This window comes from Flavisphingomonas formosensis, assembly GCF_009755815.1.
Lineage (GTDB): Bacteria > Pseudomonadota > Alphaproteobacteria > Sphingomonadales > Sphingomonadaceae > Flavisphingomonas > Flavisphingomonas formosensis.
Genome location: NZ_WRPK01000009.1, coordinates 113667 through 337305 on the forward strand (window position 1 = coordinate 113667; position 223639 = coordinate 337305).

Annotated in this window: 200 protein-coding genes, 1 tRNA gene and 10 pseudogenes (1 of these 211 running past the window's edge); 124 read left to right on the top strand and 87 right to left on the bottom strand. The window is 61.4% G+C overall.

Features of this window, described 5'->3' with window-relative positions; genetic code table 11:
- Together GQY20_RS22600 and GQY20_RS22605 are read right to left on the bottom strand one after the other, a co-directional pair.
- A protein-coding gene (locus GQY20_RS22600) for an alpha/beta hydrolase (RefSeq protein WP_157219424.1) crosses the window boundary here: on the bottom strand, window positions 1-400 show its start. Its footprint begins 599 nt before the window's first position; 400 of the gene's 999 nt are visible here — the first part of the coding sequence; it begins with the start codon at window positions 398-400; its stop codon lies off the left edge, out of view.
- The gene (locus GQY20_RS22605; protein WP_157219600.1) at window positions 393-2135 is read right to left on the bottom strand and encodes an N-acyl-D-amino-acid deacylase family protein; all 1743 of its coding nucleotides are present in this window, start codon (window positions 2133-2135) and stop codon (window positions 393-395) included. Before GQY20_RS22605 ends, GQY20_RS22600 begins: the two co-directional genes overlap by 8 nt.
- Window positions 2136-2430: 295 nt before the next feature.
- Between GQY20_RS22605 and GQY20_RS22610 the strand changes: the two genes are divergently transcribed.
- The 6 genes from GQY20_RS22610 (at window position 2431) to GQY20_RS22635 (ending at window position 10236) form a co-directional block, all read left to right on the top strand.
- Window positions 2431-3930, top strand: coding sequence for an aldehyde dehydrogenase (locus GQY20_RS22610; RefSeq protein ID WP_157219425.1), 1500 nt, complete (start codon window positions 2431-2433; stop codon window positions 3928-3930).
- A 30-nt stretch (window positions 3931-3960) separates the two neighbouring features.
- A complete protein-coding gene (locus GQY20_RS22615; protein ID WP_157219426.1) occupies window positions 3961-6402 on the top strand; it encodes a TonB-dependent receptor in 2442 nt (813 codons plus the stop codon).
- Between the two features lie 12 nt (window positions 6403-6414).
- The gene (locus tag GQY20_RS22620; RefSeq protein WP_157219427.1) at window positions 6415-6609 is read left to right on the top strand and encodes a ferredoxin; all 195 of its coding nucleotides are present in this window, start codon (window positions 6415-6417) and stop codon (window positions 6607-6609) included.
- A 25-nt stretch (window positions 6610-6634) separates the two neighbouring features.
- Window positions 6635-7897, top strand: coding sequence for a cytochrome P450 (locus GQY20_RS22625; protein WP_157219428.1), 1263 nt, complete (start codon window positions 6635-6637; stop codon window positions 7895-7897).
- Between the two features lie 169 nt (window positions 7898-8066).
- Window positions 8067-9212, top strand: a complete 1146-nt coding sequence (locus GQY20_RS22630; RefSeq protein ID WP_157219429.1) for an epoxide hydrolase family protein — start codon at window positions 8067-8069, stop codon at window positions 9210-9212.
- Window positions 9213-9330: 118 nt separating this feature from the next.
- Window positions 9331-10236, top strand: a complete 906-nt coding sequence (locus GQY20_RS22635) for a helix-turn-helix transcriptional regulator (protein ID WP_157219430.1) — start codon at window positions 9331-9333, stop codon at window positions 10234-10236.
- 42 nt (window positions 10237-10278) lie between these two features.
- Here the strand turns inward: GQY20_RS22635 and GQY20_RS22640 are convergent, their stop codons facing one another.
- Window positions 10279-11436 (bottom strand): aminoglycoside phosphotransferase family protein, encoded by a 1158-nt coding sequence (locus GQY20_RS22640; RefSeq protein WP_157219431.1) that lies wholly within the window; start codon window positions 11434-11436, stop codon window positions 10279-10281.
- 195 nt (window positions 11437-11631) lie between these two features.
- Here GQY20_RS22640 and GQY20_RS22645 point away from each other — a divergent pair, with 195 nt between their 5' ends.
- From GQY20_RS22645 to GQY20_RS22655, 3 genes are read left to right on the top strand one after another with little or no spacing between them, the layout of a single operon-like run.
- On the top strand, window positions 11632-11784 hold the full coding sequence (locus tag GQY20_RS22645) for a hypothetical protein (protein WP_157219432.1): 153 nt from the start codon (window positions 11632-11634) through the stop codon (window positions 11782-11784).
- A complete protein-coding gene (locus tag GQY20_RS22650; protein WP_157219433.1) occupies window positions 11781-12584 on the top strand; it encodes an SDR family NAD(P)-dependent oxidoreductase in 804 nt (267 codons plus the stop codon). The genes GQY20_RS22645 and GQY20_RS22650 overlap by 4 nt, the downstream gene beginning before the upstream one ends.
- A 20-nt stretch (window positions 12585-12604) precedes the next feature.
- Window positions 12605-13606 (top strand): zinc-dependent alcohol dehydrogenase family protein, encoded by a 1002-nt coding sequence (locus GQY20_RS22655; protein ID WP_157219434.1) that lies wholly within the window; start codon window positions 12605-12607, stop codon window positions 13604-13606.
- Window positions 13607-13640: 34 nt separating this feature from the next.
- Here the strand turns inward: GQY20_RS22655 and GQY20_RS22660 are convergent, their stop codons facing one another.
- Complete coding sequence (locus tag GQY20_RS22660) at window positions 13641-14738, bottom strand: zinc-binding dehydrogenase (protein ID WP_232476200.1); 1098 nt, start codon at window positions 14736-14738, stop codon at window positions 13641-13643.
- A gap of 74 nt (window positions 14739-14812) precedes the next feature.
- Window positions 14813-15331 (bottom strand): MaoC/PaaZ C-terminal domain-containing protein, encoded by a 519-nt coding sequence (locus GQY20_RS22665; protein ID WP_232476201.1) that lies wholly within the window; start codon window positions 15329-15331, stop codon window positions 14813-14815.
- Window positions 15332-15459: 128 nt separating this feature from the next.
- On the opposite strand from GQY20_RS22665, the gene GQY20_RS22670 reads away from it, so the two are divergent.
- Window positions 15460-17022: an AMP-binding protein gene (locus tag GQY20_RS22670; RefSeq protein ID WP_157219435.1), complete on the top strand. Its 1563-nt coding sequence runs from the start codon at window positions 15460-15462 to the stop codon at window positions 17020-17022.
- 63 nt (window positions 17023-17085) lie between these two features.
- Here the strand turns inward: GQY20_RS22670 and GQY20_RS22675 are convergent, their stop codons facing one another.
- Window positions 17086-18516, bottom strand: coding sequence for an aromatic ring-hydroxylating oxygenase subunit alpha (locus GQY20_RS22675; protein ID WP_157219436.1), 1431 nt, complete (start codon window positions 18514-18516; stop codon window positions 17086-17088).
- A 962-nt stretch (window positions 18517-19478) separates the two neighbouring features.
- Here GQY20_RS22675 and GQY20_RS22680 point away from each other — a divergent pair.
- From GQY20_RS22680 to GQY20_RS22715, 8 genes are all read left to right on the top strand, one after another.
- Window positions 19479-19661 (top strand): hypothetical protein, encoded by a 183-nt coding sequence (locus tag GQY20_RS22680; RefSeq protein WP_198351130.1) that lies wholly within the window; start codon window positions 19479-19481, stop codon window positions 19659-19661.
- Window positions 19662-20173: 512 nt separating this feature from the next.
- A complete protein-coding gene (locus GQY20_RS22685; protein WP_157219438.1) occupies window positions 20174-22594 on the top strand; it encodes a TonB-dependent receptor in 2421 nt (806 codons plus the stop codon).
- Between the two features lie 332 nt (window positions 22595-22926).
- The gene (locus tag GQY20_RS22690) at window positions 22927-23706 is read left to right on the top strand and encodes an SDR family NAD(P)-dependent oxidoreductase (protein ID WP_157219439.1); all 780 of its coding nucleotides are present in this window, start codon (window positions 22927-22929) and stop codon (window positions 23704-23706) included.
- 24 nt (window positions 23707-23730) lie between these two features.
- The gene (locus GQY20_RS22695; RefSeq protein ID WP_157219440.1) at window positions 23731-24507 is read left to right on the top strand and encodes an SDR family oxidoreductase; all 777 of its coding nucleotides are present in this window, start codon (window positions 23731-23733) and stop codon (window positions 24505-24507) included.
- 125 nt (window positions 24508-24632) lie between these two features.
- Window positions 24633-25394, top strand: coding sequence for an SDR family NAD(P)-dependent oxidoreductase (locus GQY20_RS22700; RefSeq protein ID WP_157219441.1), 762 nt, complete (start codon window positions 24633-24635; stop codon window positions 25392-25394).
- Window positions 25395-25559: 165 nt separating this feature from the next.
- Window positions 25560-25970 carry an EthD domain-containing protein gene (locus GQY20_RS22705; RefSeq protein WP_157219442.1) on the top strand — a complete coding sequence of 137 codons (411 nt, stop codon included), beginning with the start codon at window positions 25560-25562 and terminating at the stop codon, window positions 25968-25970.
- 227 nt (window positions 25971-26197) lie between these two features.
- A complete protein-coding gene (locus GQY20_RS32240; RefSeq protein ID WP_198351131.1) occupies window positions 26198-26671 on the top strand; it encodes an alpha/beta fold hydrolase in 474 nt (157 codons plus the stop codon).
- Window positions 26644-27102, top strand: coding sequence for a MaoC family dehydratase (locus GQY20_RS22715; protein ID WP_198351132.1), 459 nt, complete (start codon window positions 26644-26646; stop codon window positions 27100-27102). Before GQY20_RS32240 ends, GQY20_RS22715 begins: the two co-directional genes overlap by 28 nt.
- A gap of 524 nt (window positions 27103-27626) precedes the next feature.
- On the opposite strand, the gene GQY20_RS32245 is transcribed toward GQY20_RS22715, so the two are convergent.
- The 3 genes from GQY20_RS32245 to GQY20_RS22725 all read right to left on the bottom strand — a co-directional run bounded on the left by GQY20_RS32245 (window position 27627) and on the right by GQY20_RS22725 (window position 29652).
- On the bottom strand, window positions 27627-27890 hold the full coding sequence (locus GQY20_RS32245; RefSeq protein WP_198351133.1) for a hypothetical protein: 264 nt from the start codon (window positions 27888-27890) through the stop codon (window positions 27627-27629).
- Between the two features lie 409 nt (window positions 27891-28299).
- Entirely contained in the window at window positions 28300-28605 is a 306-nt protein-coding gene (locus tag GQY20_RS33090) for an alpha-L-rhamnosidase C-terminal domain-containing protein (protein ID WP_198351134.1), read from the bottom strand.
- A gap of 231 nt (window positions 28606-28836) precedes the next feature.
- Window positions 28837-29652 carry a helix-turn-helix domain-containing protein gene (locus tag GQY20_RS22725; protein ID WP_157219443.1) on the bottom strand — a complete coding sequence of 272 codons (816 nt, stop codon included), beginning with the start codon at window positions 29650-29652 and terminating at the stop codon, window positions 28837-28839.
- Window positions 29653-29743: 91 nt separating this feature from the next.
- Between GQY20_RS22725 and GQY20_RS22730 the strand changes: the two genes are divergently transcribed.
- Genes GQY20_RS22730 through GQY20_RS22745 form a run of 4 tightly spaced genes read left to right on the top strand, consistent with a single transcriptional unit; the run spans window position 29744 to window position 33138 of the window.
- Window positions 29744-30817: a Rieske 2Fe-2S domain-containing protein gene (locus GQY20_RS22730; protein ID WP_157219444.1), complete on the top strand. Its 1074-nt coding sequence runs from the start codon at window positions 29744-29746 to the stop codon at window positions 30815-30817.
- Window positions 30818-30842: 25 nt separating this feature from the next.
- On the top strand, window positions 30843-31616 hold the full coding sequence (locus tag GQY20_RS22735) for an SDR family NAD(P)-dependent oxidoreductase (RefSeq protein ID WP_157219445.1): 774 nt from the start codon (window positions 30843-30845) through the stop codon (window positions 31614-31616).
- Window positions 31609-32169 (top strand): nuclear transport factor 2 family protein, encoded by a 561-nt coding sequence (locus GQY20_RS22740; protein ID WP_232476202.1) that lies wholly within the window; start codon window positions 31609-31611, stop codon window positions 32167-32169. Before GQY20_RS22735 ends, GQY20_RS22740 begins: the two co-directional genes overlap by 8 nt.
- 48 nt (window positions 32170-32217) lie before the next feature.
- Entirely contained in the window at window positions 32218-33138 is a 921-nt protein-coding gene (locus GQY20_RS22745; RefSeq protein ID WP_232476215.1) for a phytanoyl-CoA dioxygenase family protein, read from the top strand.
- 120 nt (window positions 33139-33258) lie between these two features.
- On the opposite strand, the pseudogene GQY20_RS22750 reads toward GQY20_RS22745, so the two are convergent.
- Window positions 33259-33435 (bottom strand): annotated as a pseudogene (locus GQY20_RS22750) (helix-turn-helix domain-containing protein); the annotation flags it as partial.
- A 251-nt stretch (window positions 33436-33686) separates the two neighbouring features.
- Here GQY20_RS22750 and GQY20_RS22755 point away from each other — a divergent pair.
- Window positions 33687-34789 (top strand): IS3 family transposase gene (locus GQY20_RS22755; RefSeq protein WP_157219447.1). Its coding sequence is split into 2 segments (ribosomal slippage): window positions 33687-33948 and window positions 33948-34789, totalling 1104 coding nucleotides; the frame shifts between segments, so codons are not numbered across the junction.
- Window positions 34790-34940: 151 nt separating this feature from the next.
- Here the strand turns inward: GQY20_RS22755 and GQY20_RS22760 are convergent.
- Window positions 34941-35645 carry an IS110 family RNA-guided transposase gene (locus GQY20_RS22760; RefSeq protein ID WP_198351135.1) on the bottom strand — a complete coding sequence of 235 codons (705 nt, stop codon included), beginning with the start codon at window positions 35643-35645 and terminating at the stop codon, window positions 34941-34943.
- A gap of 466 nt (window positions 35646-36111) precedes the next feature.
- On the opposite strand from GQY20_RS22760, the gene GQY20_RS22765 reads away from it, so the two are divergent.
- The 3 genes from GQY20_RS22765 to GQY20_RS22775 all read left to right on the top strand — a co-directional run bounded on the left by GQY20_RS22765 (window position 36112) and on the right by GQY20_RS22775 (window position 36917).
- Window positions 36112-36279 (top strand): hypothetical protein, encoded by a 168-nt coding sequence (locus GQY20_RS22765; RefSeq protein ID WP_157219448.1) that lies wholly within the window; start codon window positions 36112-36114, stop codon window positions 36277-36279.
- A 96-nt stretch (window positions 36280-36375) separates the two neighbouring features.
- Window positions 36376-36618 (top strand): type II toxin-antitoxin system ParD family antitoxin, encoded by a 243-nt coding sequence (locus GQY20_RS22770; RefSeq protein WP_157219449.1) that lies wholly within the window; start codon window positions 36376-36378, stop codon window positions 36616-36618.
- The gene (locus tag GQY20_RS22775; protein WP_157219450.1) at window positions 36618-36917 is read left to right on the top strand and encodes a type II toxin-antitoxin system RelE/ParE family toxin; all 300 of its coding nucleotides are present in this window, start codon (window positions 36618-36620) and stop codon (window positions 36915-36917) included. Before GQY20_RS22770 ends, GQY20_RS22775 begins: the two co-directional genes overlap by 1 nt.
- 184 nt (window positions 36918-37101) lie before the next feature.
- Here the strand turns inward: GQY20_RS22775 and GQY20_RS22780 are convergent.
- From GQY20_RS22780 to GQY20_RS32260, 3 genes are all read right to left on the bottom strand, one after another.
- Window positions 37102-37188, bottom strand: a tRNA-Leu gene (locus GQY20_RS22780).
- Between the two features lie 152 nt (window positions 37189-37340).
- Window positions 37341-37526, bottom strand: a complete 186-nt coding sequence (locus GQY20_RS32255) for a hypothetical protein (protein ID WP_198351136.1) — start codon at window positions 37524-37526, stop codon at window positions 37341-37343.
- On the bottom strand, window positions 37526-38152 hold the full coding sequence (locus GQY20_RS32260) for a hypothetical protein (protein ID WP_198351137.1): 627 nt from the start codon (window positions 38150-38152) through the stop codon (window positions 37526-37528). The genes GQY20_RS32255 and GQY20_RS32260 overlap by 1 nt, the downstream gene beginning before the upstream one ends.
- Window positions 38153-38524: 372 nt before the next feature.
- On the opposite strand from GQY20_RS32260, the gene GQY20_RS32265 reads away from it, so the two are divergent.
- The 4 genes from GQY20_RS32265 to GQY20_RS22795 all read left to right on the top strand — a co-directional run bounded on the left by GQY20_RS32265 (window position 38525) and on the right by GQY20_RS22795 (window position 39565).
- On the top strand, window positions 38525-38821 hold the full coding sequence (locus GQY20_RS32265) for a hypothetical protein (protein ID WP_198351138.1): 297 nt from the start codon (window positions 38525-38527) through the stop codon (window positions 38819-38821).
- A gap of 107 nt (window positions 38822-38928) precedes the next feature.
- Window positions 38929-39171: a type II toxin-antitoxin system VapB family antitoxin gene (locus tag GQY20_RS22790; protein ID WP_157219451.1), complete on the top strand. Its 243-nt coding sequence runs from the start codon at window positions 38929-38931 to the stop codon at window positions 39169-39171.
- Window positions 39171-39299 carry a type II toxin-antitoxin system VapC family toxin gene (locus GQY20_RS32270; protein WP_198351139.1) on the top strand — a complete coding sequence of 43 codons (129 nt, stop codon included), beginning with the start codon at window positions 39171-39173 and terminating at the stop codon, window positions 39297-39299. The genes GQY20_RS22790 and GQY20_RS32270 overlap by 1 nt, the downstream gene beginning before the upstream one ends.
- Window positions 39284-39565 carry a type II toxin-antitoxin system VapC family toxin gene (locus GQY20_RS22795; protein ID WP_198351140.1) on the top strand — a complete coding sequence of 94 codons (282 nt, stop codon included), beginning with the start codon at window positions 39284-39286 and terminating at the stop codon, window positions 39563-39565. Before GQY20_RS32270 ends, GQY20_RS22795 begins: the two co-directional genes overlap by 16 nt.
- Window positions 39566-40058: 493 nt before the next feature.
- Here GQY20_RS22795 and GQY20_RS22800 read toward each other — a convergent pair whose 3' ends face one another.
- Window positions 40059-40568, bottom strand: coding sequence for an Lrp/AsnC family transcriptional regulator (locus GQY20_RS22800; RefSeq protein WP_232476203.1), 510 nt, complete (start codon window positions 40566-40568; stop codon window positions 40059-40061).
- 59 nt (window positions 40569-40627) lie between these two features.
- Here GQY20_RS22800 and GQY20_RS22805 point away from each other — a divergent pair, with 59 nt between their 5' ends.
- Together GQY20_RS22805 and GQY20_RS22810 are read left to right on the top strand one after the other, a co-directional pair.
- The gene (locus tag GQY20_RS22805; protein WP_157219452.1) at window positions 40628-41674 is read left to right on the top strand and encodes an ornithine cyclodeaminase; all 1047 of its coding nucleotides are present in this window, start codon (window positions 40628-40630) and stop codon (window positions 41672-41674) included.
- A gap of 174 nt (window positions 41675-41848) precedes the next feature.
- Entirely contained in the window at window positions 41849-44497 is a 2649-nt protein-coding gene (locus GQY20_RS22810) for a helix-turn-helix transcriptional regulator (RefSeq protein ID WP_198351141.1), read from the top strand.
- A 24-nt stretch (window positions 44498-44521) separates the two neighbouring features.
- On the opposite strand, the gene GQY20_RS22815 is transcribed toward GQY20_RS22810, so the two are convergent.
- Window positions 44522-46687, bottom strand: a complete 2166-nt coding sequence (locus GQY20_RS22815; protein WP_157219454.1) for a TonB-dependent siderophore receptor — start codon at window positions 46685-46687, stop codon at window positions 44522-44524.
- Between the two features lie 270 nt (window positions 46688-46957).
- A complete protein-coding gene (locus GQY20_RS22820) occupies window positions 46958-48712 on the bottom strand; it encodes an amidohydrolase (protein WP_232476204.1) in 1755 nt (584 codons plus the stop codon).
- Between the two features lie 260 nt (window positions 48713-48972).
- Between GQY20_RS22820 and GQY20_RS22825 the strand changes: the two genes are divergently transcribed.
- From GQY20_RS22825 to GQY20_RS22860, 8 genes are all read left to right on the top strand, one after another.
- Window positions 48973-50592 (top strand): hydantoinase/oxoprolinase N-terminal domain-containing protein, encoded by a 1620-nt coding sequence (locus GQY20_RS22825; RefSeq protein ID WP_157219455.1) that lies wholly within the window; start codon window positions 48973-48975, stop codon window positions 50590-50592.
- Window positions 50585-51697, top strand: coding sequence for a DUF917 domain-containing protein (locus GQY20_RS22830; protein WP_157219456.1), 1113 nt, complete (start codon window positions 50585-50587; stop codon window positions 51695-51697). Before GQY20_RS22825 ends, GQY20_RS22830 begins: the two co-directional genes overlap by 8 nt.
- Entirely contained in the window at window positions 51694-52980 is a 1287-nt protein-coding gene (locus tag GQY20_RS22835; protein ID WP_157219457.1) for a purine-cytosine permease family protein, read from the top strand. Before GQY20_RS22830 ends, GQY20_RS22835 begins: the two co-directional genes overlap by 4 nt.
- Complete coding sequence (locus GQY20_RS22840) at window positions 52977-53213, top strand: hypothetical protein (RefSeq protein ID WP_157219458.1); 237 nt, start codon at window positions 52977-52979, stop codon at window positions 53211-53213. The genes GQY20_RS22835 and GQY20_RS22840 overlap by 4 nt, the downstream gene beginning before the upstream one ends.
- A 69-nt stretch (window positions 53214-53282) precedes the next feature.
- Window positions 53283-53516: a type II toxin-antitoxin system Phd/YefM family antitoxin gene (locus GQY20_RS22845; protein ID WP_157219459.1), complete on the top strand. Its 234-nt coding sequence runs from the start codon at window positions 53283-53285 to the stop codon at window positions 53514-53516.
- Entirely contained in the window at window positions 53513-53899 is a 387-nt protein-coding gene (locus GQY20_RS22850) for a type II toxin-antitoxin system VapC family toxin (protein ID WP_157219460.1), read from the top strand. The genes GQY20_RS22845 and GQY20_RS22850 overlap by 4 nt, the downstream gene beginning before the upstream one ends.
- Window positions 53900-54335: 436 nt before the next feature.
- Entirely contained in the window at window positions 54336-54593 is a 258-nt protein-coding gene (locus GQY20_RS22855) for a type II toxin-antitoxin system ParD family antitoxin (protein ID WP_157219607.1), read from the top strand.
- 2 nt (window positions 54594-54595) lie between these two features.
- Window positions 54596-54901, top strand: a complete 306-nt coding sequence (locus GQY20_RS22860; RefSeq protein WP_157219461.1) for a type II toxin-antitoxin system RelE/ParE family toxin — start codon at window positions 54596-54598, stop codon at window positions 54899-54901.
- 281 nt (window positions 54902-55182) lie between these two features.
- Here the strand turns inward: GQY20_RS22860 and GQY20_RS22865 are convergent, their stop codons facing one another.
- Window positions 55183-55332 (bottom strand): hypothetical protein, encoded by a 150-nt coding sequence (locus GQY20_RS22865; RefSeq protein WP_157219462.1) that lies wholly within the window; start codon window positions 55330-55332, stop codon window positions 55183-55185.
- 439 nt (window positions 55333-55771) lie between these two features.
- Between GQY20_RS22865 and GQY20_RS32660 the strand changes: the two are divergent.
- Window positions 55772-55903: pseudogene (locus GQY20_RS32660) on the top strand (IS481 family transposase); the annotation flags it as partial.
- Window positions 55904-55932: 29 nt separating this feature from the next.
- On the opposite strand, the gene GQY20_RS22875 reads toward GQY20_RS32660, so the two are convergent.
- The gene (locus GQY20_RS22875) at window positions 55933-57207 is read right to left on the bottom strand and encodes an ATP-binding protein (protein WP_157219464.1); all 1275 of its coding nucleotides are present in this window, start codon (window positions 57205-57207) and stop codon (window positions 55933-55935) included.
- Complete coding sequence (locus GQY20_RS22880) at window positions 57204-57908, bottom strand: response regulator transcription factor (protein ID WP_157219465.1); 705 nt, start codon at window positions 57906-57908, stop codon at window positions 57204-57206. The genes GQY20_RS22875 and GQY20_RS22880 overlap by 4 nt, the downstream gene beginning before the upstream one ends.
- A gap of 248 nt (window positions 57909-58156) precedes the next feature.
- On the opposite strand from GQY20_RS22880, the gene GQY20_RS22885 reads away from it, so the two are divergent.
- From GQY20_RS22885 to GQY20_RS22900, 4 genes are read left to right on the top strand one after another with little or no spacing between them, the layout of a single operon-like run.
- Window positions 58157-59578 (top strand): efflux transporter outer membrane subunit, encoded by a 1422-nt coding sequence (locus GQY20_RS22885; protein WP_157219466.1) that lies wholly within the window; start codon window positions 58157-58159, stop codon window positions 59576-59578.
- The gene (locus GQY20_RS22890) at window positions 59575-60870 is read left to right on the top strand and encodes an efflux RND transporter periplasmic adaptor subunit (protein ID WP_157219467.1); all 1296 of its coding nucleotides are present in this window, start codon (window positions 59575-59577) and stop codon (window positions 60868-60870) included. Before GQY20_RS22885 ends, GQY20_RS22890 begins: the two co-directional genes overlap by 4 nt.
- Window positions 60867-61583, top strand: a complete 717-nt coding sequence (locus GQY20_RS22895) for an ABC transporter ATP-binding protein (protein ID WP_157219468.1) — start codon at window positions 60867-60869, stop codon at window positions 61581-61583. Before GQY20_RS22890 ends, GQY20_RS22895 begins: the two co-directional genes overlap by 4 nt.
- Entirely contained in the window at window positions 61583-62791 is a 1209-nt protein-coding gene (locus GQY20_RS22900; protein WP_157219469.1) for an ABC transporter permease, read from the top strand. Before GQY20_RS22895 ends, GQY20_RS22900 begins: the two co-directional genes overlap by 1 nt.
- Window positions 62792-62980: 189 nt before the next feature.
- On the opposite strand, the pseudogene GQY20_RS22905 reads toward GQY20_RS22900, so the two are convergent.
- The 5 genes and pseudogenes from GQY20_RS22905 to GQY20_RS22925 form a co-directional block, all read right to left on the bottom strand.
- Window positions 62981-63811, bottom strand: a pseudogene (locus GQY20_RS22905) (BamA/TamA family outer membrane protein); the annotation flags it as partial.
- A pseudogene (locus GQY20_RS22910) lies at window positions 63810-64150 on the bottom strand (transposase); the annotation flags it as partial. The pseudogenes GQY20_RS22905 and GQY20_RS22910, both read right to left, overlap by 2 nt.
- 42 nt (window positions 64151-64192) lie before the next feature.
- Window positions 64193-64953, bottom strand: a protein-coding gene (locus GQY20_RS22915) for an IS5 family transposase (protein ID WP_198351142.1) whose coding sequence is annotated in 2 segments (ribosomal slippage) — window positions 64193-64617 and window positions 64617-64953 — 762 coding nt in all. Because the reading frame shifts where the segments join, the coding sequence is not laid out codon by codon here.
- A gap of 193 nt (window positions 64954-65146) precedes the next feature.
- On the bottom strand, window positions 65147-66010 hold the full coding sequence (locus GQY20_RS22920) for a helix-turn-helix domain-containing protein (protein WP_157219471.1): 864 nt from the start codon (window positions 66008-66010) through the stop codon (window positions 65147-65149).
- Window positions 66011-66619: 609 nt separating this feature from the next.
- Window positions 66620-67435, bottom strand: coding sequence for an SDR family NAD(P)-dependent oxidoreductase (locus GQY20_RS22925; RefSeq protein WP_157219472.1), 816 nt, complete (start codon window positions 67433-67435; stop codon window positions 66620-66622).
- A 99-nt stretch (window positions 67436-67534) separates the two neighbouring features.
- Here GQY20_RS22925 and GQY20_RS22930 point away from each other — a divergent pair, with 99 nt between their 5' ends.
- Entirely contained in the window at window positions 67535-68428 is an 894-nt protein-coding gene (locus tag GQY20_RS22930) for a LysR family transcriptional regulator (protein WP_157219473.1), read from the top strand.
- A 191-nt stretch (window positions 68429-68619) separates the two neighbouring features.
- Here GQY20_RS22930 and GQY20_RS22935 read toward each other — a convergent pair whose 3' ends face one another.
- On the bottom strand, window positions 68620-68973 hold the full coding sequence (locus tag GQY20_RS22935; RefSeq protein WP_157219474.1) for a hypothetical protein: 354 nt from the start codon (window positions 68971-68973) through the stop codon (window positions 68620-68622).
- Window positions 68974-69082: 109 nt separating this feature from the next.
- Window positions 69083-69775 (bottom strand): SDR family NAD(P)-dependent oxidoreductase, encoded by a 693-nt coding sequence (locus tag GQY20_RS22940; protein WP_198351143.1) that lies wholly within the window; start codon window positions 69773-69775, stop codon window positions 69083-69085.
- A 573-nt stretch (window positions 69776-70348) separates the two neighbouring features.
- On the opposite strand from GQY20_RS22940, the gene GQY20_RS22945 reads away from it, so the two are divergent.
- From GQY20_RS22945 to GQY20_RS22955, 3 genes are read left to right on the top strand one after another with little or no spacing between them, the layout of a single operon-like run.
- The gene (locus tag GQY20_RS22945) at window positions 70349-71623 is read left to right on the top strand and encodes a 3-isopropylmalate dehydratase large subunit (RefSeq protein WP_198351144.1); all 1275 of its coding nucleotides are present in this window, start codon (window positions 70349-70351) and stop codon (window positions 71621-71623) included.
- On the top strand, window positions 71620-72126 hold the full coding sequence (locus tag GQY20_RS22950; protein WP_157219476.1) for a 3-isopropylmalate dehydratase small subunit: 507 nt from the start codon (window positions 71620-71622) through the stop codon (window positions 72124-72126). Before GQY20_RS22945 ends, GQY20_RS22950 begins: the two co-directional genes overlap by 4 nt.
- Window positions 72127-72182: 56 nt before the next feature.
- Window positions 72183-73052 (top strand): isocitrate lyase/PEP mutase family protein, encoded by an 870-nt coding sequence (locus GQY20_RS22955; protein WP_198351145.1) that lies wholly within the window; start codon window positions 72183-72185, stop codon window positions 73050-73052.
- Window positions 73053-73123: 71 nt separating this feature from the next.
- Here the strand turns inward: GQY20_RS22955 and GQY20_RS22960 are convergent, their stop codons facing one another.
- From GQY20_RS22960 to GQY20_RS22980, 5 genes are all read right to left on the bottom strand, one after another.
- Window positions 73124-74233 (bottom strand): Rieske 2Fe-2S domain-containing protein, encoded by a 1110-nt coding sequence (locus GQY20_RS22960; protein ID WP_157219478.1) that lies wholly within the window; start codon window positions 74231-74233, stop codon window positions 73124-73126.
- A gap of 299 nt (window positions 74234-74532) precedes the next feature.
- Window positions 74533-74880 carry an EthD domain-containing protein gene (locus tag GQY20_RS22965; RefSeq protein ID WP_157219479.1) on the bottom strand — a complete coding sequence of 116 codons (348 nt, stop codon included), beginning with the start codon at window positions 74878-74880 and terminating at the stop codon, window positions 74533-74535.
- Between the two features lie 20 nt (window positions 74881-74900).
- Window positions 74901-75944, bottom strand: coding sequence for a ferredoxin--NADP reductase (locus tag GQY20_RS22970; protein WP_157219480.1), 1044 nt, complete (start codon window positions 75942-75944; stop codon window positions 74901-74903).
- A 359-nt stretch (window positions 75945-76303) separates the two neighbouring features.
- Complete coding sequence (locus tag GQY20_RS22975) at window positions 76304-77197, bottom strand: MBL fold metallo-hydrolase (RefSeq protein WP_157219481.1); 894 nt, start codon at window positions 77195-77197, stop codon at window positions 76304-76306.
- Window positions 77198-77248: 51 nt separating this feature from the next.
- Complete coding sequence (locus GQY20_RS22980) at window positions 77249-78118, bottom strand: NAD(P)-dependent oxidoreductase (protein ID WP_269769774.1); 870 nt, start codon at window positions 78116-78118, stop codon at window positions 77249-77251.
- Between the two features lie 64 nt (window positions 78119-78182).
- Here GQY20_RS22980 and GQY20_RS33095 point away from each other — a divergent pair, with 64 nt between their 5' ends.
- Window positions 78183-78548 carry a helix-turn-helix domain-containing protein gene (locus GQY20_RS33095; RefSeq protein WP_408641132.1) on the top strand — a complete coding sequence of 122 codons (366 nt, stop codon included), beginning with the start codon at window positions 78183-78185 and terminating at the stop codon, window positions 78546-78548.
- On the opposite strand, the gene GQY20_RS22990 is transcribed toward GQY20_RS33095, so the two are convergent.
- The 5 genes and pseudogenes from GQY20_RS22990 to GQY20_RS33100 all read right to left on the bottom strand — a co-directional run bounded on the left by GQY20_RS22990 (window position 78511) and on the right by GQY20_RS33100 (window position 85745).
- A complete protein-coding gene (locus GQY20_RS22990) occupies window positions 78511-79359 on the bottom strand; it encodes an alpha/beta fold hydrolase (protein WP_157219484.1) in 849 nt (282 codons plus the stop codon). The genes GQY20_RS33095 and GQY20_RS22990 overlap by 38 nt on opposite strands.
- A 39-nt stretch (window positions 79360-79398) precedes the next feature.
- Window positions 79399-81168 (bottom strand): FAD-dependent oxidoreductase, encoded by a 1770-nt coding sequence (locus GQY20_RS22995; protein WP_157219485.1) that lies wholly within the window; start codon window positions 81166-81168, stop codon window positions 79399-79401.
- 18 nt (window positions 81169-81186) lie between these two features.
- Window positions 81187-82167 (bottom strand): cyclase family protein, encoded by a 981-nt coding sequence (locus tag GQY20_RS23000; RefSeq protein WP_157219486.1) that lies wholly within the window; start codon window positions 82165-82167, stop codon window positions 81187-81189.
- A 143-nt stretch (window positions 82168-82310) separates the two neighbouring features.
- Window positions 82311-84584, bottom strand: coding sequence for a TonB-dependent receptor (locus tag GQY20_RS23005; protein WP_157219487.1), 2274 nt, complete (start codon window positions 84582-84584; stop codon window positions 82311-82313).
- A 257-nt stretch (window positions 84585-84841) separates the two neighbouring features.
- Window positions 84842-85745: pseudogene (locus tag GQY20_RS33100) on the bottom strand (IclR family transcriptional regulator).
- Between the two features lie 20 nt (window positions 85746-85765).
- Between GQY20_RS33100 and GQY20_RS23020 the strand changes: the two are divergent.
- Window positions 85766-86508 (top strand): annotated as a pseudogene (locus tag GQY20_RS23020) (acetylating acetaldehyde dehydrogenase).
- Between the two features lie 269 nt (window positions 86509-86777).
- On the opposite strand, the gene GQY20_RS33105 reads toward GQY20_RS23020, so the two are convergent.
- Genes GQY20_RS33105 through GQY20_RS23040 form a run of 4 tightly spaced genes read right to left on the bottom strand, consistent with a single transcriptional unit; the run spans window position 86778 to window position 90674 of the window.
- Complete coding sequence (locus GQY20_RS33105) at window positions 86778-87068, bottom strand: glutathione S-transferase family protein (protein WP_408641133.1); 291 nt, start codon at window positions 87066-87068, stop codon at window positions 86778-86780.
- On the bottom strand, window positions 87065-88777 hold the full coding sequence (locus GQY20_RS23030; RefSeq protein WP_157219490.1) for a bifunctional 3-(3-hydroxy-phenyl)propionate/3-hydroxycinnamic acid hydroxylase: 1713 nt from the start codon (window positions 88775-88777) through the stop codon (window positions 87065-87067). Before GQY20_RS23030 ends, GQY20_RS33105 begins: the two co-directional genes overlap by 4 nt.
- A 60-nt stretch (window positions 88778-88837) precedes the next feature.
- Window positions 88838-89707, bottom strand: a complete 870-nt coding sequence (locus tag GQY20_RS23035) for an alpha/beta fold hydrolase (RefSeq protein ID WP_157219491.1) — start codon at window positions 89705-89707, stop codon at window positions 88838-88840.
- A gap of 34 nt (window positions 89708-89741) precedes the next feature.
- On the bottom strand, window positions 89742-90674 hold the full coding sequence (locus tag GQY20_RS23040) for a 3-carboxyethylcatechol 2,3-dioxygenase (RefSeq protein ID WP_157219492.1): 933 nt from the start codon (window positions 90672-90674) through the stop codon (window positions 89742-89744).
- A gap of 137 nt (window positions 90675-90811) precedes the next feature.
- Between GQY20_RS23040 and GQY20_RS23045 the strand changes: the two genes are divergently transcribed.
- On the top strand, window positions 90812-91624 hold the full coding sequence (locus GQY20_RS23045) for an IclR family transcriptional regulator domain-containing protein (RefSeq protein WP_198351149.1): 813 nt from the start codon (window positions 90812-90814) through the stop codon (window positions 91622-91624).
- A gap of 32 nt (window positions 91625-91656) precedes the next feature.
- On the opposite strand, the gene GQY20_RS23050 is transcribed toward GQY20_RS23045, so the two are convergent.
- Window positions 91657-92418, bottom strand: a complete 762-nt coding sequence (locus GQY20_RS23050) for an SDR family NAD(P)-dependent oxidoreductase (protein WP_157219494.1) — start codon at window positions 92416-92418, stop codon at window positions 91657-91659.
- A gap of 69 nt (window positions 92419-92487) precedes the next feature.
- Between GQY20_RS23050 and GQY20_RS23055 the strand changes: the two genes are divergently transcribed.
- The 15 genes from GQY20_RS23055 to GQY20_RS23125 all read left to right on the top strand — a co-directional run bounded on the left by GQY20_RS23055 (window position 92488) and on the right by GQY20_RS23125 (window position 110438).
- The gene (locus GQY20_RS23055) at window positions 92488-92625 is read left to right on the top strand and encodes a hypothetical protein (protein ID WP_157219495.1); all 138 of its coding nucleotides are present in this window, start codon (window positions 92488-92490) and stop codon (window positions 92623-92625) included.
- Between the two features lie 74 nt (window positions 92626-92699).
- Window positions 92700-94751, top strand: coding sequence for a flavin-containing monooxygenase (locus tag GQY20_RS23060; RefSeq protein WP_157219496.1), 2052 nt, complete (start codon window positions 92700-92702; stop codon window positions 94749-94751).
- A 103-nt stretch (window positions 94752-94854) separates the two neighbouring features.
- Window positions 94855-96132 (top strand): cytochrome P450, encoded by a 1278-nt coding sequence (locus tag GQY20_RS23065; RefSeq protein ID WP_157219497.1) that lies wholly within the window; start codon window positions 94855-94857, stop codon window positions 96130-96132.
- Window positions 96133-96234: 102 nt separating this feature from the next.
- Window positions 96235-97089 (top strand): acetoacetate decarboxylase family protein, encoded by an 855-nt coding sequence (locus tag GQY20_RS23070; RefSeq protein ID WP_157219498.1) that lies wholly within the window; start codon window positions 96235-96237, stop codon window positions 97087-97089.
- 211 nt (window positions 97090-97300) lie between these two features.
- Window positions 97301-98038 carry a glutathione S-transferase family protein gene (locus GQY20_RS23075; RefSeq protein WP_157219499.1) on the top strand — a complete coding sequence of 246 codons (738 nt, stop codon included), beginning with the start codon at window positions 97301-97303 and terminating at the stop codon, window positions 98036-98038.
- Window positions 98031-98324 (top strand): putative quinol monooxygenase, encoded by a 294-nt coding sequence (locus GQY20_RS23080; protein WP_157219500.1) that lies wholly within the window; start codon window positions 98031-98033, stop codon window positions 98322-98324. The genes GQY20_RS23075 and GQY20_RS23080 overlap by 8 nt, the downstream gene beginning before the upstream one ends.
- Before the next feature lie 54 nt (window positions 98325-98378).
- The gene (locus GQY20_RS23085; RefSeq protein WP_157219501.1) at window positions 98379-99155 is read left to right on the top strand and encodes a glutathione binding-like protein; all 777 of its coding nucleotides are present in this window, start codon (window positions 98379-98381) and stop codon (window positions 99153-99155) included.
- Between the two features lie 184 nt (window positions 99156-99339).
- Entirely contained in the window at window positions 99340-101709 is a 2370-nt protein-coding gene (locus GQY20_RS23090) for a TonB-dependent receptor (RefSeq protein ID WP_157219502.1), read from the top strand.
- A 23-nt stretch (window positions 101710-101732) separates the two neighbouring features.
- The gene (locus GQY20_RS23095; RefSeq protein WP_157219503.1) at window positions 101733-103214 is read left to right on the top strand and encodes a spinster family MFS transporter; all 1482 of its coding nucleotides are present in this window, start codon (window positions 101733-101735) and stop codon (window positions 103212-103214) included.
- 33 nt (window positions 103215-103247) lie between these two features.
- Complete coding sequence (locus GQY20_RS23100; RefSeq protein ID WP_269769776.1) at window positions 103248-103982, top strand: SDR family NAD(P)-dependent oxidoreductase; 735 nt, start codon at window positions 103248-103250, stop codon at window positions 103980-103982.
- Between the two features lie 35 nt (window positions 103983-104017).
- Complete coding sequence (locus tag GQY20_RS23105) at window positions 104018-104800, top strand: hypothetical protein (RefSeq protein ID WP_157219505.1); 783 nt, start codon at window positions 104018-104020, stop codon at window positions 104798-104800.
- A gap of 3 nt (window positions 104801-104803) precedes the next feature.
- The gene (locus GQY20_RS23110; protein WP_157219506.1) at window positions 104804-105499 is read left to right on the top strand and encodes a glutathione S-transferase family protein; all 696 of its coding nucleotides are present in this window, start codon (window positions 104804-104806) and stop codon (window positions 105497-105499) included.
- Window positions 105500-106047: 548 nt separating this feature from the next.
- A complete protein-coding gene (locus tag GQY20_RS23115) occupies window positions 106048-107304 on the top strand; it encodes a cytochrome P450 (RefSeq protein ID WP_157219507.1) in 1257 nt (418 codons plus the stop codon).
- A gap of 35 nt (window positions 107305-107339) precedes the next feature.
- Window positions 107340-109532 (top strand): TonB-dependent receptor, encoded by a 2193-nt coding sequence (locus GQY20_RS23120; protein ID WP_157219508.1) that lies wholly within the window; start codon window positions 107340-107342, stop codon window positions 109530-109532.
- Window positions 109533-109625: 93 nt separating this feature from the next.
- Window positions 109626-110438 (top strand): SDR family NAD(P)-dependent oxidoreductase, encoded by an 813-nt coding sequence (locus GQY20_RS23125; protein ID WP_157219509.1) that lies wholly within the window; start codon window positions 109626-109628, stop codon window positions 110436-110438.
- Between the two features lie 353 nt (window positions 110439-110791).
- On the opposite strand, the gene GQY20_RS23130 is transcribed toward GQY20_RS23125, so the two are convergent.
- The gene (locus GQY20_RS23130; RefSeq protein ID WP_157219510.1) at window positions 110792-111271 is read right to left on the bottom strand and encodes a VOC family protein; all 480 of its coding nucleotides are present in this window, start codon (window positions 111269-111271) and stop codon (window positions 110792-110794) included.
- Window positions 111272-111797: 526 nt separating this feature from the next.
- On the opposite strand from GQY20_RS23130, the gene GQY20_RS23135 reads away from it, so the two are divergent.
- The 3 genes from GQY20_RS23135 to GQY20_RS23145 all read left to right on the top strand — a co-directional run bounded on the left by GQY20_RS23135 (window position 111798) and on the right by GQY20_RS23145 (window position 115800).
- A complete protein-coding gene (locus GQY20_RS23135) occupies window positions 111798-112355 on the top strand; it encodes a nuclear transport factor 2 family protein (RefSeq protein ID WP_157219511.1) in 558 nt (185 codons plus the stop codon).
- Window positions 112356-112696: 341 nt separating this feature from the next.
- On the top strand, window positions 112697-115102 hold the full coding sequence (locus GQY20_RS23140) for a membrane-bound PQQ-dependent dehydrogenase, glucose/quinate/shikimate family (protein WP_157219609.1): 2406 nt from the start codon (window positions 112697-112699) through the stop codon (window positions 115100-115102).
- Window positions 115099-115800: an EthD domain-containing protein gene (locus GQY20_RS23145; protein WP_157219512.1), complete on the top strand. Its 702-nt coding sequence runs from the start codon at window positions 115099-115101 to the stop codon at window positions 115798-115800. Before GQY20_RS23140 ends, GQY20_RS23145 begins: the two co-directional genes overlap by 4 nt.
- 209 nt (window positions 115801-116009) lie before the next feature.
- Here the strand turns inward: GQY20_RS23145 and GQY20_RS23150 are convergent, their stop codons facing one another.
- From GQY20_RS23150 to GQY20_RS23190, 9 genes are all read right to left on the bottom strand, one after another.
- Complete coding sequence (locus tag GQY20_RS23150) at window positions 116010-116846, bottom strand: SDR family NAD(P)-dependent oxidoreductase (protein ID WP_198351151.1); 837 nt, start codon at window positions 116844-116846, stop codon at window positions 116010-116012.
- A 95-nt stretch (window positions 116847-116941) separates the two neighbouring features.
- Entirely contained in the window at window positions 116942-118303 is a 1362-nt protein-coding gene (gorA, locus tag GQY20_RS23155; protein WP_157219513.1) for a glutathione-disulfide reductase, read from the bottom strand.
- 3 nt (window positions 118304-118306) lie between these two features.
- Entirely contained in the window at window positions 118307-119914 is a 1608-nt protein-coding gene (locus GQY20_RS23160; RefSeq protein ID WP_232476206.1) for a GMC family oxidoreductase, read from the bottom strand.
- Window positions 119899-120432 (bottom strand): gluconate 2-dehydrogenase subunit 3 family protein, encoded by a 534-nt coding sequence (locus GQY20_RS23165; RefSeq protein WP_157219514.1) that lies wholly within the window; start codon window positions 120430-120432, stop codon window positions 119899-119901. Before GQY20_RS23165 ends, GQY20_RS23160 begins: the two co-directional genes overlap by 16 nt.
- Window positions 120433-120625: 193 nt before the next feature.
- Complete coding sequence (locus tag GQY20_RS23170; RefSeq protein WP_157219515.1) at window positions 120626-121018, bottom strand: VOC family protein; 393 nt, start codon at window positions 121016-121018, stop codon at window positions 120626-120628.
- A 36-nt stretch (window positions 121019-121054) separates the two neighbouring features.
- The gene (locus GQY20_RS23175) at window positions 121055-121600 is read right to left on the bottom strand and encodes a c-type cytochrome (protein ID WP_157219516.1); all 546 of its coding nucleotides are present in this window, start codon (window positions 121598-121600) and stop codon (window positions 121055-121057) included.
- A gap of 98 nt (window positions 121601-121698) precedes the next feature.
- Window positions 121699-123438, bottom strand: a complete 1740-nt coding sequence (gene dld / locus GQY20_RS23180; protein ID WP_232476207.1) for a D-lactate dehydrogenase — start codon at window positions 123436-123438, stop codon at window positions 121699-121701.
- 47 nt (window positions 123439-123485) lie between these two features.
- Window positions 123486-124157 carry a glutathione S-transferase family protein gene (locus GQY20_RS23185; RefSeq protein ID WP_198351152.1) on the bottom strand — a complete coding sequence of 224 codons (672 nt, stop codon included), beginning with the start codon at window positions 124155-124157 and terminating at the stop codon, window positions 123486-123488.
- A 70-nt stretch (window positions 124158-124227) separates the two neighbouring features.
- Complete coding sequence (locus GQY20_RS23190; RefSeq protein WP_157219517.1) at window positions 124228-126630, bottom strand: TonB-dependent receptor; 2403 nt, start codon at window positions 126628-126630, stop codon at window positions 124228-124230.
- A 205-nt stretch (window positions 126631-126835) separates the two neighbouring features.
- Here GQY20_RS23190 and GQY20_RS23195 point away from each other — a divergent pair, with 205 nt between their 5' ends.
- The 6 genes from GQY20_RS23195 to GQY20_RS23220 all read left to right on the top strand — a co-directional run bounded on the left by GQY20_RS23195 (window position 126836) and on the right by GQY20_RS23220 (window position 132394).
- Window positions 126836-127837 carry an alpha/beta hydrolase gene (locus GQY20_RS23195; protein WP_157219518.1) on the top strand — a complete coding sequence of 334 codons (1002 nt, stop codon included), beginning with the start codon at window positions 126836-126838 and terminating at the stop codon, window positions 127835-127837.
- Window positions 127834-128592 carry an SDR family NAD(P)-dependent oxidoreductase gene (locus GQY20_RS23200; protein ID WP_157219519.1) on the top strand — a complete coding sequence of 253 codons (759 nt, stop codon included), beginning with the start codon at window positions 127834-127836 and terminating at the stop codon, window positions 128590-128592. The genes GQY20_RS23195 and GQY20_RS23200 overlap by 4 nt, the downstream gene beginning before the upstream one ends.
- 100 nt (window positions 128593-128692) lie before the next feature.
- Complete coding sequence (locus tag GQY20_RS23205; RefSeq protein ID WP_157219520.1) at window positions 128693-129397, top strand: glutathione S-transferase family protein; 705 nt, start codon at window positions 128693-128695, stop codon at window positions 129395-129397.
- 157 nt (window positions 129398-129554) lie between these two features.
- Window positions 129555-130514: an NAD-dependent epimerase/dehydratase family protein gene (locus GQY20_RS23210; protein ID WP_157219521.1), complete on the top strand. Its 960-nt coding sequence runs from the start codon at window positions 129555-129557 to the stop codon at window positions 130512-130514.
- Between the two features lie 63 nt (window positions 130515-130577).
- On the top strand, window positions 130578-131351 hold the full coding sequence (locus GQY20_RS23215; RefSeq protein WP_157219522.1) for an HpcH/HpaI aldolase family protein: 774 nt from the start codon (window positions 130578-130580) through the stop codon (window positions 131349-131351).
- 50 nt (window positions 131352-131401) lie between these two features.
- Entirely contained in the window at window positions 131402-132394 is a 993-nt protein-coding gene (locus tag GQY20_RS23220) for an alpha/beta hydrolase (protein ID WP_157219523.1), read from the top strand.
- Between the two features lie 17 nt (window positions 132395-132411).
- Here the strand turns inward: GQY20_RS23220 and GQY20_RS23225 are convergent, their stop codons facing one another.
- A complete protein-coding gene (locus GQY20_RS23225; RefSeq protein ID WP_157219524.1) occupies window positions 132412-132930 on the bottom strand; it encodes a nuclear transport factor 2 family protein in 519 nt (172 codons plus the stop codon).
- 481 nt (window positions 132931-133411) lie between these two features.
- Here GQY20_RS23225 and GQY20_RS23230 point away from each other — a divergent pair, with 481 nt between their 5' ends.
- The 4 genes from GQY20_RS23230 (at window position 133412) to GQY20_RS23245 (ending at window position 136916) form a co-directional block, all read left to right on the top strand.
- Entirely contained in the window at window positions 133412-134533 is a 1122-nt protein-coding gene (locus GQY20_RS23230) for an NAD(P) transhydrogenase subunit alpha (RefSeq protein ID WP_157219525.1), read from the top strand.
- 20 nt (window positions 134534-134553) lie between these two features.
- The gene (locus tag GQY20_RS23235) at window positions 134554-134841 is read left to right on the top strand and encodes an NAD(P) transhydrogenase subunit alpha (protein WP_157219526.1); all 288 of its coding nucleotides are present in this window, start codon (window positions 134554-134556) and stop codon (window positions 134839-134841) included.
- A gap of 22 nt (window positions 134842-134863) precedes the next feature.
- Window positions 134864-136279 (top strand): NAD(P)(+) transhydrogenase (Re/Si-specific) subunit beta, encoded by a 1416-nt coding sequence (locus GQY20_RS23240; protein ID WP_157219527.1) that lies wholly within the window; start codon window positions 134864-134866, stop codon window positions 136277-136279.
- A 301-nt stretch (window positions 136280-136580) separates the two neighbouring features.
- A complete protein-coding gene (locus GQY20_RS23245) occupies window positions 136581-136916 on the top strand; it encodes a hypothetical protein (protein ID WP_157219528.1) in 336 nt (111 codons plus the stop codon).
- Window positions 136917-137064: 148 nt separating this feature from the next.
- Here GQY20_RS23245 and GQY20_RS33110 read toward each other — a convergent pair whose 3' ends face one another.
- From GQY20_RS33110 to GQY20_RS23280, 8 genes and pseudogenes are all read right to left on the bottom strand, one after another.
- Complete coding sequence (locus GQY20_RS33110) at window positions 137065-137424, bottom strand: zinc-binding dehydrogenase (protein WP_157219529.1); 360 nt, start codon at window positions 137422-137424, stop codon at window positions 137065-137067.
- A 76-nt stretch (window positions 137425-137500) separates the two neighbouring features.
- Window positions 137501-138629, bottom strand: a pseudogene (gene lldD / locus GQY20_RS23255) (FMN-dependent L-lactate dehydrogenase LldD).
- Between the two features lie 81 nt (window positions 138630-138710).
- On the bottom strand, window positions 138711-139889 hold the full coding sequence (locus tag GQY20_RS23260) for an LLM class flavin-dependent oxidoreductase (RefSeq protein WP_157219530.1): 1179 nt from the start codon (window positions 139887-139889) through the stop codon (window positions 138711-138713).
- A gap of 105 nt (window positions 139890-139994) precedes the next feature.
- Entirely contained in the window at window positions 139995-140906 is a 912-nt protein-coding gene (locus tag GQY20_RS23265; protein ID WP_157219531.1) for an MBL fold metallo-hydrolase, read from the bottom strand.
- 378 nt (window positions 140907-141284) lie between these two features.
- Complete coding sequence (dld, locus tag GQY20_RS23270) at window positions 141285-142988, bottom strand: D-lactate dehydrogenase (RefSeq protein WP_198351154.1); 1704 nt, start codon at window positions 142986-142988, stop codon at window positions 141285-141287.
- Between the two features lie 118 nt (window positions 142989-143106).
- Window positions 143107-143463 (bottom strand): nuclear transport factor 2 family protein, encoded by a 357-nt coding sequence (locus GQY20_RS23275; protein WP_198351155.1) that lies wholly within the window; start codon window positions 143461-143463, stop codon window positions 143107-143109.
- Window positions 143417-143542 carry a nuclear transport factor 2 family protein gene (locus GQY20_RS32860; RefSeq protein ID WP_198351156.1) on the bottom strand — a complete coding sequence of 42 codons (126 nt, stop codon included), beginning with the start codon at window positions 143540-143542 and terminating at the stop codon, window positions 143417-143419. Before GQY20_RS32860 ends, GQY20_RS23275 begins: the two co-directional genes overlap by 47 nt.
- A gap of 38 nt (window positions 143543-143580) precedes the next feature.
- Entirely contained in the window at window positions 143581-144420 is an 840-nt protein-coding gene (locus tag GQY20_RS23280; protein WP_157219533.1) for an SDR family NAD(P)-dependent oxidoreductase, read from the bottom strand.
- Window positions 144421-144753: 333 nt separating this feature from the next.
- Here GQY20_RS23280 and GQY20_RS23285 point away from each other — a divergent pair, with 333 nt between their 5' ends.
- The 3 genes from GQY20_RS23285 (at window position 144754) to GQY20_RS23295 (ending at window position 147787) form a co-directional block, all read left to right on the top strand.
- Window positions 144754-144912 carry a hypothetical protein gene (locus tag GQY20_RS23285; RefSeq protein ID WP_157219534.1) on the top strand — a complete coding sequence of 53 codons (159 nt, stop codon included), beginning with the start codon at window positions 144754-144756 and terminating at the stop codon, window positions 144910-144912.
- A 32-nt stretch (window positions 144913-144944) separates the two neighbouring features.
- A complete protein-coding gene (locus GQY20_RS23290) occupies window positions 144945-146261 on the top strand; it encodes an MFS transporter (protein WP_157219535.1) in 1317 nt (438 codons plus the stop codon).
- A gap of 122 nt (window positions 146262-146383) precedes the next feature.
- Window positions 146384-147787 carry an NAD-dependent succinate-semialdehyde dehydrogenase gene (locus GQY20_RS23295; RefSeq protein WP_269769777.1) on the top strand — a complete coding sequence of 468 codons (1404 nt, stop codon included), beginning with the start codon at window positions 146384-146386 and terminating at the stop codon, window positions 147785-147787.
- A gap of 8 nt (window positions 147788-147795) precedes the next feature.
- On the opposite strand, the gene GQY20_RS32965 is transcribed toward GQY20_RS23295, so the two are convergent.
- From GQY20_RS32965 to GQY20_RS23305, 3 genes and pseudogenes are all read right to left on the bottom strand, one after another.
- Complete coding sequence (locus GQY20_RS32965; RefSeq protein WP_332836110.1) at window positions 147796-148542, bottom strand: CaiB/BaiF CoA transferase family protein; 747 nt, start codon at window positions 148540-148542, stop codon at window positions 147796-147798.
- A 61-nt stretch (window positions 148543-148603) separates the two neighbouring features.
- A pseudogene (locus GQY20_RS32970) lies at window positions 148604-149011 on the bottom strand (CoA transferase); the annotation flags it as partial.
- Window positions 149008-150186 (bottom strand): acyl-CoA dehydrogenase, encoded by a 1179-nt coding sequence (locus tag GQY20_RS23305; protein WP_157219537.1) that lies wholly within the window; start codon window positions 150184-150186, stop codon window positions 149008-149010. The gene GQY20_RS23305 and the pseudogene GQY20_RS32970, both read right to left, overlap by 4 nt.
- A 258-nt stretch (window positions 150187-150444) precedes the next feature.
- On the opposite strand from GQY20_RS23305, the gene GQY20_RS23310 reads away from it, so the two are divergent.
- From GQY20_RS23310 to GQY20_RS23330, 5 genes are all read left to right on the top strand, one after another.
- On the top strand, window positions 150445-150891 hold the full coding sequence (locus tag GQY20_RS23310) for a MaoC family dehydratase N-terminal domain-containing protein (RefSeq protein ID WP_198351157.1): 447 nt from the start codon (window positions 150445-150447) through the stop codon (window positions 150889-150891).
- A complete protein-coding gene (locus tag GQY20_RS23315) occupies window positions 150888-151334 on the top strand; it encodes a MaoC/PaaZ C-terminal domain-containing protein (RefSeq protein WP_198351158.1) in 447 nt (148 codons plus the stop codon). The genes GQY20_RS23310 and GQY20_RS23315 overlap by 4 nt, the downstream gene beginning before the upstream one ends.
- Window positions 151335-151337: 3 nt before the next feature.
- A complete protein-coding gene (locus tag GQY20_RS23320) occupies window positions 151338-152138 on the top strand; it encodes a glucose 1-dehydrogenase (RefSeq protein WP_157219539.1) in 801 nt (266 codons plus the stop codon).
- Between the two features lie 443 nt (window positions 152139-152581).
- Window positions 152582-153193 (top strand): hypothetical protein, encoded by a 612-nt coding sequence (locus tag GQY20_RS23325; protein ID WP_157219540.1) that lies wholly within the window; start codon window positions 152582-152584, stop codon window positions 153191-153193.
- Window positions 153194-153220: 27 nt separating this feature from the next.
- On the top strand, window positions 153221-154042 hold the full coding sequence (locus GQY20_RS23330; protein WP_157219541.1) for an SDR family NAD(P)-dependent oxidoreductase: 822 nt from the start codon (window positions 153221-153223) through the stop codon (window positions 154040-154042).
- Here GQY20_RS23330 and GQY20_RS23335 read toward each other — a convergent pair.
- Window positions 154023-154937, bottom strand: coding sequence for a LysR family transcriptional regulator (locus GQY20_RS23335; RefSeq protein WP_198351160.1), 915 nt, complete (start codon window positions 154935-154937; stop codon window positions 154023-154025). The genes GQY20_RS23330 and GQY20_RS23335 overlap by 20 nt on opposite strands.
- A 194-nt stretch (window positions 154938-155131) precedes the next feature.
- On the opposite strand from GQY20_RS23335, the gene GQY20_RS23340 reads away from it, so the two are divergent.
- The 8 genes from GQY20_RS23340 to GQY20_RS23375 all read left to right on the top strand — a co-directional run bounded on the left by GQY20_RS23340 (window position 155132) and on the right by GQY20_RS23375 (window position 163969).
- Window positions 155132-156073 (top strand): enoyl-CoA hydratase-related protein, encoded by a 942-nt coding sequence (locus tag GQY20_RS23340; protein ID WP_232476210.1) that lies wholly within the window; start codon window positions 155132-155134, stop codon window positions 156071-156073.
- Between the two features lie 52 nt (window positions 156074-156125).
- Complete coding sequence (locus GQY20_RS23345) at window positions 156126-156689, top strand: carboxymuconolactone decarboxylase family protein (RefSeq protein WP_157219543.1); 564 nt, start codon at window positions 156126-156128, stop codon at window positions 156687-156689.
- Between the two features lie 87 nt (window positions 156690-156776).
- Window positions 156777-158243 (top strand): AMP-binding protein, encoded by a 1467-nt coding sequence (locus tag GQY20_RS23350; RefSeq protein ID WP_157219544.1) that lies wholly within the window; start codon window positions 156777-156779, stop codon window positions 158241-158243.
- Between the two features lie 434 nt (window positions 158244-158677).
- On the top strand, window positions 158678-160846 hold the full coding sequence (locus tag GQY20_RS23355) for a TonB-dependent receptor (RefSeq protein WP_157219545.1): 2169 nt from the start codon (window positions 158678-158680) through the stop codon (window positions 160844-160846).
- Between the two features lie 67 nt (window positions 160847-160913).
- Window positions 160914-161678: an N-acyl homoserine lactonase family protein gene (locus GQY20_RS23360; protein ID WP_157219546.1), complete on the top strand. Its 765-nt coding sequence runs from the start codon at window positions 160914-160916 to the stop codon at window positions 161676-161678.
- Window positions 161678-162628, top strand: a complete 951-nt coding sequence (locus GQY20_RS23365; RefSeq protein ID WP_157219547.1) for an alpha/beta hydrolase — start codon at window positions 161678-161680, stop codon at window positions 162626-162628. The genes GQY20_RS23360 and GQY20_RS23365 overlap by 1 nt, the downstream gene beginning before the upstream one ends.
- Before the next feature lie 46 nt (window positions 162629-162674).
- Window positions 162675-163691 carry an MFS transporter gene (locus tag GQY20_RS23370; protein WP_157219548.1) on the top strand — a complete coding sequence of 339 codons (1017 nt, stop codon included), beginning with the start codon at window positions 162675-162677 and terminating at the stop codon, window positions 163689-163691.
- Entirely contained in the window at window positions 163688-163969 is a 282-nt protein-coding gene (locus tag GQY20_RS23375) for a hypothetical protein (protein ID WP_157219549.1), read from the top strand. The genes GQY20_RS23370 and GQY20_RS23375 overlap by 4 nt, the downstream gene beginning before the upstream one ends.
- Window positions 163970-164022: 53 nt before the next feature.
- On the opposite strand, the gene GQY20_RS23380 is transcribed toward GQY20_RS23375, so the two are convergent.
- On the bottom strand, window positions 164023-164946 hold the full coding sequence (locus GQY20_RS23380) for a LysR family transcriptional regulator (protein WP_157219550.1): 924 nt from the start codon (window positions 164944-164946) through the stop codon (window positions 164023-164025).
- Between the two features lie 171 nt (window positions 164947-165117).
- Between GQY20_RS23380 and GQY20_RS23385 the strand changes: the two genes are divergently transcribed.
- From GQY20_RS23385 to GQY20_RS23410, 6 genes are all read left to right on the top strand, one after another.
- Window positions 165118-166611: an AMP-binding protein gene (locus GQY20_RS23385; protein WP_157219551.1), complete on the top strand. Its 1494-nt coding sequence runs from the start codon at window positions 165118-165120 to the stop codon at window positions 166609-166611.
- Window positions 166612-166704: 93 nt separating this feature from the next.
- Complete coding sequence (locus GQY20_RS23390; protein ID WP_198351162.1) at window positions 166705-167316, top strand: hypothetical protein; 612 nt, start codon at window positions 166705-166707, stop codon at window positions 167314-167316.
- A gap of 84 nt (window positions 167317-167400) precedes the next feature.
- Entirely contained in the window at window positions 167401-168339 is a 939-nt protein-coding gene (locus GQY20_RS23395; RefSeq protein WP_157219552.1) for an alpha/beta hydrolase, read from the top strand.
- A 138-nt stretch (window positions 168340-168477) separates the two neighbouring features.
- Window positions 168478-169674, top strand: coding sequence for an acyl-CoA dehydrogenase family protein (locus GQY20_RS23400; RefSeq protein ID WP_232476211.1), 1197 nt, complete (start codon window positions 168478-168480; stop codon window positions 169672-169674).
- Window positions 169671-170744, top strand: coding sequence for a phosphotransferase (locus GQY20_RS23405; RefSeq protein WP_232476212.1), 1074 nt, complete (start codon window positions 169671-169673; stop codon window positions 170742-170744). The genes GQY20_RS23400 and GQY20_RS23405 overlap by 4 nt, the downstream gene beginning before the upstream one ends.
- Before the next feature lie 120 nt (window positions 170745-170864).
- Complete coding sequence (locus GQY20_RS23410) at window positions 170865-171542, top strand: nitroreductase (RefSeq protein WP_157219555.1); 678 nt, start codon at window positions 170865-170867, stop codon at window positions 171540-171542.
- A 199-nt stretch (window positions 171543-171741) separates the two neighbouring features.
- Here GQY20_RS23410 and GQY20_RS23415 read toward each other — a convergent pair whose 3' ends face one another.
- The 7 genes and pseudogenes from GQY20_RS23415 to GQY20_RS23445 form a co-directional block, all read right to left on the bottom strand.
- The gene (locus GQY20_RS23415) at window positions 171742-172161 is read right to left on the bottom strand and encodes a hypothetical protein (protein ID WP_157219556.1); all 420 of its coding nucleotides are present in this window, start codon (window positions 172159-172161) and stop codon (window positions 171742-171744) included.
- Between the two features lie 73 nt (window positions 172162-172234).
- Window positions 172235-172765 carry a nitroreductase family protein gene (locus tag GQY20_RS23420; RefSeq protein ID WP_157219557.1) on the bottom strand — a complete coding sequence of 177 codons (531 nt, stop codon included), beginning with the start codon at window positions 172763-172765 and terminating at the stop codon, window positions 172235-172237.
- A 134-nt stretch (window positions 172766-172899) separates the two neighbouring features.
- Window positions 172900-173469: a carboxymuconolactone decarboxylase family protein gene (locus GQY20_RS23425; protein ID WP_157219558.1), complete on the bottom strand. Its 570-nt coding sequence runs from the start codon at window positions 173467-173469 to the stop codon at window positions 172900-172902.
- A 30-nt stretch (window positions 173470-173499) separates the two neighbouring features.
- Complete coding sequence (locus GQY20_RS23430; protein WP_157219559.1) at window positions 173500-174360, bottom strand: enoyl-CoA hydratase-related protein; 861 nt, start codon at window positions 174358-174360, stop codon at window positions 173500-173502.
- A 109-nt stretch (window positions 174361-174469) separates the two neighbouring features.
- On the bottom strand, window positions 174470-175273 hold the full coding sequence (locus GQY20_RS23435) for an SDR family NAD(P)-dependent oxidoreductase (protein WP_198351163.1): 804 nt from the start codon (window positions 175271-175273) through the stop codon (window positions 174470-174472).
- A 20-nt stretch (window positions 175274-175293) separates the two neighbouring features.
- Window positions 175294-176211, bottom strand: a complete 918-nt coding sequence (locus tag GQY20_RS23440) for a hypothetical protein (protein ID WP_157219561.1) — start codon at window positions 176209-176211, stop codon at window positions 175294-175296.
- 450 nt (window positions 176212-176661) lie between these two features.
- A pseudogene (locus GQY20_RS23445) lies at window positions 176662-177380 on the bottom strand (IS5 family transposase).
- 211 nt (window positions 177381-177591) lie between these two features.
- Between GQY20_RS23445 and GQY20_RS23450 the strand changes: the two are divergent.
- Window positions 177592-178585: pseudogene (locus tag GQY20_RS23450) on the top strand (DDE-type integrase/transposase/recombinase).
- Here GQY20_RS23450 and GQY20_RS23455 read toward each other — a convergent pair.
- Window positions 178582-180762 carry a TonB-dependent receptor gene (locus tag GQY20_RS23455; RefSeq protein ID WP_157219562.1) on the bottom strand — a complete coding sequence of 727 codons (2181 nt, stop codon included), beginning with the start codon at window positions 180760-180762 and terminating at the stop codon, window positions 178582-178584. The pseudogene GQY20_RS23450 and the gene GQY20_RS23455 overlap by 4 nt on opposite strands.
- A gap of 378 nt (window positions 180763-181140) precedes the next feature.
- On the opposite strand from GQY20_RS23455, the gene GQY20_RS23460 reads away from it, so the two are divergent.
- On the top strand, window positions 181141-182817 hold the full coding sequence (locus GQY20_RS23460; RefSeq protein WP_157219563.1) for an ABC transporter substrate-binding protein: 1677 nt from the start codon (window positions 181141-181143) through the stop codon (window positions 182815-182817).
- Here GQY20_RS23460 and GQY20_RS23465 read toward each other — a convergent pair.
- Window positions 182797-183411, bottom strand: a complete 615-nt coding sequence (locus GQY20_RS23465) for an isochorismatase family protein (RefSeq protein WP_157219564.1) — start codon at window positions 183409-183411, stop codon at window positions 182797-182799. The two genes, GQY20_RS23460 and GQY20_RS23465, sit on opposite strands and share 21 nt — an antisense overlap.
- Window positions 183412-183979: 568 nt before the next feature.
- Here GQY20_RS23465 and GQY20_RS23470 point away from each other — a divergent pair.
- Window positions 183980-184786, top strand: coding sequence for an IclR family transcriptional regulator (locus GQY20_RS23470; protein ID WP_157219565.1), 807 nt, complete (start codon window positions 183980-183982; stop codon window positions 184784-184786).
- Here the strand turns inward: GQY20_RS23470 and GQY20_RS23475 are convergent.
- Genes GQY20_RS23475 through GQY20_RS23490 form a run of 4 tightly spaced genes read right to left on the bottom strand, consistent with a single transcriptional unit; the run spans window position 184783 to window position 191094 of the window.
- Window positions 184783-188304, bottom strand: coding sequence for a molybdopterin cofactor-binding domain-containing protein (locus tag GQY20_RS23475; protein ID WP_157219566.1), 3522 nt, complete (start codon window positions 188302-188304; stop codon window positions 184783-184785). The two genes, GQY20_RS23470 and GQY20_RS23475, sit on opposite strands and share 4 nt — an antisense overlap.
- Window positions 188301-188798, bottom strand: a complete 498-nt coding sequence (locus GQY20_RS23480; RefSeq protein WP_157219567.1) for a (2Fe-2S)-binding protein — start codon at window positions 188796-188798, stop codon at window positions 188301-188303. Before GQY20_RS23480 ends, GQY20_RS23475 begins: the two co-directional genes overlap by 4 nt.
- Complete coding sequence (locus tag GQY20_RS23485; protein ID WP_157219568.1) at window positions 188795-189805, bottom strand: alpha/beta fold hydrolase; 1011 nt, start codon at window positions 189803-189805, stop codon at window positions 188795-188797. Before GQY20_RS23485 ends, GQY20_RS23480 begins: the two co-directional genes overlap by 4 nt.
- Before the next feature lie 2 nt (window positions 189806-189807).
- The gene (locus GQY20_RS23490) at window positions 189808-191094 is read right to left on the bottom strand and encodes an amidase (protein WP_157219569.1); all 1287 of its coding nucleotides are present in this window, start codon (window positions 191092-191094) and stop codon (window positions 189808-189810) included.
- 298 nt (window positions 191095-191392) lie between these two features.
- On the opposite strand from GQY20_RS23490, the gene GQY20_RS23495 reads away from it, so the two are divergent.
- Window positions 191393-192433: a M29 family metallopeptidase gene (locus tag GQY20_RS23495; protein WP_157219570.1), complete on the top strand. Its 1041-nt coding sequence runs from the start codon at window positions 191393-191395 to the stop codon at window positions 192431-192433.
- Between the two features lie 4 nt (window positions 192434-192437).
- Here GQY20_RS23495 and GQY20_RS23500 read toward each other — a convergent pair whose 3' ends face one another.
- The 6 genes from GQY20_RS23500 to GQY20_RS23525 all read right to left on the bottom strand — a co-directional run bounded on the left by GQY20_RS23500 (window position 192438) and on the right by GQY20_RS23525 (window position 198786).
- Window positions 192438-193391: an ABC transporter ATP-binding protein gene (locus GQY20_RS23500; protein WP_198351164.1), complete on the bottom strand. Its 954-nt coding sequence runs from the start codon at window positions 193389-193391 to the stop codon at window positions 192438-192440.
- Window positions 193392-193447: 56 nt separating this feature from the next.
- Window positions 193448-194503: an ABC transporter ATP-binding protein gene (locus GQY20_RS23505; protein ID WP_157219571.1), complete on the bottom strand. Its 1056-nt coding sequence runs from the start codon at window positions 194501-194503 to the stop codon at window positions 193448-193450.
- Window positions 194496-195386: an ABC transporter permease gene (locus GQY20_RS23510; RefSeq protein WP_157219572.1), complete on the bottom strand. Its 891-nt coding sequence runs from the start codon at window positions 195384-195386 to the stop codon at window positions 194496-194498. Before GQY20_RS23510 ends, GQY20_RS23505 begins: the two co-directional genes overlap by 8 nt.
- Window positions 195383-196324 carry an ABC transporter permease gene (locus GQY20_RS23515; RefSeq protein WP_269769775.1) on the bottom strand — a complete coding sequence of 314 codons (942 nt, stop codon included), beginning with the start codon at window positions 196322-196324 and terminating at the stop codon, window positions 195383-195385. Before GQY20_RS23515 ends, GQY20_RS23510 begins: the two co-directional genes overlap by 4 nt.
- 73 nt (window positions 196325-196397) lie before the next feature.
- Window positions 196398-197585 carry an AbrB family transcriptional regulator gene (locus GQY20_RS23520; RefSeq protein WP_157219574.1) on the bottom strand — a complete coding sequence of 396 codons (1188 nt, stop codon included), beginning with the start codon at window positions 197583-197585 and terminating at the stop codon, window positions 196398-196400.
- A gap of 31 nt (window positions 197586-197616) precedes the next feature.
- Window positions 197617-198786 carry an FAD-dependent monooxygenase gene (locus GQY20_RS23525; RefSeq protein WP_157219575.1) on the bottom strand — a complete coding sequence of 390 codons (1170 nt, stop codon included), beginning with the start codon at window positions 198784-198786 and terminating at the stop codon, window positions 197617-197619.
- A gap of 396 nt (window positions 198787-199182) precedes the next feature.
- Between GQY20_RS23525 and GQY20_RS23530 the strand changes: the two genes are divergently transcribed.
- The 15 genes from GQY20_RS23530 (at window position 199183) to GQY20_RS23600 (ending at window position 216347) form a co-directional block, all read left to right on the top strand.
- Window positions 199183-199680, top strand: a complete 498-nt coding sequence (locus GQY20_RS23530) for an FAS1-like dehydratase domain-containing protein (RefSeq protein WP_157219576.1) — start codon at window positions 199183-199185, stop codon at window positions 199678-199680.
- Window positions 199680-200102: a MaoC/PaaZ C-terminal domain-containing protein gene (locus tag GQY20_RS23535; protein ID WP_157219577.1), complete on the top strand. Its 423-nt coding sequence runs from the start codon at window positions 199680-199682 to the stop codon at window positions 200100-200102. The genes GQY20_RS23530 and GQY20_RS23535 overlap by 1 nt, the downstream gene beginning before the upstream one ends.
- A gap of 48 nt (window positions 200103-200150) precedes the next feature.
- A complete protein-coding gene (locus GQY20_RS23540) occupies window positions 200151-200483 on the top strand; it encodes a hypothetical protein (protein ID WP_157219578.1) in 333 nt (110 codons plus the stop codon).
- Window positions 200484-200520: 37 nt separating this feature from the next.
- Entirely contained in the window at window positions 200521-201939 is a 1419-nt protein-coding gene (locus tag GQY20_RS23545; protein ID WP_157219617.1) for an aldehyde dehydrogenase family protein, read from the top strand.
- A gap of 430 nt (window positions 201940-202369) precedes the next feature.
- Window positions 202370-203140 carry an SDR family NAD(P)-dependent oxidoreductase gene (locus GQY20_RS23550; protein WP_232476219.1) on the top strand — a complete coding sequence of 257 codons (771 nt, stop codon included), beginning with the start codon at window positions 202370-202372 and terminating at the stop codon, window positions 203138-203140.
- Between the two features lie 124 nt (window positions 203141-203264).
- Complete coding sequence (locus GQY20_RS23555; RefSeq protein WP_157219580.1) at window positions 203265-204059, top strand: SDR family NAD(P)-dependent oxidoreductase; 795 nt, start codon at window positions 203265-203267, stop codon at window positions 204057-204059.
- 256 nt (window positions 204060-204315) lie between these two features.
- On the top strand, window positions 204316-205092 hold the full coding sequence (locus tag GQY20_RS23560) for an SDR family NAD(P)-dependent oxidoreductase (protein ID WP_157219581.1): 777 nt from the start codon (window positions 204316-204318) through the stop codon (window positions 205090-205092).
- Window positions 205093-205219: 127 nt separating this feature from the next.
- On the top strand, window positions 205220-207262 hold the full coding sequence (locus GQY20_RS23565) for a 3-hydroxyacyl-CoA dehydrogenase NAD-binding domain-containing protein (RefSeq protein WP_157219582.1): 2043 nt from the start codon (window positions 205220-205222) through the stop codon (window positions 207260-207262).
- A 26-nt stretch (window positions 207263-207288) separates the two neighbouring features.
- On the top strand, window positions 207289-208956 hold the full coding sequence (locus GQY20_RS23570; protein WP_157219583.1) for a long-chain-fatty-acid--CoA ligase: 1668 nt from the start codon (window positions 207289-207291) through the stop codon (window positions 208954-208956).
- Between the two features lie 25 nt (window positions 208957-208981).
- Complete coding sequence (locus tag GQY20_RS23575) at window positions 208982-209410, top strand: acyl-CoA thioesterase (protein ID WP_157219584.1); 429 nt, start codon at window positions 208982-208984, stop codon at window positions 209408-209410.
- Window positions 209410-210618 (top strand): acyl-CoA dehydrogenase family protein, encoded by a 1209-nt coding sequence (locus GQY20_RS23580; protein ID WP_157219585.1) that lies wholly within the window; start codon window positions 209410-209412, stop codon window positions 210616-210618. The genes GQY20_RS23575 and GQY20_RS23580 overlap by 1 nt, the downstream gene beginning before the upstream one ends.
- Window positions 210619-210620: 2 nt before the next feature.
- Window positions 210621-211733, top strand: coding sequence for an acyl-CoA dehydrogenase family protein (locus GQY20_RS23585; protein WP_157219586.1), 1113 nt, complete (start codon window positions 210621-210623; stop codon window positions 211731-211733).
- Window positions 211730-213463, top strand: coding sequence for an acyl-CoA dehydrogenase (locus tag GQY20_RS23590; protein ID WP_157219587.1), 1734 nt, complete (start codon window positions 211730-211732; stop codon window positions 213461-213463). Before GQY20_RS23585 ends, GQY20_RS23590 begins: the two co-directional genes overlap by 4 nt.
- Before the next feature lie 124 nt (window positions 213464-213587).
- Entirely contained in the window at window positions 213588-214760 is a 1173-nt protein-coding gene (locus GQY20_RS23595) for an acetyl-CoA C-acyltransferase (protein ID WP_157219588.1), read from the top strand.
- Window positions 214761-215012: 252 nt separating this feature from the next.
- Window positions 215013-216347, top strand: a complete 1335-nt coding sequence (locus GQY20_RS23600) for an LLM class flavin-dependent oxidoreductase (protein WP_232476213.1) — start codon at window positions 215013-215015, stop codon at window positions 216345-216347.
- 82 nt (window positions 216348-216429) lie between these two features.
- On the opposite strand, the gene GQY20_RS23605 is transcribed toward GQY20_RS23600, so the two are convergent.
- The gene (locus tag GQY20_RS23605; RefSeq protein ID WP_157219589.1) at window positions 216430-218718 is read right to left on the bottom strand and encodes a TonB-dependent receptor; all 2289 of its coding nucleotides are present in this window, start codon (window positions 218716-218718) and stop codon (window positions 216430-216432) included.
- A gap of 584 nt (window positions 218719-219302) precedes the next feature.
- Between GQY20_RS23605 and GQY20_RS23610 the strand changes: the two genes are divergently transcribed.
- The 3 genes from GQY20_RS23610 (at window position 219303) to GQY20_RS23620 (ending at window position 222763) form a co-directional block, all read left to right on the top strand.
- On the top strand, window positions 219303-219908 hold the full coding sequence (locus tag GQY20_RS23610; protein WP_157219590.1) for a TetR/AcrR family transcriptional regulator: 606 nt from the start codon (window positions 219303-219305) through the stop codon (window positions 219906-219908).
- Window positions 219909-220014: 106 nt separating this feature from the next.
- Complete coding sequence (locus GQY20_RS23615) at window positions 220015-221760, top strand: acyl-CoA dehydrogenase (RefSeq protein WP_157219591.1); 1746 nt, start codon at window positions 220015-220017, stop codon at window positions 221758-221760.
- A gap of 250 nt (window positions 221761-222010) precedes the next feature.
- Window positions 222011-222763 carry a helix-turn-helix transcriptional regulator gene (locus GQY20_RS23620; protein WP_157219592.1) on the top strand — a complete coding sequence of 251 codons (753 nt, stop codon included), beginning with the start codon at window positions 222011-222013 and terminating at the stop codon, window positions 222761-222763.
- Between the two features lie 545 nt (window positions 222764-223308).
- On the opposite strand, the gene GQY20_RS23625 is transcribed toward GQY20_RS23620, so the two are convergent.
- The gene (locus GQY20_RS23625) at window positions 223309-223548 is read right to left on the bottom strand and encodes a hypothetical protein (RefSeq protein ID WP_408641134.1); all 240 of its coding nucleotides are present in this window, start codon (window positions 223546-223548) and stop codon (window positions 223309-223311) included.
- Between the last annotated feature and the right edge of the window lie 91 nt (window positions 223549-223639).

A 223639-nucleotide genomic window follows, 5' to 3' on the forward strand; every position in this document is an offset into this window, starting at 1 on the left:
CGTCCGGTCCGGCGGGCCAAGGGTGTTCCGGCGCGAGGCGATAGTCAACCGACACCACCGGCAGATCGAGCATGGCCGCGATGGCCGAGCATGGCGCGGCGTAGCCGGCGACATCGCCCAGCACGAAGCCTCCGCCATGGAAGAACATCACGACCCGCGATGCTTCCCGGAACGGGCGAGGATCGAATAGCCGCAGTGGGATGGCATCACCGTCCGGTCCCTCGGCCACGAACGCCTCGTCCCGCGCCATCCCGATCATCGGAAGATCGAACATCGCGCCCATGGCGCCCATCGCCGCGCGTGCCTGTGCCGGGCCTAACTCCGCGAAGCTGGGGGCGGGTTGAGAAGCGAGCAGAGCGAGGAAGGCGGCGACGTCGGGCCGGACGATCGGGTCAGGCATGGACGGGCGCCGGCTGCGGGCCGCGGATCAGCCGGCCGGGCAAGGCGCCGGTCGGCTCGCCCTCGCGATAGACGACGATGCCGTTGACGATGGTCGCGACATAGCCGCTCGCGCGCTGGGTCAGCCGCCGGCCGCCGGCCGGCAGGTCGAACGCCACTTCGGGTGCGCCAAGCGTCAGCCTGGCATGATCGATCAGGTTGATATCGGCGCGATAGCCCGGTGCGATCAGGCCGCGGTCGCGCAGGCCGACGGCGCGCGCAGTCTCGGAAGTGAGCGCCTTCACGACGTCCGGCAGCGCCAGCCGCTCGCCGCGGGTCCGGTCGCGCGTCCAGTAGGCAAGCAGGAAGGTCGGGTAGCTGGCATCGCAGATCACCCCATAATGCGCACCGCCGTCGCCGAGGCCGAGCACGACATGATCGTGCCGGATGATTTCCAGCGCCGCGTCGAGATTGCCATGAGCATAGTTGGCAAAAGGCAGGAACAGCGCCGCACCTGCGCCGCGGCCGAGCAGCATGTCATAGGCGAGCGCTTCGGGCACGACGCCGTCGCGCTCGGCGCGGGCCGCGAGCGAGCGGTCGAGCGATGGTTCATAGTCAAGCGGTTCGGTGATCTCGAACATGCCGGCGAAGCGACGCACCTGCTGCTGCAGGGGTAGGGTCGGCTTCACCGGCGTCTCGGCGATGATCCTCGCCTTCAGCGCGGGATCGCGCATGCGTTCGATCCGCTCGGCGAGTGGCAGATGGTGGATTGCCATGTAGCTCGGGCAGAAGCTGAACGGATGCATGGAGAGATCGAGGCCGAGCAGGAGCCCGATTCCGCGCGGCAGCGCCTGCGCGGTGACGGTGATGCCGTCACGATTGGCGTCTTCGATCAACGACAGGATCTTGCGCCAGCTTTCGGGATCGCCGTGAGTCTGGGCGATCGGCAAAGTCATCTCCCGGCCGGTTCTTTCCGCAACGTCGCGGATCAGCGCGAACTCATTGTCGACGTCGGTGAAGTTCTTATAGTCGCTTGCGATCTGGAGAATGCCGCTGCCGGCGTCCTGCATCGCGCTGGCAATCGCGCCGAGCTCCGCGCTGTCGGCCTCTAGGGTCGGGATCGATTCGCCGGAGCTGCTCTTGTGAAACAGGCTGCGGGAGGTGGAAAAACCGATCGCTCCCGCCTGCATGGCGTCGCGCGTCAGTTCCGCCATCTGCGCGATGTCGGCCGGCGTCGCGGCTTCGCCGACGCTGGCGCGCTTGCCCATCACGAACACGCGTAGTGCCGCATGCGGAAGATAGCTGGCGATATTGATGTCGTGCGGGCGAGCGTCGACGGCGTCGAGAAATTGCGGATAGCTTTCCCAATCCCAACTCAATCCTTCGGCCATCACCACGCCAGGTATGTCTTCGACACCTTCCATGAGCTCTATCAGGCGTTCGCGATCTTCAGGTCGGCATGGCGCGAAGCCAACACCGCAATTGCCCATAACCACCGTCGTCACGCCATGGCCCGAGGATGGGTTGAGCCGGCTCTCCCAGATCGACTGGCCGTCATAATGGGTATGGATGTCGACGAAGCCGGGCGTCACCAGGAGGCCTGCGGCGTCGATCTCCTCGCGGCCGCGCGCAGCGATCGTGCCGATTGCGGCGATGGTGTCACCGATGATGGCCACGTCTCCGGCGACCGGCGGAGCGCCGGATCCGTCGACGATCGCGCCGCCGCGAATGACGATGTCGTAGGCCGTGCCGCTCATTGTCGCGATTCTCTCCAGGGCGCGGATCATGCGCGATCCGTCTGCCGGGGATCCAAGTCGCTACTGCCGGTACCGTCAACTGTTGTGCATCCAGGGTAATAATGGAGCATGAGCTTATGCGCTCAGGAGCATGTAGCGGCATGTCCATCTGGTCGCCGATCGAAACAACGTGAGCGATCGTCGCAATTCCGTTCGCTCAACAGCGGGACATGGCGGGGATTATATCCGGATCATGACATGTGGCGTCCGTCCACGGAGCGACGCGATGCTGTTGGAAAAGCGAGAGGACGTAACCATGGCCGATCTGACGCTCGAACAATCGTCTCGGACGATGATCCGCCATCCCGATCGTTTCTTCATCGGCGGCGAATGGGTCGCGCCTTCGACAGATACCCGGATCGACGTGATCACGCCCTCCACCGAGGAACTGTTCGTCAGCGTGGCCGAGGCCAAGGAAGCCGACATGAACCGCGCGGTGGCCTCCGCGCGCGCGACGTTCGATCGCGGCGAATGGCGTCGTCTCGGCCATGCCGAGCGCGGGCGGTACGTGAAGGCGCTTGGCGACGCACTGCGCGCCCGCGCCGGCGATGTCGTGCGGATCTGGACGAGCGAGATGGGCGTCACCCGGATGATGGGCATGGGCGCGCTGCATATCGCGCTCGACGCCTATGACCAATATGCCGAGCTTGCGAATAGCTTCCCGTTCGAGGAGCGGCACCCGACCAAATGGGGCGGCGAGGTCGGCTTGCTGGTGCGCGAGCCGGTGGGCGTGGTCGGCGCGATCATTCCGTGGAACGCGCCGCCCGTCCTGATCGCCTACAAGATCGCGCCCGCGCTGGTGGCGGGTTGCACCGTGGTGCTCAAGGCCTCGCCCGAGGCGCCGGCCTCCGCCTATTTCGTCGCAGAGATGGCCGAGCGGATCGGCCTGCCCAAGGGCGTGCTGAACGTCGTCACCGCCGATCGCGAGGTTTCCGAGCTGCTCGTCCGCCATCCCGACGTGGACAAGATCACCTTCACCGGATCGAGCGCGGCGGGGCGGCGCATCGCTTCGCTCTGCGGCGAGCGCATCGCGCGCTGCACGCTGGAGCTGGGCGGCAAGTCGGCCGCGGTGGTGCTCGACGATTATGATGTCGGCGCCGTGGCGGCATCGATCTCCGGCACGGCCCGGGTGATGACGGGACAGGTCTGTTCCTCGATCACGCGGATCGTGGTCAACCGCAAGCGCCACGATGCAATGGTGGATGCGCTCTCGGCCGAGTTCGCCCGTATCCGGGTGGGCGATCCGTTCGCCGACGATGTCGACATGGGGCCGCTCGCGATGAGCCGGCAGCGCGAGCGCGTGGAAAACTTCATCGCCGCCGGACTGGCGGAAGGGGCGGTGCTCGCCTGCGGAGGACGCCGGCCGAACGACCTCAACCGCGGTTTCTATATCGAGCCGACCGTGTTCGGCGACGTCGACAATGCCAGCACGATCGCGCGCGAGGAGATTTTCGGGCCGGTGATCAGCATCATCCCGGCCGATGATGAGGAGCAGGCGGTGGCGATCGCCAACGACACTATTTTCGGCCTCAACGCCTCGGTGTTCACCAACGACATCGATCGCGCCTATGCGGTGATGCGCGAGCTGCGCTCCGGCACCGTCGGCCATAATGGCGCGCGCGGCGATTTCTCGATCGCCTTCGGCGGCTTCAAGCAATCCGGCATCGGCCGCGAGGGCGGACGCGAAGGGCTGCTGCCCTTCCTGGAATCGAAGACGATGATCCTGGACGGCAGGCCGAGCCACCTGCACGGCTGAGACACAGAACAGAATGAGAGGGGAAGATCGATGAACAAGAATAGCATGATGCCCGCCCTGCTGACGTCAGCCGCCATGAGCCTGTGCGCCGGAACGGCTTATGCCGAGGGTGCGGACGCACCGGCCGCGGCCAGCACCGCCGGCGCGCCCGCGGATGTGGGCGACATCATCGTCACCGCCCGAAAGCGCGACGAAACCTCGATATCCGTGCCCGTCGTGGTCTCTGCAGTCGGTGCGCAGGAGCTGCAGCGCCGCGCGATCAACAATCTCGACGGCATCGCACGGACGGTTCCGCAGCTGATCATCGGCCCGCAGGGCGGCAGCGTGCAGGGTGGCAACTTCGCGCTGCGCGGCGTTTCCGGCCCGGATTCGAATCCGTTCGGCGATCAGGCCGTCTCGTTCAACATCGATGGGGTGCAGGTCGCCAAAGGCAATCTCCGCCGCGTGTCCGATACCGACATCGCGCAGGTCGAGGTGCTGAAGGGACCGCAGGCGCTGTTCTTCGGCAAGAACAGCCCGGCCGGCATCATCTCGATCCGCACCGCGGATCCGGGATCGCATTTCGAGGCGATGATCCGCACCGGCTATGAGTTCGAAGGCCGCGAGATCCGCACCGAAGGCTATGTCTCGGGCCCGATCAACGATAAGCTCGGCGTCCGTCTGTCGGGATATTTCGGCGATCTCAACGGCTATCTGAAGAATAATATTCCCGACAATGCCTATGTGCGGCCCACCAGCAGCGCGCGCACGCCGAAGGGCCGCGACTATGCGGCGCGCCTCACGCTGAAGTGGGAGCCGACCGACAATTTCAACGCGCGGCTGAAAGTCAATTATGCCCGCACCGAGACGACCGGTCCGGCCGGCGCGACCGGCTACATCTTCTGTCCGCAGGGCAGCCCGCAGACCGGCATCACCGACGATTGCCGCGCGAACGACCATGTGATCAATCCCGGTTCGGGCCCAGTCGTGGGAACGATCAATCCCAAGTTCAAGGATGGCAGGAACTATCTGAACCAGGATCAGGTCCTTGCCGGCCTAGAGATGAACTATCATCCGAGCGACAATCTCACCGTCACGTCGGTGACCGGCCTCTATTATGTGAATCTCATCCAGGCTCAGAATTACGAAAACGACTATAATGTCGCGCTTCCCAGCACGAACAACCTCAAGGATCGCGAGCTTTCGCAGGAATTGCGGCTCCAGAGCAATTATGACGGGCCTTTGAACTTCACCGCCGGCGTCTATCTGTCGAACACCTGGGCTACGACGGGATCGACGACCTATCTGTTTGCCACTGAGGCGGCGGGCCTGCCCATCCTTGCCGCGAACGGCCTCGGCTTCGTGCCGCTCCGCACGCCCTTCCAGATCAATAACTATCAGCTGACCCAGAAAGGCCAGGCCTATTCCGCCTTCCTGCAACTGAGCTGGAAGCCGATCGACGTGATCGAGGTGAATGTCGGCGGCCGCTATTCCTATGAGCGAAAGCGGCTGACCAAGGTGCAGAGCCAGGCGATCGGCTCCGGCAATCCGTTCGCCTATGTGCCGCTTTCGTCGGCGGACGACATTCCGGGCAGCGCCACGTCGCCGCGCAAGGACAGCTGGAAGGATTTCTCGCCGGAAATCACGCTGTCCTACCGGCCTACGTCCAATCTCACCTTTTTCGGCTCTTACAAGCACGGTTTCCTGTCGGGCGGCTTCAACTCGGGATCCACGGACTTCACCCAGGATCTCACCTACGATCAACAGTCGATCAAAGGTTTCGAGGCAGGCGTCAAGGCACTGGTGCTGCACAACCGGCTCCGCCTCAACCTCGCCGGCTACACTTATTCAGTATCTAATCTGCAAGTGCAGAATTATATCAATGCGACCAACTTCATCAGAAACGCTGCATCGGTGCGGGTGAAAGGCATCGAATTCGACTTCAACTATCGCTTCCCGCTGGAAGGCCTGTCAGTGCGCGGCGCCGCCGCCTACAATAAGGCGGTCTACACCAGCTTCCCCAACGCGCCCTGCTACAACGGGCAGACCATTGCGCTCGGCTGCACGATCGTAGACGGCAATCCGGCGCAAAATCTTGCTGGGCAGACGCTGCCGCGCGCACCGCGCTGGTCGCTGTCTGGCGGCATCATGTACGAAACGGCGCTCAGTGCGGCGCTGAAGCTCGGCCTCTCGGTCGATGCCAATTATAGCAGCAAGATCTTCACCGACGTTACAAATGCGCCCGGCGGCGTGATGCCGCACTATGCGCTGCTCGACGCTACGGTGCGCCTCTCGCAGGCGGACGATCGCTGGGAGCTGGCGTTCATCGGTCGCAATCTCACTAACAAATTTTATTATGTCGCGTCCACCGATGTGCCATTCACGGGCAGCGCAGCCGGTGGCGCCACTGGCGTACTCGGCGATCGCTACGCCGCTGTGGCGCGGGGCCGCGAACTGATGGCTCGCGTCACCTACAAGTTCGGCACCCGCTGACGGAGCGAGCATATGAAGGTCGTAATATTGGATGAGCGATGCGTCGGCCATGGCATGTGCCGGCTGGCTTGTCCGGAGATGTTCGAGCTCAGTGACGAGGATGGCCATGCCTATGTGACCAGCGAGACGGTGCCGCCCGATCTCGAGGCGGCCGTGGACCAGGCGGTGCGGGGATGCCCAGAACAGGCGATCGTGGTCGAGGCATGACCGCGACGCGGCAAGGGAGACGAGGATGGACAGTCAGGAAGACCTCAAGCGGTGCCCGGTCGACTTCGATCATGAATCCAGGACCCATGCGAGCAACTGGCCGACAGAGTTCCGCGAGCTGCGCGGCAAATGCCCGGTCGCCTGGACGGAGAAGCATGGCGGCTATTGGGTCGCGACGCGCTACCAGGATGTCGTCGCCATGGCCCAGGACGACGCCACCTTCTCCAGCTTCAAGACGTTCGACCCGCATAGCGGCGAGGTGACCGGCGGTATCACCATCCCTGCCACGCCGATCCCCCGCGGCCTGCCGGTGGAATCGGACCGGCCGGACTGGAACATGTTCCGCACCTACCTCAATCGTCGCTTTGCGCCCAAGGCGGCGGAGGCGCGGCGCGCCAAGGTGCGCAAATATGCCGACAGCCTGCTCAACCGCGTGATCGAGACCGGCGAGATCGATCTCGTCAACGAATTCACGGGGCCGGTGCCGGCGATGACGACGATGGAGCTGATGGGCCTGCCGCTCGAGGAATGGCGCGAATTCGCCGATCCGCTGCATGAAATGGTATTCACGCCCAAGGAGGCACCCGAATATCCGCATGTCATCGCGGGCGTGCAGTGGATCTTCAAGCGCTGCATCGAGACCTTCCACCAGCGTAAGACCGAGCCGCTGGGCGACGATCTTCTTTCTTATTTCGCGCACGAGAAGATTGACGGGCGTGCTGTGACGGAGGAGGAGATGCTCTCCTTCTGCAACAATATCATCACCGGCGGCGTCGACACGACGACCGCGCTGACCACGCACGCGCTCGTTTATCTCAACGAGCATCCGGAGGATTATCGCCGGTTGCAGGAGGAACCGAAGTTGCTCCCCGTCGCGCGCGAGGAGTTCGTCCGCTTCTTCACGCCGATCCACGGCCTCGCACGCAACGTCTCGCGCGATGTCGAGATGGATGGCGCGAAAATGGAGAAGGGCGATCGCGTCTATCTCGCCTGGTCCGCGGCGAACCGCGATCCCGAGGTCTTCACCGATCCCGAGACCGTCGACATCGCCCGCTTTCCCAACCGTCACATCGCCTTCGGCGCCGGCATGCATCGCTGCATCGGCTCGTTCATGGCGCGCGTGATGTTCGAGGAGATGATGCACGTCGTGATGGTCCGCATCCCCGACTATCGCACCCATCCCGATCGCGCGCGCCGCTATACGTCCGTCGGCACGATCAACGGCTGGGTCGACATGCCGACCAGCTTCACGCCCGGGCCGAAGATCGAAACCGGGCTGGTGCTGTAGGGAATGCTGGTTCGACGTCCCGTCGTCCTGGCGGAAATCGGGATCCATCCGCGCTAGATTGCAGGAGAGGCGTACGGGAGCGTTCTTTCTTCACCGTAGTGTCAATGGATCCCCGACTTTCGTCGAGATGACGGACAATTTGCAATGCCCACCCCAGGAGTGCGCAATCATGAGCGCGATCGAGCCGTTTCACCTCGCCGTTCCGCAAGCCGAGCTCGACGCGCTGCGCACCCGGCTCGCCGCGACGCGCTGGCCGGATCGCGAGACGGTCGACGACTGGTCACAGGGCGTGCCGCTGGAGCGGCTGCGCGCGCTGTGCGCCTATTGGCGCGACGGCTATGACTGGCGGCGTTGCGAGGCGGCGCTGAACGGTTTCGGCCAGTTCCGTACGGTCATCAAGGATCTCGGCATCCACTTCCTCCATATTCGCTCGCCGGAGCCCAATGCGCTGCCGCTCGTGCTCACCCATGGTTGGCCGGGATCGGTGCTCGAATTCCTGAAGGTAATCGGTCCGCTGACCGATCCCGCCGCGCACGGTGCCACCCGCGGGGATGCCTTCCACCTCGTCATCCCCTCGCTGCCCGGCTATGGCCTGTCCGACCGGCCGACGCGCACCGGCTGGGGCGTGCGCAGTATCGCCGCGGCGTGGATCGAGCTGATGCAGCGGCTCGGCTATGGCGGGCGCTGGGTGGCGCAGGGCGGCGACTGGGGCGCGTCGGTGACGACCGCCCTTGGCCACATGGCGCCCGACAGGCTTGCCGCGATCCATCTCAACATGCCGCTCGCCTTCCCGAACCCCGAGGATGCGGCCACGGCGAGCGAGGAGGAAAAGGCCGCGGCGGAGCGGCTGGAGCATTACAACATGGTCGAGAGCGCCTATGCCCGCCAGCAGTCCACGCGCCCGCAAACGCTCGGCTACGGCCTCGCCGACTCTCCGGCCGCGCAGGCGGCGTGGATCTTCGAGAAGCTCTATGCCTGGACCGATTGCAACGGCGATCCCGAAAATGCGCTGACCCGCGACGAGATGCTCGATGCGATCACCCTCTACTGGCTGACCGGCACCGGCACCTCCTCGGCGCGGCTCTATTGGGAGAGCATGGACAGCGCCTTCTTCGATCTCGAGCCGGTGAAGATCCCGACCGGCGCCAGTATCTTTCCCAAGGAGATATTCCAGCCGTCGCGGCGGCTGATCGAGCGGCGCTATCCGGATCTGATCCATTATAACCGGCTGGATCGCGGCGGCCATTTCGCCGCGTGGGAGCAGCCGGCCTTGTTCGTCGACGAACTGCGCACCTGTTTCCGCAAGGTGCGTTGACCCCAGACGCTCTGAGAGGGGCTGAGCGCTGACTGCGCTTTCGCGCCGGCCATCGCCGCGCTTATGATACCCGGCAAGAGAAAGCGGCGCCAAGGCCGTCAAAGCGGGAAGGAGAGCGATGCGCAGGATCATCTCGGAGCAATCCGCCGGCGGACTCAAGATGCAGCGTGCAGTCTATGCCTGGCGTGCCGGCGACAAGCTGCGCGACTATGATGCCGACCTGACCTTGAAGCTGGTGTCCGGCCATCATCCGGTCCGTGCGCAGTGCGTCCTCGACGACGGCAGGCAGCATTCGGTCGGCCGGCTGATCCTCACCCCGCCCGATACCGATCTGCCGGGTATCGCCACCGCCGACGAGGCGGACATGCGCTCCACCATCTTCCACATCGACGGCGACCTTTTGAACCGGATGCTGCGGAACTGCGGATCGCCCGTGACCGCCGCCGACTTCCGGCTTGACCTCGATCTCCATGACAGCCAGATCGAGGCGGGATTGCTGCGCCTCGTCGGAGAGTTGGAGCGGCGGAGCTTCGGCAGCCAGCTCATCGTCGATGCGCTGACCCGGATGCTGATCGTCGACCTGGCCCGTCATGTGACCGCGCAGCAGGAATGCGGCGCGGACAGCCCCGGCGGCCTGCGGCCCGCGCAACTCCGCCATATCTATGAGTTCATCGACTCATTCGAGGTCGGCCTGCCGTCCCCGGTGGAGGTCGCCGCCGAAACCGGCATGAGCCCCACCCACCTGCGCCGTCTGTTCAAGCGCACCACCGGCCAGAGCCTTCAGGACTATATCAAGGGGGTGCGTATCGGCCGGGCCAAGATTCTGCTGTCCGACGCCGAACTGCCGCTGAAGGTGGTCAGCTACCGGCTCGGCTTCAACCATTGCAGCGCCTTCTCCTTCGCCTTCCAGCAGGCGACGGGCGAGACGCCGGGCCAGTTCCGCCGCCGCCGCGCGACCTGCCTTCACGATGCGCGGCGGCTGGACGCGGAGAGCTTCCGCGCGGTCGGCGCGGGACGCTGCTGACTTAAGCCCCTCCCTTTACGCGGAGGGGCCTATACTCCCTCCTCAATCAAACGCATCCAGCGCGTCATGGTCGTCGATCGCGGCATAGAAGCGCTTGAGGAATTCCCACGTCGTCCGCTCGGGCTGCATGTCGGTCATCTCCGGGGCGGGCCTTAGGGTGATCGTCCAGAAGGCGAGGGCGGTCATCAGCTGCTGGCGGCAATGGTGCAGCGCCTCGTCCAGCGAGATTTTGGGGACGCCGCGCTCCGCCATCTTTTCGAGGTAGAGCGCGATCAGTTCGCGGTCCCAAGCGCGGCGATTCTCGACCGTGAGGGCGGTGGTGAGCGTGTAGATGAGATCGCGGCTCCAATGGCCGATGGTGGTGATCTGCCAGTCATGCAGGCCCATCCGGTTGTCCGGCAGCAGGAACCAGTTCTTGAGATGCACGTCGCTGTGAATCAGCGTTTGCGGCAGGCCGGCATGGTTGGCGGCCGACTGCAAGGTCTTCGGCCACACTTCCCCGCGCCGACGGAACAGGCGCGCGGGCATGATATGCTCGGATTCGCCGAACGCCTGGTCGCAGCAGGGCGCGAAGCCGGGAGAGGCGGCCATCATATCCTTCCACCAGACATGCCAGCGGGTGAAAGGCAGGCTCTCCGTGCCGAGCTCGGGACTCTCGTAGAAACGCGAATGCAGGCGGGCGAGCGTGTCGATCTGGTTCTCGGCTTGCACGCGCGTGGTCTCGTGCCGTTCGTCTGGGAAGGTCACCGTGCCGCCGACATCCTTCATCATGATGAGATAGGCGTAGGTCTTGGGATCGAAGCCGGCATAATAAGTTTCAGGTGCGGGAATATCGAGGCGCGGGCGCGCCTTGCGATAGAAATTGGCCTCGGCCTGGGCTGTCCCGGATTCCGCCAGCACCGTGCGGGTGGCGAGGCTCGCGGCGGCTTTGCAGAAGACCGTGGCGGGCAGTCCGGCCGCCTCGCCCGGCTCATTATAGGTCAGGAAGATACGGCGGCGGTTCGACGATCCGTCATCGGGCGCATCGAATCCGAATTCGGTCACGCGTGCGCCCGGTACGCCGCCGCACAGCACGTCGGTCAGCCATGTATCGGTGATCGCCTCATAAGTGCTCGGTACCTGATCGGCTCGCGTGACCAATTGAAGATGGCCGTGCTGCTCTTCGAAAACGCGGCGCACCTTTTCGGCAACTGCATTCATGCTCTGTATCCTCTCCGTCGTAGCGCGAGCTGTCCCGAAGCGAGGGGACCGGCACCGCCCGCCCGAGTCAAGCGCGCATAGGCGCCTGCAGGAGGCGCTGCCGCAGCAGGCAAGCGGCGCGCCTGTGCGGGGCATGGTTTCGTCCGTCGAAGCCGCGCAGACAGTCCGCGAAGAGAAGGGGACGCGCGCTTCGCCATGGCACAGCAGGATGAGGACGGCCCGCTCATCTGCGCCCCGATGCCGCCATTTCCCGCCGCCGTGCAGGAGACGATCGACAAGGTCGTGCCGGCCGGCATGGTGCCCTCCGTGCGCACCGGCATAAACCGCGGCATGGGGGCAGGGGCTTGAGCGGCAGGCTCCAGGGGCGCAACGCGATCATCCTCGGAGCGTCGCAGCCGGGTGGATCGGGCTGGACTGTCGCGCGGATCCTGGCGGAGGAGGGAGCCCGCGTCGCCGTCGCCGCGCGGCGGCTCGACAAGGTCCAGGCACTGGCGGAAGAGATTGGCGGCCTCGCTTTCCGCTGCGATGCCGGGGAGGAGGCGCAGGTCGTGGCCTTCGTCGATGGTGCGGCGGCGCAGATGGGGCGACTCGACATCGCCGTCGCGGCGGTCGGCCTCGGCGCGCAGGGATCGATCGACGAGACCGGGCAGGCCGCGCTCGACGAGGCGTTCCGTGTCAATTTCTTCGGACCTTTTCATTTCACCCGTTTCGCCGCGCGGCACATGACCGAGGGCGGCTCCATCACCCTCTTCTCCAGCATCACCTCGACCGACGTGCTGCCGGGCAGCGTCGCCTATTCCTGCGCGAAAGGAGCGCTCAACAGCTTCACGCGCTACGCTGCGGTCGAATATGCACCGCGCGGCATCCGCGTGAACGCGCTGAAGGCTGGCGTCCTCGAAGGACCGCAGGCACGCCGCTGGCGACGCGCGGACATGTTCGATCGCCTCCTCAAGGAGGTACCGCTCGGTGCGCCGGTGGAGACCGAAGAGCTTGGCCGAATGGTGGTCTGGCTCGCCGCCGATGCGCGCTCGATCACCGGCGAGACCATCCATGTCGATGGTGGCGGGCATCTGCGCCGCCAGATCTTTCCCGACGAGATGTCGGAGGCGGGCCTTCAGTCGATGGGCCGCCGCCGAACCGACGTCTGACCCCACCCAGGAGCGCAGCCATGAAGTGCATCGAACTCGCCTCGCCATCCTCCCTCGATACGATCCGCGTGGTCGAGCGGGAGGTGCCGCGTGCCGGCCCCGGCGAGGTGCTGATGCGCGTGCACGCGAGCTCGCTCAACTTCCACGACTATCTCGTCGCCACCAACATCATGCCTGCGCCTTCCGGCCGGATTCCTTTGTCGGACGGCGCGGGCGAGGTGGTCGAACTGGGCGAAGGCGTAACGCGCTTCGCGGTCGGCGATCGGGTGACCGGCACCTATTTCCCGCGCTGGATCGATGGGCCGCCGACGCCGGATAAGATTTCGGTGATGCGCGGCGAGCAGTGCGACGGCTTCGCGGCCGAATATGTCGCGGTCGATGCCGAGACGCTGACACGCACGCCCGCCAATCTAAGCGATGTCGAGGCGGCGACTTTGCCCTGTGCAGGCCTCACCGCATGGCGCGCGCTGTTCGTCGAGGCGAGTCTCGCCCCTGGCGACACCATCCTGATCGAGGGCAGCGGTGGGGTGTCGCTGTTTGCCCTGCAGCTGGCGCGCATGGCAGGGGCGAATGTCGTCGCGGTGACTTCCACGCCGGAGAAGATGGAGAAGCTGCGCTTGCTCGGTGCGGCGCATGTGCTCAATTATCGCGAGCAGCCGGAGTGGGGCAAGGCGGTGACCGCGCTGACCGGAGGGCGTGGAGTCGACTATGTGGTCGAGGTAGTGGGCGGCGATCTCACCCAGTCGCTGACCGCTCTGCGGCTCGGCGGCCGGTCGCTGCTGATCGGCGCGCTCAGCCGGCAGCCGATCACCTATCGTTCGCTGATGGCAATCGCCGGCAACCGCTCGGTTACGGGCCTCACCGTCGCGAGCCGCGCCGATCAGGAAAAGATGTTCAGGGCGATTGAGATCAGCGGGCTGAAGCCGGTGATCGACCGTACCTTCGGCCTGGAGGAACTGGCCGACGCCTTCCGGCATCAGGCGTCGGGCACACAGTTCGGCAAGATCGCACTGGCCTGGTAGGGCGAGATTCCCTTCCCGCAAGCGGGAGGGGAGATCAAAACATAATGATCGACCGCAGCCCCTCGCCCCGGCGCATCCCGTCATAGCCTTCGTTGATCGCTTCCAGCGGCATGCGCGCGGTGATCAGGCTTTTTAGGTCGAAGCGGCCTTCCATCAGCCAGTCGACGATCTCGGGCAGCTGGCTCTTGCCGCGCACGCCGCCCATCGCCGTGCCCTGCAGCTTGCGGCCCATGATCAGGTCGAACGGCGGCACGGCGATGGTCTCACCATTGGGGGCGACGCCGATGATGGTGCACAGGCCCCAGCCGATGCGCGCGGCGGCGAGCGCCTGCTCCATCAGCTTGATGTTGCCGACCGCCTCGAAGGTATAATCGGCGCCGCCGTGGGTCAGCTCGTTGAGGTGGCCGACCAGCGCATCGCCATGGTCGCGCGCGTCGACGAAATGGGTGGCGCCGAGCTTCAGCGCCATTGCGCCCTTGGTCGGATTGATGTCGACCCCGATGATCATCTTCGCGCCCGCCATGCGCGCGCCCTGGATGATGTTGAGGCCGATGCCGCCGAGGCCGAACACGATCACCGACGATCCCGTCTCCACCTTCGCCTCGAACAAGGCCGCGCCGATCCCGGTGGTGGCGCCGCAGCTCAGATAGGAGATCTCGTCGAACGGTGCGTCGCTGCGCACCCTGGCGAGCCGGCTGCTGGTGGTGACGAGGTGATCGGCGAAGGTGCCGACGCCATAGCCCGCCCAGATCCGGCGGCCGTGCGCGGTGATCGACGGCTCGATGCCGTAGCCCGAGATCGCCGCCTCGCAGAAATTGCCCTTGTGCGACTGGCAGGCGCCGCAGGTGCCGCATTCCGGCGCGAAGGTGAGGACATGGTCGCCGGGCTTGAGGTCGGTCACGCCGGGCCCGATATCGAGCACGATGCCCGCGCCCTCGTGGCCCAGCACGACGGGAAAAACCGAGCAGATCGGGCTATGCCCCTCCCATGCGCCGAGATCAGTGTGGCAGAGGCCCGCGGCCTTGAGCTCGACCAGCACCTCGCCCTCGCCGGGCGGGTCGAGCGCGACCTCCTCGACGATCATCCGCTCATTGGCGCCATAGGCGACGGCGGCCTTGGTCCTGATGCTCACGCGCGCTCCCATCCCATCGTCTTCCGTTTATCGGGAGTCTAGATGCGCGGCACCCCGTCTCAAGCCGCCCTGCGTTACGCGATGCGATCCGCTGATGCGGCATTCGCCCCTTTGCGCGCGAAAAAGGCAGTGATCGACACCCGCGCGACATGCCCGCCTGCGCGGTCATAGGCGTCGTTGCGCAAGGTGAGGATGCCGCGCTCGGGCCGCGAGCGCGATGCCCGTGCCGCGGCGAATTCGACGAAGATGGTTAGTCGCTCCGGCGGGAAGACCGGCCGGATCCAACGTATCTCGTCGACGCCGCCGCCGGCGAGGCCGATGAGCCCGGTGCCGCGCATGAAGCGGTCCACCTCCAGCTGCATCAGCAGCACGGTGTGCCAGCCGCTGGCGGCGAGCCGGCCAAACAGCGGATTGGCGGCTCCGCCTTGGTCGGACAGATGGAAAGGCTGCGGATCCCATTCCGACGCGAAGGCGATCACCGCCTCGCGCGAGACGGTGACGGCGCCGATCCGAAAGCGGCTGCCAGGCGCGATCGCATCGAAGCTCAGGGCAGGAGGGGCATCGAAGCCCGATTCATCGGCGTGTGCGGTCAAGGGCGGTCTCCTCGTACGCGCATAGCGCGGCGCGCGGCGCCGCCCGTGTCCGAGCGCGAAGTGCGGATTGGCCGGCGGCGCAGCCCGGTTGCGTGCGGAGCGGTTTCGATGCCAAGCGGAGCCCGGCCATGGACGCAGCGACGATCCTCCATCATCATCATCCCCGCCTCGTAGCGGCGGTCGATCCCGGACGTATCGCGCTGGTGATGGACGATAGCGGCGAGATGCTGAGCTATGGCGCGCTGGTCGAGCGTGCGGATCGTGCGGCGCGGCTCTATACGGCGCTCGGCATTGTCGCGGGCGACACCATCGCCATCCTCGTCGAGAATCAGATCCGCTTTCCCGAGCTGGTCTGGGCGGCGAAGAATAGCGGCCTGCGCTATGTCGCGGTCAGCACGCATCTGAACGCGGCCGACGCAGCCTATATCGTGCGCGATGCCGGCGCCCGGCTGCTGATCGCGAGCGCCGCGACCGCGCCGCTGGCGCACGCCGTCGTGGCGCTGCTCGATCCCGTGCCGGCGCTGCTGATGATCGACGGCGCCGAGCCGCCCTTCGCCCCCTATGAGGAGGGCATCGCCGCGCAGCTGCCCGCGCCGCTGGAAGGGCGGTGGCGCGGTGCCTCGATGCTCTATTCGTCGGGCACCACGGGCCGGCCCAAGGGGATCGAGACGGCGCTGGAGCCGGTGCCGCCGGAGCTGCCGCCGCCGCGCTTCGGCATCATGCGCGACATCTGGAAGATCGATCGCGCCAGCGTCTTCCTCGATCCCGGTCCCTGGTATCACGCCGCGCCGCTGCGCCTGATGATGGTGGTGCAGCGCTGCGGCGGTTGCGTCGTCGGTTTTGGCCGCTTCGATCCGCAGTGCCTGCTGGCGGCGATCGGGCGTCATCGCGCCACCCATGGCTTCTTCGTGCCGACGATGTTCCGTCGTCTGCTCGACCTCCCGGCGGATGTCCGCGAGGGCGCGGAGGTCGCGACGATGCGCCATGCGATCCACGCCGGTGCGCCCTGTCCGCCGGGCGTGAAGCGCGCGATGATCGACTGGTGGGGTCCGGTGCTGGACGAGATGTACAGCGGCACCGAATCGATCGGCCATTGCTTCGTCGGCTCGGCCGAATGGCTGGCGCGGCCGGGCACGGTCGGGCGCCCCGCCGCCGGCACCCGTGTGCGGATCGTCGACGAGGCCGGCCGGCCGCAGCCGCCCGGCATCAGCGGCCGCGTCCTGATGAGCAATGGCCGGCGGCCGCGCTATCATGGTGCGGCGGTGGGCGATCTCGTCTTCGATGTCGACGGCTTCGCCTCGCTCGGCGATATCGGCTATTGCGACGCGGACGGCTATCTCTTCCTTACCGACCGCGAGAGCCACATGATCATCGCGGGCGGCGTCAACATCTATCCCCGCGAGGCCGAGCAGCTGCTCGAGGGGCATCCCGGCGTAGCGGACGTCGCGGTGATCGGCGTCCCGCATCCCGACATGGGCGAGGCGGTGAAGGCCGTGGTCGTTCCGGCGATTCCTCTTGCCGACGAGAAGGCGTTCGCCGCCGAGCTGATCGGCTATTGCCGTGCGCGGCTCAGCGCCTGCAAATGCCCGCGCAGCGTGGACTTCGTCGACGTGCTGCCGCGGAGCGAGGCGGGCAAGCTGCTCAAGCGGGAGCTTCGCCGCCATTACTGGCCGGATGCCTCGCTGATCTGATCGCCATGACGGCAGGCTTGCGGGCAGGCCGTGGCCAAGCCCGCCGTCACGGTCTTTACTGCCTCAGTCCTTGATCCCCATCGCCCGGATATAGGCCTCGTGGAAATGCTTGATCCGGATTTCTTGATGGGTCGCCAGGATCGGACGGGCCACCAGGGGATCGGTCGCCTTCATCCCCCTATGGACTTCCTCCATATTCTCCATGTCCTCGTCCATGATGTAGCCGACCTGGCCGGTCTCGGGATAGTCGCGGCCCTTCTCGTCGAAGTCGATCCACACCGTCCTGGCGACCGGCGGCGGAGCACCCTCGACCGGATTGGGCTGCAGCAGGCGGATCTCCATGATGCATTCGTCCGGGCTGTTGTCGATCGGCGTGAAATTATACCACCAAGGCAGGCCTTCGCCCCACCAGGGGAAGAAAGCCGGGAACGAGAACCATTGGTGCATGTCGACGAGGTAGGAGATCGAGCGGTCGCGGAAGTCGACGCCGGTCGCCTCGAAATAGCGCTCGGCGGTCTTCACCGCGGCATAATCGCGTGCATCGGCGACGGTCTCGCCCCGACCCTCGGGCGGCGCCGGCAGCCCATAGGTGTTGCAGAACAGCTCCAGCGCCAGGCGAGGCGACACCTCGTCCTTCACCCAGCCGTCGGGAACCAGCGCGGGCGTGATCAGCCGGCTAACCGCGGCGGTGCCGTCATCCCAGCAGTCGGTTTGCGTATAGGTCGATCCGAAGATCGGCATGCCCGACGGATGGGTGGTGAGCACATGATAACCCTCGAGAAACGCCTCGAGGCCGGACTTCCAGTTAATCCGCACCTTCTTCTTGATGCGGATCGCGGTGTAGCGATCCTCCTGCGGGCAATCGAGAAAGTGCTGCGGCATGATGCCGAGGGCATCCGCGAGCGGTGCGGCGTTGAGATCCGGATTGATGAAAACGTTGCCGCCCCAGCTGTCGCACAGCACCGGGCGCAGGCCGACGCCGGCGGCGAGGTTGGGGAACTCCTCCTGCCGCGGCACCCAGCTCAGCTTGCCGTCGAGGGAGTAGCTCCAGGCGTGGAAGGGGCACTGGATCACGTCGCCGGACTCGGGCTCGTCGCCGCACAGGCGCCGGGCGCGGTGGCGGCAGCTGTTCCAGAAGGCCTTGAACGTCGTTTCAGTGGCGCGGACGATCAGGAAGGAGAGGGGGCCGACATCATAGGCGACGCGGTCGCCCACATTCGGGATGTCCTCGCCGCGGCAGGCGACCTGCCAGCTCTTCTTCCAGATCTTCTCGACCTCTTCGGGGACATATTTCGGGTCGAGATAATATTTATAGGCGAGCGGCCGACCGTCGGGCTGATGGGTGCCGCGCGCTGCCGCAGTCTCGGGGATCTTCTCGCCGGCGCGTTCGAGATAGCCGACATAGTCGGGCATGTCCTCGAACTGTGTACCGAGCACGGCGCGGACATAGCTCCTGTTGCCATATTTGGTGATGTCGAGGGGAACGTCGTTCATTCTGTCTTCCTTGGGCTCAGCACGTGAGCATTAGAGGATATATCGAGACGGATCGGCGAGGTCTCAGAGGGTTGCGACCATCGGGATCCCTTCGCTGCACTTCATCACATCGAGACTTTCATTGATGATCGCGGCGCCGAGCCCGGTGGCCTCGATCTCGACTAACATTCGGCTTCGCCCGGAGCGTCGACCATGACCCTGTCGACAGTAAGTGGCGCGCCGATGCCCGTCGTGATGGCGGCCTTGGATTGATCATTTCAGTTCCTGCGGACCATGGTGCAATTCGGCCGGCCGCTCACGCATGGCCGTGGGTTGCCGCCTGAGCGCCTCTCCTCGCTCGTGAGCAAAATCTACCATCGCGGCTCGAACGGCGGGAAGCTGCGATTTGTCCTCGGATGAGTGTCAAATTGACCGTGATAGAAGTCCCGAGCGCCGAATGCAGCTGGGGACAAGTGTGGCGCGAGGGTGTGGCCGAACGTGCTTACCGCCATACCAGGCTTATAGTGACGGAACCTGTGCCGATCGCATTGCTGCGCGACGCGGCAGGGCGTGCTCTTACGGGTCCGCGCTGCGATGCGCCCCCGCCTTCTCGCCGGCTCTGGCCGGATGGCAGTCCATCGTCACGACAAACGCGGAGGGCATGGCCAAGTTGGTTGATGCGATCGAGCCGCTGTTGACGCCATGTCGTGGAGTTCATGGTATCGGACAGAGTATCGTTCATTACGGAGGCGGATGTTGACGTCTATGGCGGGCTATCATCCACAAATTAGCTTAAGCGAAGATATAGTTGCCAACTACGCGACTCCAATGACCGGTGATCCCGGATGATCAGCAGGCCAACCACCAACTTGGTGTCCTCATTATCGTAGATTATTCAACACGACAACCATCATCGATCTACAAAGATAGTGCTAGCTCCCGGTGGCTCCAACATGACAACCGCAACGATACTGGGAAAGGATGTGAAGCGAGTGCTCGTTGAGAAGGAGGGCCCGATCGGCTGGCTGCGGATCCGATCGTCATCGCCGGGCTGGAGACCGGTGTCCAGCCCGGCACCCGAAGCGGGCGAGCATAGCGAGGAAATTCTGGCCGAACTGGGGGAGAAGCTGTCCGCCTCTTCCGGCGAATATCAGCAGCTCTCTTAATCAGCGGTCCCGAACGGACATCACCACCGATAAATCCACCACTAGCGATGCATGCAACGTGCACAAGGGCCGCCCAAGCTTTGGCTCCGAGGCCACGGCGACAGCCGACGGCGATGTCATGGCCACGGGGGCGTCCATTCGTCTGGAAGGCGCAGTGTGGGGTTTGCCAGAGGTAACAACGTCTCATCGGCACCGCCAAGGCGACGTGGAATTGCACGCCGGCGTTTTCGATTCAGAATTCGGCCAAGATGAGCCGACAATGCTATTGCTCACGGATAGGTGCAGGAGATCGCTCCACGTAGCAGCGAGATAGCGCCCCCCGGGTAGTCCGCACCACGGATTTTAACCAATAGCACGAGCTCCAACGAAGTGAAGTCAAGGTCGGTATCCTTCAAAGGCAACATAACCCCCCGCTTCTGCTCTATCATAGGGCCAAAAGATGCGTTGCCTCGACGCTGCTCAGATAAGCGGAAGCACCGTCAACATCAAATTTGGGAGGGAGGAAATCGACCATGAACAGGCCCCAATTCCGGCTCTTGCTGCTATCCGGCATTGCAATGATCAGTGTGCAACCCGGCCGGGCACAGGCACAGGATCCGAACACCGCGGCTGCCGTACGCGGAAGTGACGAAATCCTAGTGACGGCGCGGCGCAAGGAAGAAGACATTCAGTCAGTCCCCGTCGCCATTGTCGCGTTCGGTCAGGAAGCGATTGCCAACCGCATGATCCGGTCGGAATCGGACCTGCAGCGCGTCGTACCGGGCCTCACCATCCGCGAGACCGAGGGGTCCAATCAAATCGCCTACTCGATCCGTGGCCAGACCATCGACGCCTTCACCGGATCGGCGCTGGCTGTTGTTCCCTATATCAACGAAGTGCAGGCCAACGGCAACGCCGCATCGAACTTCTACGATCTCGGTTCCATCCAGGCGCTCAAGGGGCCGCAGGGTACTTTGTTTGGCCGCAATTCGACCGGTGGTGCTGTACTCGCCACGACGGCGAGGCCGGTCAATGACAATCTCGGCAGCGTCAGCTTGTCCTATGGCAACTATAATTATCTGGATGCCAAGGCTATGGCAAACATTGTTCTGGTGGATGACCAGGTGCTTCTGCGTCTCGCCGGCAACTATACATTTCGTGACGGCTATCAGCGTAATGTGTTCAACGACGGTCACAACCTCAATCCGCGCCTCGGCAAGACCGACCGTGGCAGCGGTCGTATTTCGCTGCTGCTGAAACCGACCGAGAACATCACCAATACGACCGTTGTTGAATACACGCGCACCGGTGGGAATTCGACTTCTGTGGTTCCGTGGTCGGTTAACCTGCCAGGATCGACTGATGCCGTCACCGGCTTGCCGCTGGCAACCAGCGCCGCGTTCCTTTACAGTCCCTTGCTCGACCTCGTCGCCGGTCCTGGAGCCTGGAATGCTTACCTGGCCGCTCACCCCGGCGCCAATCCGGGCGGTTATGCAGCCGTCGTTGCAAGGCAGAAACAGCTAGGTCCCTGGGCAGTCGACGTAACCGACCAGCATGGCAAGATGTTCTTTCATGGCACAAATCATTATCTGGTCAATACCACAGCCATCGATGTTGCCGACCATATGACCGTTAAAAATATTTTTGGATGGACTAGATCGCGTTCGCACTACAATATTAGCGAGCAGGGAGCACCTTACTTCGTTCAATGTACATGCAATCCTGCTGATAATGATTATGGTAATCTGGAAAAAACCGAGGCATTTTCGGATGAATTGCAGCTTCAAGGTAAGGCGCTGAATGGCAATCTGGATTACATCTTTGGCGCTTTTTACTACCACAGTAAGTCTCTGACCCACTGGCCACAGACCTATTTCGATCTGACGCCTGTCTTCCCGCCTTCCGTCGGATTCGCGGCTAGTTTCCAGACAAAGGACGAATCGAAGGCCTTATACAGTCAAATTACCTACGACTTGGGTGGAGCTGGCCTGACGGGATTGAGCCTTACGGGTGGCTTCCGCTACACTTGGGAAAAAATTATCCTTAACCAGTTGCCGGATAGTAACGGATTCAACGTTCCCGGCACGGTCAATTCTCTGACGCAGAAGGGCAACAAGCCGAGTTGGACCGTCGGGCTCGATTACAAGCCGAACTCGAACCTGCTGCTCTACGCCGTCACTCGTGGCAGCTGGCGCAGCGGCGGCGTCAACGGCGTCGCGCCGATGCGCCCTTTTACTGCTTCGGGCGGCGGCGCACTGTTCAACCCCGAAACTGCAAAGGATGTCGAACTCGGTATCAAGTGGCATGGTGACGTGGTCGGCAGTCGAGCCCACTTCAACGTGGCGGCTTACAAGGAGTGGGTCAAGAACGTACAGCGCGCCGAATTTCCAATCGTCGACTTTGGCGACGGCAACGGCCCTCACTCCATCGCCGTGACCATCAACGTGCCCGAGGCGCAGATCAAGGGATTTGAAGTTGATGCTGGCATTCAGCCGGCCAACTGGATCGAACTTGGCGGCAATCTCGCGTTGACCGATGCAAAGTACACCAAGAATCGCGCGTCGATTTTCGGCAATCTCTTCGTGTTCAATCCCTATGCGGATACACCGAAATGGGCCGGCACCGTCTACGGGGTGATCCACCTGCCGGTCCCCGACGCCGCAGGCGAGCTCAAGCTACGCGGCGAGGTCTACGCCCAGACCGGCCAGTATTTCAGCAACAATGATGGCAGCATAACGCCCGGCACCAGACTTCCCGGCTATGCATTGGTGAACATGCGTCTCGACTGGACCAAGATAGCCGGATCGGGCATTTCGGCGGGCGTCTTTGCCACCAATCTGACGAACAAGGCCTATTATGTTGGTGGCCTTTCGCAGGGTGCCTCTCTCGGTGAAAGCGCGGCGGCGCCGGGCCGGCCGCGTATGTACGGGATCGAGCTGAAGGCGGATTTCTGATCGGAAACATACCCACCAAAACTAAGGGGCTGCCGCCACCCTCGCGACGGCCCTGTTCTATCACCCTATGTGTTTAGTCCCAGCACGTGGTGCGGCTTGATGATAAAGACCCGCGGCTTTGATTTCGAGAGTCAATGCACGGGCGCTGGACTGGCTACTCGTCCTGCAGTCCGTGATCTCCATGAGCGTGGCGAGCTTGTCATGCTTCCGATCGGAGCCGCTTGTTCGTATCGATGAATCTCAGCTCAGGCGATGATTCATCGCAGCCTGCGTCATCCGGCCTGAACGGACACCTGATAGCAGCATAGGTCTTCATCTTGGGAGATTTGCCGTTGGCTAGGCTGGAGGGGAAGACCGCGTTCGTAACGGGCGCGGCGCGCGGGCAGGGTGCGGCGACAACGCAATTATTCTTGCGGGAAGGCGCCAACGTCGTGATCGCGGACATATTAGCGGAGGAGGGGCAAGCGCTCGCCGACACACTTGGCGAGAAAGCCTGCTTCTGTTTACTTGATGTTCGGGACGAAGATGCCTGGCTTCGCGCCATATCTGCAGCGGAAGCACGATTTGGCCCAATCGATATCCTCGTCAACAATGCCGCTGCGACCTTCTATGGCGCAATTGAGGAAACTGCCAAGACCGATCTTGAGAGGCTGCTGTCGATCAATCTCATCGGCGCCTTCCTGGGCATGAAGGCGGTCATTCCGGGTATGAAGGCGCGGCGATCAGGATCGATTGTCAATATTTCTTCGGTCAACGGGTTGCGAGGTACTGCGGGCATGGGAGCATATGATGCCACCAAATGGGGCGTCCGCGGGATCAGCAAGACCGCTGCGCTGGAACTTGCCGCATGGAAAATCCGGGTGAATTCGATCCATCCGGGCGCGATCGATACTCCGATGCTGAATCCTGACGGCTCCCTCGATTCGGCTCAAATGGCACGCGACTATGCCATCGCCTTCGGTCGGGTGGGCCAGCCTGAAGAGGTAGCGCAAGCAAGCCTCTTTCTCGCGAGCGACGAAGCTTCATACATCAGCGGTGCCGAGCTTGCGGTGGATGGTGCATGGACCGCGGGGCTGCTCGTAAATTCGCAATCGCTGGGACACGTCCAATAAGCATGAAGCGGAGTGCACTTCATCATGGGACTGTTGGACGGTAAGGTAGCCTACATCTCGGGCGGCGCATCTGGGCTCGGCGCCGCGATGGTGGCGCGTTTCGCGCAGGAAGGCGCCAAGGTCATGTTCGGCGACATCGACGCTCAATCGGGAGCGGCGGTGGCGCAAGCCACGGCAAGCCGATTCGTCCTGCACAACGTGACCGATGAGCAGCAATGGATCGACGTCATCGCCGATTTGGTCGCGGCGCATGGCCGGCTGGACGTTCTGGTCAACAATGCCGGCATTCTCGGCACCGGTGCCTTGGAGACGATCGATCTCGCGGCTTGGAACCGATTGTTCGCGGTCAATGTGACCGGCGTCATGCTCGGTTGCAAGCATGGCGGCACGGCGATGCAGCGCAATCCGGGCGGTGCGAGCGGATCGATCATCAACATCTCTTCCAACGCCGGGATTCTCGCGACCGCAGGCGACTGCGGATACTCGGCTACCAAGGGCGCGGTGCGGCTGATGACCAAATCGATCGCAGTCGATTTCGCCCGGCGCGGCCTCGCGATCCGTTGCAACTCCATCCACCCGGGCCCGACCGAGACCCCTATTTTCAAGCCGTGGCAGACCGATCAGGCGGCGGCCGATGCCCTGCATCGGTCTTTGATGGAGATGGTGCCGATGGGACGGCTCGGCCGGCCCGAGGAGGTCGCCGCCATGGCGGCATTCCTCGCCAGCGACGAGGCGAGCTTCTCGACCGGATCCGAGTTCGTCGTCGACGGCGGCGGTACCTCGGCACTGGCAGGCATGTAGCCGATTTGCCTCTGGGTGCGACGCGACGATGCTGTGACCCGCTTCCGAGCGGATCGCGGGAGATGGCGGATGTCGCCGGTCAAAGGCCGATGCTAGTCCGCATCGAACGAAGGAGACGAACGAAAATGGCCATATTGCAGGACAAGGTCTGCGTGATCACCGGCGGAGCCGGCAGCATCGGGCTCGCAACGGCGCGGCTGTTCCTCGCCGAGGGTGCTCGGGTCCTGATCGTCGACTTGAAGGAGGAGGCGCTGGCCGAGGCGGCGCAGGCGCTTGGCTCTGAGAATCTTGCAACGCAGGCCGCGGATGTCGGCGATGCCGGTCAGACCCAGGCTTATGTCGACGCCGCGGTGTCGCGATGGGGAGGGGTCGACGTGCTGTTCTGCAATGCTGGCAATGCCGGGCCGATCGGCGGGATCGAGCAATATCCGGAAGATGCGATGGACACGGTCTATCGCGTCCACGTGCGTGGGAGCTTCCTCGGCTGCAAGCATGCCCTGCCGCATATGAGTGCGGGCGGCAGCATCATCATCACCTCAAGCGTCGCCGGCCTCGGCGGCAGCCCCGGCGTCTACGCCTATGCGACAGCGAAGCACGCGCAGATCGGGCTGATGCGTTCGCTGGCCAAGGAGGTCGCAAGCCGCGGCATACGCGTCAACACGCTTCACCCGGGCCCCGTGGATAACGCCTTCCAGACCGGCATCGAGAAGGACTTCGGCGTGCTGATAGGCGGCGGCGACGCCACGGCGCTGATGAACTCGATGATCCCGATGGGACGTCACGGCCGCGCCGACGAGATCGCGCAATCCGCGCTGTATCTTGCCTCACCGATGAGCAGCTTCACCACAGGTAGCTTGCTGATCGTGGACGGAGGTTTCACAGCCTGATGCTCCGGTTGTCTCGAGCGGAAGGCGGTTTTCTCCATGCAGGCGGATGGCTGTCGATCGAGCCGGTCGCGGATGGCATGCGCAGACTTCTTCCCTAATCCGTTCGGTAATGCAGGCGGGATCGATCGAGTCGCAGTGCTGCCCCAATGAGGAAAGGATTTCCTGATGGCCAAGCTCATCTTCTTTCTGAAGCGCAAGCAGGGGATCACGCCCGAACAGTTTCGGGAGCATTATGAAAACAGCCATGCCCGTTTTGCGCAAAAATATGTCGGCCATCTGCTCACCGGCTATCATCGCAACTATCCGACATTCGCTGCGCTTGACCCCAGCAATGTTCCAGAGGGCAGTAGCCCGACGCCTTACGATATCGGTTACGACGCGATCACGGAAATGCGCGTGAAGGATATGGCTGCCGTCGAGGAAATCGGACGGATCTTCAACGATCCGGCCATCCAGCCGATCTTGAAAGAAGACGAGAGGAAGTTTCTAGACGATAGTGCAACGGTGATGATCGTTTGCGACGAGGTGGATACCGGCGTCGCCTTTACGAAAGAGCCCGAACCGGCTCTTCCCTGAGGCTCCCGGAGATTTGATGACCGGCTCTATCACCGAGCCGGACCATGCGCTGGAGCTGATTTCCGTGCCCGAGAGCCTCGACGAGGCATCGGTCTTGTGCCGGGGCGGACTTTTTCTGTTGATGACCGCCCACCAGGTCGCTTTGGTCCGACGTGAGTGCCTCGACCGTCCTACCTGCCATCCACTCGGCTCGTCTGCCGTGCCTGCGCCGTGCAATGATCGCTCCGGTGTCCAACAGCAAGGGGTGTGAAAATATGGGGCGGCCCGTCAGCTTCGTTGAGACGCCTCTCCTGAGGTTCGCTTATCATGTGACAGGCTCCCCGTCTGGTCGTCCTGTCGTCCTGCTCCATGGCTTCCCCTACGATGCGCGCAGTTATGGCGAGGTGAGCCCGCTGCTGGCGGCGGATGGCTTTCAGGTGATCGTGCCTTATCTGCGCGGCTATGGCGAAACGACATTTCTCCATGCCGCGACGTTCCGCTCAGGCGAACAGGCTGCATTAGGCCAGGATCTCCTCGATCTCGTCGGGCGACTGGGGCTGGAGCGTCCGATCGTGGGTGGCTATGTCCTGCCAAGTACCGGACCCGTGGGCTTGACGCGACGCTGGCGCCTCGCAGGAATTCGACCCGCTGCGCTCGCCGGCCAGCGTGCCTCGAAGCTATGGTATTTGAAAACATGGCGGCGGCGGAGTTGTCGACGATGATGTCTCCCGACGATCTTGGGGCGATGATGGGTGCGGAACTCGGGCCGTCAGCCTGGCGTCAGATCAGTCAGGCCGACATCGACCGCTTCGCTGATATGACGGCCGACAAAAACTGGATCCATGTGGATGTCGAGCGGGCGACCCGGGAGATCGGTGGCACGATCGCGCATGGGTTCCTGATCGTGTCCCTGCTTCCCGCGATGTTGCTTGAGCTGGTGGAATTGAGCGGGCATGTGGTGAATTACGGCCTCGACGGGATTCGCTTCGTATCGCCCGTTTCCGCCGGCTCGAGCATCCGGCTGCGCGCGAAGATGCTTTCGCCCAGGGAACATTCGAAGGGGTGGATGATCGGCTTCGGCTGCACCATCGAGGTTGATGGTGCCCCGCGTCCGGCCTTGATCGCGGATTGGTGGATGCTCGAGCTTGCCTGACGCCGCCGACTGCGGCTCCGTTGATCTCGTAAGCTTTGACCGGATCCATGCCGGGCGGCAGCCCACGCGGCAGTTTTGTCGATGGTGATCCTCGGAAAGATCTGACCTGCTTTACCATGCGAGGATCGAAGCGGGTGAGCAGATCCTCCATCGCCCGTGATCTGCTCAGCACGGCGAGGAAGCGCGCCCTTCCGGCTGCGCTCAGATGCCACGGTGCCGCATCAGATCTTTCCATCCAGCTTTTGCTGCCCCATGTCGGCAACCGAGACGACCGTCGGCACACAACCGGTGAAATCCAGGCGACTGAAAGATCGTCGGTGGTCGCGAACCATGTGCGGTGTACCGCACCGGTACCGGAACTCAGGTTCGGGGCCGCTTACCAACGTCCGCTTTCGCCATACCCACGGTTAGAAGCCGATAATCAACTGACGGCACAATCCTTGCCAAAAGCAATCCCGTTTGAAATGTCAAGCGAACTGGGGATCTGCCCCCTCCTGTTGCCTCATCGAAGATTGTTACCGAGCTTAGGCGGTCATGAGATGCGCGATATCTTCACCCGCTGCAGCGGGTGAAGATATCGCGGCACTTTTCATCCATTCCCCGCCGAGAATGATCTGCCCGATAATTTCGGCGCGCCATGCCTTCACAGCCTTTTGCGCCAGTCGCTCGTTCTTCTTCGTGAAGCGTGACGGATCCGCACTCATCAGCCGCTGCAAAATCTCCGCTGCCGACATTGCTGGATCGGCCTCCAACCACGCCCGGATCTGTGCCTCGAATGGATCGAGCATGCTCGGCCTTTTGGGGATAGGCTTGACCCGTCGATAAGGACGCCGATGTGTCGGCCTCGTCTCACCTGCCTGCCAGGCTGTCTCCAGATTTGCCGCAAAGCGCTGCAAGTCGACGGTGACAGGTCGTCTGGCTTGGCATTCAGCCCGCGGCGATCAACTCGCTTCCCCAGATCGTCCTGCGCTGCCCGGATACCTGCGAACAGCATCACGGGATCGGCCGTTTCCAGCACCCGGTTAAGTCGCGCCTTGGTCCACCGCGGTTACCTCGGGATGAGCCAGAACGCGTGCGGCCGGCGGCACCGGTGGATGATAACGCTTGAGATGCGCGCGCCGATCCGGGTTTTCTCCAGCAGCTTGAACGAGGGTTGGAACAAATTGCCGTGGAGCCGCACTGCATCGTACAGGCGCGTCAATGCCGCCGTCGCCTCCGCGCCGACGAACCTGCCGTAGCCCACCAAACGCCGGACAATGGCCCCATTCTTCTGCTCGAGCGGCCCGGCCCGATGTCAATCTGCGTCCCTCCCTCGCTCCGCTGCGAAGCGCTGGTCGATGGCAGTGGCAGCCTGTTCCTGCGAATCTGGCGCTTCGTGCCCGGCAGTGTCACCTCGCCGCTCACATTTGGGGGAAGCTCGACCGCAAGCGTTAATTCATCGCCGTCAAAGCGCCAGTCCGTCTTGATCAGACCGGCCGCCGAAAGATAATCCGCATTCGCCATGCCAAGCTCCCATTAGCAGAGCCAGCATGCACTACAACTTACTTCAGTTCCAGGTGACTAGGAGCCGGGGCGCCGGTCGGGTCTGATGACGCCGAGCAATCCACTATTGCCAAGCTGTCGAAGCTGCCCTGCAGGCGCGGGCGCGGCTGGATCAACAAGCGGTGTAGCTACCTCTGCCTGCGGTCACCTAGCCGGGATCAAGCTGCTGCAGATCCCGACGGCAGTGCGACCTTAGGAGCGTCCATCGCCCGTCTCCTTGGCTCTACCACCATCGCGCCATTCTGCGGTCATCTCGGCGTTCTCGAAGGGACGGATCATCATTAGCACCCCGCTCCAATCACGGCCGTCAAGCCGTGCCGACTGTTCCTGGCCGGCGATAAGCAGAATGTCGTCGCGCAGCCCTTCAAACAGCGCTTGCACTCGCGCTCGCCCGGATGGGGTGAGGCGCACCATGTTCGACACATACAGCGCATCGGGCGAGCCAAAATTCTGCGAGAAGAGAAGCGGCTTCACCGTCCGCTCAAACGCAACAGCCAATGGCCCACCGCGTCGCCAAGCGACCGAACGACGCAATTTTGCGCGGAGCATTCCCGATCGCGTCGTTTCAATCAGGCCGAGCCGTTCCAGGCGCCGAAGGTTGGCCATGAGCCGTTCGGTGGGGAAGCCGAAATCGTTTTCGAGATCGTCGCGTTGCGCGCCCTGCAGTATTGCAAAAAAAGTAAGCGCAAGGCCGCGATCGGCCGCTAGAACGCGCTCCTGAGACAGCGTGAAGCTCTCACGCGGCGCATCATCCCGCGCGACGAGGTCGCGCATGTCCACACCTACTGCGGCGCAGAGCCGGTCCAGCCTGTCGAGCGTCAAGCCTTGCCCGCGTAGCCAGCGCCGGACAGTCGGTTCTGCCACACCAAGCCGGGTTACGAGATCGCTGACCCGGATACCGCGACCTTTCAGTTCACGCCTGAGGGCTTCCATGATCGTCGCGACCGCGGGGCCATGCTTTTGCGGCATTTTCTTCTCCCAGATCACTAACTGATTAAAATCGATCATCGTATGATCGCATAACATAAGACCGGGCTGTCACCGAAACGGCCGACCGCTAATCGATAGCGAACAGTCGATCGCCACAGGATGAGGAAGCATGGCAACCACGGCAGAATATAGGCTCGGCGAGTTCACCTTCCCGCGGGGCTGGTTCATGGTGACCCCTGCGAGCGAGGTCGGAAGCGGGCCGACACCGCTCCGCATGTTCGGCCGCGACCTCGTCATCTATCGCGGCGAATCCGGCCGCGCGGTGCTGCTCGACGCCTATTGCCCGCACATGCAGGCACATCTCGCGGCGGAGCAGACCTCCGGCGCTGCGGCCAACCGGATCGAGGGGGATTCGATCCGCTGCCCCTATCATGCCTGGCGTTTCGGATCGGACGGGCGCTGCGACCATGTACCCTATTTCAAAGGGCCGCTGCCACCTGCGGCGAAGGTGCGGTCCTATCCGGTCGAAGAGCGGTTCGGCTGTGTCTTCGCCTGGCACGATCCGGAGGAAGGCGCGCCGGATTATGCGCTGCCCGCGCTGCCCGAGTGGGACGACCCTTATTGGGTGCGCTGCACGTTCGACGATCTCGGGACCATTCCCGTGCATCCGCAGGAGATCGTCGACAATATCGGCGACGCCCGCCACTTCGGGCCGATCCACGGTCAGATCATGGCCTATTTCGACAATATCTTCGACGGCGTCACTGCGCGGCAACGCTCCGGCGGCGGCCATGAGACGATGACCACGAGCGAGGACGGCATCCTCGAAAGCGACGCGACCTATACCGGGCCGGGGATCCTGATCGCGCGCTACAGCGGCGAGACCGATGCGGTGCAGATCATCCTGCACACGCCCAAGGAGGATGGCGTCACACAGATCTGGCACGGCCTGATCACGCGCGGCCAGTCGGTGCCGCACAGCGAGGCCGACCTGGCGATGAACAAGTCCTATCATGATCTCGGCCTCGCCGCCTTCGCGCAGGATTTTGCGATCTGGCGCACCAAGGGGCCGGCGATCCATATCCTGCGCCTGCCGACCGACGGACCCTTCCCGCGCTCGCGCGCTTGGTATCGCCAGTTTTACAATCCGCGGGCGCAGGCGGCGGAGTATCAGGCGCGAGCCAACGGCGTCCATTACACCAGCGGCGTAGCCGGAGCGCCCGATCTTCATGCAGCCGAATAGAAAGTGACCTGAGAGGAGTTGTCGAGTGATTGAACGTGATTTCCCGGAGGGCGCAGTTGCGCTGTTCGGCGGTAGCGGGGGCATCGGCAGGGGTGTCGCAGTCGACTTCGCGCGCGCGGGCGTCGATGTCGCTATCTTCTACCGTTCGAAGCGGGACGTAGCCGAGGAAGCCGCTGCCGAGATCATAGCGCTTGGCCGCAAGGCGACGATCCACCAAGCAGATGTGCGCGAACTCGCCCAGGTGGAAGCCGGCTTTGCTGACGCGATCGCGGCGCACAGCCGCATTCATACTCTCGTTTGGGGCGCGGGTCCGGTGGTGCAGCAGCTTCAAATCGCGAGTTGGACGCCCGATTTGTTTCGCACATCGATCGAGATCGAGGCGTTCGGCTTTTACAACGCCGCACGAACTGCAATCCCGCATTTCCGCTCGCACGGCGGTGGCTCCTTTGTTCATCTGGGCTCGGCGGGGCACGACTGGTGGCCGCATCTCGACGGCCTCTCGGTGGCGCCCAAGGCGGTCAACGAAGCATTGATCAAAGGAATTGCGAAAGAGGAGGGCGTGCACGAGATCCGCGCCAACTCCGTGCTGGTGGGTGTCATCGATGCCGGTCAATTCAAGATCGGACAGGAAGAAGGCTATTTCGACGAGGCTTGGGAAGCCGCAGTGAAGGCGATGCTGCCCATCAAGCGGTGGGGGAAGGCAGCGGACATCGGACGTGCGTGTGTCTATCTCGCATCGAACGACGCCAACTATATCACAGGCCAGACCATTTCGGTTGCAGGAGGCTTCGGTGTCTGAGTCGCCGACACTGTGCCCACGTCCCCTGCCCGACGATGAGGTGATCAATCAGGCCGTACTGCGGCGTTTGGTCGACGCATATGGTCATGCGGTGGATCGGCGGGACTACGCACTGCTGCGCACGCTCTACCACGACGACGGCATCGATGATCATAGTCCTTACTTCGTAGGCGCCGCGTCCGACTACATCGACTGGCTGCCTTCGATGATGGCGAACTGGTCGGCGACATCGCATGTCATGCTGAGCACCCTGTTCTTGATCGACGGTGACCAGGCGGAAGGCATCGTAAATGCCCGCGCCTGGCATCTCACCACCGATCACAAACGCGAGTTCATAGCCTGGGGACGCTATGCAGACCGCTATGAGCGCCGGGACGGCGCGTGGCGTTTCGCGCACCGTTTCTTCGTGCTCGATTCCATCGAGGATCGCAGTGTGGGAGCCGTTGATGACTTCGGCTCGACCGGTGTGGCGATCGGCGCGGCCGGAGCAGATGATCCTACATACGGTCGATTGCACATGTTCGCCGCGGACCGTGCAGCCCGCGAAACATGAACTGCACCGAGTTCAGCACATAAGCAACAACAGGAAGAGCGATTGAAAGTGCTAGACACACCCACCGAGGCCGAAATATCGACCAGCGATTTTGAAGAGGGCGTCCAAAACATTCGGCAGTTTGGATATACGGTGCATCGAAACTTCCTGTCGTCGGATCTTCGCGAAGCGCTGTGGGACCGACTTGACGAGCAGGCGCGGATGGAGCGCCATCATGGCCTCGCCGAGCTTTCTGAAGAAGGCCATGCCGGCAACGACGCCTTTATCGGAGCGGCCGACGAAGCAAGACCGCCGGCCTATCAGAAGGTCAGCTTCCTACCGAACAAGGGCAGAGTGTTCCGTGATTTGATGCTTCACCCTGTCGCGCTGACCTATTGCGAGCGGATGTTCGAAGGACAGCCCTTCGTGCTTAGCTCGCAAACCGGAATGATCCTGCGTACGGGTGGTGCGCGTCAGGTGCTTCACGTCGATCAGCAGCCGGTCCCCTTTCGAACACCATTTCCGATCTTGATAAACGTCATGAGCTGTCTCAGCGACTATGAGCCGGATATGGGATCGACAAGGATCATCCCCGGCAGTCACAACCTGAGCTCACCCGATTTTACAAAGCCCTACGACACGTTAGTGGACAGCAGTGGCGGCGAGTTGCACGCGGTGCGGGCGGAAGCCGGGTCAGCGGTCATCTGGGAAAGTCGCACCTGGCACTCCCAATGGTTCTCACAATCGCAGGCGCAGCGTCGTTCGATCGCAACCGTCTACTGCGTGCACTTCTACAGACCACAGGACAATTATCCTGCATTGGTGCACGACGAAGTGTATCCCAAGCTCACCGACGATGAAAAGCGAATGATGGGCTTCGACGCATATGGTTCGGCATATGGCCGATTTGAACCGCGCTCACGCTACGATCCGCGGGGCAACGTTAACTTTCACAGACGCTTTACTCCGGAAATGCATAGAGGTGCTTGATCCTTTCCAGGGGCGCCGGGAGGGCGGCAAGTTTGCGCCGGGACTATGCGTTCGCCGAGACGGCGTTCGTTTCGCGGGCGGCGGTTAGGATGCGCGGCTATATCGCGAACGTCGCCTCGATCGGGGCGCTCGGGATGATGCCGACACAGGCACCCTATAGGCCGGCACCTCGACGCCGCGTTCGATGTATTTGCAGACGGTCTTGGGATCGCGGCCCGTCCGCCGAGCGATCGCCGCCACCGACAGCCCCTGCCGGTGCAACTCCAGTATCATCATGGCTTCTCCAAGTCGGATCATCGGCACCGCCTCCCGTGGGAGGTCTGCGCGCCGATTTTGGCGTTGCCCAATGAGCCGGGGTTAACCCCGGCTCATTGGGCAACCAGCTCCAACAATCAGGGAATTTTCAAAGCCCACTTTCGCGGAGAATTACACGCCCAATGACAGAAGGCATGGTGGTGAAGCCGCTCTGATCTGATCCCGGAAAACTGGATCGCTTGGAGTTAGAGTTTTTCGCCGTAAACTCCCTTGGCTGGGAGGAGCGAAGAACGATGAAGGCATCCAGATTCTCAGACGCCCAGAAGACGTTTATTCTGAAGCAGGGAGCGGACGGCGTTCCCGTCGCGGACATCTACCGCAAGGCAGGGATCAGCCAGGCGACCTACTTCAACTGGAAGAAGAAATACGACGGCATGCTGCCACCGGAGATGCGCCGGTTGAAGCAGCTCGAGGACGAGAATTCCAAGCTGCGCAAGCTCGTGGCGGACCTGTCGCTCGACAAGGAGATGCTGCAGGATGTCATCCGCCGAAAGTTGTGAGGCCTGCTCGTAAACGCGAGCTGGTGAACGGGGTTCGCAGTGACTGGGGCGTGTCGATCCGCCGGGCTTGCCGGGTTCTGGAGATGGACACCTCGACCTACCACTACAAATCCCGCCGCCGCGAGCAGGCCGGCATTGAAGCCCGCATCCGCGAGATCTGCGAGACGCGCGTCCGCTACGGGTATCGCCGCGTCCACGTTCTTCTCCGCCGTGAAGGTTGGGAGATCAACATGAAGCGAACGCATAGGATTTACAACGAGTTGGGTCTCCAGCTCCGCAACAAGACGCCCAAGCGCAGGGTGAAGGCAAAGCTGAGGGAAGACCGCTGCGCGGCCTCCCGTGTGAATGATGTTTGGGCCATGGACTTCGTCCATGACCAGCTGGCGACGGGTCGGAAGATCCGCGTACTGACGGTGGTCGACACGTTCTCGCGGTTCTCACCGGCGCTGGATCCGCGCTTCAGTTACCGCGGCGAAGATGTCGTCCAGACCCTCCAGGCGACCTGTGCCGTGGTCGGCTATCCGAAGACGATCCGGGTCGACCAGGGCTCCGAGTTCATCAGCCGGGACTTGGACCTGTGGGCGTACGCGAACGACGTCACTCTGGACTTCTCTCGGCCCGGCAAGCCGACGGACAATGCCTACATCGAAGCGTTCAACGGGCGCTTCCGGTCCGAGTGCCTGAACACCCACTGGTTCCTGACGCTTGCAGATGCCCGCGAAAAGTTGGAGGAGTGGCGCAGATACTACAACGAGGATCGGCCGCACGGTGCCATCGGCAACAAGCCCCCGATCACGCTCATGAATCCCGGTGACGCACCCAGCCCGTCACCGTGAACCTGGCCGGGAAACTCTAACCCCGGGTGGTCCAGACAATGGTATCGGATCAGCCAGGCGGAAAACTCTAGAGCCGGGCGATCCAAAGTTGGGTAGCAGTGCATATCAGGCCGGACTCTAATCACTCTTGGAGGAAAATCAGGGGGTCACGTCAGTCGGGCGCGAATGCCAGGATCGCGCCGGCGGTGACCGGACCGACGCCCGGCACGCCACAGAGGCGGCGCATGTCCTCGCTGACCCGCGACGTGTCGCGAAGTCCGCGCGTCAGATCATCGATCTTCTGGGTAAGCAACTCGATCTGCTCGAGAAAGAGCCGGACGATATCCGTCACGCTGGTGGGCACCGTGTCGCCTGCCTCGGCGAGCGTACCGGTCACGGCTTTAAGATGTGCTGGGCCTTGCGGAAAGACCAGGCCGAACTCCGCCAGATGGCCACGCAATGCGTTGATCAGCTGCGTGCGCTGCCGGACGAAACATTGATGGGTTCGGAACGACACGGCCCTTGCCTGATGCTCGGCGCTCTTCACCGCCACGTAGTGAATGTTCGGACGCAGAGCCGCCTCGGCGATCGCCGCCGCGCCGGCTGCGTCGTTCTTCTGCCGCTTGACGAACGGCTTCACATAGATCGGCGGGATCAACCTCACGTCATGTCCGTGACTCTGGGCACATCGGCCCCAGAAGTGACTCGTGGCGCAGGCTTCCATCGCCACGATGCATGGTTGCTGCGTGCCGAGCAGCTGTTCGAGCTTCGCTCGTGAAACCGTCCGGTTGAATAGAACCGCCCCGCCCGGATCTGTCGCGCACACCTGAAAGCTGCGCTTTGCCAGGTCGATCGCAAGGATATGAACGTCTGCCATATGCCATCTCCTTCCACGGCGCCAAAATGGCCCTGGTCGGCATCTTACGACGCCTCCGAAGGGGGCATCCACGGCATCAGTTCAGTGGGTGGGTTTGGCTTTGGTTCGAGTGGTCATGTTCTGCTCCTTTGGTGGTCCGCCGCGAGACCATCTCGCGGCTTAGTGAGGAGTATGAGAAGGCAGGCCACCGAGCCGAGGGTCACACCCCGCGTTGCGCCCGGAGGGAGCGGAGCTGCACAAGCCCGACCTGGCGGGCGCTGGGTTTACCCTTGGCGGGCCTGCCTTAGACGCTCATCCACGAGAAGCCGTGATGGTCTTGCAAAGGGCACCGGCAGGGCATGGCCATGCAAACCCAAGCCCCCATCCACCCTATCCCCGATGCATCCGTATCGGCGATGGTTCATGACCCCTGATATGGCAACGGAGCTATAGTCGACGCATGCAACAGACAAAGGAGGCATCCGCCATGGCGCGGCATGCGGTCGCATTGATGCGGGAAGCGTTGGATTTGCTGGACGCGGCAGAGGCGACGGAGGTCGCCTGCCATCTCAGCTTGGCGCTGGATATCGCCGAAGAGCAGGGACTGGGCGGCGATTCGTCGGAGTCACCAGCTAGGCACAATCTGAAGGATTGAAGGGCTTGCCACGCCACCTTCGGATGCCCCTCTGCGCCATTAGAAATTGACAAACTTTGCCAAAACGGTATCCTACTGCAGAGGTAGGAGTTTCGAATGGCGACGATGAACATCTCTTTGCCCGACCCCATGAAGCTGTGGGTAGAGGGGCAAGCGGAGACCGGCCGATACAGTAACGCCAGTGATTATGTGCGTGACCTGATCCGGCGCGATCAGGAGCGTGCCACAAAAATCGCATCCATGCAGGCCCTTATCGATGAGGGACGGGCCAGCGGGATCAGCACGCGTAGCGTTGATGCGATCTTTGCTGATGCCGTGGCACGCTCGCAGGGGAATTGATGCCTTCCTTCAAACTGTCGGGTAAAGCAGAGCGCGACCTTGAAGCGATTGCAGTCTACACGGTCGAAACATTCGGGATCGAGCAAGCCCTTGCCTATCGCGATGGGCTGATCCGCAGCTTCGAGTTCCTGGTGGAGAACCCGAGGTCAGTGCGGTTGCGTCGTGAGTTGACACCGCCGGTGCGCGCGCACCGATTTCAATCCCATCTCATTTTTTACGATATGCTGTCCGACGGCGGCATTCTCATCCTGCGCGTCCGCCATGGGCGAGAGGATTGGCTGAACGACATGGAAGAATAAGCGCGCATGGCTGCGCGAATCCGTTAGCGGCGATGGCCGCGCCCCCCTTCGGGTCGTCTGATGGCCACCATGCCTCCGGTTCCTCCGGCATTTCGCGAAGCGGCGGACCAGCCGTGCGGTTTCCCTATCGCCGCTCGGCGCATGCACCAGCCCCTGTTCAGGGGCGTTTCGGCGCATGCTGAGATGGTACGGGCGGTCGGACTCGAACCGACAAATTCTTGCGAATGGCGGATTTTGAATCCGCTGCGTCTACCAGTTCCGCCACGCCCCCGTTCGGCTAACCCTATAGCGTCTCCGATTGAACCTGCAACAAGGAAGGCGTGGATTATGCACGATTTCAAAGTTTTCGGCTAGGCTTTTGGGTTTCGCTGTTGTTTTAATTTAGGCTTGCGGACATTAACGGCAGAAGCGTCGATCTTATTATTAAGATGCCTGCCCGTAGAACTTTTCTATCATCTCGACACTGGTTCGGCAATTCGTGGCCACTTGGTAGATGTCAGCACCCTCAAGCAGGCGCATGCAGATATAGGTGTGGCGCAGACTGTAGCAGGTGCGAATGTGGTTATCCCGGTCGAACTTGAGATTCAGTTCGTCCAGCACCGTGTTCATCAGGTCTCGCGGCGTCTTTCCAAAAATACGCCCGTGGGCATCAGATTCTTGCGCTTGCGGATGCGCTCGAACGGCATCACCGCACCGGGCATGGATTTGCAATAGCCGACGCCGCGCTTGCCGCGCATCTCGATCTCAAGGATGCGCTCTCCGGTCGCCTCGTCTTTCACGATCTGCACATCACGCAATTCGAGCCGGGCTGACTCGTCTGGCCGCAAGCCGGTATTCCCCATAAAGAGCACGTAGTCGTGGAAATTCTCGCATTCCGCCTTCCAGCGGGGCTTGGGCGGATTCCGCGCCCGCTTGCGCGTATGCTCATAGAGCGTCTTGTATTCGTCAGGCGAGAACCAGGCCCGATGTTCCACCTTCCCAGACGACTTGTACGGAGCCGTCATGTCGGGGAGCGCGTCGATCCAACCCTTGCGGTTCGCCGTTTTGAGGACCTGCCGCAACGTCACCGTCTCACCGTGCAATGCCGCTCGCGCGGGCTTCTTCGCTTTGCCGGTCTTGGGGTCGATCCGGGAGGTCTGCCGGTGAACGCGATACTCCTGCACCTTACCAGCCGAAATATCGCTTATGGGGGTATCCGCTCCGAAGAAAGGAAGCAGAGGCACGTCGATATGCATGAACTTCTGCGCGACGTACTCGGCGTTGCGCTCGCCGTGCGTGATAATCTCATATTCGAGTCTGAAGGCATCGCAAGCATCAGCGAAGGTCGGCCCAGGGGAAGCTTTAGAGCGTCGCCGTCGAGCCGGCTCGGGCGCGACGGTGGAACAAACTGAACCGGTTGCACGGCTTGAACGGGTCCATCCAGCAGCGGCGAGACACGTCCTCGCCGCCGGTTCCGTTCTTCAACCAGCCGTTCGAGATACCATTGCTTGGCGAACTCCACCGCCAGCGAGAGGTTCGTTTCCTTCGTCGTCTCGCGGTGATTACGGCTGCCGAGATAAGTTGAGCACTGCCAAAAACGGCTTCCCTCCCGTCGATAGACGTGGAGCTTGCCGTCTGCCGGCACCGAGATCGCCTGGGGGCGCCTGGACGGTCTCGAGGCGTTCTGCATCGAGCACGGCCTTGCCTTCGCGGTGGTGCGATGCCTGCCAGGCGCGTGGGAGGCCAAGCGCCTCGTGTTCGACGGCGCTGGAGAACCGCGCTTCTACACAGCGACGACAAACGACGTCCTCGTCATAACCGCACCCGAAGCCCGCTCCCTTGGCTCCTTTATGGCTTTCGAAGCCTCGGGTCGCCGCCGGCGAGCGCACTCTACCACCATTCAAGTCATGGCGACGTCGTCCTGACAGAAGCACGGGCTGCCAATTTCCTCGCATTCTCGTCGAGAAGCACGCGGGCGAAGATAGACGTTTATATACCTATGGGATATGAGATATCCCAAGGAGGATATCTCATGGCGCTCTATGTCAAGGATGTCGAGGTGGACCGTCTCGCCGAACGGGTGGCGTCTCTTCATGGCGTGAGCAAGACCGAGGCCGTTCGTCGCGCCCTCCTTCATGAACTCGAGCGCGAAGGCGCGCAGAGCAGTTTCGTAGAACGGGGCATGCACTTTGCTCAGACGTTGCGCGCGCGCGCGGTTCCGGGCGGACAACCCGCGGACAAAAGCTCTATCGACGGACTCTACGGCGAAGAATGATGTTCATCGACGCTTCCGCTTTGACCGCGATCCTGACCAGCGAGGAAGATGGCCCCGAACTGCTCGCGCGCATGCAGAAGAGAGGGAAACGGATCAGCTCGGCGCTCGCGGTTTGGAAACGACCCTAGCGGTCGCGCGCGTGTTGGGCCTCCCAATCCTCGAGGCTGCGAAAGCCGTCGAAGAATTTCTCATTCTTGCAGAAATCGCGATCATTCCTGTGGAGCCCGCAGCGCGGCACCTCGCCATCCAAGCCTATGACACTTATGGAAAGTCGCGGCATCCGGCGGCTTTGAATTTCGGTGACTGTTTCGCTTATGCCTTTGCACGCCACGCCGGCGTGCCGCTCCTGTACAAGGGAGATGATTTTCCCAAGACGGACATCGAGACCGCTTGAACTGTACCCGCCGCCACCGATCCTGCGTGAACTGCGAGCCTGCACGACCTCGAGCGCCGCGTAGGCGCCATCTTCAAGCGCCTATGACGGCGAGGATCCTTTCAGAATAGCGTGGATCGGACGATTTGAACTCCGAACAGACGCGCACCTCTTCGGGCATGGTGAAAATGTTCCGCAATGTGCGGACGGCAAATGTCTTGAGCCCGACATCTGCTGGTTTGATGCCACCATGTTCGACGACGAATGCATCGACGAAAATCTCTCCATGTTGCTCGTAAAGGATATGAGGCGCCAGAATGATCGGTCGCGTTGATAGCTTGCGCGAACACAGAGATGATGGGAAATCCCACGATGGACGACATCGATCGGCGGCGCCCCTCCGGCTAGCCTTTCGCCATTCCGTGATCTGAGTTTGCCGCGAGAGCTCCTCAACTATTAATCGCAGTTTCTGACGAAAGTTGCCGATCAACCAACGCAAAGCGGTTAGTCACCATTAAACCGAACTCAAAAGGAGGCTGGTCTCGCTATTGTCCACTCCGTCGATCATTCTGACTTCTCGAAGTGTCCTATCGAAATCCGTCAGACTTCCCGCGCGTATCTCGGCAACCAAGTCCCAGCTGCCATTGGTCGTGTGAAGCATGTGCACCTCCGGTATACCTCTCAACCGGCGGATCACCTGAGTCGTCGACTTGCCTCTCACCTCGATCAGCATCACCGCCCGAACGGTGCGATCGTCATAGTCGTCGCGGATGCGCGCGGTGAATCCCATCACGGTGCCGGTCGCGAGTAGTCGTTCAAGGCGCGTCTGTACGGTTCCTCTCGCGACGTCGAGGGCGGCGGCGATGGTCGATACCGGCGCGCGGCCATCGATGCGGAGGTGGGCGATGATACGACGGTCGAGATCGTCGGGGATGAACTTCGCCTTCTTGAGCGCTTTGTCGATTTGATCAGTCATGCTGAACATATTGCGCAAAAACTGCCGGCTTGCCCAGTGCCTCTGCATATGGCGGCTGTTCTGATGTCAGCATAGCCTAGCAGCGTTTCCCCCGGAAAGGATCGACCATGCCGCCGTCCGCCTCCCCTCTCGCACTTGTGCCGTTTGTCAGCGTCGAAAACATGATGCGGCTGGTTCACCATATCGGCGTCGAGCAGGTGCTAGCGGAACTGACGGACGAGATCGAGGCGGATTACGGACGCTGGGCCTTGTTCGAAAAGGCACCGCGGCTGGCGTCACATTCCGTCCAGGGCGTGATCGAGCTGATGCCGACGACTGACGGTACGCTGTACAGCTTCAAATATGTCAACGGGCATCCGAGTAATGCCGCGCGCGGCTGTCAGACCGTCGCCGCCTTCGGCATGCTCGCGAGAGTCGATACCGGTTATCCGCTGTTGCTGACGGAAATGACCTTGCTGACCGCACTACGCACCGCCGCCACGTCCGCGATGGTCGCGCGGCGGCTTGCGCCTGCGGGCGCGACGGTGATGGCGATCATAGGCAACGGCGCCCAAGCGGAATTCCAGGCGCTTGCCATGAAGGCGGTGGTCGGCATCACGGAGGTGCGGCTCTACGATATCGACCCGGCGGCAACCGCCAAGGCCGAGCGAAATCTCGGGGCGAGCGGACTTCGGATCGTCACCTGCACCACCGCCCAAGCGGCGGTCGAAGGCGTGCACATCATCACGACCTGCACCGCTGACAAATCCTATGCGACGATCCTGACAGACAACATGGTCGGCGCGGGCATCCACATCAACGCGATCGGCGGCGATTGTCCTGGCAAGACCGAACTGCATCGCGACATATTGACGCGTGCGACCACGTTCGTGGAGTTCGAACCCCAGACGCGGCTCGAGGGCGAGATCCAGCAGATGGACGGCGCCTATCCCGTCACCGAATTCTGGCGGGTTCTGGCTGGGGAGATGCCGGGTCGGCGCGACGCGCGGCAGATCACCTTATTCGACAGCGTCGGTTTCGCGACGGAGGATTTCTCGGCGTTGCGCTATGTTCTCGGCCGGATCGAAGGCAGCCAGTTCTACCAGCTGATCGATATGCTGGCTGACCCGGACGATCCCCGCGACCTGTTCGGGATGCTGCAGCGCGCCGCCTGACGCGGCATGGTCCGACGATGTCAGAGCGCAGATCGATGGCGCGCGCGGCGAACCTCACCGATCGACCCTTGAGCTGGAGCCGTTGGCTAGGTAGGCTCCGCGGATGACGCCGCCATGGCAGGCGGCCCGGGCGGAGTATCAGTGTCTCACGGGCTCGAGTTGATCTACACCAAGGTGGCGCCGCCGGTCTGGCTGGGCAACCAAATTCGGCGCGATCGGCTGCTGGATCGGCTGGACGTGGCGCTCGACCGACGGTTGACCGTGATCCACGCACCGGCCGGATACGGCAAGACCAGCCTCCTGTCGCAATGGCGCCAGCGGTTCTCCGACAGCAAGACGCGTGTCTTATGGGTGACGCTGGACAGCGACGACGGCGACGTCAGCCGCCTTGGCCAATATGTCGCCCTCGCGATCGACGGCGGCGACAGCCGATTGCATGAGCTGGAAGCCGGCCGCGACGCCCCGCCACGCGCGATCCTGTCGGCCATCATCAACGCGCTGCGCCGCGACGAGCGACGGGTGGTGCTCATCCTCGATGACCTTCATCGCGCCGAAAATCCGCAGGTCAGTGAATTCCTGAAGGCGCTAATTCGCCTGGCGCCGGCCAATAGTCATTTCGTTGTGGCGACCCGGGATTATCCAAGGCTCGACCAGGCAATCCTCGCCGCCGAGGATCAGCTGCTGGAACTATCCACCGACGACCTGAGGTTCTCCAATCCGGAAGCGGAAGCCATGCTGGCGCGTACCGGCGAGGTCGCCCTCGGCGGCGAGGATGTGCGCGCGATCATGGAGCGGACGGAGGGCTGGCCGATTGCGCTCCAGCTCACGTATGTTTCGCTCAGGCGCGGGATCGATCGCAGCCAGATCATCGGGCGGGTGACGGGAGCCACGCCCGATCTTGCCCGGTATCTGTCGGAACAGGTGCTGATGACCCTGCCGGCCGAGAGCCAGGCTTTGGTGATCCGCACCGCGCTGCTCGATCGCCTGACTGGCGATACGGTCAACCTGCTATGCGATCGCCAGGACGGTTGGGTGGTCCTCGAGCGGCTCGAACAGCAGGGCGTCCTGCTGGTGCCCGCCGCCGATCGCCAATCCTACCGCTATCACCAGCTTTTCGCCGACTATCTGCGGGAGCGGCTGGCGCGCAGCGATCCCACGCTGTTCCGCGCATTGCACCGGCGTGCCGCGGAATGGTTCGGCCGGCGGGGCGAGCCCGTCGACGCGCTCAACCACGCGATCATGTCTGAGGATGAGGAACTGATCGCGTTGGTGCTGGAGATGGCAGGGGGTTGGCGTCTGATACCGGCGGGCTTGCAGGTGATCGTCGAACGCAGTCTTGCACGAATTTCGTCCCACATCGTGCAAGCCAGGCCCCGCCTGCTGCTCGTCTATGTGTATCTCCAGATGAAGCGCGGCGAACTGGGGCGGGCTCGCAGCGATTTCAACCGCTTTTCTGATGCCGAGATTGATCGCGAATTGCCGCCAGATCTGCGCTCCGAGATCATGGTCGTAGGCGAGACACTTGCCGACTACGAGAATGCGCCGGTCGATTTCGATGATCTGCTGGCGCGCGAAGCTTTGCTCCGGACTCTGCCGGCCGACGATCACTTGGTGATCGGCAATATCAGCGAAACGCTGGGCGCCAAGTATCTGGAAGGAGGCTGGCTGGAGCGCGCTTTAGAACCCACCTTGTCCGCGCGAAACCACTACCAGGCGATCGGATCGCTCTATAGCGACGTCTTCACGCGCTTTGTCGAGTCCCGGATCAAGCGCGCGCAGGGCCGGCACAAGGAGGCAATGGCGATCCTGGAGGTAACAGCGGCACTGATCCGGGACGGCTTCGGCGACCGTTCGGATCTGGCCGCCAATTGCGCCGCCTTCCAGGCCGAATTGCTGTATGAACAGGGCGATATCGGCGAAGCGCTCGAGCTGCTCGACTGGGCGTTGCCGCATATGGAACGTTCGGACGGCTGGGTCGACGTGCACACCGCCGCTTACTGCACGGCCATGCGGGCGGCCGCGGCTGTCGGCGCCGTGGATGATGTAGCGGCGCTTGCGGCGCGGGGCTGCCAGCTCGCCCGCCAACGCGGCTTCGAACAGCTGGAGTTGCTCACGCAATTGTGTGCGCTGGAAGTAGCAATCGAGCAGGAGCCCGATGGCGGGGAGGCGGTTCAGCTGTCGGCGCCACTCGATCTGCTGGCGGACGAAATGGCGCTGGAGTCGCCGCGCTACCGTCCGGTCGCAGTGGCGGCGGCGCTGTGTCGCGCGCGCCTGAACCTTGTTCGCAAACCGACTGCAGCGATCCCCGAACTCGAGGCGTTGCGGCAATGGGCCAGCAGGCATGGCGCCGGGCGGCTGTTGATAGACGTCGGCATTTTGCTGGCCGCGGCTTACCGGGCGATCGGAGAACGCATACCCGCGCGCGCAGCTTTCGACGAAGCTATCGGTGTCGCGATGTACCAGGGAGTGCAGCAGCCGTTCCTCGATGCTGCTTTGTTCGTCCCGCCGCTGCTCGCCGACGCCCTGACGGCGGAGCCGAGTATCAATCGCTTGCGCGATCGCTTCCTTCAATCGCTACGTAAGGGCGTGAGCGAACGACATAACAAGGTTCAGCGTCCAGGATTGCTGAACGAGGTGGAAGTCGCGATCATCGACCATCTCAGTCGCGGCTGCTCGAACAAGGAGATTGCGCGCCTGATCGGCATGTCGCCCGACACGGTCAAATATCATCTGAAATCCGTGTTTCGTAAGATTGGTGTGAGCCGAAGGCAGGACGCGGTCAGGGTTTCCAGCGAACGCGGACTGATCGCGCCGACGGTCTGAAGACGGACGGCGCGGTCCCTCGCTTCAGAGCCGGTAGCGGAGCGTGGCGATGACCTGCCGTTCGTCCCCGGGAACGCAGTAGGCATATTGGCTGCACTGCGCATAATAAAATTTGTCGAACAGATTGGTGGCGTTGACCTGCAGCGTCCAGCGCCCGTGATTCACTTCTGCCAGCGCGTCGACCAAGGTGAAATCAGGCGTTATGACGCGCCGCACGAGGAAGGCGTTCGACGGATCGCCGGACCCCTGCTTGCCGACATAACGAACGCCGCCACCGATCTTCAGGTCGGTATCGCCGTCCAGCTTGAACGTCTTCACTCCATAGCCGCTGGCGGTGTTCTTGGGCAGCCCCTCGGCCTGCAGCCGCTCGCCGGTATTGCGGGCGGAATTATACGAATAGGCGAGGGTCAGCGTGAAGTCGCGACGCAGCCGGTGGTCGAGCTGGAACTCGAAACCCTTGGCCGTCTGCTTGCCCGCCTGGACCGAAACCAGCGGGTTGTCCTTGTCGGGAACGATATGGTTGTTCTCGACGATGTGGTAATAGGTCGCACGCGCCAATGTCGTGGGCAGCGGCTGCCACTTCACACCGAATTCGTAGGACTTGCCGAAGAACGGCTTGAAGGACTGATTGAACTGGTTGAGCCCGGCCACCGGCTGGAAGGATTCAGAATAGAGCGCATATGGCGATAGCGTGCGCGTGACGTTCACCGAGAGGCCGACACGATAGGTCATCGCATTGTCGTTGGTGCTCGGCAGACCCGTGTTGGAAGTGCGCAGGTTATCGTGACGGGCGCCTACCACGAGCGAGGCTAGGTCGCGGAACTTGATCTGATCCTGCACATAGACACCGAATTGCTTCAGCGTTTGCCTGGTCTGCGGCAGGAAGGTCGGCTCCGGATAATTGCCATAGACCGGATCGTAGATATTGATCGGCGTCGTCGCTTCGAACGCCTGCCGCGCGAGCTGTTTGAACCACTGATAGTCCAGTCCGACCACGATCTTGTGGCTGAACGGGCCGGTGTCGAGGTTCGCTTCCACCCGATTGTCGGTCGTGACGCTGGTGTAACGCGCGCGGAATCCGAACACGGAACGCGGCACCTGCCCGACCAACTTGCCGCTGCTGTCGGGATAAGGCTGTGCGGCGTCGTACAGACCGGTCTGAGGATCGAAGAAAGGCGCGAAGCTGTAAGCCGACTGGAAGAACTGGCCGTAGCTGGTCTTGTCATGCTCTATGCGCGTGCCGCTGTGGAAACTCACCGCGTCGGAGAGTTTGTGGTTCACGAGCAAGGTCGCTGACATGTCGCGCTTGGTGCCGGTGTCGAAGTCGGGCTCGCCGATGTTGCGCGAGCTTGGGATGCGCGGGGTTGCCGCGGACGCGTCGAGCGAGGCTGTGATCGGCAGGAAATTGCTCGGGCCGACCTTGTCACGCTGATACAGGCCAAGCAGCGTGATATCGGTGTCTGCCGTTGGCTGCCAGATGATCGATGGCTGTACCACCACGCGATTGTCGGGAAGATGATCGGTCAGCGTGTTGGAATCGCGCACCACTGCGGTCAGGCGGGCGGCGATATTGGACCCGAGCGGACCGGTTAGATCGACTTGTCCCTGCTTGCGATCATATGTGCCGTAGCTCGCCGTGACCTCGCCACCGAACTGGAAGGACGGCCGCTTGCTGGTCATGTTGATGAGACCGCCAGCGCTGCCCGCGCCGTACAAAACCGCCGATGGCCCGAGCAGCGTGTCGACCCGGTCGAGCGTGTAAACCTCGCTCTGCGGCAAATAGACATAGCCGAAGTTGCGCTTCAGTCCGTCGAGGAAGATGACCGACTGGAAACCGCGGATCGCGCTGAAATCGCCGCGCGTATCAGTGCCCGCATTCGTGACGCCCGCGACATAACGCTGGGAATCCTGGAGAGTGAGCGCGCCCTGTTCGATGATCTGGTCGATCGTCACCACGCTGATCGACTGCGGCACTTCCTTCAGCGGCGTGTCGGTCTTGGTCGCGGTTACGGCGCGAAGGCCCTGCACGACGATATCACCCTCGTCGGCGTTCGGTTGGGATGCCACGGCGACCTGCGAGGCCACCGTCGACTGCGCCGACGCCGGCGCGATGGCCGGCACAACCAGGCCGGTCAGGATTGTACTCGTCAGCGCAATTCCGCGCAGCCGGCTGGAAACCTGGATATGCATATCGACGCCCCCTTTTGATGGTCGAGACGAAATCCTGCGAAACTGTGATCGCTCTGTACCGGATCGATCCGGCCGGCATCATCGGTGTTTCGCTACTAGAGCCGCCTTGTCATCGAACCGCCACATGGGCGACGGGTAATCGTCCACTCCTTTTGGGTAATTGCCCGCGCAACGGGCTTTCCCCGCCGTGCCCGCCTCCATGCTTCCTATCAGCGCCCTCCGGCTTTTCGACGGAATCAGTGCCTGCGACCATCCGTGTGTTCGATGCCCTCAGCGCGGCGGCAGCGTCGCCAGCGAGCCGAACACCTCGCGCCCTTCGAACAAGGTCACCAGCACCTTCGTACGATGAATCTCGCGTGGCTGGATCTTGAACAGATCTTGGTCGAGCACGATCAGGTCGGCGCTCTTGCCGGGCACGATCGATCCGGTTGTCTCGTCCATATGGTTCACATAGGCGACATTGAGCGTGTAGGCCTTGAGCGCGGTCTCCAGCGACACAGCCTGTTCCGGCAGCAGCGGTTCGCGTGTGCTCTCCGGCGCCATCCGGGTGATCGTGGTCTCTATGCCTTCCAGCGGATTGGCGGAAGCGACCGACCAATCGGAGCCGTAGGCGATCTTGCCTCCGGCCTTAAGCACGCCAGCCTCCGGATAGATGTAGCGCGAGCGGGTCGGGCCGATCTTCGCCTTGGTCAGGTCCATATAGGGTTCGTTGACCGCCCATAGTGGCTGGAAGATTGCGGTCACGCCGAGCTGGCCGAAGCGCGGCTGGTCTGCCGGATCGATCACGTTGAGGTGCGAGATCATCGGGCGCGTGTCGATGCGCCCGTCGGTCTTGCGGGCCGACGCCACCGCATCGAGCGCCTCGCGTACCGCTCCGTCGCCGATCGCGTGGAAGTGTGGCTGCATGCCGAAGGATTCGATCCGCGTCACCGCATCCGCCAATCCCGTGAGCGGGATCTGCACCTCGCCTTTCTCGGCGCTGCCCTCATAAGGCGCGATCATGGCGGCGGTCTGCTGCGGAATAACGCCATCGACGAAGAATTTGACGCCGTTGGCGGCGAATCCGTAGGCCTTTGCGGTTGCCGAGACCCTCCTGATGTCGGCCAATTGCTCGAGCCCGCGGCCATTGTCCCACTTGATGTCCATGACGGTGTGCATTGTCAGCCCACCGGCGTCGCGCACCGCTTTGTAAGCGTCCAGATCCAAGCTGGTGCCGCCGCGCTGCCATTCCAGCATCGCATCGTGCCAGGCGGTGATCCCCAGCCCGTTGAACAGTTTGACGTTGTAGCGGATTGCATCCTGCCGATCCTGCGGGGTGACGGGCGGAATCAGCTTCTCGACCAGCAACTGAGCGGATTCTTCGAGGCCGCCGATCGGTTCGCCATTGGCATCCCGGTCAATCTTGCCGTTGACCGGATCGGGCGTGGAGCGAGTTATGCCGGCGAGTGCCAGCGCCCTCGAATTGACCCATGATCCATGGCCGCCCGTGTTGACGAAGATCAGGGGGCGATCGCTGGACAGTGCATCGAGCACTTCCTTGTGCGGAATGCCGTCGGGCGGAAACAGGCCGTCTTCCCAGCCAGTGCCGTAGATCGTTCCGGTGCCCGGCGATTTGGCGATGCACGCCTTGATGATCCGGCGATAATCGTCGACCGAGTGACCGTCGTGCAGCGAGCAACGGGCATAGCTCATGCCGCCGAACACCGGGTGATCGTGCGCGTCGCCGAATGCCGGCATCAGCATCCGGCCGCCGAGACCGACGACGCGGGTTTTGGGGCCGCGGAGGCGCTCCACCTCCGCATCGCTTCCGACCGCGACGATCTTGCCTCCCGTGACGGCAACTGCCTGGGCCCAAGGCTTCGCGTCGTTCACGGTGTAGACCCGTCCGTGCAGCAGAATGAGGTCGGCCGGGGCCGCCCGGGCCGTCACCTGCGCAATGCCCGCGGATGGGAAAGCAAGGGCGAGCCCCATCGCCGTGCCGCGAAGGAGGCGGGCAAGTCGGGGCAGGGCGGCTACGCTGGTCATCCGTGATATCCTTTCGCGAGGGTTCGGTTCGGCCTGACACAAGCATGAGTGGGTTGCGGCGTGCCACGCATGTGGCGGGTAATGTATCGGCGACGGCGGGTAGCCGTGTCGGCGCGAAGCTGAAAGATGCGGCACGGGCATTACCCGATTGCGCATGGCCGTTACCCGCGAACCACCCCGACCACCCCTTCTTGCCCGTTGCGCGCACGTGATCGCGCCACCTAACCCAAAGGCCGGCGAGATAAGCGGAGGGGGCTTCTGTGCGGATCGGAGTGGATGTCGGCGGCACCAACACTGACGCCGTGCTGATGGACGGGCATGAAATCCTCGCCTGGACCAAGCAGCCCACGACTGCGGACGTGGGCGCCGGCGTTTCGGCTGCGGTTCGGGAAGTGCTGCGCAGCGGATGTGTCGATAGCGATGCGATCCGGGCGGTGATGATCGGCACTACCCATTTCACGAACGCCCTGGTCGAACGCAGCCGGCTGAGCCGTGTCGGTATCCTGCGGCTGGCGAGCCCGTCGGGCGAGGCGCTTCCGCCGCTCACCGGCTGGCCTCAGGCACTGGTCGAACGGGTTGGCGGTCCCATATTCCTGTTGCCGGGGGGCTATGAAGTCGATGGCCGCGAGATCGCGCCGTTCGATGCGGGGCGCGTTGCCGCCGCCGTTGCCGAGTTGCGCACGAGCGGCGTGGATTCCGTGGCAATCGTCAGCGCCTTCGCGCCGATCAACGCGACGATGGAGTTGCGCGCCGCCGAGATCGTGCGGCAGGTGCATCCCGAGGCCAGGATCAGCCTGTCCCATGAAGTCGGGCGGATCGGCCTGATCGAACGGGAGAATGCGGTCGTGCTCAACGCCGCTTTATCGTCATTGGGATCGCACGTCATCGTCGCCCTGGAACGCGCGATCGCCGAGATGGGTATCGCCGCCCCGCTGTTCATCTCGCAAAATGACGGCACGCTCATTTCGGCGAAGCAAGCGGCCACCTATCCGGTGCTGACGATCGGCTCCGGACCGACCAACAGCATGCGCGGTGCAGCATTTCTCACTGGCGTAGAAAACGCGATCGTGCTCGACGTGGGCGGCACGACCACCGACGTCGGCGTGCTTGCCGACGGATTCCCGCGTGAATCATCGGCGGCGGTCGACATCGGCGGTGTTCGCACAAACTTCCGGATGCCCGACGTGTTGGCGGTCGGACTGGGGGGCGGGACGTGCGTGCATCTTGATCGGTCATTATATGCCGCCGACGCGCTGCCCGAACATGCGCTGCGGCTTGGCCCGGATTCGGTGGGCTTCCGTCTTACGGAAGAAGCGCGCGTGTTCGGCGGCCGAACGCTCACCGCCAGCGATATCGCGGTCGCCGCCGGCATGGTGCAGATCGGCGACGCCGCCGCGCTGCCGACTCTCTCGCCGATGGCGATCGAGACGGTGCTGAGCCGAGCGCGCGCGATGATCGAAGAGGGCGTCGATCGCATGAAGACCGTGCGGGGCGACGCGGTGGTGATCGCGGTGGGTGGCGGCGCATTCCTCGTCCCCGATCGACTGGGTGGCGCATCGCGTGTCGAGCGCCCGCCTCATGCCGCCGTGGCCAACGCCGTGGGCGCGGCGATCGCCCAGGTCGGTGCGCAGGTCGACCAGGTCGTCGACTATGATGTCGAGCCGCGCGAAGTGGCACTGGCGAGGCTGTGCGACGAGGCCGGTGCCAGGGTGGTCGCCGGGGGCGGTGTGCCGGAAACAATGCTGATCGTGGACATCGACGAAGTCTTCCTGAGCTACCTGCCCGGCCGGTCTGCGCAGGTGCGAATCAAGGCCGTCGGCGATCTGGTGCTTGCCACGGGTGCGAACTCGGCCGAAGTGCGGGAACAATTCTATGTCTGAAACTCTCATCGATCGGGTCACGCTCGACGATCTGGCGCGCGGCGCGGCCTTCCTTGGCTCGGGCGGGGGCGGCGATCCCTATTACGGACAATTGCTTGCCCATGCCGAGATCGAGCGACGCGGCGCATTCAGGGTGATTGCGGCGGACATGCTTGCCGACGATGCGCTGGTGGCGCCGTGCGGCTGGGTGGGTGCGCCGACAGTATCGCTGGAGAAGCTGCCGAACGGAGCAGAGGCGGTTGCCGGGCTGCGGCGGCTGGAGGCCATTTTCGGGAGGCCCATCGACGCGTTGATGCCGATCGAGATCGGGGGCAGCAACGGTCTGGCGCCGTTGCTCGCTGCGTCCCAGCTCGGCGTGCCGGTGCTCGACGCGGACGGGATGGGCCGGGCGTTCCCCGAATCGCAGATGGCGATCCTCAACATTCACGGCCTGTCCAGCTGTCCCTCGGTCGTCACCTCGTCGAACGGCGATCTGGCGGTGCTGGAAACGTCCGACAATCTGGCGCACGAGCGGATGGCAAGGGGACTCTCGATCGCGCTGGGCGGCATCGCCCATATGGTGGAATATCCGCTGAGCGGGGCGCAGGCCAAACGGCACGCCATTGCCGGCAGCCTGTCGGCCGCGATCGCGATCGGCCGTGCGGTGCGCGAGGCGCGGGACGCCGATGCTGACCTGTTCGGGGCGCTTTATGCGGCGCTACGCGCGACCGAGCTCTATCCTTTCGCGGGCGCTTTGTTCGACGGCAAGATCGTCGACCTGGAGCGCGAGACGCGCGACGGCTTCTCCATCGGTCGGATTGTCGTGGAAGCTTTTGGACGCGAACAGCAGATGACGGTCACCTTCCAGAACGAAAATTTGCTGGCAACCGACGGCGAGACGGTACGAGCCATGGTGCCCGACTTGATCACCGTGATGGATATCGAAACGGCCGATAGTATTACGACCGAGCGTTTGAAGTACGGGCAGCGGGTGAGGGTGGTCGCCGCAGCGGCGCCGGCGGTGTTGCGGACAGCGCATGCCCTGACCTTTGTCGGACCGCACGCCTTCGGGATGGACATGGATTACTGTCCCGTCGAGCAACTCAACGGTTGGACGGCACCGTGAACGACGCCGGCGACCAATATGCGCATTCGCCCGTTCCGGAAGGCGTCACCGTACCGGGCTGGCGCGTGGGCCTGATCGTCGCCAGCTTTTCCATCGGCTTGCCTGACTTCCTCAACGGAGCCCACAATGCGCTGGCGCTGGGATTGTGGAAGGCCGCGCTGGCCGCGCTGCTGGCCGGCGTGATCTTGTGCATCGGCGGGTGCCTGACCGCGATCGTCAGCGTGCGCTCGCGCCTGCTCACCTATCTGCTCACGCGCCGATCGTTCGGATCGGGCGGCGCCGCGCTCATCAACACTGTGATGGCGTTCATCAGTTTCTGCTGGTTCGGCGTCAATGCGTCGTTTTTCGGTGAGGCGATCCAGACCGCTGCGGCGATCAACGGCTTGCCTGGCGGCACGGCAGTCTATGTCTTGTTCGGCGGCGTGCTCATGACAGTATCGACGATCGTCGGCTTCCGCTCGCTCTCCCGCCTGGCGCTGTTCGCGGTGCCGATCATCGGCTTCATCCTGGCCGCCGTCCTAATCGTAACGCTGCGCACCCACGGTCTTTTCACGGCGCCGGCGCCTCACCCACCCGAACCGATGCGGTTCGGAATAGCCGTGTCGGCGCTGCTGGGCGCCTATATGATCGCGGTCGCGACCATGCCCGACTTGACCCGCTTCGTCCGCTCGCCGGGCGGAGCGGTCGTTGCGATGGCGATGTCCTTTCCAGTGGCGATCCCGGCGATGATGACGGCGGCCGCGATTCCCGCGCTCGCCACCGGCGAGACGAGCCTGATGAAGCTGGTGGGTTCGCTCAGCTTCGGCACGCCGCTGCTGTTCCTGCTGGTGTTGCCGACCTGGTCGCTCAACGCGTCGAACCTGTATTCCGCCAGCCTTTCGCTTAGCACGACCTTTCCCGCCGTGCGGGAGTGGATGTTTACGGTCATCGGAGGCGTGATAGGGACGCTGCTTGCGTTAGTCGGGATCCTTGAAGCTTTTATCCCTTTCGCCCTGTTTCTGGGTTTGATCATCCCGCCGATCGCGGCGATCTATGTGATCGATGGCTTCACGCGCTTCCGCGGCAAGCGAGCGAAGGAGATCGATCCGGACGCGCGGGTAATGCGTTGGGCGGCGATTATCGTCTGGCTTGGCTCGGCCGGTGTAGCCGCGCTGGGCGCCTACACGGGATGGACGGTCACGTCGGTTCCGGCACTCGACGCCACGCTGGCTGCAGGCTTGGGATATTGGACAATCTCGCGATGGGTAGACCCGCGCGCACCTTCGGTTGCCGTTGTCCAGTGACGTCTTTCAACCGCTTCACCGCGGCCGATGTTCATGATCTGATCACGGGCTATTCGCGCGCCGCCATCATCGGCACCGCTCACCCGAGAAAGTACGCCATGATCCGGCATCACTCAGCCTCCACAACGGTCGCGCCCATGGGTGCGCGGGTCGAGGCGCTCGGCCATACGGTTGGTGAGATAGCGGCGGAGCGGATCGCCGCGCTGGAGAATGCTGCGCGATCCACGGGTTGAGGAAAAGGCTCCCTCAACGCATTTACTTGATCTGTGACTTAGCTAATATGTTAGCTAAGGAGTTCGGGCATGACTGTCGTCACTGTTCACGAGGCGAAAACCAACCTGTCGAAGTTGATTGCGGAGGTGATCGCTGGGGGTGAGGTCGTGATCGCTCGCGGTACTGTTCCCGCCGTGCGCCTGGTGCCCGTCACGGCGCCGGGCAAGCGTCGCTTTGGTGCGCTGAAAGGGAAGATCGCTGTCGATGGCCGGTTCGACGAGCCGCTGTCCGATGACGATCTTGAGGCCTGGCAGGGCGAATGAACATTCTCCTCGACACGCATGCACTCATCTGGTGGCTTGCCGGCGACGAGGCGCTTGGGCGTGAAGCCCGCGCGCTGATCGAGGATGAGGAAACGCGGGTATTCGTCAGCGCCGCGTCAGCGATGGAAATCAGTACCAAGCATCGCCTGGGTAAGCTCCCCGACGCCGCACTGCTCGCGACCAACCTATCAGAGTATCTGCGCGACCAGGGCTTCGAGGAGATGCCGATCTCGATCGCGCACGCAGCCATGGCAGGCAATCTCCAGATCGCTCACAAAGATCCTTTCAATCGCTTTCTCATCGCACAGGCTCTCGTTGAGAACTGCCCCTTGGCCTCAAACGAGGCGCTATTCGATGCGTTCGGTGTCAGCCGTATTTGGTGAGACCGTCACCTGTGCTCGGGGTAGCTGCTGACGAAGAAGGAGGGTGGGCTAGCAGCCGGGATGTCGAAAACAGCGTTTCGCCCGACATGATGGCATGGCTCGCACAGCTATGGCGAAGATCATGGATGCGCAAGGATCGCGAGCAGGCAGGCCTCCTTCCGCAATTCAAGCCACCCGGATCGTACCGCTTCGTACTTCTGCCCTCCTCGGCCGGGAATAGGGATGTCCCGCTGGAGCGGGCGCGCGTCGACAGTCTGGCCCGCTGCGATCGCAGAAAGCGTCGGGTTACGGCCCCCGATATCACATCGCGCGGACCGGTCTTGCTCTCGCGCGACCACAGCACCCCATCGTCTGCGGCAAGAGAGCCGGCAAGGTCGCGTTATGGTTGAAAGCCCGGCTTGATAGGATTAAATCCTACTCACGAAAGGAAGAGATGATGCGCTCGACTCAGCAATTCAGCGTGACGCTGCCCAACGAGATGGCGGCGCAGGTGCGCGCCAAGGTCGCTTCGGGCGAATATGCCAGCGAGAGCGAGGTGATCCGCGATGGCCTGCGCGCCCTGCAAGCGCGCGAGCGCGCCATGGACGACTGGCTGCGGGGCGTCGCCCTGCCCTCCTATCATGCCTATAAGGCTGATCCGCGGCGCGGCCTGTCGCTGGACGAGGTGAAAGCCGGGCTGGCCGAGCGGGGCTGAGCATGGCCTATCGGATCGTCGTCACGCCCGAGGCGCGCGACCAGCTCAACGCGATCTACGACTATATCGCCCAAGCCGCCTCGGCGCTTATCGCCCGGCGCTTCACCGATGGCATCCTCGATCATCTGGCTCCGCTCGCCGATCATCCCGGGATCGGCACGCCGCGCGACGATATCCGGCCTGGACTGCGCACGCTGGCGCACCGCCGCCGCGTGACAATCGCCTTCATGGTGGAGGATGCGGCGGTCGTGGTGATCGGCTTCTATTACGGCGGCCAGGATTTCGAGACGCTGCTGGGCGAAGAGTAACGCACCCGCCACTCCCTATATTTCTCGACCCCAAGCGAGCCGGGCTACGGCCCGGCGAGCGCGGCCGTGCCATTCGGTTCCGAAACAACAGACCGGGACCGCCATAGCGGCCCCAGCCATGCTGCTAATCAGCCGCGATCGCGTAATGCGCCCCGGTGTACTCCGCTTGGGTATCGGGGGCATGCGCTTCGGTCGCGGAAGCGACAGGTTCGGCGTTCGCCGGTAGCCGTCCAGTGCGCCGCGTCAGCGAGACGTGTTCCCCCAACCCGGACCGGCTGCCATCAATCTTGGCACGGCACCGCCATCCAGCCAGCCGGCTCGCGGATCATCCGCCGGCCGTAGCGACGACAGCGGCTACGGTAGACATAGCCGTCGAAGCGGGCGTGCTTGCGATCGGCCCGATGCAGGCCCCGCCAGCAGACAATGCGCATAGAGACCTCCTCGCTCGGCCCCGCGCATCCCGCTTCTGCCGAACGATTGCCGCTGCATTGGTCGGCCTGCAACTGAGCAGATCGCAACGATCCGTCCCGATTGCATGATCGGAAATCGCGCCGCGTGCCCGCCTCAGACCGAGATCGACAACGTCCTGCCCGGGCGTGTCGGCTGCACGTCGCCGATCGCATCTCTGGCGGATCCATCGGCCTGAGCCGTCGATTCTACCGGCACAGCCGCCTCGAGCGCAGGCGGCTGTGCGTCGGCCGCGATAGCCATAGTCTCGGCAGCGTCAGCGCGCTTTACGGCATTCGACTTTGCACCGGCCTTGCGGCCAAGGCCGGTTTGGAGCCTGCAGCGCCAATCCCTGGCATGGACCGGTGCCAGCCGCCGCTTCACGCTCAGATATAAATCTTCCGAGCCGCCCGCAAACGCCGAACCGAACATAGGTTGACCAGGCCCTATCACGCTCGAAGCAACGGCCAGGCTGAACGTATAGGCTGCACTATCAACGAAGCGCCCGTCAAAGCCTTCCGTTACGACCCGATGAACGAACTGCGCCGACACGTCCTTCGGGGAAAAGATGAAGGTGATGAAGGTCACCGTGCGGCTGGGACCATAACAACCACCCTGAACCCACCCTCTGCCAGATTGCCCGCCTCGATCGTCCCACCATGCGCCACCACCGCGCGGCGGGCGATGGCGAGGCCGAGGCCGATGCCGGAGGGGTCGCCGCGCACGAAGGGGTCGAAGAGGGTGCCGAGGTCCGCCGTGGCAACGCCGGGGCCTTGGTCGCTGACCGTGATGCGATAGGTGCCGCCGGCGGCGTCGAGCGCGGCGGCGAGGGTCACCTGGCTGGCGGGCGGGGCGAAGCGCAGGGCGTTGCGGACGATATTCTCGATCGCGCGGCGGAACAGGGCCGCGCTGCCGCGCAGGCTGGGGCGGGCGTCCTCGGGCAGAGCGGGGAGGGTGGCGGCGAAGGCGATGCCGCAGGCCTGCGCCTCGAAGGCGGCGTCGCCGGCCAGCTCCTCGATAACGGCGATCGGATCGAAATAATCCTCGCCGGGATCGGCGCCGCTCTCGACGCGGGCGAGGACGAGCAGCTCGCGCACCATCGCCTCGAGGCGGATCGCCTCCTGCTCGATGCGGCCGAGCGAGCGTTCGAGGCGGCTTTCGTCCTGGCGCGCGAGGCCGATGGCGAGCTGCAGGCGGGCGAGCGGGGAGCGCAGCTCGTGCGAGACGTCGTGTAGCAGGCGGTCGCGCGCGGTGACGAGCTGCTGCAGGCGGATCGCCATCGCGTCGAAATCTCGGGCGAGATCGGCGATCTCGTCGCGCCGCCGGCCGACCTCACCCTGCAACCGGACGGCGAGGTCGCCCTGCGCCAGCCGGTCGAAGCCGTTGCGCAGGAGCTTGATCGGCCGCGCCAGATACCAGGCGAGGATGAGGCTGAAGAAGAAGCCGGCCGTGCCGCCAGCGATCAGGATCGGCGGTGGGATGTGCAGCGGGCCGCCATGATCGGTCTCGGCATAGCGATAGGTGATCCGCCAGGCGCGGCTGTCCGGGCCGCGAACGTCGCGGGCGAGCAGGCCGGAGCCGGGCGGGGCGGCGGCGGCGCGGCCGGCCGGCACGAGCGCGATCGGATCGCGGTCGACGGCGGGCAGGCGGGCGCGCGCCGCGGCGAAGGCGGCGGGGCCACCGCGCGCGACATCCTCGGCGAGCAGGGCGAAGATCGAGGCGGAGACGCGCTCTGCGATCCATTTGTCGGGCGAGGGCGAGCCGCGCTCCAGCACGAACAGCAGCCACAGCCCCTCGATCATACAGAAGAAGGTCAGCCAGAAGCCGAGCAGGATCTTCCAGAAGAGCCGCCCCGTCACGGCAGCCGCCCGATGCGGTAGCCGATGCCGCGCACCGTCTCGATCTCGATGTCGCTCCCCAGCGCGGCGGCGAGCTTCTGCCGCAGGTTGCTGACATGCACGTCGATGCTGCGATCGTAGCTGGCATGGGGCCGGCCGAGCACAGTCTGCGAGAGTGCATCCTTGGACGCGACCTTGCCGGCCGCCTGGATGAGCGCGACGAGCAGGTTGAACTCCGAGGCGGTGAGATCGACCCGGCGGCCGCCATGCTGCACTCGGCGCGCGGCGATATCGACGTCGAGGCCGCCGAGCCGAAGCAGAGGGGGCGGATCGGCGGCGGCCGCGGCGGGATGGCGGCGCAGCACGGCGCGCAGGCGCGCCACCAGCTCGCGCGGGAAATAGGGCTTGGGCACATAGTCGTCGGCGCCGAGCTCCAGCCCGATGACGCGGTCGATATCGTCACCCCTGGCGGTGAGCATGATCACCGGGATGGCGCTCTTCTCGCGGATCCGGCGCAGCGCCTCGATGCCGCACAGGCGCGGAAGCATCACGTCGAGGATCACCGCGTCATAGCCCCCGGAGATCGCGGCGGGGACGGCATCCGCGCCGTTGAACAGCGCATCGATCCGGAAGCCCTCGGCCTCCAGATAGTCGCGCAGCATGGCTGTCAGCTCGATATCGTCATCGACGACGAGCACATGCGGGCCCGCATTGTCCGTCATGATGCGGGAGCATGGAGGCCGGCGGCGGGCCTGTCATCCCATCTTTTCGAAACCTTTACACATTGCTTGCGATCGCCTTACCCCTTCACGCGCCGGGGCTGGTAGAGCGTGGGGCATGGGACTGGGATTGTTCTTGTGCCTCGGGCGCGGGGGGCGACGTTCGTTGCCTTTGGTTAGGCTGGGCGTTGCATCGAGGTCGACTTCTTTCACTCCTCCCCTGAAGGGGAGGGCTTAATGAGTCTCTCGTTATGAAAATTCGCGTGGGTGCCGCTGTGGCCATGGCGTCGCTGCTCGGCGGCTGCGCGGTGGGGCCGGACTATCGGCCGCCTGCCACGGCCGCGCTCGATGTGCCGTCGCGTTATGTGCTGGCAGCGCCGGCGGCGCAGGCGGAGGATCTGTCGAGCTGGTGGACGCGCTTCGACGATCCGCTGCTCACCGACCTGATCGCGCAGGCGACGGCGAGGAATCTCGACATCAAGGTCTCCGAGGCGCGGCTGCGCGAGGCGCGCGAGGCGCTGGTCCAGTCGCGGGCGAGCCTGTTTCCGACGCTCAGCGGATCGGCCGGTGTTACCCGCAACGATACCGAGCGCCATCGCGCCGCGACGCTGACCACCAATGGCACCCAGCTCTCGCTCGGGCTCGACGCCTCGTGGCAGGCCGACCTGTTCGGCGGCAACCGTCGGTCGGTGGAGGCGTCACGCGCCAGCCTGGACGCGGCGAGCTTCGACCTCGCGGCAGTGCGCATGGCGACGGCGGGCGAGGTGGCGACCAACTATGTCGCCGCCCGGCTGGCCCAGGCGCGGCTGGCAATCGCGCGCGACACGCTGGCCACCGAGGACGACAATCTGCGGATCGCGAGCTGGCGCGTCCAGGCGGGGCTGGTCTCCGCCACCGACCGGGAGCAGGCCCGCGCGCAGCGGGACCAGACGGCAGCCACCATCCCGACGATCGAGACGAATTTCCGCAGTGCGGTCAATCGCCTCGCGGTGCTAACCGGTCGGGCGCCCGGCGCCGTCGATGCCGCGCTCGCCGCCGCGGCGCCGATCCCGGCGGGGCCGGCAGCGATCGCGGTCGGCGTGCCGGCCGACACGCTGCGCCAGCGGCCGGACGTGCGCTCCGCCGAGCGCCAGCTCGCCGCGGCGACGGCGCGGATCGGCGTGGCCGAGGCGCAACTCTATCCGGCGTTGACCCTGACTGGGAGCCTCGATTCAGCCGCGTCGCATGTCGGCGATCTCGGCAGCCTGATCACCAGCACGCTGTTCGCGAGTCTGGCCCAGACGATCTTCGACGGTGGCCGGCTGCGCTCGCAGGTACGTTCGGCGCGGGCGTCGGCGGATGAGGCGTTCGCCACCTACAAGTCGACGGTGCTGACCGGGCTGGAGGATGTCGAGAATGCGCTGCAGGCGCTGAACGCCGCCAGGACGCGCCAGGCTTCGCTGGCCGATGCGCGCAATGCCGCGCAGGCGGCGGCCGAGCTGGCGCGCAGCCAATATCAGTCCGGCCTCACCGATTTCCTCACCCTGCTGCAGAGCGAGCAGTCGCTGCTCTCGGCACGCGATACGCTGGCCTCGGCGCAGGCCGATCAGGCGAGCGCCATCGTCCAGCTTTACCTGGCGCTCGGCGGCGGATGGCAGTCGGGCTCACTCGCAACCGCAGGCCCCGCGCAATGACCGATCAAGACATGGACAGCTTCCTGGGCCGCACCCCGCGCACCCGCCGGCAAAGGCTCATCCGCTGGGGCGGCATCGCGGTGGCGGTGCTGCTGATCCTCTTCATCGTCTCGCGCATGCTCGCGCCGCGGCCACAGAGCGCGTTCGCCACCGCCCAGGTGACGCGTGGCGATCTGGACGTGACCGTCTCGGCGACCGGCAATCTGGCGCCGACCAAACAGGTGAACGTCGGGTCGGAGGAATCCGGCCTCGTCGAGAAAGTCTATGTCGCCAACAACGACAAGGTGCGCCAGGGCCAGCCGCTCGCCAGCCTCGATCTGTCGCGGCTGCGCGATTCGCTGGTGCAGAGCCAGGCGTCGCTGGAGGCGGCGCTGGCGACGGTGCAGCAGAATGAGGCGACGGTTTCCCAGACCAAGGCCAATCTGGCGCGCTACGAGGAGGTCTCGCGCCTCTCGGCCGGGCGGGTGCCGTCGCGCACCGAGTTCGACACCGCGCGCGCCGACTATGCCCGCGCCGTCGCCAATGTCGCCGCCGCTCGCGCGCAGGTGGCGCAGGCGCGCGCCGAGGTGTCGACCAACCAGACCAATCTCGCCAAGGGGACGATCTATGCGCCGGTGAACGGCGTCGTGCTCTCGCGCCAGGTGGAGCCCGGCCAGACCGTCGCCGCGCAGTTCAACGTGGCGACCCTGTTCACCATCGCCGAGGATCTCTCGCGCATGAAGCTCGAGGTGAAGGTCGACGAGGCGGACATCGGCGAGCTGCACGAGGGTGCGGCCGCGAGCTTCACCGTCGATGCCTATCCGGGGCGGGTGTTCGGGGCGACGGTGACCCGCGTCGATCTCGGCGCGAACGCGACGCCGCAGGTGAACAGTGCCGGCACCACCGTCTCGTCGACCAGCACGGTAGTCGCCTATACGGCGGTGCTGTCGGTCGCCAATCCCGACCTGCTGCTGAAGCCCGGGATGACCGCCACCGCGACGATCCACACCGCGCATCGCAGCGGCGTGTTGCTCGTGCCCAATGCGGCGCTGCGCTTCAGCCCCGCGCCGGCGGACGTGAAGGGCGGCTCGGGGCTGCTGCCCGGCCCGCCGGATCGCGACAAGAAGGTGAAGACCGCGAATATCGGCCGCGGCGGCCAGCAGCAACTGTGGGTGCAGGGCGCGGACGGCACGCTGAGCGCGCTGCAGGTGACTGTCGGCGATACCGACGGCACCAATACCGAGGTGACCGGCAAGGGCTTGCGGAGCGGCATGCGCGTCGTCACCGGCAAGCTGGCCGCGGCCGCGCAATGACCCCTGCCGAGCCGCTTATCGCGCTGAGCGGCGTGACCAAGCGCTATGGCCGCGGCGCCAATGCGTTCGATGCGCTGAAGGGCATCGATCTCGACATTGCGGCGGGCGATTTCGTGGCGGTGATGGGGCCTTCCGGATCGGGCAAGTCGACGATGATGAACATCCTCGGATGCCTCGACGTGCCGAGCGGCGGCACCTTCCGGTTCCGCGGCGTGCCGGTGGAGGGGCTGGACGCGGACGAGCGCTCGCTCTTGCGGCGGCGCTATCTCGGCTTCGTCTTCCAGGGCTTCAACCTGCTCGCGCGGACCTCGGCGCTGGAGAATGTCGAGTTGCCGCTGGTCTATCGCGGCGAGCCGCGCAAGCGGCGGCGCGAGCTCGGCATGGATGCGCTCGAGCGGGTCGGGCTGGCGCCCTGGGCGACGCACACGCCGGCCGAGCTTTCCGGCGGCCAGCAGCAGCGCGTCGCCATCGCGCGCGCGATCGTCACCCATCCCGACGTGCTGCTGGCGGATGAGCCGACCGGCAATCTCGACAGCCAGCGCTCGATCGAGATCATGGAATTGTTGACCGACCTCAACCGGTCGAGCGGGATCACCGTGCTGATGGTGACGCACGAGCCGGACATGGCGGGGTTCGCCCACACCATCGTCCATTTCAAGGACGGGCTGGTCGACCGCATCGAGCGGGGCGCCGGTGCGGGGGCGCCGGCCTGATGCTCTTCACCACCATCATCCTGTCGCTGCGCGAGATACGGCGGCACGTGCTGCGCTCCTTCCTCACCGTGCTGGGCGTGGTGATCGGCGTCGCCGCGGTGGTGACGATGGTGACCTTGGGCGACGCCGCGACGCGATCGGTGCAGGCGCAGATCGCCAGCCTCGGCTCCAACCTGCTCACCATAATGCCGGGTCAGGGCTTTGGCCGCGGTGGCGGCGGCGCCGCGCCGCAGCCGTTCAAGCCCGAGGATGTCGAGGCGATCCGCACCCAGATCGGCGGCATCACGGCGACCGCGCCGCAGGTGCAGACGACGGTGACCGCGATCCGCAACTCGGCCAACTGGTCGGTTTCGGTGAACGGCACCAGCAGCGATTTCCTGGTCGGGCAGCAATGGAAGATCGTCGACGGGCGCGGCTTCACCCCCGCCGAGGAGATAGCCGGCAAATCGGTCTGCCTGATCGGCAACACGGTGCGCACCAACCTCTACCATGCCGAGGAGCCGATCGGCACCCGCGTCCGGCTGGGCGACATAAGCTGCGAAGTGATCGGCCTGCTCGCGACGCGCGGCCAGAGCGGCTTCGGCCAGGACAATGACAACACCGTGCTGATGCCCTACAAGGCGGTGCAGCGTCGGCTGACCGGCAACCGGAACGTGCAGACGATCATGGTCGCGGTCGACCCCCGCTACGACAGCAAGGCGATCCAGGACGCGATCACCGCGCTGATGCGCGAGCGGCGCAAGATCGGGGCGGACAAGGAAGACGATTTCAACATCTTCGACACCAAGCAGATCTCCGACACGCTGGCCGGCGCGACCAACACGCTGACCCGGATCGTGACCGCGGTCGCCGCCATTTCGCTGCTGGTCGGCGGGATCGGCATCATGAACATCATGCTCGTCTCGGTGACGGAGCGGACGCGCGAGATCGGCATCCGCCTCGCCATCGGCGCTGTGGCGCGCGAAGTGCTTCTGCAATTCCTGGTCGAGGCGGTGGTGCTCTCCTCGCTGGGCGGGCTCGTCGGCCTGCTGATCGCGCTGTTCGCCTGCGCCGGCCTGTCGGCGCTGATGCACGTGCCGTTCCTGTGGCTGCCGCAGATCAACCTGATCGCCTTCGCCATATCGGCGGCGATCGGCGTGATCTTCGGCTATTTCCCTGCCCGCCGCGCCGCCTCGCTCAACCCGATCGACGCGCTGCGCCACGAGTGAGGAGGGGAGGCCGCCTCGCAAATGGGGGTGGTGATCCACGTCTCGCTGGGGCGGGTGCGGATGAAGGCGATCAAGTCTCCGGGATGGCTGAGCTGGCCTGCGCGATGATGGCAGCATCAAGGGCGAAATGGGGCCAAAAACACCTCTATCGCCAGATCGGGACGACGATTTCAGTCAGCTGCTGGACTGTCAGAACTGCGTCCCGACATTGAAGCTGAAGAGCTTGGTATCGTCGCCTTTCACCTTCAGGAGCACTTTCGAGATATCGATCCGGAAGGGGCCGAAAGGCGAATTCCAGTTCACGCCAAAACCAATAGCAAGGCGCGGTTTGGGTGAATCGCCGGCATATTCCTCATAGAAGGAATAGACCGTCTGCGTATAATTGACGGTGCCGCTGGCGCAGCCGCTGCTCGGACGCTCGGTCACGTCGCCGGTGCTGCTGTTGTAGCACTGCGCCTTGCCATGCTTGTTATAAATGTCGCGCGTATAGGTCGTCGGATTGGTGAGCAAGTCGCTGGTGCTGAACTTCGTGTCCCAAAGCGCGCCAACGTCGGCGAAGATCGACGGACGGAGGCCCAGCTCTCGCGCACCAGCGCCGAGCGGAATCTCCATCTCCAGTCGGCCCTGATAATATTTCTTGCCGCCGAGCGAATCGCTGGTCTTGTCAGTGCCCGCGCTCGAATCCGTATAGTGGCGAATGACGCGCGGACCGACGCCGCGGATGTCGAAGCCGTGCATCTGCGGATCGCCGAGGAGGAAGCGATCGGTCAGCCGCACATCCTGGCCGAGGCCGAAGATCACGCCGCCTTCGACGCTGGCCGACAGGATGAAGCCGCTGCCAAGTCCCCAATATTGCTTGGCGCTGAGCGTCGTGCGGACGTAGCGCGTATCTCCGCCGAGCCCGGCAAAATCCTGGCTGAGGATGACCCGGCGGCCGTGGCTCGGCCTGACGCGGTTGTTCAGATTGTCGTAAACGAGACTGTAGCCGAGCGAGGACGTCCAGCGTTTGCCGAGCGCATCGACACGCCCGCCGCTCGCTCATCCCCAGGACCGCCTGGAGACGAGCGACCGCCTCTCGCTTGGCAGCGGGCGTCACCAATTTTTTGCAAGAAGGTGCTTCAGGCCTGCGTTGTCCAGCATGGCATCGGCCAGCAGGCGCTTCAGCTTGGCGTTCTCATCCTCGAGCGCATGCAGCCGCTTCGCCTCGGACACCTCCGGACCGCCATACTTGGCCTTCCAGTTGTAGATCGTCGCTTCCGAGACACCGTCACGCCGGGCCAAGTCTCCGGTCTTGGCACCGGCCTCGGCGTCCCTCAGCACCGCAATGATCTGCTCTTCCGTGAATCGCATACGCTTCATCGTCCGTCCTTCTATCAGGCCGGACGCTGGGGTGCGGACTCATTACGCATTGCACCACAGCCTCACGCAGATGAGCTTGATGGCGGCGAGATAGTTGGCAGCATTCTTTTCGTATCGAGTGGCGATGCCGCGGAACTGTTTGATGCGATTGAAGAAACGTTCAACGAGGTTCCGCTGGCGGTAGAGCCAAGACGAGAAGCCGAAACGTTGCTTGCGGTTGGACCGGTTGGGAATGTTTGCCCAGATGTTCCTGGCCGCAGCCACATCGCGGATGGCGGTGCTGTCATAACCTTTGTCGCCAAGGAGGGTTGCGCCCTCCGGAATGGCCTCGATCAGTGCTTCAGCCTCACAGGCATCGTGGATCTGGCCGCCCGTCAGTCTCAGGCTGACTGGACGTCCATCAGCATCGACAAGAGCGTGGAGTTTGGTTGTAAGGCCGCCCCGGGAACGTCCCATGCGATGATCTCCAGATCCCCTTTTTTGCCCGTCGCACCATGTTGGTGGACGCGCATGCAGGTGGAATCGATCATCACTAATTCGCCGTTGAACCCGGCGGAAACCGCTGCCAACAGCCGGTCCCATACACCCGCCTTCCGCCAGCGGACGAACCGATTGTAGCAGGTGGTCGAGGGGCCGTAGCGCTCCGGAATTTCCGCCCAAGGTGCACCTGAGCGGAAACGCCAGAGAATGCCGTTCAGGACACGCCGGTCGTCAACCCGAGGCACACCACGCGGCTTGTTGGGCAGCAATGGCTCGATGATCAGCCATTCCTTGTCCGTCAGTTCATATCGCCGGCGTGCCATGCATCCCTCCATTCCCAGAGGAAAGCTGAATCACGCCAAGGCTCAGAGCTCAACCCAATTTATGAGTTCGCGCCCTAATCACTCTTAGAGGAAAATCAGGGGGTCACGTCACGAGCCCTAACAAACGGGGTAGGCGGAGGACAGCCTTTTCTTGCCGGCTCACGGATCCCTTGTTGGATGGCTGTGCTCGACGTTAGTTGCCCTTTCGAAGCCTCTGGCGGTAGCCGCTGGGGGTTTCGCCGGAATCCTTTCGGAAAGTTGAGGAGAAGGTGCTCGAACTGGTAAAGCCCAGCCGGTAGGCGACTTCTTTCAGCGGCAGATCTGTCTCCGCAAGAATTGTCTGCGCTTTGCTCAGCCGGGTTCGAGCGACATATTCGTGAAGCGTCAGCCCAGTGGTCTTTTTAAAAGATCTCCGTAGGTGCGCTGAGCTTATTCCGCATTCCCTGGAAATTTCTTCGGTTGTTGGGCACCGATTTATCGCGCTGTCTATATAGTCGTAGATATTCGTCAGTTCTCTGGCTGAGAACTGTCCCTCGTACGTTCGAATCCGCTTCGGGCTGCAGCGATCACGGAAATAGCGCGCGATCTCCACTGCAACAAGGTTGGCGAGCGATTCCACCATTAGGTCGCTGCCGAATCCCGGCGAAGTCACCTCTGCGGACAGTCTTTGCATCGCATGTTCGATCCGGAAATTGTGCATATTATAGCAACGTTCCAAATCAGCCGCTGTCCAATCATGACGATCGATCCACACCCTCTGAAACCAATCGTCCGTGAAACGGCACATCACATTGCGGGTGCGCTCACTCATCTTTGCTGGAGTGGTCTCCGTTTGCGTATGGGCCGGAAAAAACATCAAGGGCCCGTAATCCTGCACCTTCCCGCCCTTCATATGAGCAGCGACGCTGACTTGGCCCGGATGGGGACGATACCGAAGGATGAAGTCATCCTCACATTCGGATATGCTTTCGTCCACGTCCCAACGATAGTCGAGAACCTGAACGTTGAGACCAGGTAGCTTCATCTCACCGGTAACGTTGCTCGTCCTTGCTACCATCAGGCCACTCCTATCTGTTTTCTGCGCTCTTGCGCTTATTAGATCGTTCAACGCGAGCGTGGCCGATCCCGTTTAAATGTCGGGGTCCGACCTGAGCCTTGTTCCGTGCCGGATCAGCTTTCTCCGACTGGAACAAGGGCGCGGCGGCCTGGCAGGCGAAACCCGCTGCCAACAGCCACCTCCAACCGTCGGTTATGAAGCGCGTCATTCAGGAAAAATGGGCGCAATCTTCGACACGCTTCAGGTGGAACATTTTCGTTCGCCATACCGGTCCCTTCGACGGGGCCGACGGCAACCCAAGCTGGCGCTCGCTGCCTTGATCCCGCCAACATTGTTGGTCGGGGACACGCTGTGAACCATGGATTCACAGGTGTCCTGTCTTCTAACGTCTAAATCCAAAATGCGTGAATTGCAAACCTCCTGCCGGATTTGTTCTCTTTGCGAACACGAGCTGGACGCGATGACCTCCCGGTCGTTGGCGCGGACCGCGCTCCAACTCGGCATCTGATGAATTACCCTCTCAATTACCGAATCCCCCGCCATGATCCCTTACCGCAGCGAGGCACGCTGATTGCACCAGCGTTGCTGATGGGTCATCTTGGTGCCGTTTCAGATCTTATCAACGGAGTGGGCGATCTCTTCTCGCAGATGATCCATCTTTGCGGTAGCCCACTGTCGGGCATCGTTGCCGAACACGAGCCGCGCCGGCGCCTTGTCCTGCGAAGCAAGGGTTACGATGCAAGCCGCCAGTTCCTTCGGGTCGCCCGGCTGATTCCCGTTAGCTCCGTCCACGAATGCACGATATTGCGCGATCGCTTCAGCGTAGTCTGGGATCTCAATGCTGCCAAAGCTCGCCGACTTGCTGTCCATGAAGTCGGTCCGAAGCATCCCCGGCTCGACAAGGAGTGAGCGGACGCCCAAAGGCGCCAGTTCCTGCGCGAAGCCCTCCATCCATCCCTCGACTGCGAACTTGGAAGCCGAGTATACGGCGCCCCCACCGTTTGAGACCAGCCCGCTGACTGACGAGATGGTGACAATGAGGCCTGAGCGCCGCTCGCGCATGTGAGGAACTACTGCGCGCGCAACGTTCATGGTACCGAACAGGTTCACCTCGAATTGCCTCCGGACTGCGGCGTCGGTGAATGTCTCGAAAAAACCAAGCTCGGCGTAGCCGGCGTTGTTGACCAACACGTCGATCGCACCGAACCGCGCGACGGTTTCAGCCGCAACCGATTTTGCGGTCTCGGCGTCCGTAATATCCAACGTGCGTGGATGCAGGCGATCATTTTCACTCCCGAATGCGTCAAGCACCGCATCGGCGGACCTGGCCGTTGCCACAACGATCTTGCCTGCATCGAGGGCTGCGCGTGCGATCTCGCGTCCTAACCCTCGGCTTGCTCCCGTCACCAACCATATCTGACTCATAGTCTGTTCCTAGCTAAGATTGTTTTGTTCTATTTAGGTATGCTAATTTGTCGAGTTAACGGGCTAATAGATAATATGGCCCAGTAGCAGGGATTATCAATGCGTCCGGATCAGCTCGCCGACCTCGCCATCTTCGCGGCTATTGCCGCCGATCGCAGCTTCACGCGCGCCGCGAAGCGATTGGGAGTAACGCAGTCGGCGTTGAGCCAGACCATGAAGCGCTTGGAAGGCGAGCTAGGCTTCCGCCTGCTCTCTCGCACGACGCGCAGCGTTGCGCCGACGGCTGCGGGCGTACGCCTGCTTGCGACCTTGACACCGGCACTCGAAGGCTTGGACGAAGAAATCGGGGCACTATCGCAGGATCGTGGTGCGGCAATTGGCACCGTCCGCATCACGACGGGTAAACACGCTGCAGACACAGTATTGTGGCCAATGCTTCCGACCTTCATGCGCCTTCATCCCGGCATCGAAGTTGAGCTGTGCGTGGATGATGCTATGACCGACGTCGTTGCGGGCCGATACGATGGGGGAGTCCGGCTGGGAGAACGACTTGAAAAGGACATGATCGCGGTGCCGATAGGATCTCCGCTTCGCGTCGCAGTAGTGGCCTCGCCCGCCTATTTGGATGGCCATGCGGCGCCGAAGGAGCCCATGGAACTCACGGGCCATCGCTGTATCGCCTATCGCGACGCCAGCGGCGATCTATCACCTTGGTCGTTCGAGCGAGACGGACACTCTGTAACCGTCGCGCCAGGCCGTGGCCCGGTGTTCAATGACGCCAACCTGCTTGTGGCCGCGGCCGTAGAGGGGTTCGGTGTCCTATACATATTGGAGGATGTGGTCGCGGCTCCTATAGCCGACGGTCGTCTAACCCGACTGCTCGAACCCTGGTGCGAGCGGTTTGCCGGCTACCATCTCTACTATCCTGATCGGCAGGGCACGACGGCCTTCGAGCTGTTTAAGGACGCGCTTCGGGCAAGCAAATTTTCATGACGGGCATTTCCCAAGCGCTGATGCGCATGGGGAGGGGGAGACGCCTCATGCGGCCAAGGTGCCGATTTCCAACGGACGCGAATGCTAAATCGGCTGCAACAATTCCGCTTTGGCAGTGGCGACATCGACGGGCAGTGAGCTGTGCTCATGGATGCAGAGCCATCGGCCGTCTCTCCACCGCCAGATATCGGTCACGGCAGCATGAACATGGACACGAGAGCCATCCTTGCTGTTGATATCGATCTCGGAATAGGACACGGAGTAGGCGATGTCTGGCGCGTCCGAACGGTTACCTTGGGGTAGGTGCAAACAACCTCGCCGACCGCCGTTTGCGCTATGCCAGCGACGTTGCGCCGGATGTCTTCCACCCCGCATATGCCAGGTGCCAGGAAGTCGAAGATAGTCGCTTCGTCACCTGGATCGAACATTGCGGCCACTCCATCTGGATCGCTTCGCTCAACCGCACGGCCGGCGTCGCGTAGTGCCTCGATGATCGCCTCGACGTCGCGTGCGTCGCCCACTGAGTTCTCGCCGATAACGATCATCTTTCGGCTCCGTTCGCAGGGTTTTGCTTCATTCCGCGCTCGGGAGCGAACCGAAAAGCATTCCGCCATCGACAACGTAGTCGGAACCGGTAATGAACGCTGCGTTCTCCTAGGTAAGGAAGAGCACGGGTTTCGTCACTTCTTCCGGTTCGCCCATCCGCGGAATTGCGAACGGATCAGCAGAAAAGTGATCGCTCACCGGAGCCTCGCCAGGTCGGAGCGCGGTGGTAATCAGCGGGGTGTTGATGACGCCTGGACTGATCGAGTTCACCCGAATGCGATCGCGGGCGAGCTCGATTGCCGCAGTCTGCGTCAACCCGCGAACGCCCCATTTGCTGGATACGTAAGACGCGAGCATAGCCGTGCCGACGTGGCCCGAGGTGGATGCTATATTGACGATCGCGCCACTTCCCGCTTTGCGCATCGACGGTACAACCGCCCTGATCCCGAGATAAGGTCCTGTCAGGTTGCTGGCGATGACCTCGTTCCAGTCATCCGGATCACTGTCGGCAATAGCCACCGCAGGCGCAAGTATTCCCGCATTGTTGATCAGCACGCACACCGATCCGAAGCGGCTCTCGGCCTCGCGCACGGTTGCGTCCCAATCGCCGGGGATGCGTACATCAAGTTTTATGAAGGCAGCATTCTCGCCGAGCTCCTCGGCGAGGGCGCGACCGCGCTCTTCGCGGATGTCGGCGAGCAAGACGTTGGCTCCTTCCGCAACGAATGCTCGCGCGTGTGAAGAGCCTTGGCCGCGCGCAGCGCCCGAAATCAGCACAGTTTTTCCGTCGAAGCGATACAAATCGAAACTCCTCCTTCATGGGGCAGGCGGAAGGCAGGGCCAGCCGCCCAAACGATCCGTCGCCAAATGGGCTTGGATCGAGGCTTCCGCTCTCGCGCGCTCGCCGCATTTCGTGGCAAGGCCGGCGAGTAAGAAGCCGCCGCGAAGACGCGGTCGGCAATCGCAGGCCGGCCGACGAGCGAGCGCTAAGCTCCTCGTAAACGTCAGCGAAAGAAGTACTCTTTCAAGAGCCGATACGATGACGGCGTTCGAATCGATATTGGTATTATCAAAGTGAACGACTACCGCTCGCGACTCATTAGCCTTATTAGGAGAAGTTTTTAGTTCACGCCCGTCCGACAGACTGAGCCTGAAGAAATACCTCCGCACTGGCGGTGCTTTGTCGAGCAAGGTGCGCACCTTAGCCAGACACAAGCTCCGCACAGTCCGGAGCGCCCGGATGCCCCGACTGCGACAAAGATGAGCGGCTATGCAAAGAAGTTCCGTCCCCACATGCCTTGCGCTGTCGTACCTTTCAGGTCGCAGAAGATGTGCTGAAGATTTTGGACGGGAGTCAGGCCTATGGGGTCGACCATGACAGCGAAAATTTTGGCCCGGGCCAGCGGCGCTGAAGATGTTTCCGCCGGAGACGCGGTGCTCGCAAAAATTAGCTTTCTGACATGCCTGGACGGCCAGACATTCATCGACACCTTCAGGGACAGGGGGCTCAAGGTCTGGGATCCCAAGAAGATCATCTTCTGCTTCGACCATATGTTCCAGCCTGACTGGATGAAGGTGCAGGCCGTCACGGAGCATCCCAAGATCAGGAGCTTCGCAAAGGAGCAGGGAATTCCTGAGGAAAATATCTACGATCTGGGTCGAAACGGCATATCGCATCAGATTCCCGTGGAGCATGGCTGGGCGCTTCCCGGTACGGTCTGCATCGGCGCAGACACCCAGAGCTCGACGATGGGCGCAACCAACTGCCTAGCTTTGCCTGCATTGTTCGGGGTGGATCCTATCATCATTACCGGCGATATGTGGATGATCGTGCCGGAATGCATTCGCATCACGTTGACCGGCGCCTTCCCCAGGGGAGTCAACGGCAAGGATTTTGTCTATCGTCTGATCGCCGATCTTGGGGAAGTGGCGCAGGGGCGCGTAATCGAATTCGACGGCCCCGGTGTCCTGAACTTGTCAATGGACATGCGCCTGGCGATCGCCAACGGCTCCGTGCAGATCGGCGCGCTGACGATCATCTTCCCGGCTGACGAGGTTCTCCTCGATTATATCCAACCGCGCGCGCGCGAAGCGTTCGCTCCTGTCGAGGCGGACCCCGATGCGGAATATGTCGCGCATTTCGAATATGATCTTTCATGCATTCGGCCGCTTGTCGCTGGCCCTGACCAGATCGAGCTGGTTCGGCCGCTGGACGATGTCATGGGCCTGGCGGTCGATGCCGCCTATGTGGGGTCCTGTTCCAGCGGACGCCTGTCAGACCTCGCCTTGGCTGCCGACATTCTGCGCGGGCGCCAGGTGCATCCGACAGTGAGGCTGGTGGTTACGCCGATTTCGGCTGAAACCTATTGCGAAGCGAGCCGGACCGGCATTTTGCAGGACTTGGTCGACGCCGGCGCCACTGTCACCCAACCGGGTTGCGGCGCCTGCTATAGTGGCAATCTTTCACCGCTAAAATTGAGCGACGGAGAGCGTTGCATCTCCACGTCGGTCGAGACGCTTCGCGGTCGAATGGGCAGCAAGGAGTCCGAGATAATCCTGGCCAATGCCGCGGTGGTGGCGGCATCCGCCGTTGCCGGCAGGATCATCGACCCGGCGAGGCTGCCGGCACCCGAGGAAGCGCTCATATGATTGTGCAGGGCAGAGCTTGGAAATATGGCGACAATCTTGGAGCGACCGACATCGTTTCAGCGGACTATGACAAACTTGGCATGAGCCATGACTGGGACGGCTGCGCCAAACACCTGCTCGAAAATGTCGATCCGGAGTTTCTCCAGAAGCTTGTACCGGGCGATATCATCGTTGCCGGATCGCGCCTCGGGACCGGCCATGCGCATTATTACACGAGTGCGATCATGGCGTGCAAATATGCAGGTATCGCGGCTCTTTTCTGCGAAAGCGTCAATGCTCTCTTTCAACGTGCGGCGATCGACCAAGGCTATCCGATATGGCCATTGCCGGGCATCGGCGACTTCGTGAATGACGGAGACCGGCTGCGCATCGACCTTGCCTCCGGAGAGGCGCAGAACGAAACGACGGGAGAAAGCCGACGGTTTCAGCCGGTGCCCCAGCTCGTTCGCGATATCCTTGCAGCCGGGAATGCGCTCGACTGGGCGCTCGCGCGCGTGGCATAAGGGCGCGCTCGGTGAAAATGACCTCTATGCTCCGACATGAGCTCGCGGTCGGCTTGGTGGTTGCCGCAGGCTGTTTCGATGCATTTTCCGCGCGTTTGGCGCAACTGGCGGGGTTTCGCGCAATCCATATGACCGGGCTGGGCGTCGAGGCGTCGCAACTTGGCGCTCCGGACTTGGGGCTGATGTCAATGACGGAGATTTGCGGCCATGCCGCCCGCATGGCCGAGGCGACCAATATCCCGATTCTCGCTGACATCGACACCGGGTTCGGCGGCGTGCTGAACGTCGGCCGCACGATCCGGGAAATGGAGCGGGCGGGCATTGCCGGCGTGCATATCGAGGATCAGGCGTTGCCCAAACATTGTCCGCTGCTGGCTGGCCGCAAGGTGGTCGGACGGGGAGAGGCGATCGACAGGCTAAAAGCCGCGCTCGACGCCAGAACCGATCCCGATTTCGTCATCGTGGCCCGCACGGATGCGGACACCATCTCCTTCCAGGAGGTTATCGACCGCTCCAACCTCTTTCTGGAGGAAGGCGCGGACATGGTCATGCCGGTCATCATGCAGGTGGAGGGGCAATCCTATTTCAGCCTTCCCGCGGATGAGCAGATGGAATGGGCACGCAGGATGATCGTGGCCATCGACGGGCCCGTGATGAACATGGGCGGCAGCCCGCCCGCCGGCTACACCACCGACGACCTTGCCGATGCCGGTTATGCATTCACCATGTACGCGGCAAGCGCGCTTAGCGCTGCGGCGAATGCCATGGCCGATCTGTTCAAGACCATTCACGAGACCGGCAGTGACCGCGCATATTGGGCCCGTAATGGCGGGCCTTACACCAGCCCGCTGGAACTCATGCGTGCGGCGCGCCTCGACGCCTTCGCCGCGATCGAAGAGCGATATTCTGCCTCGCTTGGAGACTGACGTGGATTCGTTTTAAGACGCTGGCGATCTTATCGGACGCGTTCCTAACGGCGATCGATGAGGGAAAACGGTCAGGACCGGGCCGCCGCATTGAGCATCTGGTTGGGCGTTCGGAGGTCGACCTCGTATTCGAACCTGTCGGTCATCGCAGGTACCACGTCCGCCGCGTCGACATAGAATTGCTCGTACCAGCGGCGGAGTTGATAGATCGGCCCGCAAAATTCGGTGAGCACCGGAGCGTCTATTCTGGCTTTGGTCTGCCAGATGCCGACATCCTGGAGAAATGTGTCGACGGCCGCCTTCGCTACCGCCCGACCGAGCGCGATGCTCTCGTCCGTGGAGACGCCTTCGATGCGCCGCGTGGTGATGCCGACGTGTAGCGCAAAGCTGTTCGGCGTAATCGGGTAATGAGCGTTGATCAGATAGAGCTCGACGGGCTTACCGAGATGATCGACCGTCTGACTGACGATCATATATGCCGGACCATAATAGGTTGCCGTGCTTTCGAACGAGAAAGCCGCCGTCCCGTCGTTGTTCCCCCGCCCATCGTCCGCGCTCAGCGCTTGGAAGGTGCCGCTCTGGGTGGCCATGTGCCGCTCGAAGACATTTACGAAGCGAGTCCCTTCCAGTCCATGGACGAGCTTGAAATGCATCGCATCGGCGACGTTGTCGATGAGTTCGCGGCAGTTGGCGGGGATGTGGATGGTCTGCCACTCCCAGGGGGTGCACTCGCCGTTCACCACGGCGTCGATCGCGGGAATGGCCACTTCGGAAGGCGGCTGCTTCTGCTCGGGATCGTGATAGACGAACAACTGCTCGTTCTGCTCCATCACCGGCCAGGACTTCGTCTTGGCCTTGCGCGGAATGCGAGGCGAATAGGGGATGTGCGCGCATTCGCCCTTGCCGTTCCACTGCCATCCGTGAAACGGGCAGGCGACGGTGCCCTCGATAATGGCACCGGTGCCGAGGTCGGCGCCCATGTGCGGGCAATAACCGTCCAGAACGGCCATGCGGCCGTCCGCCTGCTCGAACGCCACCAGCTTGGTTCCGAAGATCTCCAGCGTATGGGGCCGGCCGTCCTTGAACGGTGCTGAAAGACCCAGGCAGTGCCAACCCCGGGCATAACGTCGGGGAGGCTCGTTGCCGGCGAGCTGTCCCCGTTCTGGTGCAGCTTTGTCCAATTAAACTATCCTCTCTCCCACAGGGAAGCCGAGGTTGCGGAAGGCCCCCGGTTCCCTAATGATTTAGCGACGAGGCTAACGGCCCCGTCGCGCACCGGAAGCGGAAATGATTTGCCGATCAGCGCATGAATTTCGTTTTGCGATGCTGCTACAGGGGATACGCCTCCCGATCCGGAAGCAGTGGCCTTTCAAGGGCGGACCGTGCAACTGTGCCCGACTGCGGGGACACCGGTTCTCCGCAAGGCATTCCATCGAACTCCGTTCCTTCGTGTGCGGGCCGCAGCCATTGTGCGCGGCCGTCAATCCTTCTCCGAGACCTCGACAACGCAGACGCGAATACGGTCTCGATCGATGAATTGCGCTTCGTCTTCAGCAACGCGCTCGGCGGCGCCAGGCGCCGCGAAACTCTTGGCCCAAAGCTGGAACGACTCCCGGTCAGGGAATTCCATCTCCGTGACCACGTCGAAGTTGATCTGGTCTGCATTGCGGTTCTGCGGGTCGTTCAATTGCAGGAAATTGCGCCGGTAAACGGGAATCCCGGGAGCGACCTCGTTGATTACCTCGACATGCCGCGTCTCGTAATATGCCTGAAATTCGTCCGGCGACATGCCCGGCTTGCGCGATAGAAAGGCCAATAGCTTGAACATGATTTCATTCTCCCTCGATGTCAGAAGCTGACCTTGACATGCCTTGAGCGGGCTACCGATTGGCAGGCGAGCACCAAGCCCTCCCCCAGATCCGCCTCGTCGAGCACTTCATTGTGCCGCATCTCGACGTCGCCGCTCTCCAGCGTGCAGATGCACGCTCCGCAGGAACCCGAGCGGCACGAATAGGGCGGATTGAGCCCGGCGGCCTGAAGGGCATCGAGCATCAGTTCGCCGGCGTTCCAATCGATCGTGGTCGCCTGCCCGTCGAGCATTACGGTCAAACTTGCATCCCCGCCGTTCGTAGCGGCGCCGCTACGCGCCGCGGGCGATCGATCGATCTTCGGCTCGCCAGGGGAAGCAAGGACGAACCGCTCCAGATGCACGAGGTCCTTTTCGATGCCCAGGCCGGATAGAGCCGCTGAGACGGCGTCCATAAACGGGGAGGGGCCGCAGATGAAATACTCGCTGCTCTCTAAGCCGGAGGCATGGCCGGAGATCTGCGTCTGCGACGGCAGGCCCTGAACGCTATCCAACCAGTGGATGACGCGAAACCGGGCCGGAAACTCTTGCGCGAGCGCGGACAACTCGGTCCGAAATATGACGGAGCGCTCGTCGCGATTGGCGTAAAACAGGAAGACGCTGGCCGATGCGTGAGATCGAAGTCGATCCTTGGCAAGCGAGATGATCGGCGTGATCCCGCTTCCGGCGGCAAACAACGCGAGGTTGCGATCCGGCCAACGGCTTGTGAACAGGCCGGCGGGGCGCATGACCGCCAAACGGTCGCCTGGTTTGAGATTATCGATCATCCAATTCGAAACGGGATCGAGGGGCACCCGCTTGACTGTAATCTTGAGATCGGCGTCGCGGCCGTGTACGCTGGACAACGAGTAGCAGCGCTGGTGTTGCTCCTCGTCCTGACCGGGCGCGCCCACGGTCAAAAACTGCCCCGAGCCATATGCGAAAACCGTGCGAAGATCTTCCGGGACCTTCAGCAAAAAGGATCTGGCATCCTCGGTCTCGTGGACGACGTCCTCAATGACCAGGCGATGGAAATCAGCGCTCACTTTCGGCTTTCTAAATTTGCGGGCTAAGCATGTCCTCGGCGGTCCAACCGTCCAAATCCCTGCATCACACGCACCGGAGCTGTCGTCTTCTGCCACTTGAAGGGTTGCCGCGATTCCGGGCTTCTGGGGAGATGTAAAGATTTGCCAAAGCTGTGCACTGCATTAGCTATTTGAGCAGGCTGCCGGGCGACGGGATGACGGACGAACAAAGTCGAGCGGCGGCCCAGCGCCATTGCGGCTCGGCACGACTCGCGGACAAGAGGGCCTTGCCAGCCGGACGAGTCCTTCTCCAAGTTGGCTAAGGGGACTCGAAAACCTACGTTAGGACTCCTGCCCACGGCGGGGTAGCTGGTCCGGTGTCACATATGGCGGCGGTCCGTGTCACCCCTAAGCGGAAGATATTCGAACGCCTCGCCTGCTCGCTTTACGTGGCCGGCGAACGGCGGAGGAAAATGCGCGGGCAGGATCATGTGGCCGTGCTCCGCGCATTCCGAGAGCAGGCGCCGACGGGTATCGCGTGCCTGGGTCGGAATTTCGCAGGCAGCCGAATTTACGTCAGGGTATGCGACCTGGATTGGGGAATGCATACAGTCACCGACGAACAATCCGACCGAGCCTGCGCTGCTGGCGCGGATAATGCACGTGCCGGGTGTGTGCCCCGGCGCGGCCTCCAACATCAGATGATCGTCTATCGAATAGCCTTCCTCGATAATGTCGGCTTGCCCCGCCTCCACACACGGAAGAACGCTGTCCAAAAAAGCAATGCCTTGACCAAGGAAGTTTGACGCGCCGATTTCCGGATGCCAATGCTCATACTCCGCGCGCGAGAATATGTAGCGCGCGTTGGGAAAGGTTGGGACCCAGCGGCCATCGACAAGGCGGGTATTCCATCCGACATGATCGGTGTGAAGATGCGTGCAGATGACGAAATCGACGTCTTCCGGCCGTAGGCCCTTGGCCCCTAGGCGGTCGAGCCAGTCAAGCTGGAGCCGGTGACCGGCGTTGCCCTCGCCGCGATTCTTGTCGTTGCCCAAACATGTGTCGATCAGAATGACATGGTGTTCCGTTCGGACGATCCAGCAATGCACACTGATGACAAGCTTTCCAGTGGCGTCAACGCCGTGTCGCGCGCGCCATGCCGGATCCCGCGCAAGAACCTCGCGAGGTACCCCATCAAGAAACTCGTCCATACCGAGAAATGCGCCGCAAATCTCGTCAACACGGTCTATCTTCAACTCGCCGATGGCTATCATTGGGCAACTCGTTCCCAAAGGATGTTGTAAGTCGTCCGCACCTTTGGTGCGCTAATCAGCGTGGGCGGATGGCCGACTCGCTTGCAACTGTCGCCGTCGGCCGGATTCGATGGAGGGGGCAATGTCGGCGGTTGCCCGACAGAGGGGCAGATCGATGTCGCGATGCTCTGCCGCCTCCAGCGCGTTGCGGATCTGCGGTGCATCATCGCCGATCGCGAGCATCGTCTGCGCATCGAAATAGCCCCAGTTGTCGAGCACCCAGGAATCGGCGCTGCACACCTTTGCCACCGCTCGCACCATGTCCTCCGAAACACCATAGGCCGCAGCGAACCGCATGATCTCGATGGCGGCGAGGCGAGTGGTATGCATGATGGCATTATTGGCGAGCTTTGCCACCTCAGCGCTACCCAACGGGCCTACATGCCGCACCTTGTTTCCGATGGTTTCAAGGAGCGGACGGCAGCGCTCGACCACCGTCTCGTCACCACCAACGATCACGGCCAGCGTGCCGTTCAGGCGGTCGTCGAAGCTGCCACTGACCGGCGCATCGATCAGTTCGACGCCCCGCTCCCTGGCCGCATCCGCCACGCGCACTATCGTCTGCGGGATCACGGTCGAATGAATGATGACGATTTGGCCCGGCCGAGAATGCTCGAGAATGCCGTTCGTGCCGGCCACGACATCCATCACCTGCGCTGAATCGAGTACACAGACGATGAGGATGTCAGCCTCCTCCGTGACTTGACGCACGGACTCCGCACCCTTGCCGCCCGCGGTGACAATCTTCTGCACTGCGTCAGGGTTGATGTCATAGGCGATCAACGGCACGCCCGCGCGCACCAAGTGGGTAGCGATGCCGCCGCCCATATTGCCGAGGCCGATATAGCCCACACGCTGCGTCTCATAGTTCGATCGTTCCACTATCAACCTCGAAGCATTTGTCTGGAGAGCGCCTTCAATCAGCTGACCGCTGAGCTGGGCACGGGTGCCTCAACCGCAATACCGCCAACGATATAGGCGGACCTGGCGCGCGATCACAATCGGGCTCTTCCGCCAGATATTTGGCGTCAGCGTGCACAGATATGTCGAGCAGCAGAGGGTCAAGCGCGCTCGCGAATTGCTGGCCAACACTGACCTGATGCTCAAGCAGATTGCTCATCAGCTGGGGCTTTCCGGCGCCAGTTCCTTTTGCAGCGCGTTTAAGCGTGCGACGGGGAAACACCACTCGCCTTCAGGATGCGTGTGCGAAACGGCAGACAGCCCTAGACTGCGCCGACACGCCTCACTGCGGCTGCGCTCAAGCACTGAGACGCTTATTTTGCAGCCAAAAATGCGATCAGCGCTTCGTTGACGATTTCAGGCTGCTCAATCTGGGCGCAATGGCCTGCTTCGGGGACGATGAGAATGTTGGCCTTCGGCATCTTGCCGGTAAGTTCTTCCCACCATCCCGATGGCTTGATCTTGTCGTTCGCGCCCGCGATGATCAGCGTTTCCGTGAAAATCCGGGCGTAGTCGATGCCGCCGGACGGTGCCCTTGCTTCTTGGAACTCTTCCGGGCGGCGAAAGCGCGCGGCGGCGATGGCTTCCCACGCGCCGGGCGCGAGGCTGCTTGCGCGGCGCCGCTCGATGTAATCGCCGTCGGTGATCCAGCGCTCGCCGTGAAAGAGCGCTTCCACGATTTTCGTCATGCCCTTTACTGAACCGTCATAGGCGAACAGTGCTTCGGTGTGGGGTGAATCCATAAGCAATGCACCGCCGCCGGCGATGGTCACGATCTTGCGCGCAGACAGCCGTGGGGTCGGCGAGGCAGCGTCGAAAAGAAGGAGCATCCCGCCCATCGAATTGCCGACGCATGGCGCGCCGACAGCGTCTACCTCCTCCACAAATCTCGCCAAGTGCCGGATCCGGCGAGCCCGTCCATCGACAAAATCAACAACCTTGGCCGTGCGGCCGAAGCCGAGCAGGTCTGGCGCCAGGACGCGGAAATGCCGGGCCAACGCGGGAATGGTCTCTTCCCAACAGATTTCGGCCTCGCCGCCAAACTCGCCGCCATGAAGCAGGATGACGGGGTCGCCGGATCCCGCCTCAAGATAGCTGGTCTCGAGCCCGTCGACGAGTATCTCCTTGCGATAGAACGCAAAATGGGACGAGGTGCTTGACATGGAGGTCCGGCCTTTCGGAGGGCTGATGTTGGCGAGCCGTCATTCGGCGGCGACGGGGCGTAGGTCCTCTCGGGCCGCATGCATCACCGCCAGATAGGCGAAGGTGAGGGCGGGGCCGATCGTGATTCCTCCGCTCGGATAGAATCCCCCCATCACGGAATTGCGGTCGTTGCCGCAGGCATAGAGGCCGTCGATTGGCTGCCCCTGCTCATCGAGAACACGGGAATGGATGTCCGCCGCCAGACCATAAGTTGTCCCGATGTCGCCGGCATGGACGCGAATGGCGTAGAAGGGCGCCTTTTTGAGCGGCCCCAGACAGGGATTGGGCTTGTTCGATGCATCGCCAAGATATCGGTTGTAGGCGCTATTGCCCTTACCGAATTTGGTGTCCACACCCAGTTCGGCATCCCGATTGAACTCGGCGATGGTTTCGTTGAGAGCATCGCGGTCCACGCCGATCTTGTCGGCCAGCTCATCGATGGTCGATGCTTCGATGAGATAGCCGGACCGCACGGCGCGACGACGTTCCGACGCGAGGGGCGGAACAGCGCCAAAGGCATATTTTCGAACGAAGGCCGCGTCGCATAGCAAGTGGACCGGTTGCTGATCCTCGTTCTTCAGGCGCCCGAGCATGGCGCGGACAAAGTCATGATAATTTTCCGCCTCGTTGAAGAAGCGTACTCCGGACTTGTTGACCGCGATCAGCCCGGGCTTCGCCCTGTCCGCCATGAGATGAGGGAAGCGCGCGACCGACCCGTCCTTGCGCGTTCCGGTTGAGACAGGGGTCCAGAACGCGCCTTCAACGTTCGCCGTATCAAACTTCGCGCCGATCGCCGTCGCGAGTCCGATGCCGTCCCCGGTGCTGTCCGGACTGGTCGCGGAATATCCGAATTCGGCTTCGTCCATGTGCATTTCGCGCAGCGCCTTGCTCCAGGGAAATCCGCCGGTGGCCAGGACCACCCCTCGCGCGGAGCTAAGCTTCTCGCGGATGCCATTTCGCTTTACGATGACGCCTGCGACACGCTCGCCTTCGCGTATCAGTTCCACGATGGGGCTGTTGCGAAACACGGGGATGCCGCGCTCCAGGACCGCTCTGTAGAGGTTTGCTACCAGCGCATTCCCGCCGGTAAGACGTGTTCCGCGACCATATTTGCGATATAGAGTACGATCTCGGAGATCGCGCAATAGAAGGCGGCCGGTGTGGAGCGCGGATTTGGCAGACCGACGGGCGTTCAGGAGATGATAGACATCCATAAGCTCGAGCATCTGCCGGCCGAACAGGCAAAGCTCTGGAAGGGGAGGGCGAATGTCGTTGAATCGTTCACCCAATATCCGGCCGTCGACGCTGAGAGGCGTCATCGCCCGGCCCTGTTGCGAAGCGCCCGCTGCGTCCGGAAAATAGTCCGGTGAGTTGATCGCGCGGACGTAGAACAGAGGGCCCGTCAGGCTTTCAAGACAGGCGAAGGCCTCAGGCCCACGTTCCAGATATTCGCGGCGCGCCTCGCGTTCGTGCGATGTGCTCACGGTGCTGTCGAGATACCGCTCAGCTTCATCGAGCGTATCCCGCAGGCCGGTCGCGGCGTTCTGGCGGCTATTGGGTATCCAGACGACGCCGCCGGAATAGGATGTCGTCCCGCCGATCAAGCTGGTTTTTTCGACGATCGCGACCCGTAGACCCTTGGATTGCGCGAAAATCGCCGCTGAAAGGCCAGCCGCGCCCGATCCGGCGATGACGAGATCATAGCTACTTTCAGCCATGCCGATCCTCTGCGGATTGCGGTGCCGACAGACCGCGGACGAATGCCGCACCAGATGAAAGGAACGCGATCACTTGATCGCCAGCACGTTGACCGGAGCGCCGGTCGCCTCGGTGACTTTCAGGGGCGCGGCCGCGTAGAGGAAATCCCATTGGCCATCGGCATGACAGTCCTTGTTGAGTTCCTCGAAATTGCAGACTTCATTGAATGCAATTCCAAGGTTCCGCATCAAAGCGCAATGGAGCGGGATCTGGACGCCGATCGCTGGGTCAAGTTCGGTCTCGTTCGAGATCGTGTCGGTCGCCAGACAGGGTATTTCCATTTCGTGGAACCAAGCGACCAGTTCTGGCGAGTAGGTAAGACCAGGCTCCAGAAAATCCTTGTAGAAAGTTTCCGGCCCTTGGACCCGCAATAATTGGAGGAAGCCAAGGCGTAGGCAGAGAATGTCGTGCTTCTCGATTTTCACCTGCTGCTGTTCGGCGCAGCCGAGCAGATCCTCCAGATGAAGGAGGTCGCCCTTGTCGAGAAACGGCTTGCCCTTGTAGGCAGCCATGTCGAGCAAAACGCCGCGTCCTACGACGCCGCGCTCGGAAATCGGAAGGATCGAGGCATTTTTGAGGCCGCCATTGGTATCGCTGGACGGATAGCCGTTCCAGAGCTTGTCGTCATACCAGACATGTCCCAGTGCATCGAATTGGGTTGAGCCCTGAAGAAACATCTCGATGCGATCGTCGGTGAATTCAGCGCCACCGGGCAGGGAAGGTAGGTCGCCGCGAACATAGCTGTCCTTGTCGATCATCGTCTCGCGCTTGGCCGGTGCCCGCCCAGGCCAAAGCGGGTCGCCGTTCGGGTTGCCGATCACTTCGCCGCAGGTGAACACCTTTCCCTGTCGAACTGCGCGTACGCCGCGCAGAACTTCGAGGTTGGTCAGGAAATTCAGCGATCCCACCTCGTCGGTCGGACCCCAGCGGCCCCAGTTGCTCGGCGCGTCCGACAGAAGCTTGCCTACCTCGGACCCCCCTGATGCGCCATGCCCGTGCTTGTCACACATTTTCCGATACTCCTCGCCCGTGACGGCCGGTCATCATCGGAATGACAGGTAGAAACGGGACTTTAAAGCCATTCTTTGAGGCGTGTCGTCTGGCCAAAGACGCATCGCTGATTGTCCGGGCAGCCCAGCCGCCGCGATCCTGCCTAGAAGTTGAAAAGCCAATCGAAGCCATAGGTTCGTGGTGCGCCCGGCATGGCTGAGGATCCTCGCGCGCCGGAGCTCTGAATTTCAGCCACATAATATTCCCTTTTCGTCAGATTCTTTGCCCACAATCGGATGGAGAACCGCTCCTGTTGCGGGAAGGTATATTTGATCTGGGCATCGAGCAGGCCATAGCCAGGCTGCTTGAGAACATTATCAGCGTCCCAATAAAAATTGCCTGTATAGGAATAATTGACGTCGAAATTGAAATTGCCGGCGGAGGTTTCCAGCTCGTAATTTGCGCCAATATTCGCGGTCCATTTAGGGGCGCGGACGATCCGGTTCCCCGACGCATCATACGGCGCTAGGTTGTCCAGATAGCCTCCGACCGGACCCAGTTCGGGATGGGTGTTGGGATTGGGAACAGGCGTCTGAGCATTATTGAAGCTGGTATATTTCGTATCCAAGTACCCGCCGCTGAAGCGCAGCTGCAGACCTCTCGCCAACACGGCTACACCGTCAATTTCAGCGCCCCAGATACGCGCGCTCTTGGCGTTGATCACCTGAACCGTAGGACCGTTGAACTGCTGAAACTGAGCGTCGTGAAGCTTGTAGTAGAAGCCGGCGGCATTGAGCCTAAGCTTCCGTTCGAACAATTCCGACTTCACGCCGATCTCGGTCGCGTCAAGAACTTCAGGTTTCGCCGGCGTGTCGTTGACGGGCAGTGTGTTATACAACCCGGCCTTATAGCCTCTGCTCTGCGAGACATAGACCAGAACATCGGGCGTCACCTGCTGGTCGACAGCAGCCTTATACGTGAATTTCTCGAAGGAGCTTGATGCGTTCACCGTGGAAAGCGTGAAGGGTGTGCCGCCCACGGGGTAGATTTGCGAAGATCCGACGCCCGCGATATCGTCCTTGGTATATCGCGCCCCGAGCGTGACGCCGGTGGTCGGCGTGACGTGATAGGTGGCCTGGGCATAGCCGGCGTAGGACTTGTTCCTGTTTTCCGCATATGTGTCGCTGACCAAGTGTGTTCCGGCCGGCAGGCCAAGGAGAGGCGCAGCAACATCGATTCCATCTCCGGTGAAACGGGACGGCAGATAGCCCGCTCTGGAGTTCAGATAATAAAGGCCCGCAATCCAGGTGAAATCCGACGATTTACGCGAAGCGAGCTGCAGTTCCTGCGTAAAGGTCTTTGTAAATCCGTATAGGTCTGCTCGCAAGAACGGCTGGCTCGAGAAATCGGAATCGAAGACGTTGTAGCCTGTGTCCTTCCGATAGGTCGTGATGCTCGACAATGTCCCAAAGGAAAGGTCCTGAGCGATCTTCCCGGAAAAGCCGTAATTCTCCTCGACAACGATCGGCGGGTCGTTGGTTTCGATATCGTAGAAGCCATGCCGAGGCTGGAGGCCGTAGGGCGGCTCGCTGTAGCCGCGATAGGGCCCATAATTATACTGGCTATTCGCGATGAAGCTATTCCGGGAGTGGGTATAGTCCGCGCTTAGGATTACAGAGGTTGTGGACGTCGGCTCCCATTTCACCTTCAAACGGGCTGCCTTCGTGGTGTCCTTGCCCCACTTGCCGCCGATGCCGAAGTTGCGGCCCCAACCATCCGCCTGATCCGAGATTAGGCCGGAGACGTCGACGGCGAGATTGGATGTGATACCGGTGGAAGCATAAAGGGTGCCCTGAAAGGCACCGTAATTGCCCAGACCGACGGACCCTTCCAGAACGGGATCGTGCGATGGGTCGCGCGTGATGATCCGGATCAGGCCGCTGCTGGCGTTGCGGCCGAACAGCGTACCTTGAGGCCCCTTCAGCACCTCCACCCGTTCGATGCTGGAAAGCTCAAGGAGCGAGGGTGGGACTCGCGAGATATAGGTGTCGTCGACATAGACGGCGACGCTACTCTCGTATCCTTGCAGCGACGAGGGGGTGCCTACGCCGCGAAGGAAGGGTTGGACGGCGCCGCTGGTCGTGAACACGCTTAAGGCCGGCACGATGCGGCCGAGGTCCGCGCCGTTTCTGATGCCGGCCGAAGCCAATGCATCGGAGGAGACGGCGCTTACCGACACGGGGACCTTCTGGAGATTTTCCGATCGGCGCTGTGCCGTCACGACGATCTCTTCAAGGCCGGCTGACTGGCCTTGCGCAGTGTCATTGGCCGATTGCTCCGCCTGCGCCTGCGTCGCAGTGAAGCAGATGGCCAGCGCAGCGAAGGAGGCAGAGCCCGATAACCTTATGCTCTGGCGAGCAGCATTGGTGACTTTCATATCTCTCTCTCCCCGAAACGCATCCCTTATGGAGTGCGACTCCCTTGCCGGACCCGCCAGGTTGTCTGCCGCAACCGAACGCTCGCTCCAGCCGGATACGAACGCGCGAGATGCCGGACAACGGCAAATGGAGATTTGTTCGCGGTGAGAACGCGAGGGCCCGTTATGGTTTGCAACGCTGAAAGAGGCTTCACGGGGAGAGGAGTTCGCGCGCGGGGATCCTACGCCGCCGCGCGACCATTATCGCGTGAGAGAACCTAGCGACCGATTGGCCGGACCGGAATCGTGAATAGCTTTATAGTGATCGCTTCGGCTGTCTCACATAGCAAAGGCAGAAACGCCGTCGGTTCTTCAGCCTGGACCGAAGGTCCCACCCTGCTGATCGAAATTGCCGCCAGGATGCTCCCGTCCCCTCTCACTGGAACAGCGATGCACCGTAGGCCAAGGGCGATTTCCTCATTGTCGGCCGCCCAGCCACGACGCCGAATATCCTCGATCTGCGCGGAGCTGCTCCGGATCGGTAATGGTATGCGGCGTCAGCGCGATGAAGCCACCATCCGCCAGATATCGATCGAGTTCGTCCTCCGGCATGCCCGAAAGCAGGAACTTGCCGAGAGCCGAGCAATAGCCCTCCAGCTGGGCACCCTCGGCTGAATGAACCGGGACTTTCCCATAGCGTCGCTTGACCAGATAAGCCACCATGCCGTCGTTCCAGACGCCCAGATGGGTGTTGCTCTGTGTATGCTTTGAGAGGCTGAGCAGATGCGGACGGGCGGCCGGCGCAAGGATGTCACGCACTGAAACACCTTGGGCCAACGTGATGGCGACGCTACCAAGTCGATAGTCCGCCCGGCCCGTCCGCATCACAAAGCCCCGGTCGATCAGGGATTGCATGATCCGGTGCGCCGTGGCCATCGAAAGTCCACACCGGGCTTGAACTTCTGGCAACGAAGCGCTGCCCAGGCGCGCTACCGCCTCAAGGACATCGAGTGTTTTGTCCGTCAGTTGCGAAGTTCGACTCATCGATATATCTTTCATGCCAGTCCTATGCATCAACTTCGACAGGCGGGAATTCGGGATGGGCCCACCGTTGAACCTTGTTGATGAATCTTCAATTGGCGAGTTCTTCGATACGGCGAACCTGCGCCTCCTAAGCGACATGTCTATGGAAATGAAATCCTGTGAGTAAAATAGAGACCGCTATCATCGATTCTGGTAATATCGGCACCGACCTGATGATCAAAATGATCAAGTGGCCGAAGAACGTGGAGCCTGTCGCTGTTGTCGCGATCGACGAGAAGTCCAAAGGGCTTGCCATGGGGCGCGAATGCGGGGTGGAAACGACGCATGAGGGGTTTGGAGATCTCCAAAACATGGCGATCTACCAAGAGATCGGCATCGTGTTCGATGCAATATCTACCTATGCCCACAAGGTGCATGACGCGGCTCTGCGAGCGGACGTAAGCAGGTGGTCGCCCTCACCGCAGCCGCTATCGGTCGCTATACGATTCCCGCGGTGAACGGCGACGCCAATCTGGATGTCGGCAATGTTAACATGGTCACCTGCGGCGGACAGGCCACCATCCAAATGGTGGCCGCGGTTAGCCAGGTCGCGACCGTTCATTATCCCGAGATCGTGGCTTCAGTATCCTCACGATAGGCGGGGCCGGGTACGAGGGCGAATATCGACGAGTTCACGCGGACGACCGCGGGCGCGATCGAGAAGGTCGGTGGTGCCGCCCAGGGCAAAGCGATCATTATCCTCAACCCGGCCGAGCCGCCCATGATCCTGCTGGAGGTTGAAGGGGCGGGCGATTATCTGCCGAGCTATTCCGGCAAGCTCGACATCATGACGGCTGCAGCCAAGGCGACCGGTGAGTTGCTGGCGCAGCGCATTCTCGAAGGAAAGAAGGTGGCGGCATGAGCGCTAACTTCAATGTGGAAGCGGGCGACAAGATTTAGGTCCAGGACGTCACCCTTCGCGACGGCATGCACGCCATCCGCAATATCCGGTCGGCGCCAACTCGCTTTTGAGAATACGCAAATCTCTACTGATCGCGGTGCGAGCCGCTTCTCGCACGGATCGCTCGGCCCCCTTGTCTGAACAGGCGTTTCGCGGCAGGAACAGGCGATTGAAGGCCGAAAGCGTGCTCGAGGCCAGCCAGGCCGCCTTTGATACGACCAATGCTCGCTCTAAAGGGAGGTCGGCGGACGGCAGGATGCGAGTGTCAGGGAATAAATCGGCGACATATGCCAGTATCGCAACGATTTCAGTGAGTGGTGGCCGTCGACTAGAAGAGTAGGAATTTTACCCTTCGGGTTTAGAGCAAGATAATCATTACCAAGATGATCGCCTGCCAACACGTCAGGGACGATGACCTCGTAAGGAACGTCCGCTTCTTCTAGAGCAATCATACTGGTAAGTGAACGCGATCCCGGGAGGGTGAACAAGGTTAGAGCCACGTCCTTACCTTCGGGTGTCACACTGTTGCGATGCGCTTGCTTGTCGTGACATCCGATCGAGTGCCCAATTCCAGATTATCGATCTGCAATGTCGCTTGCCCGCCTATGATGTTAGCCACTCTTCGGCTCGCCTCGTCTAGAACCTGCGGCGAAACTATAGCGGCGACGAAGCGGTCGGGCCGGATGACGACGATGGAACCGTCGGCGTCCTGCTGAGCAAACCATTCGTGCAAAGCGTCTTGCAGGTCCCCGACGACGGTGGTCCCTGGGAGAATCGTTCCGCGGAAATTGCTGAGCTGCGTGGAGGGGATCACGGCGATCATATGTGCGCCAACGTGCGACCAGTAGCGTCGGACCGCGTCGGACATGTGCAATTGGGGATCGCTTCCCCAGGAAAGCACTGCGAAGCGCAGGCCGATGACATCGTCGAGCCTGCTGCGCTTGCCGTCTCTGGTCAGAACATCGGGTTGGGGGAAGAGCCGGCCAGTGGCGTTGCCCTCCGGCTTTCCCGCTGCATCTGACAGAACGATGCCCTGCGTGAAGCGGGGCATCGGCTTGAAGCGCATTTGCACGAAGTAGCGCTTCACCGGCGGGATCGCATTGAGAGCCAAGGCGACGCGATCCCGGAGCCAAGCGATGAGCTTGTTCGTAGGCGCGAAGATGCGTCCGGCCGTGACCGAAAGATCGATCATGGCCTTGGCATGCGTGCGCCGCTCGCTCTCATAGCTTTTGAGAATGTCTGGAGCGGCTTCCCCGCGCACGACCATGGCGAGTTTCCAGGAAAGATTGGTCGCGTCGCGGATTCCGCTATTATAGCCCTGACCCTGCCAGACCGGCATGAGGTGCGCGGCATCGCCCGCGATCAGAACCCGTCCCTTGCCGAAACTCCGCGCCAAGCGGGCATTGTGCGTATACACCCGGCTTCGCAGGACGTTGGCGCGCTCGGGATGGGGCAACGCGCGGGCGAGCAACTGGGCGACGCCCTGCGGCGACGTCAATTCCTCTTCGCTCTCTTCGCCGAACACCATGAACTCGAGCCTGCGCATTCCATGGGGCAGGGCGATCGACACATAAGGGCGCGACGGGACGCAGTGGAGATAGGAGTCCGGCAGGCCGACGGGATCGTCGAGGATGTCGATTACCACCCACCGGGTCGAATCCGTGATGCCGTCAAATGCTATACCAAGCTGTTTGCGCACATTGCTACGGCCGCCGTCACAACCCACCAGCCATTTGGCCCTGACTGCAGCGCTGCGATCGCCCGTCTTGACGGCAAGCTCCACATGATCGGAATGCTCCGTGAAGGTGGAGACTTCCGCTCCGAAAACCATTCGAACGGAGCTGAACCTCTGCAAGCCTTCATAGAGGATCGCATCGACCATTGGCTGGATGAACGAGCTTCGCCGTGGCCATCCGAATTCCCGCGTCTTGGGATCGATCAGCGCAAATGTCTTTCCCGTCATCGTCAGGAAGCGCATCTTCTGGCCAGGGGTCGTATGCTCCGCGATCGCGTCGCCGAGCCCGATCGCCTGGAAACTGCGCAGGCACTCGTCGTCCATTCCGACGCCCCGAGGGTAGTCAATCAGCCGATCGCGCTGCTCCAGGACGAGCGTGCTGATTCCCAGGCAGCCGAGATAGTTGGCGATCGTCAGCCCGACCGGTCCCGCGCCGACGATCGCAACGTCGACTTCCATGTCATCGAGCACGATAGTGTCTCCTGGCAGCATCATTATGCCCTGGGGTCAGGGGAATTATGGTCGTTTCGCGAGTGGCGACGGAGCAAGCCTGCTTCATGAGCGGCCAAGCAGAAAATCTAGATGGAGCTGATTGAACTTCTCGGCATCCTCGAACTGCGGCCAGTGGCCACATTCGTTCATCACCTCGTAGCGGGCGTTCGGCAGCAGCTCCGCGATGCGGCGACCTTCGCCCGGAGTCGCCGTCGGATCGTGCGAGGTCCAGAGCACGAGGGCAGGGGACGCGATGCGCCGTGTATCTTCGTCCGAAAACATGTTCCGGCGGCGGACATCCATGTCCTGCATGCACAGCACGCGCTCCATTACCTCGGGAAAGCCGGGCTGCGCGTAGATCGCACGGCGCGTCTCAACCAGATCGTCGTTCACCTTCGAGATGTCATGCATCAGGAATTCAAGCCTGCTCCTGATCCTCGCTGGCGTCGGATCGTTCACCGCCTCCATCGAGAGCCGCTTGATCCGAGCCATCACTTCGGGATGCGCGGTCCAGCCGCCCGCCGTGTTGAGGACGAGGCGCTCCACCTTCTCTGGATGATGCAGCGCTATCCAACCCGCTACCCAACCGCCCAGAGACTCCCCTGAGATACTCGCTTTGTCGCGTCCCAGGGCCTTCATTACCGCCACGACGTGGGCGCCATAATCCGGCACCTCATAGGCGCAGGTCGGCTTGTCGCTCCAGCCATGCCCGATAAGGTCGATGGCAACCGTCCAGAAATGCTCGCCATGGGCCGCAAGGTTGCGGCTGTAGGCCTCGGCGTGACCGCCTGTCCCATGCAGGAGCAGGAGCAACGGCTTGTCGCTCGATCCCGAGGAGAGAAAGCGCGTTTTGATGCCGTCGGCGTCGATATAGCCCTGGGTGAAGGCGACTTGGGTCAGGTCAGACCAGACAGATTTGTGGAATTCGGACATGTGGGTTCTTACCTTCCGGGCATTCACGAATGACTTAAGCGCATGTCGCCGTGAGGATCCCCATGCCGGTGATCCACTCGTCGATGACCTCGTAGAAAACTTCCGTGGCCGAATAGCCCGCGCCCAAGGCGGAAAGAGCGGCCACCCATGTACGCGCCTCGTGCCCGCCGCGGCCACCTGCTTCGCTGATCGACTGTTGTGAGCAGTCGTCGAGGCTTGAGAGGTTTCCGGCGAGGAAAGCGTCCAGCAGTTGGCGATCCCAATCGGCGTTGGCCGGCCGCAATCGGGACTGCCCGATTGCCATCGCATTTCCTTCCGTGGCGGCGCGAGCCTGTCGCGCAAAACGCGACGCGTGATCGAGCGGCGCTCCGGAGATCAGGCGCTCGCGTATTTGAGGCGTTGCGCTTGCCAGCTCCGCCATGGGCGGATCGTGTGACAGTCCGCCGGAGCCGATGACCAAAATGCGTTCCGGCGCCTGCCGGGCCCACGCGCCGACAGCACGGCCCAGAGCTCGTGCGCGTTCGAAGGTCGGAAGCGGCGGCGCTGCACAGTTGACGAAGATTGGAATGACCTGGTGGAGCGCGTGATCCGTCGAAAGCCATTCGAGTGGCTGCACAGCGCCGTGATCCACCTGCATATTGTGCGAGATCGCAGCATCGACGCCCGCGTTCAGAACAAATCTCGCCAGATCCGCCGCACGTGTCTCTGGAATGTCGAGCTTGCCTGCAGCCGTGCCATAATCTCCGATCGACGTCCCTTCAATTCCAATGCAGAAGGGCGGAAGGAGACCGTAAAAGAAACCATTGATATGGTCGGGGTAGAAAATGACTGTGAGATCGGGCTGCTGCTCCGCCACGAATTTTCCCGCCTCATCGAGGGAAGCGTTGAATCTAGCTTCCTTTTTAGAACTCGGGCGGGTCCGGTCCTTAAGCGGGCTGTGTGACAAGCACACGGATCCGACAATCATCGAGTTGCTCCTGAATTACACCCATCTAAATGGCCGTGGGATTAAAGCGGGATTGCCGCTTGACGATTGGGAAAATGCTTGATCTTTTGCAACGGCATTTGCGTGGATGTTCCCATGGTGAACATGAGAGAGGGCCGGTGAAAACGAGCGAGGAAGCCCCCTATAAAGATGTGCGGTCGCTGGTTCGGGGGTTGCAGGTCATCGAGGCGCTGAGCGAGCTTGGCTGGGCCAAGATGGGCGACCTGAGCGCAGCGGCGAATATCGAACGGTCGTCAACATATCGGCTGGTGAATACCCTCATACAGCTGGGCTATGTTTCCCGTCGAACCGAGGACGGCGCCGTCGCATTGACACCAAAATTCGCCTATCTCGCCGACGCTCTGAAAGATGACGACATCGTCACCCAATTCGCTTGGCCGCCGCTGTTCGAACTGAGCAAGGATGTGCTGTGGCCGTGCGACTTTGCCAGTTTCGTCGGCGGCAAGGTTCTGATCCGGCTAACGACCCACAAGATCAGCCCCATGTCGGTCCATCGCGCCATGGTTGGAAAGGAGCGCTTCCTCGTGCGTTCGGCGCTGGGTCTGGCGATATTGTCAGCGATGGACGGTGACGAGCTGGAAGCTTCGCTCGCGATCGTAGAGAAAATGGGCGGGACGAATGCGGAGGATGTCCGCAATCGCGAGCGTATCCACAGTTTGATCGCGACGGTGCGCGAGCGCGGTTATGCAAGTTCGACCGGTCAGAGCGAAGGAAAAATCAGTGCGATTGCGCTTCCTGTCTCCGGGCCAAATGGCCATGTCGCCGGCGCAGTGAACATCGTGTTCTTTCGCAGCGTCATGACGACGGAGCAAGCTGCCGAGCGCTATCTCGACAAGCTACAAATCTGCGTCCACCAGGTCGAGCAATCGCTCGCGGATTTTACCGAGCGTAAAAGCGTGCCGTCCGCCTGAGCTGTGCATCGCGCGGTCGGCGGCATCGTTGCCTATCGTGCGGTCAAGCCACCATCCACAACAATCGCCTGTCCGGTGATGAACGAGGCTTGGTCGGACGCGAGGAAAGCGACGACGGCTGCAATCTCCTCCGGCTGACCCCATCGTCCCATCGGGACGCGGAGCTTGTCGTTGATGAGGGCGTCGCTCTCCGCTTTCGTCGGCGCGAAGCCTGCCGTCATCGGTGTTTCAATGTAGCCGGGACAAACGACATTCACGCGAATGCCGTCTTTGGCATGCTTGAGGGCTGCGTCCTTTGTGGCGCCCACGACGCCGTGCTTGGATGGACCATAGCCCGCAGGGCCGATCGATCCCGTCACACCAGCGATCGAGGCGATGTTGATGACCGAACCGCCACCTGCCTGCTGGAGCAGCGGAAGCCCCACACGCATCGCGCGCCACGTCCCGAGGAGGAACATATCGACGTTGCGTTCGAAATCATCATAGCGATCGGTCGAGGTGCGTCCGGCCGAATTTACCAACACGTCGAGCCGCCCAAAACGGTCCGCGGTGCTTTGAACGCTCGCTTCGACGGAAGCTGTGTCGAGAATGTTGACCTGGCTGAACACCGCTTTACCACCGCCTGAGACAATGGCCTCGATCGCGTTGCGGGCACTCCCCTCGTCCAAGTCGGCGATCACAGCAGTCGCGCCGCTGGCTGCGAGGCTTGCCGCGACCGCCCGCCCAATGCCGCTCGCGCCGCCGGAAATCCAGCAAATCTTGCCTTCGAGGCTTGGATAGGTGACGAATTCCATTCTCAGCTCTCCCGCAATATTCTCTTCGCATCCGCGGCGGACTGTCTCATTATCCCCCGGAACGATGGCATGGGCCAGCAGAAGCATTCGGAAGGAAAGAAGCAGACGCTCGGCCGATCGCGCGTTCGCCACCTGATCCTCGAACATTTCGAGCGCTCGCCTGCCTTCCAGCTCGTCGTGGTCGAAGTCGAGACGGCTAAGCAGTGATAACATGGGTCGCAAGATCGATTGCCGTATTGTTCTCGCAGTGAACTCGGCCGGTGCGACCGAGAGCTCCGGGCATGATCTGCATCATTCGACGGCTTTTCCATAGCATCGTACCCCTCAGAGGCAGGCATAAAGGACGATGTTCGCGATGCGAACGGTCGCGTGATCACGGTTGCCGCGCCTGCTGCCAGCTTTTATCTCCAGGCAGAAGCAGGCGAACAAGGACAGCTTCACCGCCGCGAGGGCCCATTCGGCACGAAATGTGCGCCTGGCCGCCTGCGTTCGGCGTGAAAAATGCGACCAAGGAACAGGATGTCTCGATGAACGATACTCAACTCCAAGCCGAAGCGGCCGCGTGGAGCTCGGATTTCGAAGCTGCGATCAAGGCGGACGATCGATCGAGACTGGCCGAGCTTTTTTGCGATCCCTCCTATTTCCGCGACAACGGGGCGCTGACCTGGGATTACCGGCAGTTCCACGGCCGCGAAACGGTGGTGTCCACGCTGCTGTCCTTGTCGCGGGAGGCTGAGCCCACCCGCTTCCGCCTGTCGGAGAGCTGGCCTGCGCCGCAAATTCTTGGGACAGGCGAGTCTGCCATTGTCGAAGCCTTTTTCGATTTCGAAACCAAGGATGGGTCGGCCGTCCTTCTCCTCAACGCCGTTTCCGAGGAGGGGCGACTGAAGGCGCGGGCGGTTTTCACCCGTCTTGAGGATCTCAAGCTCATCGAAAAAGTGCCGCCCCATCCGCGCGGCCGTGGTTTCACGCCGAGCTATCCGGGGGAGACCTGGAAGGAGCATCGCGATGCCGCGCGGCGCTATGACAATGCCGAGCCGGAGGTCATGGTCATCGGTGCGGGCCAAGCGGGGCTGACGACCGCTGCCTATCTCCGCAAGTTCGGTGTCGACGTGCTCAATGTCGACCGGCATGAGAGGGTCGGGGACAGCTGGAACAAGCGCTATGACTCGCTGTTTCTCCACAATCCGATCGAGATGAACGATTTCCCCTTTCTGTCCTTTCCGCCGCACTATCCCGAATATCTGCCGAAAGACCTGATCGGCGAGTGGCTCGATCTTTACGCGCGCTACATGGACCTCAATGTCTGGACGAGCACGACGTTCAAGAGCGCCCGTTATGACAGCGAGCTGCAGCAATGGGACGCGGTGCTCGGTTTGGCCGACGGCAGCGAACGCATTCTGCACCCACGCCATATCGTGCTCGCGACCGGCGGGATCGGGGGCAAGCCTTCCATGCCCAGCTTCCCGGGGCTGGACAGCTTCGCCGGGACGGTGATTCATTCCTCGCAGTACACGCGGATTTCCGACTACGATATCAAGAAGGCGGTTATCATTGGCGTCGCCACCAGCGCGCACGACATCGCGCGGGACCTTGTGGAGCACGGGGTCGCCGTGACCATGTTCCAGCGTGACCCTGTCGTCGTCAACAACGTGGCCACGGCTAACCTCGCCTATGCCGCTTATTTGGATCCCGAGATCCCGACGCCGCTGGTCGACATTCGCTATGGTATCGGATTGATCAATCCGCTACGCGAGAAGGCCAGCCAGGCTTATCACAAGATGGCTAAGGAACTTGATCGCCCGCTTCTCACGCGCCTCGAGGCTGCGGGCCTCCAATTGGGAGACGGTGTGAATGGTCAGGGCTGGCTCGATCTCTTCCTCCGATCTGGCGGCGGCTACTATCTCAACACCGGCACATCCGAACTGATCGCGGACGGCGCCATCAAGATCCAGCCGTTCCAGCGGTTCGTCGAGTTCGTTCCGACCGGCGCGAAACTCGAAGACGGCAGTATCGTCGAGGCTGACATCGTCATCCTCGCCACCGGTTATCAAAGCCGCAGGACCGAGGTCGTCGACTTCTTCGGCGAGGATGTCGCGGACAAGGTTGGCGAGATCGCGCGCCTCGATCCCGAGGGAGAATGGGCCAACATTTGGGGGCAGACCGCTCAACGCGGCCTGTGGTTCAACGGTGGCGGGATCAACCAGATGCGTCCCGGCTCGGCGCGGCTTGCCCTTCTGATCACCGCGGACCTGAACGGCCTCATCCCCGAGAGCTTGAGGCGCGGCCATAGTGACGTGGCGTCTGCAGAGATGCGCCAGGCTGTCGGCTAAGGGCACCGGTCGCACCGGGCCGAGCCCGTTCTTACGCGCTCGGTTCGTCGCGGCGATCCAGGCGATGTGACGCCTCGAAGCCCTACAAGAATGGAGAGCATCTATGGATAGGCAGGATCTCAGCGAACGGCAGCGGAGCAGCGTCGAACTCGACGGTTGCCCGATCACCTTCACGGATCCCGAAACTCGGCGATGCCCGTTTTCCGCCTATCACAAGCTTCGGGACGAGAGTCCGGTCTATCGCGATCCTGTCAGCGGCAACTATATTCTGACCCGTTACAGCGATGTGCGCAAAGCGGCGATGGATACCAAGTCGTTGTCTTGCAAGACCGGGGTCATCCAGACCCGGAAGTCCGATATCAGTGAGCAGATCAACAAGATGTTCGAGGAGCAGGGTTACCTGCCGATGGACACGCTCGTCACCAACGATCCTCCAGACCACCGTCTGTATCGCTCCCTCGTGGACAAGGCCTTCGCGCGCGACAAGGTTGCCGCCCTCGAGCCTCAGATTGAGCGCGCTGTCAAAGAGTTGATCGACAGCTTTATCGACAAGCCGGAAGTTGATTTTTTCGATGCTTTCGCCATGCGCCTGCCGCTTACGGTGTTCACCGAAATCCTGGGAGTGACTGACCGCGATATCGATAAGTTCAAGCGGTGGAGCGATATGTCGCTCGAGACATCCAACCCGGCGTTGGCACCGGAGCGCGAACTGGTGCTGGTGCAAGCCGTTATCGAGCTCCAGCAATATTTGGCCAAGAATGTCGAACGTGTCCGCGCCGCTCCAGACGACAGCCTGCTAAGCACGCTCGTTCACGCCGAGGCAGACGGCCGCAAGCTTGAAATGCGCGAGTTGATCAGCATCCTTTGGCTGCTCTTCATCGCCGGCGGCGAGACGACGGCAAACGCCATCGCCGGCGGCATGGAAATATTGATCGACCGGCCGGAATTGGCCGATCATATCCGCGACGACCCGAAAAAGCTTGACGCGTTCATCGAAGAAGTGCTGAGGATCAAAGCCCCGGCGACCACCATGTTCAGGCGCGTGACGTCCGACATCTCCATCGGAGGCGTCGACATTCCCGCAGGCTCGATCATCGAAACGCGCTTTGGCGCGGCCAATCTCGATCCAGAGGTTTTTCCGGATCCGGAAACACTCGATCTTGATCGGGCAAATGCGCGATCGCATCTGACTTTCGGAAGCGGCATCCATATGTGCATCGGCAATCAGCTGGCCCGTGGTGAGTTGCGGGCGGCCTTCCGGCAGCTGACGGAGCGCATGCATCATTTCCGCGCATCAAGAGGGCCGGAAAGCTACTCATATACAACCACGTACGTCGCTTATGGTTTAACACAGCTCTGGATGACGTTCGACCGCCGATGACGGCGGAGGTGAAGGCGCTCGCATTCGAGGGTTGCGACCAGGCGAGATTTTTGAACGACTCCGTCTCCAGACGAAAGCCGCGGCGATTTTGAAGGACAGGATATGAACAGCGGAACCTATATCGGCGGGATCTTGAACTTGACCGGCGCCATGCCCGGTGACGGCTTTCAGTATGATGGGCCGGCTATGCCAAGCTATCCGGTCTACATGGTCATGTTCCGCAGCACTCACGACGCGATCGAGCGCTTCATCCTTCAACCGCCGCTGAAAGCAGATCGTTCGGAAGAGCCCATCGTGAAGATGTGGTATTTCGTCAATCCGCAGAACCGGGCGATCGATGGACAGGTGACGCCCTACCATGCCGTCCAGTTCGCAGCGCCCTGCATCCACAATGGACGAAAGGGTCAATCGGGCTGGGAATATGTGGATGGCCTGCGAGGGGACAAGACTTCCATGGACATCATGGGGCCGTGGAGTGTCTATTTTGGCATGGCCAAGAAGATGGGCGACATCAGCTTCATTCCGGTGGCACCCGACGAATTCGAGATCACGGTCGATCGGCGGGGAACACGCCTCGTCACGATGGGCATCCGCATCGGCGCGGAGTTGACCGGCGAACAGCTCGACGCCGTCCGCGCGCAAGCGGTCTGGCCGGAGCAGATGACGGTCAGGGCTATCCCAAGCCCGGACTATTCCCATTTCACCCAATATGCGGTTTGCGCCACCTCCACGGAGGAAGGGAACAGCATCGACCGCGCATGGCTTGCGGACAAGGCGTCTGTAGTCTTTGGTCATCTTGACATGGATCCGCTCGACGAGCTTCCGGTCCTCGAGATCACGGGCGCTTATGCCGTCATGAACACGACTCATAAAATCGTATTCACGGAGATGCGGGTAATCGACGATCTTCTTCAAAGCGCCGATATCCCTGTGCCTACTCCGGTTGCGGTGGATTGACGGTACGGCAGCAGGTGCACCGTGGCCCGTTCCGCTGAGCCGCTCTCAGCGCGACGGTTGCATGGCACAGGTCTGGCCGACGCATTCGCGGGACGGCCTTGCACGCACACGGATGTCGCGAAGCTATCTTGCTGCGCTAGCGTGATGCGGGCCGACAGATCAGCGACGACCACTGCACGAAGAAGCGCAATCGAGTTAGAGAGGACAAGAGATGATCGACCTGTATTTCTGGCCGACGCCGAACGGAAAGAAGGTGACGATCCTGCTGGAGGAGGCGTCGATTCCATATCGCATCAAGCCTCTCAACATCGTCAAGGGCGAGCAATTTGACGAAAGCTATCTCGCGCTCAACCCGAATCACCGCATGCCAACTATGGTGGACAGCGATCCCTCAGGCGGAGGCGCTGCGATCTCGGTGTTCGAATCCGGCGCAATCCTCATGTATCTCGCGGAGAAATCCGGGCAGTTCTGGCCCCAGTCGACCGACAAGAAATATGCCGTGGTGCAATGGCTAATCTGGCAGATGGCCAATATGGGTCCGAAGATAGGCGAGTATAATCATTTCAATCGCCTGGGATCCGAGCAAGGTGACCAAAGCTACGCGATCCGGCGTTTCGACGACGAGGCCAACCGGCTGTATGGCGTGCTGAACTATGCACTGCACAAGCATGAATTCGTGGCCGGCGCGGAGTACAGCATAGCCGACATGTCCGTCATTCCCTGGGCGATGAACTGGAAGGCGCACGGACAGGATTTGGACGTCTTTCCCCACGTCAAGCGGTGGCTGGAGCTGGTGTTGAGCCGCCCCGGCGTCCAGCGAGGACTGGATGTCGGCAAGGAACTGACCGTCGATCCGAATACATTCACGCCGGAAGAGAAGGAGCGCTTCCGCCGCTTGCTGTTCAACCAGCGCGCTATACCCGTTCCTGGTGGAGAATTCGATGCCTGACCATCTGATCGAGCATAGCCATATCCAGATCAAGGATGGTCAGGCGGAGCGTTACATCGAACTGTTCCCGACCTTCAGGAGTATATTCTTCTCGCATCCCGGCGCTGTATCGCTGCGCCTCTTGCGCGACAAGGCGTCGGAAAGCGCGTTCATCTGTTCGATGGAATGGGAGTCCGCAGCAGCCAAGGAGCGCCTGATTAAAAGTCCGGAAATCAAGGCATGGATGGAGATTTTCTGGCCTTTGGTCGGCAACGAACAAAATAGCTATTTTGAAGAGGTCGGCTGAGGATCGTCAGCGCCGGAGCAGGCGTGGCTCCTTTCGCCACGAAAGGCTAAGATATTGGACTATATCAGTTGCAGCGAAGCCCGCGATCGGGATGGCTTGAGGCTAGTCCTCTCTGCAGGGAGCCCTAATCCCTGGGGCGAGGCCGCGAAAAGCCTGTTCCATGTCAGGAACATTGCCTATCTTGCGGTTCGTCACCAAGGCATGGCGACGAACGACGAGATTTTCGCCTGGACGGGAACGCGAAACGCGCCCGTCGCGATGTATAACGACGACAGGCCTCGGCACAGCTGGATAGATATTCTATATCTGGCGCAGCGGCTCGGCAGTGGGCCGTCGCTGCTGCCGGATGATCGCGCGGTCCAGGTCGAGTGCATCGGTCTGTCCCATGCGATTTGCGGCGAGGATGGTCTTGGCTGGAACCGGAGGCTCGACCTCTTTCACCGTCAGGTGCAAGCTGTCGGTGGAAATCCGGAACTCACCATCCTTCCCGAGAGAATGTTCAAAGATTTTAACGGCACGCCGGAGGCGATGGCCGCCGCATCCGATCGAGTCGTGTCGATACTCGAGATGTTCCAAAACCGGCTCGATCATCAGGTGCGTGCAGGTTCACCTTATCTGGTCGGAGACAGCCTGACGGCGCCCGATGTTCATCTCGCGACATTTCTCGGCATGTTGTCGCCGCTACCGGCCGAATTGAACCCTATGCCGGGTCACATTCGGCAGCTGTATGAATCTGGGGAGCCGCGATTGAGAAAGGCCGTCACCCCCGGCCTCCTGGCTCATCGCGATTTTATCTACGCACGATATCTGAAGCTGCCGATGGATTTCTAGGCGCTTGCCAGGCGCGGCCGCGCTGCACGGAATCAGCATGGATTGCGCGGATTCGCCCAAACGAAACGGCCTTTTATCGTCGGGTTTCGAGTATCGTTGAACATGGAAAACAGACTCTTCCGTCCGCCGACCTGGCTGCGGGCGAGAAGCCAAGAGGGAGACGGGCTATGACAGGATTGACGAAATGATGCGGGGTACGAAGGCAATCCTCCTTGCGAGCGCATCCATCGCCAGCTTTTGCGGCAGCGCGCGGGCGCAGGAGAATGTGGCATCGACGGCTGCAACTCCTGCCGATGATGGCGATATCGTAGTGACGGCGCAACGTCGCGCTCAGGCGCTATCGGACGTCGGCATGTCAATTACCGCGATCGGCGGAGAGGCGCTTGCGCAGCGCAACGTCACGCAGGCCGAGGATCTGTCGAAGCTGGTCGCTGGTTTGTCGGTCAGCGACAGCGGCTTCAGTACGCCCATCTACACGCTTCGGGGCGTCGGCATCAACGAGCCGAGCGTGGGGTCCACCTCCTCAGTCGCGATCTATGTCGACGAAGTGCCGCTCGCATATCCTATCACGACCCAGGGTGCCGCGCTGGATCTCCAGCGGATCGAAGTGCTCAAGGGGCCGCAGGGCACATTATATGGTCAAAACTCAACCGGCGGCGCGATCAACTATATCGCCAACAAGCCGACGGACGATTTCGCTGCGGGCGTCACTGGTACATTCGGACGCTTCAACCGCGGCAGCCTGGAGGGGTTCATCAGCGGTCCGATCACGCCTACGCTAAAGGCGCGCGTTGCCGCGCGTGGGACCCTGGGCGGCGGTTGGCAACGAAGCCTGACGCGGGACGATACCATCGGTAAGGTGAAAAACTTCGTCGGCAGGGCGATCGTCGAGTGGGAGCCCGCGGACACTTTCCGCATCACCTTCAACGCCAATGGTTGGATCGACCGATCCGATACGCTGGTGCCACAGCTTGTACGGGTAACGCCGACCAATCCGGCCCTGGCACTTCCCAACGTAGTCAACGCACGTCGCCCGGGTGACAATGCGCGCGATACGGACTGGGAACCCAACACACCGCTCGATCGGGACGATAAGTTCTGGCAGGGATCGGTGCGTGCTGAACTGGATGTGAGCGACGAGGTGAAGCTGACATCGATCACAGCCTATTCGCACATGAACCGACGTCAGACGACGGATTATGACGGCATTGCCAATGCTCTGGCGGTGCAAAGAGAGCAGTTCGGCAAGATCAAATCGCTTTATCAGGAAGTCAGGCTTTCAGCTAATTTCTCTGGCGTGAATTGGGTGGTCGGCGTTAATATCTCGGACGACAAGACAGCTGATCGCATTCTGGAAGATATCAGGGATTCCTCGACCGTTCGGCTTCTAGCAGGTCTGCCGGCGCACGGCGCGGGAACCCGGGTTGATCAGAAGATCAACGGCTGGGGTGTCTTCACCAGCATCGATGTGCCGCTGACCGATCGGCTCAATTTCACTGGCGGCATTCGCCTCAGTGAGGAAACGAGGAAGTTTGAGGGTTGTGGAACAATTCTCGACGCGTTTTCCGCCCCGGCCTACACGAACCTGATCAACGTCTTCCGAGCGGGCGCTGGCCTTGCACCTGTGCCACTGCTCCAGGTTGGCCAGTGCTTCTCGCTGTACCGGACCGCCGCCGGTCAGGCCCAGGACACCGGCGGTCTCCCGCTGTTGACGCCCGGGCTTGCCCATAAAGAGCTCAAGCAGGACAATGTCCCCTGGAACCTCAATCTCAACTTCAAGCCGACCAGTCGGTCCCTGATCTACGCGCGGGTCAGCAGGGGCTATAAGTCTGGCAATTTCGCTACGCTGGGTGCCCTCGATCCCATCGTCTACGGACCGGTGGTGCAGGAGAAGCTGACCGCATATGAGCTCGGTGGCCGCGTCTCGATCTCGCGCCTTCTTCGGTTTGAGGCTGCGATCTTCCGCTACGATTATATAAACAAGCAGCTTCGCGCTCGTATCTTCGCACCGCCTGTGGGCAACGTGTCGGCGCAGGACAATATCCCGAAGTCGAAGATAGAGGGGGCCGAATTCTCCGCTGTGATCAGTCCCGTTCGTGATCTGACGTTCAGCCTGAGTGGTACCTATATCAAGAGCAAGGTCATCAAGTATACGGGCTTCTCGGTGATCGGCAGCACGCCTGAGGATTTGAGCGGAACGCCGTTTAACTTCACCCCAAAATACAGCCTCAACGCCGATCTGAATTATTCTCACCCGGTGACGAACACTTTGGACGCCTTCGTCGGAGTGAACGTAGCCTATCGCAGCAAGACCTCAGCCGTCTTTACGCCGCCGGGCAGCACCGGATTGCAGGATTTCGATATCAACAAATACACGCTCGTTGACGGGCAGCTGGGCATCAGCTCCCCCGTAGGAAAGTGGAAGGCCTGGATCTGGGGCCGGAACATATTCAACAAATATTATTGGACAAACGTGGTCAAGGCAGCCGACGTTACCGTCAGGTTCCCCGGGATGCCCGCGACCTATGGGGTTTCGGCTTCCATGACTTTCTGAGCAAGCCGGCACGTTCGGGGGTGATGGCTTATCCTTTCCTCGAACGTGCCGGTGAAATCAGGCGTGCCAACGACAAAGCAGGATCGGATTTAGTCCGGCCCGAAAACACCAGGATCGGCGTGCTCGTGTCTGACCTTCATTCTTCACCGTCGCGGAAAACATCGGATGTCGCGTCAGCATATTCACCGATTGCGGCGTGGACATCGCTGGCGATCCTGCTGCTGCTATCGATGATCTCCATTCTCGATCGGCAGATCATCGCCCTCATGGTGGAGCCGATCAAGCGAGACCTCCGCCTGAGCGATACCGAACTTGGATTGCTGCAAGGCTTCGCCTTCGCGCTCTTTTACAGCATCGCTAGCATCCCTTTGGGCTGGGCGGTCGACCGCTATCCTCGCAAGATCATCATCTACTTCGCGGTCACGACCTGGTCATTGAGCGCAGCGGCGTGCGGCCTGGCGAGCAGCTTCTGGCAGCTCTTCTTCGGTCGCACCATGGTGGGCGTGGGTGAAGCGTCGCTCACGCCGGCGTCCGTATCGCTGATCAGCGACCTTTTCCCGCCCGAGAAGGTAGGGACGCCGATGGGCATCTATGCTGCCGGCTTTTATCTCGGGAGCGGTGTCGCGCTCGGCGTCGGAGGCTTGGTCGTCAGCCTCTTCGTCGGGAGCGTGTCGGTTTCATTTCCGGTAATCGGCGATATCGCATCCTGGCAGGCCGTGTTTCTCGTTACGGGTCTGCCCGGCTTCGCTTTCGCATTTCTGGCCTTGCTCCTCCGCGATCCGCGCCCGCCGCGTCGCGCGGCAGCACACCGCAAGTCGCCGGTTCAGGGCTTTGGCGCGTACCTTACCGGCAATTGGAGCGTCGTCGTTTACAGCTTCGGCGCCTTTGGTCTCGCGAGTCTCGTCGCTTACGCCATGGGCGCCTGGACGCCCGCATATTTCGCCCGGACATTCGGGTGGCAACCGGGTGAAATAGGTTGGGTGTGGGGACTTGTCGTCGCTTTGTCCGGAGCGGCGGGGGCAGTCATGGGCGGAATGCTCATCGATCGCGTCAACAGAGCGGGCGTGCGCGACGCCTGTCTGATCGTGCCTGCGGGCAGCAGCCTTATCGCGTGGCCACTCGTCACCATGGGTTACATCGTAGCAAGCCCACTCCTTGCTATTCTCTCGCTCGGCTTCGGGATGGTGGCACTGGGCGTAGTTTCCGCCGGCTCATTCTCGACCTGGCAGCGTATCGCGCCACCCAGCCTTCGAGGCCGGGTGAGCGCTTGCTTCGTCCTTGTCTCCAGTCTGCTCGGGGCGGGGACGGGGCCCGTCGTGGTTGCCTTCATAACGGATTACATCCTTCGCGATGAGCGGCTGCTCGGGCAATCGCTTGCATGGACCATGGGATTGGCCATCCCGGCGATGGCGATGCTTCTCGTCCTCGGCCGCTCGGCCTGCGCCAACGGCATCCGCTTGGATTTCCTTCCATCGAACATGCAGAATGTCGCGTCGGCGAAGTGACGGAGACGAGAAGTGAAGAATCTTTCTGGAAAAGTGGTGCTTGTCACCGGCGGCGCCTCGGGTCTCGGCAAAGCCACGGTCGCCCGCTTCGCGGAAGAGGGCTCCCGCGTAGTGGTAGCCGATTTGAATGTCGAGGGTGCGCAGGCTGTCGCAACGCAGTTCGGGGGCCGGGCCATCGGAATGAACGTGGCGGATCCCGCTTCTGTGGAGCAGGCGATCTCGCTTGCGGTAGAGAGCTTCGGCCGACTGGATGTTCTTGTAAACAACGCGGGGATAGAATCTGCGCGGGCGCTCATCCATGAAGCCACATTGGAAAATTGGCGCAATGTGATCGACGTCAATCTCACTGGCGTCTTTTACTGCATGAAATATGGCCTGGGACAGTTCGTCAGGCAGGGCGATGGCGGCAACATCGTCAATATTTCCTCCATTGCCGGCATGGTGGCGGTATCGGGTCTTCCGCCTTATGTCGCCGCAAAGGCGGGTGTCTCGAACCTCACACGCGAGGCGGCCATCGAATATGGACCGCGCGGGATCAGAGTGAACGCGGTCGCGCCAACGGCGGTCTACACGCCGTTGCTGCAGCGCATGTCCGGCGCTTCAAAGCAACCATCGGAGGTCATCGATGGGTTGAAGGGGTTGAGTCCGCTCCACGGCGTCGCTGCGCCAGAGGATATCGCAGCGGCCGTCGCGTTTCTGGCGAGCGATGACGCCCGCTTCATAAGCGGTGTCACCTTGCCGGTCGATGGCGGGTTCACCGCCCAGTGAGCATCGTCCAGCGTCGATAGGCAGGAGAGAGCAACGTGAAATATTTTTCGGTGGCCGAAGCGCGGCAGATGCGGGGGCTTCGGCTTGTACTGACCGCCCATCTCCCGGGCCCATGGAGTGAATCCGCCAAGGCGATCTTCAATGCCCGCAACGTACCCTACGTCGCCGTGGAACAGGTCGCCGGCGGCGCCAATGAGGAACTGTGCGTGTGGACCGGGGGGATCCGCAACGCGCCGGTCGCCATGCTGGATGATGATCCTCCTACCCATGGCTGGCTCGACCTCGCGATGATGGCGGAGCGCCTCGGCTCCGGCCCGTCCTTGCTTCCCGAGCAGTCTGCCGACCGCGCCCTCGCATTGGGCTTGTCCGCGGAAATCTGCGCGCCCCACGGCTTTGGCTGGGCGCGCCGTCTTCTCATGTTCGAGACGAGTTATGGCCCGAAGGACATGTCGGAGGAATCCCCGGCACATGTCCGCACGATGTTGCTGCAATATGGTTTTTCTGATGCGGCCGTCACCGCTGCAAGAGCCCGCTTGATTGACATCATGGGCACGCTCGCTGGCCGTCTTCGCGCTCAGCGGGAGCAAGGTTCGCGCTACATGATCGGCGATCAGCCGAGCACGATAGACTATCACTGGGCCTGCTTCTCCCAGATGGTGGCGCCACTGCCGGTTGAACATCAGCCAGCAATGCCGGAATGGCTCATCGACAAATATAGCGACCTTGATCCCGCAGTCGCGAAGGCACTCGATCCCCTGCTGATCGAACATCGTGATTTTATCTACCGAAATCATATCGGCCTTCCGCTGGAGTTCTGAGCCATGATCGATCTCTATTATTATCCCACGCCCAACACCTGGAAGGCCAGCATCATGCTGGAAGAGTGCGGGCTTCCTTATCGGCTGAAGCCGATCAACATCATGGACAACGAGCAGTTCGCCCCGGACTTCCTTGCGATCAGCCCGAACAACCGCGTGCCTGCAATTGTCGATCATGATGCGCCCGGAGGGCCGCAATCGGTATTCGAATCCGGGGCGATCCTCGTTTATCTCGCCGAGAAAACGGGCAAGTTTCTGGCGCCTTCCGGCCCGGCGCGTGTTTCGGCGCTCGAGTGGCTGTTCTGGCAGATGGGTGGCTTGGGACCAATGGCGGGACAGACGCACCACTTCATGCGTTCGGCTCCCGAGGGCAACGACTATGGCAAGGGGCGCTTCACCAAGGAGAGCACACGACTTTATGGGGTCCTCGACCGGCGCCTGGGGGTCGCCGAGTGGCTCGCGGGGGATCAATATGGCATTGCCGACATGGCAAGCTGGGGCTGGGTCTACTTTCATCGCATGCATGGGCAGCAACTCGACGATTTCCCCAATATCGCGAGGTGGTACTTTGCCATGTATGACCGGCCCGCGGTGCAACGAGGCATCGCAGCGGGTCGAGACGCCACGGATCCGCCGAGGCCACCTTTCTGGGATGCACCCGAGAACTTCGTTCATGCCAAAGCTACACAAGCCCCATAGGGCAATGTTTGCACTTACTGCGAGCCTCCCGGCGCAGGGAGCGCAGACATAGGGCAGCGTCAGCAGAGCAGCTGGTAGTCTGGGATATGGCCACCGGCCTTTGTCAGCGTGGGCCTGCCCTTCCTCTATGCGTCGTCAATCAATGCGGAACGCGCCATGATCGAAGCAGCCCCAAGGTCGCGCGACCCGCTAGAGCAGCATAAAAAATGTTGATCGGCGAGAAGGAAGGGGGACTGATCCTGGGTTCATCCGCAAACCCGCGGCCGGTGGCTCACGGCGAGGATCAGAATGCTTACTCAACGCGTCCGAGCGTTGAGGGGGCATCGTGGCAGTGCCGGCGCGAACTCAGTTCTGCCGCAGCGCGACGAGACCCGATGTGCGCAGGCAACTTGATTTCAAGACGACAGTCTCGGCTTTCCGATCATCTCTTTCGCGTTCTGTGCACGCATGTTGCGGGCCAAAATTGCCTCCCTTAGCAAGAGGACCAGCGCTCGCGTCAGCAACGAAAAAATGAGCTGGCAGCCTTTGGAGAGGAGGACGCGCTTCGCATGGCCGACAAGTTCACCCTGCCGCCGCACGTACCGACCGAACTCGTTGTTGACGTCGATTTTTACAATATGCCTGGCGCGGTGGTTGATCCGCAGCTCGCATGGCGCATTTTCAGCGGCAAGGGGCCGCTTGTCTATTCTCCCCGCAACGGTGGCCATTGGGTTGCGACAAACGGCGCGGATGTTTTCCGCTTTCTTCGTGCGACCGAGATATTTTCCAGCGCGCAGATAGTGCTTCCCAATCCTGGTCCGAGCCGCTTTCTGCCAGCGCAAAGCGATCCCCCGGAGCATGGCAAGTATCGCGCAAACATCATGCCGCTGTTCAGCCCGAAAGCGATCGAGTCCATCGATGGAGATGTGCGATCACTGACTATTTCGCTGATCGATGCGTTTCTCGGAGAGGGTGAATGCGAGTTCGTGTCCCAGTTCGCGCTGCAGCTTCCACTGAGGATCTTCCTGCACATCATGGGGCTCCCGGCCTCCGATCTCAAACTCCTGCGAGGCCTCGTCGAGGATTTCATAACTTCTCCCGAAATCGCTTCAAAGACGGCCGCTCTGTCCGGCATCAACGAGTATCTGACCGCGGCGATCGACTATCGCCGCAAATGCCCAGGCAGCGACGGGGTATCCCGTATAATCGGATCGACGATCGGCGGGCGTCCATATTCCGAGGAAGAGGTGATCTCGACCTTGACGCTGCTGTTGTTCGCGGGGCTCGACACCGTGGCCATGATGCTGAGCTTCATCACGCTGCACCTCGCAAGACATCCGGCGGACCGGCTCTATATCCGCGAAAATCCATCCCGGATGGGCGGCATCGTTCAGGAGCTCCTGCGCCGCTACACCGGCTCTAATGTCGCACGAGTGCTAGCCGTCGACTACTGCCACGAAGGTGTGATCTTGAAGAGAGGCGATCGCATTCTGCTTTCTCCCACCTTCTTCAATATGAATGAAGATACGCTTGAACGACCAGATGAGGTCGACTTCACCCGTAATCCCCGACACATCACCTTTGGGGCCGGTCCACACACTTGCGCCGGCGCGATACTTGCTCGGCGGGAGGTGACGATCTTCCTGGAGGAATGGCTTGCCCGCATCCCGGACTTCCATGTGGACGAAGCACGACCGCCAATCATGAGCGCGTCGCAGCAGAACGCTATCACAAGCCTCTGGCTGAAGTGGGACGTTTCGATCGCTCAGTCCGGTAAGCGGCAGGAGCGCCCGGATAGCGGCGATATCAGTATGGCTCAAGCCTAATAACTGACGGCTCATAATCGAGGGGAGGAATGACCATGGGAAACGGTGTGGCTCGATGGTATCTGCGCGGCAGTGTCTGCATGCTGGCTATCGTATCTGGCTTTCCGGCATTCGCACAAGAAGCAGCAAGCACCGACGGGCAACTGCAGGAGATCGTGGTGGTCGCGCAGAAGCGCGAGGAGAACCAGCAGAAAGTCCCGCTCGCCATCACCACCTTCAACAGTGGTGCCCTGGAGTCTCGTGGCATCGACAATATCACCGATATCGCGATATCAATGCCAGGCATCCAGCTTGCCAACTCGGCCAGCGTCGTCCTTCCTTATCTGCGCGGCGTGGGAAGCAACGCCAACGCGGTCGGAAGTGAATCGAGTGTGGCCGTTTATCTCGACGGCGTGTATTATTCGCGTCTTCGAACCGGGTTTCTGGACCTTAACAATATTGACCGCATCGAAGTGCTCAAGGGTCCGCAGGGCACATTGTTCGGCCGTAATTCCAGCGGCGGCGTCATTCACCTCATCACGAAGGATCCGTCTCATACCGGCGCGGTGAGGGGCAGTATCGGCTATGGTCGCTTTGATGCGTTCGCAGCGAATATCTATGCCACGACGGGCCTTACGGACAGGCTGGCCGCCGACATTGCGGTCAGCGGGAAGACGGACGGCGGGTATGGCCGCAACGTGACGACCGGTAAGAAGAACGGCTATGAGGATAGCATTCTCGTCCGGTCCAAGCTGTTGTTCGAGCCATCTGACACGACGCGCTTCCTCCTGACCGGCCTATACTCCTGGTCGAACGTGTCGGCGCAAGGCGGCACCTACCCGGGTACCACTCAGGGAACGCTCGAGCCCCCCTACACATTGTTTCGCCAGTCCGACATTGGCTATTACAATGTGCGCGACAACGAGGGCATGCATTATGAGTCGGAGACCTTCTCGCTCACGCTGAAAGCCGAGCAGGAGCTCTCTTTCGCGCGGCTGGTCAGCATCTCCGCTTATATCCGGGAGGATGAGGTCGGCGTCGCCGACGGGATATACGACCCGGCACCCAATTTTCGTGTCGATCTTCCCTCGACGGTGAAGCAGTTCACGCAAGAGCTTCAACTGCAAGGCCAGGGATCGCAACGTCTCAACTGGATCCTGGGTCTCTACTATTATAACAACATCAGCCAATATGACAAAGGAACCTTCTTCCGGGGACTGCCCTTCGGTCCCGGTCTGAACGCACCCGCCGAGCAACGATCGGTCTCGTACGCCGCCTTTGGCCAAGCGACTTACGAGGTTGCTCCCCGGCTGAAACTGACCGGCGGACTTCGCTACACCATAGACAAAATCAAGGCGGATAGTGTCATCACCTTGCTGACCAATCCTCCGATCGTCGCTGTCGACTTCCCGGAGGATTCAAAAACTTTCAAGAAGCTGACCTTCAAGACGGCAATCGATTATCAGGTAAAGGATAATGTTCTTGCCTATGCCTCGTTCAGCCGAGGGTATAAGTCGGGGCAGTATAATCTGCTGACCTATACGCCCGTTCCGACCGACCCGGAGGTCCTGGACGCCTATGAGATCGGCATCAAGTCCGAGCTGTTCGATCGTCGATTGCGAATAAATGCGTCGGCCTTTTACTATGACATTACCGATCCGCAGGTGCTGCTGATCGCGAACGGCACGATCCTGCTTTCCAATGCGCAGGGCGCGCGGATCAAGGGCGTCGAATTGGAAGGACAGGTCGCCGTCACAAAGGGTCTCACAGCCCGATTTGGCGCGACCTATCTCGATCCGAAGTATACCGATTACCAGAATGCGCCGAGCGGCCCGCCCAATCCGAATACGAATCCGGCGCTTGGCCCTGTCGGAGGCACCATCTCGCCTTTGTTGTCCATCGATGCCAAGGGGAACCAGACACCTTACGCATCTAAGTTCACCGCCAACCTTGGCTTCGACTACATCCTCGAGACATCGCACGGCGATTGGCAGCTGACCGCTGACTATTATTACAATGACGGCTTCTATTTTGAGCCTGATAATTTCCTTCATCAGGGCAAATACAGCATCGTCAATGCGCAGCTGAAATATATGCCGACCAAGAATCTCGGTGTGAGGATCTGGGGCAAGAATCTTACCGGCCAAAAATACGCCGCGAGTGCGTCCACGCAGGAAGGGGTCGCGGGCTATCCTTGGATGCCGGCCCCGCCGCGCAAATATGGCATAGCGGTCGATTTTAGCTTCTAGCCGCAGGCGCGGCCTTGCGAACGTCGGAGGGTATCCGAGGACGGGGCCTATTCCTCAGATCGGATAACGAAGTTTCAATGAAAGGATCGGGCAGTGGACCAGGATCGGGTGTTGGCGCGCAGCGGCGCACGGCTGGATGGCAAAGTCCTGCTGATTACGGGAGCGGGCAATGGCATCGGCAGCGCCGTGGCTCGGGTAGCCGCGGCCGAAGGGGCTCGCCTGGCCCTGCTGGATTATGATGCCGATGCCGTGACGACTGCCGCCGCGGCCATCGGCGGTAAAGACGTTCTGGCAATCCCCGCCGATGTCACTGAGATCGCCAGGATGGATGCCGTCGTCGACCAGGTCGTTGCGCGCTTCGGAAAGCTGGATGTCCTCGCGAACATTGCCGGCGTGATGGACCTCTTCTCACCGGTAGAAGAAGTCGCGCCAGAGATATGGGATCGCATATTCAACGTAAACGTCCGAGCCGTGGCGTTCATGATGCAAAGCGCTCTCAAGCATATGCTTCCGGCCGGCTCGGGCTCCATCGTCAACATGGCGTCAACCGCCGGATTGAAGGCAGGCGGCGGCGGATCGCCTTATGCTGCGGCGAAGGGCGCGGTCATCAGCTTGACGCGTCAGGCGGCGCACGAGGTGGGATCTCGCGGCGTGAGAGTGAACGCCGTGGCGCCCGGTGCAACGGAGACGAACTTTCTGCAGTCTTCTACCAAAGCGATAGGGACGGTCGGGCCACAGGCCCAGCAGTTCCTTGCCGAAGCGGGTGAGGCTTATGGCCGCTCGATTACCCTTGGCCGCTATGCTCGTGCGGCTGAGATCGCGCAGGCGACTGTGTTTTTGGCCTCCGATGAGGCAAGCTACATAACGGGTACGGTATTGGTCGTCGACGGCGGAGCCACGGTCTGACGATCCCCTTTCGGTGCCGGGCATGAGCCCATAAGCAGGTGATGAGCAGACGACGTCCGCGCGCTACCGGTACATCGGCGTTGACAGCCTCGGCTGTGAGCCGATTGTTGGATGTGCCAGCGGCATGTCTGGTTTGCGAGACGCGTGCGCACATTCCTCCGCCGGGAATCCGCGGGGTCCAGCTCGTCAGTCAGTTGGCGGCCGAGCCGCTGGTTCAGCAAGCCTCTGTCCCCCATCCCAGCAGGGAAGGGCATCGGCTATGGGGGCTGCCCAGCTTCTCAACCAGGCTCTGCGGTACGAAACCTCGCCCATATCAGCCCCCCAATCCGGCACAGCGCCGACTTGCCTCCGATTTAGCCGGCCATGTGCTCGACCCCGGTCAAAACCTCGAGGATGGTCCCATCGGGATCGTAGAAAGCAAACACGCCCGAGCGGGTGCCGCCTGGGGGCGTCATGAATTCCAGAGGGCCAAGCATCGTGACCCCCATGTCCAGCAGTTCCCGATAAACCTCTTCGATATTGTCGACGTGGAAGGCCATGCGAACGAAGCCCGCATGGTGAAGGGATTGGACCGGCGTTCCCTCGGTCGGCGGATCGAGATGCTGGCACAGGTCGATGAGCATCGATTGGGGCGTATTGCCCAACTTCATGAACGCGGCTTTGATCGGATTGAAAGGCACGCCGAAAGCGCTGGCGTTGCGTTCCCCGAGTTCCCCCTCCATCTCGAAGCGGGCCGTGACATGGAAGCCCAGTGATTCATAGAAGGCGATCGAGCGATCCAGGTCCTTGACGTTGATGTTGATGTGGTAAATCCGGTTCAGGTTGACGGCCATCTTTCGGTCCTTGTCTGGTTTAAGATGCTGGGCTTAAGGGTTGGAGTTCGGAACAGCGACTGAGAAAGATCCCGGTCTGCTGCGCGGTACGAAGCCTAGACGTGATTGCTTGGCCGCCCGACGAACTTCCGCAGCCCGTCTCCTGGGCCACCGAACCCTCCGGCGGCGGCCGACTTGGAGCGGATGAGAGGCGCCGTGCATGTCCGCGCTCGTATTAAAGGGCTTTTTGCCGGTACCTCAGGTTCAGCCATCCCGTTCTCCTCTCAGCAGCGTCCTATTGGAGCTTCTGGCTGTCCCAAATGCCTGTCCGCAGCACCACGCTACACGTCCGCTGCATATCCGATGAGTTTTGCTTTTGTGGCAAAACGATCAGTCCATTGCACAAGTGCGCATGGCGTCTCAGACCCCTCGCAGCGCCGCTTTTCTGAATTTTTGTACGATCTGGCGAACCCGCCACAGCTTTCCTTCCTGGGGCGGGACTGTCAGACCCGTGTCTAAGGACGAATTAAATGGGCGAGGGCAGCGGATGGTGGCGAATTTAGAGGACGCGGCGGTTTTGCGGGAGCTGAAGGCGCGCGCGGACATTCATCAGGTGCTGGCGCAGCTCGCAAGAGCGCTCGATCGCTGTGACCGAGCTCTCGCCCTTTCCGCCTATCATGAGGACGGGTGGGACGCGCACGGCAGCTTCAATGGCCCGGCGGCGGAGTTCGTCGAATGGGCGATCGACACGCAGAGCAATCATTTCCTCTGGACGTCTCACTACATCACCAACATCTATATCGAACTTGATGGGGACAAGGCTGCGGTCGAGACCTATGTCCAGGTCATCATGCGTTTCGAGCGGGACGGGGGACTGTTCGATCTTGCGGGGTGCGGCCGCTATCTCGACCGCTTCGAATGCCGCAATGGCGTTTGGAAAATCGCACATCGCCAGGTTATCGGAGACTGGAACCGCGTCGATCCCGTGGTCGAGCAGATGGCCGACGGACTTGTCCAACAACTTGTCCGAGGGACACGTGCGCCCGATGATCCTTCCTATGGCTATTTCGCGGCGAGGGGCACGGTCGCGGCCGCGATCGTCTGATCCCCCAGGCGCAAGACCATGCCTTAGTCTGAGCCGCTCGCGCATCCTGCGATTTGTGGGTCTTTCGACAGCCTGGCTACGTCGGCAGCTCTGAAGAACCTGGACTATTCTGCAAAGCTGGCGCGCACAGCCGTTTCGATCCGACGGCGATCGCGGGCTTGGAAATGCATCGTCCGGTGCGGTGCTGTGTCTCCATGATCCAAAACCGGCTTCATCAGACCGTGAAGCCGCGCCACCGGTAGAGAAAGCTCGCGATAATGGCTGATGGTGAAATCCGCTCCCCACATCAGGCTGGCGCCAAAGCCAGCGGCAGGCGGCCGGCAGGGCTCGCCCTTCGCGGAATGATCCTCGCCTATGCGGCTGTCCTCGCCCTTGTGGGCGGTGCTCTGCTGCTCGGCGGGATCAGGCTTATCTGGCTCGGTGGCTCCTTCTACTACGCGCTTGCCGGAGGAGCCACTCTGATCGCGGGCGCTCTGGTCGCCATGCGGCGGCGTGAGGGCGTCGGGGTCTACGCCATCATGCTGCTGGCGACGATCGCCTGGGCGGTTGGTGAAGCGGGGGCCAATGGATGGGCGCTCGCCCCACGCATCATCCCGCCCTTCGTACTCGGCATCCCGCTGATGTTCTGGAAAAGCGCAGAACGGGAAGGCACCCAGCGGGCCGCTGCGCGACATCGCAACAGAGGCATGCGCATTGGTGGTATAGCCGCGATAGCGATAATGGTCGCGCTCGGGGGCCTGGCGCATAGGTTTTTCGTATCGCCGTCCGTTGACCCGGCGTTTCAAGCGGGAGTGGGGGCGGCGGACGCAGCGGTCTCAGCCGGCGGTGATATGCCGGTTGCCGATTGGGCTCATTATGGAGGCGATGCAGGCGCCCATCGATCGAGCGGACTCGGCCAGATCACGCCGGATAACGTCGACAAGCTGAAGGTGGCCTGGACATATCGGGTCGGGCCGACCCCACCCGGACTCGGAAAGCAATCCGCCCTGGAAATGACTCCGCTCAAGATCGGCGATACGCTCTACGCCTGCACCGGCTACAGCGACGTCATCGCGCTGGATGCCGAGAATGGGAAGGAAAGGTGGCGCTTCCGATCAGGTGCGGACATTCGTGAAGTCCCCGTAGCTGCCTGCCGCGGTCTGGCTTTCGCAAAGGTTGACGACTCGCAATGCCCGGAGCGCATTCTAACGAACACGGTCGATGCGAGACTCATAGCGCTCGATGCGCATACCGGTCGAAAATGTACGGGCTTTGGTAGAGCTGGCGAGGTGTCCCTGCTTGAAGGCATGGGTCCGGTGCGTCCGGGCTATTATTACCAGACATCGGCGCCGACGGCGGTCGGGGGCAATGTCGTCCTTGGCGGCTGGGTCTTCGACAACCAGTTCTGGGGCGAGCCTTCCGGCGTAATCCGCGCCTATGACGTCAAGACCGGGAAGCTTTCCTGGGCATGGGACATGGGGCGTCCGGACCGGAAGGGTGTGCCGCCAGATGGCGAAACCTATACTCCGTCTACCCCGAACAGCTGGGCTCCGATGGCGGCCGACGAGGCGCTGGGACTCGTCTATGTCCCTCTGGGCGGGGCGCCGCCGGATCATTTCGGGGGCCGGCGCCGCCCATTCGACGAGAAATATGGGAGTTCGATCGTCGCGCTGGACGCACGAACCGGTACTGTTCGCTGGTCGTTCCAGACGGTGCATCATGATCTCTGGGACTATGATGTCCTCTCGCCCAGTCTAGTCGACATCCGACGCGGCACATCGATCGTGCCGGCGCTCGTGCAGCCCACCAAGCGAGGCCAATTGTTCCTCCTCGACCGAAGAACCGGTAAGCCACTTTCCACGGTAGTCGAGCGCCCGGTTCCGCAGGGCGGAATCATAGCCGGCGAACGCCTTTCGCCCACGCAGCCCTATTCCACGGGTCTGCCTGCCTTGAGCGGGCCGCCCCTGACCGAACGCGACATGTGGGGGGTCACCGCGCTCGATCAGCTCTGGTGCCGGATTCGGTTCAAGGAAGCCCGGTTCGATGGGGAATTTACGCCGCCGAGCCTATCCCCCTTCATCATCTATCCGGGCTATATGGGGGGAAGCAACTGGGGCGGGGTCTCGATCGATCCCAGGCGCAATGTCGCGATCGTCGGGACATTGCGCTTGGCCACTTACGCGCGGCTCGTCCCCGATAGCGAGCGCCGTCGTGACGGGATACGGCCGATTGTCTGGTCAAAGATCGGCACATCGACGGGAGGGCATCCTTCGCTGGCTGCCCAGCAAGGAACGCCCGTCGGCATCGAACTCAACCCGTTCCTGTCCCCGCTGGGCATCCCCTGCCAACAGCCGCCTTATGGCGTGCTCTCGGCAGTCAATGTGCGAACGGGCAAGCTGGTCTGGACGCAGCCGATCGGGAGCGCAGAGGAGAGCGGGCCGCTGGGCTATCGCTCCCATCTCTATTTGCGCGTGGGCACGCCGCTTCAGGGTGGATCGCTGACGACTGGCAGCGGGCTTACCTTCATCGGTGCCAGCCAGGACGCCTATTTCCGCGCCTACGACACAGCCAGCGGGAAGCTCCTGTGGGAAGCGAAGCTGCCGGCAGGCGGTCACGCGTCGCCTGCAACCTATCTGTCGCCCTCCGGCCGTCAGATGGTCGTCATAGCGGCAGGAGGCTCATTGCCCTTAAGGTCAAGGATAGGCGACTATATCGTAGCATATAGCTTGGGCGACAAGGATCGCCGGAAACCGGAGCAGCATCCATGAAATTCACTACCTTTGTCGCCGGCCCATCTGGAGAGGATATCGAGGCTTTCCAGACTTGGTTCACGACGGAATATTTTCAGCGCTTTGTGGAGGGCGGCGTCGGTCTGGTCTCAGCCGTGGTCAGGTTGTCGCAATCCGCGCCTGGCCAAGCTCCGGAACGGAGGGGCGATCCAGGCGACCCCGCGCAAGTCGCCTATCATGTGTTGCTCGAAAGCTGGTTCGTCACCACGGAGGATTTCCGTCGTACGATTCGTCTAGCAGAGCCGCTCTTGCGCAAGCGAGGCGCCGCTTTCGTCAGCTATCGCGTCACCCCCATGCTGGAGAAGGACCCGCGATTTGCGGAGGCCGGGACCAAAGGAGCACGCCCCGCGCTAACCTATGTGACACCCGTCAGCTGGCGCGCCGGGCTGCCAGGTGCGGAAGCGCGCCGTCATTGGGATGAGCATGTGTCGACAGCGCTTCGCGTCCACGCAAGTCTGACCAAATATGAACGCAATTGGGTCGATGAGGTCGTGTCCTGGTCCGAGGGCGCATCTCCCGTGGGCGGCTACGCGGATTTCTCTTTTCGTACCATTGAGGATTGGGATCAGTTTTTCCCAGACGACGCGGCCAGACTGGAGATCGCCCAGGATATTGCGAACTTCATTCAGTCAGGTTCGGGTATCTTCCTGGGGGATATCGTCGTAGCCCACGGCTAGTCCAAAAGCGCGCGTGCATCATGGCTGATGTCGGCAGCGCTTGTGCGGATGCCAGGCTGCCTCGCGACTCGCTTATCCTCCCCACAATCTGTTCCGTGGCAGCCGACGAGGCTTTCGCCATTCCTATCATCAGCCGACCGCTTGACAGTGAGGGAGGCGCGCCGCGGGCGCGCATCCTTCATCATCAAACCCGAGCCGGTAGGCTGGTGTCAGGCGGAGGGGAAATCCGTGCTGAGCGAGAGCGCGCGCCACGCGTCGGCTTGCGCGTGAAAGGTATCGCCTCGCGCCTGCAGGGTAGCGAGGGCATCGGATCCAACCGCTACGCGCACCGGGGTTTCCTCCGCGTCCAGGATTGCGAGGATGACCTTGCCAATCTTGGAGGGATCACCCTGCTGATGATGATTGAATCCGGCCAGCGCCGCCTTGTGGGCCTCCGAACCCGCCTTGTAATCGTCGATCCCAAGGCCGGAAAACTTGACGGAGGTCTGATCGAGGAAATCGGTACGGAACTGTCCTGGCTCGAGCAGCGTCACCTTGATCCCAAACTCTGCCAGCTCCTGGCCGATTGATTCAGACCATCCCTCTAGAGCGAATTTGGTTGCGCAGTAGAGCGAGGAGTTTCCAAAGCCCACGAGGCCAACGAGCGACGAAATGGTGAAGATGTGCCCTGAGCGCTGCGCCCGCAAAATGGGGAGGGCGGCTCGAGTCACATGAAAGGTTCCGAAAACATTGGTATCGAATTGCCGTTGGATCTGCTCATGCGAAATCGCCTCGAACGGACCAATCTGAGCAAAGCCCGCATTGTTGACGAGGACATCAATCCTGCCAAATGCAGCGACAGCGGCCTTTACGGCTTCTTGCGCTTGATCGGCGTTCGTCACGTCGAGCGGAACGGCCAAGAGGCGGTCGCCAGAACCGCCAAGGGCGGCCGCGGCATCTTCCGGCTTGCGCGACGCCGCGACAACGCGATCGCCCGCAGTGAGGGCGGAGCGCGCAATCTCCAAGCCGATGCCTCGGTTGGCACCCGTTATGAACCAGCTTCTCATGATCTTGCTCCTTGAATTGGCAGGGCGCGCTTCACGCGCCCTGCTGTTTGTTCAGTGTCGATGCGCGATCTCACGCTAGGTGAGGCGCGCCGATTTCAGCGCAGCAGCACGAGTTCCTCGGCCATTGAGGGATGCAGCGCCACGGTCTGATCGAAGGCCGCCTTGGTGAGGCCCGCTTTCACAGCCACGGCAGCGACCTGGAGCAATTCCGGTGCATCCGGACCTATCATATGGATGCCGAGCACGCGTTCGCTCTCGGCGTCGACGATCATCTTGTACAGGGCGCGCTCATCACGTCCGGCAAGAACATTCTTCATCGGCTTGAAGCTGGACCGATAGATTTTGATCGGTTGGCTCAGTGCTTGCGCGCTTGCTTCGGTAAGGCCGACGCCGGCCATGGGCGGATGGCTGAACACCGCGCTCGGTATATGTTCGTAGTCGACTTCGGATGGCTTCCCACCGAATTGAGCGTCCGCGAAACATTGGCCCTCGCGGATCGCCACCGGCGTGAGCTGCACCCGATTTGTGACATCGCCTACCGCAAACACGCTTGGAAGGCTGGTTCGATACTGTGCGTCGATCCGGACGGCACCATTTGCGTCCAAGGCGACGCCAGCACCCTCCAGACCCATGTCGAAGCTTTTGGGTACCCGCCCTATCGCAAATAGGATCGCATCAGCCTCTATGGGCTCCTGTCCGACGATGTGGGCGATCAGCGATCCGTCGGAACGCTTTTCTATCTGCTGGAAGGCTGCATGGAAGCGGAAGGATATACCCTTCGCAACCGATATGTCCTGCAGACGCCCGCAGAGTTCTTCATCATAGCCACGCAGCATCGCGTCGCCGCGCGTCATCAGTGTGACATCGGCCCCAAACTCGTTGAAGATGCCGGCAAATTCATTGGCGATATAGCCGCCGCCCGCGATCAAGATGCGGCGGGGAAGGGCGTCCAGGTGGAAGACCTCGTTCGAAGTGATCCCATATTCAGCGCCGGGGCAGTCGGGACGTGCAGGCCATGCACCCGTAGCGAGCAGGATCCGATCAGCCTCAAGCGACTGACCGTCCTCCAGAACGACGCGGTTCGGATCGGCAAGCCTTGCGCGGCCATGGACGAGTTCGACGCCGGCAGACGTCAGCGACGACTTATAGAGACCTTCCAGTCGGCTGACTTCGCTCAAGACGCGATCGCGCAGCACCGGCCAGTCGAAACGACAGGGAGAGACGTCCCAACCGAACTGACGGGCATCGCGGAGATCCTCCGCGAAGTGAGCGCCATAGACGAGCAGCTTCTTGGGAACGCAGCCGCGGATCACGCATGTCCCCCCGACGCGATGTTCCTCGATCAGAGCCACGCGCGCGCCATGGTTGGACGCGACGCGCGCGGCCCGTACCCCACCTGAGCCAGCGCCCACGACGATCAGATCATAGCGCGACGTCGATGTTATTGTATCAGCCATAGGTCAGACTTCATTCCGGCTCATGAGACCGGCGAGATGCTCGGCCTGGCGGAGCGCCAATGCGACGATCGTGAGGGTCGGGTTTTCAGCGGCACTGGTCGTGAACTGGCTACCATCGGAGATGAACAGATTGCTCACCTCGTGGGACCGACCCCAGCGGTCGACAACGCCGTCTTCCGGACGGCCGCTCATCCGGTTGGTGCCAAGGTTATGGGTCGATGGATAGGGCGGCGTGACGATAGTGCGCGTTGCCCCCACGGCATTGTAGATGGCTTCTCCTTGCTTGTAGGCATGGGCGCGCATCGCCAGATCATTGGCGTGATCGTCATAATGGACATTGGCCACGGGCATGCCGTGCTGGTCCTTGACCTCGCTGCTGAGCGTGACACGGTTGTTGGCCTGCGGCATGTCTTCGCCGACAATCCAGAGCCCTGCCATGTGATCATAGCGATCGAGCGCCGAGGTGAAGTCGCGACCCCAGGCGCCTGGGTTCATGAACGCGGCCAGGAAGGGGAGGCCAAGAGAAATGGTCTCCATCTCGAAGCCGCCGACATAGCCCCGCGAGGGTTCGTGGCGCGCCTCGTCCCGCACGATGCCAGCCATGACGGTGCCACGGTACATGTGGACCGGCTTGTCGAAAATGCCCCAGACCGTTCCGGTCGTATGGCGCATATAATGCCGCCCGACATGGCCGGCGCCGTTGGCTAGGCCATGCGGGAAAAGCGAGCTTGCGGAATTGAGGAGCAGCCTTGGGCTTTCTATCGAATTCCCCGCGATCGCCACCACCCGCGCTCTTTGCCGCTGAATCTTGCCGTCCGCGTCCACGTAAATCGCCGCTGTGGCTCTCCCACGCGCGTCATGTTCGATGCGCAGGACGTGGCATTCGGCACGAACCTCCAGCTTTCCCGTCGCCTCGCCCTTGGGGATTTCGGTATAGAGGGTGGACCATTTCGCGCCGGACTTGCACCCCTGGAAGCAGAAGCCGATCTGCTGGCATGCGCCTCTACCATCGCGCGGCTGGCTGTTGATCGACATGTTCCCGGTATGAACTTCCTTGTAGCCGATCTTCGTGGCCCCGGCGTGCAACACCTTGAAATTATTGTTGCCCGGAAGCCGTGGTATCCCGTTGGTCCCGGTCGTGCCCATCCGAAATTCCGCGGCGGCGTACCACGGTGCCATTTCGGCAGCGTCGATTGGCCAGTCGAGCAGCGCGGCGCCGGCGATGTCGCCATAGGTTGTGCGGGCCTTCCATTCATGATCCTGGAAGCGCAAGGACGCTCCGGCCCAATGCGTGGTCGTGCCGCCCACGGCTTTGACGATCCAGGCGGGCAGCTCGGGAAAATCGGTCGCGATACGCCAGGAACCTGATGTTGTTCGGCGATCTGTCCAGGCGAGCTGCCCGAAACTTTCCCACTCGTCATTGACGAAGTCGGCAATTTCGTAGCGCTTCCCCGCTTCAAGGCATACGACCTTGATGCCCTTCTGCGCCAGCTCGTTTGCCAAGGTGCCGCCGCCCGCGCCCGAGCCCACGACGACGACGACGCTGTCGTCATTCAGATCAAATTTCGCTGTCATGAAACGTCCCTCCGCCTTGTTCAGGCCGGCAGCCAATCGATGTCATCGAAACCGCGACGGATATATCCGCCTTTTTCGGCGGACGATCCTTCGTAACCGAAGCGGCTCCACAGCGTTTGCTGGTTATACAATGACGTGACGAGCCCGGACCGAAGGGTCTTGAAGAAATCGCTGCTTTCAATCGTCTTTAAGACGAGGGCCCGATCCTGCTCATGCTCGATCGCGAGATATGGGCGACCGTACTTCCTTCGTGCAGCATCGTCGAGCAGCGCGGCACCGGCTCGAAGAAGCTGGTTCTTGCTCGCGTCGGCGGCGAGCTGGTCGGCGATCGTTGCGATCGCGTGCTGATACTGATCGTCTCCGAGGCGGTCATGCGGAAACAGATCTCGCGCCATCCGTATCAAGGAGTTGGAATCGGCAAGCCCCGTCGGCACCGATTGTGCGAGTACGCGGCCTGGAAAAAGTGTCGCTGCGGATGCCATGAGGACGGCAGTGCCCGATCCGACAATCAATGTCCTTCGGTCGAAATTACTGGTCCTGTCAGCAATGTGCATGGCCTTGCCTCGATATGTGAAAAGAAGACGAATTTCGGATCCGTCTTCGAGCAATTAGAAGAGTGCGATGTGGAGAAAATACCCGGCGATAAGCACGCACGACATCATACAGACACGGTCACCTATGACATCCGGTAAGATCCTTCAGACGAGCGAAATGTTAACCGCGCACCTGCCGTTCGGCAGGTTCGCATTATCGGTAGCGCCCATTTTTCTGCAGGACCTCGATCTTGTAGCCGTCGGGATCATTGATGAAGAAGAACCGCGCGGGCAGCCGTTCGTCCTTGAATTCCTTGATGGGCTGAGGCGAAAGGCCGGCGCTTTCCATACGCGCATGTTCAGCATCCAGGTCATCGCTCACGACCGCTATGTGACCGTAGCCTTCACCGAGCGCATAGGGCTCGACCCGCCCATGATTGACGGTCAGCTCCAGCTCGAAATCATTGTCCGGGCTGCGCAGATAGACGAGCGTAAAGTCATCGAACGGAAATCGTCCAGCGACATCAAGACCGAGGGCCTCCTTGTAGAACTCTACGGACTTTCGTTCGTCCGTCACGCGCACCATGGAGTGGATGATCTTGGCCATGCTTGCTTGCTCCCAAATAAGAAATCGGGCTATCGATCATTTGCCGTTTAGTCCCTTAATATATCCGATGATCGCCAGGCGCTTGGCCGCATCAGGCTGACGATAGTTCATGACGCTGCCAGGAACTTGAGCATTGCTGTCGGCAAGCCAAAGATTGAGCGTTTGGTCGGTCCACTTGATCCGGGAAGAGCGAAGCGCGCTGGAGTAATTGAAGCCCGGCGACTTCCCGGCGGTACGGCCGACGACACCAGCCAGCGGCGGACCGACACGAATCTCTCCCGCTATGGTGGAATGGCATGCTCCGCATTGCTGCCCAAAAAGCTTCTCACCACTCGGCGGGCCAGATTTGGGAACAAAAATAGCCTGGCTCTGAGCGGCCGAACCGATGATCAACGCAAGACTTATCGCTACGGTAAAGGGAAGCACCCGGAAGGCGGCGCTGCAACAACGGCGGTGATTTTGGCCTTTTCCGATGTAAGCCGCCTTCAGTAATCCAGATCGCACCTGTTCATCTCCGCCATGCTTGCCGGAACCAGATTGCCATTCCGGTGGCTCCAAAAGCGATCTTTCCGGGTTGCTCATTGTGGCATTCACTATGGCGGATTGATCATCGAGACCCGCCGGGCCTGTTGCTTTCTTCGGACTGTCGCTTTTTGCCCGACGGTTACGCCCTGCCTGAACTACCGCTCCCGGGGCGTAAATGTAGCAGTCTTGGCGGCGCGACCGGTGCGCCCTATGCCCGGATTGAAGATGTTGAGCGGGTCGAGCCTCGCGTAATGCTCAGCGAGCGGCTGCTTGGCATGATAAAGATGACCGACATTATGCTCCGCCGGATACTCAGCGCCGCGCTGATCAAGCAGAGCCAACATTTTTTCCTCCACGGCCGCGGCGTCGGCCCCCCTGGATATGACATAATCATGATGAAATACGTGGCAGAAGAAGTGTCCGTAATAAAGACGGTGCAGGATTGCACTCGACATGGATGCCGGTAATTGCTCGACCCAGTCCTGGTCATTGCGCCGAAGAGCGAAGTCGATCGCCACGATCTCTTCGACGCAATCTTGATGCATCGCACGATATCTGACCGCCGCGCCAGCCACTGCAAATCGATGGCGGAAGGCGTCCGCCGCTTCCGATGGGCTGCATTCGAAAAAGTCGCTCGCGGATGATGCAAAAGCAGATCCGAGATAGTCTCGAGCTTCCTCGACGCCGCCGTCCGCCATCTTCAATATGAGATGATGCTCATATTGCTGACGAAATTGGAGCAATCTGCGAGGAAGGTGATCGCCCCACAGGCTGCTGCACCATTGAAGAAAATGATCGCTGGATTGCCGTGGCAGAAACGGAAGCCGATCCGCCCAATTGTCGAGCCGGGCTTTCGTAGCGAACAGGGCGGGGAGCTTCTCCGTCCCCAGATATTTGATCGCGAGGAAAAGATCCTTGCCATATCTGGCGGCAATGTCGAAGGCATCACGATGCACATACTCCCCCGAGACCGGCAGATGGGAGAAGCTGCTCAGGATATGACGGCGCAGCCTGGTCAATGCCGCTGGATCGTTGGTCCCAAGGTAAAAGGTCGCGGTGCGCTCGTCGGCGGGAAAAGTATCGAGGCGAACCGCAAACAGCACAACCTTCCCCGCGCTGCCAGCAGCCTCGAACAATCTCAGGGGATCGGCGTTGAACCGGGCGGGCGTGTCCTCATCGATCTGGCGTACATGGTCGCGATAGCGGGCATCCGACGCCGCACGTCCTTCGGCGGTCGTGACATTGGCGTCCGTGAAGCATCCCCGATCCAATCGAGCCAATATCTCCTCCGGTTGCGTGCCCAGTTCCATCCCAAGATGGTTGATCAAGCGCAAAGCGCCGTCGGCTCCAACTTGCGCATATAAAGCAAGTTCGGTGTAGGCCGGGCCGCGGCGCACCAGCGCTCCGCCTGAATTGTTGCATATGCCGCCGATAACAGTAGCGCCAAGGCATGACGACCCGATCACTGAGTGGGGCTCGCGCCCGAGAGGTTTGAGAGTCTGCTCCAGTTCGTGAAGCGTGGTGCCCGGAAGGCAAAGAACCTGCTCGCCTCCGCGAAGAAGATGCGTGCCGCGCAGGCGTCCAGTGTTGATGATGATGACGTCGCGATCATAATGACCGAAAGGGGTGGAGCCGCCGGTCAAGCCCGTGTTGGCCGCCTGTACTATGATGATGACGCCGGCAGCGGTGCAATGCTGCAAAACCTCCCACTGCTCCGAGAGCGTCCCTGGGCGCACCACGGCCAGAACCGGGCCTCCGCCGAAGCGGTATCCCTGAGAGAAGCGGCGCGTAGCCGCCGCCCCCGTCAGGACATGGCGACCGCCAACGACACTTCTTAGCTTGACGACCAGCGACCGCTCACGCGCACGCGGTGCCTCGGCCTGCTCTGACAGCAAACGAGCATCCAATCTGGACCACAAGGGCGGTATCACCGCGGGCGCCTTCAGTGGTTTTGAGGGAACATCACCCGGTGGGTTTCTGCGTCGAAGCCGGTCTTCAGCTGGAAGCGATCCTTGATCAGGTTCGCGCGCTGTGCCGCCGGACGCGCGGTGATCTCAGCGTGAAGCTTGGCAGCGCGGGGGTAGGCGGCAAGGCCTTCATCCCCGAAGACGACCGGCGCCATGTTGGCCCATCCCCAGAATGCCATGTCCGCGATGCTATATTCGTTCCCTGCCAGATAGGCGTTGGTCGCGAGATGGTCTTCGATAACCTGATAGTGACGCTGTGTTTCCTTGAGGTAGCGATTCTGCGCGTAAGGCAGGGTTTCCGGCGCATGGCGCAGGAAGTGGACAGCCTGCCCGGAAAAGGGCGACAGGCCGGTTGCGACAAAGAAGAGCCATGAAAGGGCGGCACCACGCTCCTTTTCCTCGACAGGAAGAAAGCGACGGTGCTTTTCTGCAAGATAGAGGATGATCGCGTTCGAATCGAAGACGGTGACGTCCCCATCGACGATGACCGGAACCTTGCCGTTGGGATTGAGTGCCCTGAATGCTGGCTCGTGTTGATCGCCCTTCAGAATATCGACGGGGATCGTTTCATAATCCAGGCCTAGTTCTTCAAGGAGCAAGCCTACCTTCATCGGGTTAGGCGTGTGATGAAAGTAGAAACGCAGCATAGGTTCATCTCCGCATTTGAGAGGGCGAGGCCCGGTCGGGCCCTTGTGAACCGACCGGACCCCCTTGGCACTAGAACTTGATCTCGCCCGTCACGCCATAGGTGCGCGGCGGACCCGGCAGATAGGGATATCCCGCCGGACCGGCATAGGTGACGCCAAGGGAAACATATTGCTTGTCCAGCAGGTTCTTCCCCCAAAAGCGTATGCTGGTGTTTGGCGTGGGCGAATATTTGAGCTGCGCGCTTAATAAACCGTAGCCGTTCTGCTTCAGCAGATTGTCCGGCTCGAAATAGAGCTTCGAGGTGTGGTAATAGTCGACCGAGAGTTGCGCGTCGCCATGACCTGTGTCAACCGTATAGCTCGCACCCACGTTGAAGACATATTTGGCCGAGAGCGGCAGTTGATTGCCGCTTGCGTCCACGGAAATAGCAGGAATGGTGCCACCGACATATCCCAGCGCAGGATTGGTGTTCGGATTAGGCGGCGCGGAAGGGGCGTTGTTGTAGGATTTGTAAGTCGCGTCGAGATAGGTAAAACCGCCATGCGCGCTGAACTGCGATGACAGAGCGGCCTCGGCCTCCAATTCCACGCCCTTTACGCGGGCGCTCTTTGCGTTGGACAGGATGATCGATCCGGATCTGATCAACTGCACCTGGGGATCGGAGACCCGATAGTAGAAGGCAGCGCCGTTCAGTCGCAGGTGGCGGTCGAACAGGGAGGTCTTGAGACCTGCTTCATACGCATCCACCGTTTCTGGGCGCTGCGGCGGCGCTGAGAAAGGAATCAGATTATATCCACCCGACTTATAGCCCCGGCTGTAAGAGACGTAGCCCAGAATGTCGGGTGTGAACTTGTAATCCACTGCTGTTCGGTAGGTAAGTCTGTCCAGACTTTTGGAGTCCGGAGGCACGGGGAAGCTGGCGATTTCAGTGCCGTTGTTGATGAGAGCGGTTCGCCCGTCGCCGGACGTTTTCTCATGCGTGTAGCGTAAGCCCCCGGTCAGGCTGAGCCCAGGTGCGACTTCCAAAGTCGCTTGACCATAGCCGGCATAGGATTTCGCCCGCTGCTTGGCGAATATCTGCACGCCGTTGAAGCCGGGCCCGGAAAAGAGCGGCCCGCTAAAGGCCGAGGGATCATATTTGCTGAGCGCATTGTAGTAAAACAAGCCCGCGACGTAGGTCAGCGGCCCTCGCTTGCCCGCGAGCTGAAGCTCCTGGGTGAACTGCTTCACACCGATGTGGAGCAGGTATCGACCATCGCCCTGGGGTGTGAGGTCTGAAACGCCGGGCTGCTTCTCGCGCTCGCGCGTAAATGCCGTCGTGCTCGTGAGGGTGCCAAAGCCCACATCCTGCTCGATGCGGAGAGAGCCGCCCTCACCCTTGGTTATGTTGCGACCGTCGATCCCGTTTCGCGTGTCATAGAAGTCGGGCAGGGGCGGAAGGACGACGTAGGGCGGTAGGCTCGTGCCGCCGGTATAGCCCTTCATGATATTTCCCTGGGTGCTGACCCTTGATAGCGAGTAATAGCCGGTGAGCACGACCTTGGTGCTGTTGCCGGGCTTCCACAGCAATTTGGAGCGCACCGTGAAGTCGTTCTGGAAACCGGCCTTATTGCCGGTCGCGATATTGGTACCCCAGCCGTTGGCCTGGTTCGTGCCACCGACGGTGATGTCCATGGCGAGGGTGTCCGACAGGCCGCCAGTCACATAGAGGTCGCCCTGGAAGGTCTGGTAATTGCCGTAGCCAAGGCTGGCGTGACCGGAAAAGTCAAACGACGGATCCGGCGTTACGATGTTGATGACGCCGCCGGACGAGTTGCGCCCGAACAGGGTGCCCTGCGGCCCTTTGAGGACTTCGACGCGCTCGATGTTGCTGAGCGAGAGAAAGCCAACCGGCAGGCGGGTATAATAGACGCCATCGGCATAGACGGCGACGCTGGATTCATTGCCGGCCGCCGAGGCATTGCTGCCGATACCGCGCAGAAAGGGAAGCGCGACGCCCGTTCCCTGGGCCACCTGGAGCCCTGGTGTGATCCTCGTCAGTTCCCGAACGTCCTTGATACCGCGCTCTTCAAGCGCCGCATCGTTGAACGCGCTGACGGCCACAGGGACGTCCTGCAGCCTCTGAGCGCGCTTCTGCGCGGTAACGATAATTTCCTGCACACCACCGCCCGCGGACTCGTCACTGGCGCTAGTGGCTTGCGGCGGCTGGCCGGATTGCGCCTCGGCCTTGCTCGAGACGGCCATGAGCGCGACTGCGAAGGTCGTGATGGTCGCCAGCCCCGTCGAGTGCTTCAGATATCGCTTGTGCATAAAACTCCCCTCTCTGTTCGCCTTATAGTTTTGTTCTGAACGGCAGTTGGCATCAGTGGTGTAGAAAACTCCAGCCCCCCGATAGCGCGCGCTGGCGTCGCCCGCGTTCACGGCGATATTGTAAAAATGAGATTTGCTTTCAGAAATGAAGCATCGTCGCATGCTCCTGTCCCCCGCCCGCGAACGCGCTGGCGCAAAGCGCCGGCGATATTCCGCGCGCGATCGAAAAAAATACGGAATGCGCGCTTTTTCAATGTATCCCGAACCCGCGCGGCCGGGCTCTGCATGCTATCGTGGTGGGGCCGGGCGCTAGCGCACCGGCAGGACCGAGCCGAATGCGCAAAAATAAGGTAAAAGCTTGACCACGATGGCCATCGACAGGGTTGACGCTGAATATCGCGAGATATTGCAGCAGATACCGATGCTTCAACTCACGGCTGGAACGCTCGGCGAGGCCCGCAGCGCCATGGTCGACATGTTCATCAACCTTCTTCCTTCTAGTGACGCCTCCCCAGTTAGGCCGCGGCTTATCTCCGGGGCGCCGCTCATTCTTTTCGAGCCGGCGATCAGGTCGGGAGGCCTGAGGGCAGCAATTCTCTATATCCATAGCGGCGGGTTCGTCATGGGCAGTGCTGCCATGATGAACGGCTATTGCGGCAGGCTCGCGGACGAGCTTGGCGTCGTCGTCGTCAGCGTGGATTACAGGCTGGCGCCTGAGACGCCTTTCCCTGGCCCGTTGGAGGACTGTTATGACGGCCTTAAATGGCTGTTCGATAGTGCCGATGAACTGAATGTCGACACAGGGCGTGTGGCAGTGATGGGCGATAGCGGCGGCGGCGGCTTGGCTGCCGCCCTGTGCCTCCTGGCGCGGGACCGCGGCGGCCCGCAGCCCAGCGTCCAACTGCTGATGTACCCCATGCTGGATTGCCGGGCCGGTGCGGCGCAAGAGCCGTCTCCCAATCCCTTCACCGGTGACTTTCTATGGACTCGTTCGATGAACCAGTTCGGCTGGAATGCAATGCGAGGTGAGCAAGAGCTGACGGCGGAACAGCTGGGCTATTTCTCGCCATCACTCGCGCAAGACTTTTCCTCCCTGCCTGCCGCCTTCATTGGAGTAGGTACGCTCGATCTCTTCGTCGACGAGTGCCTCGCCTTTGGCCATGCTCTCGTGCGCGCGGGGGTGCCGGTCGAATTGCGGACCTACCCGGGTTGCTTTCATGGCTTCGACAGACTGCCTGGCACGCTCTCCGAGAGCTTCGAGCGCGATCTGTTCGCAGCCATTCGGCGCTTTCTGCAGCTTGGTCCGCGAGACCAGGCCGCCAGCCAGACGGTGCAAACGCACGCAAACGATCGAAAGGAGGGAGAATGACGTTGGAGCTGGACGGGAAGACGGTCGCCATCACCGGGGCCGCCGGTGACATTGGAGGCGCCACCGCGCGTCGATGCGCGGAAGAGGGAGCATCCGTCATGCTCCTCGACATCGACGCCGACGCGATCGCCGCAGCAGCGGCGGGGCATCCAAGCTTTTTTCACCGGCACGTAGACGTCACTTCGAGCAGCGATGTGGAAGCTGCAGCGGCGGCCGTGAGCGAAAAGATGGGGCCGGTCGATTTGCTCTTCCTGAATGCGGGCATCGAGCAGCCCTATGCACCTGTCGCCGAGCTTGACGAAGCGCTCTTCGACCGGATCATGGCTGTGAACGTGAAGGGCGTGTTTCTGATGGCGAAACACTTCCTGCCGATCATGCGAGACGGCGGGTGCATCGTCATCACCTCATCGATCGCTTCGCTGATGACTCTCCCCGGTAACGCCGCCTATTCGGCCAGCAAGGCCGCCGTGGCAGGAATGATGCGTTCGATCGCCGCCGACTGCGCGCCGCGTCGGATAAGATGCAACACTGTCCATCCGGGCTCGGTCAACAGCCGTATGATGGCGCGGTCCGCTGAAGCCGCGACCGGGGGCGGGGACACGACCCAGTTTTTCGAGCAGGTATCTGCGATGGCGAAACTGGGAAGGATGGTCGAGCCAGTGGAAATTGCGGAAATGGTGGTCTTCCTCGGCAGCGACCGCGCTCGAATGGTGACGAGCCAAAGCCTCGTCGTCGATGGGGGCACGGTGGCTTAAGGCACGACGATCTCGAATATTGGGGGCGCCTACCCGAATTTCCTGATGCAGCCGGCAAATCCCCGGCAGCAGCACTGACAAATCGAAAGCGGACCGAACTATGATCGAGCTATATTACCATCCGACGCCTAACACCTGGAAAGTTGCAATCATGTTGGAGGAGTGTGGGCTTCCTTATCAGCTCAAGCTCGTCAACATCCATGATTCCGCGCAGTTCTCGCCGGAGTTCCTCAAGATCAACCCCAACGGCCGGGTGCCGGCGATCGTGGATACCGAGGCATCCGAGGGACCTCTTCCCATCTTTGAATCAGGCGCGATCCTCATCTATCTGGCGGAGAAGAGCGGTCTTTTCCTGGCCCCCACGGGAGCCGAGCGGGCGGTCGCGCTGGAGTGGCTTTTCTGGCAAATGTCCGCGCTAGGCCCGATCGCGGGCCAGGCCCATTATTTTCGCCGATATGCTCCGGAAGGCAATGAGCATGCGAGCGAGCGGTTCACAAAGGAAGCCGCTCGCCTTTACGGTGTGCTGGATCGACGTCTGGGAGACGTCGAATGGCTCGCGGGCGACTATAGCATCGCGGACATGTCTTGCTGGGGCTGGGTATTTTTCCACCGCATGCACGGCCAGTCGTTCGACGACTTTCCGCACGTCGGCCGGTGGTTCAAGCAAATGTCGGATCGTCCGGCAGTTGTTCGCGCGAAGCGAATTGGCCTCGACAATGTCTCCTCCGAGATGCTCGAGATATATGATCAGCCATATTACAGCCTTCCCGACGATTACGGCGCCGAAGGAACAAGGGTTCGCTAATCGATCGCATGAACATGAGCGGCAGCCGCCCCGGTCCCGCCGGACGGTCGCTCGGCGCACGTCATGCTCACTTTGAGCAAGGCTAGAAACTGCTCCTTCGACCTCAATCAGGCTAAAAATTCGTCCAGATGCGATCAGCCGCAATCGGGGAGAGATCATGAAGGTATTCGTTATAGGCGCCACGGGATTTGTTGGATCGGCCGTTGCGCGCACTTTCAAAGCGGCGGGTCACGACGTTTCCGGCCTTTCGCGAAATGCTTCCAATGAGGCAGCGCTGCAAGATGCTGGAGTGAGCGCCGTGCCGGGGGACCTATCCGATCTTTCGGGCCTTGCTGCCCTTGTCGATCCCTTCGACGTGGTCATCATGGCCGGCATGATCCCCTTCGAAGAGGAAGCGCCGCTCATGCAGGCGCTTGTCGCGGCCTGCCGCACCGGCTCTAGCAAGCATCTTATCTTTACCTCGGGCAGCGGCGTGCTGTCGATCGAGTCGAAGGATGGGTCCTGGAACCAGGAAACCTTTGCAGAAGACGATCCCTTTCCCTTTCCGTGCCGTCCGAACCGTGCCGTCCGGATCCAGACCGAAGATCTGGTGCGGCAGGCCTCGGGTGATGGCCTGAGCACCTACGTCATCCGGCCGCCGCTCATCTACGGGCATGGCGGGAGCATTCAGATCCCGCAAATCTTCGAATCCGCGCGGAAAACAGGCAAGGCCTGTTATCTGGGATATGGCCTCAACCTCTATTCGGCCGTGCATGTCGACGATCTCGCGGCATGCTATCTCCTCGCCGTCGAGCGGGGAACGCCGGGCGCGCTTTATCACACGGTTTCGGGCGAGGCCAACTTCCGCAGCATCGCCGAAGCGGTCGCGCAGGTCGTGGGATGCGAGACCCGGAGCCTCGATTATGACTCTGCGTGCGAACTTTGGGGCAGCTTCTGGGTGGATATCGCGCTCGCGGTCAACAGCCGATCGATTGCGCGGCGAACGGTCTCTGAACTCGGCTGGACTCCTCAACACCTTGATGTGATCGACGACATCCGCAATGGTTCCTATCGTGCCGCCTATCAAGCCGCGCAGGCGCAAGGCGGTAAGGAGTTTAGTTGGAAGAGCCATGGCTGACCCGTGGTGCCTCCCCACCATGGCTGACTCGCGCGATGCGCCTACAGGTTGAAAGGCGAGCTAATGACCAGCATAATCGCGCGATCGCGCCTCATCGAGATCATGGCGCAGGGGAGGCAGCCGCTCGGCATTTTCGTCTCTTCCCTCGACCCGGCGTCGACCGATATAATGGCGCTTGCGGGCGTCGATTTCGTTGTCATTGACGGCGAGCACGGCCGTTTCGGACGCGCCGACATTGAAAACCACGTTCGAGCGGCAAATCTAGGCGGGATTCTTCCCTTTGTTCGGATCCTCGAGAACTCCCCGACCTTGATCCAGTCGATGCTCGATCTCGGTGCGCAAGGGGTCCTCGTCCCCCATGTCGACACTGCCGAGGACGCCCGTTCAGCGGTAGCGGCAAGCCGTTATGCGCCTCGTGGAAAAAGGGGCATGTGCCCGGCCTGTAACGCCGGCGGCTATGGGATGGCGGGATGGTCTGCGCATGTGGACGCGTCCGATGCGAACGTCCTGATCATTCCAGTTCTGGAGTCGCGTAAGGCGGTCGATAATATCGAGGAAATTCTGGCAGTCGAGGGCATCGACATAGTCCTCTACGGACCCGGCGACCTTTCGGCCGACATGGGCATCGACTTCGTGGAGGACAGGCACCTGCTTGCCGAGGCCTGGCAGACGCTGCTCGCAGCGACAAGGCGCGCCGGAAAAAGCGCGCTCGCGCCATATGGGCTGGGCTTCGATGACGCCGACATGCTGATCGCAGAGATGGAGCTGATGCTGTTGCGCAAAGCGGTTGCCCGCTTGGTTGACGAGGCGCGGACCAGTCATGCCTCGCGCACATGAGGATCACGCGACGCGAAATCCTCGTCACTGCGCTGGCTTCGGGTTGGCTCATGGCTGACGATGGCCGTGCAGCAGGGGGAGCTGCCCCTTCGGAGGATGCTTATGCAGGAGTCGACCCCGAACTGATACCGCGCTTGCGGCAGATCGGGGCGGGCGACCTTACTGCCAAAACCTTGTTGCGCTGGCGAAACGCGCCTCCGACCGTCCCTCCGGTGACTCTTCCACCCCCCGCTCCGCAACTCGTGCGAAAGATCATCCCGGGATCCCGAGGCAATCCGCCCGTCGCGATCTTCGTCGTCGATCCTTCTCCGGGTGCACGCGGCCGACCGGCCTATCTCTACGTTCACGGCGGGGGATATGTCATGTTCAGCGCGGATCGAAACCCCAAGCTCCTTCAGGAGATCGCGATCGAGAATGACTGCGTGGTTGTGGCCGTCGATTACCGATTGGCACCGGAAGCGCGCTTCCCGGCTGCGCTTGAGGATATTTATTCGGCGCTCTGCTGGCTGCGGGACAATGCGGACGCTCTCGGCGTGGACGTAAGCCGAATAGCAGTCGGCGGCGAAAGCGCCGGGGCCGGTCATGTCGCCTCACTGTCGATCGCCGCGCGAGACAGGCGCGGGCCCCACATCGCCTTCCAGCTCCTCCTCTATCCGATGCTCGACGATCGGACCGGCAGCAGCAGGCCGGCGGCTCCCAATGCGGGGCGTTTCATCTGGACTCCCGCTTCCAATCGCTTTGGATGGTCATCGTTGCTCGGTATGCCCGCCGGCAGCGATGCCGTGCCGGCACAGTGCGTGCCGGCACGCGCAACCAATCTCGCCGGGCTTCCCCCGACATATATCGGGGCGGGCTCGATCGACCTTTTCGCGCGGGAGGACATCGAGTTCGCCGGACGCCTGATGGACGCGGCCGTTCCCACCGAGCTGCTGATAGTACCGGGCGCCTATCATGGCTTCGACCTTGCTGTGCCGGACGCCGCGATTTCCCGGCGCTTCACCGCATCCTGGAAGGCTGCTCTCAAGCGAGCTTTGACGAGGTGAGCGCGTAGCCGCCGATGTTATAACGTCTGGACATAGGCGGCAACCTCTTCCAGCGTTGGCCTGTTGGGCTTATCCCAGCCTTCGAAAGCAGGTGGCGGCCCCATCGGGGCTACATCCCAGTAGCGCCCGCTGAAGTCCGGCGGACCAAGATAGGTCAGATTCCACCATCGGCGGGCGAACCGCCAGCGGCCGTCCTCCACTTTATAGTCATCATGGTAGATGCCCATCACAATGCGTGGCTTGCCATCAGTCGCACGTACCGATTCGCTCACATATATGCGCCCCCGCGCGCGATCGCCCTCGACATCGATGATCGACGCGACGGGACTATGCAGAATATTGTGGCGATCCCTCATCAAGATGCGCCAAAACTCGACAATAGTCTCGCGGCCCTTGGTGCAGCGTCCAAAAGCGATCCATTCGCCATCAGTCGCCCAGCAGGCCCGGTAGTCCTCTTCGCTCTTGCGATAGAAGGCATCGGTGTACCGCCCGTGCAAATCCTGAATGGCAAGTCGTGTCTCAACGTCTTTGAGCATCTTGTCTCTCCGCGCAACCTGGACTTTGACCGTCGCCCATCGGGGCATCAGCCGGGCCCGGCTCGTGTTCCTTGCCTCCCCCCAGGGGCCGGCATGTGACGGCCGCGGGCGATGGGAGCAACGAACTCAGCATATATGTTCGCACGAGCGAGGCCGACGCCAATGCGTGCTGAGATCGATCAAAGAATGCCGATAGCGATCGCCGGTGACCATTGCTCCTCGCCTCGTCGTGATCGGTATTCATCGGCGCAGGTTGCATCATCAGCCGGTTGGCGTCGAATTCGGTTGCTTCGTGCTGAAATCCCCGTTGATGGATCGATCAGAAACATCAACGATCAGTTTCAACGAATCGAGGCCATCGCAGTGATGCCTTGGATGTGGCACGCGGCTGCCAGAGCTGAAGCTCCCCTTGCGTATGGATACAAGGTGTCAACTCACACCTTGCCGGGCGACATCAAATAACATGGCGGTATGAGGCGGCATGAAGATTGCGATCCTGCGGGAAACCACCGACTATGAGCGGCGCGTTTCGGCAACACCTGAAACGGTGAAGAAGTTCATCGCTCTGGGAGCTGATATCGCCGTCGAGGCGGGGGCGGGTGAGAGGGCTTCGATCGCCGATAGCGCGTACCAGGACGCCGGCGCGACGGTCGCCGATCGCGGTGCCGTCATTGAAAATGCCGATATTCTACTTTGCGTACGTGGTCCCGCGACAGAATCGATCGTCGGCGTAAAGCGGGACGCATGGCTTGTTGGGAGTCTCGACCCTCTGGCGCAGCGGCTTCTCGTCGATCGTTATGCAGCTGCCGGCATTGAAGCGCTCGCCATGGAGTTCATGCCGCGCATCACCCGCGCCCAATCGATGGATATCCTTTCGTCGCAGTCGAACCTGGCCGGCTACAAGGCCGTGCTAATCGCCGCCAGCGAATATGGTCGCGCCTTTCCGATGATGATGACCGCAGCCGGCACGGTCTCGGCAGCACGCGCCTTCATAATGGGCGTAGGTGTGGCCGGCCTTCAGGCAATCGCCACTGCCCGTCGCCTCGGCGCGCAGGTCTCCGCCACCGATGTGCGTTCCGCCACCAGGGAACAGATCCTGTCACTCGGCGCCAAGCCGGTATTCGTCGAACAGTTGGCGGGCATCGAAGGCGAGGGTGCCGGCGGCTATGCGAGTGAGATGTCGCCGGAATATCAGAAGGCGCAAGCCGAGCTCCTCTCGGGCCATATTGCCAAACAGGACATTGTCATAACCACGGCGCTGATCCCGGGCCGCGCTCCTCCCAGGCTCGTCAGCGATACGCAGATCGCGACGATGAGAGCAGGCTCGGTCATCGTCGACCTGGCAGCCGAAAGCGGCGGCAATGTCGAGGGCGTCGTTGCGGGCGAGACGGTCGTCAGACACGGGGTCCGGATCGTCGGGGCCAGGAACATTGCGAGCAGTCTGGCTGCGGATGCATCGGCGCTCTTCGCGCGCAATCTCTTCAACTTCCTGAGCGCGTTCTGGGACAAGAATGCTGGCAAGCCGGTCCTCGACGAGGAGATCGGCAACGCCGTGCGCCTCACGCGGGGCGGCAAGGTTGTCCACGAACGACTGCTCGGCTGATCGCCAAAAGGACCAAGCCTGTGGATTTCATCTCGATCTTGTCGATCTTCGTGCTGGCCTGCTTCGTGGGCTATTATGTCGTGTGGTCGGTGACGCCGGCACTGCACACGCCGCTGATGGCGGTCACAAACGCCATCTCCTCAGTGATCATCGTCGGCGCACTGATCGCGAGCGCGGCGCAGGGCAGCGTCTATGCCAAATATCTGGGCTTGGTCGCGGTGGTTTTCGCAAGCGTCAACATCTTCGGTGGCTTCGCGGTCACCGCGCGAATGCTTGCGATGTACAAGAAAAAAGAGCGCAAGAGCTGAGCGCGGGCGAGGGGGATAGAGAATGCATCAACTAGCCGCCACACCTGCATGGGCCTCCCTGGCTTATCTGGTATCGGGTATCCTTTTCATTCTGGCGTTGCGCGGGCTTTCAAGTCCGGCCAGCTCGCGCCGCGGCAACCGCTTCGGCATGGCCGGCATGCTCATCGCCGTTGCCACGACGCTCGTCCTGCACGGCACCGGACGTGCCGAGATTGCGATCGCTATCGCTATCGGTGGCGCAATCGGTTCCGTGACCGCTCGCAAGATCGCCATGACGGACATGCCGCAGCTCGTCGCTGCCTTCCATTCGTTGGTCGGACTCGCTGCCGTTCTGGTCGCCGGGGCCGCCTTCCTCAATCCGGAGGCCTTCGGGATTTTGGACGAGGCGACAGGTCATATCCACAATGTCAGCCGGATCGAGATGGGGCTAGGCGTCGCGATCGGCGCGATCACATTCTCAGGTTCGGTGATCGCCTTCCTGAAACTCAACGGCAATATGTCTGGCAAGCCGATCATGCTGCCGGGGCGGCATGTCATCAACCTGGGTACGCTGGTCGCAATCCTTGGGCTGATTGGCTATTTCGTCACAGACGATGCTCATTGGGTGTTCTTCACTGTCACCGCGCTAAGCTTCGTTATCGGTTTCCTTCTGATCATTCCCATCGGCGGTGCGGATATGCCGGTGGTCGTCTCCATGCTGAATAGCTACTCGGGCTGGGCGGCCGCAGCGATGGGCTTCACCCTGCACAATTCAGCAATGATCATCACCGGCGCCCTGGTGGGTTCGTCCGGTGCAATTCTCAGCTACATCATGTGCAAGGCGATGAACCGGAGCTTCATCAGCGTGATCGCCGGCGGCTTCGGCGGTGACAGCGCCGCGGCCGGCGGTGGCGACGCCAAGGAGCAGCGCCCATGGAAGCGTGGTTCGGCCGATGATGCAGCCTTCCTCATGGGGCAGGCCGAGCAGGTCATCATCGTTCCTGGCTACGGCATGGCAGTCAGTCAAGCGCAGCATGCTCTGCGTGAGATGGGCGACGTTCTGAAGGCGGCAGGCGTGAGGGTCAAATATGCGATCCATCCGGTTGCCGGACGCATGCCAGGTCATATGAACGTGCTGCTCGCAGAGGCAAACGTCCCCTATGATGAGGTATTCGAGTTGGAGGACATCAATTCGGAATTCGCTCAGACTGACATCGCCTTTGTGATAGGCGCGAATGACGTAACCAATCCAGCAGCGAAGACCGACAAGACTTCTCCGATCTACGGCATGCCTATCCTTGACGTCGAGAAGGCAAAGACCGTGCTGTTCGTGAAGCGCTCGATGGAGGGCGTGGGCTATGCTGGCGTCGATAACGATGTTTTCTACATGGGCAGTACGATGATGCTGCTCGGCGACGCCAAGAAGATGGTCGAGGAAATCGTCAAGACCATGAACTAGCGCGTGTCAGCCGTCCTCGGGCACGTTACCGGGCTCGATGGTACGGCCATCATGGATGACACCGCGGGGTTGGCGTGTTCTGCCAACCCCGCGGACTTGCCCAAATTGACAGCGCTGATGGAGGTCGTCGGAATCCTGTTCGAGCTGCCTTCATGAGGCGCTGGCCTTGCTGCTCGGGATCGCAATGGTAGCATGCCGGCCATGACCGATCCGATGGACGCTCTGATCGATTTCCGCAGGGCGATCGCACAACGGGAAATTTGCGTTCAGCCAGCGGACTTCCATCCGGACATCTTCGTGCATGTCGATCAGCCGGCCGGCACCAAGATATACCTATGCGCTGATCGACGGCGGCGAGGTCACCGCAGTCGCGCTCCTCGCACTGACCGAGGCGATCGAGGGCGTGCCGACTTTCCAGCTTGGCTACGCGGTGATGGAAGCTCGGCGAGGTACCGGGCGCGCGCAGCGTGTCGCGATGGCGGCGATCAACGAGATATGCCGCGGGCTTCGCCGGAACGGGATTCCGAAGCTGTATTTCGAGGCTGTGATCGATCGCGAGAACATGTCCGTGTACCGAGTGCCTTGGCCACGATTCCGGCGTGCCCGCGATCCAGTTTCAACGTCTCGTAGATTCTAGCGCGTGAGCGCCGCGATATGAAACGACGGTTCCTGTCTTGAGCTTGGTCCATTTGTGACCGAAGGGCGTCGAAGCCAAGAGCAAACGTCTGTTGACGGAACTTTCGACAGGAAAGCCGACTGTCGCCCAGTGATCCAATTTCCGTCGTTTACGGGGCTCCGGAGAATGTCGCGTGCCAAACGTCCGGCCGCATTGGAGCCTGGCTGGCGTTTCCGATCAGTGGCACACGGCCGAAGGCGCGAGTCGATAGTATCGAGGCATCGAGCGAAGCGCCGCCAACGGGATCAGGCACAACTGACGCCATGCGGCCCTCGGTCAGCCCTCGCACTGCGTCCAAGATCGTCTCGGTCTTGCGGTCAATTACAGCGCTTGCCCCAAGTGCGCGTAGCAGCTGCGCTCTCTCGGCCCCGGCTTGTACCGACAATACCGTCGCTCGCTGCCGGGCGGCAAGCTGGACAGCTGCCAACAGCGCGATTGCAGGGACCTCGGCACAGTCGAACGGCTCCATCGATCGCGGCTAAGCTATATCGACCCGAGCAGCCGATCGGGGATGCGCGCTGACGCGCGGTATTCTTTTTAAGCTCTCAGATTAAGAGGTCGCGCTTCACATCCTCTATTCTCGTGCATCCCGTTAGGCTCATGGCGACCCGCATCTCGCGCACGATGAGGTCAAGTAACATCTCGACGCCGTTTTGGCCGCAAAGCCGCCAAGGCGTAGACCCAGGCGCGTCCAAGCAGTACCCCATCGGCGCCAAGCGCAAGCATGCGTAGCACGTCGAGCCCGGTGCGAATGCCTGAATCGGCCAGTATGGTGAGATCGTCTCTGACGGCATCCGCTATTGCCGGAACTGCTGCTGCCGTCGACAGCGCACCGTCCAATTGCCGGCCGCCGTGATTTGAGACGACGATGCCGTCGGCGCCCAGATCGCGCGCGGCCCTGGCGTCCTCCGCTTCGAGGATGCCCTTGATCACCAGGTTTCCCTTCCACGTGGATCTGATCCACTCGAGGTCGCACCACGTAATGGCCGGATCAAAATTCTGGGCAAGCCAGCCCATGAAATCAGTGAGGCCGCTGTTCTTACCCAGGACGGGTGCAACATTGCCGAGGCGATGAGGACGTCCGCGGACGCCCACGTCCCATGCCCAGCGCGGCTTTCCCATGGCCTGAAGAAGGCGCCGCGAGGCGGCGAACGGCCCGGACATTCCCGAATGTGCATCGCGATAGCGCGCCCCCGGCACGGGCATGTCGACGGTGAAAACCAGTGTTTCGCAGCCCTGTTGGGCTGCCACGGCGAGAAGATCGCGCATGAAGGCGCGATCCTTGATCACATAGAGCTGGAACCAGATGAGGCCGGCGCCGCGCACGACTTCGGCGATGTCACAAACCGAAACGGTCGAAAGGCAGAACGGAACGTGGCGCGCCCGCGCGGCGCGGGCGGCCTGAACCTCACCCCGCCGGGCATACATGCCCGTTAACCCCACAGGTCCCAAGCCGACGGGAAGGCCCAGCTTCTTGCCGAACCAACTCGTCTCCAGACTGACATTCGATACGTCCCGTAGCACACGCTGGCGCAAGTGAATGCGGGACAGATCCTCTACGTTGCGGCGAAGCGTGTCCTCTCCGTAGGAACCGCCATCGATGTAGTCGAAAAGAAAGCGGGGCAAACGCCGCTTGGCTGCCTGTCTGAAATCTGCTCCTGAACTTATGATCATGAGAGTCCCGCTGCTAACGGCTGCGCATAGCGCGGCGTTTCCACGAATTTGCTTGAGAGCCTATGCCGCGTGCGAGCCGCCTCACCCGCATGGCAGCACTGCCGCTTGGGCGCCGTGCCTGTCCCACCTATTTGCGAGAGGCGGGAAGGGCTCACGGAGACCTGCCTGTTCGAGCAACGGGAGCACTTGGCGGTTAAACCGATCGATGCCATCAAGATAGTCGACCCAGGTGAAGAGAACGCCGTCCAGACCCGCAGCGGACAGCATCTCCAGCTTGGCAGCAATATGCTCCGCCGTTCCCACGAGCGGAAATCCTCCGGCCCCAGCCGCAAAACGATCACGAACCCGCTCGAGCACTTCGCGCGGCAGGCCGTTCGACTCCTGCGCGGTTTTCTCGATCAAGGCATCGACACTTCGCCGGTCTTGATGCCTGACCGCATAATGTTCCAGATAGTCGTCGGCCTCCTGCTGGGTATCGCGCTGCACCACGAACGTGTGGGCCCAAACCTGCACATCGCGCCCGAACGTCTCGCGGGCGATGCGCTTATAGGATGCGATGCCCTCGCGGACATCCTTGGGGTCTTCCGAAGGCAAGCCGATGAAGCACACGTCGGCATGCTCACACGCAAACTGCCTGCCGCGATCGGATGTGCCCGCGTTCATGATCGGCGGCCCTCCGGCCTGCACCGGCTTGGGAAGCGAAAATCCGCCGACAACGTCGAAGAAATCGCCATGGTGGTCGAACTCATCGGGCGAGCGCCACAGCCTTTTGACGAGCCCCAACCACTCGGCGAGATGCTCGTACCGCTGAGAATGCTCACGAAGCGGCGCGCCAAACATCTCGAGCTCTGGGCGATTCCACCCGCCAACGACGTTCAACGTCAGGCGGCCGTTCGAAATATGGTCGATCGTCGCCGTCTGCTTCGCTGCGAGGATGGGATGCATCGACGCGGCATGGGAGGTCACGAAAATTCCGACCTGTCGAGTCGCCTGCGCAATGCCTGCCGCCCAAGTGAAAGGGTCAAGGGCATAGCCAGAGACATGATCAGGGTTGTCCTTGAGATAGCCCTTCCACCGTGCGAACGGCACGACCGCCTCGTACCCCGCCTCATCGACGGCGCGCGCCGTAAGCAAGGACAGCGACCAGTCCTGCTGGTTAGCCTCCGGAACCAAAGTGTGCTGCGCAGTTCCCCTCCCGTTCGTGCAGAATATGCCGAGCTTGAGCTTGTTGGGGCTGCTGATAATCGGGTTGTTCGTCATATATCCCGTCCGTCAGGGGATCGTTCTCGCATGTTCGTTCTGCATCCTGCGCGACGTTCTGGCGCCGGGCGACAAGGCGTCGCGCGCTAGATCCGTTCAGGTCGTTCAGACGGGAGCTGCGTCTTCGACCTGCGCCGCCTGATCCACGATCCACGCATCGCCATCCGGCTTCAGATAGATGCCGGTCGGGCCCGAGAAATGTGAGCCCAGCAACAGCGAGTTGCGATCCGAGACACGTTCCAGGACGGTGCGCCGGGTGGCTCTCGCCATGTCGTGATTCCAGCAGAAATTGTCGCCAACATGGGGAATCGCGACCTGGACAGGGTGATGGATGAGGTCCCCGGTGATGATGGCCTCCTGGCCCTCGGACGAAATTACCACGGCGCAATGTCCAGGGGTATGGCCATGCGTGGGTTCGAGACGGACTTCGTCCACAATCACGTGATCGGCATCGACGAAGGTCGCAAGGCCCGCATCGATGATCGGTTTGATCGAATCCCCCATCACCGCAATCGAGTCTCGGTGATCATCCGCACTCAGAAATGCATATTCCGCCTTCGCGAAGATATATTGAGCGTTGGGGAACGTCGGTACCCACGCGCCGTCGACCAGCATCGTATTCCAGCCGCAATGATCGAGATGAAGATGGGTGCAGAGCACATAGTCGATGCTCTCTCTCGGCAGGCCGGCCGCTTCGAGGCGCTGCAGGAATGGGCCGTTGAGCTTGTTGAACTCGGGGATATCTCGCTCTTTGTCGTTCCCGATGCAGGGATCGACGAGAATCCGCTTTCCGCTGGCTTCGATGATGAAGGCCTGAAAATGCAGTGTGATATTGCCTTCCTCGTCGGCGAAGTCCGGGCAGAGCCAGTCCCCGCGCTTGACGATCTCATCCTTTGTCGTCTGGATGAAGATAGCCGGATCGGCGTTCAGCGGCGGCAGCTCGAGAACGCGCGTGATGCGCGCTGCACCGATCGCCCAGCGCTTGAAGCCTTCATTGTCGGACGGGTGGGGTGCCATGGTGGTGGTGCTCCTCAGTCTTGGCAGGTAGCAAGGTTGAGGGTTCCGCAGTGGCTGCAGCGACGTGCCAACCCGAACCCGATATGGGGAAGCGTCCGCACGGCCATGACCTCTCCAAGGCTCAACCTTTTTTACCCAGGGCGAGCGCCCGACCGCCTTGTACCCAGACCTTCACGGCGATCGGTGGAACCAGACAGCGAGCAATTCGCGGATGAATGCTTCACCAAATAGGCTGACGGTGGATTCGTGGCTACAATGATACGATTATGTCAGCCATAGCCGAACTGCTATGATAGCCCGTCCGAACCGCTCGGAGCGGTTCCGCACTGACCGGATTGAGCTGCTAGACAGTCCTCGCTGAACCGAGCGGATACAGCCTCAAGACCAGTGCTCGGCCCTTGAGGTGCCCCCGATGCCAGGATTGAAGCGGTTGGTTGGATCCAGCGAGCGATAGTGGTCTTGGAGCACTTTTTTTGCGCTATAAACGTGGCCGACATTATGTTCGGCTGGATATTCCGCCCCGCGGGCATCGAGGAGTTCGAGCAATTGGCGTTTCACCGCCGCGGGGTCGGCGCCCTTGGCGAGGACGTAGTCCTGGTGAAAAACATGGCAGAAGAAGTGGGCATAATAGAGTTTCTTCGCGATCTTGCTGTCGATCGATGCGGGCAGCTGCTCGAACCATTCGGTGTCGTTTCGCCGCAGCGCGATATCCAGCGAGATGATGTGGTCCACTTCGTGCGCGTGCAGAGCCCGGTATCGCATGGCAGCGCCGGCGATCGCGAACCGATGCAGAAACGCCTTGGCGCTTTCGGTTCCGGTGCACTCGAAATAGTCGCCATTGGCGGTCGGATACCGGTCCTGGAGATATTGCCGTGCCTCTGTAACCCCGGCTCCGCCCATCTTCAGAACCAGATGGTGTTCGAAGCGATCGCGATATTCCCGCATCCGCGGCGGTAGATGCTCCCCGAACAAACTGCCGGCCAGCTGAAGGAGGCGGTCGCTAAGATGTTCGGGCAGCAGTGGGATCTTGCGCCCTAGATCGTCGATACGCGACTTTAAGGCGAAGAGAAGCGGCAGGCGAGCGGTCCCCAACCGCTCGATCGCGATCACCGTGTCCTTGCCATAGCGCGCCGCGACGTCGAACGCCTCCCGGTGAAAATATTCGCCGGAGATCGGAAGCGAAGCAAAATCGCGAAGTATGTCCCGCCGCAGTTCCGTCAGATCGCCGATATTGTTGCTCCCGACGTAAAAGGTCGTCGTGGCGCCATCCTTCGGAAAGGTATCGAGGCGTGCCGCAAGCAACGCTATCTTTCCGGCGCTTCCAGATGCCTCGTAGAGCCGGGCCGGGTCCGCGTTGAAGCGAGCCGGCGTCCGTTCGTCGATCTTCCGCACATGGTCGCAATAATCGTGATCCGACGCCCGGCGCTCTTCTGGATGGTCAATATCATCCTCCGCAAAGGCGCCCGCTTCGACGCGGCGCAGGATCTCCTCGGGCTCGTCTCCAAGCGCGATACCCAGATGGTTCACCAACCGGAGCCGGCCATCTTCTCCTACCTGAGCGAACAACGCCAATTCGGTATAAGCGGGGCCACGCTGAATGAGCGAGCCGCCCGAGTTGTTGCAGATCCCGCCCAGAACCGATGCGCCGATGCAGGATGATCCGATGACTGAATGTGGATCGCGCCCCATGGGTTCCAGCAATGTTTCAAGCTCGTGCAGGGTCGCGCCCGGGAGGCACACGACCTGCCGTCCGTCACTGATCGGATGGATGCCCTTGAGGCGAAGGGTGTTGATGACGACGACGGGGCGGTCATAGATCCCATTGGGTGTCGATCCCCCGGTCAGCCCGGTGTTTGCCGACTGCATGATCACGATGACGCCCGCGTCCACGCAGGCGGACAGCAGGCGCCAAAACTCGACAAGCGAGCCAGGTCTGGCGACCGCCAGCGCGGGGCCTTCGCCCAGGCGATGTCCCGTCGTGAAGCGACGGGTGCGCGACGGGCCCGTCAGGATGTGCCGTCTGCCGACAATGGCCCGAAGAGCGCGGATCAGTGACTGGGGGCCGGGATGATGTGCTGACATGCCTGAATCAGGGCTCATGGCTGAGATTGCCCCCCAGGTGATGCGCGGCCGTCCATATGGCAGTCAAAGCAGTCATGCTAGTAGCGCTTCCCCGTCGGCAACCCGGCTCGCAAATGGCTCAGCGGCGGTGGTGTTTGAGATCGCCGACGAGGCCGGTCACGACGTGGCGCGAGCGGAATATCCAACGTCCGTCGATCTGCTCAAACCGGTCATGATATCGTCCGCAGGCGATCGGCTGGAGCGGAAGACCATCCGTGGCTTGGAAGGTCGTCACATAAGACCATCCCGAAGCCTCACGGCGAGGCTCCTCGATCTCCAGGATGACGTTGCTCGTGACATGACGTGTCCGGGGCGTGCCATCGTCATAGGTCTTCAGCGCAGTGGCGAGAAATGCCTCTACCGCCTCGGCACCCGACGCTGGAGGATTGTCATTGAGGGTGAGCTCCCTCGCTGAAGAGCCGGCCGACCCCCGCATAGTCGCCATCATCGACCAGGAAGGCATAGCGCGCCATCAAATTGGTGATCGCGCGTTCGTCGTTGACGATATCAGACATGTTCTGATCCTGCGGGGGCTAGGCCAGGCTTCATGGTCCTATACGCGCCGGCCGCCATCAACCTGAAGGGTCTGGCCGATCATGTAGCTGGCTTCCTTGCTGGCAAGGAAGCAGGCGACCGCGGCCATCTCCTCTGGCTCCGCCATCCGGCCCAGCGGGATATTGGCCGTGCGCAGCTTCATATGCTCTTCGGCACTATGTTCGGGTTGCTCCGCGGCGATCTCCTCGTAACGGAAGCGGAGGGAAGGGGTGAGCGTCATGCCGGGGGAGAACGCGTTCACCCGGATGTTGTCCGGCGCAAGCTCAAGAGCGAGAATTTTCGTAAACTCCACCAGCCCATATTTGGCGGCAAGATAGGCGGACATGCCTGCGATGCCGTAATGGGCGGACATGGTGTTCGTGTTGACGATCGCGCCTCCCCCGCTCTTCGCGATCAGGGGAGCGACCCATTTGCAGCACATGAACACCGAGGTGAGGGTTGCGGCGATCGTGTAGTCCCAATCCTTGCGCGAAAGCTGTGTGACCGGCGTATGGTGAATAGGCCCCGCGCTGCGCCCGCCGGCGGCGTTGTTGAACAGAAGATGGCACTTGCCGAAGCGGTCCTCCACCTGGCGTACCATGTCCTCGATAGCTGCCTCGTCTGTCAGGTCCGCCTTGATCGCCAGCCCGGTCCCACCGGCAGCGGTCACGCGCTCGGCGACAGCCTGCAACTCGTCCCACGAGGGAAGCTTGCGGCTCGGTGCATCGGGGTCGTCGTGACAGATGTCGACGACCGCGACCGAAGCGCCGCTGCGCGCGAGTCTGAGCGCGATCGCTTCACCGATCCCGCCTTCGCCGCCGGCCCCCGTGACGATCGCGACATTCCCTTCAAAGTCCATCCGTACCTCCCGCATTCCTTAGCCTTCGTGACTGACCTGGTCCGCTCGAACCCATTCGGTTGTTGCGGCTCTTGGCCCGCAATCCGAACCCGATCGGGCGACTGCACTGAGCGGAGAGGAACTTAGATCAGCATTCGTGCCTCGGAACAGCACCGAAATCCTTATGGCTGTGATGACCGCCGCTATCGGTCGCTTCCATATGGCCGGCTGCGGCATGTCGGACGTCTCCCAGGAGGATCGGGTCGGCCCGGCAGGCTTATCGGCCATATAAGGGTTTCGACTGTGGTTTTTGGCGGGAACACTGATAGCCATTTTCTCGAGAGAGGATCGGAAATGAAGCAAGGCAGCGAGGGGATCGGAGCAGCAATCTATGCCGGCCAGCTTCCGCGCGCGCTCGGTGGATCAGCTCTGTGCCCATTCTCTGACATGCTGCAGGAACTGCAGTCTCATGCCGTGCTCGACGCGCTCGCGCCAACTGGTGAAAAAATATGACGCAAGACGGAATGGGTTTCGGAAGATGGGGCGTGACCGCGACCCTCTCTTTCTGTTTCTTTATGTCCTATGTTGATCGGCTGATCCTTGGCCTGTTGGTCGAACCAATCAAGGGCAGCTTTCAGGCCACTGATATCCAGATCGGGCTTCTCTTCGGCGCGACGTTCGGGGTCGTCTATGCCATTGCCGGGATTCCTATCGGATTCATCGTCGATCGGGGAAACCGAAAATGGCTCATCGTCGGCGGTCTTGCCGTCTGGAGCCTGCTGACGGTGTCGGCCGGGTTTGCGACCGCGCTTCAGTGGCTCTTCGTTTGCAGGATCGGCGTGGCGATAGGCGAGGCCACGCTCTCGCCCGCCGCGACCTCGATGATCTCCGACCTCTTTCCGCCGAAGACGCGGCCCTTTCCAATCTCGATCTTCTTCGCTTCGGGCATGATCGGCGCTGGCGGCTCTTTCATTATTGGCGGCGCCGTCGTCGCCGCCATGACCGCCCTGGTCGCATCAGGCGTGGTACCGGAGTGGGCCCAGCCCTGGCGGCTGACCTTCATTGCCGTCGGTCTCCCGGGCTTGCTGCTCGCTATCTTGATCCTGGCGATGATCCGCGAACCCTCGCGGACAGAGCTCGACGTCCATCAGGAACGTGCCGGCGTGAGAGAATTGCTTACCCTCGTCATCGGCAAATGGTGGGGGCTCGGCGCCTTCTTTCTCGCCATGGCCGCATCGCAGCTCGCGCCTGCGTCGATCGCCGCATGGGTTCCTACCATCCTCCAGCGCGATTATGGCTATAGCATCGCCGAAGCGGGTCTCACTCTTGGCGTCACGCAATTGCTGACGGCGCCTACGGGGCAAATTCTGCTCGGCGCCCTGGCGGGCCTCCTTTTCCGTCGGCTGCAACGCGGCAACGCCTTCGTCATCGTGTGCGCGACCGCCATCGCACTTGCGACGCTCGCTTTTGCTCTGCTCCCTCTGGCCCCGGCACCGAGCCACTTGCTCGTCCTGCTCGGCATTGCGATGTTTGCGTCCATTGGCATCACATCAATCCCGCCAATTACCGTCGGCCTCCTCCTGCCAAATCGCATGCGGGGCTCTGCCGTCGCGGCCTATTATCTCGTTATCGCGCTGTTCGGGGTCGGTGTCGGGCCGGTCCTGATTCCCTGGATCGCCAGCTTCATGCCTGCGGGGCCGGGCACCTATACGCGCGCTATGGCCATCATGGGTGGGCTAAGCGGACTTGTGTCACTGATGCTTTGCGCCCTGGCTATGATCGGCCTTCGGCATCGCATCGAAACATCTGCACCCGAAAAGGGGGTGACCCAGCATGACGAGCCGGGTCTTGCCGGGGCGTAAGCCCGCAGGCCTTTCCGTCAAGGGCTTCCGAAGGGAGCCCCCGCCATCAAATGCCTCGTCGCAGCAGGAGACGCCGTGTGAAATTCCATAATCTTGGCTTGCCTCTGGAGACGCTGATTGGCGTGCCGCCCAGCGCTGACGAGCCGGCTTTCGAAGTGCGTAATCCGGCGGACGACAGCCTTTTGGCGCTTGTTCCCGACATGAGCGTGGAGGATACAAGGGCCGCTATCATCGCTGCCGAAGGAGCGTTTCGATCTTGGTCCAGGCGCCCGGCGGGCGAACGGGCGGCGATCCTGCGCAGCTGGAATGACCTCGTCCTCGCGCACCAGGATGATCTCGCGCGTCTGCTGACGCTGGAGCAGGGCAAGCCTTTGGCTGAAGCGCGCGCGGAAGTCCGCTTCGCGGCCAGCTTCATCGCCTGGTTCTCGGAAGAAGCGCGGCGCATCTACGGCGATGTGCTAAGCCTCGACCATAGCGAGCAGCGTGGCCTCGTTCTGAAGCAGCCGGTCGGTGTCGTCGCCGCGATCACACCATGGAACTTCCCGGCGGCGATGATCACCCGGAAAGTCGCGCCGGCGCTAGCCGCGGGCTGCGCCGTCATCGTCAAGCCCGCCGAGGCCACGCCTCTGACCGCGCTCGCGCTCCAGCGTCTGGCGGTACAGGCGGGCGTTCCGAAAGACGGTTTTGCCGTGATAACGTCGCAGTCGGCGGAGGCCGTGGGCGCCGAGCTTTGCGGGAACCCGACGGTCCGCAAGCTTTCCTTCACGGGGTCCACCGCTGTGGGCAAGCGCCTCATGGCGGCCTGTGCGGACACCGTTAAGCGTCTGTCGCTCGAACTCGGCGGAAACGCGCCCTTCATCGTGTTCGACGACGCCGATCTGGATGCGGCTGTTGCTGGCGCCGTCACCTCCAAGTTCAGAAACGCCGGCCAGACATGCGTATGCTCCAATCGCATCCTGGTGCAGGATGGCATCTATGACGTCTTCGCCGAGCGGCTTGCGGCAGCGGTCGGAAAGCTGACCATCGGCTCCGGTGTCACGGAAGGCGTGACCATCGGCCCGCTCATCGACATCGGCGCCTTGGAAAAGATCGAAAGCATCGTCCTCGATGCGACGCTCCAGGGGGCAAGCGTACTGGCGGGCGGCCATAGGCACGATCTTGGCGGCAGTTTCTACGCGCCCACCGTGCTCGGCGACGTAACGCCGTCGATGGCATGCATGACCACCGAGATATTCGGTCCGGTCGCGCCGCTGGTCCGCTTCTCGACCGAAGAACAGGCGCTAGCGATGGCGAATGACACGCGATCGGGGCTCGCCGGCTATTTTTATTCCCGCGATCTCAACCGCGCCTGGCGCGTCGCGGAGGCGCTCGAATGCGGTATGGTGGGGATCAATACCGGCCTGGTGTCCTCTGAGATCGCGCCCTTCGGCGGGATCAAGGAGTCGGGCCTCGGCCGCGAGGGCTCAAAATATGGGATCGATGAATATATCGAGCAGAAATATGTCTGCTTCGGTGGGGTAAGCTGAGCTTCAGCTCACCCGATGACGCCTTGTGCGCAGAGTTCGTCCAACGTGGCCTGTTCGAGGCCGAGCCGTTCTGAGAGGACCGCACGCGTGTCGTGCCCCAGCGGCGGTGGAGCGGACTTGGCGCCCACAGGGGATTCGGATAGCCGGATCGGTGATCGCACCTCCGGAACCTCTTTCAAGGTGGGATGCGGCAAAGCGGTTCGCATGCCGCGATGGATCACCTGAGGGTCTGCGAATACCGCGGCAATATCGTTGACCGACCCGGCGGGAACCCCGGCCGTTTCGAGCTTGCGCAGCCAGTGCGCGGTGGTTCCGTCCGCCAGGATGGTCTGAAGCCGGGCGATGAGACCCGCGCGGTTGCTCACGCGGTCGGTATTCCTGGCGTAGCGCGGGTCGGCTGCAAGCTCTGGCGCGCCGATCGAATTACACAATCTGGAAAACTGGCCGTCATTAGCGGCCGCGAGCGCGATATCGCCGTCCATGGTTGCGAACGACTGATAGGGCACGATGCTGGGGTGGGCATTGCCCCAACGGTGCGGATTGCGGCCCGAGACCAGATAGCCGAGCGCCTGATTGGCAAGTGTCGCAACCTGCACGTCGAGCAATGCCAAGTCGATGGCCTGACCCAGGCCGGTGCGCTCGCGATGACGAATGGCTGCCTGAATTGCGTTGGCCGCATACAAGCCGGTCATCAGGTCGATTACTGCGACGCCCGCGCGCATTGGCTCGCCGCCGGTCGCGCCCGTCAGGCTCATCAGGCCCCCCCATCGCCTGAATGATGAAATCGTAGCCAGGTCGGTCGGCATGAGGGCCGTCCTGACCGAAGCCGGTGATGGAGCAATAGACGAACGCAGGGTTCACCGCCGCGAGCGAGCGATAGTCCAGACCGTAGCGAGCCAGCGTGCCGACCTTGAGATTTTCGACGAGGACGTCGCTTGTTGCCGCGAGGCGCGCGATCAAGCGGGCGCCTTCGGGGCGGGCAAGATCGGCACAGACTGAACGTTTTCCGCGGTTTGCGGCGAGGAAATAGGACGCCTCGCGCGCGCCATCGACGTCAAGCCACGGCGGGCCCCAGCTTCGCGTCTCGTCGCCCTCGCCGGGCTTCTCGATCTTGATGACCTCCGCGCCGAGATCCGCGAGCAACTGCGTAGCCCATGGGCCTGCCAATACCCGCGACAGATCGAGGAGCCGCAAGCCCGCAAGCGGCGCGGTCGCCTCAGTCAAAAAAAGGCCTGCAAGCCAGTCTGCGCGCGACCCAGGATGAGGGCGTGGATGTCGTGAGCGCCCTCATAAGTGTTCACGACTTCGAGATTGCACATGTGGCGCATCACGGGGAATGCGTCGGAAATGCCGTTTCCGCCATGCATGTCGCGCGACTCCCGCGCGATGGCGAGCGCTTTCCCCGCACTGTTGCGCTTGATGATTGAGATCATCTCGGGCGAGGCGCGTCCTTCGTCCAGCAACCGGCCGACCCGCAGGCAAGCTTGAAGCCCCAGCGCGATTTCGACCTGCATATCGACCAGCTTCTTTTGATAGAGTTGCGTGTTGGCCAATGGACGATCGAACTGCTTGCGATCCATTCCGTATCCGTGCGCCGCAAACCAGCAGCTTTCGGCAGCGCCAAGCGCGCCCCAGGCGATGCCATAGCGCGCCTTGTTGAGGCAACCGAACGGGCCGCCGAGGCCCGAGGTATTCGGGAGAAGTGCGGCGTTCGGCACGAAGACGTCGTCGAGAACCAGCTCGCCGGTGATGGATGCGCGCAAGGCGAGTTTCCCCTCGATCTTCGGCGCCAAAAAGCCGGGCGTGCCTGCCTCGACGATGAAGCCTCTAACCCTGCCGTCCAGCTTGGCCCAAACGAGCGCGATGTCCGCGATCGGGCTATTGGTGATCCATGTCTTCGTTCCGCTCAGTCTGAAGCCGCCGTCGACCGCAACCGCGCGCGTGGTCATGCTGCCCGGATCCGAGCCTGCGCCGGGCTCCGTCAAGCCGAAGCAGCCGACCAGATCGCCGCTGGCCAGCTTGGGCAGATATCTCAGGCGCTGCTCTTCTGAACCGTAAGTATAGATCGGATGCATGACGAGGGAGGATTGGACGCTCATCGCCGACCGGTAGCCACTATCGACCCGTTCGACTTCGCGAGCGATGAGGCCATAAGCGACATGGTTTGCCGCCGCGCCGCCATATTCACTTGGCAACGTCGATCCGAGCAATCCGAGTTTCCCCAGCTCGGTCATAATCGACCGATCGAAACTCTCGTTGCGAAAGGCTTCGCGGATCCGCGGTTGAAGCTCCGTCTGGCAATAGTCCCGTGCCAGATCGCGTATCGCTCCCTCTTCGGCTGAGAGTTGGTCTTCAAGCCGAAAGGGATCCTGCCAATCGAAAGGACAATAGTCGGTCATCTGATCCAATGCCCTCAATTGATCGGCTGGACGCGCCGTGCGTTCGCGCAGCGCTTGTGGACGGTCGTGCGTGCCGTCTGACTACAGCGCCCTGAGCGTGGTACCAGCGTCGATATCTTTATGGCTCCGATGCGACTGGGCAGGTCCCGGCAGAGCGAGCGCGCCACATGCCAATCTCGGCGCCTTGCTTATCGGGGACATAAGGATTTCGTGTCTGTTTTTCGCCCTCATGCTCGATAGGTCTCCTCAACAGAGAGGATGCCGATGGAACATGAGGCAGAAGCGAATGGCTTGTCGCAGCGCAGGATCCGCGTTGAACTAGGCCAGTTGAAGCTCTTCGCCAAGGCGATTGGCGAAACCAACCCGATATACTTCGACAGAGCGGCCGCGGAGGCTGCGGGCCTGCCTGCGCCGTTGGCGCCGCCGACTTTTTCCTATTCGCTGGGTGTCCTGGCCTTCGGTTCCGAAAGCTGGTCGGAGGAGCTTGGCATCGACCCCGAGCACCTCCTGCATGGGGAGCAGGCATTCGAGTCTTTTCACCCCATCTATGCGGAAGATGAACTCTTGCTGCAGCGAAGGGTGGTCGACCAATACGAAAAAAAGGGCGGAAGACTCTCTTTCGTTGTCGTCGAAACCGAACTCACCAATCAGCGAAGCGAACTCTGCGTTCGCGCGCGGATGGTCGGTGTCATCCAGAACGCATGATCGATATGACCGATCTTATCCCCTCCGACCTTGCGCTTCCACACCGGCTGCCTCCGGTCGGCGGACACGCCTTCACGCGGGCGCAGCTTGCACTTTTCGCCGGAGGTTCCGGTGATCATAATCCCATTCATATCGACAGCGACATCGCCAAGGCCAAAGGGTTCGAGGACGTCATCGTGCCGGGCATGCTGCTGATGGCGCAGGTGGGCAAGATGTTGGCCGATTGGGCCGGGCCGTCTACGATCCGGCGCTGGAACGTGCGCTTCACAAACATCACGCCCATTCTGGCGACGCCGACCTATTTTGCCGAGATCCTGGAACGAACGGAAGTCGCTGGCGAGCGGTGCTTGCGACTGGCCGTGTGGGTCGAAGTCCCGGAGGTGGGCGAGGTCGTTCGCGGGGAGGCTGTTGTCGCAGAGCGCGGCGAAGCGGGGGAGCGGTAGGACATGGGACGGCTCTCCAACAAGGTCGCGATCGTAACTGGTGCGGCCTCGGGAATAGGCGCTGCGATCGCGAAGCTGTTTGTGGAAGAGGGGGGACAGGTAATCCTGACCGACCTGTCTCCCGAAGGTGAGACCTATGCGCAGGCGCTCGGGCGGAGCGCCCGCTTTGTCCGGCATGATGTCACGGATGAGGAGGGCTGGCGCGCCCTAACCCAAGAGGTTCTCGAGCGCGAGGGGCATCTCGACATTCTGGTCAACAATGCGGGTATCGGCAATGCGCCACACCCTTCAACCCCTGACGTAGCCCTGCTGGACGACTGGCGGCAGATGCTGCGCGTGAACGGCGAGGGGACGTTTCTGGGGTGCAAATATGGCATCGCCGCCATGCGCGCCGCGGCCGGCGGATCGATCGTCAACATGTCGTCGGTGGCCTCCGCGACACCGACATCGATGAACGCCGCTTACGGCTTCTCGAAGGCCGGTGTCGCGCAATTCACGCGCTCCGTGGCACAATTTGGCGCGCCACTGCGCATCCGGTGCAATTCGATCCACCCTGGATATACGGCGACGCCCATCCTGCAGGGGCTGTTCGACAAGATCGAAAGAGATATGGACATTTCCGGCGCGCAAGCGCGTCAACGCTTCGAAGAACTGGTGCCTCTGGGGCGCCTTGGAGAAGCGCTGGATGTGGCCTACGGCGTCCTTTACTTCGCGTCCGATGAATCCCGGCATGTGACCGGTGCGCAACTCGTCATCGACGGGGGCTCGACGCTAGGAAAACCCGCTGTACAGGCGACGCAGTGAGGGCCCTGCGCCATCGTTGCACCGTGCAGCATGTCGGTCTGCGGGCGGTGGACGTCGCGCTGGCGCGCCGAGCCACCTGCCGCGCCGGAAGGCCGCGCGACGTCGCCAGGTCTTATGAAAGCGATCAGAAAAAGCGCTGCTATCGATCGGCGGCGAGGCAGATAGGGTCTGCCCCTGGTGATCCACCTCCTCGATCCAACGCGGGTCATTCTTCGAGTCAGTTACGTCTCTCGCAGAAGGCAACGCGGACGTTTCGGGCAAATCACGTCAGCTAACTGGGTGTCGGTATGGAAAATAGTCAGGCGATCGAAGCCGCAAATCTCATTGCATCCCTCTATCGCGGCGAAATAACGCTGGAGCGCTTGCCAGAATCCTGTCGGCCAGCGTCCATTGCCGATGCCCAGCAAATCCTCAGCGTGCTTCCGAAAAGCCTGGATCGGCCTGTGCAGGGTTACAAATGCTATTTCCCGTTTAAGGCCACACAGCCCAATCTCTTCGCGCCGATCTTCAACGTGCTTCCAAATGGCACCCCGATCACCCCCGATGTCGCCAATCTTCACCTGATCGAGCCGGAAATACTCTTCCGCGCCGAGCGGGATTTGCCGCCGCGCGAGGAGCCCTATAGCTATGAGGAAGTCGCAAGCGCTGTCGTAGCCGTCCCGGCGTTCGAGTATCTCGCCACGCGCTTCAGCGCCGACTTTGCAAGCCTGCTGGGACAGAAGGATCCGCAGATCTATGCGGACAACACGCTGAGCGGCGGCTTCGTGGTGGGAGACGCCGATCCAAATTGGCGCGCGCTGGATTTCTTGAAGATGCGGATCGTGACGACCTTCGATGGGAAGATCGTGTCGGATGAGACCGGTGGCCACCCGGTCAAAGATCCGTTCATCCTGATATTCGTGGGCGTCAATCTCCTTCGGTCGCTCCAGGGCGTCAAGAAGGGGCAGTTGCTGGCTACCCTCTCGCCCACCGGTCTTCTGACGGCCGAGAAGGGCGTAGAGATCGTCGCCGAATTCGAAGGCTTCGGCAGGGTCGAAACCTCCTACGCGTTTTAAGAAAGTACCGAGATTGGGGTGATGAGGATGGATTTGCGCGGCAAGACTGCGATTGTCACCGGCGGCGGCACCGGCATCGGCGAAGCGGTTTCGCTCAAACTCGCTGAGCGTGGCGCCAATGTCGTAGTGAATTATCGCTCGAGCGCCGCGGAAGCGGAACAGACGACCGCGCGTTGCCAGGCGCTGGGCGTCAAGGCGATCGCAGCAAAAGGCGATGTAGGCGAGGATCAGGATTGCAGGCGTCTTGCGCAGATGGCGCTCGACTTAGGCGGTTCCATCGACATGCTCGTGAACAATGCCGGTGCGACGAAATTCGCCGCGCATTCCGATCTCGATGCGCTTTCGGCCGATGACTTTCTGTCCATCTACCGCACCAATCTTGTCGGGGCCTATCAGATGATCCGTGCAGCCCAACCCGCCATGAAGGCGGCCGGGAGGGGGGCGGTCGTCAACGTGGCGTCGATCGCAGGGCTTTTCGGCGGCGGATCTTCGACGGCCTATTCCTCGTCGAAGGGCGCATTGATCAATCTCACCAAAACCATGGCTCGGGCGCTTGCGCCCATCATCCGGGTGAACGTCGTTTGCCCCGGCTTCATCGCAACGCGTTGGTATGAGGACCGGCTCTCGGCGGCGGACTATGAAGCGCTCCTGCAGCGCATGAGCGACATTCTCCCCCTCGGCCATGCTGGAACTGCGGAAGAAGTGGCGGATGGCATCCTGTTCTTTTGCGCTGAAGGCGCCAATCTGGTGACCGGCGAGACGTTGATCATGGACAGCGGTGCCCATCTGGAGCTGGCTATGGCGCGCGCCGGCGCGGCCGCCTCAGTCGTCAAACATCCACAAGGGTGACCGCCGGCCATTCGCCGGAGGCGACCTTCGGTTTGATGACCTCGCGTAGCAGATTGTCGAAAACATCGATCGCAGCGGTCCGGGGCCGGGTCTTGAGCCGCCCGAACGTCCAGACGGTGGTCAGCCCCTCGATGCGTACAGCCTGAACATTATGCCCCCGAAGGGTCAACGCGCAGCCGGGCATCACGACATATCCTTGACCCGCCTCGACGAGATCCAGCAGCATCGATGAGCTCGTCTGGATCACCGTATTGACCGCAAGTCCATGTCGCGAGAGCTTCTGGCTCATGCGCTTCAGGCTTACAGTGGCGTTATGCTGCCTAATGATGGGGCGGTGGGCCAGTTCCGTCATCGGCACATGATCGAGATCCTTGAGATCGGACTCCCTGGGGCCAAGAAGGAACTGATTGTCGTTGGCGAGAACGCGGGTTTCGATCTCTGCGTCGTCCTCCAGCATCGTAAGGACAGCGGCGTCGATATAATGGGATTTCAGCATCCCCTCCAGGGTCTCGCTGGAATCGATGATGCAGCGCACGCGCACCGCAGGATGCAGTTCCCTGAAGCGCGATAGCACCTCAACCGCGATTTGCGAGAAGGCATAGGGCAGGCCCACCGACAGCTCGCCTTGCGGCTCTGTCTCCCTGGCCGCGAGCTCGTCCGCGAGGTCCTCGATCTGGGCGATCAGGATTCCGGCCCTCTCGATCACCAGCCGCCCAGCTTCGGTCAGCTGGACCCCCCGCCCATGGCGCATCAGCAGCTTTGCCTGAAGCTCGTCCTCGAGCAATGCGATATGCCGCGTGAGCGCAGGCTGGGTGAGGTGAAGATCGGCGGCCGCGCGCGTGACATTGCCATATTCGGCGACCTTCATGAAATACCGCAGGCTACGAATGTTCACGGTGCGTCCTCTCCTTTGGACGTTGATAGCGCAGCCGGTATAAAGGAAAAACGCCTTTCTTGCCTTATGGCTCTCCCGCGACCGATCGAGGCGGCTTCCATCGACCCCGCCTCTATCGTGCGGCGAGCGAAACTCCCGGAATTCTGGCCGGTTAACCGCGGAGCGAAAGCCTCCTGGGGTCTCTGACCGGTCTTATGGCATGGCTTCGATCACGAATTTTGAGGTGGTTGATGCGTTCCGATGGCCATAGCCTCGGTGCAGCTAGTCGTAAGTGCGGAGAGAGAATGGCCATGGCCGAAGCGTCGTCGGAACACGAATATATCCTCATCGATCAGCCGGCGCCGTTCGTTCAGCGGATCACGCTCAACAAGCCGGAAAAGCGCAACGCGATGAGCAACGATCTTAGGATCGAGCTCTTTCGGGCGCTGGAAGCGGCGGACGTCGATGAGGACGTTCGCGTCATCATCATTCGCGGCGCCGGCAAATGCTTCTCGTCGGGCTATGATCTCTCGTTCAAGCGTGACCGCTGGCCCTACCATACCGCACGAGGCATCGGCCTCTGGTCGCGGCATGTGGTCGAGGGCTGCTTTCGCATCTGGGATTTGGCCACGCCGGTCATCGCTCAAGTGCACGGCTATTGCCTCGCGGGCGGTACGGAGCTCGCCTCGTCCTGCGACCTGGTCTATGTCGCCGACGACGCGCAGATCGGTTATCCCCCGGTGCGGATGATGAGCCCTCCTGACAACCAGGTCTTCCCCTGGCTGATGGGTATGCGCCGCGCCATGGAGATGATGCTCACCGGTGATTATCTGACCGGCACGGAGGCCGTCGAGGCAGGCTTTGCTAATCGCGCCTTTCCGTTGGAGGCGCTGGAAGCCGAGGTTTTGGCTATGGCCGAGCGACTGACGAAGGTGCCGCCTGCGCTGCAGCAGATGAACAAGCGCGCGGTGCACCGGCAAATGGAGATCATGGGCATCCGAGCCGGCGTCCGCGCGGGCGCCGAGATTCAGGCGCAGGCGATCTTCATTCCCGAAGTGAAGGAATATTACGACTCGCTGCGCAAGAACATCACCGGCGCCCTCGATGCGCGCGACGGCAAGTTCGGCGACTATCGAACCGCCGAGAAGTCTGAATAGGGCGCGCAATCGCCGTCTACGGGTGCAACGACCGACAGTTCGGGAGCAGAGGATGGTCCGGGTTCCGCTTGTGGACATCGAGTCGCTGGAGGGGCCGGTGGGCGATGCGCTCAGATCCCGTCCAGGAAAACTCAACATCGTGGGCATGATGGCCCATGCGCAGGGCTGCGTCGTCGAACAGCTCCAGCTTGGGCGGTCGGTCAACAGCCAACAGGATTTGGACGCGCTGTCGCGGGAGCTGCTCGTCCTTCTCGCCGCACATCTTGATGGCGGCGAATATGTATGGCGGCAGCATGTACCGATTGCGGAGCGGCACGGCGCAACCAAGGCGAAGATCGACGCCCTTGGGAAAGGCGATATCGCGTCCAAGGCGTTCAGCGCGGATGAGCGGGCCCTGCTCGCCTATGGTGCCCAGGTCATCCGTGGCGGGCAGGTCGATGATATCACGTTCAGGGCGGCGGCGCGGCGCTACTCTCATCGGGAGCTCGTCGAAGCGATCCTTGCCATCGGATACTATATGACGATGAACCGCCTCACTGCGGCGACGTGTACTCCGCTCGAAGTATCGCAAGTCGCGCCATCTGCCGCCTCAACGGTCGGAGCCCCAACGCAATAAGCATGTGGGAAAGCCACTATCCCGCCGGAGACGCCGCCGCTGGTTCCAGTGCCGTCGCTAAAGGCGACGAAAACGAGAGAAGCTCAAATGTTGATGCCAATGGGGGATATTCCCGAATTTCACGCAAATCGCCTCGGCGACACCCGCATTGCCGTCATTCACGATGATGACCAACTGACCTGGGGAGACCTTGCCCGGCGCGTCAACCGGCGCGCGAATGCGCTACGGGCGCGAGGTGTGGGCAAGGATGACGTGATCACTATCAGCCTGCCCAATTGCAATGCGCTTTACGAACTCGCCTTTGCCTGTTGGAAAGTGGGAGCTACGCCGTCGCTATTGTCCTACCGCCTGCCCATCACCGAATTCACTGCCGTTCTCGAACTCGCGAGGCCAAAGCTCGTCTTCGCTTCCGACCCGGCCATTCTTGAATCAATTCCATCGCTGCCGCCGTGCTTCGGTCTCGATGAAGGCGGTGACACTCGGGTTCCTTCCACCGTAGGCACCTATTGGAAGGCAATGACATCCGGCGGATCAACAGGGCGCCCCAAGATCATTGTTGATCACCAGCCTGCCGAAATCGATCCATTCGCCCCGCTTCTTAACGTCCCCCAGGACAAAACAGTCCTAAATCCCGGCCCGCTTTACCATAATGCGCCCTTTCGCTTCACCGTCGGGGCGCTTCATCGCGGCAACAGCATAGTCAGCATGGCGAAGTTCGATGCCGAGGGCGCTCTTCGCCTGATTGATACGCACCGTGTTTCCTGGGCGATGATGGTGCCAACGATGATGAGCCGTATCTGGCGGTTACCAGAAGCGGTGCGCGATCGCTATGACATCTCGTCGCTGGAGGCGGTATGGCATAGCGCCGCGCCCATGCCCGCTTGGCTCAAGGAAGCCTGGATCGGCTGGATTGGGGCGGACAAAGTCTGGGAAATCTACGGCGGCACCGAGCGGCAGGGCAACGCCATCCTGAGCGGCGGCGAGTGGTTGTGTCATCGCGGTTCTGTGGGTCGTGCCTACAATTGCGACATCCGGATCCTCAACGAAAGCGGCGGCCAGCTACCCGCCGGCGAGATCGGAGAAGTGTTCATGCGCCCGGATGCTGGGCCCGGTAACACCTACCACTATCTGGGAGCAGAGCCCCGCCGCGCGGCTGATGGTTATGAGACGATCGGCGACTATGGCTGGCTCGACGACGACGGCTATCTGTTCCTGGCCGATCGGCGGACCGACCTCATCATCAGCGGCGGTGCCAACATCTATCCGGCCGAAGTCGAAAGTGCTCTCATGGAACATCCGGATGTCGACAGTGCCGTAGTGATCGGCATTCCCCATGAGGATATGGGATCGGTCCCCCATGCCGTCATCAGGCGCAAGGCGGGTGGAACGAACCTCGACGAAGGCTCGCTTCGAACGTTCGTCGAGCAACGCTTGGTACGATCGAAGACACCGAGATCCTACGAATTCACGGAAGAGGATCTTCGTGACGATGCCGGCAAAGTGCGTCGAAGCGAACTGCGCGATCGGACCCTGAAGCGGCTGGCGGCATCATGAGGCATCACTCTTCGCGGGATGGGTTGTCCAAGCCAAGCTGCCGCAAAGCAATTCAGGTGCAAAGGTTGGCTATCGTCCACCCATTGTCCGACGCGTCTCTTCCAATGCCGATCGCCCGGCTCAAGGTGGATGGCGGAACACTCTCAATGAGACATTCCCACCCGATCTTGCCGGTGCGAGGCCTATGCTCGGGGCACCGGTATCGCTTCCATAATGAAAAGCACGATGGTTCTGATGGAGGCATCGTCATAGTGTCCAACTCCAGAGCAGAATGTCCAGACTCTCAAGGTCCAGGACGTCCAGATGAGGAGCTGAGATGCGAGAGCGTTACCCAAAAGAGATCTTCGGACTTCCCTTGCTAAATAAGCCAAAGATCTTCCGAGGGATAACCCAGGCGCATTTGAAATTCAGATAAAACCAGTTGGAGGGGAAATATGAAAGACGCTCGATTTTCTGAGAAGCAGGTGCTGAACAAGCTGCCCGCATCCAGGCTGATATATGGATTTCTCTTGTGCACGGCTTTGACGCCGGCGTCCGCTTTCGCGCAGCAGGCGTCTTCGAACGATGAGGCACAAGTTCAGGATATCGTCGTGACCGCGCAGCGGCGCAGCGAAAACCTGCAGAACGTGCCGATCGCGGTGACAGCGATCACCTCCGAGCGAATGGCGACGCAAGGCATCACCGGCACCTTGGCGCTGACCGCAATCGCGCCGAGCTTGCAGATCAACCAGACCTCCAACTTCGGCAGCATTTACCTGCGCGGTGTAGGTTCGAACCTCGCCGACCCGACGTCCGAGCCTTCGGTGGCCACCTACATCGACGGGGTCTACATTTCGTCGCCGCAGGGCAATTTCTTTTCCTTCAACAATATCGAACGGATCGAGGTGCTGAAGGGCCCCCAGGGCACGCTGTTCGGCCGCAACGCGACCGGCGGTGTGATTCAGATCGTGACGCGGGACCCCAGCCACACGCCCTCCGCCGATTTCAGCGTGGGCTATGGCAACTACAACACAATCAGCGGGTCTTTCTACGGAACTACCGGCCTCACGAAGACCTTGGCGGTTGACTTCGCGGCGATCTACCAGAACCAACTGGACGGGTTCGGTCGCAACATCACTCTGAACAAAGATATTTTCCGCAGTGACAATGTCGGCTTCCGCAGCAAATTGCTGTGGACTCCGGCAGATGGAACTAAAATCGTTCTGAGCGGCGACTATTCTCGGTCCTACAACAACGACTCTTATCAATATGGGCCAGGTGTCATATCGCCGGCCTATGGTCGCGAGCTGTACGCCGGACCATATAATTCTACCGGAAATCTCCTGACGTCCGTCAACACCAAGAGCTGGGGCGGTTCGCTACGCGTCGAGCAGGATCTCGGGAGCGTCAAGCTGACGTCGATCACGTCGCGCAGGCAACTCCGTTCAAACTTCGTCCTCGACTCCGACCAGGGGCCTCTCACGATTGGCGGGTCGGAGTATTTCAGCTACGCGCGGAACTGGTCGCAGGAGTTCCAGCTCAGCAATCAGAACAAGGGCAATTTCGACTGGGTGGTCGGTCTCTATTATTTCGACAACGCAGGCGGATATCGGCCCTGGCACTCGATTGGCGGTGGTTTCTTCTGGAATGCCGAGCAGACGACCAAGGCATGGGCGGGGTATGGCCAGGCAACCCTGAGACTGGACTCCGGCACCTCTATCACCGGCGGGTTGCGCTGGACGACGGAAGACCAGGCAATGAGGTCGATAAACCTCACGACGCCGGCAAACGCGGCAAGCTTCTCGACAAATCACAAGAAGCTGACCTGGCGGATCGCGATTGACCAGAAGCTGACCGACGGCGTGATGGTCTACGCTAGCTATAACCGGGGATTCAAAAGCGGCGGCTACAATCTTCTCGACACTGCATCACTCAACAAGGTGCCGGCGCTCCAGAATATTCCAAGCTACAACCCTGAGGTCGTCGATGCTTACGAGGTGGGTCTGAAATCCTACCTATTCGACCGGCGCGTGCGATTTAATCTCGCCGGATTCTACTACAACTATAAAGATATCCAGCTGCAAAAAACCGTTCTTGTTGGTAATCTAATCCTCAACGCTGCCAACGCCCGCATCAAGGGCGTTGAAGCCGAACTTGAGGCGGCAGTTACGCACGGGTTTACCCTCCGTGCGGGTGCATCTGTGCTCGACACGGAATATCGCGACTTCCTGAGCGCGCCAGCCGTGACGATGAACGGCGTAGGGTCAACCATCAATGCGAGCGGCAATGATCTGGTCGCGGCGCCTAAATTCACCGGCAACATTGGTGGCGAATATCGCTTTGAATTGGGAGAAAATGCGATCACGGCCTCGGTTAACGCCGTATACAATGATGGCTTTTTCTGGCATCCGGACAACCGTTTGCGCCAGCCATCCTACACCTTGCTGAATTCGACCATCACCTGGGATCTCGTCGGAGGCAAGTATCAGGTTCGGGTTTGGGGCAAGAACCTGACGAACGCTCGATACTTCAGATCCGAAGCCGAGGTGCAGGGTCGTGGAGACTGGACCTTGCAAGCGCCCCCGCGCACGTACGGCATCACGCTTCTGGCGCATTTGAAGTAAGCGGTGACGGTCCGGTCGGTAGCGCGTTCTGCGTGTTACCGACCGCCCAAGAGAGGATCGCGAGGCCATGGATCTAAAGGTTTACGTTCTTGATGGCGGCCGACTGGTAACCGAAGACGCAAGCATCTTCTCCGCCGACGGTAATTACAGAGGTGAGCACTGGGACATGGCCAACCCGTGCTATCTCGTTGTCCATCCCCTGGGCAGGTTGATGTGGGATTGCGGCTTTGAGGACAGTCTGGCTGACCTACCCTCAGGCTATAACTCCGGGCGATCGATCTGGTCGCTGCCCAAAAAACTGGCGCAGCAGCTCAGCGAAATGAGCATCGATCCCCAGGATATCGATTACTTTACCCTGTCCCACTCGCATCTCGACCACTCCGGGAACGCGAACCTCTTCAGGGGCTCCACCTGGATCGTGGACGAGGCCGAGCGCGACTTCATGTTCCGCGCCGATGCGCGCCAGAGCAAGGAATTCAAGAACTACGATGCGCTCGAACGCGCGCAGGTGCGCACATTCACCTCGGATCATGATGTTTTTGGCGATGGCTCGGTCGTCATTCTCCGCACGCCAGGTCATACGCCCGGCCATGCAGCGCTGCTCGTCAATCTGCCGCAGAGCGGGCCTGTCATCTTTACCGGTGATCTATGGTATACCTGCCGTTGCAGGACCACTCGCAACATCCCATCCAACAACACGGATCGCCGGCAGACCTTCGAATCCATGGCACGGATTGAGGATCTGGCGCGCGAGCTGGGCGCTCGCATCATCATCCAGCATGAACGTGCCGACTGGGAGTCCATGCCGCGCTATCCCGAGTATCTCCGGTAATGAGCCGAGACGCCAGCTGGCGGTTCGACGAGACCGACCTGGATGACGACCTGCTCAAAATCCATGCCGACGCCCGAGCGCGCCTGGCACAGATTCCGCCGTGGAAACCGGAAGCAGCAAGGAGGATTCGCGAAGCGCGGTCGCAAGGGGGCGGCGTCTACCTTTCGGTTGATCACTCGCCGCGCGCCCGCGTAATCGAAGTTCCCGGTCCTGGAGGGCCGATCGCGCTTCGGATCATCGCGCCGGCCAAACCAAAGGGCGTCTACCTCCATTTTCACGGGGGGGGCTGGTTCATGGGTGGCGCCGATCTCCAAGACCCAAGGCTCGAGGCGATCGCGGACCGCGCTCAACTGGCCTGTGTGAGCGTCGAATATCGGCTCACGCCTGAGCATCCCTATCCGGCTGCGCCTGACGATTGCGAGGCGGCCGCCCTTTGGCTCCTTACAAACGCCAAGATAATGTTCGGCACCGAAATCGTCACGATCGGCGGCGAGTCTTCGGGAGCGCATCTCTCGGTCGTCACGCTGCTGCGCCTCCGCGACAAGCACAATATCGTCCTTTACGGCGCGAACCTCGTCTTCGGCTTCTTCGATCTTACGCTGACGCCGAGCGCCCGGATGTTCGGCGATGAGCGCATCGCGCCAAGGACAACGGATCTGCGCAGCTATGCGCGCGCCTTCGCGGGCGACGCAGATCTCGCGGGGCCTGAGATCTCACCGATGTACGCCAATCTCGACGGTCTGTGTCCGGCTCTGTTCACGATCGGTACGCAGGACCCGCTGCTGGACGATTCCCTCTTCATGCACATGCGATGGCTAGCATCTCGGAACCGCAGCGATCTCGCAGTTTACCCGGGCGGCATCCATAATTTCGTCGGTTTCCCAAGTGGCATCGCCCGGGCAGCGGAAGATCGCTCGATCGCGTTTCTGCGCGATGTGACGGGGCAGTGAGGTTGACACCGCTCAGTATCAACTTGTGACTGAACGGGATGCACAGGTGTCGCGCAGACCAGCCGAGAAAGGCATTTTGCATAAGCCAACCAGTGCGCAACGGCGAGCAGCACTCCTTGCGCTGGCGATCGCCTATGGGTTCAACACCGCGGATCGCCAGCTTCTTTCCATTCTAGCTGGGTCGGTCAAAGCCGACCTGCAGCTCTCCGACATGCAACTCGGTTTCATGGGTGGGGTAGCCTTCGCCTTATTCTATGCGAGCTGCAGCCCCCCTCTCGCATGGCTCGCAGACCGTTGGAGCCGAGCGTGGGTGATTACAATCAGCCTGGGCCTTTGGAGCCTGTTTACTGCCGCTTGTGGGCTTGTCCAGAATGCGACCCAGCTTTTCCTGTGCCGCTTGGGTGTCGGTTTCGGTGAGGCAGGCGGCACTGCCCCATCCTTTTCGCTGGTTTGCGCTTACTATCCGGCCAATCAGCGTGCGCGCGCCACTGCGCTACTCAATTTCGCCGCGCCTCTTGGCGTTGCCTTGGGTCCCCTGGCCGCCGCGATGGTGGCTGACGCGCTAGACTGGCGCGCAGCCTTCTTGATCGCAGGCGTGCTCGGATGCCTTTTCGTGCCGGTGTTCCGCTGGACGGTGCATGATCCGGCCGGCTTGTCTGTCGACCGAGCGCACACGGGGGTATCCGAAATATCTGCAGCAGACCGCAGGAGCCCCCTCAAGCGCCTACTTTCCTCAAGCAGTTTCTGGCTTCTGACTACGGCCGCGGCCTTGAGCTCGATGGTCCTGCAGGGCGTGCTTTTCTGGCTACCCTCATTTCTCGAGCGCACTCATGGCCTAGTGTTGAAAGAGCGGGCCATCCTGTTCGGAGTCGTGACCGCATCCGCCGGTGTAGCCGGAAACTGGGCGAGTGGTTGGATCGTCGATCGGCTTGGCCCGCACCGCCAGATTTGCGCTCTATTGCCCGCCGCCGCTGGCCTGATCGCCATTCCAGCCTACGCGCTCGCACTGACCGCCTCGACAGCCGCTTTGGCAACGCCATTTCTGTTCGTGGGATGGCAATGACATTTGCCTATTCGACGCCGGTATATGCAGCGGTGCAGCATTTGGTGCCTCCCCGTCAGCGCTCTACCGGGATTGCGGCCTATCTCCTAATCAATAACAGCGTCGGAATAGGCGTGGGCGTCATCCTTCTAGGCTTGCTATCGGACTGGCTGATGCCCCTGTTCGGCGCTGACGCGCTGAAAATCTCGATACTGGCCGTTGTGAGCCTTTATCTTCCGAGTGCGATCCTGTTCGCACGGTGCGCCCCGAGGCTCGCGCGAGACTGGATTCAGGAGTGAACCTGATTTTATAAGTCGAAAGATCCGGCGGTAACCCGATCTTGCCCTCGCCCTCAAACCGCGCCTTCAATTAACGTGACGCCCGGCCAGCCGCCGGCGTCCACCCGGGCTCGAATGGCTTGGCGCAGGAGCGCCTCGAACGCATTCACCGCCGCTGTCTTGGGATGCATGCGCAACGTACTAATGGTCCATGTGACCGAGAGATCAGCGATTGCCACCGCCTCCAGCTCGTACCGCTTGGACCCCATGGCGCATCCGGTCATCACCACATAACCGAGCCCAAGCTCAGACAGCTCCAGCATCATCGACGCGCTGGTCTTGATCACGACGTTTTGCGACCGCCCAAGTTTCGCCAACCGCTGGTCGGTCCGCTTAGCCACAACGGTAGCGTTGTATTGCCGGATGGTCGGCTGTTCCGCCAAGTCGGCCATCGAGATTTCGTTAAGCTCGGCTAGGCCACAACCCTTGGGGCCGAACAAGAACGCCGCGTCATTCGCTACCGGGCTGGAGTCAATTTCGGGATCGTCCTCGACCATGGTGAGCACCGCAAAATCGAGATACTGCGATTTGAGCATGCCTTCGAGCGTTTCGCTCGAGTCTGCGATCACCTTGAGACGAACATCGGGGTATAGCTCATTGAACTGCTTCACGACCGGCGCGGTGATGCCCTCCGACCATGACCATGGCAGGCCCACCGAAAGCTCTCCCTGAGGCTCCGTCTGTCGAGCCAGCAACTCCTCGGAAAGGATATCGATATCGGCCAGGATCGCCTGGGCGCGCGTCGTGAGCAGGCGACCGGGCTCTGTGAGCCGTACACCGCGTCCATGTCGCATCAGAAGTTTCACACGCAGATGATCTTCAAGATGCGCCACATGTCGTGTGAGCGCGGGCTGCGTGATGTGCAACTCAGCTGCGGCGCGTGTGATGCTCCCGTGCTCGGCGATTTTCAGGAAGTAGCGCAGGCTCAAAATGTTCATATCAACCTCTGGGAGGCATAAAGAAGAGCCGCCTCTGAAGATCAAGCCATAACTGCGATGTTATACCGGGAATGCCGCAAGGGGCTCTGTTTGGCCCAGCCGCCCCCGCGTAGCATCCGGCCAAGAGCGCGTCGTTTCCGACGGCAGAAGTTGCTCAAATTGGAGTGATGCATGAACCTAGTCGCGATGGGCGATATCCCTGCTCTGTATGCCGAGCGCCTCGGGGGCAAACGCCTTTGTGTCGTCCATCAGAACGACCGGCTTTCCTGGGCGGAGATGGCCACACGCATCAATCGAAGGGCATGGGCCCTGAAAGGTCTCGGTATCGGCAAGGACGATATCGTGGCGCTCGTGCTGCCAAATGAAAATGCGGTCTTCGAGCTCTCCTTTGCGCTCTGGAAGCTTGGAGCTACGCCATCCTGCATCTCGGCGCGGCTACCAGCGAACGAAATGAAGGCGGTGCTTGATCTTGCCCGTCCACGAGCTGTTTTCGCGTCGGATCCCGCCATCCGCGCGACAACGGGGGCGCTGCCCGCTGACTATGGCCTCCAGGAGGGCAGTGACGAACCACTATCCTCGATCATTGGAAGTCACTGGAAAGCCATGACGTCGGGCGGCTCGTCGGGACGGCCAAAGATGATCGTCGACATGGGGCCGGGCGCCACGGACATCAGTCAGCCCCTGCTCAATCTGCCCCAGGGCGGAACAGTGCTCAACGCCGGTCCGCTATGCCACAACGCACCGTTCACCTTCATGTCGATGGCGCTGCATCATGGAAACAGCGTCATCAGCATGCCGCGCTTCGATGCTGAGGAGACGCTGCGCCTGATCGAGAGTTATGAAGTCGAATGGGCAAATTTGGTGCCGACCATGATGAGCCGCATCTGGGCGTTGCCCGAAGAGACTCGGTCGCGCTACGATCTGTCGTCGCTTCAGGCCGTTTGGCACACCGCCGCGCCCATGCCCGCCTGGCTTAAGGAAGCGTGGATCGATTGGATCGGGCCGGAAAAGATTTGGGAAATCTATGGCGGCACGGAGCGGCAGGGCAACACCATTCTCAACGGCGCTGAATGGCTGACGCATCGCGGGTCGGTGGGGCGCCCGATCAACTGCGATATCCGTATCCTGAGCGAGGATGGCGAGCAACTACCGCCGGGTGAGGTAGGTGAAATCCATCTCCTCCCGTTTACGGGTGCGGGATCGACCTATCACTATCTCGGCGCCGAACCGCATCGCTCAAAGGATGGTTACGAGACCATCGGCGATTTCGGTTGGCTGGATGAGGAGGGCTATCTCTACATCGCCGACCGTCGTGCGGATCTGATCCTGCGCGGGGGCATGAATGTCTATCCGGCGGAAATCGAGAATGCGTTGTCCGAACATCCGGGTGTGGACCTGGCGGTGGTGATCGGACTTCCCGACCCCGATCTCGGTGCGCGCGTACATGCAATCGTGCGGCCGTCGCTGGCGGCGGCAGAACCGGTCACGGTGGAGGCGCTAGGCGCCTTCCTGGCGACGAAGCTTGCCCGATATAAATTGCCGGCAAGCTATGAATTCACCGATGAGCCGCTCCGAGACGAAGCGGGAAAGGTACGGCGCAGCCAGCTGCGTGCTGCGAAAATCGCGGCTCTCTCATCTTCGGACAACGTCCCGGCCGGCGCCTAGCTAGGACGAAACCGAAAGATATCTGGAAATGACATTCATCATCAGTGTCGTCTTCTTTGTCGTGATCCTCGGTCTGTTCGATCGCAAGCTGCCATGGCCAACCTGCCGGGAAGAGGAAAAGTGATTGTCGGGCACTATGGCCTCGCTGCGGCGGTAAAGGCGCGGGAGCCCATGGTCCCTTTGTGGTTGCTCATGCTCGCGACCGTGTGGCTGGACGTCATTTTCATCCCTTTCCTCGCGGCCGGCATCGAATGGATCGAGCCAGTTCCCCATGCCGCGCATTATGGCGGGCTCATCATTCACGCGGACTACACCCACTCCTTGGTAGGGGCTGCACTCCTTTCCATCGCGTTGGCCGTTCCCGTCGCGCGAGCATGGGGGCGTCGAGGCGGGATCGTCGTCGGCCTAGTCGCTTTGTCGCACTGGATGCTCGATCTCGTCGTTCATCGAAACGACCTTCCATTGCTTCCGGGGAATGTCGGCGATCTTCCAAAATTGGGCTTCGCCCTCTGGGCGAAGCCGGACATGGCAATAGGCCTTGAAATCCTGATTTTCGCCGCGGGTATCTACGCCTATTGGCAAGCGGCCTCCAAGGTGGCGCTCGCTGCGGGCGTCAGCCGCTATCTGGCCGTTCGCAGCGCATTCAAGGCCTTCTTTTTCGGGGCGCTCATTATCATCCTCGATCTTACAGGTCTGGCAGGCTGACATGCGCGCGGCAGGCGTTCACGCACATGATCAACGAGCCGATGGGCTCCAAATAATCGGGAGAGCAAGGTGGACGGACTGACATTGTCGCTGTTCGACGGGAGTGCAGTGGCGGAGGATACCTACGCAGTGGCGGCTGGTGCAAAGGCTCGGATCGCCACGCTTCCGCCAGTCTGGACGCCCGAGCACGCCCAACCCATCCGCGAGGCGCGCAACGCGGGTACCGGAGGATTTCCCTCCATCATCCGTTCTCCGCGCGCCGAGACGCTGATGATCGAGGGATCGGGAGGCGAGGTCCCCGTTCGGATCATTGCGGCGACGGCGCCCAAAGGCATCTATCTTCATCTCCACGGCGGTGGCTGGTTCATGGGTGCCGCCGACCTCCAGGATGGCATGCTCGAACGCTACGCGGATGAGGCGAACGTCGTTTGTGTGAGCGTCGATTATCGACTGGCACCAGAGCATCCTTTCCCGGCTGCGCTGGAAGACAGCGTGGCGGTGGCGAGGTGGCTGGCGGACAATGCGGCAGATCGATGGGGTGTAGACCGGATCGTGATTGGCGGCGACTCCTCGGGAGCGCATCTCGCTGCTCTGACCGTGATCGAAATGCGCGATTCATACGATGTCGGCTTTTCTGGCGCCCATTTCGTCTATGGCTTTTTCGATCTCGCACTGACGCCTTGGGCGCGCCAGTTCGGCGAGGCGCGAAGCACGCCGCGTACGACGGATTTGCAGGGGTTCGTGAACGCCTTCATTGGACCAGACCGCGATCACCGCTCTCCGAATGTTTCGCCGCTCTATGCGGATCTATCTAGAGCGTGCCCAGCGCTATTCATTGTGGGCACCGAGGATGCACTGCTCGAGGACAGTCTCTTCATGCACATGCGCTGGATGGCGGCCGGAAATTCAAGCGACCTGCAGATCTACCCGGGAGCGCCGCACAATTTTGTGGCTATGCCTTGCAGCGCCGCCGCCGATGCGCACAGACGGGCTCTCGCTTTCATCAGACAGTGCCTGATCTGAACTCATCCGTGCCGCAGCTCGAGGCGATCCGGCATGGCTTCAATAAACTCTGACGATTGGTCGCGTCAGCCCAGTTCGAATATACTGGCCGAGACGGCGTCCCGCCGTGGCCAGCCCGACAGTAGGAAGGTCCTTGCAGTGAGTTTCGAATATGGTGCAGCGTCGAGTGACAGGGCGCAGGCTATCGCGGCGCGTGTTGAAGCTTTTATCCGCGAAACCATCATACCTTATGAACACGACCCGCGTCTTGGAGCGCACGGGCCGGCCGATGAGCTGGTCCAGGAACTGCGGGGGAAAGCGCGAAGCGCCGGCGTGTTGACGCCGCATATCCTGGATGACGGATCCCATCTGTCGCAGAGTGAGACAGCGACGGTCCTTATTCGATCCGGGCTTTCACCCTTGGGGCCGCTCGCGTGCAACACGATGGCACCCGATGAAGGCAACATGTATCTACTGGGCAAGGTCGGTTCGCCGGAACAGCGGACTCGCTTTCTCGAGCCAATGGTGTCGGGCGCGGCGCGATCGGCCTTCTTCATGACAGAACCCGCAGAAGAAGGGGGGGCGGGTTCGGATCCTTCGATGATGAAGACGACCTGCCGGCTGGACGGGAACCATTGGGTCATCAACGGCCGCAAGAAGTTCATCACAGGCGCCGAGGGCGCTAAAGTGGGTATTGTGATGGCGAAGTCGACCGACGGCGCGTGCATGTTCCTTGTCGATCTTCCCGACCCGGCGATCCGAACAACCCGCATATTGGACACTATAGACAGTTCAATGCCGGGCGGCCACGCCGAGATCGATATCGTTGACCTCCGCGTGCCGTCCGATCAGATGCTCGGTGTTTCTGGAGAGGGCTTTAAATATGCGCAGGTGCGCCTTAGCCCCGCACGCCTCTCGCATTGCATGCGGTGGTTGGGACTTGCTATCCGTGCCAACGAGATCGCAAGCGATTATGCCTGTCGCCGGCAGGCGTTTGGCAAGGCGCTTGTCGATCATGAGGGGGTCGGCTTCATGCTCGCGGACAACCTCATTGACCTCAAGCAGTGCGAACTGATCATTGCCTGGTGCGCGGAAGTGCTTGATACCGGCTCACTCGGGACTGTCGAGAGCTCCATGGCGAAGGTCGCGGTGTCCGATGCGCTTTTCCGGGTGGCGGATCGCTGCGTCCAGGTGATGGGCGGCAGCGGCGTAAGCCGGGACACGATCGTCGAGCAGGCATTTCGCGAAATACGCGCCTTTCGCATTTATGACGGGCCGACCGAGGTCCACAAATGGTCTCTTGCCAAGAAGATCAAACGCGACTGGGTGAATGCACGGGGAAGCGTGGTACAGTGACAGTGCCATCCGAGGCCGGGGCCGCCACAACCGCCGTTCGCGAAGGATACCATCTCGACGCCAAGGCGCTCGACCGCTGGATGAAAGACCATGTTGAGGACTTCGCCGGCCCCCTGACAATCGAACAATTTCAGGGAGGCCAATCCAACCCTACTTATAAGCTCACGACCCCGAAGCGATGCTATGTGCTTCGGCGCAAGCCCCCAGGCCAACTTCTCAAGGGAGCACATGCTGTAGATCGCGAGGCCAAGGTCCTCATGGCTTTAGGCGAGGCGGGCTTTCCGGTCGCCCGTGTCTACGCACTTTGCACGGATGAGACCGTGATCGGCACCTGGTTCTACGTCATGGCTATGATCGAGGGGCGGATCTTCTGGGATGCGACGATGCCGGGCATGTCGCCTGATGCCCGAGCGGCGCACTTTGACGCGATGAACGATACGATCGCTACGCTGCACAGCATTGATTTCGAGGCCATCGGCCTTGGCGACTATGGCCGAGCGGGCAATTATTTCGAGCGACAGATCGCGCGCTGGTCGAAGCAGTATGTTGAGGACGCTGAAGCTGGGCGTGATCCCAATATGGACCGTCTCGTCGATTGGTTGCCCCGTAACATCCCGGCCGGCGACGAGACCAGCATCGTCCATGGCGATTTTCGGTGCGACAACATGATCTTTCATCCGACCGAGCCAAGGATATTGGCTGTCCTAGACTGGGAGCTGTCGACATTGGGCCATCCCGGCGCAGACTTCGCTTATCACGCGATGATGTTCAGGATGCCGCCACATATAGTAGCCGGACTTGGTGGTGCCGACATCTTTGCTCTCGGCATACCTTCCGAGCATGAATATCTTTCTGCCTACTGCGCACGGCGCGGGTTGGCGAGCATGCCGAATTACGACTTCTACATCGCTTTCAACTTTTTCCGGCTGGCAGCAATCTTCCACGGAATCAAGGGCCGGGTTCTCCGGGGCACTGCGTCGTCAAGCCAGGCGCGCGAGCGGGTTGCTGTCCTTCCCGAACTAATGGCCATCGCCTGGGACCAGGCGAAAAGGGCAGGGGGGAGTGGTTAGGGAGCTTTGAGCCATAAGGCTGAGGTTATGCCGGGGATGTGATCCACTCGCTGTTTGACTCGCGCGCGCGCGCGTAACCCTTCCGGGGCCCATACCAATTTTGTTATCGGAGATGCCTCAATGTCTGAAGCCAGATTATTCCAGGACGTCATTCGCGGCCGCAGGTCGCCGCGCAGCTTCCTGCCCACACCGGTGCCCCAAGACGTGCTGAAATCGGTGTTCGAGGACGCGCGCAATACCCCTTCCAATTGCAACTACCAACCCTGGATTATCCATATCGCGTCAGGGACATCGCGCGACAAGCTGAGCGCCGCGTTTCTGGAAGCAGCGGGCCAGCAGAACTTCACCTGGGATTTTCCATTCGACTTCGACAGCTCGTACGGCATATACACCGAGCGTCGGCAGGCTCAAGGAGCAGGCTATTACGAGGCGGCCGGAGTGCCGCGCGATGCCACTGAGCAACGCAACTTCGCTGTGATGAAGAATCTCCAATTTTTCGGCGCGCCGCATGTCGCACTGCTCTTCATGGCCCCGGTGTATGAGACAGTTCGAGTCGCCGGTGACGTGGGCATGTACGGTCAATCATTGCTTCTATCGCTCGAAGCTCATGGGCTCGGCGGCGTTCCGCAAACGCTTCTGAGCTTCTTTGCTGGGACGGCGCGGGAGGTGCTTGGCATCGATCCGATGTATAAGATGCTGTTTGGCATCTCCTTTGGCTATCCAGTGCCCGGCAATCCTGTGAACAACTACCCGCTCGACAAGGCGCCGATCGAAGAGACTGTGACGTTTCACAATTGACTGGATAGTAAATCGAAGGGTATCCGGCGGCATCGATGCCGCCGGATTCTTCTTGGGACAGCCGGTTGACGGCTAGCGCTGAGGCAGTCTAGGCGTGGTGCGCGCGGTGTGCGCTCGGCATTTCGCTCCTGCTTTTTAGCTGACTCATTTTACAGTAAGCATGACGTTCGAGCCTCACCGATGACCGTCACAGCCCCGATCAGGCCTTCGGATAATAGGCGTCATACGCTTCCGCCTCGAGCTGCCAGATGAAGGACCGGCTGAGTTTGCCGTCGGCAATCTCGTATACGCACAGGCGGGGGACGATGAGCTCGGCGTGACCGGCCCGCTTATGCCTTTCCTTCAGCAGGACTGCGACCATTGCGTCGCCAGCCAGCAAAATAATCGGCGTCCCGACAATTTCGAGGTTCCCCTCATTCAGCTCCAGAATGCGATGGAGCACCTTTTCGGACTCCGCAGGGCTATTTTGCACGCCGGCGAATTCTGAATTGCCAGCCGTGTAATTCGATTTTCCTTCTGCAAAGAAGCTCAGCATGCGAGCTAAGCCCTCCGGGCCGCCTTCGCCAAAAGACTGATAATAGTCCGTTACGAGCTTATAGTTTTCGCTGGCGGTCGCCATGATAGTCTCCTTATTTGCCTCATATATCTGCGTTCAGTAGTTGACATCCTGTGCTTGGGATTTCCATTTGCAATCAGTGGAGAGCCACGCTGAGCACGGGCGATTCGGCATGGGAGGCGGGGTAACCGAACGCAATGCAGGACAGGAATTCCTGCGGGCCATCGATGGCCAGCGCGCTCCGGATCGTGTCGGTGAAGAGCCTGAGATGGGACTGCGAGACCCCCGACAAGCCGTAGGATCTAAGCAGGCTCAAAAAGGTCCCCGCGTGAATCCCGGCATCGACTCCGGCGAGCAACCGTCCCTCACCTGGCTCCATAGACACGAGAAACAGATGCGGGGCGCCAAAAAATCCGAAATAGCGTTGCAAATCCTCACGGTTCTGCCTGCTACGGCTATGCCCCTGCAAGCCCTCACCAGGCACCTCTGCGATCGAACGCGCCAAGGCCGCTTCTACGAGTGCGCTGCTCAGCCGATCACGCGCCGCCCCTGACACAATGTAAACCTCCCAGGGGCTCGAGCCCGTGATCGAGGGCCTTTCAGATGCGCTGTCGAGCACGGCACGCAGGATTTCAGCCGGAACGGCGCTTGGCAGGAAATCACACATCCACGTCTCGCACTGTACGCTCGGGACAAACATGTTCGCAAAAGCCCATGCTGTTCTCCAACGCTGAAGCCCGGAGGCTACGACGAGCCGAGCTTCCGAGACGCAAAATGGCTCTTCGCTGATTGGAGCTTCCCCTAAACCCTCTCACGCATTTTCATTGCTGCAGCTCCTGGTTCCAGCGGCGTCCGCGTCGCAAGTGTAATCCGGTTCATCGTCATATAATAGCCGATGGCGATGATGGCTTCGATAACCTCCTGAGCTGTGAAATGTCGCAGAGCGCGCTCGAATACCTCGTCCGCTACGTTTCCGCTTTCTATCACCTGCTTCCCGAACCCCAGGAGAGCCTGCTCCGCCTCATCGAATGCCGCAGAGGCAAGATCTAGCTCCTCAATCGCCTCCAGCATCGCCGAGGTGGCTCCAAGCTTCTCGGCAATGACACGGTGCTGTGACCATACATATTGCGCGCCGTCGAGCCGCGCAGCGAGCAGAATCAGTAGCTCGCGCCGCAGCCCTGGAAGCGACTGCGTGTTCATGACGGCGTTGCCCAGCATCAGTTGCGGAATGACGCAGGTGCTCGCGTGCGCTGCCATTGCAATGATATTCATCCGCATGGGAAGCGAGCGCAGCGTGTCTCCCGCAGGTCCCTCCATAGTCTCGACGTCGATCAGTGGAAGCCGGCTGACGGGATTGCTGTCGATGCTCATTGGTAGTCCTTCTTCGATGGTAGCCAGAGTTCAGACCCGGCCGGCTGTGCGGTAGTCGCCATACTGACCATCGCGCTGGTCGAGGGCACCGGTGATGCTTTTGCGAAGCTCGGCCACATAGGCGATGACTTCGGGCGTGAACCACGCCTGAGCCTGGATCTCCGTTCCTGCGCGCAGCCCCGCCCGAATGCCCATCACTTCCATCTGGCGGTGCAAAGCCCGCTTGTTCATCTGCTGCAGCTGCGCAGGGACCTTCGCGACGCGCTCCGCTATGTCCAGCACAGCGCCCTCGAGTTGATCGATGGGGAAGGACCGGTTGGCAAAGCCGAACGCGGCGGCCTGCTTGCCGGAGATTGAGTCACCCGTCAGCATCATCTCGGCGGCCTGGCGCATGCCCATCAGCCAAGGGAAAACCTGGTTGTCCGGAGGGCTCATGAGCCGTATCGGCGGATAACCGATCTCGGCGTCATCCGCGACATAGACGAGGTCGCATGCCGAGGCGAGTTCGCTTCCGCCGGCAAGACAATATCCGTGAACCTGCGCGACGAGCGGCTTGGCCAAGTCCCACATCCGGAAGCAGCCTTCCACGACATGGCGACCCCAATAGCCGATCCCAGGCGCGGTGTAGTAAGGAACCGGCCTGTCTCCACTGCCCTCTACAGAACCCTGGGAGAGGTCATAGCCTGAGGAGAAGCATTTGCCGGCTCCGCGCAGAATGATGACGCGAACATCGTCATCGACATCGGCTCGCTCCAGTATGGAGAACAGCTCGCGCCGCAACTCATTGCTCATGGCATTCCGCTTTTCAGGACGATTGAGCGTCACCCGCAGGATCGCTTCGCGAGGGTGATCGACCTCCAAATATTCGAAGCCATTATAATTGTTGCTCATTTCGTCCCTCTCATGCGCATTTCCACTATTTAAGTATTAGTTGGTCGGGAAGCGTCGCGACCAATGCCGTGCATTTATCGCTGCCATGTTCGGAATTTTGCCGTGACCGCTATTCCCGGCCCACCGCGCCTCGCGAGATGGCAAGATCCAGATGGGCGCCCGCATCCATGATGAGGGTTTCACCCGTGATCGTCGCAGCATCAGCTGAGCAGAAATAGGCGATGCCGCCTGCGATATCCTCGGGCGTCGGAGCACGCCCGAGCGGCATCGCGTCGATCACTTTCTTCAGTGCCGCGGCATAATCGTCCGGAGACATCCGATCTTCGAACCAGCGCGTCGCGACAAAGCCGGGACACACCACGTTGACGCGAATATCCGGAGCGAGCGCGCGCGCCAGCGTTTTCGTGAGATTGATGAGCGCGCCCTTGGATGCCGAATAGGCCGAGCAGGTGCCACCACCGAACAGTCCAGCGATAGACGCGACGTTGACGACGGATCCCCCCCCGATAGCCCGCATTCCAGGCGCCGCAGCACGGATCATCTGATAAGCGCCCGTCACGTTGGTTCGGAAAATGCTTTCGAAATCCTCGCCGGAGAGCCCGTCAAGCTCGGCATGGGGCACGAACTTGGTGGCCGCCGCGTTGTTGACGAGGATTCCAACACGGCCACCAAGCTCATTTTCCGCCGCCGTAACCAGATGCCGACAGTCCTCGTCGCTGCCGACATCGCCTGCAACTGCGATCGCGTTCACGCCGAACTCGCGACACGCCGTCGCAGTGTCTTCCGCTTCATCGCGGCTCACCCGATAGTTTATCGCGACATCGGCCCCGCGCCCGGCGAGCTTCAGCGACGTCGCTCGTCCGATGCCGGTGCCGCCACCGGTGACAATCGCGATTTTACCGCGCAGGCTCACCTGATCTACCCCTTGCATCGTCAGTAGTCGAAAACGGCCGAGACGCCACCCAGGCCCTCGAAGTGCGCGCTGATCGCCGCGTTCGGCTCGGCGGTGAGCAGTGCGGACGGTGAGAGCGTGGCGAGGATCTGACCCTTGCGAATGCCTTGGCGCTCGCGGGCCGTGTTGGCGCCGACGAAAACCAGAATGAAAGGATCGACAACCGGATGGCCGCCGACGGCCTCTCCGACGATCTTGTCGCCCTCTCTCGCCGCATGCCGCATCTTGCTGAAGTCGAGCGAGCGCCAGTCGGCAAGTGCCTCACCAACGACGAAGCCGCCGCTCAGGGTATTGTCGGCATAGGCCTCGAACGGGCGATCCGCCATTTCCTGCATGCTGTTGACGTCGAACCGGAACGCGAGAAACTCGATGGCCGGGACCGCGTCGACGGCCTGCGCCACTTCTTCATAGGAATAGGGTTCGGCCCGCGGCGGAAGGTCGCGGTTCGCACGGAACACGATCTCGGGCTCCCAGATACGAATGCGCGACATTTCAGGCGTGATGTGATCGCCCGATTTCAGCAGATTGAAGATCGGAGCGACGAGATTGGGCTGGCCGGCCTTGAATGGGAAATAGAGCTTCCATCCCTGTACGGCCTGCCCGAAGTTCTCGACGAGGCAGTCGAAAATCTTCTGCACGTCGAAAAATGACGTCGGTCGGCAGCTTTCGGGAAACCGGACGATCGGACGTTCCGCGGTGCCGCGGTAAAGCGAGATGACCAGATTGGCGGCCTGAGCGGCGCTGACTGTATCCATGATGAAGTTCCTTCGTATTAAAACGCTGCATGGAAGCACGGCGCCCAGAGGCGTCGATCCTCCCCCCTGTGCCCGGGACCGCGGATATGTTGGATCGAGATCAGCCGGAGCGCTCTGTGGCGATGCGCTGCCGAAACCGATCATCGGGATCGTGATTTTCGGAGACGGCCCACAAGCCCGACGATTGCGATACAAGCGTGTCGAATAATGTCGCGGTCTGTCGGATACCCCCCCTGATCGTGTTGCGCCCGATGTCGAGCGAGTTGCGTTATTTTTGGGGCGTCGGGCGCGCTCGACTAGGTCGCATCGCAACATCGGAAATATAACGAGGAGAGCATCGGTGCGGACTTGTTGCCGGCACCGCGCGCCAGTGTGAGCATCTCTGCGGCGAGTGACCGCAAGTCTCGCGAAGCCAAGAATCTGTTTGGGAACGGCGGCGGAATGAGAGAAGCGAGTGAGCCATGGGAACGGTCACGAATACGAGGAAGCAGCTTGACCCGATCAGTCCCAATCAGAGAGGGCTCTTAGGCGCAATTGGTCCCGAACGGTCCCAAGATCGGCAACTGCTCTTCGAAGGATAGGGCTCAGACTCGTTCAGAGCCAGAATGCCAACGCGGTGGCGAGCGCGACGCCTGACCTGACAGGAAGTCGGTTGCGAGCTTGTCGTTTCGGGCGGCGATACGGCGGAAGTCCTTGAGCCGGCAGAAGGCGTTCTCGATAAGATGCCGAGCGCGATAGCGATCCTTGTCGTAGCGATTGGTGGGTTTGCGGTTGCTGCGACCGGGGATGACCGGAACAGCGCCAGCATCTCGTAGCGCGCGACGGAGACGGTCGGCGTCGTAGTCCTTGTCGGCGAGCAGGTAGCGCATGCGACCGGCGCGTTCGAGAAGCACGGGTGCCGCCTTCACGTCACTCACGTTGTCGGCCGTCAGCATCAGCGCGTAGGGACGGCCAATGACGTCGGTAAGCGGCTGGACCTTGGTCGTCCAACCGTCGCGGGAACGGCCGATCGCCTGCGTCGAGCGCGCCCCCTTTGCACCGAACGCGGCGCGTTGCGCTTTGACGTAGGTGTTGTCGACCGCGGTGCTCCTCGTAACCGCGCCGGCGCCCACCAGCGCGTCGAGCAGTTTGAGCCAGAAGCCCCGATGCGACCAGCGGTTGAAGCGGTTGTACACCGTAGTCGACGGGCCACAGTCGGCCGGGCAATCGCACCAGCGGCACCCCGCCTTGAGAACATGTAGAATGCCAGAGATCACCCGCCGGTCATCCTCCCGCCTAGCGCCGGCCTGGTTCTTTGGCAGGTGCGGCTCGATCGCTCACCATGGCTCGTTCGACAGCCAAAATATCGCCATGGCAAACCTCCTACATCCACACCGCCGTGAATCAGGAAAGCCGCTCCCATTCAAGCGGCTGATTGGGTTTGGACCCTAGTTGTCTGGTTGCGACACATCATTGGGACATGGTAAAGAGTGCTATTGCGGATCACGCGGGGCGCTTTGCCGCTCTTGCTGATGAGGTTTCGTGATGGTGCAGATACATCGCCAAGCGCGGACCACGCCTGCTGTGCGGGCGGAAATCGCCCGTTCCACAGAACCCGCCAATGTCGTGGCCAAGCGCTATGGCATCAGCGACGAGACAGTCCGCAAGTGGCGCAAGCGTGGCGAGCAGGCGGTCCTGGATCGCTCAAGCCAACCCCGCCGTCTTGCGTGGGCGATGAGCGAGGAAGAACGCGCGATCATCTGCGCCGTACACAGGGCGACCGGCTTCGCCCTGGATGATCTCACCTTTGTCCTCCGGCACTTCCTGCCACGCCTCAATCGCGACAGCATCTACCGGGTACTCAAGGCTGAAGGGCTCAATCGACAGCCGCCCAAACCCACGGTGCAGCCCCGCAAAGGGCAAGGTCGCTTCAACGACTATGATCTGGGCTTCGTCCACATCGACGTGAAGCATCTGCCCAAATTGCGGACGGTCGACGGTGAGACTCGCAAGCGCTTACTCTATGTCGCCATCGATCGCTGCTCCCGGTTCGTCCATTTGGACGTTTATGACGCCGAGAATGCCACCAACGCGATGGCCTTCCTCAAGGCCGCCAGCAAGGCTTTCCCCTTCCGCATCACCCATGTGCTGACGGACAGGGGATCCTGCTTCGCCGCTGAGGATTTTGAACACGCCTGCGAAGATCAAAGTCATTCACCGTATGACGCGGCCCTATACGCCTCAAACAAATGGCATGGTCGAACGCTTCAACGGCCGCATCGCCAGCGAGGTACTCGCCATCAATGTCGCCGGCCATGCTGACCTTGAAATCCTGCTGACCGGCTTCAACCGCGCTTACAACCAACGAAGGCAGCGTGTGCTTCTGGGCAGTTCGCCATCTCAGAAGGTAGAGGAGCGGATCGGGCTCATCCCCTCTCTCGCCAATCCTCTTTACAAGCCGATCGCAACAGACGATCTCATGATCAAAATCGACGACCTGCTCTATTACGCCAATGATGTGTCGCAACCAGACACCTAGTACCGGTAGGTTATGGTGATCCTTGCTGTTGCCGGCGGGGCGTCGTTATCAAGGATCCCAAGCGTGATGGGATTCACATAATTGACGTACTTCTTGTCCGTCACATTGCGGCCGATCGCCAGAAAGGAGAAATGCTCGTCTTTCGAAGTCCATTCAGCGGACAGCCCAAGAAGCGCGAAGCCCCTCTGCTTGAACTGGTTGGCTGCGTCGAAATAGACCGCGCTGCTGTAACTGATATTGCCGCCAAGTCGTATCGTGCCGAAGGAGACCGGCCGCTCGTAGTTGATGGCCGCGTTGCCCGTGAAGTCAGGGCTACGGATCATCCTGTTGTGGCTCGCATCGACCGGAACATTTAAATACGCGACCCCGGCAGGATTCTCCTGAAAGCTGATTGCGCCGGGATACCGCCTGTATCGGCCGTGCGTGTAGGCTCCGGTGAGTTGAGCGCTCAGGCCGTCGGCCAGATGTACGGTGGCGCTGGCCTCGGCTCCATAGATGCGCGCGCGGGCGGCATTCTGCAGCAGCGTGCTGAGGGCAGTGTTGCCCGGCAGGAGCACGAAACTCTCAACCTGCAGGTTCGAATAGTCGTAATAATAGGTCGAAGCGCTGAAATCGAAGGCCGGTCCCTGATGCTTGAATCCCACTTCGTAGGCATCCAATGTTTCGGGAGAAACCGGCGGCTGATCGACGGCCGAAAGATTGTAGTTGCCGCTTTTGAAGCCCCGGGAAAACGACGCATAGACATTGGTGTTGCGGTCGAAATCATAGCGTAAAACGGCGCGGGGCGTGCCTTTGCGCCAAGTGTGCTTGCCCCGCGCAGCGACCGGAATTATGGCTCGGAGCTTCTTCGTCTCGATGGAATAGCGATAGCCCAGGGTGAGGTGCAGGGCTGGGGTGATGTCATAGGTGGCGTCTGCGAAGACCGCGTAGGCGTCCGTCTTGACCCCGTTATTGTACAGGTTGGTGTTGAAATCATAGTTGATGAACATTTCGGGCAACGAGGAGCTGTCGTGGAAGTAATAGACACCCGTCGACCATTTCAGAGCACCTCCCGATTTCGAGATGAGGTTGAATTCCTGTGAATAATTCTCGTCTAGCACGGGGAAATAGATATCGAAGATGGGAACGACCGTTCCATCCAGATCGCCGTGCTCGACGAATTTCTCGTTGAAATAGGACGTGTAGCTGGTCAGCGTGGCGAAGTCGCCGAGATTGACCTTCGCATTGAAGCTGCCCCGATAGAATTCGGAATTGGATCGGGGTTTGTAACCGACGGAACTCTGGTGCGGCGATTGGGCGACGACCTGATCGGGTAGAAACAGGCCAAGCGAGCGCGAGCCATATTTCGGAGAGATGCGATACGTCAGGGCGGCCGCATCGTTGGTATTGCTGTAGACGAACGTGAGCAGATAGGTGTCGTCATTCTCGGTCGTATAGAGAAGTTTTCCGGTTGCATTGACGCCGCGATACTTGCCGTCGGTTTCGCTGCCGGTGACGATATTTTTGGTATATCCGTCCGTATAGCGATAGCTGCCGCTGAACATGGCGCTCAGCTTGTCCGTAAGGCCGCCGGTCACGTAGCCCTTCATCAGCCGCTCGCCATATGTTCCAAGGCCGGCGGTGATATTGGCCTGGATTTCCCGGCTCGGCTTCATGGTGGTCACGAGGATCGCTCCACCCGTGGCGTTGCGGCCGAACAGGGTCCCTTGCGGTCCTTTGAGTACCTGAATGCCGGTCACGTCCGGTATCTCGAAATTATTGGCGCCCTGAGAGGCGATGTAGCTGTTGTCCACGTAGACCGCCACGTTGCTGGCGGAGCCGGGCCCCGAGGTGTTCGAAGTGATGCCGCGGATCGTCGGCTGGGCGGCCGGCCCGAGCTTGTCCATGCGCAAGCCGGGCACCACGGGGCCAAGATCCATGAGATTATCGACACCTGTCTTCCTCAACTGGTCGGAGGTCAACGCGGTGATCGTAATCGGCGTTTCCACCAGCCGGGCGTTGCGGCGCTCGGCAGTGACCACGATCACGTCGGCGGCATCGGCAGTGGGTTCTTCTGCGCGGGCGTCGCTGTAGGCGCTTGCGACGATGAGCACCGCGAGCGAAGCGCACCGAAGCATCTTCGCGTTTTTGTGGCGCCTGGGCGTTTGCCCATGTGCTTGGCTTGGCTTCGAAAACATAACTGTCCCCCGTTTGATCCTTCGACAGAGCCGAGTTGATCCTCTCTCCGTCCGGGCAAACGGCAGCTTGGAGAGCTACGCGGGCGCGCGCTCCCTCTAGTCCCTTTTTGCGTATTCATCGGTCTTGCGGCTCTAAGCCCTTGACCATTTGTTACGCTCTTTCCTAAAGGCTGGAGCGATTGGCGGCGGCGGGCAAGAGCGCGGCCGGGCAAACGGATCGATATCACGCCGCTGATATTGCCGATATCACTCACCTGATATTGAACCGCGCAGCAGCTTTCGGCGGCGATCACACCCCGCTGCGCTGGACATCGCCGCGCCTCCGCGATTAGCGACATTCTTCGGGCGTTGCCAACGCCTGTCAGCGAAAGAACGAAGATGGATCCGAGCCTTCCCCTTGCGGGACAAAGGGTGCGATCGCGCCGCGCGAAGTGGTGGAAATCGCCCTGGGTCATCGGCGTGACGGCAGTTGCAACCGTCACTGCGGTCATGCTGGTCCGAAATGACAAAGTCGCGACCGAGCCGCCGAGGAACATGTTGCGCATCGCCATGACCGCAGGCGACCTTCCGACAACCACCGGCGCGCCGACGCAGGGGCTCGAGGGTGTTCGGTTCGCGGGATATCCCGTATTCGAGCCGCTGACCATGTGGGATCTGCGGGTCACCGATCGGCCACCGGGCGTCATCCCCTGGCTTGCCACGGATTGGGCCGCCGATCAGGAAGATCACAACAAATGGACCTTCCATCTACGGCAAGGCGTCCGGTTTCACGACGGCAGCACGTTCGACGCTGACGCTGTGATTTGGAACTTTCAGCGGCTCTACGACAAGCGGGCACCCCAATATGAGGAGACCGTGGCAGCCGGAGCGCGAGCGCGCGCGCCGATGATCGATCGCTGGGAGAAGATCGATTCCGGCACCGTCGCCATCTATACAAAGACTCCGACGAGCTTCTTTCCAGAGATCATTGCCAGTATCCTCATGGTGAGCCCCGCACGCTGGCGCGCGGTCGGGGGCAATTGGGCTGCCTTCGGGGAGCGCCCCAGCGGTACGGGCGCATTCCGGATCACCAAGGTCGACAAGACCTCGATCACCATGGACCGCAATCCCGGCTATTGGAACGTGAGGCGCGCTGCGAAGCTGGACCGGGTCCAACTGTTCGCGATGGCCGAGCCCACCACGCGCATCGCAGCACTGCGGTCGGGCGAGGTGGACTGGATCGAAGGGCCGCCGACCGACGCGATCTCGTTTCTGAGATCGCAGGGCTATACCGTTTCCACAAGCCCCATGGCGCACATATGGGCCTATTGGTTGAAGATTGCGCCCACCAGCCCATTCAGGGACTTGCGGGTTCGCCAAGCCTTCAATTTTGCGATGGATCGTCAGGGTGTGGTCAAGATATTGAACGGCGCTGCCCAGTCGGCCAAGGGCTATTGGAAGCCCGCCGACGCCCGCTTCGGACATCCGCAAAATGATTATGCCTACAACCCTGCCAAATCTTTGGCGTTGCTGAAGGCGTCTGGTTATCCGGTCGGGGTGCCGGTGCGCGTGAAGGTGATGCTGATCCCGTCGGGTTCGGGAATGATGCTATCCCAGCCCATGAACGAATTGCTACAGCAGAGCGCCGGCAAGGCCGGGTTCGATCTTACGTTCGAAACGGTCGATTTCAATCAGGCGGGGGCGATCATGCTCAACCCGGGTCTTTTGGAGGCCCGTGGATTTCAGGCGATCACCATGGGGTTCGATACCTCCGATCTCACCTGGTTCTATTATTCATTCTATCCGCCCAATGTGGTCGGCTTCGAGGACAAGACGGTCATGCGCCTGCTCGATCAGTACCGCACCGACTTCAGCGGTGACGAAGCGGCGCGGAATGCGATGCTGGCTCGTGTGCACGAGCGCTTGGTCGATCTCGCGCCATGGGTCTGGGTCGTGCACGACGTCAATCCGCGCGCTTTTTCACCCAAGGTGAAAGGCTACACCCCGAGCCAGAGCTGGTTCACCGACCTTACCACGGTCTACATCGATGAGGGTTCAGAGGACAAGGTCCGATGAGGTGATCCAACGGATGCCGAGTTCCGCAATCAGCTTGTCGCATTCTTCGACATTATAGTCTCCGGCGGTGGCGTCGTGAACGATATAGGTCTCAAAACCGTCCTTAACGGATCCCACGGCCGATGCCAGCACGCATCCGTAGCGAGCGAGGCCCGTCAGGAAGACGCGCTCGAACTCGCGGGCCTTGGCGTATGCGCCAAGTCCGGTGGTCGTATCGTCAGCCTCATAGAAGGCGCTGAGTGAGTCCGTCGACGACCGATACCCCTTTTGCAGGATAAGCTCGGCTTTCATGACGTCAAGGCGAGCGTCCAACTCAGCGCCGTACGTGCCTTGAACGCAATGTTCGTGGTAGAGCGGCTGCTTGCCGTACGGCACGTCCACCTGATCGCCGATCTTGGCGCCCGGATGGTTGGTTGCGAAGGAGATGTGGTCCTTCGGGTGCCAGTCCTTGACGACGACGACGTGTTCAAAGGCGCGGACTAACGCGTTAATCGGTTCTATGATGGCGTCGGCGCCTGGTTGTCCAAGCGCGCCGTTAACAAAATCATTCTGAACGTCGATGATGACGAGGACGTCGGTGGAAAGCGGCGTCATGATACCCCTTTGCGTTGCAAGCCGACAAAAGCAGAAGTCGATCCCGGCCAAGAATTCCAGGGCTCCGACTGAAAATCAAAACTGTGATGATTTCCGGGCACGCACGAGCGTAGGCGTTGCTCTTGCCGTTCGGCCATACTGATCCGGCATCTCATCCATAACGGATGTTAATTGATTGCCCTGATCGATGACTGAACGCGCTGGAAAGAGCGAAAATTTCCGTGCGGGCACGATACCGTCCGCGCGCAGGGTTTGAAGCGTCCCAAATGGACCCTTGTGCGAATTGGCAAATCATTTCAGATTTCTCACATGCGCCCGGCAGAGGCGCGAAGGGGTAAGCCTGATCCGGCACTCAATCTCGTTAGCGGTGGCCACGGCCACTTAGCCAATGACTGGGGAGCGTAGTGATCTTGCGGCGAATATTTTCTCATGACGGCCAGGACGATGGTCTTGATGCGGCAAAAAATGCGCCGGGGAATGGGCGCTGTGTCGCGTTTAGCTGCGGTCCGATGTTCAGTTGCTCGCCCAGCCGCAAAAATCCTGACATTCGCTGGTAGGAGCTTCTCGCATGCTTCAAGTTGCTCAGGCCTATTCCCACATCCTTCCGTCCGAGGTTGGCGAGGATAAGTGGATCATCAAATCCGCGCACCGCGTGCTGCAGGTATTCGAGTTCTTCACTGACGCGCGCAGGCCCGCTTCGGCCACCGAGATCGCCAATGCGCTCGACTTTCCGCAGTCATCCACTTCGATGCTGCTGCGTAGCCTCGTATCCCTGGGCTATCTCGATTATCATCGCGAAGGCCGCACTTTTCAGCCCACCATCCGGCTCTCGCTGCTGGGCGGCTGGATACCCGAGCGCATCGACGTCGCCAGTTCGCTGATCGAGATGCTGAGCCGGCTCCACGAGGAGATCGGCGAGACGATCATCCTGGCCGAGCAGCACCGCAACATGGTGCGCTACATCTACGTGGTGCAGCGTCCCCTGCCGGGTCTGTCCTATTATATTCGTCCCGGCACATTGAGACCCGCGCTGATGACGGCGGCTGGCCGGATGCTGTTGACGCTCAACAGCGAGCGTGAAGTGACTGCCATCATCCAACGATCGAACGCGGAGGAGAGCGACCCGGCCAACTGGGTGAAACGCGCCGAATTCATGCAGGAGCTGGATACCTGCCGGCGGGAGGGCTTCAGTTACACCCATCGCGGGGTCGAAGACGATGAGACCGGTGTGATGTGTGCAGTGCTGGCGCCTCCCGAGGCGGGCGCACGGCCGATGTCCGTCGCGGTGTGGACGGCGAAGCGCCGCTACACGCCGGAGGCGGCGCTGCTGATCCGTGAACGGCTTATGGCGGTAGGGCGTCCGGCCGACTGTTAGCGTGGGCGTTCGGTACGGATGCGCCGAATAGCGCCAGGGACGTCGCGCCATGCGGGCTTGCCTGCCGCCTGGGTCTTGCGAACGAAGGTCACGAGTTCGGCGAGTTGCTCATCGCTAAACTGGCGCGCGAAGGACGGCATCGCACCGCGCGTTCCCTTTGCGGGATCGTGCACGCCGTTCAGAATGGTGCGGATCAGATTGTCTGGACGCTCCGAATGGACCGTGCTGGACAGAGGCAGGGATACCTGACCGCCGAACATGTCGAGATTGTCGTTAGCATGGCATACGGCGCAAGCTCCATCGAAGATGCGTGCGCCGACATTGTCGATCGGAACAAGCTGTGCTCGCCCGAGCATCGTCAGGGCGTCCGCGCGCCGAGTAGTGGCCGCTTCGCTCAAGCCGCTCGGAGATCGCGACGCCAGATAATGCGCCATGGCGCGGATGTCGCCGTCCGGCAGGGCTGAAAGTTCATCCACCACCGCCAGCATCGGCCCGGCGGTGGCGCCATGTTGTGCCGACGCTCCTGTACGCAGATATTGGTAATAGGCTTCTTCGGTCCACGGGATCGGGGAGGGGGAATAGGCACCGAGCGCCGGAGCATCCCAGCCGTCTACTATGCCACCGGTAAGATGCCGCGCGCCGGTTGCTTCCGCACCCAGCGCGTTGCGTGGGCTATGGCAGGCAGCACAGTGGCCGGCACCTTCGACAAGGTAGGCGCCGCGATTCCAACGCTCCGATCGTGCTGGATCGGGGGTGAAAACTTCCGCCTTGTGGAACATGGCGTTCCAACCGGCCATCAGCGGCCGGACGTTCATGGGAAAGGCGAGCCGGGTCTCCGGCACTTTCGACTTCACGGCGGGTTGGGACATCAGATAGGCGTACAGCGCCTGCAAGTCGCCGTCCGTCATCCGCGCGAAGGCGGTATACGGGAAGGCCGGATAGAGGTGGCGGCCATCGCGGCTGATCCCCTGGCGCATGGCGCGCTCGAAGGCCGGATAGGACCAGGCGCCGATGCCGGTTTCGACATCGGGCGTGATGTTGGTGGAATAGACGTTACCGAAAGGCGTCCGCAGCGCATGCCCGCCAGCGTTTGGGGCGCTTGCGCCGTCGGTATGGCAGCCGACGCAGTTGCCGGCAGCAGCGACGAGGCGACCGCGCTCGATCGTCTCGGACGTAAAGACGCCCGCGCCCTCGAACGCGATCGGAGCAATGGCGGGCTTGATCGGCGACAGCATGGTGAAGGCCGCGGCGATCAGCCCGCCGGCAGCGGCCAGCCATGGCGCGCCAGCCTTCATCTTCCGGGCAAAGGGCGGCGCGCTCCCATTCTGCTCAAGCAAGCCGGTACGCACTCGTTCAGGGGTGAGCGGCAGTTCGCGAAAGCGCACGCCGGTGGCGTCGTACACTGCGTTGACGATTGCGGCCGCGCTGGGCACGGACGCGCTTTCGCCCGCGCCGAGCGGCGGATCGTTGGGACGCGGAACAAGGTGCGCTTCCACCACCGGCGCTTCGGGAAACTTCAGGATCGGATAGGTCGACCAGTCGCGGCTGGTGACGGCAACTTCATTGAAGGCGACTTGCTCCATCAGCACGCGACTGACGGATTGAAAAACGTTCCCCTCGATCTGGTGCCGCACACCGGCCGGGTTGATAACCATCCCGGAATCCTGGGCGACGACAACCTTGGTGACCGCGACCTCGCCACTCGTCTTGTTCACCTCAACGTCGACTACCCAAGCGGCGGCGGCGGCGGCCTTGCCGGGGAACGGGCCGTGAAGATAGGTCGAATAGGCAAAGCCGCGCCCTCGAGCGACGTCGGGAGCGATCATCTCCTTGCCCGGCGCGATTTTCGGTACCCAGCCGGCGCGCTCGGCGGTTTGACGGATCAGATCCCTGGCTCGCGGGTCGCTGATGTTACGCGCGCGATACTCGACAGGATCGACGCCCGCCGCTTCCGCCATCTCGTCGATGAAAGATTCATGAGCGAACGCGTTCGGCATGGCCGAAACGCCCCGCAAAAAGGCGGCCCGCACGACCGGAGCCTGATCGTGGCATACAACCCGCATATTTTCATAATCATAGGGCGGTTCGGCATTGCGATCGCCGATGGGGCCGCTCCCTGCCACCGGATCGACCTTGCGCGTGAGCAGCAGGGCCAGCATCGGCGCCATGTTGGAGGGATAACGGGTCGCAAAATCATAAGCGACGAGGTTGCCATCCGCATCGATACCGCCGTCGACATCCATCAACTGAGCGGCGCCCTTCGGCTCCCAGGCATGTTCCTGATCACGGGACAACTGGACACGGACCGGCGCACCGACGGCGCGCGCAAGCAGAGCGGCGTCCGCGCCGACATCGTCCATCCCGCTCCGGCCATAAGAACCGGCTGTTTCCAGACGGACGATCTCGATGTTGTCAGGGGCCACGTCGAGGAGGATGGCGAGATCGTTCCTGAGCATGTGCTGGGTCTGGGTGCCGGACCAGACGGTGAGACTGCCCGCCGCATCGAAGGCGGCGACCGAGCAACAGGGGCCGATCGAACCATGCATGTGCCAGGGCCAGACATAGGTATGCGATCGCCGGAAGGCAGCCGATGCCAGCGCTTCGTCGACGCCGCCGGTGTCCTTCAATATGCGTGGGGTGGACGGATTGGCGCGCACGGCTTCCACCGGGGAAGCAAGATCGGGCAACGGCGTGAAATCGGCCCAAACGACGCTCAGCGCGCGGGCGGCGGCCTCCGCATCTTCCTCGCGAGCGGCGACGACGCCCACGAAATCATGGATTACCACCAGCTTTACGTCCGGCATGTGCGCGATCGAGGATTCGTCGACCCGCAGCAGACTACGGCCGATGAAGGCGCCGCTGTCGCGGCCGCCATAGGGCGGGCGTATCACCCGTCCGTGCAGCATGCCGTCCAGGCGCACATCGTGAACGAAGGTCCATTGACCGGTTACCTTACCGGGAATGTCGACGCGCCGGGTGGACTTGCCGACGATGCTGTACGCCGCCGGATCCTTCAGCGGGAATGAATCGTCGAGATCGAGGACGATCGTTTCACCCGCAATCAGCTCGGCATAGGTGCAGGAACCGCCGTCGCCCGTGCGAGGGGATATTGTTCCGTCCAACACCTCGAGCTCTTCGGCGGAAACGCCGAGCAAAGATGCGGCTTTGCCTACCAGCCAGCCGCGGGCCTGGGCCGCCGCCCGGCGCAGCGGTATGGCCGTCACCTGTATGGTCTCGCTGGCGGTGGTATATCCCTGGTCCGGTGCCCACAATGTGTCGCCGAGCACCATCGAAACGCTCGAAAGTGCTAGATCGAGCTCTTCCGCTACGATCTGGGTCAGCGACGTGCGAATACCCGTGCCCAGATCGACGTGGCCGTTCAGCCCGATGGCGCGGCCGTCGTCGAGCAGCACCACGAACGGTTCGGCGACGGCATCCGGCCTCGGGCGCACGACGGCGAGGACACCAGGGCGGGCCAGCAACTCGGCCGGAGAAGCGGCGGGGAGGGATGGGTTCATTCGACCACGGGCATGTGTGACGTCATCGCGCGCGCGGCGGCTCGAATGGCAATGAGAACTTCGTTGTGGGAGCCGCAGCGGCAGAGATTATATTTCAACGCCTGACGGATATCGTTGTCGCTCGGATCGGGGATCCGGCGGAGCAGCGCTGTCGCGGCCAGGATGATGCCATTGACGCAGTAGCCGCATTGGGTGGCACTCTCCGCGATGAAAGCAGCCTGGACAGGATGTGGCTGCTCAAGCGTACCGAGGCCTTCGAGAGTGACGATCTCGCACCCCTCCAGACCACCCACCGGCAGTATGCAGGAACGGGCCGTCTTTCCGTCGATCAGCACCGTACAGGCGCCGCACTGAGCCAATCCACAGCCATATTTGGGGCCGTTCAACTGCAGGTCGTTGCGCAAGACGTGCAGCAGCAGCGCACCTGAGCAAACCGCCAACTGGTGCGTGGCGCCGTTGACGGTGAGACGAAGCGGGCCCGTGCGCGGCGTCACGGTCGAACTGCCAGGATATCGCGCACCGCCTGTTCCACGAAAGCGATGTCGGCAGGATCGGTACCCGGGGCGCCCGCGCGGTGGCCCCAGATTGAGGGGATGATCCGCAGCTCGGCATTCGGCATATGGCTGACCTCGATCTCGCTGTCTTCGGGCGGGAAGTAGAGGTCGGTCTTCGATGGCATGACGATAGCCCTGGCCGTGATCGCGCCCAATGCCCCCTCGTAGTCACCGTTATAAAGTTCGTTGCGAGAGAGGTCCGCGCTCTGCCATGTTGCAACCTGGGTCAGCACGTCGTTGGCGTCGACTGTTACGGCCGGCTGCGCGCGATCGAGATATTCCCGGGTGGTGGCGAAACCCGCCTTCAGATGCAGCTCTTCGCGATAAAACGCCTGCGATGCGGCCCAGCTGTCGAAGACGAGCTGTAAGCGTTCGAAAGCCAAGGTCAGCGGTTGCCCGTACGCCCCGCCGTTAAATTCCGGATCGGAGGTTACGGCCATTTTTACATTTTCGAGGAAGATATAGTTATGGTGGGCGGTGCGGGCCGATCCCACGAAGGGTAGCAGCCTCTCGACCTTGTCGGGATAATAGGCCGCCCATTGAAAGACGATTTGGGCGCCCATCGAGCGGCCGATCGCCAGATGGAGGCGATCGACTCCGAATTTCTCCGTCATCAGCCGGCGCTGGGCTTTCACATTGTCCAGTACCGACACGTAGGGGAAGTGCGATCCGTCGAACGGGGCGGGCGTGTTGCTGGGTGACGAAGAATGGCCGTTGCCGATGATGTTGACCACCACGATGAAATATTGGGTGGGATCTAGCGGCTTTCCCGGCCCGATGATCCAGCTGTTCAGCACATGGCTTCCGCCGAACCAGGTAGGGAACAGGATGGCGTTGGACTTGTCGGCGTTGAGTTTGCCATGGGTAATATAGGCCAGCCTCAGACCCGGGATCGTCACTCCGCCTTCAACTGCGGTTGCGCCCAGTTCGAAGATGTCCGCTGCCATGCTCATGCGGCCTTCAATGCATCTTCGAGAAAAGCGGCGGCGGACAGCGTTCTGGCATCCTCGCCGGGGCGACCGATCACCTGGACGCCGATCGGCATATTGTTGGGGCCGAGGCCGGCGGGCACGGTCACGCAGGGGGCATGCAACATGCTCCACATGCAGTTGAAGCTGGCGTCACCGGTCTTTTCGAGGCCCAGTGGCGCCTCGCCCGGCGACGGCGGTGTTATCAGTACGTCGGCATCCCCGAACAGGAGGTCGATGTTGGCGCGAGCCCAGGCTATGCGCTTGACACCGTCGTCGTAGCGCTCGGGCGTGGCCGTTCGCAGACAGGCTTCGATCATCTCGATGGACCTGGGGTGGAGCTTGTCCGGGAGAAACCGATATTCGTAGTAAAGAGCGCGTGACACCTCCCATTCCATGACCATGGCGAAGGTTTGGAGCAACCGGTCGAACCCATTCACCAGCGGCTTTTCGGTTACGCAGACGCCCTTGGTCGAAAGCGCGGCGATGGCGCGCTGCAGAGCGATTTCCGCCTCCGGCTGCGCCACTGGCCAAGCCTCGCTGCGGTAAAGGATCACTTTCGGAGTCGACAGCGCATCGGGAATTGTCAGCCTGGGGCGACCTCCCACCACCGATGTGAAGAGGGCGACATCGCGGACATCCTTGGCCATCACGCCGATAGTGTCGAAGGAATTGGCGAGAGGCTTTGTGCCCGTACGCTCGATGACGTCGTAAGTCGGTTTGTAGGCGACGACTCCGCAAAAGGATGCAGGGCGAATGGTGGAGCCCGCAGTCTGCGTACCAAGCGCCACCTGCACCATGCCGCCGCCGATAGCCGCCGCCGATCCGCTGGATGAGCCGCCGGGCGTGCGGGCAAGGTCGAAAGGATTCCGGGTCTTTCCTGGTGCGGCCGCCGCGAATTCCGTGGAAACCGTCTTTCCCAGCAGCAGCGCGCCGGCTTTCCTGAACTGGGCGACGACCGCCGCATCAGATCGTGGGCGGTGTCCCACATAGGCTTTGGAGCCATAAGTGGTCGGCATATCGACAGTGTCGATCACATCCTTGACGCCGACGAGCATGCCTTTCAGCGGACCTACATCAGGCGCGGCGTCGATCGCCTTTGCCATCATGATGGCGTGGTCCGGATCGAGGTGCTGCCAAGCCTCGATGTCGGGTTCGACGACGGCGATGTGGTCCAGATAGGTTCGCGTCAGGGTCTCGACCGTCAGGTCGCCCTTTGCGACCCGCGCAATGGTTTCGCATGCGGTGAGTTCGAGGAGTTTCTGCATGGCAATTCCCGACCTGAACGCCGCTTGGCACAAGCCACGCAGCGGTCTGCAAGATGTGCAGACCGCCCAACGAAACGAGTTGGGGGCATGAGTGTCAATGAACGCGAGCCGCTAAGCAACCAGAAATCAAGCTTATGAAATCTTCGCTGTAGCGTCGAAAATTTATTCCCATTCCTTGTCAAATTGTTGGCGAAATCAGACTCGTGATTGGAGCATCAGGAGCCTCCGCTTAGGCTGATTGCTGGCCCGCGGCGTCGATGTGCGGCTCTGGTGCATTGATCTTGATGGAGCTCCAACGATGGTGGATTCCGATCTGGTGGCGACGTTCAAGACGGAATTGCAGCTGTGCGGAGTCAAGCCGGGGACCACGGTTGCCGCGCTGTCCGAAGGGCTGGTCCGGCAGGAGTATGCCCAAGCCACGCTGCTTGCCTCACGTGAACTTGGCGCCGATGTTTTTCACGTCAATCTGCCGCCGCGCGAAGGTCCATCCAGCGCCATGGTGGGCAATCGACCGGTCGTCGAGATGCTGAAGAATGCCGATCTCGTCATGGATTTCATGAGCCTGTTGTTCAGCCATGAACAGAACGAGATACTGGCAAGCGGCACGCGTATGCTTATGGTGCAGGAGCCTTTGCATGTCCTGAAGGCGCTTGCTCCGTCGAAAGACCTGCGCCGGCGGGTAGAATTCGCCGGCGAGCTTCTGACAAACGCCAGGGAGTTGCGCTTCACCTCGCCCACCGGCACGGACATAAGCTATAAGCTCAACCAATATCCGGTGCTCACCGAATATGGTTATACCGATACGCCTGGGCGTTGGGATCACTGGCCGTCCGGTTTCCTGCTCACCAGCGGCGATGACGATGGAGTGGACGGCACTGTCGTGCTGTCGCCCGGCGACATCTCGATGGTTTTCGCCAGCTATTTCACGTCACCCGTGACGCTGACGGTCAAGAAGGGCTATGTCACCGATATTGCCGGCGACGGTCTCGATGCTAACCTGCTCCGAGGCTATATAGAGAGCTTCAACGATGAACGCGCTTACGGCGTCAGCCATATCGGCTGGGGCCTGAACGAAAAGGCCACCTGGCACAATCTTGGGCTCACCCGGAATGCCCTCTCACCGGCGATGAACGGATATCCGGAGATCGGCGTCAACGCACTCGCCTTTTACGGCAATGTATTGTTTTCGCTCGGGCCGAATACGGAGGTGGGCGGTAAAAACGACACGCACTGTCATATCGATCTGCCGATGCGTAACTGCAGTCTGTCGCTCGACGGCCAGCCGATAGTGGAGCGCGGCCGGATTGTCGTTGAAGAGATGAAGGTTCCGGGGTTTTGAACGATCATCCAAGCCGGCAGGCGACGGCTGAGACCGGCAGCTGGGTGCAGGCGGCCATATGCGTCTGGCTCAGGCTGACACTTGGGGGCTGCGCCATCTGGCATGTGGTCTGCACGGCGGGGCAACGCGGGGAAAAAGAACAGCCCTGGGGCAGAGCGCGCAAATCGGGTGGAGCGCCTTGGATGGTGGTCAGGGTCTGACCGCGCATGCCTGCGTGGACCGTCGCCTTCAACATGGCGCGCGTGTAGGGATGGCTCGCGTTGAGCAGCACATCCTCGGCTGATCCCGTCTCGACGAAACGACCAGCATACATCACCGCCACTCGGTCTGAGATTTCAGCAGCTACGCCCATGTCATGCGTGACGAAGATCAACGCCATGTCGAGCTCCCGTTGCAGCTTGCGCAGCAGCAACAGGATCTGGATCTGGACGGTGGCGTCAAGCGCCGTGGTGGGTTCGTCGGCAAGCAGGACGCTGGGGCGGCAGGCGAGCGCCAGCGCGATCATCGCACGCTGCCGCATACCGCCGGACATTTCATGCGGGAAATTTCTCAGCCGCCGCTCCGCCGATGGAATGGAGACGAGATCGAGCATTTCCTTGGCCCGGGAGTGGGCTTCGGCATAGCTCGCATCTTCGTGCCGTAGCACTGTCTCGATGATCTGCTCGCCGATCGTATAGACGGGATCGAACGCAGTGGACGGTTCCTGGAAAATCATCGAGATGTCCCGACCTCGCATGGCCGATCGTGTCTCGTCATCGAGTTGGGTCATATCGACGCCGTTGATGCGGATCGAGCCTCCCAGCCGGGCGGAGTTGGAGTTGAGACCCAAAAGCGCGCGAAGCATGACCGATTTTCCCGAGCCGCTTTCGCCTATGATGGTCAACACCTCACCGCGGGCGAGATCATAGGAGACGCCATTCACGGCGCTGATGGTGGCACCGTTACGCGCGAAGGCCACGGTCAGATCCCGCACGCTTACGGCCGGTGTAGGGGTGGGGGTGGCACATGCTGTCATCATATGGGCGCTCGCGAGTGACCCGAACCGGGCTGTTGCATGAGGCAGGCGACGCTATGGTCGCCGTTATCGAGTGGTTTCAGGGTTGGTGCCATCTGTCCGCAGACGCCTTCGGCGAACTCACAGCGCGTGCGGAAGCGGCAGCCGGACGGCGGATTGATCGGGTTTGGCGGATCGCCTGTGATCGGCGGCACGAGCGTGCGCTTGCGGGGATCGTGGCTCGGCTTGGAAGCCAGCAACGCCCGCGTGTAGGGATGTTTTGGGTCGCCATAAACCTGATCGACAGGGCCGATTTCCACAATACGTCCCAGATACATGACCATCATGCGATCGGAGATATATTCCACGACGTTGAGATCATGGCTGATGAAAACATAAGTAAGCTTTAGCTCCGCTTTCAGGCTGTTCAGAAGGTTCAGAATTTGAGCCTCGATCGATTTGTCCAGTGCCGATACGGCCTCATCAAGGATCAGCAGGCGAGGCTCGAGCGCGAGCGCACGGGCGATGTTGACACGCTGCCGCTGACCGCCAGAAAGCTCGTGTGGATAGCGATGGCGATATTGGGCAGGTGTCAGCCCGACGCGCTCCAGAAGATCGTCGACCTTTGCCGCAACCATGTTGCGAGGCTCGCCGCGCATTCGACGCGCAAAGCCGATGCAATCCGCAATCGTCATGCGCGGGTTCAGTGAGGCATGGCTGTCCTGGAAAACCATCTGCATCTGGCGGCGCAGTTCGGCCGTCGTGATGCCGGTATGGCCAAGCGGATCGCCATCGAAGATCAGTTCGTGGCGGTCGGCTTTCAGTATCTGCATGAGAAGGCGAGCCATGGTGGATTTGCCGCAGCCGCTCTCGCCGACGACGCCCAGAACCTCGCCCTTCATGACATCGAACGATAGGTCGTCAACGGCCTGGACGACACCGGTGCGCCGGCCCATCAAACCGGATCGGATCGGGAAATGCTTGGTAAGGCCGCGAACGATCAGCAACGGCTGCAGTGGACCGCCGCGATCGCGCGAGGCGGCAGCCGGATCGGCGTGCAGGGGGGCGTCAGCCATCCTGCACGTCCATGGCGACGCGCAGTCCGTCGCTGATCACATTGAAGCATACCGACGTCACGAAGATCATCAGGCCGGGGAGAGCGGCCACCCATGGCTGGACGTAGATCGACTGGCGTAGGCTATTTAGCATCTGGCCCCATTCGGGATTGGGCGGTGACATGCCGAGGCCCAGGAATGAAAGGCCCGCCGCCAGAATGATCGATAGCCCGGCGAGGCTTGAGGCGTAAACCAGCACCGGCGCCTGGACGTTGGGCAGAACCTGATGAAGGATGATCCGGAAATCGGTGGCGCCACTGCATCGTGCGGCCTCGATATAATCCATGCCGCGGATGCGGGTGGTCGCCGTCTCGGTGATCCGAACGATGGATGGCGTGAAAACAATGCTGAGCGCTGCGATCGTGCTGAGCAGGCCGGGGCCTAAAACCGCACATGCCGCGATCGCAAGCAGCACGGCCGGAAAGGCATAGAATATATCCATGGTGCGCATGATCAGCGCGTTGACGCGTCCGCCCGCATAGCCCGCGATAACCCCCAGGCTGCCGCCGATCGCCAGCGCGATCAGCACCGGCGCTGCGCCGGATATCAGGGAGAGACGCGCCCCGTAGACGAGCCTAGTCCACATGTCCCGGCCAAGCTCGTCCGTGCCCAGCAAGTGACCATGGGTTCCGATCGGCTTCAGGCGCTCGAGCGCGTTTCCCGAATAGGGCTGGCCGTCGGTGACGTAAGGAGCGGCGATCGCCAGCATGACGATCAGCGCGGAAATGCCCATGGCTGTCATTGTGCCCTTGTCGCGCTTGAGACGGCTTACGACCCGATTGGATGGTCGCCGCGCGCGAACCGGCCTGACAGGCGGGACGGGCGGCGCGATGGGTTTGCTCATCGCCGCATCCGGGGATCGATGATCGCTTGGGCAGTGTCGACGCCCAGGTTCACGAGCACGAAGATAACCGACAGCAGAAGCACGGCGGCCTGGATCACGGGTATGTCGCCCGACAGTATCGCCTGGTTGAGGAGCTTGCCCGTCCCGGGCCAGTTGAAGACCAGATCGACCAGGATGGAGCCGCTGATCAGGTAACCGAATTGCAGGCCCATGACTGCAAGCACTTGAGGGGCCGTGTTCCGCACCACATGTTCGCGGATGACATCCATGCGCATGCCCTTGGCGACGAGTGCTGTCACGAACTCCTGCGACAATGCCTCGAGCGTAGCAGCCCTCACGATGCGACCGACTACGCCCATCGGGATCAGCGACAGGGTAGCGATGGGCAGGATCATATGTCGCCATTGTTCCCAGTGCAGCGGCCAGCCTTCCGGGCCCATGCCCTGAGCCGGCACCCAGTTGAGATCGAAAGCGAAGATCGCAACCAGCAGAATGGCGAACCAGAAAGGCGGGACGCTGATTCCCGCAATGAAGAATAGCGAAAACAGGCTGTCCTGCCAGCGGCCCTTTTTGACGGCTGCCAGAGCCCCGAACAGGATACCGAGCAAAAAGCCAACAAGGGCAGCGAAGAAGGTGATCTGCAAGCTGTTCAGCAGGGCGGAGAAAAGCGCATCGCCGATCGGCCGACCGCTAACGAGCGAAACCCCGAAATTACCGTGCAGCACCTGATGCAGCCACAGCAGATATTGCTCCCACAAAGGCTTGTCGAGGCCGTCAATCTGCGCGATTTCTGCGCGCAGCGAAGGGGGCGAGCCCGGAGGGACCATGCTGTCGACGATGTTGCGCGGCATCATATGGATCAGGGCAAAGGTGATCAGCGAAATGCCGACCAATATCGGCATGACCTGGATGACCCGCCGGATCAGGAACTGAAGCATAGCGGTTCGATGATCGGGCAGCCGACGAGGAGCACGCCGTTGAAAATCTGATCTGTCGGAAGGACTGATCGGCTCATGGCGCGGTGCACGATGGGCGGCTGTTGTCCGACGCGTCGCTCGCACCCGTGTCGGGCGATTTGGGTATGATGCGGCAGATCAACATGACGAGATAGGGCGCCATCATGATCACGGCGAAGAACCGCAGGGTTTGCACCGTCATGACTACGGACATGTCTGCCTGTCCATTGAGCGCGAGGATGGCGATGGAGTCGATCGCTCCGGGGCTGGTCGCCAGATATCCGGTGACCAGATCCACGTCGAGAAGCAGGGAGAGGCCAAGCCCGGCTATCGCGCACAGCAAAATCAGCACCAGCATGGCGAGGATCATCGCCGGCAGGTTGCGCAAGGCGACGCTCAGCATGGAACGATCAAATTGCAGGCCTACGTACCAGCCCACAGCGCCATAAGCGACGGTCACGGTCCAATAAGGCAGGCCGATGGGAAACCATCCGTTGACGTTGATGATCGCGCCCAGCACGGTCGTGACGAGCAGCGGGCCGGCCGGGATTTTCGACGGCCGCCCAAGCATAAGGCCCACAATGGCCAGGACAACCGTCGGGACGGCGTCCAGCAGGGGTGTGTCGTGGAGCGGGAGCGGCCTGGCGGGAGTGGCGCCGTGGGCGACGTGCAAGCCGGAGCCGGTGAGCAGGCTGGCCACGAGCGAGGCAGTGAAAAGGACGACGATCAATCGTACATATTGCATGAAGGCAACAATACGCGGATCGCCTCCAGCCTCCGCCGCCAAGGTGACCATGACGTTCCCCGCCCCCGGCATTGATCCCAAGGCTGCCGTCTGGGCATCGAGGCTGGTGAAGCGCACGAGACCCCACGAAACAATGCAGGCAGCGACGGCGGTGGCGAGAATCACGGCGGCTATAGCGGTCCAGTGACCACCCACGAAGCGCACGATGCCGAGATCTATCGTACGCGCCATCAAACAGCCGATCACGGCTTGGCAGCCGATCGGCACCTTGCGCGAGACTTTGAGGTCCGAGTGCGAAAAGGAAAATATCAACCCGGCGAGCAGCGGCCCCAGAAAGAGGGCGGACATCACTTTCCAATGATGAAACAGGTACGCAATCAAGATTGTGGCTGCCAGCAGCAAGGGCCACTGCCAAACGCCGAGGCGGCTCAAGCCATGCTGAGAGCGCACGACGGGAGTGGGCCTTCTGTCATTGGGTTGCGCCGCTTCGGCGGCCATGCTGGGGCGTTCGCTCGACAGACGAAATTCCTCAGACCGCGGCTTGCGCGGTTTCGCTGATCAGCGGCACGGTCATGGCGTCGTAGCCGAACACCCAGGTGGGATCGCCAGGGTGCTTCATCCACTTGTTCTCATGCGACTGGCGCTGGATTTCCGTGGTGCGCTCGATGCGCGTGGCGCGGTACATCTTGAAGGCGCTGTCGAAATTGCCGTCGGCGCTCTGGATGCAGCGAAACAGCACTGCGGCATCCTCGATCGCCATCGCCGCGCCCTGGCCCATATGCGGCTTCATCGGATGACAGGCGTCACCCAACACCACCACATTGTCCCTGCTCCACAGCGGCAGGGGATTGCGTTCCAGCAGCGGCCATTTCGAAAGTGCGGGGGCAGCGTCGATGATCCGCTGCACGTCGGGGTGGAAGCCTTCGTAACACGTCTTGATCTCTTCCTTCGTGGCCGGCACCGACGAGACACCGCCGGGCCAGTCCGGCGAAGGAGAGCCAGTGACGAAGTACATCTCGTCGCGCTGTTTGGTCAGGTAGTAATGGATGAAATGGCGATCTTCCTGCGCGGGATGACGGTCATCGGACCACCATTTTGCGCCATCGGAAATCGGCCGCCAGTCGCCCAGCCGGTTGGCCGGATAGATCGATCGGAACGCGACGAAGCCGGTATAGATGGGAGGATCGTAACCCAGCAGGATTTCACGAACTTTCGAGTTTATGCCGTCCGCGCCAATGACGATATCGGCCTCCACTTCGTGCTGGTCGGTGAACAGCAACTGCGTTCCGCCCAGCCGATGGCCGATATCCAGCAATTGCTTGTCGAATTTGATCGTGCCTGGTCGAAGGCTACGAGCGAGCACCGAAAGCAGATCGCCGCGATGCATGGTGAGCGAGGGGAGGCCGAAGACCTCCTCCCAATTCTGCTTGCGTATGTCCCAGAGGACTTCGCCTGTATCCCAGACGCGATTGAGGTTGGATTCTTGGACGATCCCGATATTCATCAGTTGGTCGACGCAATCGATATGGTTAAAGACCCGTAACACATTGGGCCCCAGGCCGATGCCCGCTCCGATACGAGCGAGACCCGGTGCTTGCTCGTACACCGCGATGTCATTGCCTGCCTGTTGCAACAGGATGGCAGCTGTGACGCCGCCCAGGCCGGCTCCGATGATCGCGATCCTGGGCTTGTCGTTCATAAATTCTCCGATGTCGGATGCTTACTGTGAGACGTAAGACTAGGCCGGAATGTTTTGCAGCCAAGCCGATTTCGGGAAAGTCTGGTGATATCAGACTCATGAAATCCGACCCGGGGAAGCGGGCATTTCCTGTGATGCAGTAACGAGATCGCACGGCGAACGCTGGGCCTGCGCGACTAGATTGGATTTCAGCATCGGAAATATAACGGGGACAGCATTGCTGCTGTCTGCGGACGACGTGCATAGAGCGATGCATGCTCCTCGGCGGCTGAGCGGGCCCGACGAGTGCGAACGATAATGACGACTGGTCTCGACCATGGCTTGGGTGACGAGCGCTAAAGCGGCGCATTTGCACGAGATATGCGGCGAGCGGGCTGACCGAGGATGCGAAGCGCAATGGGAGACAACGCAGCATCAGCTGGACCGCGCGGTCTCTTCAAGCGGGAGACGAAAGGATTCGTCACCAAACCCGTGAGATTGCAGCTCGAACGTGGTCACATGCGGTTCTTCGCCGAGATCCTGGGCGAGACGGATCCCGTTTTTTCCGACCTCATCGCAGCGCAAGCGCAGGGATATCCGGATATCGTCGCGCCACCTTCGTTCGCCGCTGTCATCGAGACGATGGCGAGCGAAGAGCAGCGGCGGTCGGGCGAACGGCCACTAACCGAAGTCATCGGCTGCGACTTTCGCCATCTCCTCCACGGTGAGCAGCACTTTGCCTATGACGGCTTGATGTATGCGGGCGACGAAGTCGTAATCACCACATTGGTCGAGGACTTCTTCGAAAAGCGGGGTGGCATGCTCGAGTTTGTTGTGCTGCTTTCGACGATTTCCCATGCCGAGCGCGGAGTCCTCGTCCGCACCAGGCGAACGCTCCTGCACAGGTTCGGCTGATGGAGCAGATCCTGTCTTCAGAAGATGCACGGCCCGGCAGTGCTCTCCCCGAGCTCAGTTTCGGGCCGATCTCCCGATCCTTGCTGGCGCAATATGCCGGAGCATCCAGGGATCCCGATCCCGTCCACATCGATATCGACTTTGCGAGGGCAGCCGGCCTTCCCGACGTCTTTGCGCACGGGATGCTCTCGTTTGGCATCGTGTCGCGCATGGTCACGCAGTGGTGCGGGGTCGAGCAGCTGCGCGAGATCGGGGCGCGCTTTGTCGCCGTGACGCAGGTCCACGATGTCATCACCTGCCATGGCACCGTGATCGAATGTTTCGAGCGGGCTGGGGAGACCTTGGCCAGGATCGAGGTGACCGCCACGACCCAGGATGGACGCAATGCCCTGAGCGGTGAGGCCCTCGTCGCCCTTGGGTGAGCGATTGAGGGCGCTAGCCGGATCAAAAGCGATAGCGAGAGGACGAATATGCAGACGCTGACTCTTCCGGTGATTGGCGGATTTCTCTTGTCGATGATGAGCCAATTCACCGGTCTCGCCCTCATTCCGGCGACACGCGGCTTCACGGCGCCCGTGCCGACCGCAGCCTGCATCGCGGCCTTTCTCCTCGGCATCGGCATATCAGCCCGGCTCGTGCACTACGGGGTTGAGCTGAGCATAATCACACCGCTGATGACAGTCGCCCTTCAGCTGCTCGTCCTCGTCGTCGCGACGACCGTCTATCACGAGAGTGCATCCCTCCTTCGGGTCGGGATGCTCATCAGCGCCGCATTGATGGTGGGCGCAGCTACGCGATTTTGACCAGAAGAAGCCCTCCGCCCTTCCTTAGGAACCCATGATGACAGACAATTTCAAACTTCTTATCGACGGCGACCTCGTCGACGGCGACTCTTCGATGGAGGTGATCGATCCCGCGACGGGCGCTCCGTTCCAGACCGTTCCGCGAGGCTCAGCACGTCAACTCCATCAGGCAGTCGCCGCCGCCAAGGCGGCCCAGCCCGCCTGGGCCGATTTGTCGATCGCGGAGCGTAGCGGTAAGCTCCTCGCACTGGCCGACGCCATCCAGGCCAATGCCGACGCGTTTGCGCGCATGCTGGTGCGCGAACAGGGCAAGCCATTGCCGGAAGCCGGCGTGGAGGTCGCCTTCACGGAAGGCCTGATCCGCTATTTCGCATCTATCGAACTGCCGGTTGAAATCCTTCAGGACGATGAGACCTATCGCATCGAGGTGCACCGTAAAGCGCTCGGCGTGGTCTGCGGGATCACACCCTGGAACTTCCCGCTGTTGCTGGCGGCGTTCAAATTCGCGCCGGCGCTGCTTCTAGGCAACAGCTTCATTCTCAAGCCCGCCCCGACGACGCCGATCACCTCGTTGATGCTGGGCGAATTCGCACACGGTATCTTTCCCGCTGGCGTGTTCAATGTGTTGACCGACCTGAACGACCTGGGCCCCTTGCTCACCGCCCACCCGGATATCGCCAAGATATCCTTCACCGGCTCCACCGCGACAGGGAAGAAGGTTCTCGAAAGCGCGGCAAGCACCCTCAAGCGGGTAACGCTCGAGCTGGGTGGCAACGACGCCAGCATCGTTCTCGACGATGTCGATGTCGTGAAGGTGGCTCCGAAAATCTATGCTTCGGCTTTCACCAACGCCGGCCAAGTCTGTATCGCTGCAAAGCGGGTCTATGCTCACAGTGCCATCTACGACGCACTTTGCGATGAACTCGCCAAGCTGGCCGATAGCGCGATCGTGGGCGATGGTCTGGAGCAGGGCACTCAGATGGGTCCGGTTCAAAACGCTGCCCAGTTCGAAAAAGCCAAGGCACTCCTCGAAACAGCTCGTCGCGAAGGCCGCATCATCGCCGGCGGGGAGCCGGAAGGGGGGGCCGGCTATTTCATCCGGCCGACGATCGTGAGGGACATAAAGGACGGCGCGCAACTCGTTGATGAAGAGCAGTTCGCCCCGATCCTCCCCATCATCCGCTTCGATGATGTCGAAGATGCTCTCGTGCACGTGAACAACTCCATCTACGGTCTGGGAGGCTCGGTCTGGAGTGCGGATAGCGATCGCGCGGCCGCGATCGCCCGAAGGATCGACAGCGGTACCGTCTGGATCAACCATCATGCCGATTTGCGGCCGAACGTTCCGTTCGGCGGCGCCAAGCAATCCGGGGTCGGCAAGGAGCTCGGGATGGAAGGCCTGCTGGAGTTCTCGCAGACCTCTGTCATGAGTCTGGCAAAGGAAGCGGTCGGCTAGTGCCGCAGGTGCACCGCTCTTGCCAACCTGGCCTTGCAAGGCCGCATTGGAATGCCCGGCATCCACATGCGGGGCTGACCGGTTATGTGCGCGCGGGAGGAGAGGTCGCTTTGGCGGATTGCCGGACGGACTGCCGTCCCTGACGGGATCCCAGTTCGGGCTCGATTTTCAGGCATAGCCTAAGGTTTATGGCCAGCATAACCGGAACGGAGTGGTTGGCTGCTTTTCCACAGTCTATCCAGCGAAGAGCGGAGAAATCCAAACTGAGGCAACGCAGAACGGCGCGAGGCTGAACCCGCAGGATTTTGGGGGCAGCCTGCGCTTACAGCCGATGTTCCCTGGTGCCGGCTGGGCGCTGGCAGGTTAAAGGGATCGCGAGGGTGGATGTCGGGGAGGTAATGTGTCGGAATTCTTAAACAATGCGGCGTTCGTGACAGGTGCCGGGAGCGGCATCGGGCGAGCCACCAGCCTGGCGCTAGCGGCCCGCGGTGCCTTTGTCTGGGTAACCGATTTCGATCTCGCCGGCGCGGAGCATACCGTCCAGCGTATCGAGGAGGCCGGAGGCCGGGGAAAGGCATTCCGCCTTGATGTCAGGCTCGAGGACGCCTGGCAGGAAGGATTGGCGCTCACCGACAGTCACGAGGATGCGCTCACCATTCTCGTCAACTGTGCCGGGAAGTCCATGATTGCCAACACCTTCGAAATGCCGCTGGCTGATCTGCAAACGATCATGTCCATCAACGTCGAAGGCGCCTTCCTTGGGATGAAGCACGCCATCCCGAGGATTGCAGCGGCTGGAGGTGGCGCTGTCGTCAATATCTCGTCTCTGGCCGGCCTCAAGGGCCTGCCGGGCATGACCGCCTATTGCGGGTCCAAGGGCGCCATTCGGATGATGACCAAGGCCGTCGCGCTCGAGTGCGCGGGACTGCGCAATAAGGTCCGCGTCAATTCGGTCCATCCGGGCGTCGTCGACACACCGGCCTGGAGCAAGCATGGTCCGGAGGAAGTCGGCCATTCCCGGCACGCATCGGGCGGCTTGCACGTGCTCGATCCCCATGAGGTTGCGAAAACCGCAGTTCCGATCGGCGTCGCCTGTTCCGCTGAGGAGGTCGCGGACACGATCTGCTTCCTCGCATCGCATGCCGCGCGCCACATTACAGGGGCGGAAATCGCAATCGATGGCGGCATGACGGCGGACTGAACGTGAGGGCCTATACAACAGCCTATCGCCCGACCTTCAAGGTGACCGGCCGCGACGTCGCAGACGTAGCGAGAAGGTCGTCCAGATCAACGAACAAACATATTATCGAGAGTGAGGACTTGGAATGGCGGAACTAGCAGGACGGGCGGCGTTTGTGACCGGAGCGGGGAGTGGCATCGGTAGAGGCATTGCGCTCGTACTCGCATCGCGCGGAGCCTTCATATGGGCGACGGATTTCAATAAAGACAGCGCCGAGGAGACCGTTGCTCTCATCCAACAGTCCGGCGGTCGCGGTCAAGCAACGAAGCTTGATGTGCGGGACGAGGCCGAGTGGCAACAGGCGCTGGCGCCCGCGATCAGCCATGACGAAAAGCTGACGATCCTGGTCAATTGTGCTGGCACCTCGATGGTCACAGACACTTTCTCGATGTCGCTTGAGGATTTTCGTCGGATCATGGCGGTGAATGTCGAGGGCACTTTCCTTGGCATGAAGCATGGCGTTCCCATCATCGCAAAGTCTGGTGGCGGTTCCGTCGTCAACATCTCGTCCATGGCCGGGCTCAAGGGCATGGCCGGCATGACCGCTTATTGCGCGTCCAAAGGCGCGATCCGGATGATGAGCAAAGCGGTCGCGCTCGAATGCGCAGGCCTGCGCAACGGCGTGCGCGTCAACTCGGTCCATCCTGGATTTGTCGACACGCCAGCTCTGCGCAAACATATTGATGACGCGACCAAGGCCGGCCATGGGCGTGGCCTTGATACGATCGAGCCCGACGAAGTCGCAAAGACCGCCGTGCCGATCGGCGTCGCTTGTACGTCCGAAGAAGTTGGCGAGATGGTAGCTTATCTGGTGTCGCACGGAGCGCGTCACGTCACCGGAGCGGAGATTCCGATCGATGGTGGCATGACGTCCGGTTGAGGGCGGGATGGGCCGGTAGAAGCACCCGGTCGGCGATCCAATTGGACGACCGGAGCCCGGCACGAGGATCAGGGCCTCGTCAGATCGTCCCCAGCGATGGCTGTGCGCGAAGAAGCGACGGTCAACGCTGCAGAAGTGTCGCACCTTTCCACGGTACGCGCGTCGCTCAGAGCGAGGCCGTGCCTTGGGGCAGCATTGCGGTCAGAGAGCCACGAAACAAGCGATCGGCTTGATCGCCAAGATGAAAGGACAAGGGATGGAAATGTTCGATCTCAGCGGCAAGGTTGCCATCGTCACGGGCTCGTCGCGCGGCATAGGTCGAGCGATCGCGGAAGCCTATGCCGAGGCTGGCGCGCGCGTCGTCATTTCCAGTCGAAAGCAATCAGCCTGCGACCTCGTCGCTGAAACCATCAATGCTCGCCATGGCGAGGAGCGCGCGATCGCGATCGCTGCAAGCATTTCGGACAAGACGGCTCTCGAGGCGTTGGTCGCCCAGACCCGGCAGAGGCTTGGGACTATCGACCTTTTGGTCTGCAATGCAGCCTCCAATCCTTATTACGGTCCGATGGCGGGGATCACCGACGAGCAGTTCCGCAAGATTTTCGACAATAATGTTCTCGCCAATCATTGGCTTATCACGATGGTCGCACCAGCGATGATCGAGCGGCGCGAAGGGGCCATCATCGTCGTTTCCTCGATAGGCGGCCTGATCGGGTCCGACGTCATTGGTGCCTATAATGTCTCGAAGGCGGCGGATTTCCAGCTGGTGCGCAACCTTGCGACTGAATTCGGCCCGCATAATGTCCGCATCAACGCGATTGCGCCCGGGGTCATCCGCACAGATTTCGCGCGTGCTCTCTGGGAGAATCCAGAGGCAGAGGCAGCACTGCGACGGGCAACCCCGCTCGGACGTATCGGTGAACCAGAAGAGATAGCGGGAACCGCGGTCTTCCTGGCATCAAAGGCCGGCGCCTATGTGACCGGGCAAGCTATCGTGGTCGATGGCGGATCGACCATCAAGGGCACGCTCTAACCGTGCGCGATTCCGATCGTAGCAAGCGCGCTGAAGGTGCAGCGCCGACGGGCCGTAACGCGATCATTCCGGATCCGCTCCAACCGCTCATGGCGGCAAATGCATTCACCACGGGGTCGACGAACTTATGATCAAAACGCAGTTGCACGACGACGTTCTGGAGGTCGTCATTGATAATCCGCCCGTGAATGCGCTTGGCGCGCGGGTGCGGCAGGGGCTGTGGGCGGCGATAGCCGATGCGCAAACCGATACCGCTGTGAAAGCGATCGTGATCCGCGGCGCAGGCAAGCTGCTTTCGGGAGGCGCGGACATCACCGAGTTTGGCAAGACCACAGCCGAGCCTGGCTTGCCAGAACTGGTGGATGCGATCGAGGCGAGCGCAAAGCCGGTTGTCGCCGCGATACATGGCATTGCGCTCGGCGGGGGCCTTGAGGTGGCGCTCGGCTGTCACTACCGGATCGCTACCGCCAACACGAAGCTTGGCTTGCCCGAGGTGACGTTGGGCCTTCTTCCGGGAGCCGGCGGCACCCAGCGGCTGCCGCGCGTGATAGGCGTCGAGGCAGCGCTAGACATGATCGTCTCAGGTAGTCCTATCTCCGGAAAGAGGGCCGCCGATATCGGCCTCGTCGACCGTCTAGCGGAGGAGGGCACGCTGTTGGCGGAGGCTATCAGCTTCGCGCGTGCGCTCGATGCGCCGCGCCGCACGGGTGATGTCAGCGTTTCGGCGGATCCGGCGATCTTCGAGGCCTTCGCGGCTCAGAATGCCCGCAAGATTGCTGGGCTCGACGCGCCCAGCGCGTGCATCAAGGCCGTCAGGGCCGCGAGCGAGCTTCCGATCGGACAAGGGTTGGAGAAGGAGCGAGCGCTGTTCGCCGAGCTGGTTGCGGGCACCCAATCCAAGGCTCTGCGCCATGTCTTCTTCGCCGAGCGCGCTGCCGCCAAGATCGACGGTATGCCCAAGGATATTGCGATGCGCTCGATCGACAAGGTCGGCGTGATCGGCGCTGGTACCATGGGCGGCGGCATCTCCATGAACTTTCTGTCCGCCGGCATTCCGGTGACAATCGTCGAGATGGCGCAGGAAGCCTTGGACCGCGGCGTGAGCACGATCCGCAAAAATTATGAGGCCACGGCCGCCAAGGGGCGCCTCACAGCCGATCAGGTCGAAAAGGCGATGAGTCTCCTGACGCCATCGCTCGCCTTCGACGCGCTTGCCGATTGCGACCTCGTTATCGAGGCCGTGTATGAGAATATGGATGTGAAGAAGGATATCTTCGCGCGGCTGGACGGCACCGCCAAACCCGGCGCCATGCTGGCGTCAAACACCTCCTATCTCTCCGTCGACGAGATCGCGACCGCGACAAAGCGGCCGCAGGATGTGCTGGGCCTCCATTTCTTCTCCCCCGCCAACATCATGAAGCTAGTCGAAGTGGTGCGCGGTGCCGAGACGGCTCCCGAAGTGCTGGCGACCGGAATGGATCTTGCCCGCAGGATCGGGAAGGCACCGGTAGTCTCAGGGGTCTGCTACGGCTTCATCGGCAATCGCATGCTGACGCCGCGCCTCGACGGCGCGATCGAGATGCTGGTCGAGGGCGCGACCCCCGATCAGGTCGATCAGGTGTCCGTCGCGCTGGGTATGCCGATGGGGCCGCTCCAGATGATCGATCTGGCAGGCGTGGATATCGGCTGGCATCGCGATCCTACGCGGATCGAAAGCGTGCGCGATGCGCTCAACGCCGCTGGCCGATGGGGTCAGAAGACCGGCGGCGGCTTCTACGACTATGATGAAAAGCGAAGGCCTTCCGCGTCGGCCGCCGCACAGGCGATCGTCGAGCAGTTCCGCACCGAGGCAGGCATTGCGCCGCGAGAAATCACGGATGAGGAGATCGTGGCGCGGACATTGTACGCGATCGTCAACGAAGGTGCGAAGATCCTAGAGGAAGGGATCGCGCAGCGCGCCTCGGACATCGATGTCGTCTGGCTCAATGGCTATGGCTGGCCTCGGCACACTGGCGGCCCGATGTTCTGGGCGGAACAAGTGGGGCTTGAAAAGGTGGTCGACACCTTGAACCGCTATCGTGACCGGCTCGGCCCAGGCTTCTCCCTGTCGCCCCTTCTTGCCCAATGCGCGGCCCAGGGGGGCTCGCTCTTCGGCGACGCCGGGGCCTGACCGCCATAATCATTGGGAACATCGCCATGCCCCTGCGCTTTGCCGAGCCGGCCCCCGAGGTCTATCATGCCCCGCTTACTATCCGTCATCTGCTAGCCGGTGTTCTGACGAAGGCGGGCAACCAGCAAATCGTCTATCGGGATCAGGCAGCCTTCACCTACCGCGAATTTATCGATCGCGTGGGGCGGTTGGCATCGCTGCTGGAAGGACTGGGGACCGAGCAGGGCATGACAGTCGCCGTCATGGACTGGGACAGTCATCGGTACCTTGAAGCCTATTTCGCGGTGCCCATGATGGGCGCCGTCCTACAGACCGTGAACGTGCGGCTACCCCCGCCGCAGATCGCTTATACGCTGCGGCACGCGAACGCCGAGATACTTCTCGTCCATCGCGACTTCTTCCCGCTTGCCGAGGCGCTGCTTTCCTCGCTCCCCTCCATCAAATCAGTCATCGCGATCATGGACGGCTGCCAGGATCCGGTCCCGGATTGGGCTGCCGGGGAATATGAGCGTCTCTCCGCCGCGGCGTCCGCTGACTATCCGTTCGCGGACTTCGACGAGAACGCCGTCGCGACCACATTCTACACGACCGGTACCACCGGGAACCCGAAAGGGGTCTGCTTCACCCACCGACAGCTCGTGCTTCACACGCTCGCCGTTGCGGGGCCGTTCGGCGCCTCGGCGGCCTCGCCGAGCCTCGGCGTGGAGGACGTGTATATGCCGCTGACACCCATGTTCCACGTTCATGCGTGGGGCGTTCCTTACGTCGCCACGATGCTGGGCGTGAAGCAGGTCTATCCTGGCCGCTATGACCCCGCCATGATCTGCCGGCTCCGTGAGGAGCACCAAGTCACCTATTCCCATTGTGTGCCCACAGTCCTCGAAATGGTGCTGAAAGCCGCGGATGAGACGGGGGCCGATCTGACCGGATGGAAGATGACCACCGGGGGCTCGGCGCTCTCCAAGTCACTATGTAGCGAAGCCCGCCGGCGCGGCATGCTTTCGGCGGCCGGCTACGGAATGTCGGAAACATGCCCGACAATATTGAAAGCGGCCCGGCGCACAGCCGCCGTGTTCAGCGACGAGGATGAGATGCTGTCGACCTACACGATTTCGGGCACGTCCATTCCCCTCGTCGACATACAGATCGTCGATGAAGGAATGAAGCCGCTTGCCCATGACGGCAGCACTCGCGGGGAGCTTGTCCTGCGGGCGCCGTGGCTGACCTCCTCCTATGTAGGCGATCCCAAAGCCTCCGAAGCCCTCTGGCATGGCGGCTGGATGCACACGCAGGATATCGCGACGATCGATCCGCACGGCAATGTCCAGATCCGCGATCGGTTGAAGGATGTCGTCAAAACAGGCGGGGAGTGGGTCGACTCGATCCAGCTCGAAGAACTCGTGGCAACCGCGGACGGCGTCGCCGAGGCCTCGGTCATTGCGGTGCCCGATCCAAAGTGGGGAGAGAGGCCGCTGGCCGTCGTCGTATCCGAGCCGGGCGCCACCCTCACACTTGAAATCATCAACGGGCCGGTCGAGCGCGCGATCGCGAGCGGCGAGGTCACCCGCTATGCCAGACTCGACCGCTTCAAAGTGGTGGACCAGCTGCCTCGCACCAGCGTCGGCAAAATCGACAAGAAGCGACTTCGGGCGCTGTTCGCGGAAGAGGCCGGATCGGTGGAGACGGGGGTATGACCCGCTGCAATAAAGAGGCTGTACGATGACCCGCGCCCTTCGTCCCAGGTCGGCCTATCGCCATTGGACGCCCATTCCGACGCGATGGCACGACAATGACGCCTACGGTCATGTGAACAACGCCGTTCATTATGGGTGGTTCGATACCGCGATCAATGCGTGGCTCATCAAAGCCGGGCTTCTCGACGTCAGTAGCGGCGATCCCATCGGCCTAGTCGTCGAGACAAGCTGCCGTTATGCGGCGCCGCTCTCATTCCCGCAGACCGCCGAGATCGGCATCGTAGTCGCGAAGCTCGGCACCTCCAGTGTGACATATCATCTTGGTGTCTTCGCCAAGGGCTGCCCCGACCCAGTCGCAGAGGGGCAGTTCACCCATGTCTATGTCGCAAGAGGGAGCAGGCGTCCGGTGGCTCTTCCCGAGAATTGGCGCGCGATCCTGGAAGGACTGAGCTGATGGATCTGAGCTTTAGCGCTGAAGAAGAAGCTTTTCGCGCAGAGGTCCGCCGATTTCTGCGCGATCGGCTGCCTGCCCGCATCGCCGAGAAGGTTCGTACGGGCAAACGACTGACCAAAGCGGATCATGAAGAATGGCATGCGATCCTCAATGCTCGCGGTTGGCTCGCGGCAAACTGGCCCAGGGCTCTGGGCGGTACAGGATGGACCGTCGCTCAGTCCTATATTTTCGAGGTTGAGGCCGCGCTGGCACATGCGCCGCGGATCGTGCCGTTCGGCGTTTCGATGTTGGGTCCTGTCCTGATCAAATATGGCTCCGAGGCGCAGAAGGCCCATTGGCTGCCGCGCATCCTGAGCGGAGCGGATTGGTGGTGCCAGGGCTATTCCGAGCCGGGTGCCGGATCCGATTTGGCGAGCCTGAAATGCACCGCAATCAGGGTCAACGATGCCAACGGCGACCATTATATCGTGAACGGGCAGAAGACTTGGACCACGCTCGGTCAATATGCCGACATGATCTTCTGCCTTGTGCGCACATCAACCGAGGGCAAGCGCCAGGAAGGTATTTCCTTCCTGCTGATTGACATGAGGTCACCGGGGGTGAGTGTCCGTCCGATCATCTTGCTCGATGGCGAGCATGAGGTGAACGAGATATTCTTCACCGACGTACGAGTCCCGGCGGGAAACCTCGTCGGCGAGGAAAACAGAGGCTGGGACTGCGCCAAATATCTGCTGAGCCACGAACGAACCAATATAGCAGGGGTTGGCGCATCGATGGCGGCGCTCGCGCGCCTCAAGCAGATCGCCAACGCCCAGCGCAAAGGCGGAAAGCCTCTTGCACAGGACCCGCATTTCGCGGCGCGCCTGGCCAAGGTCGAGATTGACCTTGAGAATATGAAGACAACGAACCTGCGTGTGCTGGCGGGAGGCGAGGAGAGCCCGGTGCCGCTGGAGCTTGGCGCCATGCTGAAAATCCGCGGTACGGAAATTCGGCAGGAAATCACAAGCCTCACGCGCCGCGCGCTTGGCCCGTACGCCCAGCCCTTCATCTCGGAGGCGCTTGATGAGGGAGGGTCGCATCTTGCGGTCGGACCAGCTTACGCGGCGCCAGTAGCCACCGACTATTTCAACAATCGCAAGCTGTCGATCTACGGCGGCTCGAATGAAGTGCAACGAGAAATCATCACCAAAGCGCTTCTGGAGCTCTGATCATGCATTTCCAACATAGCGATGACCGTCGCATGCTCAGCGAGACGCTTGGGCGCTATCTTGGTCAGCGCTATCCAATCGAGGCCCGGCACCAGATAGCGGAATCGCAGCGCGGCTGGTCGCCCGAGCAATGGGCGGCGTTGTCCGAACTGGGCGTGGTGGGCGCCCTCTTCGACGAAAGGGTCGGCGGGTTCGGCGGAGCCGGCTTCGACATAGCGATCATCTTCGAGCAGCTCGGACGCGCCCTCGTCGTCGAACCCCTGCTCGGCACGTTGATGGCCGGCCGGGCGCTCGCTCTGGCAGGTGGTAGTGACGATGTACTGGCAAGGGTCATCGCCGGGAATTGCATTCTGGCCCTCGCCCACGAGGAGCCGCAAAGCCGTTATGATCTATGGGACGTCCAGTGCAGAGCAGTGCCCGAAGGAGCGGGATGGCGGCTCAGGGGCAGCAAGGCTCTGGTCTGCCAGATCGAGGCGGCGGATCATATACTCGTCTCGGCGCGCATCACGGGCGAGGCCGGCGATGCAGCGGGCATAGGGCTGTTCCTCGTTGCGGCCGGCACGCCCGGTGCTTCGGTCCGCTCCTACCCGCTGGTCGATGGCGGCCGCGGTGGAGATTTCACGCTGGAGGACGTGAAGGCCACTCTGATTACCGAAAATGGCGCGAGCTTGATCGAGGAGGCGGCCGCTGCCGGCATCGTCGCACTTTCGTGGGAAGCGGTCGGGATCATGGACGTTCTCAAGCGCGATACGCTCGAATATCTGCGGACCCGCAAGCAGTTCGGCGCGCCGATCGGAAAATTTCAGGCGCTTCAACATCGGATGGCGACCGCTGCCCTTGAGATTGAGCAGGCTCGGTCGGCTGGAATCAATGCAGCAGCGGCGCTCGATAGTGCAAGAGCCGAGCGTGAGCGTTCGGTTTCAGCAGCGAAATTCACCATCGGCCGGGTGGGTACGCTTGTGGCCGAGGAGGCCATTCAGCTCCACGGCGGCATCGGCATGACTTGGGAGTTGCCGCTTTCCCACTATGCCAAGCGCTTGATTATGATAGGGCACCAACTGGGTGACGAAGACCATCATCTCGAACGCTTCATCGCCTTGGGCGAGGCGGCATGACCGAAGATGTCCTCCTTGGTCGTGAGCTCATCACGTTTCAGCTAGTTGATTGGCTGCGCATTGGCGCGGAAAGCGAACAGGAGACGCTGATCGCGGTCCTCGACGCAGCCCAGCGCCTGGCGCGCGACGCTTTTCTGCCTCACAACCGACAGTGCGATCTCGAAGAGCCATGGCAGGATGCCGACGGCGTCCACGTCTTGCCCGCCGTGCGTCATGGGATGCGGCTCTACGCTGAATTGGGCCTGTTCGGCATGAGCTTCTCGGATGCGCTCGGAGGGCTCGGCCTTCCATTCCCGCTTTCGCTTGCGATAATGGGTAATTTCGGGGCCGCCAATATCTCCATGGCCGCTTATCCGATGCTGACTGCCGCCAACGCCCGCGTGATAGCGTCCTTTGGGACGGCGGCGCAGATAGAGACCTTCGCGCGACCCGAGATCGAGGGGCGCTGGTTTGGCACCATGTGCTTGTCGGAACCGCAGGCAGGCTCGAGCCTCGCGGATATCAGGACACGCGCCACACTCGACGGAGAAGACGAGCTCGGATCCCGCTATCGGCTGGTGGGAAACAAGATGTGGATTTCCGGGGCCGACCAGGATGTGAGCGAGAATATCGTCCATCTCGTTCTCGCCAAGGTGGCGCGCGACGACGGCTCACTGCCAGAGGGAACCAAGGGCATATCGCTGTTCATCGTGCCAAAGATCCTTCCGGATGGCAGCCACAATGATGTCGCCGTCGCCGGGCTCAACCACAAGATGGGCTATCGCGGTATCTCGAATTGTCTCCTCAATTTCGGCGAAGAGGGAGGCGCGGTCGGCTGGCGCGTCGGCGAGGAAGGGCAGGGCCTCGCTTGTATGTTCATGATGATGAACGAGGCCAGAATCTCGATAGGAATAGGGGCGGCGGCGCTCGCGTATCGAGGATATCGGCAGTCCCTGCGCTACGCTCGAGAGCGAGCGCAGGGCAGATCTACTGGAATTCGCACGGGCGCGCCTGTCCCGATCATTGCGCATCCCGATGTGCGGCGAATGCTGCTTCAGCAGAAAGCCTACGCCGAGGGCGCCTTGGCGCTTTGTCTCTATTGCGCTGCGCTCGTCGACGAGCAGGGCTCCGATGCGGACGACTTGCTGGCGTTGCTGACTCCGGTGGCGAAAAGCTGGCCGTCGGAATTCGGGCTGATCGCCAACGACCTGGCGATCCAGGTCCACGGCGGATATGGCTATACGCGGGACTTCGACGTCGAGCAGCTGTGGCGGGACAATCGCCTCAATCCCATCCATGAAGGCACGACAGGTATCCAGGCAATCGATCTGCTCGGCCGAAAGATATTGTCGACTGACGGTCGCTCGTTAAAGCTCCTGCGCGAGCGCATCGACGCGACCATTGCTAATGTCACCGATCAAACGGCCTTGCATCCGCTCGCGCGATTGCTGGGAGACTTCTGGGATCATGCCGCGTTGATCATCGTCGATCTGGGCGCGATTGCCGGCCCGGCAGCGTTAGACGATGCGACGATGTTTCTGCGCGCCTTCGGCCATGGCGTAGTCGCGTGGTTGTGGCTCGATCAGGTCGGAGCGGCCCATCAGATCTCCAACGCGCGCCTGCGCGATAGCCTCCTGGCCGCCTGTCGGTTTTTCTTCGAGAATGATCTGCCGCAGGCGCGAACCTGGCTTTCCATCGTCGGCCTGCACAGTCCGCTCGTTCGAGAGCTGGACGATAATCTGCTGGCATGACGCCCCGCCGCCGTCGCGCGTCAAAGCAGGATCACCGCACCGCTCATGGTACCACCGAACGGCCGACGCTGGCCACCGAACGGCGCTTGCCGGACGCAAATTCAAACTACAGGAGAACAGCCCCATGCGTGACGCCGTTATCGTCTCAACCGCCCGTACGCCCATTGGTCGCGCTTATCGCGGCGCGTTCAACGCCACGCCTTCGCCAACGCTTGCAGCGCATGCGATCCGGGCGGCCGTCGAGCGGTCCGGCGTCGATCCGAGCGAAGTTGAGGATGTCGTATGGGGCGCGGCAATGCCGCAGGGCGTACAGCACACGATCGGTCGCACCGCTGCTCTTCGCGCAGGCCTGCCCGTCTGCGTTGCCGGAATGACGATGGATCGCCAATGTGCCTCCGGGCTGATGGCAATAGCCACAGCCGCCAAGCAGGTCATCGTCGACCGGATGGATGTCGTTATCGCAGGGGGCGTGGAATCCATCTCGCTGGTTCAGACGGACCAGATGCGCGCAGGTCCCGATGCTGACCTGCTGGGGATGGTACCCGACATCTACATGCCGATGTTACAGACAGCCGAGGTCGTGGCCAAGCGCTACGGCATCTCGCGCGATCGGCAGGACGCCTACGCATTGCGCTCGCAGCAGTTGACCGCAAAGGCCCAGGCGGCCGGCATCTTCGACACGGAGATAATAGCCGTGAAGGCGACCATGGAGGTTATCGACAAGGCAACGGGAGTGCGAGCGACGAAGGAGATCACCCTGGCCAAAGACGAAGGCAATCGTCCTGAAACGACGAGCGAAGGCCTTGCCGCGCTCAAGCCGGTTGTGGAAGGGGGGGTGATCACCGCTGGCAATGCTTCCCAATTGTCTGACGGCGCTTCCGCTTGCGTCGTCATGGAGGCGAAACTTGCCGCCGAACGCGGGCTTAAGCCTCTTGGCCGTTACGTCGGCATGGCCGTCGCTGGAACCGAGCCCGACGAAATGGGCATCGGGCCGGTGTTCGCCGTGCCGAAGCTGCTCGAACGCTTCGGTCTCACCATCGATGATATCGGCTTGTGGGAGCTCAATGAGGCGTTCGCCGTCCAGGTGCTATATTGCCAGGACCGCTTGGAGATTCCTGACGATAAGCTCAATGTCAGCGGTGGATCTATCTCGATCGGCCATCCCTATGGAATGTCCGGCGCGCGCCTGGTCGGTCATGCTCTCCTTGAAGGCAAACGAAGAGGCGCGCAGCACGTCGTTGTAACGATGTGCGTGGGCGGAGGCATGGGCGCCGCTGGCCTCTTTGAGGTCTTGTGATGAAAATCTAAGATTAGCCGCTGCCCTATCGTGGCTTCTGCAAAATTGGTGGCGCTGATAGGGCAGGGTTAATCAAATCTGCATCGATGTTGATCAATGTAATTGCGTTTTTGACGATCGATCGTGCGCGGTATGTATTTGATTCCTGTTATATTAGCAGACCCTATCGCGCTTGCAGAATTATGAATTATTCGCCGAAAAGTCCAAATGATAATGGATGGCCACCCGTTCATTACTCAAGGATTTTTCGTTATGAAATCAAACCATATCAAGCTTGGATTCATTCTTCACGGGGTAGGCTTTACATGGAATGATTGGCGGCATCCGGACCGAGACGTGAATGCCAGTACCAGTCTTCGCCTGTATCAGGAGCAAGCAGCGACAGCCGAGCGCGGCAAGTTCGATTTCCTCTTTGTAGCGGACAGCCTGTCGATTACGGAGAGATCGAGCCCGCACTATCTCGACCGGTTCGAACCTGTGTCCATTCTTTCGGCGCTGGCTGCGACGACATCCCATATCGGCCTGGTCGGCACCATCACGGTTTCGTACTCGGAGCCGTTCAATGTGGCGAGGCAACTGGCATCGCTCGACCATCTGAGCGGCGGGCGCGCGGGCTGGAATGTGGTCACGTCCTGGCTCGGCGACACGGCCGCCAACTTCAGCAAAGCTGACCATCCGGCGCACGCCACGCGCTACCGGATTGCTGCTGAGTATCTCGACGTTGTTCAGGGCTTATGGGATAGCTGGGAGGAAGGGGCGCTTGTCGGCGACAAAGAGAGCGGGCGTTTCCTCGATACGAGCAAGCTCCACAGGCTCGACCATGACAGCGAATATTTTCGCGTACGCGGGCCACTGAACATCAAGCGGACGCCGCAAGGCCAACCGGTCATCTTCCAGGCTGGCGCTTCGGAGGATGGCCGCAATTTTGCGGCTCAGCGCTCCGACGCGATATTCACACTCGCGCCTGGCTTCAATCAGGCGGCAAGCTACTATGCGGACGTGAAGGCTCGGGCGGCGGGCTTCGGTCGCGATCCTCACCAGCTCTTCATTCTGCCGGGTATTTCGCCGATCATCGGAGACACGGATGAACAAGCGGAAAAACTTTATCGGGAGCTAGCTGCTCTGGAAACGCTCACTACCGGGTACGGCCTCCTGTCACGCATCTTCAACGATCATGATTTCACTAGCTATGATCTCGATGCGCCCTTTCCCGACGTCGAACATATCGGACTGAACAGCCAACAGGGGGATACGGTTCGCTTGCTGGCGGAAGTGCGAGCCGAAAATCTGACTCTCCGTCAAGTGGTCCAAAGGTTCTCGACGAGACGCAGGTCCTTCATTGGATCTCCCGAAACAATCGCCGATGAACTCCAACGCTGGTTTGAACAGGGTGCGGCCGATGGCTTCGTCCTTTTCGAAACGATCCCTGGACAGCTGGAACGCTTCGTCGATCGGGTTGTCCCGATCCTGCGGGAAAGGGGCCTGTTCCGGGTCGATTACGAAGGCCGCACCTTGCGCGACCATCTTGGACTTGGCGTGCCGGATAATCGCTATGGCGAACCAATCTCCCGCCGACCGTTTGCGTGAGAGACCTCTCGAAGCACTTTTACATACTGAAGCCGGGCATCGATACGGTCTCGATGCCCGGCCTCCCCCTTCGAAACTGTGCCTAGAACTTCACTGAGAGCGAGCCGCCATAGGTTCGCGGCGCTGCAGGAGCGGCTGGATAGCCGCCGGTGCCGGCCGGACCAGCCGATTCCTGCCCGATCAGATAGTAGCGCTCGTTTGTGAGGTTCTTGCCCCACAGGCTGACCGTCAGCCAGTTGAGAGAAGCAGGCGTGAACCGCAACGAAGCATTCACGAGAGTAACAGATTTGGCGACCAGATTGTTGTCGGCCGTCCACGGATAGGCGCCCGTGTAGGAGAGGCCGACGTCGCCGACCCACTCGCCGATATCGGTAGTCACCGCATAGTTCGCTCCCAGGTCGAAACGCCACCTTGGCACGTTCGCCATCCGGTTCCCGCTTCCATCACCAAGGACGGGGCCGGTGATGATGCTGCCCGGGGTCAGGCCGCCGGAAAACACAGGCGCGTTGGTGAACTTGGTGTATTTGGCGTCGAGATAGGTCACAGCGCCACGGAGCGTCAGACCCTGTGCCGCCACCGCCTCGAGCGAGGCTTCTGCGCCCCGGATCCGCGCCTTCTGGGCATTGGTGAGACTGACCGCCGAGACCGTACCGGTGTTGATCGTCGTCAGGACCTGCGGGCTCTTGATGTCACTCCAGAACAAGGCGCCGTTAAGACGCAGCCTGCGGTCGAGCAGCTCCGTTTTAAGGCCAATTTCATAGGCCTGGACCTTTTCGGGATCGGCCGCCTTGGTCTGAAGCGGGAGCGTATTGTAGGCACCCGCCTTGAATCCGCGGCTGACGGACGCATAGGCCATAACGTCATCGCTGAAATGATGATCGAGCGCGAGGCGATAGGTGAAGGCATTGGTTTTAGTGGTGTCGATGAACGGGTTGGCAAAGCCCGGCCCGGCGGCCGAAACCTGGCCGACGCCGGGGATCACGTAATTTTGCTCACCATAGCCGTCGATCTTGTCGTGCGTATAGCGAGCGCCGACCGTCAGATTGGTTTGCTCGCCCAGCGGAGCGGTAACCTGCGCAAAGCCGGAATAGCTGTTGACGATCTGCCGGCTGAAGAAATTCAGCTGCGTGCCAGGTGCTACAAACAGGTTGAACAGATCGCCATATCCAATGGCGGGATCGTAGCCTGCCTTCCAGTGTAGGTAATAGACTCCGAAGATCCATTTGATCTTCGAGCTCGACCGGGATTTGATCTGAAACTCTTGCGTGATCTGGTCGTCCTGATCGCCCAAATCGGCGTTGTAGAATGGCTGCCCGCTATAGTCCAAGTCGGTGCGATAGACGCCATCAGACTTCCGGAACGCCGAGATCGAAACGAGGTCAGCGAAGCCGATATTCTGGTCGATCCGCAGCGACCCGCCATAGCCCTTCTCCGACGAGTCCGGGCGATGATCGAGACGCGTGTCGTAAAAGGTGCTCTTATTGTTCTTGAGCGACGTGAGAACCGTCCCCTCGACGACATTGAGACCGAACGTGCCTTGGTAGAAGTCCTGGACCGATCCGATATCGCTGCGCGACTTGGCGTAGAAGCCAACGAGCTTGATCCGCGTTCCGTCGGTCGGTTCCCAGACGAGCTTGGAACGAAGGGTCACGAACCAGCCGAGATTGGCGTCTTGACCGGTGGTGAGGCTCTTGCCCCATCCGTCGCGCTGATCCGACCCGCCGACGGAGATATTCCAGGCGAGGGTGTCGCTCAGTGGCGTGGACGCATAGAACTGGCCGCTGATCTTGTCGAAGTTCGCATAGCCTATCGTCGCGTTGACCTCTGCGTCGCGGCCGGGATCCTTGCTGAACATCTGGATCGCGCCGCCAGACGAGTTGCGTCCGAACAACGTTCCCTGCGGCCCGTTCAGAACCTCGACACGATCGATGCTCCCCAGTTCAAGATAGGCCGTCGCAAGCCGAGTATAATAGACGTCGTCGATATATGTGGCGACACTGGACTCGTTTCCAAGCGAGCCATTGTTGTTTCCGACGCCACGCAGGAAGGGCAGGTAGACGCCCGCCGTGGAGGACACCTGCAGAGAGGGTGCCACATGTGAGAGATCTGCGAGATTTGCGACCCCGCTCGACTTCAGGGTCTCGGCGTTGAAGGCACTGACCGCAACAGGGGTGTCCTGCAGACGCTCCGAACGCCGCTGCGCCGTGACGACGATGTCCTGCAGCTGCGCGTCTGCTCCGGTCGTCGTCGTGTCCTGCGCGAATGCCGCAGTCGATGTAAGGCCGGTGGTGACCAGGAGCGCACAGATCAACTTCGGCGCAATCGATGCCCGCATAGCCCTGAGCGCGATTGCATCATGATACACTGTCATTCCTCCCCCTTAGGTTATTCGTGGGCTGGAGATCATCCTTCCAGGCCCGGTTGTGGTGAAAAAATAGGTCGGCGGTCCGGGCCCGCACTAGCGTCATCGGGTGCATAATAGTTATAACGTGTGCGTTATGGGTTGCCGGCTGATTGCGGCATGGCTGGGGCACTTGCTCGCTCGGGAGCACCAAGGAAGGCGATGGCGAAGCTCTGATTGGAGAAGCGCTTACGCCGGGTTCGTCACCTAATTGTCTGAGGGACGTGAATTGCATGAATGGTGTGGAAGCGCGTTGTAAGCGACGGCACGCGCGCGGCTCTCCATCTGTTCGTCGCGCCATTCTGGCGAGCATTTGCGAAAGCCAACCACCCACCGGGCCGGGAGTAGCTGCGCGTCAGTGGGTATCGGCGGTGCGCCCAAGAAAGGTTCGGGGTCGATCAGGTTCAGTCTCCTAGAACCGGAGCCTGAAGGCATTGAGCGCGGACAATGCGGTGAGGAATATTTAGGGTGCAGCGCTTGCCGTGGGCCATTCTCAAGCAACTCCTCGCCGAGTATGTGAGACGCCGAACAATCATGCAGGTCCCGCCGACGCCATGGCTTCGAGAGATTTAGAAAAGTCGGATGCGGGGTTGGCCGCAGCCGAGCCGCCAACGAGCCCACGCCGAGCACAAGTGCTCGAGATAGCAGCTCGAATTTTTGCACTGAAAGGTTATCGCGGCACTTCTATGCGCGATATTGGCGAGCAGGCCGGCGTACTCGGGGGCTCCCTCTATCACCATATCAAGTCCAAGGACGCGCTCTTCGTCGAGCTCCACAATGCTGCGTTGGACGCTGCGGCTGAACGCATTGCTCGGGCGGTTGATGCCGTTGAGGGCGGGCCGTGGCAGCGTCTCGAAGCTGCCTGCATCGAGCTTCTGGAGATTCAGCTCGACCCAGACTCGGTCACGCTTCCCATGATGAACGATTTCCGCGAGGTGCCGCCCGCGGTTCGTCTGCAACTGATCGCCCGACGCGACAGATTCGAAGAGCAGTTTCGCCGACTTGTAGAGGCGCTTCCTTTGCCTGCTGATATCGACCGCTCAATCTACCGGAACCTGCTGCTTGTGCAGTTGAACCACGCTGGAGACTGGTATCGCGAGGGGCGGCTGACCGTCCGCGAAATCGGTCGCCAGATAGCCAAGATATTCCGGCCGGACTGACGGAATTCCTGCATCTAGGCTCGCGAGATACCGGGGCGGGGGTAACGGCGCTATTCTGTAACAGTCGTTTGGTGTAGTTGCGGCTCATCGACTCGGAGAACTTTCGATGCAGGACTACACGCCGCCAATCGCAGACTACCGTTTCCTCCTGACCCACGTGCTGGATTTCGACGCCGCCATGGCGGATCTTGGCCAGGACGTGGATACCGAACTGGCGCTCGCAGTCTTGGATGAAGCGGGCAAACTGTGCGCCCAGACTCTCCACCCCTTGAACCGCCCGGGGGACGAGCAAGGCAGTCGCCTCGTGGATGGCGCGGTGGTGACACCCTCGGGCTTCCCAGAGGCTTATCGAGCCTTCGTTGACGGTGGCTGGGCAGGGCTTTCAGCTGAGCCGGAATTCGGCGGACAGGGACTTCCATTCATTTTACAGCTTTGGCTAGATGAGATGATGTCGGCCGCGAACCTCTCGTTCGGTCTGTTCCCTGGGCTCACGCGCGGCGCGATGGAAGCGATCGCCGCCCATGCCCCCGCCGATCTCAAGGCGGTCTATTTGCCGCCGCTCGTGAGTGGGCAGTGGACTGGCGCCATGGCGTTAACCGAGGGCGGCGCGGGAACTGATCTCGCGCTGCTGAAAACCAAGGCTTCGCCAGGCGAGGGAGGCGCCTTTGCTGTCACGGGCCAAAAGATATTCATCTCCTCGGGCGACCACGACTTCGGCGGCAATATCGTCCACCTCGTCCTTGCTCGACTGCCTGAAGCACCCGCGGGCGTGAAAGGGATCAGTCTGTTCCTTGTCCCCAAATTCCTCCCTGACGCCGAGGGCGGCTTTACCGTTCGCAACCAGATGTCGGTTGGTGCACTTGAGGAAAAGATGGGCATTCATGCGCAGCCGACCTGCCTGATGAATTACGACGGCGCGACGGGGTGGCTTGTGGGCGAACCGCACCGTGGCGTCGCAGCCATGTTCACGATGATGAACGCCGAGCGCCTTATGGTCGGCATCCAAGGACTCGGCATTGCAGGAGCAGCCTATCAGCAGGCTGCCGCTTATGCGAAAGACCGGCTGCAGGGGCGTAGCGCCGACGGCAGCAGAGGCCCGGTGGCGATAATCGAGCACGCCGATGTGAGACGCATGCTTCTGATAATCCGGACTTTCGTCGAGGGTGGCCGTGCACTCGCAGGCTGGACAGCACTGCAACATGACCGGTCAAAAAAGCATCCGAACCCGGCCGAGCGAGCGCAGGCGGACGGCTTCGTCGCATTGATGACCCCTGTTATAAAGGCCTCCTTTACCGACTTAGGTTTCGAAAGTGCGGTTCTGGCGCAACAGGTTCTCGGCGGCCACGGCTACATCCGAGAATGGGGGATGGAGCAGTTTGTCCGTGATGCCCGTATCGCTCAGATTTATGAGGGCACAAACGGTGTGCAGGCGCTCGACCTGGTCGGGCGCAAACTTTCCTTGGCGGGTGGGTCTGTCGCCCGAAACCTTTTCAACGTGATCGAAGGTGATCTGGCAGCGGCGGCGAAAGTGGAAGCGGCGAGCGCCGTTGCGAAGGCGACTAAGGCCGCCCTAGATTTGCTTGATGAAGCCACCACCTATCTGAACGCCCAAGGGCAGGATGGTCTCGGCGCGGCCGCAGTCGATTACCTCCGATTGCTTGCGTTGGTCACCTACGGTTGGATGTGGGCGAAGATGGCTCAGGCCGCAGCTGCAGATATGTCCACAAATGGCGATAAAGTTCTGCTCGCGAATTTTTTCGCGAATCGCTTGATGCCGCAGGCGGCCGGGCTGGCGGCAGCTGTTCGTGCAGGACCAGAGAGCACAATGGCGCTGGCTGCATCAGCTTTCTGACTCGTTCGAGCACATGGGCGGGGCAGATGCAGAAGAGTGAATTTGAACTCGGTCCGTAGCAATATGATCGCTGCGCGGTTGAAACCTCGATTATCTCCGACGGGGTCATCGGCATGTCATTGCCCTTATGAGACCAATGACGGTTTGAGGCGAAGTCGAAATCTGCATTCCCCGGTATGCACTCGAGTCAGCGTGACAAGGCGACCGAGCCAACTGCGCCTCGACGCGTCGCCATACCGGGAGACTGGCGATGCTCAAGCATCACGACCTCAATGCGTTGCTTTCGCCCCTCAAGGAAGCGCTAACTATCGATCAGCTTTACGAGGCCATGATCCGCGCCACGCAGGTCCTCGGCTTCTCCCAGTTCGCGATGGGCCACCATGTCGATCTTCAACGCCCTCCGACAGGAGCCATCCGCCTGAAGACCTACAATGAGGATTGGATCTCGCACGGCCTTGACCGGGGATATTTTGCTGAGGATCCGATCCATCTTGCCAGCACCAAAACCGTGACCGGCTTCCTCTGGAAAGACCTGGCAGATATCATTCATTTGACCGCGCGACACAAGCAGGTGCTCGCCGAGGCGGCCGGGTTTGGCCTTGGCGCTGGTTTCACGGTCCCTGTCCACCTTCCTGGCGAGTTTCACGGGAGTTGCTCGTTTGCTGCACGCTCGCTTGACGGACTGAACGCAAACGCGCTTCCGATCGCCCAGCTTTGCGGCACATTCGCGTTCGAGGCAGCGCGGCGCATAGCGCGACGCGCCTTGAAATTACAGGAGGCCATTATCCCCAACCTTCGCCCTCGCGAACTGGAGGCGCTCATTCTTGTTGGCAAAGGCAAGACAGACACGGAGATCGGCGCAATCATGGGCGTCTCGCGTACAACTGCTCACGATCACGTTGAAGGTGCTCGCCGGGCCTATGGAAACGCCCGACGGGCCTATATGGTCGTTCGCGCCTTATTCGACGGTCAGATTTCCTTTGCCGACCTCTTACGGCGATGATCTACGGGCGGAAGCAGGCTTATTTTGTCCGTAGAAATCTTGAAGGTTGGCGGGCAGTAGCGGCCGAATGAAATCGGGTGATAAGGCTCCGGTATGACTCCGGAGGATTGCGAAGCCATTTCAGATAAGGTCGACCTGCCCGATCGTTCGGGCGCAGCAGATCCCTTTTTGCCTGCGCCGTGCAATCTGTCTTACGGATGCCAACTGCGGCTGATTGAGCAATACCGGGTTTCATCCCTCGCATCCGAGCGAAGGCGGCGGTCGTCGACAGGTTGGGTGGTCGGGGTGGCTTCTCTGAATATTGGTCGGGATGCCCTTCGGCTCTTGCAACAAAGCTTCTGGCCGTGGCGCACCGATTATGGTTGGTTCGCTGGACCGCGCGAAGCGAGGGCCATTAAGAGCCCGAACGACGATCTGGCCCAGCGCGGTCGTACCTAACTCGGACGGGCTCCTTGCCTAGCGCCCGCCGTGATGGCGGCCAGAGCGCGGTCAATACTGCGCCATTATCCCTTGGCATCGCCCGAGCCCTGTCACGCGATCCGAACCTAGCCGCCTGCCAAACGAAGTAGGCGCTCGCGGATGATGGATGTGGCTCCCGCTACGATGCGATCGATCAGTTCCTTGACGGTCGGGATATCGTTGATCAGACCCACCACCAATCCACAGCTCCAGGCGCCAGCGTCCATGTCACCATCCACCATGACCTTCGGATAAACGCCGGCTACCAAGTCATGTATGTCGGCGATCGTAAGAGTGTCCCCCTCACATGATGATTTTTCGGTCAAGGGCCGGTCTGCATTATTGTAGCGGCGCGATCGTCGATGGAATCCAGCTGAGCTATGTCACGAGTACCGACGAAGACACCTCGCCTGTACA

Excerpts from the sequence above, each read along its gene's own strand:
- GQY20_RS22990 (WP_157219484.1), bottom strand. The coding sequence starts at position 79,359 with ATGTCAAGCACCTCGTCCCATTTTGCGTTCTATCGCAAGGAGATACTC.
- GQY20_RS23555 (WP_157219580.1), top strand. The coding sequence starts at position 203,265 with ATGGCGGAACTAGCAGGACGGGCGGCGTTTGTGACCGGAGCGGGGAGT.
- GQY20_RS23215 (WP_157219522.1), top strand. The coding sequence starts at position 130,578 with ATGACCAGCATAATCGCGCGATCGCGCCTCATCGAGATCATGGCGCAG.
- GQY20_RS23205 (WP_157219520.1), top strand. The coding sequence starts at position 128,693 with ATGATCGAGCTATATTACCATCCGACGCCTAACACCTGGAAAGTTGCA.
- GQY20_RS23230 (WP_157219525.1), top strand. The coding sequence starts at position 133,412 with ATGAAGATTGCGATCCTGCGGGAAACCACCGACTATGAGCGGCGCGTT.
- GQY20_RS23035 (WP_157219491.1), bottom strand. The coding sequence starts at position 89,707 with ATGTCCGAATTCCACAAATCTGTCTGGTCTGACCTGACCCAAGTCGCC.
- GQY20_RS23060 (WP_157219496.1), top strand. The coding sequence starts at position 92,700 with ATGATCTGCATCATTCGACGGCTTTTCCATAGCATCGTACCCCTCAGA.
- GQY20_RS23365 (WP_157219547.1), top strand. The coding sequence starts at position 161,678 with ATGAGCCGAGACGCCAGCTGGCGGTTCGACGAGACCGACCTGGATGAC.
- GQY20_RS23140 (WP_157219609.1), top strand. The coding sequence starts at position 112,697 with ATGATCCTCGCCTATGCGGCTGTCCTCGCCCTTGTGGGCGGTGCTCTG.
- GQY20_RS23410 (WP_157219555.1), top strand. The coding sequence starts at position 170,865 with ATGTCTGAAGCCAGATTATTCCAGGACGTCATTCGCGGCCGCAGGTCG.
- GQY20_RS22790 (WP_157219451.1), top strand. The coding sequence starts at position 38,929 with ATGGCGCTCTATGTCAAGGATGTCGAGGTGGACCGTCTCGCCGAACGG.
- GQY20_RS23210 (WP_157219521.1), top strand. The coding sequence starts at position 129,555 with ATGAAGGTATTCGTTATAGGCGCCACGGGATTTGTTGGATCGGCCGTT.
- GQY20_RS22925 (WP_157219472.1), bottom strand. The coding sequence starts at position 67,435 with ATGAGTCAGATATGGTTGGTGACGGGAGCAAGCCGAGGGTTAGGACGC.
- GQY20_RS23530 (WP_157219576.1), top strand. The coding sequence starts at position 199,183 with ATGGGAGACAACGCAGCATCAGCTGGACCGCGCGGTCTCTTCAAGCGG.
- GQY20_RS23165 (WP_157219514.1), bottom strand. The coding sequence starts at position 120,432 with ATGCACATTGCTGACAGGACCAGTAATTTCGACCGAAGGACATTGATT.
- GQY20_RS23195 (WP_157219518.1), top strand. The coding sequence starts at position 126,836 with ATGGCCATCGACAGGGTTGACGCTGAATATCGCGAGATATTGCAGCAG.
- GQY20_RS23605 (WP_157219589.1), bottom strand. The coding sequence starts at position 218,718 with ATGACAGTGTATCATGATGCAATCGCGCTCAGGGCTATGCGGGCATCG.
- GQY20_RS22850 (WP_157219460.1), top strand. The coding sequence starts at position 53,513 with ATGAACATTCTCCTCGACACGCATGCACTCATCTGGTGGCTTGCCGGC.
- GQY20_RS22865 (WP_157219462.1), bottom strand. The coding sequence starts at position 55,332 with ATGCGCATTGTCTGCTGGCGGGGCCTGCATCGGGCCGATCGCAAGCAC.
- GQY20_RS32860 (WP_198351156.1), bottom strand. The coding sequence starts at position 143,542 with ATGTCTGATATCGTCAACGACGAACGCGCGATCACCAATTTGATGGCG.
- GQY20_RS23465 (WP_157219564.1), bottom strand. The coding sequence starts at position 183,411 with ATGACGCCGCTTTCCACCGACGTCCTCGTCATCATCGACGTTCAGAAT.
- GQY20_RS23505 (WP_157219571.1), bottom strand. The coding sequence starts at position 194,503 with ATGGCTGACGCCCCCCTGCACGCCGATCCGGCTGCCGCCTCGCGCGAT.
- GQY20_RS22635 (WP_157219430.1), top strand. The coding sequence starts at position 9,331 with ATGCGCAGGATCATCTCGGAGCAATCCGCCGGCGGACTCAAGATGCAG.
- GQY20_RS22700 (WP_157219441.1), top strand. The coding sequence starts at position 24,633 with ATGGCCATATTGCAGGACAAGGTCTGCGTGATCACCGGCGGAGCCGGC.
- GQY20_RS23475 (WP_157219566.1), bottom strand. The coding sequence starts at position 188,304 with ATGAACCCATCCCTCCCCGCCGCTTCTCCGGCCGAGTTGCTGGCCCGC.
- GQY20_RS23285 (WP_157219534.1), top strand. The coding sequence starts at position 144,754 with ATGAAGCAAGGCAGCGAGGGGATCGGAGCAGCAATCTATGCCGGCCAG.
- GQY20_RS22605 (WP_157219600.1), bottom strand. The coding sequence starts at position 2,135 with ATGAGCGGCACGGCCTACGACATCGTCATTCGCGGCGGCGCGATCGTC.
- GQY20_RS23320 (WP_157219539.1), top strand. The coding sequence starts at position 151,338 with ATGGGACGGCTCTCCAACAAGGTCGCGATCGTAACTGGTGCGGCCTCG.
- GQY20_RS22620 (WP_157219427.1), top strand. The coding sequence starts at position 6,415 with ATGAAGGTCGTAATATTGGATGAGCGATGCGTCGGCCATGGCATGTGC.
- GQY20_RS23385 (WP_157219551.1), top strand. The coding sequence starts at position 165,118 with ATGAACCTAGTCGCGATGGGCGATATCCCTGCTCTGTATGCCGAGCGC.
- GQY20_RS22805 (WP_157219452.1), top strand. The coding sequence starts at position 40,628 with ATGCCGCCGTCCGCCTCCCCTCTCGCACTTGTGCCGTTTGTCAGCGTC.
- GQY20_RS22860 (WP_157219461.1), top strand. The coding sequence starts at position 54,596 with ATGGCCTATCGGATCGTCGTCACGCCCGAGGCGCGCGACCAGCTCAAC.
- GQY20_RS22975 (WP_157219481.1), bottom strand. The coding sequence starts at position 77,197 with ATGATAGCCATCGGCGAGTTGAAGATAGACCGTGTTGACGAGATTTGC.
- GQY20_RS23080 (WP_157219500.1), top strand. The coding sequence starts at position 98,031 with ATGCCTGACCATCTGATCGAGCATAGCCATATCCAGATCAAGGATGGT.
- GQY20_RS23600 (WP_232476213.1), top strand. The coding sequence starts at position 215,013 with ATGAAATCAAACCATATCAAGCTTGGATTCATTCTTCACGGGGTAGGC.
- GQY20_RS23390 (WP_198351162.1), top strand. The coding sequence starts at position 166,705 with ATGGCCAACCTGCCGGGAAGAGGAAAAGTGATTGTCGGGCACTATGGC.
- GQY20_RS23495 (WP_157219570.1), top strand. The coding sequence starts at position 191,393 with ATGGTGGATTCCGATCTGGTGGCGACGTTCAAGACGGAATTGCAGCTG.
- GQY20_RS23510 (WP_157219572.1), bottom strand. The coding sequence starts at position 195,386 with ATGAGCAAACCCATCGCGCCGCCCGTCCCGCCTGTCAGGCCGGTTCGC.
- GQY20_RS23340 (WP_232476210.1), top strand. The coding sequence starts at position 155,132 with ATGGCATGGCTTCGATCACGAATTTTGAGGTGGTTGATGCGTTCCGAT.
- GQY20_RS23590 (WP_157219587.1), top strand. The coding sequence starts at position 211,730 with ATGACCGAAGATGTCCTCCTTGGTCGTGAGCTCATCACGTTTCAGCTA.
- GQY20_RS22855 (WP_157219607.1), top strand. The coding sequence starts at position 54,336 with ATGCGCTCGACTCAGCAATTCAGCGTGACGCTGCCCAACGAGATGGCG.
- GQY20_RS23515 (WP_269769775.1), bottom strand. The coding sequence starts at position 196,324 with ATGCTTCAGTTCCTGATCCGGCGGGTCATCCAGGTCATGCCGATATTG.
- GQY20_RS22945 (WP_198351144.1), top strand. The coding sequence starts at position 70,349 with ATGACAGCGAAAATTTTGGCCCGGGCCAGCGGCGCTGAAGATGTTTCC.
- GQY20_RS23490 (WP_157219569.1), bottom strand. The coding sequence starts at position 191,094 with ATGCAGAAACTCCTCGAACTCACCGCATGCGAAACCATTGCGCGGGTC.
- GQY20_RS23420 (WP_157219557.1), bottom strand. The coding sequence starts at position 172,765 with ATGTGTGATTTCCTGCCAAGCGCCGTTCCGGCTGAAATCCTGCGTGCC.
- GQY20_RS23610 (WP_157219590.1), top strand. The coding sequence starts at position 219,303 with ATGGCTTCGAGAGATTTAGAAAAGTCGGATGCGGGGTTGGCCGCAGCC.
- GQY20_RS23455 (WP_157219562.1), bottom strand. The coding sequence starts at position 180,762 with ATGTTTTCGAAGCCAAGCCAAGCACATGGGCAAACGCCCAGGCGCCAC.
- GQY20_RS32260 (WP_198351137.1), bottom strand. The coding sequence starts at position 38,152 with ATGCATATCGACGTGCCTCTGCTTCCTTTCTTCGGAGCGGATACCCCC.
- dld (WP_198351154.1), bottom strand. The coding sequence starts at position 142,988 with ATGTCAGCACATCATCCCGGCCCCCAGTCACTGATCCGCGCTCTTCGG.
- GQY20_RS23225 (WP_157219524.1), bottom strand. The coding sequence starts at position 132,930 with ATGCTCAAAGACGTTGAGACACGACTTGCCATTCAGGATTTGCACGGG.
- GQY20_RS22800 (WP_232476203.1), bottom strand. The coding sequence starts at position 40,568 with ATGCAGAGGCACTGGGCAAGCCGGCAGTTTTTGCGCAATATGTTCAGC.
- GQY20_RS32245 (WP_198351133.1), bottom strand. The coding sequence starts at position 27,890 with ATGCTCGATCCATTCGAGGCACAGATCCGGGCGTGGTTGGAGGCCGAT.
- GQY20_RS23065 (WP_157219497.1), top strand. The coding sequence starts at position 94,855 with ATGGATAGGCAGGATCTCAGCGAACGGCAGCGGAGCAGCGTCGAACTC.
- GQY20_RS22670 (WP_157219435.1), top strand. The coding sequence starts at position 15,460 with ATGGACGCAGCGACGATCCTCCATCATCATCATCCCCGCCTCGTAGCG.
- GQY20_RS23330 (WP_157219541.1), top strand. The coding sequence starts at position 153,221 with ATGGATTTGCGCGGCAAGACTGCGATTGTCACCGGCGGCGGCACCGGC.
- GQY20_RS23110 (WP_157219506.1), top strand. The coding sequence starts at position 104,804 with ATGATCGATCTCTATTATTATCCCACGCCCAACACCTGGAAGGCCAGC.
- GQY20_RS22950 (WP_157219476.1), top strand. The coding sequence starts at position 71,620 with ATGATTGTGCAGGGCAGAGCTTGGAAATATGGCGACAATCTTGGAGCG.
- GQY20_RS22920 (WP_157219471.1), bottom strand. The coding sequence starts at position 66,010 with ATGGTAGCAAGGACGAGCAACGTTACCGGTGAGATGAAGCTACCTGGT.
- GQY20_RS23540 (WP_157219578.1), top strand. The coding sequence starts at position 200,151 with ATGCAGACGCTGACTCTTCCGGTGATTGGCGGATTTCTCTTGTCGATG.
- GQY20_RS23115 (WP_157219507.1), top strand. The coding sequence starts at position 106,048 with ATGGCCGACAAGTTCACCCTGCCGCCGCACGTACCGACCGAACTCGTT.
- GQY20_RS23000 (WP_157219486.1), bottom strand. The coding sequence starts at position 82,167 with ATGTGTGACAAGCACGGGCATGGCGCATCAGGGGGGTCCGAGGTAGGC.
- GQY20_RS22830 (WP_157219456.1), top strand. The coding sequence starts at position 50,585 with ATGTCTGAAACTCTCATCGATCGGGTCACGCTCGACGATCTGGCGCGC.
- GQY20_RS23240 (WP_157219527.1), top strand. The coding sequence starts at position 134,864 with ATGCATCAACTAGCCGCCACACCTGCATGGGCCTCCCTGGCTTATCTG.
- GQY20_RS23345 (WP_157219543.1), top strand. The coding sequence starts at position 156,126 with ATGGTCCGGGTTCCGCTTGTGGACATCGAGTCGCTGGAGGGGCCGGTG.
- gorA (WP_157219513.1), bottom strand. The coding sequence starts at position 118,303 with ATGGCTGATACAATAACATCGACGTCGCGCTATGATCTGATCGTCGTG.
- GQY20_RS23585 (WP_157219586.1), top strand. The coding sequence starts at position 210,621 with ATGCATTTCCAACATAGCGATGACCGTCGCATGCTCAGCGAGACGCTT.
- GQY20_RS23360 (WP_157219546.1), top strand. The coding sequence starts at position 160,914 with ATGGATCTAAAGGTTTACGTTCTTGATGGCGGCCGACTGGTAACCGAA.
- GQY20_RS22815 (WP_157219454.1), bottom strand. The coding sequence starts at position 46,687 with ATGCATATCCAGGTTTCCAGCCGGCTGCGCGGAATTGCGCTGACGAGT.
- GQY20_RS23145 (WP_157219512.1), top strand. The coding sequence starts at position 115,099 with ATGAAATTCACTACCTTTGTCGCCGGCCCATCTGGAGAGGATATCGAG.
- GQY20_RS23055 (WP_157219495.1), top strand. The coding sequence starts at position 92,488 with ATGGGCCAGCAGAAGCATTCGGAAGGAAAGAAGCAGACGCTCGGCCGA.
- GQY20_RS22640 (WP_157219431.1), bottom strand. The coding sequence starts at position 11,436 with ATGAATGCAGTTGCCGAAAAGGTGCGCCGCGTTTTCGAAGAGCAGCAC.
- GQY20_RS23545 (WP_157219617.1), top strand. The coding sequence starts at position 200,521 with ATGACAGACAATTTCAAACTTCTTATCGACGGCGACCTCGTCGACGGC.
- GQY20_RS23570 (WP_157219583.1), top strand. The coding sequence starts at position 207,289 with ATGCCCCTGCGCTTTGCCGAGCCGGCCCCCGAGGTCTATCATGCCCCG.
- GQY20_RS22760 (WP_198351135.1), bottom strand. The coding sequence starts at position 35,645 with ATGGCAGACGTTCATATCCTTGCGATCGACCTGGCAAAGCGCAGCTTT.
- GQY20_RS22820 (WP_232476204.1), bottom strand. The coding sequence starts at position 48,712 with ATGACCAGCGTAGCCGCCCTGCCCCGACTTGCCCGCCTCCTTCGCGGC.
- GQY20_RS22775 (WP_157219450.1), top strand. The coding sequence starts at position 36,618 with ATGCCTTCCTTCAAACTGTCGGGTAAAGCAGAGCGCGACCTTGAAGCG.
- GQY20_RS22630 (WP_157219429.1), top strand. The coding sequence starts at position 8,067 with ATGAGCGCGATCGAGCCGTTTCACCTCGCCGTTCCGCAAGCCGAGCTC.
- GQY20_RS23380 (WP_157219550.1), bottom strand. The coding sequence starts at position 164,946 with ATGAACATTTTGAGCCTGCGCTACTTCCTGAAAATCGCCGAGCACGGG.
- GQY20_RS22705 (WP_157219442.1), top strand. The coding sequence starts at position 25,560 with ATGGCCAAGCTCATCTTCTTTCTGAAGCGCAAGCAGGGGATCACGCCC.
- GQY20_RS23355 (WP_157219545.1), top strand. The coding sequence starts at position 158,678 with ATGAAAGACGCTCGATTTTCTGAGAAGCAGGTGCTGAACAAGCTGCCC.
- GQY20_RS22845 (WP_157219459.1), top strand. The coding sequence starts at position 53,283 with ATGACTGTCGTCACTGTTCACGAGGCGAAAACCAACCTGTCGAAGTTG.
- GQY20_RS32255 (WP_198351136.1), bottom strand. The coding sequence starts at position 37,526 with ATGAACACGGTGCTGGACGAACTGAATCTCAAGTTCGACCGGGATAAC.
- GQY20_RS22730 (WP_157219444.1), top strand. The coding sequence starts at position 29,744 with ATGGCAACCACGGCAGAATATAGGCTCGGCGAGTTCACCTTCCCGCGG.
- GQY20_RS23375 (WP_157219549.1), top strand. The coding sequence starts at position 163,688 with ATGACATTTGCCTATTCGACGCCGGTATATGCAGCGGTGCAGCATTTG.
- GQY20_RS23170 (WP_157219515.1), bottom strand. The coding sequence starts at position 121,018 with ATGGCCAAGATCATCCACTCCATGGTGCGCGTGACGGACGAACGAAAG.
- GQY20_RS23120 (WP_157219508.1), top strand. The coding sequence starts at position 107,340 with ATGGGAAACGGTGTGGCTCGATGGTATCTGCGCGGCAGTGTCTGCATG.
- GQY20_RS23525 (WP_157219575.1), bottom strand. The coding sequence starts at position 198,786 with ATGAACGACAAGCCCAGGATCGCGATCATCGGAGCCGGCCTGGGCGGC.
- GQY20_RS23190 (WP_157219517.1), bottom strand. The coding sequence starts at position 126,630 with ATGCGACGATGCTTCATTTCTGAAAGCAAATCTCATTTTTACAATATC.
- GQY20_RS22610 (WP_157219425.1), top strand. The coding sequence starts at position 2,431 with ATGGCCGATCTGACGCTCGAACAATCGTCTCGGACGATGATCCGCCAT.
- GQY20_RS23245 (WP_157219528.1), top strand. The coding sequence starts at position 136,581 with ATGTCGATCAGCCGGCCGGCACCAAGATATACCTATGCGCTGATCGAC.
- GQY20_RS22615 (WP_157219426.1), top strand. The coding sequence starts at position 3,961 with ATGAACAAGAATAGCATGATGCCCGCCCTGCTGACGTCAGCCGCCATG.
- GQY20_RS22655 (WP_157219434.1), top strand. The coding sequence starts at position 12,605 with ATGAAGTGCATCGAACTCGCCTCGCCATCCTCCCTCGATACGATCCGC.
- GQY20_RS23595 (WP_157219588.1), top strand. The coding sequence starts at position 213,588 with ATGCGTGACGCCGTTATCGTCTCAACCGCCCGTACGCCCATTGGTCGC.
- GQY20_RS23460 (WP_157219563.1), top strand. The coding sequence starts at position 181,141 with ATGGATCCGAGCCTTCCCCTTGCGGGACAAAGGGTGCGATCGCGCCGC.
- GQY20_RS23150 (WP_198351151.1), bottom strand. The coding sequence starts at position 116,846 with ATGAGAAGCTGGTTCATAACGGGTGCCAACCGAGGCATCGGCTTGGAG.
- GQY20_RS22935 (WP_157219474.1), bottom strand. The coding sequence starts at position 68,973 with ATGATCGTTATCGGCGAGAACTCAGTGGGCGACGCACGCGACGTCGAG.
- GQY20_RS23135 (WP_157219511.1), top strand. The coding sequence starts at position 111,798 with ATGGTGGCGAATTTAGAGGACGCGGCGGTTTTGCGGGAGCTGAAGGCG.
- GQY20_RS22625 (WP_157219428.1), top strand. The coding sequence starts at position 6,635 with ATGGACAGTCAGGAAGACCTCAAGCGGTGCCCGGTCGACTTCGATCAT.
- GQY20_RS23535 (WP_157219577.1), top strand. The coding sequence starts at position 199,680 with ATGGAGCAGATCCTGTCTTCAGAAGATGCACGGCCCGGCAGTGCTCTC.
- GQY20_RS23265 (WP_157219531.1), bottom strand. The coding sequence starts at position 140,906 with ATGGCACCCCACCCGTCCGACAATGAAGGCTTCAAGCGCTGGGCGATC.
- GQY20_RS22675 (WP_157219436.1), bottom strand. The coding sequence starts at position 18,516 with ATGAACGACGTTCCCCTCGACATCACCAAATATGGCAACAGGAGCTAT.
- GQY20_RS23275 (WP_198351155.1), bottom strand. The coding sequence starts at position 143,463 with ATGCGGGGGTCGGCCGGCTCTTCAGCGAGGGAGCTCACCCTCAATGAC.
- GQY20_RS32270 (WP_198351139.1), top strand. The coding sequence starts at position 39,171 with ATGTTCATCGACGCTTCCGCTTTGACCGCGATCCTGACCAGCGAGGAA.
- GQY20_RS23040 (WP_157219492.1), bottom strand. The coding sequence starts at position 90,674 with ATGATTGTCGGATCCGTGTGCTTGTCACACAGCCCGCTTAAGGACCGG.
- GQY20_RS23260 (WP_157219530.1), bottom strand. The coding sequence starts at position 139,889 with ATGACGAACAACCCGATTATCAGCAGCCCCAACAAGCTCAAGCTCGGC.
- GQY20_RS23425 (WP_157219558.1), bottom strand. The coding sequence starts at position 173,469 with ATGAGCATCGACAGCAATCCCGTCAGCCGGCTTCCACTGATCGACGTC.
- GQY20_RS23030 (WP_157219490.1), bottom strand. The coding sequence starts at position 88,777 with ATGATGCTGCCAGGAGACACTATCGTGCTCGATGACATGGAAGTCGAC.
- GQY20_RS22715 (WP_198351132.1), top strand. The coding sequence starts at position 26,644 with ATGGCGGCGGCGGAGTTGTCGACGATGATGTCTCCCGACGATCTTGGG.
- GQY20_RS22895 (WP_157219468.1), top strand. The coding sequence starts at position 60,867 with ATGACCCCTGCCGAGCCGCTTATCGCGCTGAGCGGCGTGACCAAGCGC.
- GQY20_RS23485 (WP_157219568.1), bottom strand. The coding sequence starts at position 189,805 with ATGGCAGCGGACATCTTCGAACTGGGCGCAACCGCAGTTGAAGGCGGA.
- GQY20_RS23470 (WP_157219565.1), top strand. The coding sequence starts at position 183,980 with ATGCTTCAAGTTGCTCAGGCCTATTCCCACATCCTTCCGTCCGAGGTT.
- GQY20_RS22930 (WP_157219473.1), top strand. The coding sequence starts at position 67,535 with ATGCGTCCGGATCAGCTCGCCGACCTCGCCATCTTCGCGGCTATTGCC.
- GQY20_RS23615 (WP_157219591.1), top strand. The coding sequence starts at position 220,015 with ATGCAGGACTACACGCCGCCAATCGCAGACTACCGTTTCCTCCTGACC.
- GQY20_RS23095 (WP_157219503.1), top strand. The coding sequence starts at position 101,733 with ATGGCTTATCCTTTCCTCGAACGTGCCGGTGAAATCAGGCGTGCCAAC.
- GQY20_RS33090 (WP_198351134.1), bottom strand. The coding sequence starts at position 28,605 with ATGGCGAATGCGGATTATCTTTCGGCGGCCGGTCTGATCAAGACGGAC.
- GQY20_RS23005 (WP_157219487.1), bottom strand. The coding sequence starts at position 84,584 with ATGAAAGTCACCAATGCTGCTCGCCAGAGCATAAGGTTATCGGGCTCT.
- GQY20_RS23315 (WP_198351158.1), top strand. The coding sequence starts at position 150,888 with ATGATCGATATGACCGATCTTATCCCCTCCGACCTTGCGCTTCCACAC.
- GQY20_RS22770 (WP_157219449.1), top strand. The coding sequence starts at position 36,376 with ATGGCGACGATGAACATCTCTTTGCCCGACCCCATGAAGCTGTGGGTA.
- GQY20_RS22645 (WP_157219432.1), top strand. The coding sequence starts at position 11,632 with ATGGCACAGCAGGATGAGGACGGCCCGCTCATCTGCGCCCCGATGCCG.
- GQY20_RS23415 (WP_157219556.1), bottom strand. The coding sequence starts at position 172,161 with ATGGCGACCGCCAGCGAAAACTATAAGCTCGTAACGGACTATTATCAG.
- GQY20_RS22725 (WP_157219443.1), bottom strand. The coding sequence starts at position 29,652 with ATGATCGATTTTAATCAGTTAGTGATCTGGGAGAAGAAAATGCCGCAA.
- GQY20_RS23130 (WP_157219510.1), bottom strand. The coding sequence starts at position 111,271 with ATGGCCGTCAACCTGAACCGGATTTACCACATCAACATCAACGTCAAG.
- GQY20_RS23075 (WP_157219499.1), top strand. The coding sequence starts at position 97,301 with ATGATCGACCTGTATTTCTGGCCGACGCCGAACGGAAAGAAGGTGACG.
- GQY20_RS32965 (WP_332836110.1), bottom strand. The coding sequence starts at position 148,542 with ATGAGCCTGACGGGCGCGACCGGCGGCGAGCCAATGCGCGCGGGCGTC.
- GQY20_RS23430 (WP_157219559.1), bottom strand. The coding sequence starts at position 174,360 with ATGAGCAACAATTATAATGGCTTCGAATATTTGGAGGTCGATCACCCT.
- GQY20_RS23090 (WP_157219502.1), top strand. The coding sequence starts at position 99,340 with ATGATGCGGGGTACGAAGGCAATCCTCCTTGCGAGCGCATCCATCGCC.
- GQY20_RS23350 (WP_157219544.1), top strand. The coding sequence starts at position 156,777 with ATGTTGATGCCAATGGGGGATATTCCCGAATTTCACGCAAATCGCCTC.
- GQY20_RS22900 (WP_157219469.1), top strand. The coding sequence starts at position 61,583 with ATGCTCTTCACCACCATCATCCTGTCGCTGCGCGAGATACGGCGGCAC.
- GQY20_RS23305 (WP_157219537.1), bottom strand. The coding sequence starts at position 150,186 with ATGACCGACTATTGTCCTTTCGATTGGCAGGATCCCTTTCGGCTTGAA.
- GQY20_RS23560 (WP_157219581.1), top strand. The coding sequence starts at position 204,316 with ATGGAAATGTTCGATCTCAGCGGCAAGGTTGCCATCGTCACGGGCTCG.
- GQY20_RS22765 (WP_157219448.1), top strand. The coding sequence starts at position 36,112 with ATGGCGCGGCATGCGGTCGCATTGATGCGGGAAGCGTTGGATTTGCTG.
- GQY20_RS23520 (WP_157219574.1), bottom strand. The coding sequence starts at position 197,585 with ATGGCCGCCGAAGCGGCGCAACCCAATGACAGAAGGCCCACTCCCGTC.
- GQY20_RS23220 (WP_157219523.1), top strand. The coding sequence starts at position 131,402 with ATGGCTGACGATGGCCGTGCAGCAGGGGGAGCTGCCCCTTCGGAGGAT.
- GQY20_RS33110 (WP_157219529.1), bottom strand. The coding sequence starts at position 137,424 with ATGGAGCCGTTCGACTGTGCCGAGGTCCCTGCAATCGCGCTGTTGGCA.
- GQY20_RS22685 (WP_157219438.1), top strand. The coding sequence starts at position 20,174 with ATGAACAGGCCCCAATTCCGGCTCTTGCTGCTATCCGGCATTGCAATG.
- GQY20_RS22880 (WP_157219465.1), bottom strand. The coding sequence starts at position 57,908 with ATGACGGACAATGCGGGCCCGCATGTGCTCGTCGTCGATGACGATATC.
- GQY20_RS23050 (WP_157219494.1), bottom strand. The coding sequence starts at position 92,418 with ATGGAATTCGTCACCTATCCAAGCCTCGAAGGCAAGATTTGCTGGATT.
- GQY20_RS23310 (WP_198351157.1), top strand. The coding sequence starts at position 150,445 with ATGCCGATGGAACATGAGGCAGAAGCGAATGGCTTGTCGCAGCGCAGG.
- GQY20_RS23440 (WP_157219561.1), bottom strand. The coding sequence starts at position 176,211 with ATGATCGGTTTCGGCAGCGCATCGCCACAGAGCGCTCCGGCTGATCTC.
- GQY20_RS23575 (WP_157219584.1), top strand. The coding sequence starts at position 208,982 with ATGACCCGCGCCCTTCGTCCCAGGTCGGCCTATCGCCATTGGACGCCC.
- GQY20_RS22695 (WP_157219440.1), top strand. The coding sequence starts at position 23,731 with ATGGGACTGTTGGACGGTAAGGTAGCCTACATCTCGGGCGGCGCATCT.
- GQY20_RS23620 (WP_157219592.1), top strand. The coding sequence starts at position 222,011 with ATGCTCAAGCATCACGACCTCAATGCGTTGCTTTCGCCCCTCAAGGAA.
- GQY20_RS23185 (WP_198351152.1), bottom strand. The coding sequence starts at position 124,157 with ATGCTGCGTTTCTACTTTCATCACACGCCTAACCCGATGAAGGTAGGC.
- GQY20_RS23070 (WP_157219498.1), top strand. The coding sequence starts at position 96,235 with ATGAACAGCGGAACCTATATCGGCGGGATCTTGAACTTGACCGGCGCC.
- GQY20_RS23280 (WP_157219533.1), bottom strand. The coding sequence starts at position 144,420 with ATGGACTTTGAAGGGAATGTCGCGATCGTCACGGGGGCCGGCGGCGAA.
- GQY20_RS23200 (WP_157219519.1), top strand. The coding sequence starts at position 127,834 with ATGACGTTGGAGCTGGACGGGAAGACGGTCGCCATCACCGGGGCCGCC.
- GQY20_RS22890 (WP_157219467.1), top strand. The coding sequence starts at position 59,575 with ATGACCGATCAAGACATGGACAGCTTCCTGGGCCGCACCCCGCGCACC.
- GQY20_RS22885 (WP_157219466.1), top strand. The coding sequence starts at position 58,157 with ATGAAAATTCGCGTGGGTGCCGCTGTGGCCATGGCGTCGCTGCTCGGC.
- GQY20_RS22965 (WP_157219479.1), bottom strand. The coding sequence starts at position 74,880 with ATGTTCAAGCTATTGGCCTTTCTATCGCGCAAGCCGGGCATGTCGCCG.
- GQY20_RS23565 (WP_157219582.1), top strand. The coding sequence starts at position 205,220 with ATGATCAAAACGCAGTTGCACGACGACGTTCTGGAGGTCGTCATTGAT.
- GQY20_RS23580 (WP_157219585.1), top strand. The coding sequence starts at position 209,410 with ATGGATCTGAGCTTTAGCGCTGAAGAAGAAGCTTTTCGCGCAGAGGTC.
- GQY20_RS23175 (WP_157219516.1), bottom strand. The coding sequence starts at position 121,600 with ATGAGCAACCCGGAAAGATCGCTTTTGGAGCCACCGGAATGGCAATCT.